This is a genomic window from Microcystis sp. 0824 (assembly GCF_003112475.1).
Taxonomy (GTDB): domain Bacteria; phylum Cyanobacteriota; class Cyanobacteriia; order Cyanobacteriales; family Microcystaceae; genus Microcystis; species Microcystis aeruginosa_C.
In genome coordinates this window covers 1-223,449 of record NZ_BDSM01000007.1, presented here as the reverse complement: position 1 = coordinate 223,449, position 223,449 = coordinate 1, and the positions used below count along the sequence as shown (strand labels likewise).

The 223,449-nt window shown below is 43.2% G+C and carries 205 protein-coding genes and 3 pseudogenes; 112 read left to right on the top strand and 96 right to left on the bottom strand.

The window, feature by feature from the left end:
- A pseudogene (locus N0824_RS21830) lies at positions 1–157 on the top strand (HNH endonuclease); the annotation flags it as partial.
- 79 nt (positions 158–236) lie between these two features.
- Here the strand turns inward: N0824_RS21830 and N0824_RS03490 are convergent.
- Positions 237–1,001: pseudogene (locus N0824_RS03490) on the bottom strand (tail length tape measure protein); the annotation flags it as partial.
- Between the two features lie 233 nt (positions 1,002–1,234).
- On the opposite strand from N0824_RS03490, the gene N0824_RS03485 reads away from it, so the two are divergent.
- The 5 genes from N0824_RS03485 to N0824_RS03465 all read left to right on the top strand — a co-directional run bounded on the left by N0824_RS03485 (position 1,235) and on the right by N0824_RS03465 (position 5,372).
- Positions 1,235–1,642: a VWA domain-containing protein gene (locus tag N0824_RS03485; protein ID WP_233256343.1), complete on the top strand. Its 408-nt coding sequence runs from the start codon at positions 1,235–1,237 to the stop codon at positions 1,640–1,642.
- A gap of 281 nt (positions 1,643–1,923) precedes the next feature.
- Positions 1,924–3,516 carry a hypothetical protein gene (locus tag N0824_RS03480; RefSeq protein ID WP_108935720.1) on the top strand — a complete coding sequence of 531 codons (1,593 nt, stop codon included), beginning with the start codon at positions 1,924–1,926 and terminating at the stop codon, positions 3,514–3,516.
- 249 nt (positions 3,517–3,765) lie between these two features.
- Complete coding sequence (locus N0824_RS03475) at positions 3,766–4,404, top strand: DUF2834 domain-containing protein (RefSeq protein WP_108935719.1); 639 nt, start codon at positions 3,766–3,768, stop codon at positions 4,402–4,404.
- Positions 4,405–4,557: 153 nt separating this feature from the next.
- The gene (locus N0824_RS03470; RefSeq protein WP_002733401.1) at positions 4,558–4,851 is read left to right on the top strand and encodes a hypothetical protein; all 294 of its coding nucleotides are present in this window, start codon (positions 4,558–4,560) and stop codon (positions 4,849–4,851) included.
- 2 nt (positions 4,852–4,853) lie between these two features.
- Positions 4,854–5,372 (top strand): low molecular weight protein-tyrosine-phosphatase, encoded by a 519-nt coding sequence (locus tag N0824_RS03465; RefSeq protein WP_108935723.1) that lies wholly within the window; start codon positions 4,854–4,856, stop codon positions 5,370–5,372.
- Between the two features lie 14 nt (positions 5,373–5,386).
- Here the strand turns inward: N0824_RS03465 and N0824_RS03460 are convergent, their stop codons facing one another.
- Positions 5,387–6,043 carry a response regulator transcription factor gene (locus N0824_RS03460; protein ID WP_002731853.1) on the bottom strand — a complete coding sequence of 219 codons (657 nt, stop codon included), beginning with the start codon at positions 6,041–6,043 and terminating at the stop codon, positions 5,387–5,389.
- 364 nt (positions 6,044–6,407) lie between these two features.
- On the opposite strand from N0824_RS03460, the gene N0824_RS03455 reads away from it, so the two are divergent.
- Both N0824_RS03455 and N0824_RS03450 read left to right on the top strand, forming a co-directional pair.
- Complete coding sequence (locus N0824_RS03455) at positions 6,408–7,523, top strand: branched-chain amino acid ABC transporter permease (RefSeq protein WP_108935718.1); 1,116 nt, start codon at positions 6,408–6,410, stop codon at positions 7,521–7,523.
- A gap of 90 nt (positions 7,524–7,613) precedes the next feature.
- Positions 7,614–8,366, top strand: coding sequence for an ABC transporter ATP-binding protein (locus N0824_RS03450; protein ID WP_108935717.1), 753 nt, complete (start codon positions 7,614–7,616; stop codon positions 8,364–8,366).
- Here the strand turns inward: N0824_RS03450 and hisH are convergent.
- The 6 genes from hisH to N0824_RS03420 all read right to left on the bottom strand — a co-directional run bounded on the left by hisH (position 8,355) and on the right by N0824_RS03420 (position 13,482).
- A complete protein-coding gene (gene hisH, locus N0824_RS03445; protein WP_052278185.1) occupies positions 8,355–8,993 on the bottom strand; it encodes an imidazole glycerol phosphate synthase subunit HisH in 639 nt (212 codons plus the stop codon). The two genes, N0824_RS03450 and hisH, sit on opposite strands and share 12 nt — an antisense overlap.
- A 286-nt stretch (positions 8,994–9,279) precedes the next feature.
- On the bottom strand, positions 9,280–10,320 hold the full coding sequence (locus tag N0824_RS03440) for a sulfate/molybdate ABC transporter ATP-binding protein (RefSeq protein ID WP_108935716.1): 1,041 nt from the start codon (positions 10,318–10,320) through the stop codon (positions 9,280–9,282).
- A 19-nt stretch (positions 10,321–10,339) separates the two neighbouring features.
- A complete protein-coding gene (cysW, locus tag N0824_RS03435; protein ID WP_046661095.1) occupies positions 10,340–11,182 on the bottom strand; it encodes a sulfate ABC transporter permease subunit CysW in 843 nt (280 codons plus the stop codon).
- A gap of 41 nt (positions 11,183–11,223) precedes the next feature.
- Positions 11,224–12,066, bottom strand: a complete 843-nt coding sequence (gene cysT, locus N0824_RS03430; RefSeq protein ID WP_108935715.1) for a sulfate ABC transporter permease subunit CysT — start codon at positions 12,064–12,066, stop codon at positions 11,224–11,226.
- A 19-nt stretch (positions 12,067–12,085) separates the two neighbouring features.
- Positions 12,086–12,427 (bottom strand): NIL domain-containing protein, encoded by a 342-nt coding sequence (locus N0824_RS03425; RefSeq protein ID WP_108935714.1) that lies wholly within the window; start codon positions 12,425–12,427, stop codon positions 12,086–12,088.
- A gap of 11 nt (positions 12,428–12,438) precedes the next feature.
- Positions 12,439–13,482, bottom strand: coding sequence for a sulfate ABC transporter substrate-binding protein (locus N0824_RS03420; RefSeq protein WP_108935713.1), 1,044 nt, complete (start codon positions 13,480–13,482; stop codon positions 12,439–12,441).
- A gap of 170 nt (positions 13,483–13,652) precedes the next feature.
- Here N0824_RS03420 and N0824_RS03415 point away from each other — a divergent pair, with 170 nt between their 5' ends.
- The gene (locus tag N0824_RS03415) at positions 13,653–14,432 is read left to right on the top strand and encodes a Crp/Fnr family transcriptional regulator (RefSeq protein WP_108935712.1); all 780 of its coding nucleotides are present in this window, start codon (positions 13,653–13,655) and stop codon (positions 14,430–14,432) included.
- A 123-nt stretch (positions 14,433–14,555) separates the two neighbouring features.
- Here N0824_RS03415 and rnc read toward each other — a convergent pair whose 3' ends face one another.
- On the bottom strand, positions 14,556–15,233 hold the full coding sequence (rnc, locus tag N0824_RS03410; protein ID WP_108935711.1) for a ribonuclease III: 678 nt from the start codon (positions 15,231–15,233) through the stop codon (positions 14,556–14,558).
- Between the two features lie 58 nt (positions 15,234–15,291).
- Between rnc and N0824_RS03405 the strand changes: the two genes are divergently transcribed.
- The 10 genes from N0824_RS03405 (at position 15,292) to N0824_RS03360 (ending at position 25,308) form a co-directional block, all read left to right on the top strand.
- On the top strand, positions 15,292–15,858 hold the full coding sequence (locus N0824_RS03405) for a hypothetical protein (protein WP_108935710.1): 567 nt from the start codon (positions 15,292–15,294) through the stop codon (positions 15,856–15,858).
- Between the two features lie 459 nt (positions 15,859–16,317).
- A complete protein-coding gene (locus N0824_RS03400) occupies positions 16,318–17,346 on the top strand; it encodes a chlorophyll a/b binding light-harvesting protein (RefSeq protein ID WP_108935709.1) in 1,029 nt (342 codons plus the stop codon).
- Between the two features lie 266 nt (positions 17,347–17,612).
- On the top strand, positions 17,613–18,125 hold the full coding sequence (fldA, locus tag N0824_RS03395; protein ID WP_002760221.1) for a flavodoxin FldA: 513 nt from the start codon (positions 17,613–17,615) through the stop codon (positions 18,123–18,125).
- Between the two features lie 155 nt (positions 18,126–18,280).
- On the top strand, positions 18,281–19,024 hold the full coding sequence (locus N0824_RS03390; RefSeq protein WP_108935708.1) for an alpha/beta hydrolase: 744 nt from the start codon (positions 18,281–18,283) through the stop codon (positions 19,022–19,024).
- A 19-nt stretch (positions 19,025–19,043) separates the two neighbouring features.
- On the top strand, positions 19,044–19,421 hold the full coding sequence (locus tag N0824_RS03385) for a hypothetical protein (RefSeq protein ID WP_004160954.1): 378 nt from the start codon (positions 19,044–19,046) through the stop codon (positions 19,419–19,421).
- Positions 19,422–19,530: 109 nt separating this feature from the next.
- The gene (gene thrS / locus N0824_RS03380; protein ID WP_108935707.1) at positions 19,531–21,387 is read left to right on the top strand and encodes a threonine--tRNA ligase; all 1,857 of its coding nucleotides are present in this window, start codon (positions 19,531–19,533) and stop codon (positions 21,385–21,387) included.
- A gap of 114 nt (positions 21,388–21,501) precedes the next feature.
- Positions 21,502–22,533, top strand: a complete 1,032-nt coding sequence (locus tag N0824_RS03375; protein WP_108935706.1) for a GTP-binding protein — start codon at positions 21,502–21,504, stop codon at positions 22,531–22,533.
- 466 nt (positions 22,534–22,999) lie between these two features.
- Entirely contained in the window at positions 23,000–23,779 is a 780-nt protein-coding gene (locus N0824_RS03370; protein WP_108935705.1) for a hypothetical protein, read from the top strand.
- Positions 23,779–24,588: a metallophosphoesterase gene (locus tag N0824_RS03365; RefSeq protein WP_108935704.1), complete on the top strand. Its 810-nt coding sequence runs from the start codon at positions 23,779–23,781 to the stop codon at positions 24,586–24,588. The genes N0824_RS03370 and N0824_RS03365 overlap by 1 nt, the downstream gene beginning before the upstream one ends.
- A 21-nt stretch (positions 24,589–24,609) precedes the next feature.
- Positions 24,610–25,308, top strand: a complete 699-nt coding sequence (locus N0824_RS03360) for a metallophosphoesterase (RefSeq protein ID WP_108935703.1) — start codon at positions 24,610–24,612, stop codon at positions 25,306–25,308.
- A 145-nt stretch (positions 25,309–25,453) separates the two neighbouring features.
- Here N0824_RS03360 and N0824_RS03355 read toward each other — a convergent pair whose 3' ends face one another.
- The 4 genes from N0824_RS03355 to N0824_RS03340 form a co-directional block, all read right to left on the bottom strand.
- Positions 25,454–26,437, bottom strand: coding sequence for a methyltransferase domain-containing protein (locus tag N0824_RS03355; RefSeq protein ID WP_108935702.1), 984 nt, complete (start codon positions 26,435–26,437; stop codon positions 25,454–25,456).
- 176 nt (positions 26,438–26,613) lie between these two features.
- Positions 26,614–26,853, bottom strand: a complete 240-nt coding sequence (locus N0824_RS03350; RefSeq protein ID WP_108935701.1) for a FeoC-like transcriptional regulator — start codon at positions 26,851–26,853, stop codon at positions 26,614–26,616.
- A 108-nt stretch (positions 26,854–26,961) separates the two neighbouring features.
- On the bottom strand, positions 26,962–29,286 hold the full coding sequence (gene feoB / locus N0824_RS03345) for a Fe(2+) transporter permease subunit FeoB (protein ID WP_108935700.1): 2,325 nt from the start codon (positions 29,284–29,286) through the stop codon (positions 26,962–26,964).
- Positions 29,287–29,327: 41 nt separating this feature from the next.
- On the bottom strand, positions 29,328–29,963 hold the full coding sequence (locus tag N0824_RS03340; protein WP_108935699.1) for a FeoA family protein: 636 nt from the start codon (positions 29,961–29,963) through the stop codon (positions 29,328–29,330).
- Positions 29,964–30,384: 421 nt separating this feature from the next.
- Between N0824_RS03340 and N0824_RS03330 the strand changes: the two genes are divergently transcribed.
- Positions 30,385–32,259, top strand: a complete 1,875-nt coding sequence (locus N0824_RS03330; protein WP_108935697.1) for an ABC transporter ATP-binding protein — start codon at positions 30,385–30,387, stop codon at positions 32,257–32,259.
- Here the strand turns inward: N0824_RS03330 and N0824_RS03325 are convergent.
- Positions 32,252–33,649 (bottom strand): amidase, encoded by a 1,398-nt coding sequence (locus N0824_RS03325; protein WP_108935696.1) that lies wholly within the window; start codon positions 33,647–33,649, stop codon positions 32,252–32,254. The two genes, N0824_RS03330 and N0824_RS03325, sit on opposite strands and share 8 nt — an antisense overlap.
- Before the next feature lie 264 nt (positions 33,650–33,913).
- Between N0824_RS03325 and pyrR the strand changes: the two genes are divergently transcribed.
- Positions 33,914–34,447 (top strand): bifunctional pyr operon transcriptional regulator/uracil phosphoribosyltransferase PyrR, encoded by a 534-nt coding sequence (gene pyrR / locus N0824_RS03320; protein WP_002802562.1) that lies wholly within the window; start codon positions 33,914–33,916, stop codon positions 34,445–34,447.
- Between the two features lie 278 nt (positions 34,448–34,725).
- On the opposite strand, the gene N0824_RS03310 is transcribed toward pyrR, so the two are convergent.
- The 8 genes from N0824_RS03310 to gpmI form a co-directional block, all read right to left on the bottom strand.
- The gene (locus N0824_RS03310; protein WP_108935694.1) at positions 34,726–35,508 is read right to left on the bottom strand and encodes an endonuclease/exonuclease/phosphatase family protein; all 783 of its coding nucleotides are present in this window, start codon (positions 35,506–35,508) and stop codon (positions 34,726–34,728) included.
- A gap of 238 nt (positions 35,509–35,746) precedes the next feature.
- The gene (gene psb35 / locus N0824_RS03305; RefSeq protein ID WP_002737145.1) at positions 35,747–35,947 is read right to left on the bottom strand and encodes a photosystem II assembly protein Psb35; all 201 of its coding nucleotides are present in this window, start codon (positions 35,945–35,947) and stop codon (positions 35,747–35,749) included.
- Positions 35,948–36,006: 59 nt separating this feature from the next.
- Positions 36,007–36,414, bottom strand: coding sequence for a gamma-glutamylcyclotransferase (locus N0824_RS03300; RefSeq protein ID WP_108935693.1), 408 nt, complete (start codon positions 36,412–36,414; stop codon positions 36,007–36,009).
- Positions 36,411–37,436, bottom strand: coding sequence for an aldo/keto reductase (locus N0824_RS03295; protein ID WP_108935692.1), 1,026 nt, complete (start codon positions 37,434–37,436; stop codon positions 36,411–36,413). The genes N0824_RS03300 and N0824_RS03295 overlap by 4 nt, the downstream gene beginning before the upstream one ends.
- Before the next feature lie 307 nt (positions 37,437–37,743).
- Positions 37,744–39,795 carry an NAD(P)H-quinone oxidoreductase subunit 5 gene (locus tag N0824_RS03290; protein WP_002798034.1) on the bottom strand — a complete coding sequence of 684 codons (2,052 nt, stop codon included), beginning with the start codon at positions 39,793–39,795 and terminating at the stop codon, positions 37,744–37,746.
- Between the two features lie 357 nt (positions 39,796–40,152).
- Positions 40,153–40,869: a peptidase gene (locus N0824_RS03285; protein ID WP_108935691.1), complete on the bottom strand. Its 717-nt coding sequence runs from the start codon at positions 40,867–40,869 to the stop codon at positions 40,153–40,155.
- Positions 40,870–41,103 (bottom strand): preprotein translocase subunit SecG, encoded by a 234-nt coding sequence (secG, locus tag N0824_RS03280; RefSeq protein ID WP_002736485.1) that lies wholly within the window; start codon positions 41,101–41,103, stop codon positions 40,870–40,872.
- 223 nt (positions 41,104–41,326) lie between these two features.
- Entirely contained in the window at positions 41,327–42,925 is a 1,599-nt protein-coding gene (gene gpmI / locus N0824_RS03275; protein ID WP_108935690.1) for a 2,3-bisphosphoglycerate-independent phosphoglycerate mutase, read from the bottom strand.
- Positions 42,926–43,031: 106 nt separating this feature from the next.
- Between gpmI and N0824_RS03270 the strand changes: the two genes are divergently transcribed.
- From N0824_RS03270 to N0824_RS03240, 5 genes are all read left to right on the top strand, one after another.
- Positions 43,032–44,009 (top strand): phosphate ABC transporter substrate-binding protein, encoded by a 978-nt coding sequence (locus N0824_RS03270; RefSeq protein WP_108935689.1) that lies wholly within the window; start codon positions 43,032–43,034, stop codon positions 44,007–44,009.
- Between the two features lie 748 nt (positions 44,010–44,757).
- Positions 44,758–44,994: a helix-turn-helix domain-containing protein gene (locus N0824_RS21185; RefSeq protein ID WP_108935688.1), complete on the top strand. Its 237-nt coding sequence runs from the start codon at positions 44,758–44,760 to the stop codon at positions 44,992–44,994.
- 466 nt (positions 44,995–45,460) lie between these two features.
- Positions 45,461–45,877 carry a hypothetical protein gene (locus N0824_RS03260; RefSeq protein WP_233256341.1) on the top strand — a complete coding sequence of 139 codons (417 nt, stop codon included), beginning with the start codon at positions 45,461–45,463 and terminating at the stop codon, positions 45,875–45,877.
- Between the two features lie 728 nt (positions 45,878–46,605).
- Positions 46,606–47,955 carry a UDP-N-acetylmuramoyl-L-alanine--D-glutamate ligase gene (murD, locus tag N0824_RS03250; protein ID WP_108935687.1) on the top strand — a complete coding sequence of 450 codons (1,350 nt, stop codon included), beginning with the start codon at positions 46,606–46,608 and terminating at the stop codon, positions 47,953–47,955.
- Positions 47,956–48,230: 275 nt separating this feature from the next.
- Positions 48,231–50,879: a glycoside hydrolase family 10 protein gene (locus N0824_RS03240; RefSeq protein ID WP_108935686.1), complete on the top strand. Its 2,649-nt coding sequence runs from the start codon at positions 48,231–48,233 to the stop codon at positions 50,877–50,879.
- Between the two features lie 168 nt (positions 50,880–51,047).
- Here N0824_RS03240 and rpsU read toward each other — a convergent pair whose 3' ends face one another.
- From rpsU to sufB, 6 genes are all read right to left on the bottom strand, one after another.
- A complete protein-coding gene (gene rpsU, locus N0824_RS03235; RefSeq protein ID WP_002738938.1) occupies positions 51,048–51,230 on the bottom strand; it encodes a 30S ribosomal protein S21 in 183 nt (60 codons plus the stop codon).
- Positions 51,231–51,402: 172 nt separating this feature from the next.
- Positions 51,403–52,908 carry an RluA family pseudouridine synthase gene (locus N0824_RS03230; RefSeq protein WP_108935685.1) on the bottom strand — a complete coding sequence of 502 codons (1,506 nt, stop codon included), beginning with the start codon at positions 52,906–52,908 and terminating at the stop codon, positions 51,403–51,405.
- Between the two features lie 34 nt (positions 52,909–52,942).
- The gene (locus N0824_RS03225) at positions 52,943–54,205 is read right to left on the bottom strand and encodes a SufS family cysteine desulfurase (RefSeq protein WP_108935684.1); all 1,263 of its coding nucleotides are present in this window, start codon (positions 54,203–54,205) and stop codon (positions 52,943–52,945) included.
- Between the two features lie 55 nt (positions 54,206–54,260).
- A complete protein-coding gene (sufD, locus tag N0824_RS03220; protein WP_108935683.1) occupies positions 54,261–55,586 on the bottom strand; it encodes a Fe-S cluster assembly protein SufD in 1,326 nt (441 codons plus the stop codon).
- 272 nt (positions 55,587–55,858) lie between these two features.
- Positions 55,859–56,629, bottom strand: coding sequence for a Fe-S cluster assembly ATPase SufC (gene sufC, locus N0824_RS03215; protein ID WP_002795094.1), 771 nt, complete (start codon positions 56,627–56,629; stop codon positions 55,859–55,861).
- A 156-nt stretch (positions 56,630–56,785) separates the two neighbouring features.
- Positions 56,786–58,228 (bottom strand): Fe-S cluster assembly protein SufB, encoded by a 1,443-nt coding sequence (gene sufB / locus N0824_RS03210; RefSeq protein ID WP_002804340.1) that lies wholly within the window; start codon positions 58,226–58,228, stop codon positions 56,786–56,788.
- A gap of 223 nt (positions 58,229–58,451) precedes the next feature.
- On the opposite strand from sufB, the gene sufR reads away from it, so the two are divergent.
- The gene (gene sufR, locus N0824_RS03205) at positions 58,452–59,090 is read left to right on the top strand and encodes an iron-sulfur cluster biosynthesis transcriptional regulator SufR (protein ID WP_012265479.1); all 639 of its coding nucleotides are present in this window, start codon (positions 58,452–58,454) and stop codon (positions 59,088–59,090) included.
- A gap of 46 nt (positions 59,091–59,136) precedes the next feature.
- Here sufR and N0824_RS03200 read toward each other — a convergent pair whose 3' ends face one another.
- From N0824_RS03200 to purD, 3 genes are all read right to left on the bottom strand, one after another.
- Positions 59,137–60,693 carry a CPBP family intramembrane glutamic endopeptidase gene (locus tag N0824_RS03200; protein WP_108935682.1) on the bottom strand — a complete coding sequence of 519 codons (1,557 nt, stop codon included), beginning with the start codon at positions 60,691–60,693 and terminating at the stop codon, positions 59,137–59,139.
- Positions 60,694–60,988: 295 nt separating this feature from the next.
- Entirely contained in the window at positions 60,989–62,215 is a 1,227-nt protein-coding gene (locus N0824_RS03195; protein WP_108935681.1) for a glycosyltransferase family 4 protein, read from the bottom strand.
- Positions 62,216–62,423: 208 nt separating this feature from the next.
- Positions 62,424–63,689, bottom strand: coding sequence for a phosphoribosylamine--glycine ligase (purD, locus tag N0824_RS03190; RefSeq protein WP_108935680.1), 1,266 nt, complete (start codon positions 63,687–63,689; stop codon positions 62,424–62,426).
- A gap of 449 nt (positions 63,690–64,138) precedes the next feature.
- On the opposite strand from purD, the gene murF reads away from it, so the two are divergent.
- From murF to nusB, 5 genes are all read left to right on the top strand, one after another.
- A complete protein-coding gene (gene murF / locus N0824_RS03185) occupies positions 64,139–65,503 on the top strand; it encodes a UDP-N-acetylmuramoyl-tripeptide--D-alanyl-D-alanine ligase (RefSeq protein ID WP_108935679.1) in 1,365 nt (454 codons plus the stop codon).
- Between the two features lie 7 nt (positions 65,504–65,510).
- Positions 65,511–66,461: a hypothetical protein gene (locus N0824_RS03180; protein WP_108935678.1), complete on the top strand. Its 951-nt coding sequence runs from the start codon at positions 65,511–65,513 to the stop codon at positions 66,459–66,461.
- Between the two features lie 623 nt (positions 66,462–67,084).
- A complete protein-coding gene (gene hemJ / locus N0824_RS03175) occupies positions 67,085–67,669 on the top strand; it encodes a protoporphyrinogen oxidase HemJ (protein ID WP_108935677.1) in 585 nt (194 codons plus the stop codon).
- Positions 67,670–68,016: 347 nt separating this feature from the next.
- Positions 68,017–69,480: a DNA phosphorothioation system restriction enzyme gene (locus N0824_RS03165; protein WP_108935676.1), complete on the top strand. Its 1,464-nt coding sequence runs from the start codon at positions 68,017–68,019 to the stop codon at positions 69,478–69,480.
- A 137-nt stretch (positions 69,481–69,617) separates the two neighbouring features.
- Positions 69,618–70,271, top strand: coding sequence for a transcription antitermination factor NusB (gene nusB, locus N0824_RS03160; RefSeq protein WP_046660952.1), 654 nt, complete (start codon positions 69,618–69,620; stop codon positions 70,269–70,271).
- 18 nt (positions 70,272–70,289) lie between these two features.
- Here the strand turns inward: nusB and N0824_RS03155 are convergent, their stop codons facing one another.
- The gene (locus N0824_RS03155) at positions 70,290–70,763 is read right to left on the bottom strand and encodes a CYTH domain-containing protein (RefSeq protein WP_108935675.1); all 474 of its coding nucleotides are present in this window, start codon (positions 70,761–70,763) and stop codon (positions 70,290–70,292) included.
- 10 nt (positions 70,764–70,773) lie between these two features.
- The gene (gene gloA / locus N0824_RS03150; RefSeq protein ID WP_108935674.1) at positions 70,774–71,184 is read right to left on the bottom strand and encodes a lactoylglutathione lyase; all 411 of its coding nucleotides are present in this window, start codon (positions 71,182–71,184) and stop codon (positions 70,774–70,776) included.
- Positions 71,185–71,540: 356 nt separating this feature from the next.
- On the opposite strand from gloA, the gene N0824_RS03145 reads away from it, so the two are divergent.
- Positions 71,541–72,329 (top strand): type II secretion system protein J, encoded by a 789-nt coding sequence (locus tag N0824_RS03145; protein ID WP_233256340.1) that lies wholly within the window; start codon positions 71,541–71,543, stop codon positions 72,327–72,329.
- 55 nt (positions 72,330–72,384) lie between these two features.
- On the opposite strand, the gene trpE is transcribed toward N0824_RS03145, so the two are convergent.
- From trpE to N0824_RS03110, 7 genes are all read right to left on the bottom strand, one after another.
- A complete protein-coding gene (gene trpE / locus N0824_RS03140) occupies positions 72,385–73,905 on the bottom strand; it encodes an anthranilate synthase component I (RefSeq protein ID WP_108935672.1) in 1,521 nt (506 codons plus the stop codon).
- A 341-nt stretch (positions 73,906–74,246) separates the two neighbouring features.
- Positions 74,247–74,672, bottom strand: a complete 426-nt coding sequence (locus N0824_RS03135; RefSeq protein ID WP_108935671.1) for a photosystem I reaction center subunit II PsaD — start codon at positions 74,670–74,672, stop codon at positions 74,247–74,249.
- Positions 74,673–74,840: 168 nt separating this feature from the next.
- Positions 74,841–76,478 carry an iron ABC transporter permease gene (locus tag N0824_RS03130; protein WP_108935670.1) on the bottom strand — a complete coding sequence of 546 codons (1,638 nt, stop codon included), beginning with the start codon at positions 76,476–76,478 and terminating at the stop codon, positions 74,841–74,843.
- A gap of 79 nt (positions 76,479–76,557) precedes the next feature.
- On the bottom strand, positions 76,558–77,367 hold the full coding sequence (locus tag N0824_RS03125; protein ID WP_108935669.1) for an MBL fold metallo-hydrolase: 810 nt from the start codon (positions 77,365–77,367) through the stop codon (positions 76,558–76,560).
- A gap of 61 nt (positions 77,368–77,428) precedes the next feature.
- Positions 77,429–78,016, bottom strand: a complete 588-nt coding sequence (locus N0824_RS03120) for an aminodeoxychorismate/anthranilate synthase component II (protein ID WP_108935668.1) — start codon at positions 78,014–78,016, stop codon at positions 77,429–77,431.
- A gap of 338 nt (positions 78,017–78,354) precedes the next feature.
- Complete coding sequence (locus N0824_RS03115; protein WP_108935667.1) at positions 78,355–78,855, bottom strand: pentapeptide repeat-containing protein; 501 nt, start codon at positions 78,853–78,855, stop codon at positions 78,355–78,357.
- A gap of 2 nt (positions 78,856–78,857) precedes the next feature.
- Positions 78,858–80,246: an LCP family protein gene (locus N0824_RS03110; protein ID WP_108935666.1), complete on the bottom strand. Its 1,389-nt coding sequence runs from the start codon at positions 80,244–80,246 to the stop codon at positions 78,858–78,860.
- A gap of 508 nt (positions 80,247–80,754) precedes the next feature.
- Here N0824_RS03110 and N0824_RS03105 point away from each other — a divergent pair.
- A complete protein-coding gene (locus N0824_RS03105; protein WP_108935665.1) occupies positions 80,755–81,432 on the top strand; it encodes a C40 family peptidase in 678 nt (225 codons plus the stop codon).
- Between the two features lie 123 nt (positions 81,433–81,555).
- Positions 81,556–84,660 carry an efflux RND transporter permease subunit gene (locus N0824_RS03100; RefSeq protein ID WP_108935664.1) on the top strand — a complete coding sequence of 1,035 codons (3,105 nt, stop codon included), beginning with the start codon at positions 81,556–81,558 and terminating at the stop codon, positions 84,658–84,660.
- A 587-nt stretch (positions 84,661–85,247) separates the two neighbouring features.
- On the opposite strand, the gene N0824_RS03095 is transcribed toward N0824_RS03100, so the two are convergent.
- The 3 genes from N0824_RS03095 to N0824_RS03085 all read right to left on the bottom strand — a co-directional run bounded on the left by N0824_RS03095 (position 85,248) and on the right by N0824_RS03085 (position 90,107).
- Entirely contained in the window at positions 85,248–87,617 is a 2,370-nt protein-coding gene (locus tag N0824_RS03095) for an endonuclease MutS2 (protein WP_108935663.1), read from the bottom strand.
- Positions 87,618–87,838: 221 nt separating this feature from the next.
- Positions 87,839–88,240 carry a photosystem II protein Psb27 gene (psb27, locus tag N0824_RS03090; protein WP_108935662.1) on the bottom strand — a complete coding sequence of 134 codons (402 nt, stop codon included), beginning with the start codon at positions 88,238–88,240 and terminating at the stop codon, positions 87,839–87,841.
- 502 nt (positions 88,241–88,742) lie between these two features.
- Complete coding sequence (locus tag N0824_RS03085; RefSeq protein ID WP_108935661.1) at positions 88,743–90,107, bottom strand: ATP-binding protein; 1,365 nt, start codon at positions 90,105–90,107, stop codon at positions 88,743–88,745.
- Positions 90,108–90,350: 243 nt separating this feature from the next.
- On the opposite strand from N0824_RS03085, the gene N0824_RS03080 reads away from it, so the two are divergent.
- The 3 genes from N0824_RS03080 to N0824_RS03070 all read left to right on the top strand — a co-directional run bounded on the left by N0824_RS03080 (position 90,351) and on the right by N0824_RS03070 (position 92,749).
- Positions 90,351–91,559, top strand: a complete 1,209-nt coding sequence (locus N0824_RS03080) for an RNA-guided endonuclease TnpB family protein (RefSeq protein WP_108935660.1) — start codon at positions 90,351–90,353, stop codon at positions 91,557–91,559.
- 24 nt (positions 91,560–91,583) lie between these two features.
- Entirely contained in the window at positions 91,584–92,276 is a 693-nt protein-coding gene (locus N0824_RS03075; RefSeq protein WP_002801205.1) for a response regulator transcription factor, read from the top strand.
- Positions 92,277–92,446: 170 nt separating this feature from the next.
- On the top strand, positions 92,447–92,749 hold the full coding sequence (locus N0824_RS03070; protein WP_108935659.1) for a hypothetical protein: 303 nt from the start codon (positions 92,447–92,449) through the stop codon (positions 92,747–92,749).
- A gap of 55 nt (positions 92,750–92,804) precedes the next feature.
- Here the strand turns inward: N0824_RS03070 and N0824_RS03065 are convergent, their stop codons facing one another.
- Positions 92,805–93,005 carry an ATP-binding protein gene (locus N0824_RS03065; protein ID WP_108935658.1) on the bottom strand — a complete coding sequence of 67 codons (201 nt, stop codon included), beginning with the start codon at positions 93,003–93,005 and terminating at the stop codon, positions 92,805–92,807.
- Between the two features lie 21 nt (positions 93,006–93,026).
- On the opposite strand from N0824_RS03065, the gene N0824_RS03060 reads away from it, so the two are divergent.
- Positions 93,027–93,590, top strand: a complete 564-nt coding sequence (locus tag N0824_RS03060) for a Uma2 family endonuclease (protein ID WP_002771891.1) — start codon at positions 93,027–93,029, stop codon at positions 93,588–93,590.
- Between the two features lie 180 nt (positions 93,591–93,770).
- On the opposite strand, the gene N0824_RS03055 is transcribed toward N0824_RS03060, so the two are convergent.
- Positions 93,771–94,430 (bottom strand): SDR family oxidoreductase, encoded by a 660-nt coding sequence (locus N0824_RS03055; protein ID WP_108935657.1) that lies wholly within the window; start codon positions 94,428–94,430, stop codon positions 93,771–93,773.
- A 124-nt stretch (positions 94,431–94,554) separates the two neighbouring features.
- Between N0824_RS03055 and N0824_RS03050 the strand changes: the two genes are divergently transcribed.
- From N0824_RS03050 to N0824_RS03040, 3 genes are all read left to right on the top strand, one after another.
- Positions 94,555–95,259 carry a DUF1997 domain-containing protein gene (locus tag N0824_RS03050; protein WP_108935656.1) on the top strand — a complete coding sequence of 235 codons (705 nt, stop codon included), beginning with the start codon at positions 94,555–94,557 and terminating at the stop codon, positions 95,257–95,259.
- A gap of 152 nt (positions 95,260–95,411) precedes the next feature.
- Entirely contained in the window at positions 95,412–97,205 is a 1,794-nt protein-coding gene (typA, locus tag N0824_RS03045) for a translational GTPase TypA (RefSeq protein ID WP_002796752.1), read from the top strand.
- Positions 97,206–97,409: 204 nt separating this feature from the next.
- Positions 97,410–98,381: a ribose-phosphate pyrophosphokinase gene (locus tag N0824_RS03040; protein ID WP_172456653.1), complete on the top strand. Its 972-nt coding sequence runs from the start codon at positions 97,410–97,412 to the stop codon at positions 98,379–98,381.
- 53 nt (positions 98,382–98,434) lie between these two features.
- On the opposite strand, the gene lepB is transcribed toward N0824_RS03040, so the two are convergent.
- Positions 98,435–99,037 carry a signal peptidase I gene (gene lepB, locus N0824_RS03035; protein WP_002775492.1) on the bottom strand — a complete coding sequence of 201 codons (603 nt, stop codon included), beginning with the start codon at positions 99,035–99,037 and terminating at the stop codon, positions 98,435–98,437.
- 366 nt (positions 99,038–99,403) lie between these two features.
- On the opposite strand from lepB, the gene N0824_RS03030 reads away from it, so the two are divergent.
- A complete protein-coding gene (locus N0824_RS03030; protein WP_108935655.1) occupies positions 99,404–101,575 on the top strand; it encodes an EF-hand domain-containing protein in 2,172 nt (723 codons plus the stop codon).
- Between the two features lie 157 nt (positions 101,576–101,732).
- Here the strand turns inward: N0824_RS03030 and N0824_RS03025 are convergent, their stop codons facing one another.
- The 3 genes from N0824_RS03025 to N0824_RS03015 all read right to left on the bottom strand — a co-directional run bounded on the left by N0824_RS03025 (position 101,733) and on the right by N0824_RS03015 (position 104,455).
- Positions 101,733–101,912 (bottom strand): hypothetical protein, encoded by a 180-nt coding sequence (locus tag N0824_RS03025; RefSeq protein WP_108935654.1) that lies wholly within the window; start codon positions 101,910–101,912, stop codon positions 101,733–101,735.
- Positions 101,913–101,932: 20 nt separating this feature from the next.
- Positions 101,933–103,099 (bottom strand): site-specific DNA-methyltransferase, encoded by a 1,167-nt coding sequence (locus N0824_RS03020; RefSeq protein WP_108935653.1) that lies wholly within the window; start codon positions 103,097–103,099, stop codon positions 101,933–101,935.
- A gap of 84 nt (positions 103,100–103,183) precedes the next feature.
- A complete protein-coding gene (locus tag N0824_RS03015; protein WP_108935652.1) occupies positions 103,184–104,455 on the bottom strand; it encodes a dihydroorotase in 1,272 nt (423 codons plus the stop codon).
- Between the two features lie 180 nt (positions 104,456–104,635).
- Here N0824_RS03015 and N0824_RS03010 point away from each other — a divergent pair, with 180 nt between their 5' ends.
- The 3 genes from N0824_RS03010 (at position 104,636) to N0824_RS03000 (ending at position 107,688) form a co-directional block, all read left to right on the top strand.
- Entirely contained in the window at positions 104,636–105,904 is a 1,269-nt protein-coding gene (locus tag N0824_RS03010; RefSeq protein ID WP_108935651.1) for a DNA methyltransferase, read from the top strand.
- A 320-nt stretch (positions 105,905–106,224) separates the two neighbouring features.
- On the top strand, positions 106,225–106,935 hold the full coding sequence (locus N0824_RS03005) for a Uma2 family endonuclease (RefSeq protein WP_108935650.1): 711 nt from the start codon (positions 106,225–106,227) through the stop codon (positions 106,933–106,935).
- A gap of 24 nt (positions 106,936–106,959) precedes the next feature.
- Positions 106,960–107,688 (top strand): carbonic anhydrase, encoded by a 729-nt coding sequence (locus tag N0824_RS03000; protein ID WP_108935649.1) that lies wholly within the window; start codon positions 106,960–106,962, stop codon positions 107,686–107,688.
- Positions 107,689–107,714: 26 nt separating this feature from the next.
- Here N0824_RS03000 and N0824_RS02995 read toward each other — a convergent pair whose 3' ends face one another.
- The 5 genes from N0824_RS02995 to rimP form a co-directional block, all read right to left on the bottom strand.
- On the bottom strand, positions 107,715–108,284 hold the full coding sequence (locus N0824_RS02995; RefSeq protein WP_108935648.1) for a low-complexity tail membrane protein: 570 nt from the start codon (positions 108,282–108,284) through the stop codon (positions 107,715–107,717).
- Between the two features lie 158 nt (positions 108,285–108,442).
- Positions 108,443–111,475 (bottom strand): translation initiation factor IF-2, encoded by a 3,033-nt coding sequence (infB, locus tag N0824_RS02990; protein ID WP_108935647.1) that lies wholly within the window; start codon positions 111,473–111,475, stop codon positions 108,443–108,445.
- A 111-nt stretch (positions 111,476–111,586) separates the two neighbouring features.
- A complete protein-coding gene (locus N0824_RS02985) occupies positions 111,587–111,868 on the bottom strand; it encodes a YlxR family protein (RefSeq protein WP_108935646.1) in 282 nt (93 codons plus the stop codon).
- A complete protein-coding gene (nusA, locus tag N0824_RS02980; RefSeq protein WP_108935645.1) occupies positions 111,865–113,061 on the bottom strand; it encodes a transcription termination factor NusA in 1,197 nt (398 codons plus the stop codon). Before nusA ends, N0824_RS02985 begins: the two co-directional genes overlap by 4 nt.
- Positions 113,062–113,260: 199 nt before the next feature.
- Complete coding sequence (rimP, locus tag N0824_RS02975) at positions 113,261–113,731, bottom strand: ribosome maturation factor RimP (protein ID WP_108935644.1); 471 nt, start codon at positions 113,729–113,731, stop codon at positions 113,261–113,263.
- A gap of 213 nt (positions 113,732–113,944) precedes the next feature.
- Between rimP and ftsH the strand changes: the two genes are divergently transcribed.
- A complete protein-coding gene (ftsH, locus tag N0824_RS02970; protein WP_108935643.1) occupies positions 113,945–115,840 on the top strand; it encodes an ATP-dependent zinc metalloprotease FtsH in 1,896 nt (631 codons plus the stop codon).
- Between the two features lie 84 nt (positions 115,841–115,924).
- Here ftsH and N0824_RS02965 read toward each other — a convergent pair whose 3' ends face one another.
- Entirely contained in the window at positions 115,925–116,713 is a 789-nt protein-coding gene (locus N0824_RS02965) for a response regulator transcription factor (RefSeq protein ID WP_108935642.1), read from the bottom strand.
- Between the two features lie 706 nt (positions 116,714–117,419).
- Here N0824_RS02965 and N0824_RS02960 point away from each other — a divergent pair.
- Positions 117,420–118,715 (top strand): Glu/Leu/Phe/Val dehydrogenase, encoded by a 1,296-nt coding sequence (locus N0824_RS02960; protein WP_108935641.1) that lies wholly within the window; start codon positions 117,420–117,422, stop codon positions 118,713–118,715.
- 204 nt (positions 118,716–118,919) lie between these two features.
- Positions 118,920–121,676 carry a cation-transporting P-type ATPase gene (locus N0824_RS02955; RefSeq protein WP_108935640.1) on the top strand — a complete coding sequence of 919 codons (2,757 nt, stop codon included), beginning with the start codon at positions 118,920–118,922 and terminating at the stop codon, positions 121,674–121,676.
- Positions 121,677–121,719: 43 nt separating this feature from the next.
- On the opposite strand, the gene pyrC is transcribed toward N0824_RS02955, so the two are convergent.
- Positions 121,720–122,754, bottom strand: coding sequence for a dihydroorotase (gene pyrC / locus N0824_RS02950; RefSeq protein WP_108935639.1), 1,035 nt, complete (start codon positions 122,752–122,754; stop codon positions 121,720–121,722).
- A 331-nt stretch (positions 122,755–123,085) separates the two neighbouring features.
- Between pyrC and N0824_RS02945 the strand changes: the two genes are divergently transcribed.
- From N0824_RS02945 to psb34, 7 genes are all read left to right on the top strand, one after another.
- The gene (locus tag N0824_RS02945) at positions 123,086–123,595 is read left to right on the top strand and encodes a hypothetical protein (protein ID WP_002789175.1); all 510 of its coding nucleotides are present in this window, start codon (positions 123,086–123,088) and stop codon (positions 123,593–123,595) included.
- A gap of 71 nt (positions 123,596–123,666) precedes the next feature.
- Complete coding sequence (locus N0824_RS02940; protein ID WP_108935638.1) at positions 123,667–124,446, top strand: photosystem II S4 domain protein; 780 nt, start codon at positions 123,667–123,669, stop codon at positions 124,444–124,446.
- Between the two features lie 43 nt (positions 124,447–124,489).
- Positions 124,490–126,538, top strand: coding sequence for a DNA phosphorothioation-associated putative methyltransferase (locus N0824_RS02935; protein ID WP_108935637.1), 2,049 nt, complete (start codon positions 124,490–124,492; stop codon positions 126,536–126,538).
- A gap of 34 nt (positions 126,539–126,572) precedes the next feature.
- Positions 126,573–127,199 carry a Uma2 family endonuclease gene (locus N0824_RS02930; RefSeq protein WP_108935636.1) on the top strand — a complete coding sequence of 209 codons (627 nt, stop codon included), beginning with the start codon at positions 126,573–126,575 and terminating at the stop codon, positions 127,197–127,199.
- Positions 127,200–127,215: 16 nt separating this feature from the next.
- Positions 127,216–128,529 carry a dolichyl-phosphate-mannose--protein mannosyltransferase gene (locus tag N0824_RS02925; protein ID WP_108935635.1) on the top strand — a complete coding sequence of 438 codons (1,314 nt, stop codon included), beginning with the start codon at positions 127,216–127,218 and terminating at the stop codon, positions 128,527–128,529.
- Between the two features lie 60 nt (positions 128,530–128,589).
- Positions 128,590–129,600: a tryptophan--tRNA ligase gene (trpS, locus tag N0824_RS02920; RefSeq protein WP_108935634.1), complete on the top strand. Its 1,011-nt coding sequence runs from the start codon at positions 128,590–128,592 to the stop codon at positions 129,598–129,600.
- A 434-nt stretch (positions 129,601–130,034) separates the two neighbouring features.
- Entirely contained in the window at positions 130,035–130,214 is a 180-nt protein-coding gene (gene psb34 / locus N0824_RS02915; protein ID WP_108935633.1) for a photosystem II assembly protein Psb34, read from the top strand.
- Positions 130,215–130,288: 74 nt separating this feature from the next.
- Here psb34 and N0824_RS02910 read toward each other — a convergent pair whose 3' ends face one another.
- Positions 130,289–131,071 carry a tetratricopeptide repeat protein gene (locus tag N0824_RS02910; RefSeq protein ID WP_108935632.1) on the bottom strand — a complete coding sequence of 261 codons (783 nt, stop codon included), beginning with the start codon at positions 131,069–131,071 and terminating at the stop codon, positions 130,289–130,291.
- A 62-nt stretch (positions 131,072–131,133) separates the two neighbouring features.
- Here N0824_RS02910 and psbP point away from each other — a divergent pair, with 62 nt between their 5' ends.
- The 4 genes from psbP to ureG all read left to right on the top strand — a co-directional run bounded on the left by psbP (position 131,134) and on the right by ureG (position 133,807).
- A complete protein-coding gene (gene psbP / locus N0824_RS02905; protein ID WP_108935631.1) occupies positions 131,134–131,682 on the top strand; it encodes a photosystem II reaction center PsbP in 549 nt (182 codons plus the stop codon).
- 219 nt (positions 131,683–131,901) lie between these two features.
- Positions 131,902–132,315, top strand: coding sequence for a hypothetical protein (locus tag N0824_RS02900; protein WP_108935630.1), 414 nt, complete (start codon positions 131,902–131,904; stop codon positions 132,313–132,315).
- Positions 132,316–132,450: 135 nt separating this feature from the next.
- Positions 132,451–133,038 (top strand): nucleoside triphosphate pyrophosphatase, encoded by a 588-nt coding sequence (locus N0824_RS02895; protein WP_108935629.1) that lies wholly within the window; start codon positions 132,451–132,453, stop codon positions 133,036–133,038.
- Between the two features lie 175 nt (positions 133,039–133,213).
- Positions 133,214–133,807 (top strand): urease accessory protein UreG, encoded by a 594-nt coding sequence (gene ureG / locus N0824_RS02890; RefSeq protein ID WP_002792251.1) that lies wholly within the window; start codon positions 133,214–133,216, stop codon positions 133,805–133,807.
- Between the two features lie 112 nt (positions 133,808–133,919).
- Here ureG and N0824_RS02885 read toward each other — a convergent pair whose 3' ends face one another.
- The 3 genes from N0824_RS02885 to N0824_RS02875 form a co-directional block, all read right to left on the bottom strand.
- Positions 133,920–134,645 (bottom strand): WecB/TagA/CpsF family glycosyltransferase, encoded by a 726-nt coding sequence (locus N0824_RS02885; protein WP_108935628.1) that lies wholly within the window; start codon positions 134,643–134,645, stop codon positions 133,920–133,922.
- 27 nt (positions 134,646–134,672) lie between these two features.
- The gene (locus tag N0824_RS02880) at positions 134,673–136,088 is read right to left on the bottom strand and encodes an ABC transporter substrate-binding protein (protein ID WP_108935627.1); all 1,416 of its coding nucleotides are present in this window, start codon (positions 136,086–136,088) and stop codon (positions 134,673–134,675) included.
- A 193-nt stretch (positions 136,089–136,281) separates the two neighbouring features.
- On the bottom strand, positions 136,282–137,883 hold the full coding sequence (locus N0824_RS02875; protein WP_108935626.1) for a radical SAM protein: 1,602 nt from the start codon (positions 137,881–137,883) through the stop codon (positions 136,282–136,284).
- 387 nt (positions 137,884–138,270) lie between these two features.
- Between N0824_RS02875 and N0824_RS02870 the strand changes: the two genes are divergently transcribed.
- The 8 genes and pseudogenes from N0824_RS02870 to N0824_RS02830 all read left to right on the top strand — a co-directional run bounded on the left by N0824_RS02870 (position 138,271) and on the right by N0824_RS02830 (position 145,933).
- Positions 138,271–138,447, top strand: coding sequence for a DUF4089 domain-containing protein (locus N0824_RS02870; protein ID WP_108935625.1), 177 nt, complete (start codon positions 138,271–138,273; stop codon positions 138,445–138,447).
- Positions 138,444–139,760: an AtzE family amidohydrolase gene (locus N0824_RS02865; RefSeq protein WP_108935624.1), complete on the top strand. Its 1,317-nt coding sequence runs from the start codon at positions 138,444–138,446 to the stop codon at positions 139,758–139,760. The genes N0824_RS02870 and N0824_RS02865 overlap by 4 nt, the downstream gene beginning before the upstream one ends.
- Positions 139,761–139,808: 48 nt before the next feature.
- Complete coding sequence (locus tag N0824_RS02860; protein WP_108935623.1) at positions 139,809–140,951, top strand: glycosyltransferase family 4 protein; 1,143 nt, start codon at positions 139,809–139,811, stop codon at positions 140,949–140,951.
- Positions 140,948–141,632: pseudogene (locus N0824_RS02855) on the top strand (glycosyltransferase). Before N0824_RS02860 ends, N0824_RS02855 begins: the two are co-directional and overlap by 4 nt.
- Positions 141,619–142,410, top strand: a complete 792-nt coding sequence (locus N0824_RS02850; protein ID WP_108935622.1) for an MOSC domain-containing protein — start codon at positions 141,619–141,621, stop codon at positions 142,408–142,410. The pseudogene N0824_RS02855 and the gene N0824_RS02850 overlap by 14 nt, the downstream one beginning before the upstream one ends.
- Before the next feature lie 178 nt (positions 142,411–142,588).
- Positions 142,589–143,650: an Mrp/NBP35 family ATP-binding protein gene (locus tag N0824_RS02845; RefSeq protein ID WP_002796707.1), complete on the top strand. Its 1,062-nt coding sequence runs from the start codon at positions 142,589–142,591 to the stop codon at positions 143,648–143,650.
- A 218-nt stretch (positions 143,651–143,868) separates the two neighbouring features.
- Positions 143,869–145,149, top strand: coding sequence for a rod shape-determining protein RodA (gene rodA / locus N0824_RS02835; protein ID WP_108935620.1), 1,281 nt, complete (start codon positions 143,869–143,871; stop codon positions 145,147–145,149).
- A 631-nt stretch (positions 145,150–145,780) separates the two neighbouring features.
- Positions 145,781–145,933 (top strand): microviridin/marinostatin family tricyclic proteinase inhibitor, encoded by a 153-nt coding sequence (locus N0824_RS02830; RefSeq protein WP_108935619.1) that lies wholly within the window; start codon positions 145,781–145,783, stop codon positions 145,931–145,933.
- 140 nt (positions 145,934–146,073) lie between these two features.
- Here N0824_RS02830 and N0824_RS20655 read toward each other — a convergent pair whose 3' ends face one another.
- Complete coding sequence (locus tag N0824_RS20655; RefSeq protein ID WP_158269535.1) at positions 146,074–146,211, bottom strand: hypothetical protein; 138 nt, start codon at positions 146,209–146,211, stop codon at positions 146,074–146,076.
- Between N0824_RS20655 and N0824_RS02825 the strand changes: the two genes are divergently transcribed.
- Together N0824_RS02825 and N0824_RS02820 are read left to right on the top strand one after the other, a co-directional pair.
- Positions 146,210–147,190, top strand: coding sequence for an MvdC family ATP-grasp ribosomal peptide maturase (locus N0824_RS02825; protein WP_108935618.1), 981 nt, complete (start codon positions 146,210–146,212; stop codon positions 147,188–147,190). The genes N0824_RS20655 and N0824_RS02825 overlap by 2 nt on opposite strands.
- Positions 147,191–147,243: 53 nt before the next feature.
- A complete protein-coding gene (locus N0824_RS02820; protein ID WP_012265553.1) occupies positions 147,244–148,218 on the top strand; it encodes an MvdD family ATP-grasp ribosomal peptide maturase in 975 nt (324 codons plus the stop codon).
- A 353-nt stretch (positions 148,219–148,571) separates the two neighbouring features.
- Here the strand turns inward: N0824_RS02820 and N0824_RS02815 are convergent, their stop codons facing one another.
- From N0824_RS02815 to N0824_RS02800, 4 genes are all read right to left on the bottom strand, one after another.
- Positions 148,572–149,105: a GNAT family N-acetyltransferase gene (locus N0824_RS02815; RefSeq protein WP_108935617.1), complete on the bottom strand. Its 534-nt coding sequence runs from the start codon at positions 149,103–149,105 to the stop codon at positions 148,572–148,574.
- 200 nt (positions 149,106–149,305) lie between these two features.
- The gene (locus tag N0824_RS02810; protein ID WP_108935616.1) at positions 149,306–151,369 is read right to left on the bottom strand and encodes an ABC transporter ATP-binding protein/permease; all 2,064 of its coding nucleotides are present in this window, start codon (positions 151,367–151,369) and stop codon (positions 149,306–149,308) included.
- Between the two features lie 387 nt (positions 151,370–151,756).
- Positions 151,757–152,011, bottom strand: a complete 255-nt coding sequence (locus N0824_RS02805) for a hypothetical protein (RefSeq protein WP_002783089.1) — start codon at positions 152,009–152,011, stop codon at positions 151,757–151,759.
- 98 nt (positions 152,012–152,109) lie between these two features.
- Complete coding sequence (locus tag N0824_RS02800; RefSeq protein ID WP_108935615.1) at positions 152,110–153,054, bottom strand: NAD(P)/FAD-dependent oxidoreductase; 945 nt, start codon at positions 153,052–153,054, stop codon at positions 152,110–152,112.
- Positions 153,055–153,151: 97 nt separating this feature from the next.
- On the opposite strand from N0824_RS02800, the gene N0824_RS02795 reads away from it, so the two are divergent.
- Complete coding sequence (locus tag N0824_RS02795) at positions 153,152–153,979, top strand: YaaW family protein (protein ID WP_108935614.1); 828 nt, start codon at positions 153,152–153,154, stop codon at positions 153,977–153,979.
- A gap of 1 nt (position 153,980) precedes the next feature.
- A complete protein-coding gene (locus tag N0824_RS02790) occupies positions 153,981–155,255 on the top strand; it encodes an O-antigen ligase (protein ID WP_108935613.1) in 1,275 nt (424 codons plus the stop codon).
- 289 nt (positions 155,256–155,544) lie between these two features.
- On the opposite strand, the gene N0824_RS02785 is transcribed toward N0824_RS02790, so the two are convergent.
- The 5 genes from N0824_RS02785 to N0824_RS02765 all read right to left on the bottom strand — a co-directional run bounded on the left by N0824_RS02785 (position 155,545) and on the right by N0824_RS02765 (position 161,068).
- On the bottom strand, positions 155,545–156,441 hold the full coding sequence (locus N0824_RS02785; protein ID WP_108935612.1) for an AEC family transporter: 897 nt from the start codon (positions 156,439–156,441) through the stop codon (positions 155,545–155,547).
- 48 nt (positions 156,442–156,489) lie between these two features.
- Positions 156,490–157,089 (bottom strand): Uma2 family endonuclease, encoded by a 600-nt coding sequence (locus tag N0824_RS02780; RefSeq protein WP_108935611.1) that lies wholly within the window; start codon positions 157,087–157,089, stop codon positions 156,490–156,492.
- A gap of 161 nt (positions 157,090–157,250) precedes the next feature.
- Positions 157,251–157,559: a nucleotidyltransferase family protein gene (locus N0824_RS02775; RefSeq protein WP_024970637.1), complete on the bottom strand. Its 309-nt coding sequence runs from the start codon at positions 157,557–157,559 to the stop codon at positions 157,251–157,253.
- Positions 157,560–157,605: 46 nt separating this feature from the next.
- Complete coding sequence (locus tag N0824_RS02770; RefSeq protein WP_108935609.1) at positions 157,606–158,466, bottom strand: formylglycine-generating enzyme family protein; 861 nt, start codon at positions 158,464–158,466, stop codon at positions 157,606–157,608.
- A 175-nt stretch (positions 158,467–158,641) separates the two neighbouring features.
- Entirely contained in the window at positions 158,642–161,068 is a 2,427-nt protein-coding gene (locus tag N0824_RS02765) for a dynamin-like GTPase family protein (RefSeq protein ID WP_108935608.1), read from the bottom strand.
- 228 nt (positions 161,069–161,296) lie between these two features.
- Between N0824_RS02765 and N0824_RS02760 the strand changes: the two genes are divergently transcribed.
- A complete protein-coding gene (locus N0824_RS02760; protein ID WP_108935721.1) occupies positions 161,297–162,937 on the top strand; it encodes a DUF655 domain-containing protein in 1,641 nt (546 codons plus the stop codon).
- A gap of 40 nt (positions 162,938–162,977) precedes the next feature.
- Here the strand turns inward: N0824_RS02760 and N0824_RS02755 are convergent, their stop codons facing one another.
- The 3 genes from N0824_RS02755 to N0824_RS02745 all read right to left on the bottom strand — a co-directional run bounded on the left by N0824_RS02755 (position 162,978) and on the right by N0824_RS02745 (position 164,483).
- The gene (locus tag N0824_RS02755; RefSeq protein WP_002783106.1) at positions 162,978–163,289 is read right to left on the bottom strand and encodes an MgPME-cyclase complex family protein; all 312 of its coding nucleotides are present in this window, start codon (positions 163,287–163,289) and stop codon (positions 162,978–162,980) included.
- 67 nt (positions 163,290–163,356) lie between these two features.
- Entirely contained in the window at positions 163,357–164,079 is a 723-nt protein-coding gene (locus N0824_RS02750; RefSeq protein ID WP_199224873.1) for a pyridoxine 5'-phosphate synthase, read from the bottom strand.
- A 59-nt stretch (positions 164,080–164,138) separates the two neighbouring features.
- Positions 164,139–164,483, bottom strand: coding sequence for a YbaB/EbfC family nucleoid-associated protein (locus tag N0824_RS02745; protein ID WP_108935606.1), 345 nt, complete (start codon positions 164,481–164,483; stop codon positions 164,139–164,141).
- Positions 164,484–164,740: 257 nt separating this feature from the next.
- Between N0824_RS02745 and N0824_RS02740 the strand changes: the two genes are divergently transcribed.
- A complete protein-coding gene (locus N0824_RS02740) occupies positions 164,741–165,937 on the top strand; it encodes an META domain-containing protein (RefSeq protein ID WP_233256339.1) in 1,197 nt (398 codons plus the stop codon).
- 347 nt (positions 165,938–166,284) lie between these two features.
- Here N0824_RS02740 and N0824_RS02730 read toward each other — a convergent pair whose 3' ends face one another.
- Positions 166,285–167,061: a hypothetical protein gene (locus N0824_RS02730; RefSeq protein WP_108935603.1), complete on the bottom strand. Its 777-nt coding sequence runs from the start codon at positions 167,059–167,061 to the stop codon at positions 166,285–166,287.
- A 422-nt stretch (positions 167,062–167,483) separates the two neighbouring features.
- On the opposite strand from N0824_RS02730, the gene N0824_RS02725 reads away from it, so the two are divergent.
- The 11 genes from N0824_RS02725 to N0824_RS02665 all read left to right on the top strand — a co-directional run bounded on the left by N0824_RS02725 (position 167,484) and on the right by N0824_RS02665 (position 176,870).
- The gene (locus N0824_RS02725) at positions 167,484–169,736 is read left to right on the top strand and encodes a ribonuclease R family protein (RefSeq protein WP_108935602.1); all 2,253 of its coding nucleotides are present in this window, start codon (positions 167,484–167,486) and stop codon (positions 169,734–169,736) included.
- Between the two features lie 2 nt (positions 169,737–169,738).
- Entirely contained in the window at positions 169,739–170,521 is a 783-nt protein-coding gene (locus N0824_RS02720; protein ID WP_108935601.1) for a DUF3153 domain-containing protein, read from the top strand.
- 282 nt (positions 170,522–170,803) lie between these two features.
- Entirely contained in the window at positions 170,804–171,850 is a 1,047-nt protein-coding gene (gene fbp / locus N0824_RS02715; RefSeq protein WP_002801107.1) for a class 1 fructose-bisphosphatase, read from the top strand.
- 27 nt (positions 171,851–171,877) lie between these two features.
- Entirely contained in the window at positions 171,878–172,336 is a 459-nt protein-coding gene (locus tag N0824_RS02710) for a hypothetical protein (RefSeq protein WP_108935600.1), read from the top strand.
- A 646-nt stretch (positions 172,337–172,982) separates the two neighbouring features.
- Positions 172,983–173,330 carry an NADH-quinone oxidoreductase subunit K gene (locus N0824_RS02695; RefSeq protein ID WP_002761414.1) on the top strand — a complete coding sequence of 116 codons (348 nt, stop codon included), beginning with the start codon at positions 172,983–172,985 and terminating at the stop codon, positions 173,328–173,330.
- Positions 173,327–174,763: a cation:proton antiporter gene (locus tag N0824_RS02690; RefSeq protein WP_108935598.1), complete on the top strand. Its 1,437-nt coding sequence runs from the start codon at positions 173,327–173,329 to the stop codon at positions 174,761–174,763. Before N0824_RS02695 ends, N0824_RS02690 begins: the two co-directional genes overlap by 4 nt.
- Positions 174,760–175,143, top strand: coding sequence for a Na+/H+ antiporter subunit E (locus tag N0824_RS02685; protein WP_108935597.1), 384 nt, complete (start codon positions 174,760–174,762; stop codon positions 175,141–175,143). Before N0824_RS02690 ends, N0824_RS02685 begins: the two co-directional genes overlap by 4 nt.
- Complete coding sequence (locus N0824_RS02680; RefSeq protein ID WP_002771873.1) at positions 175,140–175,391, top strand: hypothetical protein; 252 nt, start codon at positions 175,140–175,142, stop codon at positions 175,389–175,391. The genes N0824_RS02685 and N0824_RS02680 overlap by 4 nt, the downstream gene beginning before the upstream one ends.
- Positions 175,388–175,657: a monovalent cation/H(+) antiporter subunit G gene (locus N0824_RS02675; RefSeq protein ID WP_108935596.1), complete on the top strand. Its 270-nt coding sequence runs from the start codon at positions 175,388–175,390 to the stop codon at positions 175,655–175,657. The genes N0824_RS02680 and N0824_RS02675 overlap by 4 nt, the downstream gene beginning before the upstream one ends.
- 8 nt (positions 175,658–175,665) lie before the next feature.
- Positions 175,666–176,208, top strand: coding sequence for a DUF4040 domain-containing protein (locus tag N0824_RS02670; RefSeq protein WP_108935595.1), 543 nt, complete (start codon positions 175,666–175,668; stop codon positions 176,206–176,208).
- Entirely contained in the window at positions 176,208–176,870 is a 663-nt protein-coding gene (locus N0824_RS02665) for a Na(+)/H(+) antiporter subunit B (protein WP_108935594.1), read from the top strand. The genes N0824_RS02670 and N0824_RS02665 overlap by 1 nt, the downstream gene beginning before the upstream one ends.
- 282 nt (positions 176,871–177,152) lie before the next feature.
- Here N0824_RS02665 and N0824_RS02660 read toward each other — a convergent pair whose 3' ends face one another.
- On the bottom strand, positions 177,153–178,577 hold the full coding sequence (locus tag N0824_RS02660; RefSeq protein WP_108935593.1) for a Ni/Fe hydrogenase subunit alpha: 1,425 nt from the start codon (positions 178,575–178,577) through the stop codon (positions 177,153–177,155).
- A 687-nt stretch (positions 178,578–179,264) separates the two neighbouring features.
- Between N0824_RS02660 and N0824_RS02655 the strand changes: the two genes are divergently transcribed.
- Entirely contained in the window at positions 179,265–180,251 is a 987-nt protein-coding gene (locus tag N0824_RS02655) for an RNA polymerase sigma factor, RpoD/SigA family (protein WP_002737778.1), read from the top strand.
- 146 nt (positions 180,252–180,397) lie between these two features.
- Here the strand turns inward: N0824_RS02655 and N0824_RS02650 are convergent, their stop codons facing one another.
- Both N0824_RS02650 and nblB read right to left on the bottom strand, forming a co-directional pair.
- Entirely contained in the window at positions 180,398–181,489 is a 1,092-nt protein-coding gene (locus N0824_RS02650) for a tetratricopeptide repeat protein (protein ID WP_108935592.1), read from the bottom strand.
- A 73-nt stretch (positions 181,490–181,562) separates the two neighbouring features.
- A complete protein-coding gene (nblB, locus tag N0824_RS02645) occupies positions 181,563–182,228 on the bottom strand; it encodes a phycobilisome degradation protein NblB (protein WP_108935591.1) in 666 nt (221 codons plus the stop codon).
- 44 nt (positions 182,229–182,272) lie between these two features.
- On the opposite strand from nblB, the gene N0824_RS02640 reads away from it, so the two are divergent.
- On the top strand, positions 182,273–183,022 hold the full coding sequence (locus N0824_RS02640; protein WP_108935590.1) for a tetratricopeptide repeat protein: 750 nt from the start codon (positions 182,273–182,275) through the stop codon (positions 183,020–183,022).
- 21 nt (positions 183,023–183,043) lie between these two features.
- On the opposite strand, the gene N0824_RS02635 is transcribed toward N0824_RS02640, so the two are convergent.
- The gene (locus tag N0824_RS02635; protein WP_108935589.1) at positions 183,044–183,997 is read right to left on the bottom strand and encodes an ABC transporter ATP-binding protein; all 954 of its coding nucleotides are present in this window, start codon (positions 183,995–183,997) and stop codon (positions 183,044–183,046) included.
- Positions 183,998–184,399: 402 nt separating this feature from the next.
- Here N0824_RS02635 and N0824_RS02630 point away from each other — a divergent pair, with 402 nt between their 5' ends.
- Positions 184,400–184,600, top strand: coding sequence for a hypothetical protein (locus tag N0824_RS02630; RefSeq protein ID WP_002735656.1), 201 nt, complete (start codon positions 184,400–184,402; stop codon positions 184,598–184,600).
- A 96-nt stretch (positions 184,601–184,696) separates the two neighbouring features.
- Here the strand turns inward: N0824_RS02630 and N0824_RS02625 are convergent, their stop codons facing one another.
- A complete protein-coding gene (locus tag N0824_RS02625; protein ID WP_108935588.1) occupies positions 184,697–185,518 on the bottom strand; it encodes a sulfotransferase in 822 nt (273 codons plus the stop codon).
- A 90-nt stretch (positions 185,519–185,608) separates the two neighbouring features.
- On the opposite strand from N0824_RS02625, the gene N0824_RS02620 reads away from it, so the two are divergent.
- A complete protein-coding gene (locus N0824_RS02620; protein ID WP_108935587.1) occupies positions 185,609–186,550 on the top strand; it encodes a hypothetical protein in 942 nt (313 codons plus the stop codon).
- Positions 186,551–187,314: 764 nt separating this feature from the next.
- Here the strand turns inward: N0824_RS02620 and rpmE are convergent.
- From rpmE to N0824_RS02565, 11 genes are all read right to left on the bottom strand, one after another.
- Positions 187,315–187,548: a 50S ribosomal protein L31 gene (rpmE, locus tag N0824_RS02615; protein WP_002801083.1), complete on the bottom strand. Its 234-nt coding sequence runs from the start codon at positions 187,546–187,548 to the stop codon at positions 187,315–187,317.
- A 19-nt stretch (positions 187,549–187,567) separates the two neighbouring features.
- Positions 187,568–187,981: a 30S ribosomal protein S9 gene (rpsI, locus tag N0824_RS02610; protein ID WP_002737094.1), complete on the bottom strand. Its 414-nt coding sequence runs from the start codon at positions 187,979–187,981 to the stop codon at positions 187,568–187,570.
- Between the two features lie 4 nt (positions 187,982–187,985).
- The gene (rplM, locus tag N0824_RS02605) at positions 187,986–188,441 is read right to left on the bottom strand and encodes a 50S ribosomal protein L13 (RefSeq protein ID WP_002780818.1); all 456 of its coding nucleotides are present in this window, start codon (positions 188,439–188,441) and stop codon (positions 187,986–187,988) included.
- A gap of 40 nt (positions 188,442–188,481) precedes the next feature.
- Positions 188,482–189,297, bottom strand: coding sequence for a tRNA pseudouridine(38-40) synthase TruA (gene truA / locus N0824_RS02600; RefSeq protein WP_108935586.1), 816 nt, complete (start codon positions 189,295–189,297; stop codon positions 188,482–188,484).
- 2 nt (positions 189,298–189,299) lie between these two features.
- Positions 189,300–189,650 carry a 50S ribosomal protein L17 gene (gene rplQ, locus N0824_RS02595; RefSeq protein ID WP_002760055.1) on the bottom strand — a complete coding sequence of 117 codons (351 nt, stop codon included), beginning with the start codon at positions 189,648–189,650 and terminating at the stop codon, positions 189,300–189,302.
- A 21-nt stretch (positions 189,651–189,671) separates the two neighbouring features.
- A complete protein-coding gene (locus N0824_RS02590; protein ID WP_108935585.1) occupies positions 189,672–190,613 on the bottom strand; it encodes a DNA-directed RNA polymerase subunit alpha in 942 nt (313 codons plus the stop codon).
- A gap of 193 nt (positions 190,614–190,806) precedes the next feature.
- On the bottom strand, positions 190,807–191,199 hold the full coding sequence (rpsK, locus tag N0824_RS02585) for a 30S ribosomal protein S11 (RefSeq protein WP_002735413.1): 393 nt from the start codon (positions 191,197–191,199) through the stop codon (positions 190,807–190,809).
- Positions 191,200–191,238: 39 nt separating this feature from the next.
- Positions 191,239–191,622: a 30S ribosomal protein S13 gene (gene rpsM, locus N0824_RS02580; protein ID WP_002735415.1), complete on the bottom strand. Its 384-nt coding sequence runs from the start codon at positions 191,620–191,622 to the stop codon at positions 191,239–191,241.
- Positions 191,623–191,715: 93 nt separating this feature from the next.
- Positions 191,716–191,829, bottom strand: coding sequence for a 50S ribosomal protein L36 (gene rpmJ, locus N0824_RS02575; protein ID WP_012593611.1), 114 nt, complete (start codon positions 191,827–191,829; stop codon positions 191,716–191,718).
- 127 nt (positions 191,830–191,956) lie between these two features.
- The gene (gene infA / locus N0824_RS02570; RefSeq protein ID WP_002737109.1) at positions 191,957–192,187 is read right to left on the bottom strand and encodes a translation initiation factor IF-1; all 231 of its coding nucleotides are present in this window, start codon (positions 192,185–192,187) and stop codon (positions 191,957–191,959) included.
- A gap of 291 nt (positions 192,188–192,478) precedes the next feature.
- Positions 192,479–192,745 carry a YciI family protein gene (locus N0824_RS02565; protein ID WP_108935584.1) on the bottom strand — a complete coding sequence of 89 codons (267 nt, stop codon included), beginning with the start codon at positions 192,743–192,745 and terminating at the stop codon, positions 192,479–192,481.
- 160 nt (positions 192,746–192,905) lie between these two features.
- Here N0824_RS02565 and N0824_RS02560 point away from each other — a divergent pair, with 160 nt between their 5' ends.
- Together N0824_RS02560 and glcD are read left to right on the top strand one after the other, a co-directional pair.
- Positions 192,906–193,457: a 2'-5' RNA ligase family protein gene (locus N0824_RS02560; RefSeq protein ID WP_108935583.1), complete on the top strand. Its 552-nt coding sequence runs from the start codon at positions 192,906–192,908 to the stop codon at positions 193,455–193,457.
- A gap of 429 nt (positions 193,458–193,886) precedes the next feature.
- Positions 193,887–195,353 (top strand): glycolate oxidase subunit GlcD, encoded by a 1,467-nt coding sequence (gene glcD, locus N0824_RS02550; RefSeq protein WP_108935581.1) that lies wholly within the window; start codon positions 193,887–193,889, stop codon positions 195,351–195,353.
- A gap of 16 nt (positions 195,354–195,369) precedes the next feature.
- On the opposite strand, the gene N0824_RS02545 is transcribed toward glcD, so the two are convergent.
- Positions 195,370–196,125 carry a creatininase family protein gene (locus tag N0824_RS02545; protein ID WP_108935580.1) on the bottom strand — a complete coding sequence of 252 codons (756 nt, stop codon included), beginning with the start codon at positions 196,123–196,125 and terminating at the stop codon, positions 195,370–195,372.
- 74 nt (positions 196,126–196,199) lie between these two features.
- Here N0824_RS02545 and N0824_RS02540 point away from each other — a divergent pair, with 74 nt between their 5' ends.
- The 3 genes from N0824_RS02540 to phoU all read left to right on the top strand — a co-directional run bounded on the left by N0824_RS02540 (position 196,200) and on the right by phoU (position 199,110).
- Complete coding sequence (locus tag N0824_RS02540) at positions 196,200–196,952, top strand: response regulator transcription factor (protein ID WP_108935579.1); 753 nt, start codon at positions 196,200–196,202, stop codon at positions 196,950–196,952.
- Between the two features lie 47 nt (positions 196,953–196,999).
- Positions 197,000–198,319 carry a cell wall metabolism sensor histidine kinase WalK gene (locus N0824_RS02535; protein ID WP_108935578.1) on the top strand — a complete coding sequence of 440 codons (1,320 nt, stop codon included), beginning with the start codon at positions 197,000–197,002 and terminating at the stop codon, positions 198,317–198,319.
- A 122-nt stretch (positions 198,320–198,441) separates the two neighbouring features.
- Positions 198,442–199,110 (top strand): phosphate signaling complex protein PhoU, encoded by a 669-nt coding sequence (phoU, locus tag N0824_RS02530; protein ID WP_108935577.1) that lies wholly within the window; start codon positions 198,442–198,444, stop codon positions 199,108–199,110.
- Positions 199,111–199,159: 49 nt separating this feature from the next.
- On the opposite strand, the gene N0824_RS02525 is transcribed toward phoU, so the two are convergent.
- Positions 199,160–200,029 carry an ABC transporter permease gene (locus tag N0824_RS02525; RefSeq protein WP_108935576.1) on the bottom strand — a complete coding sequence of 290 codons (870 nt, stop codon included), beginning with the start codon at positions 200,027–200,029 and terminating at the stop codon, positions 199,160–199,162.
- 313 nt (positions 200,030–200,342) lie between these two features.
- Between N0824_RS02525 and N0824_RS02520 the strand changes: the two genes are divergently transcribed.
- Positions 200,343–200,819 carry an NAD(P)H-quinone oxidoreductase subunit N gene (locus tag N0824_RS02520; RefSeq protein ID WP_002747620.1) on the top strand — a complete coding sequence of 159 codons (477 nt, stop codon included), beginning with the start codon at positions 200,343–200,345 and terminating at the stop codon, positions 200,817–200,819.
- Between the two features lie 146 nt (positions 200,820–200,965).
- Here the strand turns inward: N0824_RS02520 and N0824_RS02515 are convergent, their stop codons facing one another.
- The gene (locus N0824_RS02515) at positions 200,966–201,253 is read right to left on the bottom strand and encodes a hypothetical protein (protein WP_108935575.1); all 288 of its coding nucleotides are present in this window, start codon (positions 201,251–201,253) and stop codon (positions 200,966–200,968) included.
- A 295-nt stretch (positions 201,254–201,548) separates the two neighbouring features.
- Between N0824_RS02515 and gltX the strand changes: the two genes are divergently transcribed.
- The 5 genes from gltX to N0824_RS02490 all read left to right on the top strand — a co-directional run bounded on the left by gltX (position 201,549) and on the right by N0824_RS02490 (position 207,442).
- The gene (gltX, locus tag N0824_RS02510) at positions 201,549–202,991 is read left to right on the top strand and encodes a glutamate--tRNA ligase (RefSeq protein ID WP_108935574.1); all 1,443 of its coding nucleotides are present in this window, start codon (positions 201,549–201,551) and stop codon (positions 202,989–202,991) included.
- A gap of 261 nt (positions 202,992–203,252) precedes the next feature.
- The gene (locus N0824_RS02505; RefSeq protein WP_108935573.1) at positions 203,253–204,335 is read left to right on the top strand and encodes an ATP-dependent 6-phosphofructokinase; all 1,083 of its coding nucleotides are present in this window, start codon (positions 203,253–203,255) and stop codon (positions 204,333–204,335) included.
- 130 nt (positions 204,336–204,465) lie between these two features.
- Positions 204,466–205,878 (top strand): DNA methyltransferase, encoded by a 1,413-nt coding sequence (locus N0824_RS02500; RefSeq protein WP_002787063.1) that lies wholly within the window; start codon positions 204,466–204,468, stop codon positions 205,876–205,878.
- Entirely contained in the window at positions 205,851–206,849 is a 999-nt protein-coding gene (locus N0824_RS02495) for a type II restriction endonuclease (RefSeq protein WP_108935572.1), read from the top strand. Before N0824_RS02500 ends, N0824_RS02495 begins: the two co-directional genes overlap by 28 nt.
- 224 nt (positions 206,850–207,073) lie before the next feature.
- The gene (locus N0824_RS02490) at positions 207,074–207,442 is read left to right on the top strand and encodes an STAS/SEC14 domain-containing protein (protein WP_108935571.1); all 369 of its coding nucleotides are present in this window, start codon (positions 207,074–207,076) and stop codon (positions 207,440–207,442) included.
- 413 nt (positions 207,443–207,855) lie between these two features.
- Here N0824_RS02490 and N0824_RS02485 read toward each other — a convergent pair whose 3' ends face one another.
- Positions 207,856–208,797: a DUF1517 domain-containing protein gene (locus tag N0824_RS02485; RefSeq protein WP_108935570.1), complete on the bottom strand. Its 942-nt coding sequence runs from the start codon at positions 208,795–208,797 to the stop codon at positions 207,856–207,858.
- A 182-nt stretch (positions 208,798–208,979) separates the two neighbouring features.
- Here N0824_RS02485 and N0824_RS02480 point away from each other — a divergent pair, with 182 nt between their 5' ends.
- Positions 208,980–210,239 (top strand): phosphopantothenoylcysteine decarboxylase, encoded by a 1,260-nt coding sequence (locus N0824_RS02480; protein WP_108935569.1) that lies wholly within the window; start codon positions 208,980–208,982, stop codon positions 210,237–210,239.
- A 43-nt stretch (positions 210,240–210,282) separates the two neighbouring features.
- Positions 210,283–210,582, top strand: coding sequence for a 2Fe-2S iron-sulfur cluster-binding protein (locus N0824_RS02475; protein ID WP_108935568.1), 300 nt, complete (start codon positions 210,283–210,285; stop codon positions 210,580–210,582).
- Between the two features lie 464 nt (positions 210,583–211,046).
- Here the strand turns inward: N0824_RS02475 and psbQ are convergent, their stop codons facing one another.
- Both psbQ and N0824_RS02465 read right to left on the bottom strand, forming a co-directional pair.
- Complete coding sequence (psbQ, locus tag N0824_RS02470; protein ID WP_002737745.1) at positions 211,047–211,487, bottom strand: photosystem II protein PsbQ; 441 nt, start codon at positions 211,485–211,487, stop codon at positions 211,047–211,049.
- Between the two features lie 239 nt (positions 211,488–211,726).
- Complete coding sequence (locus N0824_RS02465; protein ID WP_108935567.1) at positions 211,727–212,857, bottom strand: FAD-dependent oxidoreductase; 1,131 nt, start codon at positions 212,855–212,857, stop codon at positions 211,727–211,729.
- 219 nt (positions 212,858–213,076) lie between these two features.
- Here N0824_RS02465 and phaA point away from each other — a divergent pair, with 219 nt between their 5' ends.
- From phaA to N0824_RS02415, 10 genes are all read left to right on the top strand, one after another.
- Entirely contained in the window at positions 213,077–214,267 is a 1,191-nt protein-coding gene (phaA, locus tag N0824_RS02460) for an acetyl-CoA acetyltransferase PhaA (protein ID WP_108935566.1), read from the top strand.
- Between the two features lie 12 nt (positions 214,268–214,279).
- Positions 214,280–214,996: an acetoacetyl-CoA reductase PhaB gene (gene phaB, locus N0824_RS02455; protein ID WP_108935565.1), complete on the top strand. Its 717-nt coding sequence runs from the start codon at positions 214,280–214,282 to the stop codon at positions 214,994–214,996.
- 118 nt (positions 214,997–215,114) lie between these two features.
- Positions 215,115–215,390 carry a BrnT family toxin gene (locus tag N0824_RS02450; protein ID WP_108935564.1) on the top strand — a complete coding sequence of 92 codons (276 nt, stop codon included), beginning with the start codon at positions 215,115–215,117 and terminating at the stop codon, positions 215,388–215,390.
- Positions 215,374–215,586 (top strand): hypothetical protein, encoded by a 213-nt coding sequence (locus N0824_RS02445; RefSeq protein ID WP_002784823.1) that lies wholly within the window; start codon positions 215,374–215,376, stop codon positions 215,584–215,586. Before N0824_RS02450 ends, N0824_RS02445 begins: the two co-directional genes overlap by 17 nt.
- Before the next feature lie 79 nt (positions 215,587–215,665).
- Complete coding sequence (gene phaE, locus N0824_RS02440; RefSeq protein ID WP_108935563.1) at positions 215,666–216,661, top strand: class III poly(R)-hydroxyalkanoic acid synthase subunit PhaE; 996 nt, start codon at positions 215,666–215,668, stop codon at positions 216,659–216,661.
- A gap of 97 nt (positions 216,662–216,758) precedes the next feature.
- On the top strand, positions 216,759–217,853 hold the full coding sequence (locus N0824_RS02435; protein ID WP_072926777.1) for a class III poly(R)-hydroxyalkanoic acid synthase subunit PhaC: 1,095 nt from the start codon (positions 216,759–216,761) through the stop codon (positions 217,851–217,853).
- Positions 217,854–218,101: 248 nt separating this feature from the next.
- The gene (chlP, locus tag N0824_RS02430; protein ID WP_002751549.1) at positions 218,102–219,319 is read left to right on the top strand and encodes a geranylgeranyl reductase; all 1,218 of its coding nucleotides are present in this window, start codon (positions 218,102–218,104) and stop codon (positions 219,317–219,319) included.
- A 570-nt stretch (positions 219,320–219,889) separates the two neighbouring features.
- Positions 219,890–220,834, top strand: coding sequence for an isoaspartyl peptidase/L-asparaginase (locus N0824_RS02425; RefSeq protein ID WP_108935562.1), 945 nt, complete (start codon positions 219,890–219,892; stop codon positions 220,832–220,834).
- Between the two features lie 71 nt (positions 220,835–220,905).
- On the top strand, positions 220,906–222,093 hold the full coding sequence (locus N0824_RS02420; protein WP_108935561.1) for an FtsW/RodA/SpoVE family cell cycle protein: 1,188 nt from the start codon (positions 220,906–220,908) through the stop codon (positions 222,091–222,093).
- Between the two features lie 254 nt (positions 222,094–222,347).
- A partial coding sequence (locus N0824_RS02415; RefSeq protein WP_108935560.1) for an IS1634 family transposase occupies positions 222,348–223,449 on the top strand: 1,102 nt, incomplete at its 3' end.

Below are 223,449 nucleotides of genomic sequence, written 5' to 3'. Positions count from 1 at the left end.
GGAAAGGATGAGTATAAAAACCTTCAAATACTACACCGCCACTGTCACGACGAAAAATCAGCTTCCGATGGAAGCCTCGATATAACCACAAGGAAATTATCACAGGCAACCACAGAGAAGTCAAGCGGTATCCTTAACAAGGGAACAGTCAAACTAGGAGCCGTGTGAGGTGAAAGTCTCACGCACGGTTCTGAATGGGAGGGGAGGTCGGTGACGACCTTCTCGACCCCTAATCTTACCCAGACAACATTCTCAATCCCCCAACCCTTTCTGACTTTCTCAATTTGTCCGCTTAAAGTAGCACCTTCTGAGGTGTTTCCTTCAAATACTTCTAATGCTATCGGACAACCCTTAGCTGAACATAACAAACCAAAAACTATCTGAGTTTCCCCTTTCTTTTTATCTCGATTATAACTATATTTTTCCAGTTCACAACCATTGCCTTCTAGGTAAGTAGAAGTGACATCATACAAGACTAATGTGCCTGATTCTAAGTGTTTAAGTGCTAGGTGTTTCTCAATTTTCTCTTGTTTTTCTAATAACCAATCTAAGGCGTTATATAATTCCTCTTCATCGGCTTTTTCTAAGTCTAACAATTGTCCTAAACTCTGACTGCCAGTCTCACTATTAAACCCTCTCGCTGTGGCTAGTTTCGATTTAGGATTGATGATTCTTGCCACAATCATCGCCACCACTAAGTTTCTGATTCGTGAGGATTTTTCACTGATTATTTTATCTAAACCCAATTTTTTAATCGTCTCTAAAATAGCCATTACATGACCATGAGGAAGACTTCTAATCACTTCAAAATTATTGGGAATGCCTTCATTCATGGACAGTGTTGCCCCTTTAAGAGCCAGTTTTAGATTGTCGATAATATCATCGGGTAATTTTGAGAGATTGGCCAGGGTTCTTTTTTTGACTTGATCTCCTTCTCGGTAGGACTCCCGAAGAAGAACGGCGGGGGGAGAATTACGGTTAGGAACTTTTTCTATATACATGACTACTATTCTAGCAAATGGAGAGAATTCTTGTCCATTAAAAAATGTTACAAATTACATGGGTACATTAAGAAAAGTTAAGGGGGTGCATCCATTGATGGATAAGGGTTTTCGGCTATTATGGTATATATGTATGGGGGAAGTTCAGATATAATAGGACAAAAAGTAAATAATCCCAATTGCTAAAACTCCCATAGTTCCCCCAGTTCAAAAATTTAGGAGGCTTGAAAAAAATGCCGATTGGTGTGGCTGAATTTGTCGAAAATCAGGAAAATCGCTGTCCTGTGGTATTACTACTAGATACGTCTGGTTCAATGGAAGGGGAACCGATTAAGGCTCTCAATGATGGTATCAAAACCTTTCAGGAGGATGTGATGCGGGATATGCAAGCGACGTTGAGCGTAGAAACCGCTATTGTTACCTTTGGTAATGGAGGGGTTAAAACCGTGCAAGATTTTGTCGGAATTCACCAATTTACGCCACCTACTTTAACCGCAGGAGACTTAACTACCATGGGAAAAGCGATTGAATTGGCCTTAGATTTAATCGAAGATCGTAAAGCGATTTATAGAAATAATGGTATCCAATATTATCGCCCCTGGATATTTTTAAGTAGGTGGGTGGAATTAAATATAAAATGAACGTAGGTTGGGTTGAAGCATGAAACCCAACGCCCGCATGGGTTACGCTACCGCTAACCCATCCTACAAATAATTGTGCCTACCTACTTAACCCATTTCTAGCAACAATTAGAAAGAAAAAAATTTTAACCTCAGATAAGATGCGTTACCTTTGATTAATGCAGCCTACAAGATCTACAAGGTGGAGAGCCGACTATAAACCCAAACGTTTATTTTCTAGTTGTCTCATCTCTGTTTAGGCGTTTTCGGTTTACCATAGTCAAAGTGTGCTTTCTAGGCTAATGACTTTGACTAAAACCCCCGTGAGCAGAAACCGTCGTTTTTCCCTACGCAATCTCTTTGAGACTTGCATGGCCCTATTGGTATTATGTAATTATATTCTGGTTATTTTCGATTTAACCTATATTCCCCTGCGAGATTTTTGGTTACAGGGACGCTTGCAAATAACTTTGTTAAGATTTAATGAACCAATAAAACTCGGGCCGATTGCCTTTCAAGAATTACAAATACCTCCCGACAAACCCCTAGAAATTCCCTTTGTTAGAGGAATCGCTAAGTATGATGTGGTGAAAGGAATTAAACCCTATCGTAGTACCAGTGAATATTTAGATACGGTTAATAAACTTAATCAAATAATTAATCAAAAGCTCTTTAAACCAGAGTTTAATCTGCAAGAATATCGCCAAGAGATTGAGAAAGTTTTAGATAATTTGCGCCAAAAAAGTGTCAATATGGTCGATAATAATCCCTTTGCCTCGGCGGAGAAAACTGGAACTTTAGAGAAGATTAAAAATAAAATGCGCTTGCGGGTTTTTAAAACAGAAAATGTTTCTGCAAAAGCAGCCTTTCAGAAGTTTTGGACTTGGGATTATCTCAGTCAAAATGGCTGGGAAAAAGAGTTGAAGTTTTTTAATCAAGAAATTCAACCTTTAATAGAAACTAATTATTTTCGTCCCCTAGGAGAAGATGGGAGACCGATAGATAACTTTGAGGCGATCGATTTTTTCTTTGGAACCATCTTTTTCTGGGAATTTATGCTGAGAACTTGGTGGATTGCTCGCACTCATAAAGGTCTGCGTTGGCGCGAGGCTATGTTATGGCGATGGTATGATATTTTTCTGTTTATTCCTATCTGGAGATGGTTGCGATTTATTCCTACCGGTATTCGCCTAGATCAAGTTAAAATTATTAACTTAAGGTTGATTAAAGAACAGGCAGTTAAAGGCTTAGTTGCGCTAATTTCTAAAGATATTACTGAGATAATTCTCCTGAGAATCATTAATAAAATTCAGGAATATATCCGACGGGGACAAGTGGAGAAATTTCTCGATAAATCCCTTAATGGTGGCTATAATAATCTCAATGATATTAATGAAGTTATCGAAATTTTTCGGTTAGTAGTTAATAGCACCGTTGACAAGGTTTTACCGCAAGTTAAACCAGAAGCAGAAGCTTTAATTAAATACAATATCGAGAAAATTCTCAGTCAAACTCCCGCTTATCAGAGCTTATTGCGATTACCCGGCATGAAAGGGTTAAAAACTGACTTGAGCAATCGCTTATCTAGTCAATTGTATCAATCCTTTGTTAACATAGCTGAAAAGATTACCCAGGAAGACGAAGTTTTTGAGCGTTTATTACAGCAATTAGTCCAGCGTTTCGGGCAATCTCTCGCCGGGGAATTACAATCCCGTCACAGTCTAGAAAGAATCGAGATGTTATTAATTATCTTCCTAGAAGAAGTCAAATTAAACTATGTACAAGAATTCTCGGATGAAGACTTAGAAACTATCCTCGAACAAACTCGCTTACTCCACTCTAAAAGTGCAGAAATTACCCCAGGAGAAACCATGAATCCCCGTCGTCTTCCCTAAAAATTAAGTAGCTGGTTATAATTAAATTAAAAATGGATTTTAGGTTCGATCCCCCCTGCCCCCCTTGATAAGGGGGGTGCCGATAGGCGGGGGGATCTCCCAGCTTGATAAGGGGAGTGTCTGATAATTTTTAACGCCTACCTACTTAGTGATCATTAATTAGGTAATCTTGCTTGATCTTTTGATCACTTTTCTACTAAAATATGTGCTGAAGACCCGATTACTAAATTATCCTAATTATCTACTCCCATGTTAACAAAAATTATTCTCGGTTTACTTTGGTTATGCTTCGGATTATACGCTTTTTTACTAGCACCCCCCGACCAACCAGATACAATGAATTTAATTATCAATCTTTCCACTGGCAAATGGCAAGATATTAACCCGTTAATTATCGCTCTTTTCAACCTGATGGGAGTTTGGCCACTTATCTACACTAGCCTTTTAATTATCGATGGTCGTGACCAAAAAATCATCGCTTGGCCCTTTGCTTTTGCCTCCTTTGCTGTGGGTGCTTTCGCCATTTTACCCTATCTAACCCTCCGTCAACCCAACAGCAATTTTACTGGTAAAAAAAATCTGGTCATTAAACTTTTAGACTCACCTTTGTTAGGAGTAATTGCCCTAATTACTGCGGCAATTTTAATCGCTTACGGATTAATCAACGGCAATTGGTCTGATTTTTGGTATCAGTGGCAAACTAGCCGTTTTATTAATGTTATGAGTTTAGATTTCTGTCTTTTAACCCTATTATGTCCAATTTTGCTGCAAGATGATCTAACCCGACGGGGATTAAAAAATCCTTTCCTGTTGCCGGTAATTTCCCTATTGCCGCTAGTCGGTGCAGCAATTTATTTAATTATTCGTCCTCGCTTAGGGGAGAATTAAGGGTAAATTGCCTTGGGGAAACTCGGCCTAGTTATCAGTTGTTTTTTCACTATTTATTGACAAGAGAAGTTCATATTTAACAGAAATTATGCTGAGGTTCCCCTAAAATACGAGGAAAGAGATTAATGTCCAGATTAGAAGGAGTGTTTAACCTTGTTAGAGAGTCAAAAACCACCTCGGATTTACTGCTTTCAAGCTGATTATCTTGCCTCCCAACAATTTAACCCCCAAGAGATTCCCGCTTGGTTATCCTTAGAGGTAAACTGGCAGGGTTATAGAATTCATACCCTACCTTGGGTAGCAGACGTAGCTAGGGTATTAGGATTATTAGCGATCGAAGATACTCCCCAAGGGTGGCAAGATTATTTAGAAAGCTTGGGATTAGCCAAAATTAGGTTAATGGACAGCGAGGAGTTTTTTGAGGATAAATCTTTATCGGGATGTTAAAAATGCCCTATAATTGGCAATTTAGTGATGATTCTACCGGTCAATTTATGCCCTATAAACTACTCTTCGTCTGTTTAGGAAATATCTGTCGTTCTCCCGCTGCCGAGAATATCATGACTTATCTGATTGAACAAGAAGGATTAAGTAATAAAATCCTCTGTGATTCTGCGGGGACTGCCGGTTATCATATCGGTTCTCCTCCCGATTCTCGCATGAATACGGCGGCCAAAAAACGCGGTATTCCTCTGCAAGGGACAGCCAGACAATTTACCCGCGAAGATTTCGAGAATTTTGATCTAATCTTAGCCATGGATAAAGCCAATTATCAAGATATTTTATCCCTAGATCGGACAGGAAAATATCAAGAAAAGGTCAAGTTAATGTGTGACTATGCTCGTTATCACCCAGAAAAAGAAGTTCCCGATCCCTACTACGGTGGTCGTGAAGGTTTTGACCGCGTAATCGAGCTACTTTTAGACTCCTGTGGCAGTCTTTTAGAGGAAGTAAAAAACAAAATTTAAGTTTTTTATTTCAGCTAATCGATTAATCTATGTTCGAGGGAAAAACGAACCAATTCGGCGCGATTGTTAGTAATTGTTTTTCTGAGTAAACTACTAACATATTTCTCGATCGTGCGAGAACTAAGATGCAGTTTTTGCCCAATTTCACTATTAGAAAGTCCCCGGGCTAAATGTTCTAACACTTCCCGCTCGCGATTAGTTAACTTAAAATCGTCCTGTAAAGAAGAAGTTAAAACATCCCTAGTTTTGGGGCTTTCTTCTGGTTTTAATTTCTGATATTGACGTTCACTTTGCACCATTTGCGATCGCTCTAAAAGATTGCGAATAACCGCTTTTAATTCCTCCATCTCAAAAGGTTTAGGCAGATAGATATCACAACCCACTTGATAACCGCGAATTCTTTCCTCTGTTGACCCTCTTTCGGTTAAAAAAATTACCGGCAATAACCTAAATTCTGGCTGTTGCCGCACCTTAGTCACCAAAGAATAACCGTCTAAACGCGGCATTTTGATATCCGATACCAAAAGATGGGGATGATAGGTATCCAATAAATTCAAAGCTTCCAAACCATTACTCGCCGCTACCACACTATAACCTGCTAATTCTAAATAGTCTTTGACCGCTAGGCGGATACCGGGGTCATCATCGGCAATTAGAATCAAAAGAGGCATAGAAATTAATAGGACAAGGTTTTTTCGGTATTGATAGCCTAGCACCCTCCGCTCGTCACAATTGTCCATCAAGCTACAGAGGCCGTTGTAACTGATATTATACTAGCAGTTAGCAATCAGCTTTTTCAGTAATCAGTAATCAGATGTGAGTTTTCAGCTTTTTCTCCCCAACTCCGGCACTCCCACACTCCCAACCCCTTTTTTACTTTTTACTTTGAAGATCATTTTTGAGTTATAGCGTTTCTTATAAGTATGAAGTATAACTGGATTGGGCATCGTCTCCTGATTCCTGACTCCTGACTTCTGGCTCCTGACTCCCGAAACCGAAAACTTTGTACCTCACTATTAAGATAATTGCCATAACATGACAGATTATTTAGTTTCCCTGACAATTTGGGCGGGTATTTATGCGATTTTTGCCCTCGGTTTAAATCTACAATGGGGATTTACTGGCTTAATTAACTTTGGTCAGGTTGCTTTTGCCACTTTAGGGGCTTATGCAACGGTTTTATTAACTTTACAGGGTGTACCGATGATTTTTGCCGCCATTGTCGGGGCGCTCCTAGGGGCATTGTTGGGATTAGCCATCGGTTTTTCCACCCTGAGATTAAGAGCCGATTATCTAGCGATTGTCACCATCGGGGTGTCTGAGTTAATTCGTTTGCTGGTGCTTAACGAGGATTGGTTAACGAAAGGCAGTTTCGGACTACAACGTTATCCCCTACCTTTGGATATAAATCCCAGTTTTCCCCTCAAATTATTAATTATTGCCCTGTTTACCCTGCTTGCTATCTTTGCTCTCTGGCAATTGGGGCGCAATCTGCAACGACAATGGCGCGAAGCTGGGCAAATTAGCGGCAAAAGCTATCAACCGACGCAAAAGAGAGCTTTAATCTTTTGGGGGTTGTTAGGGGCGATAATACTGCTTTTTCTGTACATAAACGGTGTAATTGCCTTGAATGACTATAATTACAAAGCCGGGCTGATGGTGGTAGTTTTAGTCCTCCTCGCTCTCGTTTATACTGGTTTAGAATTACTTTTGCGATCGCCTTGGGGACGCATCCTCAAAGCTATCCGCGAAGATGAAGAAATTCCCCGGGCCTTGGGAAAAAATGTCTTTTGGTATAAGTTACAATCTTTGATGTTAGGCGGTGCGATCGCTGGTTTAGCTGGGGCTTTTTTAGCATGGCAATTAACCACCATTTACCCGACTAATTTTGAACCGTTATTGACTTTTAACGCTTGGATTATTATTATTCTCGGTGGCTCTGGTAGCAATGCCGGCACCTTACTAGGAGCAGTAATTTTCTGGGCTTACGATTCCCTAACTCGCTTTATTCTACCCCAATTAGATATTTTTAATGATAGCCAATTAGGGGCTTTAAGGATTATGATTATCGGTCTGCTGCTCATGGTTTTAATGATCTGGCGACCCCAGGGTATCCTCGGCAAAAAAGAGGAGTTAACTTTGGGAAAATAATTTCAGTTATCAGTTATCAGTTATCAGTTCATCGATTACTGTTCACTGAAAACACTTCCCACTTCATAATTCATAATTCATAATTTATATATGTTACTTTCTGCCAAAGGATTATCGAAAAGTTTTGGAGGCATTCGCGCCGTCAATAATGCTTATTTGGATGTGCCGCAGGGCAGTATCACCGGGTTAATCGGACCAAATGGAGCCGGAAAAACTACACTTTTTAACCTTTTATCTAATTTTATTCGCCCGGATAAAGGGGAAGTTTTTCTTGATGGTCAGCCCATTCATCAGCTGCCTCCCTATCAAATTGCCCTAAAAGGATGTGTAAGAACTTTTCAAGTCGCCAGGGTATTATCCCGATTAACGGTGTTAGAAAATATGCTCTTAGCTAGTCCGGGACAAACGGGCGAAAATTTTCTCAAAGTCTGGTTTCAGGGGGCAAAAATTCGCCAACAGGAACAGGAAAATCGTGCCAAAGCTTTGGAGATATTAGATTCGATCGGTCTGGGGGAAAAAGCGCACGATTATGCGGGAGCTTTATCGGGAGGACAGCGGAAATTATTAGAGATTGGCCGAGCGCTAATGACCGAGCCAAAATTAATTTTATTAGATGAACCTGCCGCCGGAGTTAATCCCACTTTAATCGGTCAAATCAGCGACCATATTATCGAATGGAATCGTCAGGGAATCACCTTTTTGATTATCGAGCATAATATGGATGTGATTATGTCCCTTTGTCACCACGTTTGGGTATTAGCAGAAGGGACAAATTTAGCCGATGGCATTCCCAGCGAAATCCAAAAAAACGAGCGGGTTTTAAAGGCTTATTTAGGAGACTAAAGCTAATTTTTGCACCTGTTGAACAAAGTTAGCCAGAATTTTTAAGCCATTAGTCGAGGATTTCTCCGGGTGAAACTGCACCGCTACCAAACGATCACGAGCGATCGCTGCCGTCACCGTTTGACTGCCATGGGTGACGGTGGCGGCAGTCAGATGACTATCAAGGGGATCGACATAATAGGAATGGACAAAATAGACGTGAGGGTGCGGGGGTAATCCCTGCCAAAGAGCATGATCCGGCTGGGTGAAGTCTAATTGATTCCAACCCATGTGGGGAATGGTAATGCCAGGTTCGGAGCGAAAACGGCGCACTGTCCCCGGAATAATCCCTAAACCCGCCTCTTGTCCTTCCTCTGATGAGTCAAAGAGAATTTGTAAACCGAGACAGATACCGAGAAAGGGTTTACCATTAGCGATCGCCGCTTTGATCGGTTTTTCGAGATGACGGCTGCGAATTTGCCGGACAGCAGGATCAAAAGAACCGACTCCGGGTAAGACAATAGCGTCAGCTTTTTCGAGATCTAGGGGAGAATCGGTAATTTTCGGCACTGCACCCACGGTTTCCAGTCCTTTACAGGCAGAGTGCAGATTTCCCATGTCATAATCGATGACAGCGATTAAGGTCATTGCTATATACTGATTGGGCGATGACCTTATTTTAGAACAATCACACTACTAAATTAGCCCTTGACTCAAAAGTTGTTAAATGGGATTTGAACCCGCAACCGGCTACTTACAAATCAGCCCTGCATAATTGATAAAACCCTTTTCCCACAACAAACACAGGGCTATCTCAATCCTTGACAATCGCTTTCGCCAGAATTACAGCCAGGCCAGAGATTGTCGTCCCTAGTCAATGAACCTCTGGTTAAACTTCATCTTGATCAGAAAAGCTGTCACACAAATAAAGTTTTTAAATTGAATAATCGATAACTTTCTCACTTTTATTGTCAAAATCAGTGAGTAGGGTCGCTTTTCTCGGTTTTAAATGTACCGTTTGTTCTGGTTGTAACTGTAATTGTTTGTATTCCTCTCGATTGAGATAAGCTACCACCATTTCCCCATCGACTAACATTAATTCTACTTGTATTTCCCAGCCTAAATGAATAACTCTTTTCACCACTGCCCAACTATTCAACCCATCTTGATTGGGCATAATTTCGAGGTCGTGGGGACGGATAAAAACGGTGGAATTATGACCCGGATGATGTCCATTTCCTAATCCTGCTAAACTGGGTAAGATATTCACTTCCCCAATAAACTGCATCACAAAAGGTGTGGCTGGATGATCATAAATTTCGGCAGGAGAACCCACCTGTTCAATTCTACCATGATTCATCACAACAATCGTATCGGCCACTTCCATTGCTTCCTCTTGATCGTGGGTAACAAAAACACTGGTAACGTGAACTTCTTCGTGTAAATTTCTCAGCCATACCCTTAATTCTTTTCTAACTTTTGCATCTAAAGCTCCAAAAGGTTCATCTAATAATAATACATTCGGTTGAATGGCTAAAGCGCGGGCTAAAGCTACTCTTTGCCGTTGTCCTCCCGATAATTGGGCGGGATAACGATCGCCTAATCCTTGTAATTGAATTAATTCTAATAGTTCCTCAACTTTTTTCTTAATTACTGGCGATTTTTGCTGGCGAATTTCTAGACCAAAAGCAATATTTTGACGAACAGTTAAATGTTTAAATAGGGCATAATGTTGGAAAACAAAGCCTATATTTCTCCGTCTAGGATCCAGATGGGTGGTATCTTGTCCGTTAATGATAATTGCGCCACTATCGGGAGTTTCTAATCCCGCAATTGAACGTAATAAGGTGGATTTTCCCGATCCCGATGGTCCGAGAAGGGCGACTAATTTGCCTTCAGGAATGGTTAAACTGATATTATCTAAAGCTTGAAAATTGCCGAAACGTTTGGAAACTTGCTGGATAGTAATACTCATATTTTTAGATTTTTTGTAGTTAAGTAGTGTGAATTTTGTGGGCGGTTTTACGTTCGAGAATTTCTTTGATAATTAAAGTAACTCCCGCTAGTAAGGCGAGAATAGCCGCCGCACTAAAAGCGGCAGGAGTGAGATAATTTTTATAAGCCTGTTCTACGAAAATTGGCAGGGTGGCAGTTCTCCCTAAAATACTGCCAGAAACCACAGAAACTGCCCCAAATTCTCCCATCGCCCGGGCATTAGTTAACAGCACTCCGTACATCAACCCCCAACGAATATTGGGTAAAGTGACGCGCCAGAAAATCTGCCAATCATTTGCCCCTAAAGTGCGCCCCGCTTCCTCTTGTTCCAAGCCAATTTCTTCTAAGACTGGGATAACTTCCCTAGCCACAAAAGGCATAGTAACAAATATAGTTGCTAATACCATTCCGGGTAAAGCAAAAAGTATTTTTATACTGAAAAGTTCTAAAAAAGAACCTAACCAACCATTGCGCCCATAGAGCAGTACAATCATTAAACCGGCTACCACGGGAGAAACGGCAAAAGGTAAGTCAATTAAACTAATTAATAAAGTTTTGCCACGAAATTGATTGCGAGCAATTACCCAAGCGGCACAAAGTCCGAAAATTGTGTTTAAAGGTACAGTAATTAGGGCAATAATGACTGTTAATCTTACCGCTTCGATAAAGTCAGAAGTTCCCGCCGCTTCTAAAAAAGCTTGGAATCCATTGCGAAAAGCATAGTAAAATACTGCCGCTGCTGGAATAAATAATAATAGTGCCAGATAGACGAGGGCGATGATAATTAGTAGGGGTTTGTAATCCCACTCTTTCGGTTTAGTTGATTTTTTTAGACTCAGCATTTTTGATCTGTCTCCAGTCATACTCTAATATTTTTTACTCTTTACTTAACTCTGTATTTTTGCCCCCATTGCTGCAGGAAATTAATTACTACTAACATGAACAAAGAAACCAGTAATAAAACCATGCCGATTACTGTCGCCCCTGTGTAATCATATTCCTCTAGTCTTTGAAAGATTAAAACTGGGGCAATTAAATCCTTAAAGGGAATATTAGAGGAGATAATAACTACGGAACCATATTCACCGATCGCTCTGGCAAAACCGAGGGCAACTCCTGTTAAAATAGCGGGTAGTATTGTGGGAAAAATAACTCGCCAAAAGATTTGCCAAGAGGAAGCACCGAGGGATAAAGCCGCTTCTTCTACCTCTTTTTCCATTTCCTGTAAAACTGGCTGTAAGGTGCGGACAATGAAGGGTAAAGCGATAAATAACATCGCCACAAAAACCCCTAAAATGGTAAAGGATATCTTAATGCCAAAAGGGGCAAAAAATTGACCGAGCCAACCCTTATCACTGTAAACTGTGGCTAGGACTAAACCAGCAACAGAAGTGGGTAAAGCAAAGGGCAAATCTACACAAGCATCGACAATTTTTTTACCCGGGAATCGATAACGCACTAACACCCAAGCGATAATAGTGCCAAAAACTCCGTCAATTAATCCAGCGATTAACGAAGTAAAAAAAGTGACTTGGTAAGCGGATAAAGAAATCGGTAAAGTGGCAACACGCCAAAATTCAGCAAAACCAAGAGTTAGGGATTTAGCAAATAGTGCCGCTGCTGGTAAAACCAACAAAACCACTAGATAACTAATGGTAATTACCCAAGGAATAGAAACTTTTTTCAGGGGTTGACTGGGAGATAAAGATAATTGTGGGTTAGCCATTGTTAATTATTGCTAGAGATTACCAATTGTCCGCTTCTTCAAGAACTTGTGCTGAATCATACCAAACTTCTACATCTAAATCTGCCAGATAGGAAAGGGCATTTTCTATAGCTTGGCAGTTGCCTTGTAGTTGTAGATCAAACCAGCCATCTTGATTATTATTGGCAGCTAACAAAGCGGAAAATATATTCACTTTTAGACCGGGAAAAGACCCTAAACGTGCTATAATTGGCTCGTTAATATATTGTTTAGGAACCCGAATTTTTATTCGTCGGGAAGTGGGGCGATCGAGTCCAGATTGATCGAGATGTAAGTCACTTTGGGGATGATTAATAGTTTGCCATTGGGGTTGATTATCCATGGTTTTTCTCCTTAGGATTTACCAGCTTTAGTCAGAATTTTATCGAACAAGCCTCCATCATCAAAAAATTGCTTTTGTACCTTATCCCAACCGCCTAAATCCTGCACGGTAAAGAGATTTTTTATCTGAGGAAATTTACTCTCAAACTCTTTAGCTACCGTCGGTTCAACAGGACGAAAACCCACTTTAGCAAATTCTCTTTGTGCCTCTGGGGTAAATAAAAACTGCACAAAAGCTTCGGACACTTTTCTCGTACCCTTTTTATCCACATTGGCATCAACAACCGCCACGGGATTATCCACAGAAATATTATAATCGGTGGGAACAGTATAGGCTAAATTCTCACCTTTTTGGTTAGCGAGAATCATCTCGTTTTCGTAATTAATTAGCACATTTCCCTGGCCCTGTTTAAAAAATACATCACTAGATTCGCGAGCATCTCTAGGTAAAACTGGCACATTTTTAAACACTTTTTCGACAAAAGTTTGCGCCTCTTGTTCACTGCCTCCCGCTTGCGTCACCGAACCCCAAAGAGCGAGAAAATTCCAGCGCGCTCCGCCAGAAGTCTTGGGATTAGCGGTAATAACTTTAATATTATCCTTGGCTAAATCTGACCATTTATTAATTTTAATATTGGCATCACGAGGAACAAAAGCCACTACAGACTTATGAACAATAGAGTCATTGGGCGCTTCTTTTTCCCAACCAGGTTGAATTAATCCCGCTTGCTCAATTTTCTTGGTATCCAAAGCTAAAGCCAACGCTACCACATCCGCTTCTAAACCATCGATAACGGCGCGAGTTTGGGAACCAGAACCGCCATAACTCTGTTCAAAAGTTACTTTTTGCCCCGTTTTTTCTTGCCATTCCTCGACAAATTTAGGAATGATTTTTTCGTAGGCACTTTGGGTGACAGCATAGGAAACAAGCGTCACAGTCAGGGGTTTTTGGCTGTCATTGCCGCTATTGGTGGGGGATGGGGTGCAAGATACCAGCATTCCCCCTGTCAGGACAGTTGCCATGAGTAGGGACAAACAAGACTGGGATGACTGCATCGGCGGCGCTCCTAAAATTTACTCTGAGGTTGTATCTGTTTTCAGGCGTGTTTTAATCCTACAGCACAGGAAACAAAATTTCAATACATTTATAAAATAAACTTGAAGCAAGATGATAACAGGGGAAACTGTGAGAAGATAAAATCAGTGCTACATCTAGGTTTGAGACTATGGGCAAGAGCGTCAAAGCCAAAAAAACAACCCTCCTACAACAACTGATTAACCAGAGTTTTCTCTTTCGCGGACTAGAGGAAGCTTGGTTAAGTCACTATCTCGATGCCGACAATCTCAAGCTAGAGACGCTATTTTCCAATCGTCCCGTCTATACGGCTTTTCTCCCCGATGAATTTCTAGATGTTTTGTATGTGATTTTAGATGAGGGTGTAATCGTCGTCCGCAGCACTCCCCTCGACCGGATTATTGCCATTACCTACCCCGGTGGCTGTTTTGGTATGAGGAGTTTACCCTTTAGTTATGGTTTAGCCAGTCGCGCTTTTCCCTGTTTGGTGGAATCCTATAAAACTGCCCACGTCCTGAAAATTCCCTTATCGGCACTAGAAAAGATTTACAACGATAACGAAAGTTTTCGTCAACGGTACTGTTTTTTATTTGAATTACAGCAAAAATTCGAGTATCATTTGCTTAATTGCAGTAGCTATCCACCCCAAGCTGTAGCCACTTTACTGAGAGCTTTAATCTATCAAGAAAGAGAATTAGGCAGTCAACCCAGTGCTGAAAATATCTATACTTTTGATCTATCCGTAGATGTGATTGCTCGCGCTTGTCAACTCAATCAACGCACCGTCGAACAGGTATTAAAAGGATTGCAAACCGTGGGATTAATTGCCTCAGAATCGACGGGGGATTTAATTCGGGTACTGGATGCCGAGGGTTTAAAAGAAGTGTACAGTGCCACCAGAGATAAAGTTAATTGGTGGCCCCTAAGATAAGTAGGTTTGGCCCTATTTACTAAGTAGTCGTGCAAAATTAATTTCTTGGTTAGGATAGGCACTCATGCAATAGGCAATAGGCAAAAGCTTTATCGAAATGTGTAATTAATTTTGCTTAGGTACTTATTGCCATTGACAGCGCTTTAAAGCATCTTCGGCAGCCGCTTTGGTGGCATCCTGTTTCCGTTTACCTTTACCTGTACCGTAGAGAAGATGATTAACCCGCACTTCGGCAGTAAATTCTCTGGCGTGGGGCGGTCCTGTAACATCGATGATCGCATATTCTGGATTAGAGGCAAAATTGGCCAGGGCCCACTGTTGAAAGAGATTTTTAGCATCGATAAAAGATGACGATTCCGATTGTTGAGAGACTAAATGAGAGGCTACAGGGATAAAAAGCCCGTGCAGATAGTTTTTAACCGCATTTAACCCCGAATCTAGATAATAAGCCCCAATTATCGCTTCAAAAGTGTCCGCTAATAGGGTAGGATTTGATCGCCCCCGATCTTTAATTGCCCCCTTACCTAAACGCATTAACTCCCCCAGGCCGATTTCAAGGCCCAATTGCGCTAATTGTTCTTCTTTGACCAAATTTGACCGCAAACGGGTTAATTCTGCCTCGTTCATGGCGGGATATTTTTGATACAACAGTTCGCCCACCAAAAAAGCCAAAATCGCATCGCCCAAAAATTCTAGGCGCTCGTTATTTTCCGTCAATTCGGACTGTTCATTGACATAGGAACGATGGGTTAAAGCTTGGGTGAGAAGGAGAGCATTTTGAAAAGGAGGCAAACAAGACATTACAGAAATGATCAAGTCAAGAGCATTTCTTATCTTAATCCGACCCCACCCCGAATAGATGAGACGAACGATCCTTTTTTTACTGTTTTTTCCAGCTAGTTTAGGCATAATCTCCCAAATCTTCTCACCGGAAAACCTATCCGCTGCTATTCTTGCCCTAGGGACCCTGGTGATGTGCATGGAACAGGCACGCATGGCGGCGGTGGACTTGGGAGAAATTGCCCAATTTCAGCAAAAAACCAGCGATCCTCGCCTCGATCGCTTTTTTATGGTCACAATTAGTACAATTGTTTTAGAATTATCGGGCTTTTATGTGGCTGCCCTCTGGATAGGATGGGGAGCTTTAATAGTTTTAGTCAGTCAAATTTGGTTTCATTGTTTAGCCAAAATTCAACTGCAGCCAAGCACGGGAAAAATTATTGACCATGGCATAGGGCCACGTTTACCCATCTTACTCGCTGACGGAATCGGCATAATCTTCGTGGCTTTCTGGTTAGCCAAAATCGCCCCCCTAATTATGGCCATGACTTTAACGACAATGTTATTAATCTACGGCTCTATTAAGTATCTTTTCAGAACTGGGGAGGGGGGAGAAAGTAACCTCCAGAGGCGGCAATCCCTATAAATGGGCGCTCAGAGACTCTGACGCAGTTTAAATTCAGTACAGCTTACCACAACCGACAGGGAGGCGAGTGGCACCGGCGGGTATTTTATCGAATAAAAAAGATATTTCAGGTTAAAAATGAAATAAAAAGCGTAAATAAGCTTAAATATGCTCTTTAATGCCTAATTATAGGCTTGTTTAAGTGATGACAAGCTAATTATCCTCTAGTCTTCGTTAAAAACTAATTAATAATTATTCTCAATTATTTGAGAAGATTACTCTAGCTGCGATCCAAGATTCATGCTGAAAAGCCTTGATTTTCAAAGGCTAAACCGGCTAAAAATACTGATGTATCAAAGGATACCGAGCAACTGTAACAATTCTTAACTTGATTTTATTGAGAATTATTCTAGACTAAGACTTAAAGCTTATTGCATATTATTATCAATAAGCTTGGTTCTATTTTCGTTAAAAGATGCCATGCAGACCCACGACAATCCTCAGATCAAGTACGACTGGTGGGCAGGAAATGCCCGTTTTGCCGATAAATCAGGCTTATTTATCGTTGCCCACGTTGCCCAAGCTGCTTTAATCGCTTTTTGGGCAGGAGCCTTCACCTTATTTGAAATTTCCCAGTATCGCCCCGATATAGCCATGGCAGAACAGGGCTTAATTTTACTGCCGCACCTGGCCACTTTAGGCTTTGGAGTCGGAGAAAAGGGGCAAATCATCGATATCTATCCCTTTTTCGTGATTGGCTCAATTCATCTGATTTCTTCGGCAGTTTTGGGAGCAGGAGCCTTATTTCACCTGTTAAGAGTCCCAGAAACCTTGAAAGATTCCTCCAGTCCGGGGAAAAAATTCCATTTCGATTGGAGTGAACCCCGACAATTAGGAGTTATTCTCGGTCATCACCTGCTCTTTTTAGGTATAGCTGCATTATTATTAGTGGCCAAAGCTATGTACTGGGGGGGATTATACGACGCAACTATCGGCGCTGTCCGAGTCGTTAGTGAACCAACCCTCGATCCTTGGGTTATCTATGGCTATCAAACCCACTTCGCTACTGTGGACAATCTCGAAGATTTAGTCGGTGGTCATATCTACGTCGGTTTAATGTTAATTGGGGGCGGTATCTGGCATATTATCGTTCCCCCGCTCAAATGGGCGAGAAATGTGCTGATTTTCTCCGGAGAAGCCATTTTATCCTATTCTTTGGGCGGAATTGCCCTCGCTGGTTTCGTGGCCGCCTATTTCTGTGGGGTAAATACCCTCGCTTATCCAGTCGAATTTTACGGGCCAATTTTAGAAGTGAAGTTAGGAATTGCTCCCTACTTTGCCGACACGGTGAAATTGCCCTTTGGAGTACATACGGCGCGCTGTTGGTTAGCTAATGCCCACTTTTTTCTCGCTTTCTTCTTTTTACAAGGTCATCTCTGGCACGCTTTACGCGCGATGGGTTTTGACTTTAAACGAGTAGAAAAAGCCTTAAATGCGATAGAAGCCTAGTTTTTTCAAGGAAGATTAGGATAAATTATCGATTTTCCTAATTTTCCCCGCTGATCAATCTTTCTAACTGTCCCTTATGCCTTACTGTACCTGTTGTAACACCAAATTGCTGCATCACATTGGACGCTCTCGCTCTTATTGGTACTGTAGTTCTTGCCGGCAGGAAATGCCAGTTTCAGAGGTCGAAAACTGTAATCAGGGGCTTTATTCCCTATCAAGGAGAATTAAGAGTTAAACTCACTTATTTCGCAACAAGGACAAATTTTATGGCAAAAATTGGCTTATTTTTTGGCACGCAAACCGGCAAAACCGAAACGGTGGCGGAAATGATTCAGAAAGAATTTGGAGGTGAGGCAATTGTAGAATTACACGATATCTCCTCCGCTTCTACCGAGGATTTTGCCCCCTACGATGCCCTGATTATCGGTTGTCCCACATGGAATATCGGCGAATTACAAAGCGATTGGGAGGGTTTTTACGATGAATTGGATGACATTGATTTCGTCTCCAAAAAGGTCGCTTATTTCGGGATGGGGGATCAAATCGGTTATGCGGATAACTTTCAAGATGCTCTGGGGATACTGGAAGAAAAAATCGCCTCCCTAGGGGGTAAAACCGTCGGTTACTGGCCGACAGAAGGTTACGATTTTAACGAGTCGAAAGCCCTAAAAAATGGCAAATTTGTCGGTTTAGCCCTCGATGAAGACAACCAATCCGATTTAACTGAACAACGGATCAAAACCTGGGTCGCGGGACTTAAGGGCGAATTTGGCGTTTAGTTAGCTATCAATCAGTTATCAGTTATCAGTTACCAGTGAATAGTATTAAGTGGCTAGTTCGCAGCTTTCTTTTCACCGATTACTGATTACTGTTTACTGGACGGCTACGCCGTGCCTTTGGCAACACTGAAAAATCCCCTATCTCCTTGATTATTATGTCTCGATTACCTGATGCAGTTTGGATTAATGTTAACCCCAGTTTTCGCCGTTTTGATCGCCCGGTGTTGGATTTTTTAGCCAGGGAAATTGCGATCGCTGATTGGCAATACTGTCAATCTCTTGATGAGCCAGCTTCTCTTGATATTGCCTTGGTATTACTACAAGATTACCTGAAACAATGTGATCGACCGCTGCATTTAGTCGGCCACGGCACGGGGGGATTAGTAGGATTACTGTATGCGCGTCGTTATCCGGAAAGGGTAAAATCCTTAACTTTGCTCTCTGTGGGAGTCTATCCGGCGATCGATTGGCAAGCTCATTATTATGTGCTATCAAAATTACTGCCTTGTTCTCGTCAAACTCTGCTCAATCAATCGGTTCACAATCTTTTTGGTCATCAATCCTGCGCTTTAACCCAAGAATATCGCTATCTCTTGGAAGAGGATTTATTATTGTCCCTTTCTCCCCATAATCTCTATCAGAATGCCCATTTCGCCCCGGGGACAGTTCCCGTACCCCTGTTAGTCTGTGGGGGAGATATCGATACGATTATCGATCAGCATTTATTGCAGGGATGGCAGCCCTGGTTAAAGTCAGGCGATCGCATTTGGAGTTGTCACAAAGGGCGTTATTTTTTCCACTATTCCCACCCCTACAGCGTCAGTCAAGAGATTTTTAGTTTCTGGCGATCGCTAATCCGACAGGAATTCCTTTCTGAGCAAACTGTAATTATTCCTTAATTGACAAAAATCGAGATTTATGTTAAGGCTAATACCGCTCTTTTGTCCGATCGCGATCTGGATAACGCTGCTGTTCTTTTTTACTGCCCTTTTTCTTGCTGTTGCCCAAGGGCGCCGGCAGTTGCAAAAGCTGCATCGAATTCCCTGTAGTCGCTGTGTTTTTTGTACTGGAGATTATCGCTTGAAATGTGCGGTCCATCCAATGCGCGCTTTTTCGGAAGAGGCGATCGATTGTCGGGATTTTGAGCGAGAAATTCAGGAAAATCAGAAAATGGGTTTCTTGAAGAAACCCGTTTTCTCAGTTTCTTTTCTCGTCATCATAACCTGGATTCTGGCTGTTAAGTCGAGAATATCGTCGATAATACCTGTTTTTAAAACGGGGAAACTTCCAGTTTGAGCGGTAAGCTATCAGCGTTGAGCTTGCCGCTAGAGGATTTGAGCGCATTTTTCTCTCAGACATCAGCCCTGCTTTGCTAAAATGATAATCATTATCAATTTAACTAGCAATGGTCAATCAAATTAAGTCCCCCCGAGCAGAAAGCCCCGTTATCCAAGAAGATTCGCAAAAAATAGTAAAAATACGCCATACTTGCGCCCATATCTTAGCAATGGCCGTACAAACTCTCTTTCCTGAAACCAAAGTCGCTATTGGTCCCTGGACAGAAACGGGATTCTACTACGATTTCGATCGCCCAACACCCTTTACCCCCGAAGATTTGGAGAAAATAGCGGCAGAAATGGGGCGAATTATCGGGAAAAACCTGCCAATTATCCGAGAAGTGCTGGAAAGAAGCGAAATTACCGCAGAAATCGAGCGCCTTAATCAACCCTACAAACGGTCAATTTTAGAGAGAATTCCCCCAGATGAAACCATTACCCGTTATTTTATCGGTAGTCCGGACGCAGGACGGAGCGATCGAGAACCCTCGTTAATTGATGGTGCTGTTTCTCCCCCAGAAGAATTTTGGTGGGATCTGTGCGCGGGACCCCATCTCAACTCGACGGGGGAAATTAACCCAGATGCTTTCGCATTGGAGAGTGTAGCGGGTGCTTATTGGCAAGGAGATGAAAAACAGCCGCAATTACAGCGAATTTACGGCACAGCTTGGCAAACCCCCGCAGAATTACAAAATTATCTCCAACAAAAAGAAGAAGCGCAGCGACGAGATCATCGCAAATTGGGACAACAATTAAAATTATTTAGCATCCAAGAAGATGCAGGTGGCGGCTTAGTTTTTTGGCATCCCCGGGGTGCAACAATGCGTTATTTAATCGAAGATTATTGGCGCCAAGCTCATTTAGAAGCGGGTTATCAATTTCTTTATACTCCCCATGTGGCTAATTTAGATCTGTGGAAAACTTCTGGACATTGGGACTTTTATCGCGACAATATGTTTGAGGCGATCGAGTTAGAACAGCAAAGCTATCAAATTAAGCCGATGAATTGTCCTTTTCATGTTTTAACCTATCAAAATGACCTGCATTCCTATCGAGAATTTCCCCTCAGATGGGCAGAATTAGGCACAGTTTATCGTTACGAGCGATCAGGGGTTTTACACGGATTAATGCGGGTGCGAGGTTTTACCCAAGATGATGCTCATATTTTCTGTTTACCCGAACAAATTGCCGCAGAGATTCTAGGAGTTTTGAACTTAACCGAGAAAATTCTCTCCGATTTTGGCTTTACTAATTATGAGGTAAATTTATCGACTCGTCCCAGTAAATCCGTGGGTAGTGATAGTGTTTGGGAATTGGCAACGGCGGCTCTAATTGAGGCCTTAAATGCTAAAAAGTGGGATTATATTGAGGATCAGGGAGGTGGGGCTTTTTATGGTCCGAAAATTGATATAAAAATTCAAGATGCGATCGGTAGAATGTGGCAATGTTCCACGATTCAGGTCGATTTTAACTTGCCAGAACGCTTTGATATGCAATATGTCGCTAGGGATGGTAGTCGCGAAAGACCGATTATGATTCATCGAGCTATTTTTGGCTCTTTGGAAAGATTTTTTGGTATTTTAATCGAGAATTATGCGGGAGATTTTCCGCTCTGGTTAGCACCTATTCAAGTCCGTTTATTACCCGTTAGTGATGAACAGCAGCATTATGCTTTAGAGGTAGCAATGCAGTTAAAACAAGCTGGTTATCGAGTGGAAATCGATAAAAGTGGTGAGCGTTTAGGTAAACAAATTCGTACAGGAGAACTAGAAAAAATACCTGTCTTAGCTGTGATTGGAAAACGAGAAGTTAGCAGTAAAACTCTAAGTGTTCGCACTCGACAAGGGGGTGATTTAGGTTCGATGACGCTGGCAGATTTATTAGAAAAAATGCAAACAGCGATCCTATCTAAAACTAATCTCTGAAACTTTTGTATAAACTGATCAATTAGTGGAGATCGATCCCATCCAGGAGAATTTAACAGGGTTGAAAAAGCCTATTTTCTGTCAATTAATTAACTTAAAAGTGGGTTAGCTGCCATGAGTTCTTTGATAATTCCTCTCTCCGATTCCCTCCCTTGCTTGCCTAAATCGGGAATGCCTGTGACGATTATTACTGGTTTTTTAGGGAGTGGAAAAACCACCTTACTAAATCATATTCTTGACAATAAAGAAGGGTTAAAAGTTGCCGTCTTAGTCAATGAGTTTGGGGATATTAATATTGATTCTCAATTGCTTGTTTCCATCGATGAAGATATGGTAGAATTGAGTAATGGCTGTATTTGTTGTACAATTAATGATAGTTTAATTGAGACAGTCTATCAGGTCTTAGAAAAAGAAATACCCGTGGACTATCTAATCATTGAAACCACAGGATTAGCCGATCCTTTGCCAATTATCCTCACTTTCTTGGCCACGGAATTAAAATATCTGACTCGCTTAGATTCTATTATTACCCTCGTGGATTCTGAAACCTTTACTTCCGATCATTTTGATAGTAATATTGCCCTTAGTCAAATTCGTTACGGTGACGTGGTAATTCTCAATAAAATAGATCGAGTCAGTTCCAAGAAATTAGATGATTTAGAAAAGTTTATTTGTCGGGAAAAACAGGGTATAAGACTCCTAAAAAGTAGTTATGGTCAGGTTCCTTTGGGTTTATTGTTAGACCTAGGTTTAACTAAAGAAGAATTGTATAAAAACCAGTTGAGAGACTTTCAAAAAAATCGCCCAATCTCCAGTGATAACCAATCTCCTGAAGACTTTAATTTTGTCTCCTTTGTTAGCGATAAACCATTTAATCTAGATAAATTTGAACCTTTTCTCACGCAAAAAATGCCGATAAATGTTTTTCGAGCAAAAGGGATTCTCTGGTTTCAACAAAGCGATTTAAAACATATTTTTCAATTGAGCGGCCCTCGTTACGATCTGCAAGCGGTAGAATGGGATACATCTCCTCAGAATCAGTTAGTTTTTATCGGCAGAAATTTAAATAAAGAGGAAATCTTGACACAACTAAACGAATGCTTGGCTAGTTCTCAAAAAATTAAAAAGCACAAACTAAGTAGGTAGGTGTTAAAAGTTTTCAGACACCCCCCTTATCAAGGGGGGCAGGGGGGATCGGCACCCCCCTTATCAAGGGGGGCAGGGGGGATCGAACCTAAAATCCATTTTTAATTTAATTATAACCAGCTACTTATGAATAATTTATGGATAAAAACTTTAAAATTTAACGAACCCTCGATCCCATGGTTTTACGTCTCTTTGTTCTCCAAGCTCATTATCGCAAACCCTTGCACTTTACGGAAGCGGCGATCACAATTAAAAATGATGGGAATTATCTTAGTTGATCTACCCGATGGACAAAGCCAATGGTATCCTAGAGAAAAGAGCCATAACCATGATTAATACCGCAAGAAACCGCCAATTTTTCCCAAAATAACCTGGCTAAGTCTAGAGGATTGGTTAAGGAAGATTACTTGCCCCAATCTAACTTATGCTAGAATGATTATCATTACCACAATAAAGAAGGAGCAAAATGATTATCGTGGTGACGGGGGGTATAGCTGCGGGAAAAACCCATTGGATTCGCCAACAAATCGCCCAAAGCAAGCAGCCAAGTCTATATTTTAGTCCCCAGACGGAAACTTTTCCCATTGATCACCTCACTTTACAGAGTGACTTTCCCCAGTTGTCCTGTGTTTCTAGGGAAGAAGAAGACCTTTTGAGCAGTTTATCCATGGAAAACACGGTTTATATGGAAGTACCATGGCATTTAGACAGGCAATCCCTCGAAAGCTTTCTAAAACCCCTCAATTGTCATCGGGTAGCGATTACGTCTCCAGACGAAGAAATCCCCGAAGGACAAGTTCCCGTCGATGAAATTGTCATCAGTCCCGTCAAAACAACCATAAAAGGTGATCAATGGTTAAAAAAACGAGAAATACAGATTTATAGAGCCGTTTTAACGGGAGAAGTCCTCGATTTTTCCAGTTTAACCACCTTTTGGACAGAATTAACCCAAGGGGCCTATGGGGAAGTGCTGCGGGTTAAAAGTATCTTCGATATCATCGACGGTCAGTGTATTTATGGGGAATTTATGGATGAATGGCCAGAAAAAGACTTTCAAAGCTTAAATTTCCCCTTAAATCTCGATGGGAGACCGAATCGCTTCAGTGGGATTGAAATCGTCGGTCGCAATCTCGATAAACCGATAATTGCCGATACCCTGAGTGATTGTTGTCTGTCCGATGAGGCACTTTTTTATTATCAACAACAATTTCAAGAATCTTTAGAGCCAGAAATGGAGTTAATCTGATGAAAATAGCCGTTTTATCCTGTATTCATGGCAATATGCCCGCTTTAAATGCTGTTTTGCAAGATTTAGACCAACAGGGTTGTCAAGAAATCTACTGTTTAGGGGATTTGGTTGGGTACGGACCCCATCCTAACCAAGTGGTGGAAAAAATCCGTCAACTGGGGATTACTACAGTACAAGGGTGTTGGGATGAGGATATCGTTGAGGGATTAAATGCCTGTGAGTGCAGTTATCCGTCGCTTTTAGCAGAAAAACGCGGTAGATTAGCTCATGAGTGGACAAATCAAATAATCACCCCAGAAAACCGTAATTATTTGTCAAAACTGCCCGAAATTTTTAAGCTAGATCACCTCTGTTTTGTTCATGGTAGTCCCCAAAGTAACCATGAGTATCTTTTAGCCGAAATGGACGCTTTTACGGCTTTAGAACGGGTTTTATCGGTAGATACAGAGGTTTTATTCTGTGGACATACCCATATCCCCTACATTCGCACTCTCGACGAGGGAAGCTTGCAAATAAAAGTGTATCAACCCGATGGGGAACAGTCGCGGCAATTTACCACACCGGTTAAACGTATCATCAACGTGGGATCGGTGGGAGAACCACGTCACGGTCGTCCAAATGCCACCTATGTGATTTACGATCGAGAAACGGCAGCGGTACAACTGCGAGAAGTGGCCTATAACTATCAGGAAACCTGTCAGGCTATTTTAGAATCGGGTTTACCTCCTATTTTCGCTTGGCGATTGGCTAAGGGTCTAGAATATGCGGAAAAAGCCGATGATCCGACTCATGTTTGCGAACGTTAATTTGTGATAAATCAAGAAATTATGTGGGCGATTTTAAGCGGTATTCAAGGCAATTTACCAGCCTATCAAGCGGTATTGGAAGATATTCAGCAACGGTCAGTTACTGTAGAAAATTTATATATTTTAGGAGATTTTATCGGTGTTAATCCCGATAGTGAAATGCTAGTAGAACAAATACGTTATCCCACTAAAAATAACTTATATCCGCAGGTTTGTCGGGGATGGTGGGAAGAACAATGTCTAATTTTACACAGTTTAGGAGCAACAGGAGAACCGACGGAATTAATCCATAAACATGGAATTGACAGCACTAAACAACTCTGGGACGCAGTTTCTTTAGAAACGGTGCAATGGTTACGAAATCTCGATTTTGGTTTTGTCGAGTTGGATTGTTTATTAATTCATGGCAGTAGTGTCAGTGTTAGTGAAGAATTAACCCCCGATACTCCCCCATGGCAAATTTTAGATCGACTGCAACGGGTGGGAGTTAATAATCTATTTTGTGGTCGTGCGGGAAAAGTTTTTGATTATTCTTTACAGTCCGCTAATTTAACCAGCACTGTTACTACTTTAGATAAACGGCAACCAAGCGAAACTTTGACGATTCAAGATAAGCGTTTAATTGGGGTTGGTAGCGTTGGTAAAGAATTAAATAAAGCAGTTTACACTCTCTATAATCCTAGTAATAATTGCGTGGAGTTTAGAACCGTACCTTATTAATCCATGAAAGATTAATTAAATATTCAAGATTAATTTAAGTAGGTAGGTGTTAAAAATTATCAGACACCCCCCTTGATAAGGGGGGATTAAGGGGGGATCAAGGGGGGATCAAGGGGGGATTTATCTTCAATTAAATTATAACCAGCTAGATAACTGAGGTAAGAGACTCTTGCTGACTTGCTTGCAGATGGGATTGAGCGCGAACAGCGCGGAACATCCCAAAACGACATAAACCCGTACCAAAGGCCAAACGCATCAGCAGAATTGTCGGCACTTCTCGGACGGATTTAAGCAACCCAGTTAGACCAAATTGCCACCAACCTTGGGGACGAATCACCCCCTGCCAAATGGTATCAATCCAAGAGGGTAGAGTGGCTGTTGTCCAGTCAGCAGTCACCACTTCCCCATCTACCAATCCCGTGGCGGCCAACTGTTCGGCAAAACCTTCGATACTGGCAAAAGCGGGGTGGGACCACTGATCCAAAAGTTGGCGCATTACAGGATTTTCCCAGAAATTGAGCGGTTTTTGACGGTCATCTCGCTGATTCCAGTCCGCTACCACCAGGACTCCCCCCGGCTTAAGAACTCGCAGTAATTCCTGAGCAAAAACGGCTTTGTCCGGCATATGGGGACCGGCTTCAATTGACCAGACCACATCAAAACTCTCGTCGGGAAAAGAAAGGGCCATGGCATCATCGACCAAAAAGCGAGCATTTACATCTGGGGGTGTTAGTTCTTTGGCCCGTGCCACTTGTTTGGGACTAATGGTGATACCGGTAACGGCAAATCCGTAGTCGCGGGCCAGAATGCGACTGCTGCCACCAATACCACAACCGACATCGAGGAGAGTTGCACCGGTGGGCAGTTTATCCAAACCTCCCCAAGAGACCATTTCCGCCACAAAGTCAGCTTTTGCCTGTAGAAAGTCTTTTTTTTCTGGTGGGGAACCGTAGTGACCTAAATGGATGTGTTCGCCCCAATAATATTCTAAAATCCCGTCCTCGGTCCATTGGTCGTAGGAATTGGCCACCGAGTCCGACGATTGGTACTTGCGAGAGGAAACAAAATAGACGACGATAGCGATCGCTAGGAGTAAACCTAAAGATGATGTCACCAAAAGTATATTCATTAAATGCTGCCGGGCAAACTGATACAAAGCTTAATAACTCTTAAAGATTATACAACCTTGAGGTTCTGCGGTTGAGTGACTTTGGTTCCTCGCCAGAAATTAACTATCCCAGTTGAAAGCGACTGGTAATACAGCAGTTATCTTAATAGTTAGATCACTTATGTAGTATTAAACTTTTATCTGTTTGTCCCTGTGGAATTGCCCTCAATCCATTCGTAAAAAACCATAGATTCCGGGGAACAACGGCTGCATCCTCCGCATTTTTCCAGGGAAATCAGGCGAATTCGCCCTTTTTTCAGCAAGCGATCGAGCATGGGACTTAAGGCATCCGCTGACATCCGAAAGTGTGTGGATAAGTCAGACAGAGATGCTTTCTGATTTTTGGCAATATAAGCCTGTATATCGGTTAAAATCATGGTTTATAAGCGAAAAAATTGATAAAAATTGCTTGATTGCGGTGGGTTACGGCGAATCTAAATAATTTGTTAGTTGCCTAGCTTTTTGTCGCCTAACCCACCCTACTTTTAAATTGCGGGACGGTTGATTTTTCGGGGACGGAGATTTTTTAAGGTGAATAAAACCCCGACTACGGTTAAACCCATCAAAACTATCCAAAAGAGAGAAAATCCCGGATGTCGAGAAAAAGTGGCGATTTGATAGAAGGAAGTGGCAACAATATAGGCCATTCCTGTGGTCCAGAGGGCAATAAAAGCAGTCCAACCGGCATTAGTTTCGCGATATACTGCCGATGTGGCCGAAACACAGGGAAAATAGAGCAGAACAAACAACAGATAGGCAAAAGCACCCGCTTGACCATCAAATCTTTTCACCATTGCGCCAAAGATTCCTAAATCTACCTCTTGCTTCTCGGCAGCCGTTTTTTGATCTTGCAAATCACCAATATTCAAACCCAAGGGATCAAGTAATTGATTAGGTAATTCCGCTAAATTGGCGGGAATAGTGGCAATAGCTCGGTTAATTTGCCCCCAAAAGTCGAATTTTTCCGCCGCTGCCCCCTTATTCGGGTTATCTTCCCCTGCTAGTTGGCTGTAAATTGAGTTTAATGTCCCTACCATCGCTTCTTTGGCAAAAACTCCCGTAAAAATTCCCACCGTTGCCGGCCAATTTTGCTGCTCTAGTCCCATGGGTGAGAAAATAGGAGTTACAGCTTTACTGGTGGCACTTAAAACCGATCGCTCGCTGTCTTGATTACCAAAAGAACCATCAAAACTGAGGGAGTTTAGTAGTCCCAAAATCATCACCATTAAAACGATAACTCGTCCAGCTTTCCATAAAAACGCTTGCAGACGTTCCCAAGTGCGAATTAAAACCCCTTTCAGACGCGGTAGATGATAGGGAGGCAATTCCATAATAAAGTGACTGACTTCTCCCTTGAGTAGGGTTTTTTTCATCACCAATCCCGTCAAAATAGCGGCGAGAATTCCTAAGATATAAAGACCAAAAACGATATTTTGACCTCCTATGGGGAAAAAAGCCGCCGCAAATAGGGCATAAACAGGTAATCTGGCCCCACAGGACATAAAAGGGTTCATCATAATCGTCATTAAACGATCGCGAGAATTTTCTAGGGTCCTGGTGGCCATAATTGCCGGTACACTGCAACCAAATCCCACTAGCATGGGAACAAAGGATTTACCCGGCAATCCCACCAAACGCATCAATCGGTCCATGACGAAGGCTGCCCGGGCCATATAGCCGGAATCCTCTAAAATTGACAAAAAGAGGAACATAAAGCCAATTACGGGGATAAAAGTGGCGACGGTTTGCACACCTCCCCCCGCCCCATCAGCGAGCAGAGCAATTAGCCAACCCGGGGTATGGATTGTTTGTAAAACTTGGGCAAAACCATCGACAAAGATAGTCTGGGCAGTTAAATCGAAGAAATCGATAAAGGCAGCACTAACATTGATGGTAAACAAGAACATTAGGTACATTACACCCAAAAATATCGGAATTCCCAACCAGCGATCGAGAACAATCCGATCAAGGCGGTCGGACATAGTATCATTTATCTGTCCAGTCCGTTGAGTGGCTCCCTGGGTAACTTGTTGAATAAAGCCATAACGAGTATCAGCAATTAAAATATCAAGGTCTTCCCCTAAAACTTGGTGTATTTGTCGTCTATGCTTGACGATAATGCTTAATAGTTCCTGGGAGCGCAATTCTGGGGCGATGCGATCCTCGTATTGCAGTAGATTTAAAGCAGTCCATCTTGGCTCAACGATCCTTTTACTGCTATGGTCGTTAATGTAGGCAATAATCTCGTTAAGAGCTTCCTCAATTACCGCAGGATAAGCCACATAAGCAGCAGTATGGTTAATATCATCGACTAATTCCCCAATTTTTTGCTTTAATTCTCCGATTCCCTCCCCTTTAACCGCACTAATCGGGACGACAATTGCATCCATGCGAACGCTTAAGAGTTGCGGATTAACCACAATACCCCTAGTTTTGGCCACATCCATCATATTCAGGGCAATCAACATCGGTAAACGCATCTCCATGATTTGGGTAGTAAGGTAGAGATTGCGCTCTAAATTGGCAGCATCGACGATATTAATCACTAAATCCGCTTCTCCTGACAGTAGATAGTCCCTAGCGACTAATTCATCCATTCCTGTCTCCCCTTCTTCCACATCAAGGGAATAGACTCCGGGTAAATCCACAAGGGTGATATCTTCCCCGTTAACTTGAAATCTTCCCTCTTTGCGATCGACTGTTACTCCCGGCCAGTTGCCGGTCCGTTGATTGGATCCTGTGAGAGCATTAAAAAGGGTAGTTTTGCCACAGTTAGGATTGCCGATTAAGGCGATAATGGGTTTGACCATAATTAGGATATTGAGTAATTAATAGGCTTAGATGATTAAATTTAGCTTTTTGGGTCTATTTCTTCGACGATTAAAGTGTCTGCCTCCTGTTTACGCAGACTGAGATGAAATCCCCGCACTCGAATCTCGACGGGATCCCCCAAAGGTGCGACGCGAATAACGGTAAACTCTGTCCCCGGAGTTAATCCCATTGATAACAATTTTCCTTTGTATCCGCGCAATGCTCGGTCATAACCGATGACTTTACCCGCTTTTCCTATGGGTATCTCCCGCAGAAATGTTCTTACTTCAGTTAGGTCTTTTTTGGGTTCCAGTTTTTTCGGTTGAATGTCACTAACGAGGATTTTTTCGGCCATTTCCGCCCCGATACCGATACGATTGTCTTGAATGCCAATTAAAACTGATCCCCTCCCTTGGGAGCTAATTACCTGTAATTGAATGCCGGGGTTTAATCCCATACCTAGGAGTCGATTGATCCCTCCTGTCCCCTGAAATCCCGCTAACCAGACGGTTTTTCCCATTTCCACTTGTGCGAGGGGATAGGTGGCAGCCAAGTCATTACCCGTGGGAGTGACATTATCTAATTCTGTCTTTTTACCACCCCAAGGGAAAAATTGGGCTTTATTTGGCGATTTTTCTGGTTTTTCTGGTGTATTAGGTCTAATTTTATCGTCCATGCTTTTCTTATCTCCAAAGGTAAGGTAATGAAGGTCTTTCATTCAAGAGTGACAATAATTCCTTGATAGCTCATCGAGTTTACTGAAGTAGCCAAAGGGTGAGAACTGCACTACTGTCAGCCTCAGTCAACGGTTTTGAAACTGTCTAAGACTTGCGATCGCTAAAAATAAATGCTAATTATTCTCAATTACCAGTGTAATCCCAAAGGGGAGACAGAAAAGAAAATTTTTTCTTTAAAAAAGTCGCCAGTCTCTGATCCATGGCGATCGCTCAGAGACGAAAATCTTCTTAATGCCGAAAAATTCTCCCTTGCAAGGGAGATTCTCCCAGCTATCTACCAGTTAATTGCACCCAGCTACTGGGAACAGAAAAAGCTATATTTAATAAGTAAATCGAATCTGTCTTTCTGTTTAAAGACCCATGGATAACAAAGTTCTCGACGTTCACCATCTCACCGTTGAATTTTCCAATCAGAAAAGAACAACAGTCGCCGTTAATAACATTAGTTTTAGCTTGCAGAAAGGTCAAGTTCTCGGTTGTGTGGGGGAGTCGGGTTCAGGAAAATCTGTCACCTCCCTCGCACTCATGGGATTGGTTCCCTCTCCGGGAAAAATTACCCGGGGAGAAATTTGCTTTCGTCCAGCAAAAGGTCAGTCAATGCAAGCAGTAGATTTATTATCTATTCCCCCGGAAGAATTGCGTTATTATCGCGGGGGAGAAATGGCGATGATTTTCCAAGAACCAATGAGTTCTCTTAATCCAGTCTATAACATCGAGTTTCAACTCACCGAAGCAATTTTACTGCACCAAAAAGTCACCCCCGAACAGGCAAAAAATCAAGCCATCTCTCTACTGCAAGAAGTGCGCTTATTACCCAGTGATGAACAGTTAGAGGAGAAATATATAGAAACTTTTCCCTTAGAAAATAAGGGTCATGTCAGGGAAAAAATTAGAACTTATATTCAAGAACAAAAAGAGGCAATTCTCAAGCGTTATCCTCACGAATTATCGGGGGGACAATTACAAAGGGTAATGATTGCCATGGCGATTTCTTGTAATCCTACCCTATTAATTGCCGATGAACCAACCACCGCTTTAGATGTGACTGTCCAAGCAGAAATATTAAGATTATTACGAGATTTGTGTAAAAGCGATCGAGAAATGTCAATGGTTTTTATCTCCCACGATTTAGGAGTTATTAACGAAATTGCCGATCAAATTGTCGTGATGTATCAAGGAGAAATTGTCGAACAGGGAACAAAAGAAGAAGTATTAAATTATCCCCAACATCCCTACACAAAAGGTTTACTTGCCTGTCGTCCCCGCTTAAACTCTCGTCCAGAAAAATTGCCCACCGTCAGCGATTTTTTACAAGTAGAAAAAGACTCTCAAGGTAAGATTATTGAATTACAGGAAATTACTCCACCAGCAGTTAAATTTATTACTCTCCAGGAGGAAGAAAGCAGAATTGAAGGTTTACAACATCACGAGAATATTTTATCAGTAGAAAATTTATCGGTTAGATTTCCAGTTAAGGGAGTTTTCGGGCAAGTAAAGACCTTTTTTAATGCCGTAGATCAGGTCAGTTTTGCCGTTAAACAGGGGGAAACCCTCGGTTTAGTCGGTGAGTCGGGCTGCGGAAAATCTACCTTAGCAAGGACAATTCTGCGCTTAATTCCTGCCACTTCTGGAGATATCTATTTCCGAGGAGAAAATCTCGCTAAATTAAACCCCAGCGATCCAAAATTAAGACTACTGCGACGGGAATTACAGATAGTTTTTCAGAATCCCTACAACTCCCTGAATCCCCGTTTATCCATCGGTAAAGCAATTTTAGAACCGATGGTTATTCATCATACCGGCGGCAATTCCCAAAAGCGACGGCAACGAGTAGAATATTTATTAGAACGAGTTAAACTCGATCCTACTTGGTTTGATCGCTATCCCCATCAATTATCAGGAGGACAACGACAAAGGGTGTGTATTGCTCGCGCTTTAGCCTTAAATCCTCAGTTTATTATCTGTGATGAATCTGTCTCTGCTTTAGATGTTTCCGTACAAGCGGGAGTCTTAAATTTACTCAAAGAATTACAGCAGGAATTTAATCTCACTTATATCTTTATTTCCCACGATTTAAGTGTCGTCAGATTTATGAGCGATCGGATTATGGTGATGAATAAAGGTAAAATTGAGGAAATGGGTACAGCTAACCAAATTATTAACTCTCCCCAAAGTGATTACACGCGTAAACTTATCGCTTCTATTCCCCAATTTACCGAAAGTCTTGCTAGTTAAAATTAGCAGTCAAACCGAAAGGATTAGCTGCCTCTAATTGTGCCGATAAACCTAACAAAGTGATTTCATCAGCAGGTTTACCCACTAACTGGATTCCCACGGGTAAACCCTGACTATCAACTCCCGTTGGTAAAGTAATTGCGGGCAAACCACTCGCATTAGCAATCGGGGAAGGGGCAATCCAAGCAATCATCTTATCAACCGCTGCTTCCGGTGGTAAATTTTCCCACTCACCAATTCCGGGGGGTTGATGTAGGAAAATGGGCAAAAGTAAGACATCAAAATTATCAAACATCGCCACAATTTGCCGCGAAATAACGTGCATCTGCCGCACCGCTTGCAGGTATTCCCCCGCGCTGCCAGAATTGTCTAATAACCATTGGTTAAGGGGACTTAATAACTCCTTGGGAATTCCCGTCGCCGCCGTCCCCGCTTGCCAAATACGGCGAAAAGGAGCGATTAAAGCCTGTAAATCGGGAGAATACTCCGTTAAATGATGCCCCATACCCTCTAAAATTTTAGCCGTCTCGATCACAGCATTTTTATAGACGGAAGCCGCCTCGCCGAAGGGGGATATGGAAGTAGAAAAAGCGATTCTTAGGGGTTTTACGCCTCTCTGAGTGGCTTCTAGGAAAGAAAAGGGCGGATCGGGTAGCCAGTAGGGATCGCCCGTCGTATAGCCCGAAATCACGGTAAGCAGCGCCGCCCCATCTGCCACCGTCTTAGAAAGAGTGCCGTTAGTGGCGATACCGCTTTGAAATTCCCCCACCGGGGCATAGGAAACGCGCCCGCGACTGGGTTTTATCCCCACCAAACCGCAACAACCCGCCGGAGTACGAATGGAACCGCCACCGTCGGAACCCTGGGCAATCGGGCAGAAACCCGCCGCTACCGCCGCCGCTGCGCCGCCACTGGAACCTCCTGCGGTATAATTGCGGTTGAAGGGGTTACGAGTCGGCAAAAAACCCGGATTTTCGGTGTAGGGAAAGGAACCTAGCTGGGAAGTGGCAGTTTTGCCCAGAAGGATAAAACCCGCCATTTTCATTCTGGTGACGATTCCTTCGTCGTATTGGGCGATATTTCCCTGTAAAGCGGCGACTCCGTAACTAACCGGCATTCCGGCGACGGCATTTAAGTCTTTAATGGCGGTGGGAACTCCAAAAAAAGGCGGTAATTCGGCAGTAGCGGCGATTTGACTTAATTGTTCCGTTTGGGCGCTGGCGGTTGCTAGGGCGCTTTCCCCGGCGACATGGACAAAACTACCGATTTGACAATCAAATTTCTCGATTCTGTCGAGGTATAAATGGGTTAATTCTAGGGGGGAGATTTGTTTAGTGCGAATCAGTTGGGCTAATTCTAGGGCAGATTTTTGCAATAATTCATCACTCATGAGCGATCGAGTTAAAATAGGTAAGTGAAAATAATTATATTCGTTAGTGGGAAGATGGTTTTAAAGGAAAAAAGAAAAAGTAAAAAAAAGTCCATTGCCGTAAAAATTTCGGCGTTGCTGAATCAAGGTATGAATGACAACCTTGCACCTATCCAAAAGTTAGTTTGGGTCTAGGTTTTAAAAATCCCACAAAAGAAGATTCATATCTCAAATCAGCAAGGCCAAAATTTCCCTATCCCCTATCCCCTCTTTTCTTAGAAAATTATGACCCCACAGTTAATTGAAATTCTCTCGGCTGACGAAATTCGTCGCACTATTACCCGTTTAGCTTCCGAAGTTATCGAAAAAAGTGGCGATTTAAATAACTTGATTTTGATCGGTATCTACACGCGAGGAGTGCCTTTAGCTAATTTAATCGCTAGTCAAATTGAGAGCTTAGAAGGGGTAAAAGTTCCCGTGGGAGCGATCGATATTACCTTCTATCGCGACGATCTTGATCGCATTAAAACCCGCACTCCTGCCAAAACCAAAATGCCCCTAGATGTCACGGGAAAAACCGTGATTTTAGTCGATGATGTTATCTACAAAGGTCGCACGATCCGCGCCGCTTTTAATGCTATTATTGAGTATGGCAGACCGCAAAAAATCCGCTTATTAGTTCTCGTTGATCGTGGTCATCGGGAATTACCAATTCACCCAGATTTTACGGGCAAAAAACTCCCCACCGCAGCCGAGGAACAGGTAAGAGTTTATCTACAGGAGATTGACGGCAAAGATGGGGTGGAATTAATCAAATAAACAGAGGATTGGTATAGTCATTTCAGATAAGTCTGATACACTCTAGACCAGTTAAACCCTTATGAACTCTAGCATTGATATTCTCAATCTTAATTGAAATGACTATAACTAATCCCCAGAAGAAAATAAACAGAATTGCTTCGATAATATCTGCAAAAATATCACTTCTTGAGTTTTTTTCCTGTTTAAAACACCGAACAAATTTAACCATCGAATCACCAGAGTCTGCTGAAGCTTTCACCCTCTATATATTTGCTAAATACAGAAATCATCTATTTTTAGGGCAAGGTAAAAGCAGCAATTACGGGATAATGATCGGAAGGAATAAGATTCAACCAACGAGAAGGATCGACTTTTGCCCAATCTAACTGCAAACGGCTATCATAATAAATTGTATCGATGGCTAAATAAGGGGTATCGGTGTAATTATTAAAGCTCATTTGTTCCGCTAATTCTAAATCGGCTAAAGCGTCCTTTAATTTAATTTCTGACTGGAGAGGTTGAGTTAAAATCTGACGGGGTAATTGCTGAGAATTAACATTAAAATCACCTGTTAAAAACAGGTAATCTTTTGTTAAATCTAGTTGACAAAAACGCTCCTGTATGCACTTCGCACCTAAGTCCTTAGCTTTGTCGCTATAGTAATCGAGATGGGTGTTATAAAACTGTAAAGTTTGCCCCTCAAGAGTGCGAAATTTAGCCCCCGTTACCATGCGGGGATAAGGATTACCCCAAGCTTCGGTGATACTGCCAATAATATCGGGAGTTTCCGATAGCCAAAATTCGTAAATTTCTAAACATTTTAACCGACTTGGTTGATACAAAATCGCACAATGTTCATCTAATCCTGTTCCCCTGCGATCGCTGCCTAAACTTTGGTATTTTGGCAATAAACGGTGTAGATCCAATAATTGATTAGCGCGAGCTTCCTGAGTACCAATTATATCGGGAGAATAGTGAGCAATTAAAGCCGCGACTGCTTCCCTTCTTACTCGCCAATTACGCTCATCGGGATCGGGTTTATCGTAGCGAATATTAAAGGACATCGCTGTTAGTTTCATAGCAAAATGGAGAATAGGGAAGATGGAAGGGAATGGGGATTTCTGTCAGTGAATAGTAATCAGTAATCAGTGAACTGAAAACCCACATCTGATAACAAAGTCCGAATCTAAAACCTAATTCGTTAAGCTAAAAGCTTTGATGTGCTTAGTTTCTAACCTTCTTTTTAGGTAGGAGAATTGCCAGATTCTGTCTTTTGCCCCTTGCCTTCAGAAGCTGATAACTGATAACTGCCTTTTTCTAGGATCGAGAATCAGAATCTATATCTGTCTTCACTTCGGGGATAATATCCGGTCTTTGGGCATCTTCCCAACCAACAGGACGTTTAGAATTATACCAAGCGATCGAACCGATGGTGACAGCAGCGAGAAAACCGACCACATAAACGGCCACGAAATAAACGGGGAATTTGCCACTGGCCACTTCTAGGAGTAGATACATAATTTTTTCACGATTAAGCTTTTAATTTGTATATCTTAACAGAATCGGCCCCCTCATCCCTATTCTCGATCGCTACCGGTCCACCAACCGGAAGGCAGCCAAACACCGCCATGAAAAGCTATTTTTGCCGGTGTCATCACATATCCCCAGGCTTCGCCGATCAATTCTCGCTCTAGATTATAAATAGGGATTCTGCGACGCTGATACTCGTTTTCTTCTGGAGATCTGCCGGGTTGATAATCTTCCAAACCATCCAAAAGCTCAATATCATAATCTGCGTTAAAAGTCAATAAAATTCCCTTCACCCAGCCCTCCCCCTCGGTCAGTCCGGGATAACCGAGGGCGGTAAGATGGTATAAATGCCCCTTTGTGTAGGCGGTTTTAGAGTTGATCACTTTTCCTGCACAGTAGGCAGAATAGTTACTCTCCTTGGGTTTCAGGGTTCCATAAACAAAAACTTCCATCATCGATCCAATTGTGCAGCTACTCCTCCTAATAGGATATCGCGAACAAATTGACTGGCTAAAAGTTCGTGGGGAAAACCGAGGGAAATGGCACTGATATTATCAAGTCGTTGCAGCTGTTCCCCAGTCAGGTTAAAATCCACACAGGCGAGATTATCCTGCAATTGGGACAATCTTCGAGCGCCAATGATAGGAATTACGGAGTTAGGGCGATTTCTGAGCCAATTTAACGCCACTTGTGCCGGTGATTTGCCGATTTCTCTGGCAATCTCTAGGACGGTCTCGGCAATTTTCAGATCGCGATCAAAAATTTGAAAAGGTTGGTCGGTCATGCTTAAACGACCATCGACGGGGTTGGGTTGATTATATTTTCCCGTTAAAACTCCTCCTCCCAGGGGACTCCAAGCTGTCACCCCGATGTTTAATGCTTTGGCCATGGGCAATAATTCCCGTTCGGGGGTGCGTTCCTTGAGAGAATATTCTATCTGTAGTCCGATAAAGGGTGTCCATCCCCGTAGGGTGGCCAGGGTGTTTGCTTGGGAGACAATCCAAGCAGGACTGTCAGAAATGCCGATATAAAGCACTTTTCCCATCCTGACCAAATCATCGAAAGCACGCATCACTTCCTCGATAGGAGTGAGAGAGTCCCAAATATGAAGCCAGAGTAAATCGATGTAATCAGTGCCTAAACGCTTTAAACTAGCTTCTACCGCCTGAAAGAGGTTTTTTCGATGATTTCCGCAGGCATTGACATCGCCGGGGCGGGTGTTGAGAGAATATTTCGTGGCGATTACCCATTTTTCTCGATCGCCCTTGACAAATTCCCCCACTAATGTTTCACTGGTTCCGTTTGTGTAGATATTAGCAGTATCGAGAAAATTGCCCCCCGCTTCCGCAAAAGCCTGAAAAACCGCCCGACTTTCCTCTTTATCCGACCCCCAACCCCAATCTTCCCCGAATGTCATCGTTCCTAGACATAGTTCCGAAACCCGCAGACCACTATTACCTAAAAGTTTGTAACGCAATTTGAGTCTCCTAATTGGCTAAATATGAGGTAATGCTTTCAATAAAATACTCAATTTTGTAGAAATATCTATATTACATTGTGAGCGCACGCGGTGCGCCCCTACCATTGGCGCAATAATGTTATTGTAGGGGCGAATTGCATTCGCCCTCTTTTAATAACTGCTGCTGCTCACCATAAGTGAGAGAAAGTCAGAAATATGAAATGCAGCCTTCCTCATCCCCCTAAATACCCCTTTTTAAGGGGTATTTAAAGCTGAAAAAAGGGGCTTTGCGCCCCCAAAAATCTTTAGTCAACGGCTTAAAAATCTACACCAGACTATAGACAATTACTAAACCCAAAACTGCGGCAAAAACAATTAAAGCGTAGAATTGGGCGCGACCATTTTCGAGGTATTTGAGACCTTCACCACTGACAAGAGTAGCTAAACCAGTTAAATTCACTGCCCCATCGATAACGCGATAATCCACCTCCATAATTTGCCGTGCGAGACGACGACAACCCTGGACGAAAACTCGATCATAGAGATTATCAATGTACCATTTGTTCAGGGAAAAACGATACAAAACGGGGAATTTTTCGGCAATAGTTGCAGGGTCAATTTTCTTCTGGAGATACATCAAAGAAGCGACAGTAATCCCGATTAAAGCAATCCCTACCGAATTACCCGCCATAATCAGAAACTCTGTCCAATCAAAAGCATGAACTTCTTCCACCACTTCGTTGGGAACATGAATAAAACCCTCGAAGAAATTCTGCCAAGGTTTACCCACCAAACCGATTAACAAAGAGGGAACCGCTAAAATCATGAGAGGTAAAGTCATAGTAATTGGCGATTCGTGGGGTTCATGGGCATGATGGCCGTGGTTGTCTTCTTCCTGCGCTTCCGAGTCTAATTGCTTAACATTCATCGCCCCTGGTCCAAAAGCCGGAATCGCGCCCGCATTGGCTAACAGTCGCCGTTTAATCTCCTTATTAGTCCCTCTAAACTCCCCTTCAAAGGTGTTAAAGTACATCCGGAACATATAAAAAGCCGTTAAACCCGCAGTAGCCCAACCGATTAACCATAAAGACGGGTTCGCCTCAAAAGCTAAACCGAGAATTTCATCCTTCGACCAGAAACCAGCGAAGGGAGGAATCCCACAGATGGCCAGAGTTCCCACCAAGAAAGTTAGGGCAGTAATGGGCATATACTTGCGTAAACCGCCCATCATCCGCATATCTTGCGCTAAAACTGGCTCATGACCGACCACATCCTCCATACCGTGGATGACCGAACCAGAACCGAGGAACAACATCGCTTTAAAATAAGCGTGGGTCATCAGGTGGAATAACCCTGCACTATAAGCGCCGATACCCATAGCCATAACCATATAACCCAATTGGGAGATGGTGGAATAGGCTAAACCCTTTTTGATATCATTCTGGGTGAGGGCGATACTTGCCCCTAGGAAGGCAGTAAAGGCCCCCGTCCAAGCAATTACCGTCATCGCCGTGGGAATTGGCTCAAAAACGGGATACATCCGAGCAATCAGGAAAACTCCGGCGGCCACCATCGTGGCGGCGTGAATCAGGGCCGAAATCGGGGTCGGACCTTCCATGGCATCTGGTAGCCAGACATGAAGGGGAAACTGGGCTGATTTGGCCACGGGGCCAAGGAAGACTAAAACGGCGAATAATGCCGCTAAACTGCCGGCAATGGCTCCAGAAGAGACTAATTCCTCTAGACGTTCACCCATGATATCAAACTCGAAGCTACCAGTGGCCCAGAAAAGACCCAGCATTCCCAGTAATAAGCCAAAATCGCCGACGCGGTTGGTAACAAAGGCTTTTTGACAGGCCTCGGCAGCCGCCGGACGAGTGAACCAGAAACCTACTAGCAGATAGGAACACATTCCCACCAATTCCCAGAAAACGTAGATCTGGACGAGGTTGGGACTAATGACCAAACCGAGCATAGAACTGCTAAAAATGCTCAGATAGGCGTAAAAACGCACATAACCGGGGTCGTGGGCCATGTAACCATCGGTATAAATCATCACCAAAAAGGCCACGGTGGTGACGATAACCGACATTAAAGCACTGAGGTGATCGATCGTATAACCCATTTTCAGGTGAAAGTTACCCGCCGATGCCCAATCGATCATTTGGTTGTAGGGAGCGTGTCCATTGATTTGACTCCACAGCAGTGCAAAAGACAGCACCATCGACGCACCGAGGGTAGAAATGATTAATACAGCATTCGCCTGTCGCAGACGATTGGTGACTTCATTAAAGGAAATTAAGCCCGCGCCGACTAGGGTAGCGCCTACCAAGGGTAGGACGGGAACTAGCCACGCGTACTGATAAAGCGGTTCCATTCAGTAATACCTAGTTTACAACTTCACACTATTTGGTTTATCTTCATCTATTGTGACATAGGTTAATTCTTAAGAAAGTGTTTATACCTAGTTTTGCTCAATAGGGCGGCGAAAGGTCAAAGGATCTTATCAATTTGGCAGTTTAGCGAGCGGGACGGTAATTTTTAGGGAGAAGCGGCAAAATTATCGAATAACCACGAAAGCAAGGAAACGATTAAATACGGGTTTCTCCTAGCCAATAGGACAATGTATTTAGTACAATTTAACTATACCGATCAAAATTAGTCCAAAAGGGAAATCATTCTTTATATAGTGCCTGTCACAGTTAAAATCATTGAGTATGATGGGGAGTTTAACTTAACGAGGTATTAGATACCCTAGCTGATTCATCTCCCAACCTAACTGAGTTGGCTGCTGATAAACCTTTTTTAAAGTGTTAATATCCCGGCTAGAAATCGGGGCAATATCTCTAGTTTGAGCGAAATACATCACATCCGTCTCCAGGGGACTATGACCCCAAATTCCCAAAGCGTGACCTAATTCGTGCCGCGCTGCCGCTAAGGCCGACCGATCGGCTAAATTAGGACTAATCTGGATACTCATCCGATGAGTTAGGCGATTTTCCTTGACAAAAATCTCGTATTGTGTTATGGCAGAACGCACCCGGGGCAGTTCTAACTTACCAGTTTCGGGATTAAAACGGACTCCCGACGGCGGTAACTCTCGTTTAATGAGGATATCGGCCAATTCTGCCCGATTTACCAACTCGATCGGCAAATACTGCCCCCATTCAGCGATCGCCTGTTGTACCAAACTCAGCCACGAACTGCGATCGCTCTGAAGATAAATCTTCACGGGAAATTGCGACCAAATCAACGCTCCCACGGGACTGATTTCCACAGCATCAAAATAATCCCCGGGTTGGTTTTGCTCTTGCCATTGGGCTAAATTAGCGGGTAAAGGATGGGTTTTTAACTCCGGTAGCGATCGACTGTCGGCAATCAGAGAATAGGAAAACAGCAAAAGACTCGCCAAGGCTGCGAGTCCTAGAAAAGAGAACCGACCTCTCAGCATTTAGCGATTTAACCAGCCGGCGCTCAGTACAATAGTTAGGGTGATAAATACCGTCCCCAACGCCCAAGTCACCTGATTTAAGGTTTTTTCCGCCGTTTTTGCGCTGGTAAAAATCTGTGATTGACCGCCAATACCGCCAATACCATCCCCTTTGGGACTGTGTAATAACACCAAAATCGCCAGAAAGGCCGCCGCCAGCGCCCAAATAATCTGTACTACCAGCACCACTGTCATGATCATTACTCTCTATTTTCCATTACAAAGTATAGCAGTTATGATCAGTTATCAGTTATCAGTTATCAGTTATCAGATGTAAGTTTTAAATTTTTATGGCTTTCTTTCTTCGATAAGATTTGCTGATCAGCATAACTACAAGAGAGCGGTTTTTATCGGTCATTTTTCTGCTAATTAGCCAATTTTTTAATTATTTCCACTGATGACTGATTACTGATCACTGTTAAAGCGAGATGCGGACGGGAGTGCGACTGGCTTTAATTTCCACTTCGGCTGGTTTAATCAGCGATCGCCCGGTCATTTCCACTGGGACAGGAATAGAGAGAATTTCCAGGATAGTGGGGGCAATATCGGCTAAACGACCATCATCCCGCAGCTGCACATCGCCACCGTGGCCGGGGATTTTTCTTTGTTCCCCTTCAATTAAAATTAAAGGAACGGGATTAGTCGTATGGGCCGTCCAAGGATTACCCGACTCATCCACCATCGTTTCGGCGTTACCGTGGTCCGCAGTGATTAACACTGTTCCCCCCAATTTATTGATGCTACTTAACAACTTAGCCAAGCATAGATCCACCGTTTCCACTGCTTTCATGGCCGCGTCTAAAATGCCCGTATGACCCACCATATCGGGGTTAGCGTAATTGACTACCACGAGACTATAGAGCCCCTGTTCGATCGCCGCACAGACCGCTTCTGTCACCGCGGCTGCCGACATGGCCGGAGCTTGATCATAGGTGGCGACTTTTGGACTAGGAATTAATTCGCGCACTTCTCCCTCAAAGGGTTTTTCTAACCCCCCATTAAAAAAGTAGGTGACGTGGGGATATTTTTCGGTTTCCGCACAACGAAACTGTTTTAATCCCTGTTGAGCGATCACCTGTCCTAAAATATTATTTAAATTCTGGGGGGCAAAGGCCACATCTACCGGCAATTTCGGATCGTATTGGGTAAAAGTGACAAAACTGAGCGGAGAAATTAAATCTCGATCGAAATCTTCAAAATCGGGCATAGTCAGGGCATAACATAACTGTCTAGCTCGATCGGGACGGAAATTATAGAATATCACCCCATCGCCCGCTTCGATCGCCCCCGGTGCAATTCTGGTGGGGGGAATAAATTCATCGGTAATATTTTGATCATAAAATGCCTGTAATACTTCTGTGATCGATCGCCCGTCAATACCTTGATCACTGGTCATCACGTTATAGGCTTTTTCCACCCGATCCCAACGGCGATCCCGATCCATGGCATAATAACGGCCACTGAGAGTCACCATGCGACCGAGTTTGATTTTATTAATATGTTCTTGAATCCGTTTAATAGCGAGCATCCCGTCGGTGACATTAGTATCGCGACCATCGGTAATGACATGAATGCAGACATCGCTAATCCCTTGTACTTTCGCTAAGTCTAATAATCCCAGTAAGTGATCGAGATGGGAATGGACTCCTCCCTCGGAACATAAACCAATTAGGTGTAATTTGCTTTTTTTGGGGCGAATCTCGGCGCAGAGTTTTAATAAAGCCTGATTTTGTTGAATCGAACCATCTTCGATCGCATCGGAAATTCGTACTAATTCTTGTGGCACAACTCGCCCCGCTCCGATATTCAGGTGGCCAACTTCCGAGTTGCCCATCTGTCCTTCTGGTAGTCCCACATCCTTAGCGGAGGTGCGGATTAAGGTGTGGGGATAAACTTCCCAGAGACTATCCATAATCGGGGTTTTCGCCATTGCGATCGCATTATCCGACCTTTGCGGGCGATAACCCCAACCATCAAGGATAACCAGTACGACTGGGGATATAGGTGCGTGGGTCATGATATACAGTCCTAAATTAAGAGTGGATTTCCATGCACTAAGATAATATCATCGAAACTTCCATTGATCACTGGTGTCGAGGCGATCGACCCGCGAATGTCAGCAAATGATGGGTATGTCTCAAAAAAACGAAACAACTGCTTTAATAATCGCTCTTTTAGCCACTGCGGGCATTTTAGGTGGAGGTTACTTCTGGCTACAAAGTCAATGTGCCGCGGGTAAAGAATTTTTTCTCTGTGGCAGCAGTAAAAGTCCGCAAAAATCCCCGGTATCGGAAAGTGCCTCCTCTCCCTTACCCCCTCCCCCTTCACCCCAGGGAGTGGTCAGTTTTGCCCCACCGACTTCTATCCCCAGTGGCACGACAATTCGCATTAATGGCTCTACCAGTATGGTACAGATTAATCAAGCCTTAAAAGCCGCTTTAACTGCCAAATTTCAGGGGGTAGAGGTCTTGACAAATGCTCAAGGATCTGATAGGGGATTAGAGGAAGTAGCCCGGGGGGCGATCGATATTGCGGCGGTGTCACGACCTTTAACCGAGTCAGAACGCTCTCAGGGATTGGCTTCTAGTCCGATTGTTCGAGATGCGATCGCTGTAGTGGTGGGGGTAAAAAATCCTTTTGCAGGGGGTTTAACCGCTGCCCAAGTTAAAGATATTTTTACCGGAAAAATCACCTCTTGGTCGGAGGTGGGCGGTTCTGCTGCTACTATTCAAGTGATTAATCGTCCCCCTATTAGTGGCACTTATCAAAGTTTTCGTCAGGAAGTGCTGCAAGGGGCGGAATTTGGTACAGGAACTAATTTTAAAATGATGGACAGGGATGCCACCACCCCAATTTTGCGAGTTTTGGGACTGAATGGCATTAGTTACGCCACCTATAGCCAAATCGTCAACCAAAAAACCGTCAGAGCGCTCGCTGTGGACGGAATTTCAGCCAGTGAACCTAATTATCCCTGGCAGCGTACCCTTTACTACGTTTACAAAGAACCTGCTAGTGAAACAGTCAAAGCTTTTATGGGTTTTGTGGCCTCTAGTGGTGGTCAAGAAGCGATTTTTCGGGCCAATGAAGACCTACAAAAGTAGTTAGCGAGAATATCTGAAAATCTGGGAAATTTTACGCCTTGCATGACTAGGGTGAGTATTACCTATTTTACCGTGGAGACGGGGAGGCATTGAGAATAGAACTCTTGCAAATTAATTAGGGTCTGCTGAATAAATCTAAAAACCTTGTTGGATAAGACTTTTAGACTTTTTTTCCCTCAAAAAGTGCCAGCCATTGGAGTGATCGGGGGTAAAATTCCTGGACTTTTTCCCTGAAAATTAGGTAACTGACCCCCTCAAAATCCGTAAAACCCCACACCTCACACCCCACACCCTACCCCCACGAAAAACTTTTTGCCGCAAACCCTAATTAATACATTGGTTCTGAAGGAAAACTTGAAGTTTTACTTTTAACTCAAAACTCTTTAGAGCTGCTGTAATTTGGTTATCAAAACCTCTTTATTTAAGCTGCACAAACTATCTCATACCAATTCTCCAAGATCAGACGACAGATAAGACCTCTTGCAAAAATCAAAAATCTGACCTTAGGTGAGGAGTCTCCGAGCCAGTATTCAGGAGTCAGGAGAATTAAGAATGAGCATTAATCAATTAAATGCTCTATTTAGGGCTTTTATGCAATTTTATGTCTATTTTTCTCATTTTTGCCCTCTCAAAAATTAATTATGCAAGAACTCTATAGTCTAGAATATCAGATGAGTAGAGTTAAAGGACAAATATGGCAGGAGTTTCTAAGATAGACATATCTGAAAGTTAAGCAGAACTCAAGGAACTGCTTAGACAAGAAAAAACTGGTTCAGTAAAAGAAAGAATACAAGTATTGTACTTATTAAAGACAAAAAAGGCAAAAACGGTGACAGAAGCCGCGGAAATGCTAAGAAGAAATAGAGTCACCGCACAAGATTGGTTAGGAAAATATCGTCAAGGGAGACTGGAAAAATTATTGTCTAAAAAAGTCAGTACAGGAAGGACAAGAAAAGTTCCTCAGTGGGCTGAAAAAGCCTTATAAAAAAGATTAAAAGAAGAGGACTGATTTGATAGTCAGGTCGAGATTTGTGAATGGTTAGAGGAAAAATTAGGGATAGAAGCCAAGTACAAAACTGTAGACAAATTAGTATATTATCGGCTAAAAGCGTATCCAAAAATAGCTAGACCAAAAAGCATAGAACAATCAGAAGAAAGGTTAGAGGATTGGGTGCATCTCATTTTTGTAAATCTACCAAGTTGGGATTTTTACGGGGACACTCTCGGCTAAGATCGGACATTACTTCCGATTTTATCACTCAATCCAAGCCTTTGGGGGGTTCTACCCCCCAAACCCCTGAGCGCATTAGCTTTTCGGTGGGATGCTTACAGGCAGCTGCTGATACATTTGTCATCATTTAAGAGTCACTGATAATTGCTGATTGTCGGTATTTCTGCAAATGTGAGATGCACCCTAGAGGATTTAAAAAAAACTCCTAGAAAATTTGGCAATGCTGAGTTGGTTAGCGATAACAATGATGAGTAATATAGGAAAAATTCCCCTTTTATGTGAAGATGAAAATCGTCTGGAACTGAAAACAATCAGCGGGAGAAAAATAACAGCAAAAGGGGTAAAACCTTACGCGAAAGTGCAGTGTAAATTTCAAGCAACGTGTATCTATGGGGTGGTAGAGCCGAAGACAGGAGAGCATTTATTTTACGAATTCACTCATTTAAACAGTCAATATTTTCAAAATATTTTTAGAATTTTTTCTGAATATTATGCTGATATTATAGCAATTCCCATAATTGTGAGGTACAGAGTCTTAGGTTTTGAGGAGTCAGGATTCAGGAGTCAGGATTCAGGATTCGGGATTCAGGATTCAGGATTCGGGATTCAGGAGTTAAGATTTTGGTGTACCTCATGAGATTGGGAAACGCTATATTTTAATAATACAGTTAGATAACGGCAGGTTTAATAAGGCAAAAAAGCTGAAAATACATGACAACATTATTCTCATGTTTCAGCCGCCACATTGCCCAGAATCTAATCCAATTGAATAGATTTGGCAATATCTAAAAAAAGGATTGAGATGGAAATTACCTAGGGACTTAGAGGAATTACGTTTGTTAATTGGCCAACGACTCGAATAAATGAACCAAGAGGTAATTGCTTCAATTGTTGGGTTATATCCTGGATGCTCTATCTGTAGTTGGCATTTAGAGAATTGGTATTAGGGTATTCTTACCAAGTTTCAGGGGATACCTCAGCAAAACAGGACAAGGTGAAAAAGTCTAGGAAGGGTTCCGACTTAATGCGCTCACAATTGTATGCTCATGCAATTGTGACTATTTGCGCGAATAAACCCTTTAAAACCGAGATTATCGCTAAAATCAAAAACTATTGGTTAAATTACAGAAATCACACCTATTTTACTCGAAACGAGAAAACCGGGCAAAAAATCGAAGTCAGCCAAGAGTTACCAAGTTTTAAGGCACTGGGAAAAGATGGGTTGTGTCGCTTGCTATTTTACGAGACTAGGCTCCTCTATCAACTTTTGACTAACAATTTAGTAAAGTGATAGCTATTACTCGACCTAATCCACAGTAGGATAGAGATTGCTAAAAATTGACCCTTGAGTAGAGTGGCAACAAGATGGCGAAAGCGGCGATTATTGGATTGGGAAGATCGGGAATAGCGGCGGCAAGATGCTTAAAACGGGATGGTTGGCAGGTGACATTAAGCGATCGCTCCGATTCTCCCAGTTTACAGGCAACCAAAACCAATCTGGAAAGCGAAGGAATTATTGTCAATCTTGGTCAAAATCTCAGTCTAGGGGCTTCGGACTTGCCCGATCTTATCGTGGTTAGCCCCGGCGTGCCTTGGGATGCCCCAATTTTAATTACTGCCAGAGAAAAAGGCATCGATACGATCGGAGAATTAGAATTAGCTTGGCGTTATCTGCAATCTTCCCCCTGGTTGGGTATTACGGGAACTAACGGCAAAACCACCACCACCGCCCTCTGTGCCGCTATTTTTCAAAAAGCGGGGTTAAATGCCCCTTCCTGCGGTAATATCGGCTATGCTGCCTGTGAATTGGCTTTAAAAGCCGATAAATACGATTGGATTATTGCAGAGATTAGTAGTTATCAGATCGAGTCTAGTCGGGATTTATCGCCGAAAATCGGCATCTGGACAACTTTTACCCCCGATCACCTCAGTCGTCATCAAACCCTGGAAAATTATTATCAGATTAAAGCCTCTTTACTGCAAAGAAGTGATCGCCAAATCCTCAATGGTGATGATCCCTATCTGCGTCAAATCGGTGTTAGTCAATGGCAACAAGCTTACTGGACTTCTGTTCAGGGTAAAGAGGGGCTTTTGGGCGATCCTAGTCGTGGTGTTTATCTGCAAGATAACTGGATCGTGGCTTTTGGGGAGTTAATTGCCCCGGTTAATCTCCTGAAAATGGTGGGTAGTCACAATCAGCAGAATTTGCTTATGGCTGTGGCCGCCGCTAGATTGGCAGGAATCGAGAAAAAAGCCATTACCGAAGCGATCGCCACTTTCCCCGGAGTTGCCCATCGCCTAGAGTATATTTGTACTTATAAAGGACTAGACTTTATTAATGATAGTAAAGCAACTAACTACGATGCCGCCGCAGTGGGCTTAAAATCTGTCCCTAGTCCGGCGATTTTAATCGCGGGGGGAGAAGCGAAAGCCGGGGATGATCGGGCTTGGATCGCTGAAATTAAGGCAAAAGTCGCCACTGTGCTGCTGATTGGTGACGCTGCCGCCGATTTTGCCCGTCGTTTACAGTCAGCAGGTTATCAAGATTATGAATGTGTAGAAACGATGGACAAGGCAGTTCAACGGGCAGCCGAACTAGGACTGGCAAAAGAGGCTAAAGTGGTGTTATTATCCCCCGCTTGCGCCAGTTTTGACCAATACCAAAGTTTTGAACATCGCGGCGATCATTTTCGGCAATTGTCTTTACAGTTGTAGGGGGATGGGGAATTATGAATTATGAATTATGAATTATGAATGGGGGAATGGGGAAGTGGGGGGATGGGGAATTATGAATTATGAATTATGAATTATGAATGGGGGAATGGGGGAATGGGGAAGTGGGGAATTTCAACTAAAACCCCAACACCCTAAAACCCCAACACCCGCGTTGCCGACGACTAAGACGCAATTTTTGTTCCCCAAGATACTCTTTTTTGGCTAAGTTGGGTAAGATCAGGAGGAGTTAACCAAAAAAATTAAGAGAAAAAAACGTGCTGGGATCGTTCTTCCGTCTTGATCATCTTTTTAACAAGCCCCTGATTACCTGCCTCTTGTCCTGTGTTGCTGTCTTACTACCGATCCCAGTTTTAGCGACACCAGTGGCAGTGTTAAAAAGTCAGGAAAATGCCAATCAATGGACAGCTATCACTGATCGTTTGCAAAATGTCGGGGTTAATTACTGCATTCTTCAGAGTAATCAGTGGCAAAGCGACGCGGATTTAAATAAAATTAAGGTTCTAATCATCCCCAACGTCGAGACTATTTCCGGTTTACAAGCTAGTGTCTTGAGTCGTTGGCTGAATCGCGGTGGTAAAATTATTGTCACCGGTCCGGCGGGAAATCTTTCGGAGCCTGCGGTGCGTGATCAATTGCGATCGCTATTTGGAGCTTACTGGGCCTATCCCCACTCCCAAGCTTACACCCTGCGGCCGACTAATTTAGGTGAACTGAAAAACCAAAAACCTTTAGCCAGCAGTCTCCTCGGTGGTGTGGTTATCCCCACGGGAGTTAATAGCCAAACCGTCGCCGTTTGGGGGACGCGCAATAATCCCCCCGCCGTTGTCCTCAATAATAACTCGATCTTTCTCGGTTGGCGCTGGGGCAGCGATGCCGTCGCTAATCTCGCCCTCGATAGCGCTTGGCTAGAAACCGCCCTGCAACGCTACGGCATTAATCGCAGTTCCCATAGCACAATTGCGCCCTATTGTCAAGGAAACTCAACAATAGTTAATAATATTATTAATCCACCAACGGCGATCTCGCGTAGCGAGCGCGTTGCGACCGCACCCCGTCGCCCTCTACCCCAGATTTCAGAAAATCCCCCCAGTGAAACGGCGAGATTAAGTCCGAATACCGAGGCAATTCCCCCCAGAGCGAGCCTAACTCCTCAACAAATTAGCCAAATGACGGCGGAATTGCAGGGATTAATCGGGCGTTATGGAGCGACTCTCTTAGCTTTAGAGGCCAGCAATAATAACACCTTAACTACTGATAAATCCCTAGCACAAGCATTTCATGAGCGGGCGAAAAACTCCCCCACCACAGATACCGCCAGACGATTCCGTTTAGCCCTAGAAAATGCCCAAGGAACCTTAAATAATTTTCAGAATTTAATCGCTCAGGGGGACTATACCCAAGCGCGGCAATTTTGGTTACAAGCGCGGCGAAATCTTTGGGATCATTATCCCACTAATCGACAATTTGCCCAACCAGAAATACGGGCAATGTGGTTAGATCGAGGCACGATCGTAGAAGCTAAAAACGAGAAGGATTTAGCTAAAGTATTTGATCGCATGGCGGCAGCGGGTATTAATGTGGTCTTTTTCGAGACAGTTAATGCTAGTTATACTATTTATCCCAGTCAAGTTGCCCCCGAACAAAACCCTTTAACTAGAGGTTGGGATCCCCTCAAAGTTGCCGTTAAATTAGCCCATGAACGCAATATGGAAATCCACGCTTGGGTGTGGGTTTTTGCGGCGGCTAATCAAGCTCATAATAAAGTATTAGAGCAACCATTAGATTATCTCGGTCCAGTTTTATCGCGTAATCCCGATTGGGGAGCAACTAATAAAAGTGGTGGTTTTTTTGATTACAGTCAAGGCACGAAAAAAGCCTTTTTTGATCCTGCTAATCCCGAAGTACAGAACTATCTTTTATCTCTTTACGAGGAGATTGTCAAGAATTACGATGTGGATGGCTTGCAGTTAGATTATATTCGTTATCCCTTCCAGAATCAAAATTCTAATCAAACCTATGGTTATGGTAAATCCAGCCGTTGGTTATTTAAACAAATGACGGGAGTTGATCCCATTACTTTAAATCCCCGGGGGGCTTTATGGGAACAATGGACTAGCTTTAAAATCCGTCAGGTTGATACTTTTGTCTCGCAGGTTTCTACTCGTTTAAAACAGATTCGTCCCCAATTAAAAATGTCGGCGGCGGTGTTTCCCTTAGAACAAAAAGAACGATTATATCGTATTCAACAAAACTGGGAAGAATGGGGAAGAAATCAATGGATAGACTTGATCTTTTTAATGACTTACGCTCTTGATACAGGTACTTTAGAAGAGAAAACCCAGTCTTTATTTGATCGCAAAATTGCAGGAAATGCTCTGATTGTACCCGGTATCCGTCTGTTAAAAGTACCCGATCAAGTCATGATCGATCAACTACAATTTATTCGCAATCTTCCCACTTCGGGATTCGCTCTTTTTGCCACAGAAAATCTCAATCCCAACTTGCAAACAATTCTTAATCGCATTCAGGGATCGATAATTACGAAAAAAGCTGAACCTTTACCTCACCGTCAACCCTTTAAAACGGCAGCGGTGCGGTTTAATTCTCTGCGTCAAGAGTGGAGTTTTTTAATAGTGAATAATCTATGGGCAATGGAGGAGCGAACCTTAAAAGCTTGGGGGCAAGAAGTGGACGAAATGGCTAATCTATTAGAACAATTAGCTACTAATCCCAGCCCTCGCAATTTGACTTTAACTCAAAATGCTTTAAAACGATTTAGCTATCAATTTAAATCTGTGATGTCCAGACAAAAAGACTTATCTGCCTATCAAATACAAGTCTGGGAAAATCGCCTCGCCACCCTACAAAGTCTCCTAAGTTATGGTCAAAGGGTTGAGTTTTAAGTAGTCGTGCAGAATTAATTTCCCAGTAGAGATAGGCACTCTGGCAAGAGACAGCTGAGGGCTGTTTTATCCCTACTCCCCTGGTCCCTAATCTGTTTCCCAGCCACCAAAACCCGATCAAAATAAAAGACAGCCAGAAGCCTTTATTCAGCTTCTGACTGGTGGAATTTAACGACGACGGGTTCTTTGTCGTCTTCGGGCTACTGCTTTACGCTTTCTCTTTTCTTGAGGGGTTTCAAAAAATTGATGCTTTTTGATATCCGCATAAATTCCCGCTTTCGCTACCTGTCGCTTAAAACGACGTAGGGCTGATTCGATCGCCTCGTTCTGACCAACTACCACTTGGGTCATTAACCTAATTCACCTCCTGTAATTGCTCTCTGCCTAAAAAATGCCAACTTCTCATTATAGCACAATCTAGCGTAAAAAGCGATCAAGGCGGCCTTTAATTAAGGAGAAATTTAACGGGAGTCCTCTTGCTCCATTTAGATAGCTAATTTGTTGCTGTTAGCAATTATAGCTCTCAAAAGGGAGTGGGAATGATGAGATCAAGTTTATTTTCGGTCTGAGGATGACGAAAAGATAATTGTTTAGCGTGCAGGTATAAACGGTCGGACTGCTTACCATTGTACAAAAAATCGCCTAAAATTCCTATCCCTAATCCCGCTTGACTATGAACGCGAATTTGATGGGTTCTTCCCGTGTAGGGAATAAATTCTAGCCGAGAATAATTGCCTTCTTTGCCGACAACTTTAAAATAGGTTTGACTAGCTTTTCCCCTTTGCCAATCCACAGTTTGATAGGGTCGATTTTGCGGATTTCCCCAGAGAGGTAGGTCAATTATACCTGATTCTCGCTCAATAATTTCTGATAATATAGCTTCGTAGATTTTCTCCACTTCTCGCCGTTGAAATTGTTGGGATAAACAACGATAAATATCTAAACTTTTAGCTAGTAATAATATACCAGAAGTTTCTCGGTCTAAACGATGAACTGGAATGAGATTTTTTCCCTGACGACGAAAACGATTGACCACAGCATCTTGACTATCTTGATAACGTCCTGCTACCGATAATAATCCCGCGGGTTTATTAATAGCAATTATTCCCTCGTCTTCGTAGATAATTTCTAGGGATGAACGTAAACCAGAGAGTAAAAAACCCATGAGAGGTTGACATCTTTCTTGACAAGCGCCATAAAATTCTCCCTGTTTTCTATCTCGATTCGATTCTCCCCACCAAAATTCGGCCATGGCGACAGGTTTTAATCCTTTCATGGCGGCATAATTTAATAATTTCGGGGCGCAACATTCCCCTGTTCCCGTCGGTAACAAATTACTGCCCATCAATTTAGCTAAGGAGAGAGATTGTCCAGAAAAGTTATTTAAACAGTAGGATTGATACAGCAATTCCTGTAACTGTTTGGAGAGATTTCTACGCTGTTGCTTAAGTTCAATAATTCTCTGATTGGCTACGTTTATTTTATCAATTAAGGGTTCTAAAACTTGTTTTTGTTCCTGTTTTAATTGCTTTCTTGCTCTTTTTTCCTGACGACTGAGATTATTTAAATTCTCTAATTCTTCTGGGTTTAAATCTCCTAAATTTCTTAATCTATTTCGTTCCTGTTTATGGTTTTGATGTTGTTGTTGTAAAGCTTGTATTTTGCGCTCAAAATTTGCTTGATTGAGTCGATATAAATTATGTTCTGGGATTGATTTTAAAGTGATAATTTCCTGTTTAATTGTTTCTAAAAGTTGCAAAACTCGCTTTTCTTCCAGCATAATTTTTTCTCTGCCCACTAGGGACGGAACCCAGCCAGCAGCTTCTCCCTGTCCAGAAAAAGCTTTTAAAATTTCTATTTCGCCAGCGGCATTTTCTCCTAACAAAATCCCATACATTTTACCTTGAGGATTGGTGATAGTTGTCATCAAATCTTGGGCGATTTTTTCAGCCAAAAGAGTGCGGGGCAAGCGCAATAACTCGCCCGTTTCGGGACAAATTCCTTGATAATAATAAGTAACTTCCTTCACTCTTTAAGAACAGGAAAAGGGGCCAGAGATACCCCTAAGAAAAACAATTGGCAAAGAAATCAATAGTTTCCTGTAAAGCGACAATAAAGCTATCAATTTCTTCGCGGGTATTATAAAAATATAGACTTGCCCGCGCGCTGCCGGAAGCATCAAAAAGGCGGTGTAGAGGTTGGGTACAGTGATGACCGGAACGAATAGCAATTCCTTCGTGGTCTAATAAAGTGGATAAATCACTAGCATGAATCCCTTCCACATTAAAGGCGGCTAAACTAGCCCGACCCTGGCCCGTTAAACTAGGTGATGGCCCGTAAATTCTTAAACCCTCAATTTCTCCTAATTTTTTGAACAAATAGGCGGTTAACTCTTCTTCGTAGGCATGAATATTATCCATTCCTAAACCCATTAAATATTCTACCGCAGCACCGAGGGCAATCGCTTCGCCAATAGCGGGGGTTCCGGCTTCAAATTTGTGGGGCAGTTCCGCACAGGTAAAATGGTCTAAATAGACTTCTGCAATCATTTCGCCACCACCAAAAAAGGGCGGCATTGCCTCTAAAATCGCCTCTTTGCCATACAAAAATCCAATACCGGTGGGGGCGCACATTTTATGACCACTAGCCACCAACCAATCACAATCTATGGACTGCACATCAATGGCTAAATGGGGGACACTTTGACAGGCATCAATTAATACTTTCGCACCGACTTGATGGGCAAGGCTGACTATTTCGGCAACGGGATTAATACAGCCTAATGTATTAGAAACATGAAGGACAGCAACTAATTTAGTTTTGTCAGATAACAAGGATTTATATTGTTCTAAATCAAAGCTTTCGTCGCTGGTTAACTGCACATATTTAATCACTGCCCCCGTCTTTTGGCAGACAATTTGCCAGGGGATTAAATTACTGTGGTGTTCCATCACCGAGAGAATAATTTCATCCCCTACTTTCAGGGTATTTAACGCCCAACTGTAGGCGACTAAATTAATCGCTTCCGTGGCGTTGCGAGTATAGACAATTTCCTGACGAGAAGCGGCATTAATAAACCTAGCCACCTTATCTCTGGCCCCTTCGTAGGCTTCCGTTGCCCGGACACTTAAAGTATGCGCCCCCCGATGCACATTGGCGTTATCTTTTTCGTAATAGTTTCGCAGGGTTTCTAATACTTGAATGGGTTTTTGGGAAGTGGCGGCACTATCGAGATAGATAAGGGGTTTATCGTGTACGGTTTGATGGAGGATAGGGAAATCGGCGCGGACTTTTTGGGCGAGGGTTTTTTCTTGGATAATTGTCATTTTAGTCAGGAGTCAGAGGGGTACTTTGGGCGGGTTGACACCCACCCCGGTAGAGTTATTCCACACTGCGACAGGCGACGCATTGCCCCAATCTTTGGCGGAGGGATTCTAGAGGAATTTTAGCTAAAATCTCGGCCGAGAAAGCATCAATTAACAAACTGCGGGCGGTGTCGGCACTTAAGCCCCGGCTTTGCAGATAGAATAAATCATCGGCTTCCAGTTGGCTAACGGTTGCCCCGTGGGAACATTTGACGTTATCGGCGGTAATTTGTAATTCCGGTTTGGTGTTGACTCGCGCCTTGTTAGAAATTAACAAATTCCGATTTAACTGGGAGGCGTTGGTTAATTGGGCAGGTTTGGGAACAAACACTTTACCATTAAAGATGGCGTGAGCGCTACCATCAACGATACATTTATGCAGTTGCTTGGTGATGCCGTGGGGATGGTTGAGATAGATGGCGCTGTGGGTATCGGCGGTTTGTTGTCCGGTAATCATGGCTAATCCGTGCAGATTTGTCTCGGTTTGTGCTCCTTTTTGCAGGACATCGAGGTTATGACGGCAGAGTTTAGCTCCTAGATTTATCTCGTTGAGAGTGTAACGGCTATCGCGCCCTTGTTCAATTATCGTGCGTCCGATGTGAAAACCATCTCCCGATTCCCGTTGTACTCTGGTATGGATGACCTCGGCGTTGGCTTCGAGGTAAATTTCCGTGACAGCATTGGTGAAATAAGAGTAATTTACAGGTAAATCGGAGCAATGTTCGGCTAAAGCTCCGTAATTCTCGATAATATTGACACTAGCTCCTGTTTCCGCCACGATTAGGCTATGGGGCTGATAAAAGCGGGGAATTTCCTCCACAACGGTGATAAATAGGAGATGTATCGGGGTTGTGACGACGGTGTTAGCGGTGACGTGAATTACTGCCCCATCGCTTAGTCCAGCTTGGTTGAGTGCGGTAAAAAATTCGGGGGTTTTTTCTTTCCCTAGATAGTTGACAAGAACATCTTTTTGTGCATTGGCGAGATTGCCGACGCTGACACCGGGGGGTAAAGCGGAAATATCGGACAATTCGGGCTGATAAATGCCGTTAACGAAGACTAGGTGGCTGTTTTTGGCTTCGGGCAGTAAAAAAACAGCTAGGGCATTTTTATCGATTGTAACGGTTTGGGGGGCGCGAAAATCGATCGCCCAGAGTTGACTTAAATCGGTGAATTGCCATTCTTCATCTTTTCTGCCAGGAATGGCTAATTCTTGAGCTTTACTGGCTCCCGATTCTCTTAATTCGAGAATTTTACCGTTATCGATAGTGGGAACCGTTTCTCGCGACAATTTTAACAATAATTCTCCTGATTGTTCAGGTTTCGTGATTATGGCTGTCATTGGTAAGAGGGGGTGGGGTTTGGGGTGTGGGAATTATGAATTATGAATTATGAATTATGAATTATGAATTGGGGAGAGGGTAGAGAGGAGAGGGGGAGAATAAGTAAAAATAATCTCCTGACTTGAAAGAGGGTGTGGGGTGTGGGGTGTGGGGTGTGGGGTGTGGGAATTATGAATTATGAATTATGAATTATGAATTGGGGAGAGGGTAGAGAGGAGAGGGGGAGAATAAGTAAAAATAATCTCCTGACTACTGATAACTGATAGCTAGATTATTTAACGGCTAATACTTGTTCGTCGAGGAAATCGTAGCCAGTTCTTTCTAATTCAAGAGCTAATTCTTTACCACCACTGGTGACAATGCGCCCATCGTACATAACATGAATAACATCGGGTTCAATGTAGTTGAGCAGACGCTGATAGTGAGTGATAAGTAAAAAAGCGTTATCGGGAGTAGCTAAGTGATTGACTCCCTGGGCAACAATTCGCAAAGCATCGATGTCTAAACCGGAGTCAATTTCATCGAGAATTCCTAAAGTAGGTTCTAATAAAGCCATTTGTAGGATTTCATTACGTTTTTTCTCACCACCGGAGAAACCTTCGTTTAAACTTCTGCCAAGAAAGCTAGGATTCATCTGGACAACTTCTAGTTTTTTCTCGACCAATTCCTCAAAGTCAAAACTATCTAATTCTTCCGAACCTAAATATTTTTGTCGGGCATTATAGGCAACGCGAAGAAAATCGAGGTTACTAACGCCGGGGATTTCTAAGGGATATTGGAAAGCGAGAAAGATACCCATAAGCGCTCGTTCATCGGGTTCTTTGTCTAAAAGGTTTTCGCCTTTATAAATTATTTCTCCCCCAGTTACTTCATAATCGGGATGTCCAGCGATTACTTTGGAAAAGGTGCTTTTTCCTGAGCCATTGCGCCCCATAATTGCGTGGGTTTCACCTGCTTTAATTTCGAGGTTAACTCCTTTAAGAATCTGGTTTCCGTCAATACTAGCGGTCAGATTTTTTACCGATAAAATTACTTCACTCATGAGATGTTTTTCTAGAACAAAAATATTAGTTTTGGTGGTTGACGGCGAATCATCAATTGATGGATAAATTGTCTTAGCTTTTGGTGGGTTACGGCTATCGCCTAACTTAGCTTTTGGTGGGTTACGGCTATCGCCTAACCCACCCTACTTTACTGATTATCCGACGGTTCCTTCTAGCTTGAGACTAAGGAGTTTATCAGCTTCGGCGGCGAATTCCATCGGTAATTTACTGAGGACATCCTTACAGAAACCACTGACTAACATAGAGACAGCATCCTCTTCGGAAATGCCCCGTTGTGCGAAGTAGAATAATTGGTCTTCACCGATTTTAGAAGTGGAAGCTTCGTGTTCTACCTTAGCACTGTTGTTATCCACCTGAATATAGGGAAAAGTGTTAGCTTCGGCATTATCTCCAATCAGCATAGAATCACACTGGGAGTAATTTCTTGCTCCCTTGGCTTTCGGTCCCATTTTCACTAACCCGCGATAGCTATTTTGGGAGTTACCCGCAGAAATTCCCTTAGAAATAATCGTACTCTTGGTGTTGCGGCCAATGTGAATCATTTTCGTACCTGTATCGGCCTGTTGTTTGTTATTAGTTAGGGCAATTGAGTAGAATTCCCCGACGGAATTATCGCCAACTAAGACACAACTGGGATACTTCCAAGTAATTGCTGAACCAGTTTCTACTTGCGTCCAAGAAATTTTAGAATTAACTCCTTTACACAGACCCCGTTTAGTGACGAAATTGTAAATACCTCCCTTACCATTGGCATCGCCAGCGTACCAATTTTGTACCGTCGAATATTTAATATCCGCATTATCGAGGGCGACTAATTCCACAACGGCGGCATGAAGTTGATTACTATCGTACATCGGAGCGGTGCAACCTTCTAAATAACTTACCGATGCCCCTTCTTCAGCGACAATTAAAGTTCTTTCAAATTGTCCCGTCTCACCGTTATTAATCCGAAAATAGGTGGACAATTCCATCGGACAGGCGACACCTTTGGGGATAAAAACAAAGGAACCATCGCTAAAAACAGCAGAATTAAGAGCGGCAAAATAATTATCACCCACGGGAACCACACTGCCGAGATATTTCTGTACTAATTCGGGATGTTCCTGTAAAGCTTCTGAAATAGAACAGAAAATAACCCCCTGTTCTGCTAGTTTTTCTTTAAAAGTTGTGGCGATAGAAACGCTGTCAAAGATAGCATCGACGGCCACGTTAGAAAGGCGTTTTTGTTCCGAAAGGGGAATGCCTAATTTTTCAAAGGTTTCGATTAAAGTGGGGTCAACTTCTTCAAGACTGTTGAGTTTTTCTTTTTTCTGTTTGGGTGCAGAGTAGTAGATAATATTTTGATAATCAATGGCAGGATAGGAAACGTGCGGCCAACTGGGTTCGGTCATCTTTTGCCATTGATGGTAGGCCCGGAGACGAAAATCGAGCATGAATTCCGGTTCCTTCTTTTTCGCCGAAATTAGGCGAATAATCTCCTCATTCAAACCGCGGGGGATGGTTTCCGATTCGATATCGGTGATGAAACCGTACTTGTAGGGTTGGTTAACGAGGTTTTTAACGGTGGTTGCACTCATGGGGGTTAGTGTTCTCTCTACGCGGTAGGCAGGGGAGGCAGTTAAACAACAATAAAGTTGTTTAAATTGATTATATAATAGATTAACAACAAAGCTGTTGTCAAAGTCAGGGAAAATTTGAGAGGATGCTGGTAAACCTCTGTTATTCAGGTTACTCTGGAAGGGTAGTTGGCCGCTCCTTGACCCTCAGCAATTGTACGCTAAAGCCTCTGTTTTTGGTATCATGACCACGACTCAACCCGCCTCGACTAAAGACGATATTCTGCAATATTTGCTCAAAAACGGTCAATCTACTGCCCAAGACTTGGCTGAGGAGTTAAGTATTAGTCCGCAAGCGACGCGCCGCCATCTTAAGGATTTGGAGGAGGAAGGACTGATAGAATATTTTGCCGTACAAAATAAGATAGGACGGCCCCAGCACATTTATCGTCTCAGTCGTCAAGGTCGTGGCCGTTTTCCCCATAATTACGATAATTTCGCTGTTTCTTTCCTCAATACTCTCGTGGAGACGGTGGGAGAGCAACAGGTGGGGGAAATTCTCAAAAAACAGTGGCAACGCAAAGCGGCAGAATATCAATTGCGCCTCGGCAAGGGGTCTTTAGGGGAAAGAATGAGAAAATTGCTGGAAATTCGCCAAGAGGAGGGTTATATGGCAGAATTAGTGGCACTGGAAGCAGAAAATAGTTATGTCCTAGCCGAGCATCATTGCGCTATTGCTGAGGTGGCTGGTTCCTATCCCAGTATCTGTGGCCATGAATTAGAAATGTTTGCCATGCTGCTTCCCGATTGTACGATCGAACGGACTCACTGGATCAATCAAGGTGAGCAACGATGTGGTTATCTAATTAAGTGCAAGGGTTGAAAGGGGGAGATTAGTTATCTCTAGACTAAGAGACTTTTGACCTCACCTAACCCGCACCGCTGCCCAATAAAAATAAACTTAACAGGGTGCCACCATTCCAGAGACTATGAACCAACATCGAGGATAATAAATTTTTCGAGCGGGTGTAAACAAAGCCAAGAACACAACCTAGGACGGTTAAAGGCAGCACTTCTGACAAATTTTGGTGAGCAAGGGCGAAAATCAAACTACTAAGCGCAATCGCACCCCAGACGGGTAGATAACGAGTCAAAGAAGCTAGTAAAAAGCCGCGAAAGACAATTTCCTCGAAAAAAGGAGCGGCAAGGGAAGCAGTAAAGGCAAAACAGAGCAAAGCGAAGGTATTCTGGGATTCTAGGGCTAAAGTCAGCAGCGGGTTACTACCCCCCTGTCCTTGCCAAATTAGTTGATTGAGCAAAGAAACGATAATAACCAGGGGTAAAGCGACGAAATAGCCAGCTAACCCCCAGAGAAGCCAAGGACTAAAGAGGTTAAAACGAAACCAATCGGGAGGTAAAGGGCGAAAAGGCTTAATAGCTAGGTATAAAACCGATAAACTGCTCAATGTTAAGGCTAAATAACTAACTACAACGTATATTGCTTTAGCTTCTAGACTGAATTTTTCGGGATTGAGACTCAAGAAACTCGATAAAATCCCGAAAACTACCGGTAAAACAATTTGTCCGACGAAAAAGAAACCGATAATTATTCCCCACCAGAGGGTTTCTCCTCCCCACTTAGTTTGCCAAGCGAGACTATCATCTAAAAAGAGCAGCGATTGCCGTTTGCGGAGCAGCCACTGCACTAATAAAAAGACCAACAGCACAACACCGATTAAACCGCCGATAAGAGGCAAAAAAGCCAATAAAATTAGTTTAATTAAGGCATTAGCCGCCACTTCACTCTGTTCTTCCTCTAAAGCGAGTAAATCCTCTTGACGATTTTCGAGACTATATAATTTTTCCAGAATGGTATAACGAAACCATCCTTGAAAATTGCGCTCGATTCTCGCTTCAGCATCGGGGGCAATTTGGGGGGGTTCACTGTACAATCCCTCTAACAGCAGCGCATTTTTTAAAACAGCAGGTTTATAGTTCTCAAATTCTGATTTTTCCTTGATGTTTTGCCAGATTTGCCTTGCCGCATCCAAGTCACCTTGACTAGCTTGAATGAGACTTAATTTCAGTTCTAAATCCTTTAGGGAATTGATTTCCTGCTCAAGGGATTTTTTTTGTTCGGGATTAACTGCTGATTTTTCTAGTTCGGTGATTGTTTTTTTGGCACTTTTCTGCGCTGATAAATACTGTTCCTCGGCAGTGATATAAGGCTCTTCACCGATCAGGGAAGTTTGAATTAATTTAAGATTAGCAAATTCTTCGCTATCAGGGTCAGCATCGCTGCTGAGAGTCGTAGCTTGTAGGTTGAGATTGGTTTGATACAGTTGAATATTCGATTGGATTTGGGGTTGATTAACGCTAGAAATCAAAGCTGTAAACACTGGAGTTAAAGCAATAATTGTTAAGACAAAAGTGATCACTTGTTTGAGACTTTGCCAGGGGATTTTTTTTGAAAAATTATCGAACATGAAAATAGTTAAGTGGGAGTGAGAGGTTAGCTGATGGGGTGATAGGTATTAGGGTTTTAGGGTGTTGGGGTTTTAGGGTTTTAGGGTTTTAGTTGAATTCCCCCATTCCCCCATTCCCCCATTCCCTAATTAATTTTTCAGGGTTCAAAAACGGCAAAAATAAGGATTAAATGGCATAAAGTCTGTAAATAGACCATTTAACTGATTATTACTCCTTCTTAATTCTCCTGACTACTGACTACTGACTACTGACTCCTAACCCTAACAACAATTTTTGATTTTTACGAGAGGTCTATTAACTAACTACTTGAGAAAAAAGATTTTCGTATTGATCCAAAGTCTTTTCAAAGGCATAATTTTCTTCCGCGTATTCTCGTCCTTTTTCTCCTAGTATAGTTGCTAAATCTGGGTTTTTGTATAGTTTTAAAATAGCTGTAGCTAATGCCTCCGGATCTTCGGGATTAACCACCAAACCACCACCACTACGCTCGATCGCCCTAGCAGCGGTTCCATCGCCTGGAACAGAAGCAATAATAGCACGACCACTAGCTAATAATACCTGAATTTTGGACGGCATATTAAAGGAAATAACGTTATGTTTTTGCATCACCATACCCACATCAGCAGCGGCTAACATTTCTGGTAATTTTTCCCGGGGTTGAAAGGGTAATAAAAGCACATTACTTGCCCCCTGTTGTTGGCGATAATTTTCTAGGCGATCAAGGGCCTCTTTTTTACCAACAATTACCACTTTAATCTCAGGAATATTAACTAAGTGAACTGCGGCATCGATCAGAGTTTCTAAGGGTTGAGTTAGGGCAATATTGCCAGAATATAAAACAACAAACTTGCCCTCAAGATGATTTTCTTGGCGGAAATAATTATGGGTTTTCGGCAAAGGTTTAATAAAGCTGACATCTACCCAATTAGGAATCTCAATAATTTTCTGACTCGGCACATTTTTAGTGAGGAGATTTTTGGTAAAACCATCGGCAATAACCGAGATTTTGCTGGCAGTTTTGTAGGCAAATTTTTCGAGACTACTAAAAACCTTAATCATTTTCTGATTAGTTAATAATCCCACATGAACTGCCGCATCGGGCAGAATATCCTGTAAGTTTAGAATAATCGGCACCCCATATAATTTACTCAATAAAGCGGCGGGAACGCAAACGGGTAATCCGGGGACAGTTAAGAAAATTAGATCGGGTTTTTCGCCTTTGAGAGCCTGAAAGAAACTCAAAAAAACAAAGCTCAACTCAAAGAAAATTCGATTTTTTAGACTTCTTTGGGGGCGGGCCCAAACGTAGGAACGTTGAATTTTAACACCATTTCGTTCTTCTTCCAGATAGATTTTTCCTCGGTATTCGGGATCGATTTCACTATTAGGATACCAAGGAAAAGCCGTCAAAACCCTGACTTGATGACCTCTTTTAACCAATCCCTCCGCCAGTTCTGTCATCAGGGGAGCGATGCCGATCGGTTCTGGATAATAGTTATAAGAATAGAGCAAAATTCGCATAGGGATGGTAATTTGGTTAGGCGATTCAGTTTCATGATTTTATCAATAGTTACTGGTTTTTTGACAAATCAGATTTGCTTTTGTCAGGGATTACCATAGAAAGAGGTGAGGATTCGGTCAGAGAGGCGGAAAAAAGGGGAAATTGGCTAATAAATTAATCCTCAAAACCCCTAACTATTCCCCCTTACCCCCGCCTCAATACTGACCCTTATTTTTCGCGTACCCGGTGGCCGATATCGCGACGATAATAGATGCCCTCAAAGTGTATCCTTTTCACCGATTGATAGGCAAGTTCGATCGCCTGATTAAAATTGGCTCCCATAGCCGTGACACCCAAAACCCGGCCGCCATCGGTGAAGATATCGCCGTGTTTTAAAACCGTGCCGGCGTGGAAAACGATCGCTCCCTCGGTTTCAGCGGCCTTAATTCCCGTGATTAACTGGCCTTTTTCGTAGTGGTCGGGATAACCGGCAGACGCAGCCACCACACAAACAGCACTACCGGACCGCCATTGTAAAGAGGGGAAATCAGTTAATTTTTGTTGAGCGCAAGCCAGCAGTAGGGGTGCCAGGGGAGTTTCCAGTAGGGGTAAAACCGCTTGGGTTTCGGGATCGCCAAAACGACAGTTAAATTCGAGAACTTTTGGCTCTCCGGCGGGGGAAATCATTAAACCCGCGTAGAGGACTCCCCGATAGTCAATGCCGCGTTTTTGCAGGGTGGCGACGATGGGGGCGAGGATGTCTCTGTCCACCGCTTCGATCATGGCGGCGGTGGCGATGGGTGCGGGGGCATAAACTCCCATACCGCCGGTATTTTTGCCGGTATCGCCCTCACCGATGCGCTTGTGATCTTGGGCGGGTAGCAGGGAACGAAAGCTGATCCCATCGGTGAGGGTGAGGATAGACACTTCTTCCCCCTCTAGGAATTCCTCCACCACGACTTTAGTAAAGCCACTGGTAAAAAGATCATCGATCGCTTCTAGGGCTGTATCTACGGTTTCGGCGACAATTACCCCTTTTCCTGCGGCTAATCCGTCGGCTTTCACCACGATGGGCGCTCCTTGCTCTCGGATATAAGTTTTTGCTAATTCTGCATCGGTAAAGGTTTCCGAGGCGGCGGTGATCACTCCGGCTTCGCTCATTAATTCTTTGGCCCAGGATTTGCTCGATTCAATTAGGGCCCCAGTTTGTGTGGGGCCAAAAACCGTTATTTCTTGGGACAGAAGATAATCGGTAATGCCGAGGGAGAGGGGATATTCTGGACCGACAACCACCAAATCGACGCTATTTTCCCGGGCAAAGCGACTAATTTCGGCAAAATCCTCCATTGTTATCGGGATATTTTCACATTGAGGTAAAATTGCCGTTCCCCCATTACCCGGAATGCAGAACACTTGTTCAACTTCGGGTGATTGCAGCAGTTTCCAAGCCAGGGCGTGTTCTCGACCACCACTGCCGATAACGATAATTTTCACGGATAAACGCAGCCTAAATGACGATGGCTTAATTATCCCCCAGTTCCGGGGTGCCATTGGCTAGAAGTTGAGATTACTTAACTTTTTAATCCCCGCTCCCCACCTGTTGAGCAAAACCCTTGCCCTAGTCCTACGGAGGTGATCAGATAACTGCTGTAAAGGAGTCAATTGTGATTAGATAGTAGATGCTCCCTTCTTAGGCTGTCCCTATTTTGGGTCATTCTACGCCATCGAGTTGGCTCTCTCGGACATTGGCTGAAAAATATTCACAATATTAGATTATGGGCGCAAGCAGTTCGATAAACTCACTGACCACGTTGCGTCCTTACATGGCACCAGATCTGATTGAGAGAGCCAAGAAAAATCGATTTTATCTGATCTAAGTCCCCCTTAACCCTCAATCTATCTTCTAGATTATTCGGAATTTACTCTAAGTATTTTTATTGTCTATGCCCTGTCATTTATCCCTCAATCAACTAGCTCAATTATTATCCTTTCAAGATAAAGCTGACATAAGTTTTAGTCCCGATAGGTTAGTATCTGGCATTAATACTGATAGCCGTAGTATTGAGTCAGGACAAGCATTTTTAGCCTTAAAAGGTGATAATTTTAATGGTCATGATTTTATCGATATGGCTATCGAAAGAGGAGCGGCGACCTTGATTGTCGATCAGCCAGTTTCGGTAAATTCCTCTAGTAATATTCCTGTATTCCTAGTCCAGAATACCCTAGAAACCTATCAGCAATTAGGCCATTGGTGGCGGAATCAATTTACTATACCCGTGATTGCTATTACGGGATCGGTGGGGAAAACCACGACTAAAGAATTAATCGCCTCCGTATTAGCAACCCGGGGAAAGGTACACAAAACCCTGGCTAATTATAACAATGAGATCGGAGTGCCGAAAACTCTCCTCGAACTGGACGAAACTCACGATAGTGCCGTAATCGAGATGGGAATGCGGGGACGGGGAGAAATTGCCCTGCTCGCTCAAATCGCCCAACCGACGATCGCAGTGATTACTAATGTGGGAACCGCTCACATCGGTCGTTTAGGGTCGGAAAAGGCGATCGCAGAAGCGAAATGCGAGTTATTGGCCGAGTCTCCTTCTGGTAGTATAGCTGTTCTTAACTACGATCACCCTTTACTTACTGAAACAGCTAAACGGGTATGGCAGGGGGAAACAATTACCTATGGCTTCTCTGGCGGCGATATAGTCGGGGAATTACTGGATTTAACTACTTTACGAGTCAATGGACTAGATTTTAACTTACCTTTATCTGGTCGTCATCATGCTTTAAATTTTATGGCGGCCTTGGCTGTAGCGAAAATTTTAGGCATCGATTGGACTTCTTTGCAAGAGGGAATTAAGGTTAATTTACCCAGTGGTCGGGCCAAACGTTACCAATTAGAGCCAGATATCCTACTCCTCGATGAAACCTATAACGCAGGTCTAGAATCAATGTTAGCAGCCTTGGATTTACTGAAAGCTACCCCCGGTCAGCGTCATATTGCTGTTTTAGGCACGATGAAGGAGTTAGGGTCTTTTTCGGAGCAATTACATCGCCAAGTGGGTGAGAGGGTGCAAAAATTAGGCATAGATCGCTTGTTTGTCTTGGTGGATGACCCAGAAGCTAAGTTTATTGCTGAGTCCGCTACTGGGGTCGCTTGTGAATGTTTTCAAACTCACGCAGATTTAATTAATCGTTTAAAGGAAGTGATCGCTTCTGGCGATCGCATTTTGTGCAAGGCTTCCCATTCCGTCGGTTTAAATCGGGTGGTGGAGGAGTTAATCAGTGATATTGGGAGCTAGGGAATAGGTGTTAGAGAATAGAGCATTTTTAAGCAAGAATAGCCGATTAAAAACTTTTTTTTCGGTGATTTTAGCCCTAGTTTTCTTTTTTTCGGCCGTGCAAGTCTCTTTTGCTCAACAATCGAGACGACTGGAGACTTATCTTCCGGATATCAGTGGTTTAGCTTGGGTGGAAGCGGATATTTTTCTAGGGGTTCACGATGCCAAAAATAGGGGCAAAAATAGTGATCCATCTCAAGCAAGGCTGAGTCTTTTACAGCTACCTACGCAGGAAAAACCGCTATTATGGCAGGTTTTAAGGGTAGATTGGCCAAATCCAGAGGGATTGAGTAACGATCTCGAAAGTATTACTCATATCCCAGAAACTAATTTATTTTTGTTGGCTGAAAGTGGCGAGAAAAAACCTTTTCAAAGACTATTTTTAGCAGCATACAACCAGCAAAAAGTCAAGATAGTTGAGCAAATAAATTGGCCGATCCCGGTGGAAAATGTCGAGGCGATCGCTGTTAGTCGGCAAGGCGATCGTTATCTATTTATCTACGCAGAACGGGCCGATAGTCAAGAGAGTACAAAGATTCGCTGGACGGATATCTCGTTCAATCCCTTAAAATTCGGGGAATTTCAGTCGGTAACTTTTCGGAGTCCTTTTGGTAGTGGTAAAAATATTCGCCCCATCTCCGATTTAGCCGTAGATAAGCAAGGTAATATCTACATAGCTTCCGCTGACGATCCAGATAATGCGGGAGTGTTTAGAAGTGCTGTTTACCGTATTGGTCAAGTTACAGCCGATAATAGCCTAATTCTTGCCCCTAATCCCCAAAAAATTGCAGAAATCGACGGCTCCAAAGTGGAAGCGGTGACTACCAGAGAATCTCCTAGAGGTGAAGTAGAAGTCTTTATCGGTACAGATGACGAGAATTATGGCGGTTTTCTGCGACCTTTGCTCTTAGATAATTAGCTATCGGTCGTCAGTATTCTCCGAGTAAGGAGTCGGTCGTCAGGAGATTATTTTTATTTATTCTTCCCACTTCATAATTCATAATTCATACTTTGTGCTTTTTGTCAAAAAAACTTTTTTTTTGCAATAAAACTACACAAAAAAAAGATCATCGTTGGGGGTGAAATTGACTCATTTACCTGTCTTGATTAGGATCACCTTCTAGGTGTGGCAAGGGTTTCAACCGTTGCTGCCCAAAAAAGCACAGAAAAACCCATTATGAAATTCAGTAAAATCGCTGTAACTAGCATAACATCGTTGTTAAATAAAAATCTTTCTCAATTAATTCTTAAGAATTTGTAAATATTGCTGAATGTTAATTTAAATATTCTCAAGTTTGTGGAGTTAATCAATAGTTTTTGCTTATCTTTGTCCAACATTGGGTTAGGAGTCAGTATTCAGGAGCTAGGGTTGTCCACTCCCCACTACCCCACTACCCCACTTCATAATTCATAATTCATAATTCATAATTCCCACTCCCCCCAATCCCTATTTTCCGTCTAAACTTTTGTATAGGGATAGTCTGGGAAAGTATGGATAACTCTTAGACTAATTAATTCGGGACTCACATCACAATATAGACTATGGCTTACTATTGGTTTAAAGCATTTCACCTGATTGGGGTAGTTGTTTGGTTTGCGGGACTATTTTATTTAGTACGTTTGTTTGTCTATCATGCGGAGGCAGCAACACAAACCGAACCCGCACAAGCTATTCTGAAAGCGCAATACGAGATCATGGAGAAGCGACTCTACAATATCATTACCACACCTGGGATGATTGTCACCGTGGCCATGGCGATCGGTTTAATCTCCACAGAACCAGAAATTTTAAAATCGGGATGGTTACATATTAAATTATCCTTTGTGGCTCTTTTACTGCTCTATCATTTCTACTGTGGTCGCATCATGAAGAAGCTAGAAAAAGGGGAATGTAATTGGACGGGACAGCAATTTCGGGCCTTAAATGAAGCACCAACCCTGTTATTGGTAGTTATTGTCCTTTTGGCTGTATTTAAGAATCAATTACCCCTCGATTTGACCACTTGGTTAATTGTAGCTTTAGTGGTATTAATGGCAGTGACAATCCAACTTTATGCTAAAAAACGTCGCCAAGATCAAGAAAAACTTCGGCAAAATACTCTCCAAAAAGAAGAAGTAGCGACCTAGTAAATTATCCTAATCCTTGCCTAGGTTTCTAGGATAACAGTTAAGAGTGGTTTGATAGCTGTGGGATGGTCTTTTTAGTCCATCCCAATTATATAGGGAGCAACCTTTAGCTTTTAGATTTTTGGCTTTTTGCTACTTTTGAGCTTATACAAAAACTATTTTTAATAGTGTGATGAACTGCCAAGCTATGGATTGTTTCTCCCACTTCCCACTTCCCACCATCCTATACCTTTTAAACAGGATTTAGTATAAACCTCTTGCGAACAGGAAACGCTATAAATAAAAACAATCTCCTGACTACTGACTCCTAACCCTAACAACAATTTTTTATTTTTACAAGAGGTCCTATGAATAGTTGCTGGATAGATTGGGAAAAAATAACTAGGGATTTTCTGGGTTCCCGCAAAATCAAGCAAGTTGCTGAATTGCGAGGATTCTATCGAGTTAATCCCTCTGGTATTCCTAGGATTCCTCCCAATTTAGAATTGAGAGACTACCAAAATACAGCGATTATCAGTTGGTTTCGTAATCGGGGACGAGGAACTTTAAAAATGGCCACCGGCAGCGGTAAAACTATTACTGCTTTAGCTATTGCCATGGAACTTTACGAAGCGATAGAACTGCAAGTATTATTAGTAATTTGTCCCTATCGTCACCTAGTCAATCAATGGCAACGAGAAGCGGAAAAATTTAATCTTAAACCGATTTTAGCCTACGAAAGTGTCCATACATGGCAAAGTCAACTATCCACAGAATTATATAATGTGCAAGCGGGTAATCAAAAATTTGTCACTATTTTAACTACTAACTCAACTTTTATTAGCGAGGGTTTTCAATCACAAATAAAATTTTTTCCCGATAAAACTTTAATCGTTGGTGATGAAGCCCATAATTTAGGTTCCCCCCGATTAGAAGAATTATTACCCCGTTCTTTAGGTCTAAGATTGGCTTTATCCGCCACTCCTGAAAGATATTTTGATGAGGAAGGAACCGACGCTATTCTTGATTATTTTGGGCAAATTCTACAGCCAGAATTTACCCTAGCCGATGCTATTAGTAAAGGTGCTTTAGTCAATTATTTTTATTATCCAGTCTTGGTTGAATTAACCGATAATGAGGCTTTATTATATGCAAAATTGACCCAGAAAATTGGCTGGATTTTACAGAAAAACAGTAATTTAAATAGCAATGAAAACTTAACAGCTTTGTTAATGCAAAGATCGCGATTAATCGGTTCAGCAAGTAATAAATTACAGGCTTTACAACAACTGATGCAACAGCGTTTAGATACGGATCATACTTTATTTTATTGTGGGGATGGTTATGTAGAAAATTATACGGCTAATTATCGTCGTCAGGTAGAGGCAGTTACTCATTTATTGGGCAATCAATTAGGTTATCGAGTTGCTACCTACACCGCAGAAACTTCTCTAGAAGAACGAGAAAAAATTCGCCAACAATTTGAGGAGGGTTATCTGCAAGGATTAGTGGCAATTAGATGTTTAGATGAGGGAGTAGATCTACCATCAATTCAAAACGCAGTCATTCTGGCTAGTAGTGGTAATCCTCGACAATTTATTCAGCGTCGCGGGCGAATATTGCGCCCCCATCCTGATAAAAAACAGGCCACTTTATTTGATATGATCGTTATGCCACCTACCTTAGATCGAGAAACTTGGGAAGTAGAAAGGAATTTATTACGCAAGGAATTAAAACGCTTTCTAGAGTTTGCTCAATTAGCTATTAATGCTCAAGAAGCTGAGACTAAATTAAGGGAGATTCAAGATAGATATGGTCTTTTGTCTAATTAAAACTTGAAAAATTAAATCTTGGCAGCTTTTATGCTAGAATAGAAGTTAGTCAAAAATTGATCGCCGAGAAAAATTAACCCAACCAGATAGCGATCGATAAAGTTGTATAATTTTCTTTCCTCTACTTCTAAACTTCTATGCCTCCCCGTCAACAACCCCGTCGCATTGCTCGAGAACTTGCCCTTTTGAGTTTAAGTCAGATTAAAGGTAATCCTGAAAACCTGGAACAGCAAACTTTAAACGATTTAATTTTAGTCGCAGTTAGAACCTTAACCGTCGAAATTCAAGAAACCTTAGAAACTGCCGCTGCTGAAATTAGTCGTGGTAATGAACGGATTCTCGCTAGTGATACTAAGGCAACAAATATAAAAAGCGCTCAAACTATGGTAAAAGAAGCGATTTCTCTTACCCACAATGCCATTAATCGTTTGGGAACCGTGATAGATTTTCCCGAAATTGTCCAGTTATCTAGTCAGTACGAAGTGCGGGAATATGCCCTAGAATTAATCGGTACAGTCTATCGTCGTCGTGCGGAAATCGAACAGGAATTAACCGGTGCTTTAGTGGATTGGCAACTACATCGTTTACCAAGAATCGATCGGGATATCCTGCAAATTGCCGTGGCAGAAATGCTCTATCTCGATATACCTCAAAAAGTAGCAATTAATGAAGCGATCGAATTAGCCAAACGTTATTCTGATGATGAAGGTTATCGTTTTATTAATGGCGTTCTCCGACGGGTAACGAATAAGCTAAACGAAGCAGAAAAAGCCGTATCTACCCAGAGTTAAACTGGGAGGAAATTCATACTACAATGACCACATTTTATAGGGAAATTTCTGTAAATTGCTATTGTAGTATCGCGCATCTCCCGTGACTTCTTCGCCGATCCAATCGGGAATAGTAATGACTTGATCCTCTTGTTCCAACTCAATTTCAGCCATAATCAGTCCTTGATTATCTCCCAAAAATTCATCAACTTCCCAAGTTAAATTATCCAAAGAAATGCGATGACGAATCTTTTCAATTAAAGGTTTTTTACAGAGGTTTTCTAACATGAGAGCCGCATCTTCTAGGGGAATTACATACTCGAATTCCTGACGACTAATGCCCTCAGTCTTGCCTTTAATGGTTAAATAACCCCGATCTCCAACTACACGAACCCGCACGGTTGTCAATCCATCTTGGGTAGGAATATATCCCTGACGATACAACTTGCCCGCAGCCAGCGATCGCCAGTGATCCCCTTTAACCAGAAACTTCCGTTCAATTTCAACAGTCATAGGTTTTTGATTAAGCCGTAACCACGGCAGCCCCGTGGGTTCCTAGTTGAATTAACTCGATCTTGTAGCCATTAGGATCTTCCACGAAAGCAATCACCGTAGAACCGTGTTTCATCGGGCCTGGTTCCCTAGTGACATTGCCACCAAGAGCTTTAATTTTCTCACAGGTGCTATAGATATCATCCACGCCTAGGGCAATATGACCGTAAGCATTACCGACCTCATAGCGATCGACTCCCCAATTATAAGTCAGTTCGATGACAGCATGATTAGCCTCATCGCCATAACCGACGAAAGCGAGGGTAAATTGACCATTGGGATAGTCTTTCTGGCGCAATAACTTCATTCCTAGCACATCGCAGTAAAATTGTAGAGATTCCTGCAAGTTATTGACCCGGAGCATGGTGTGTAAGAGACGCATGATTATTTAGATGAGATCGATCGAAAAATTACTCATCCTTGATTGTAACCAGTCCTTGGGCTTTCTTATCTCCTTCAGGGTCAACAATTATACTAATACAAGTGTACGAAATTTCCTGTAAAACCGCTTACTCCCATAATCGCTGTGAAAAAAATCAACTTTCTGGCAACACCGAAATCACTATCTAGAAGATTTTCTCGGTCTATCGTGTATTTAGTGGTGAAGTTGATTAAGTTAAAACAGTCTCGTTCAGGAGTTTTCTGGGGGAATTGTCAAGGCAGTAGGTAGTAGTAAATTTTCAGTGGTTTCCGAAAACACCTTTTGACTTGACTGACCGATAGTTTAATAAAATCTGCGTGACTGCAATAAATGTCAAATATTTAGGGGAGTACAGAACAGAAAAATTGGCACGGGTTAAAGCTATGCGTTCTTATTTAGGCTACATCAATCACCTAGGCCGTTTACCAAAAAAATCCGCCCGGTTGGTTCGACAAGAGGGTTTCACGATAACAGAAGTTTTACTGGCAAGTGCGATGATGGTGATTGTCATCTCGGTGGCGGGAATTGGTGTGATTAACTTGCTCAGAAGTGACTATCGAGCTAATGCTGGTACTGAAATCCAAAATAATCTTAATCGTACTCTAGAGTTTGTTTCAGATGAAGTGAGACGGGCAAAAATTATCGCTGATTCTGAAGCTGCGATCACGAGTACTCAAGTACCCACAGGAGCGCGAGCAGTTCTAGCTTTCCAAATTCCCGACCCCAACAATCTCGATGGTACGCTCGCAGAGCAGATCGTTTACTATACCAAAGAACCTGAAAATAGCTTGACCGGTCCGCGAGTCTTGTGGCGCTATGGTCCAAACTTGGACGAAGATGGCAACTACGATATTACTTCCCCTTGGCAACATTCCCCCGTCACCGATATGTTAGCAGCGGCTGCTAATAACCCCAATTGTCCCACGGGTTTTACCCGAATCCCCGCCCTTGGCAATGTGGACGGTTTTTTTACCTGTGTTCGCGCGGGTGGTGGTCAAGTGATTTTGAATGCCAACGCTGAGGTAAATCTGACTACTGGAGATACCGATAAAGATAAAGTTAAATACTCTGTCAGTACCAGAGTTTCCCCTAGAGCTACCGATTAAATATTTTTCCTCCTCATGAGGTTAAATAGAGAAGGAGGATCCTGGGCTAAAAAATCTAACTTAAACAGCGAATTGCCTCCAATAAACCCCTGGCTTTGTTGAGGGTTTCTTCATACTCTTTCTCCGGCTCAGAATCAGCTACTAACCCCGCTCCCGCTTGCACAGAAACCAGATAATTTTGATTACCCTGGGGACGAACAATCATAGTGCGAATCGTGATGGCACTATTTAACTGTCCCTCGAAATCGTAGTAACCATAAACCCCTGAATAGGGACCGCGACGACAGGGTTCTAATTCATGAATAATTTCCATGGCGCGAATTTTCGGGGCCCCACTGACGGTTCCCGCCGGAAAACAAGCTTTTAATAAATCCCAAGCAGTTTTATTGGTGGCTAAATCCCCCACCACATTACTAACAATGTGCATAACGTGGGAATAACGTTCAATTATCATTAATTCATCCACTTTGACCGTACCTCGATCGCACACCCGGCCGAGATCATTTCTCCCCAAATCCACTAACATAATATGCTCGGCAATTTCTTTGGGATCTTGCAATAAATCCGTGGCTAAAGCTTGGTCTTCACTGAAGTTTTGTCCCCGGCGACGGGTGCCAGCAATTGGTCTGACAGTGGCCCTTATTTTACCTAATTCGTCCCTTTCTGCCTTAACCATCACTTCAGGACTAGAGCCAATAATCTGCCAATCCTTAAAGTTATAAAAAGCCATGTAGGGAGAAGGATTAATCAGACGCAGGGAACGATATAAATCGAAAGGATTACCCTGATAATTGGCATTTAAACGCTGGGAAATAACCACCTGAAAAATATCCCCCGCTTTGATATAATCCTTGGCTTTTAGGACATTTTGACAGAATTTTTCCTGAGTTGTATTGCTTTCATAGACTAATTCTTTCCCCTGACCAACTGGTAATAATTCCAGAGTTTTGGCATTAGTTGGTAGGGGTAATCGTAACTTCAGAACTAACTGTGTCACTCGATCGCAGGCCGCTTGATAAGCGGCTGCTAAATCGGGATTGTCACCCCGGATATCGGCATAAGAGATCGCCCAGATTTTCCGTTTAACTTGATCGAAAATAATTAGATTATCCACCTGCATCCAAATACCATCCGGTAGATCGGCATCCGTAGCGGTATAAATAGGCACTCGCGGTTCAATCCAATTAATTAATTCATAACCCCAAAAACCAAATAAACCCCCTATTCCGGCGGGTAATTGCGGCAATTTAACCGGCACAATCGGGGCTAAACATTGGCTTAAAATCTCGAAAGGATCCCCCGAAAAAATCTCTTGAGAACCATCACGAAAAGTTTGGGTGGTGGTGTTTCCCCGCGCTTCCAATACCCAGACGGGATCGCCTCCTAAAAAGCTGTAGCGTCCCAAGGTTTCGCCCCCTTCCACCGACTCTAATAAAAAATTGTAGGCTTGATCGGCACAAATTTTATACCAGGCCGAAACCGGTGTTTCTAGGTCAGCGACCCATTCTTGATAGACAGGAATAAAGTTACCTTGGCCAGCCAGTTCACGAAAGCGATCGAAGTCGGGGAAGATCATATTTTGATGGTTCAGGAAACGGAAGGAATTATGAATTATGAATTATAAATTATGAATTATGAAGGAGTGGGGGAGTAGGGAAGTGGGGAAGTGGGGGAATGGGGAAGTGGGGAAGTGGGGAAGTGGGGGAATGGGGAAGTTGTCTCATCACCCTAACACCCCAAAACCCGCCGCAAAGCGCACGCAGTGACCACCCCGACTCCTGACTCCTGACTTTACGAAAATTGCCGCAAACCCTAACTAGCAATTGATTGCGATCAGAGAAATCGAGAGTCAGAAGTTAAATCTTAGGGCCAAATAGCTTCTAAATCTAACTCCCCACTCTCGATTTTAGGGTTTATTTATGCTTCGTAGGGAGTGACACCAGAGAACTTAATTGTCGCCGGTTCGGGGTTTTTGCCGATATTGCGGTCTTTTTTGCCGAAAAATTCACGACCAGCGTTAACTTTTTCGGGGAAGACACCATCAGCGGGGTGGAGATACTGCACTTCACCACTGGGGTAAATCCGATAGATTTTGTAATCTTCGATTTTGGGTTTGAATTTCGTCCGGAATTGGGTACCAAGAGCGAGCGCGTGTTCTTTGCGGGCCAAATAGAGGAGATTTTCGCCTTCGTTCATGATAGCGGCGCCACCGGTGGGCATTTCAAAGACTTGTTCTTTGCTGCTTGTCCAGGTGATGGCGTATTTTTCTTCCAGATCGGCTTTGGTGAGTAAACCGCCCGTGCTGCCACCGAACTTAGGAGCTTTTCCAGAAAGTTCTGTCATAGGATTTTGTTCTCTCTACAAAAATAAAGAAAAGGGGTTTTAGGGAATCCTATCACTGAGACCCCCTCTCTCTAGTAGTTTTGTCAAGAACTGTAACATTATTTTGTACTAGACTATAGAACTAAGCTGCTGGCCGATCGCCAACTGGTCTAGGAATCGACCACCACTTTAATCGATCGCCCGTCGGGAAATTTGCCAACTCAAAAAAATTACCGGAATTAATCCCACTAGGACAATGGCTAGGGCCGGGGCCGCCGCTTCCACCAAACGTTCATCACTGGCGTATTGATAAACGCGCACCGCTAGGGTATCAAAATTAAAAGGTCTTAACACCAAAGTAGCCGGTAATTCCTTCATCACATCGACAAAAACTAACATAGCCGCCGTCAATAATCCCCCCGACAAAAGAGGAATATGCACTTTAATTAAAGTGGCACCAGTGCCATAGCCAAGGCTGCGGGAAGCATCATCTAAACTAGGTTTAATTTTACTTAAACTCGATTCTAACGTGGAAAAAGCTACGGCTAAAAACCGGACAATATAGGCAAAAATCAGACAGAAAATCGTGCCGCTCAGAATTAAATTGATATTTAATACTTGATTGAAAAAGTTATCTAATTTGCCGAGAGGAATTAAAACCCCCACCGCGATAACAATGCCGGGGATAGCGTAACCAGCGGCCGCAATCCGCACAGAAAGCTTAAGAGTTTTATTCGGATTAAGTCTTTCCCCGTAGGCGAGAATTAAAGCTAAAACTACCGCAATAATTGCGCTTAAACTAGCCAGAAAAAAACTGTTTACCGATAAACTAAAAAAGTCATTATTAAAAGTTTCTTGGGCATGATTAAAGGCTAGATAGGACAGATAGAAAGCGGGGGCAATAAACCCAAGAAATACTGGTAAAAAACAGGAGATTATTGCCAAAAAACTGCGAACAAATCCTAGTTCGTACTTAGTCGGTGACTGGAAACGATTGGTCATTTCATAGTAACGAGCTTGACGACGGGAGGATTGTTCAAGGAAAACTAAAACGAGGATAAATACCATTAAAACTGTGGATAATTGTCCCGCTGCTATGCGATCGCCCATACCGAACCAAGTATTATAAATACCCGTGGTAAAAGCATTAATGCCGAAATACTGCACCGTACCAAAATCGTTCAGAGTTTCCATTAAAGCTAGGGCTAATCCCGCCATAATTGCCGGTCTTGCTAGGGGTAAAGCGACAGTAAAAAAACCGCGCCAAGGATTACATCCCAAGGAGCGACTTGCCTCCACCGTGCAGACAGATTGTTCTAAAAAACCGACCCTTGCTAACAGATAAACGTAGGGATAAAGCACCAGTATTAACATCAGAATCCCACCCCAGAGAGAACGGATATTAGGAAACCAATAATCCTCGACACTATCCCAAGCAAAAACACTTCTTAAGAACGTCTGCACCGGACCAAAATAGTCCATCATATTGGTATAAGTATAGGCCAAGAGATAGGCGGGAGCGGCAAGGGGTAGTAATAATAACCATTGAAATTGTTGACGACCGGGAAATTGACACATCGTTGTTAACCAAGCGGTGCCGACACCGATGATTAAAACGCCGCTGCCCACCCCGCACATCAACCAAAAAGAATTAACTAGATAATCCCAGAGAACAGTTTCGATCAGATGTTGCCAGACTTGACTAGAATTAGTTAATAAACTACTGGCAACCGATAAAATCGGCAGGGAAACAAGCAGGGCAATTAGTAAAACTGCAATTGTCCATCCCTGTCTAAAAAAAGAGCGAGATTCTTTCAGCAAAAACATTTTTAATAAGATTGTTAAAGCAATTTTTAGATAACTAGGAGATGATCTACAGCAGTACTAGGTCATTGGCTCCTAAAAATTAGGATTTCTGTAACAGCTTGCGGTAGTCAAACACGCGAATTAGAGTCCCTTTTTTCGGTAAATCGGCGGCACGAATCCGTAATTTATTGTCCTCGATTAAACGGATATTTTTATCCTTGACCAACTTGAGAAACTCATCTACAGACACCAATTCACAGGCCTTTTTATCGGCGGCACTGGTAAAGTATTGCGTCGGGACAGCAATTCGCGGTTGTAAAACTTCGATCGCCTGTTTTGCTTCTTGGGGATTATAATTTTTTGGACCCCCTCCCACGGGAATAAAAGCTAAATCCGGCGAACCTAGGAGAATTCTTTGTTCTAATTCGATTGGGGCTGCTGCCCCCCCTAAATGGACAATACTGATCCCGGCTTGAGTCCAACGCCAGGCCACATTCATGCCGAAACGTTGCCCACCCATGCGATCATGGGCGATACTAATGCCCTGGAATTTTAATTTACCCAGATCATAGGCCCCCGGATCAAACAAAATTTTCGGATTACCTGGTAAACCCTCGGCGGCCCCTTCATCCCAGAGTTGACTACTAATTAAAACGATATCTGCTTCTACTTTTGGCAAAGGAAAACCCGCCGTACAACCAATGGCCCGGAAGGGATTAACTAGGACTCTTTGTCCTCCTCCGGTGAATAAAAAGCAACTATGACCCAACCATTGAACTAAGAGGGAATTATCGGGTTTTTGGGGGGAAGTGGGGTTAGTTGGTTTCGGTTTAGTTTCCGCTAAAACTGAGCCTACTGCCACGGTTAAGAAACTTGTCCCCACCGATAAGATAAAATCTCGCCTTTTCATAAATGTAGATGCAGAATTAATCAAGTTAAGGTTAATTTCAGGGGTTGGGGATTAGGAAACACTAGAGGGATCGGAGAAAGTTTCTTAAAAGTTCCTTGCCGGCAGTGGTTAAAATACTTTCGGGATGGAATTGTACTCCTTGAATGTGGGGGTAATCCCGATGACGGACTCCCATGACCGTGCCATCTTCCACCCAGGCCGTGATCTCTAAATTATCCGGCATGGTGGAGCGCTCGATCACTAAACTATGGTAACGGGTGGCAGTAAAAGGATTTTCTAAGCCTTGAAATACCCCTTCACTGTTGTGATAGATTGGCGAAGTTTTGCCGTGCATCAAGACCGGGGCCCGGACCACATCCCCTCCGAATACCTGACCGATACTTTGATGACCCAGACAGACCCCCAAAATCGGCAAATGGGGTCCAAATTTGGCGATTAATTCCAGAGATATGCCCGCATCGACTGGACGACCAGGACCTGGGGAAATGACAATCCCATCCGGCCGCATTTGTTCGATCGTGGCCAGATCGATTTTATCATTACGATAGACCTCGATCGGCAAGGCGATCGGAAACTCGGAGGCTAATTCTCCCAAATACTGGACTAAATTGTAGGTAAAACTATCATAGTTATCGATGACGATTATCAAGAGTCTCTCTCCTTTCTCTAGCCTCGCTCAGTATTTTCATTCTACATCCCTACTGTCTCGATCGAGATAGCCGGGGTGTAGGGGGTAAGCTATTTTTGAGCAGTCAGCTAGAATCTGCCCGGAATTGCTAATTAGGGTTTGCGGCAAAAAGTTTTTCGTGGGGACAGGGTGTGGGGTGTGGGGTGTGGGGTGTGGGGTTTTGAGGGGGTCAATTACCTAATTTTCAGGGAAAAAGTCCCAGAATTTTCCCCCCGATCACTCCCAGATCTGGTACTTTTTGATTGATAAAAAGTCTAAAATTATTACCCAACAAGGTTTTTAGATTTATTCAGCAAACCCTAATTACAGCCTAAACTATCTCTGGTGGCCACTCCCGTGACGGGATTAATGCCATCGGCCCGTTCACACATTAACTTGACCTGATAGTTATCAATCACCGCGTTAGTGAAATCGGCCCCGGTAATAATTGTGTCATAAAAACGGCTGCGAGTAGCGATCGCATCGGTAAAAATAGTATTGGTTAAATCGGCAAAATCGAGGGTAACTCTATCTACCAAAGAGGCGGTTAAATCGGCCCCTTTTAAGTTAGCTTTTAAGAGGACAGCCTCGGTGAGAATACTATAGGATAAATCGGCCCCTTCTAGGTTAGCTCCCCGCATTGCGGCAGCGGCAAAAACTCCTCCGCGCAAATCCTGATGGGAAAAATCCCGATCTTGCAGCTGGGCAAAACTATAGTTAATCGTTTTATCTTGGGCTAAAGCTGCCGGACGGGCTGCGAAAAGTAGCCAAAGAATCGCCAGCAAAATAATTAAAACCAGACTGAAAAAATTTTTCAACATTGTTACTGTTGAGCGTCGAGAAACTGGGCCACATCATCACCCACCCGAATGGTTAGGTCTGAGTCTAAAGCACCAGTGGAGGATGATTCTACTTTACCGATTCCCAATTGATTTTTCAAGAGGTTAGCGGACTGAATATCACCTTTTTGGGCAATAATTGCCGTGGTTTCTAGCTTTTGGGAGGCGTCATCGCTAATATAAACATTTGTGTAGCCCTGTTTGGCCAGATAATTACGAGTACGACGGGCTAAACCTTTGGTATGGGTGGCATTTTGAATGGCAATCCGCAGATTATAAACGGAGGTTTCTCCCCCCGCGTAGTTATCGGTAAAATTATTAGCCACAATGGTTCTAATTTCGCGACGGTTCAAAATCCAATAACTGCGACCATCGTATTCCTCAAGGCTATTAAACCGGCCGGGGAGTAGGATCATTCTTAGGTCATCCTGTTTAATTTCCCGGCCAAAATTAGCGATAGCCAGCATTTCCTCGACGCTTAAGTTCGTATCGATATATTGTTGTAAAACCTGTACTGCTTTCGGGAGACTGGGGAGAATTGTCGGACTAAAAATCTTTTGTTGTAGTGCTTTTAATAAAATTTGTTGTCTTTGTACGCGACCAATATCGCCGTATTGCGGGTTACGAAAACGGGCAAATTGTTCGGCTTGGTCGCCGTTGAGATTTTGCCAACCCTCTTGTAAATCAATTTCTAATTTTTGGGTGACATCTTTATGATACATTCGTTCGGGTACATAAACTTCTACACCCCCGACTAAATCGACTAATTCCTTAAAGGCATCGGTAGTTACCCGCACATAGCGATCGATGGTGACATCCCCTAAAGTATTAGTGACCACTTCTGCCGCTAGAGTCGGTCCGCCGTGAACGTTAGCATCGTTGATTTTAGTGAAACCGTGGCCGGGGATTCTGACGCGGCTATCGCGAGGGATAGACAGCATTCTCACGGTTTTATCACTAGGATCGAAGCGCACTAGGAGCATGGTGTCGCTGCGACCTTTAAATAGATCGTCGCTGTTTTTGGCATCTAAAACTCGATCGATGCCCATAACTAAAATATTAACAGGACGAGAAAGCTGCTGATTGATTAGGCTATTCCAAGCTTGGGCCTCAAGGATGTCTGTTTGGGTAGGAAAAGCCGTTTTTTGGAAGATGGCCCCAATTGGTGCGGGTAAGGGACTAATTAAAGCGACGGCAGCCCCAACAGTGGCGGAAACTAGGGCGGTAAAACTGAGGGTTATTCCCCAAAATAAGCCCTTTTGCAGGGGAGATGCTTTTTTTAAACCGGACATGACTGAACTGACCACCGTGACGGTATTTTCTGAGTTTTGGCTGTATTCTTGCTTTTCAAACCGCCCGGAAACATTGGCCATGGACTAACCTCAACATCTGAATTAAGGGCTTACTTAGGAGGTGACTGCTGATCGATAGAATCTATCTCTAGCCCAAAAGTTCCAGATATCGGTCACTCCCCCCTCGCCGGTTATTGTAACATATTGTTAAGGAACTGGCTATTATCGACCTGTGGTAAAAATCAAAAATTGTTGTTAGGGTTAGGAGTCGGTAGTCAGTATTCAGGAGTCGGTCGTCAGGAGTCAGGAGAATTGAGAATCAATAATAAGCGATTGAATGCTCTATTTACAGATTTTAGGCAATTTAATCCTTATTTTGTCCGTTCTTGAACCGTGAAAAGTTAATTAGGCAAGAGGTTTAATAATTTTTCAGGGATTCAGTTCAGTTATAGATTATCTCTGTGGCCAAGAATTAAGAGAGGTGGAAACTTGAAGATTACAGAATTAAGGTTATTCTCGTTGTTTTTATACCTTCGCTTTTGGCTAGTCTGGCAGTTTTTTGTGTCAATATAATTCCGATATATTTTTTATGAAAATCATCTCTCTTACCCCATCATCCACCCAAGAATATCTCTGTAAAAGAGACTTAAATCTCTACAATTCTCCCAGTTGTCAAGAGTTAGCTACCCAAGCACAACAGGGAAGAAAATTAAAATTTATTTCCCTAGAAATTACCGAAAAAGGATTACCAATTCAGCTAAGGGAAGATAATTATTTAGCTTGGTTATGCGGAGAAGATTTAGATGCAATTGCGGTGGCCACCACAGCTTATCAAAAAATTCCTCTAACTCGTTCAGACATAGAAAAACATATTCCTGAGATTATCTCTTTTACTCAGGAAGCAAGGAACCGTACCAATCATTATCTCTGGGGTGGAACCCTTGCACCTAATTACGATTGTTCAGGATTAATCCAGGCCGCTTTTGCCAGCTTTGACATTTGGTTGCCGAGGGATTCCTATCAACAGGAGGCTTTTTGTCAAAAAATAAACCGAGAGGAATTACTCCCAGGAGATTTAATTTTTTTTGGTGATAAAAGAGTTAATCATGTGGCTTTATATCTAGGGAATAATCAATATATCCACAGTTCAGGCAAAGAAACAGGTAACAATGGTATCGCTATAAATCTCCTCACCGATGATAAAGATAGCGTCAGTCGTCATTATTATCAAAAATTATGGAGTTTCGGTCGAGTTATGCACAATTAATCAGTTATCAGTGGTAATTATGAATTATGAATTATGAAGTGGGAAGAATAGATAAAAATAATCTCCTGACTCCTAACTCCTAACTCCTGTCTCCTGTCTCCTCACTCTCCCCCATAGGTAATCATGTTAGAAAACATCTCCCTAAGCGGTCTATCAATTCGTCGTCACATAGGAGTATTGACGTTAACTATAGCAGTTATCATCATCGGTCTTTTTTTTCTAAATCGTTTAGAAGTGGACTTGCTTCCTTCTATCACTTATCCCCGCATTAGTTTAAGGATGAATGTCCCGGGAGTTTCCCCGGAAGTTATTCTCGAAGAAGTAACTAAACCCCTAGAAGAAGGAATGAGTGCCACCGAGGGAGTAGTGCAAGTTTATTCAGAAACTCGCGAGGGGAGGATGCGAGTAGATTTATTTTTTCAACCGGGGGGAGACTTAAATGTCGCTTTAAATGAAGCTACCGAAAGTTTTAATCGTGTCCGACAAAATTTACCCGATATTATTGAAGAACCGCGCTTAAATAAATTTGAACCCTCTCGTTTACCCGTCTATGAATTCGCTGTCGTTTCTGATACCCTACCCCTAAAAGATTTAAGATTATTTGCCGATGAAGAATTAGGGAGAGAATTAGGATTTGTGGAAGGAGTGGCAGTGGTGGACGTGATTGGGGGAGTTAGAGAAGAAATTCAAGTTAATATTGACCTGCAGCGATTACAATTTTTAGGAGTGGGATTAAATCAGGTTTTAGACACCCTAAAAAGACGCAATCAGGACATCTCTGGTGGCCGACTAGAGGGAGAAACTGGGGAACCTTTAACCCGTGCGGTGGGGAAATTTAAAAACGTAGCGGACATTCAAGATTTAGCACTAACCGATAGTAATAATCCCGAAGAAAAAATCTATCTGCGGGATGTGGCCAGAGTTATCGATGGGACAGAAGAACAAAGAATTTTTGTCACCCTAAATGGAAAAAATGCCGTCAGGGTTAGCGTCCAAAAACAACCGAATGCGAACACGATTGCTGTGGTAGAAGGGGTCAAAAAACGCATTACAGAATTAAAAAAATCCGGGTTAATGACCGGGGGAATGCAAGTCGTCCCCACTACCGATGAGTCTGTATTTATCCAAAACGCAGTCAATAACGTGGTTTCTTCGGGACTAGCGGGGACAATTCTAGCAGGATTGACTGTATTCGTCTTTCTCGGTTCCCTGCGACAGACTTTTATCATTACCCTAGCGATTCCTCTTTCTACCCTCGTCGCAATCATCTGTATGAAGTTATTTGGGTTATCGATAAATGTGTTTAGTTTGGGAGGATTGGCCCTAGGGGTGGGCATCGTGGTGGATAATTCCATTGTCATGCTGGAAAATATTGCCCTCAAAGTTAATCAAAACCAAAATAAGCGAGATTTTTTAGAAATTGCCCGGAATAGCAGCCAAGAGGTAGAATCTGCTTTAGTGGCCTCCACTGCGACTAATCTCGTCTCTATCCTGCCATTTCTACTACTGGGTGGTTTTATTTCCCTACTGTTTAACGAGATTATCCTCACTATCAGTTTTGCTGTGGCTGCTTCTCTGCTGTGTGCGTTAACCGTTGTTCCCATGTTGGCCAGTCGTTTGTTAAATATGCAGGTTGACCGTGGTATTCATCGGTTTTGGCTCTTAAGAGTCTTTAGTCAACGTCTAGAAGGTTTAACCATCCTCTACGGTCGTTTTTTAGCTAAAATCATCCACTACAGAATACCTGTTATCCTGCTGGCCTTTTTAATTTTAGGGGGAAGTAGTTTCTATCTCTGGCAATATATCCCCCAGGAAGTCTTTAGTCGTATTCAAACCGGACAGGTGAACGTTTTTGCTCAATTTCCTCCTGGTACCAATTTAAATACTAACCGTCAGGTGATGCGGGAAGTGGAAAAGATTTTATTATCACAACCGGAAACTGAGTATGTTTTTACTACCAGTGGCGGTTCTCTTTTTGGCACAACTACCAATGAAAATATTTTGCGTGCTTCTAGTACGATTAGTCTCAAAAAAGGCACTAATACAGAAGCCTATATCGAACGCATGAGCAAAGCACTAGAGCAATTAAACCTCGTTAACGTGCGTTTGCGTCTCACCCCCGGTCAAGTGCGCGGTATTATTCTTAATAACTCTCCCTCCGTTGGTGCCGATGTGGATGTGATGTTACAGGGACTCGATGGGAACACTTTAGAGCAAGCTGGTGAAGAAATCCTCAGTATTCTCGATGAAAAAGTCCCTAGTGCGCGTTTTCGTCCCGATGCTGACCCCAGACAACCAGAAATCCAGATTAAACCCGATTGGACTCGCTTAAATAGTTTGGGATTGAGTACCCTGGAAGTGGGACAAACGCTACGGACCGCTATTCAAGGATCGATCCCCACCCAACTGCAACGGGGAGAAAGATTAATCGATATCCGAGTGCAATTGGACCCCAACTCGCGGCAAAAAATTAGTGACATCTCACAAATACCTATTTTTGTCAATAGACAAGAAGACTTAAAATTAGCAGATATCGCCAGGATTGAAGCGGGAAAAACCCCGGCGGTCATCCAGAGAATTAATCAGCGTCAAGTTTTTATTATTATCGGCAGTTTGGTCGAGGGAGCGAAATTAAGTGACGCACTTGCGGGGGTACAATCGGTTTTAAACGCTACTCCCTTACCCGATGGTGTCAGCATTTTACCCAGTGCTGCTGCCACGTCTAATCAAGAAATTCAGGGTTCTTTGGGTTTATTAGCGGGTTTATCGGTATTTTTAGTCTTTGTGGTCATGGCCGTGCAGTATAACTCGCTTATAGACCCTTTGGTGATTATGTTAACCGTTCCTTTGGCCCTAGCGGGGGGAATTTTTGGACTATATTTGACCAAAACCCCGATTAATGCCATTGTCATCGTCGGGGTGGTTTTATTGGTGGGGATTGTGGTTAATAACGGGATTATTATGGTGGAATTAGCCAATCAATTGCGGCAAGAATTCGGTTTTACTCGACTACAAGCCATTTTAAAGGCCGCTCCCCAACGTTTACGACCGATTTTAATGACTACCGTGACCACGGTTTTAGGTTTATTTCCCCTCGCTTTAGGATTGGGAGAGGGGGGAGAATTCCTGCAACCTTTAGGAATTGTCGTTTTTTCGGGTTTGTCTTTAGCAACTCTGTTAACTCTGTTTATTATTCCCTGTTTTTACGTTTTATTCTCTAGAAAATAATCTTCTTGGGAATTATGAATTATGAATTATGAATTATGAAGTGGGATAAAAAAAGTCTCCTGACTCCTGACTCCTGACTCCTGACTCCTGACTCCTGACTCCTAACCCATTGTTGGCTAAAGATAAGCAAAAATTATTGATTGACTCCAAAAACTTGAGAATATTTAAATTAACATTCCGCAATATTTATAAATTCTTAAGAATTAATTGAGAAAGATTTTTATTTAACAACGATGTTGTAATGGTTACAGCGATTTGATAGAATTTCATAGTGGCCTATTCTGTGCTTTTTTGGGCGGCAATGGCTGAAACCTTTGCCACACCTAGAAGGTGATCCTAATTAAGACGGGTAAATCAGTCAATTTCACCCACAACGATGATCTTTTTTTTGTGTAGTTTTATTGCAAAAAAAAAGTTTTTTTGACAAAAACCACAAAGTATGAATTATGAATTATGAATTATGAATTATGAAGTGGGGAAGTGGGGAAGTGGGGAATTTCAACTAAAACCCTAAAACCCTAAAACCCCATCACCCTATCACCCTATCTCCTGGCTTCTAACCCGACAAAAAACCTTTTCGGCCAACCCTAAGTTAAATAAGCGATAGTTACCCCCGAACCGCCCTCATTTTGGGGTGCTAATTGAAAGCGTTTTACCTGGGGATGACGGGATAAAAAATCGTGAACACCTTGACGCAATTTCCCCGTACCTTTACCGTGAATAATCCATAATATGCCCGATGGGGTGGCGCGGGTGATCGCCTGTTCGATATCCGTTTCTGACTCTGCCACCCTGGAACCGCGAATATCGACGGTATTATTAGAAGTACGAATTAAAGGAGTCTCCTGGGGTTTTGCGGGAGTTTGGGGCAAATTTTTGGCAGGTTTTGGCACAGTTTCCACTTTTTGACCATCCAAAGACTCAATCTGGTCTAAGGGTAAGGTCATCTTCATCATACCGAAACGCAGGGAAATCTCCTCTGATTCTGGTGAAATTGCTAAAACTTCGGCAGTTTGTCCCAAATTGGGCAAGCGTACCCTTTCCCCCACTTGCGGACGATAATTAACCTTAGTTTTTTCCGTTTTTGGTAATAACCTTTCTGCGATCGCAGTTAACTCCTCTGTGGCTTTTTGAGCATCCCTACCGGTTTTTGTTCCCGCTTGCAATCGGCGAATAACCTCATTAATCTCTGCTTTTGCCGATAATAAAGCTTTTTGTATCTCCTGCTCCTGATAACGCTTTAATTCTCGCTCTCTCTCCTGTAGAGAATTAGCCCGCGTGGACACTTCTGTATAAAATTTCTCCGTTTGTTGGAGTAATTGACTAGCTTCTTGAGCTTTTGACTCCTGTTCCCGTCTTTGCGCTTCCAAACCAGCAATTACTTGATTTATCTCCTCCGATAACCCCCCCAGATGATTTCTCGCTTCGGCCACAATTTCGGCACTTAATCCCAAACGCTGGGCAATAGTTAAAGCATTAGAACGGCCCGGAATGCCCCATAATAGTCGATAAGTGGGGGAAAGAGTGCGATCATCAAACTCTACCGAGGCATTTTCAAAGCGAGAATCTCGATACTTTAACGCTTTTAATTCCCCGTAGTGAGTGGTAGCCACCGTCAGTAAACTATGATCGGCGAGGTATTGTAAAATAGCGATCGCTAAAGGACTTCCCTCGGCCGGATCCGTACCTGCTCCCACCTCATCGAGTAAAACCAAGGAACGAGAATTTAAAGCCGCTAAAATGCGGACAATCCGGCGAATGTGACCCGAAAAAGTCGATAAACTCTGTTGTAAAGACTGTTCATCCCCGATATCGGCTAAAACCTGATCGAACCAGGGTATCTCTACCGGTTCCCGCGCTGGAATAAACAGGCCCGCTTTCGCCATTAAAGCCGCTAATCCGAGGGTTTTTAAAGTAACGGTTTTTCCGCCGGTATTTGGTCCGGTGATGGCAACAACGCGAATTTCTGGGCTAATCTGCACATTTATTGGTACGACCTCCCCCCCCTGTTCGTGGTGTTTTTGCCACCAGAGCAAAGGATGACGCAAATTCCGTAAAGTAATCGTTTCCGAACCATCGATAAAGCGGGGGGGATTACCCTCTAACCATAAACTGTAACGGGCCCTAGCGGTGGCCAGATCGAGCCTAGTAGCGATCGCTAGTAAATATTCTAAATCCTCAAAGGCTTCGGCGATCAGATTACTTAACTGCCGCAGGATTTTTTCTTCTTCGATTTGTTCCAGACGACGATATTGCCGCAGTTGATTGCCTTGGTCAACGATAGAGTGAGGTTCAATGTAAAAAGTCGCCCCTGTGCTGGAAGTATCGTGAATTATCCCCGGTATTTGCTCTTTTTGCGATGCTTTGACGGGAATCACCCAGCGCTCGCTTCTTTGGGTAATCACTGCTTCTTGGATAGCACCGCCCTGTTTTTGCATGATATCCTGTAATTTTCGGTAAATTCGCTCTCTAATCACCTTCATTTGTCCCCGAATTTCGCGTAATTGGGGACTAGCGCGATCAGATATCCGGCCATCTTCATCGATACAACGGTGTATTTCCTGTTCTATCTCTGGATAGGTGCGAATTTCGGCTACTAACTCTTTTAAAACCGGTATATCTTCTTGTTCGTCAATTAAACGGCGTAAACGTCGCACTCCCGCTAAAGTCGTGGCAATATTTAAAAGTTCCTGTCCCGATAATAAACCCCCCAGATGCGCCCTTTCTAGGGCATCACCGATGTCGCTAATCCCATCAAAGGAAAGACGACTATCTAATTTTTGTTCTAAGCTATAAACTTCTTTGGTTTGGCAGAGTAGGTTTAAACTTTCCTCTTTGCTTTCTGGTAATGGCAATTGACGAATCGCGATCGCACCTAGTTTAGTCGCTGCAAAAGTAGCTAGGTGTTGACATAGCCGCGGCCATTCCAATAATTCTAGGGTTTCGTCTTGAATCAATTTTGTAGTTTTTTATAATACGCTTTGTATTTCTAGTCTAACCGGATTTGGTCTGATTTTGCAGGAGTGGGGTGTGGGAGAATTATGAATTATGAATTATGAATTATGAATTGGGGAGTGGGGGAGTGGGGAGATGGGGGAGTGGGGAGATGGAGCGATTTCAACTAATACCCCAAAACCCTAACCCCCCAAAACCCTAACACCCAACCCCTAATCTGTATCTAAATTCCTTTCTGGAGAGAGAATTGCACCTGTTTAAATTCTTGTTTTAAACGTTGTTTGAGTTTGTCGGGGATGGGACGGGAACCGTAGGCGGTATAATAACCAGCTAGAGAGTTTAAGGCTGTTTGCATAGTAGTGAAAGAACGCAAACCCCCGGATTTTTTATCTCGTCGGTAGAGGGAGATGTAATCGTTGATTTGTTCCTTTGCTTGCGACTCAACTGCCGCTTTATTCGGGTCATCTTTGACTAAATCAAGGGCTGTGGTTAAAGTTTCAATCACCGTTAGGGTATCCTGTCCGTAATTGCCGGTTAACCCCGAACTACTGGAACAACCCATCAATCCGATGACCAGGACAAGAACCAAAGCTAATAAGCGAGAAATGTAAGGTTTTAGAGACATATTTTCAACACCATAAGTTAATCCCAAGTCACCTTATCCTATCAGGAAACCGTGACCAGTTCCCCAGGAGAGTCAACCGGCTGCAAAAATCAGGGGTCAACCCGGGGGGTAAATAGCCAAAATATAGGCTTTTTTGACGGTAAAAGCCCTATTTTTGCCTAAAAGTTGCGATGCCATCAAGCGCGAGTGAGTTGATTCTGGACTAATTCGGGCCGCAATCAGGCACTGGTGGCGGTTTTAGGGTCGATCGAGATTGAATCTTGCGATCAATTAATCTAGAAGATAAGTAGGTAGGTGTTAAAAGTTGTCAGACACCCCCCTTATCAAGGGGGGATTAAGGGGGGATCGGCACCCCCCTTATTAAGGGGGGCAGGGGGGATCGAACCCAAAATCTATCTTCAATTTAATTATAACTACTTACTTAAAAATTCTTCGTTGCTTTCGTCCTGTTTCGGAAGAAAGAAAGTTACATTTTGTAATCTTTGGGCCGCTCAAGCTGGAACTAGGGTGAAATGGGCAGTTTGACGGTAAAGCTTGTTCCCTTATCCACTTGGCTATCTAGGGCGATTTCGCCACGGTGGAGTTCGACGCATTTTTTAACCACTGCTAACCCCAATCCCGTGCCGATAATATTTTCCACATTCTGACCCCGATAAAAGGGTTCATAGATCTTACCTCTATCTTCCTCGGCAATGCCGATACCGTGATCCCGGACTTGAAAAACAATGCGATCGCTATCTTTCCCCAAAATCAAACTAATCCCTGCTCCTGTGGGGGAATATTTAATCGCATTTAAGAGTAAATTACTTAAAATCGAGTAGAGCAGTTTCTCATCTAGATAGGGACGAATCATCAATCCCTGACTGACAAATTTAATCGGCGTATTATTTTTATTGATAAATTGAAAATCCTCGACTAAATTTAAACAAAAAGCTTCAATATCGAGCGGCTCTAGTTGACAACTTAGATTGCCAGATTCTGCCCTAGTTAAAATCAAAATATCTGTCAAAAATTGATTCATTAGCTTGACAGAAGACTGGATTCTATATAGATTTTTTCTGCTCGACTGTTCTGCATCTTTTAAACCATTTTCTAATAACTGCGAGGCGGAAAGAATAACGGTTAAAGGAGTTCGGAACTCATGGGATATCATGGAAAAAAGCTGAATTTTTAGATCAGAAAGTTCTTTTTCCTGTAGTAATAATCGGTGAATTTCCTCACTTTTTTGTCGCCGTTTCTCTTGCCAAAAAACTAAAAAATAAACTCCGCAAATAATCCCAAAGCTAGTAAAAGTTCCCAGTAAACCCAACAGAGAATTTTCGCTAATACTATCCCTAGAACTAGCGATGCTACTTCTTAAATTCCTTTTCTGACTAGCTTGTAAATAGGTAAGAAGATTTTGAAACTTATCCCGGACTTCGACACTTTTAACCGTGATTGCATCTTGAGAAATATCATCGGATTGATCGGATTTATAGGTGGCGATCGATTGATTAAATAGAGCAATTCGCCGATACATTAAATCCCCGATCTGAGTCACCATTTCGCGCTCGAAATTCGTGCCGTTTTCTAATTGTTTAGCTAGGAGTTGCCAGTTAGATTGCATCAAAGCGATCGCCCGACGATGACGGCCTAATTCACTGGGGCTGCCAGTTTTGATATAATCGCGTCTTCCCGATTCGGCCACCGCCATGTTAGCGTAAAGATTAGCGAGATTATCGATGATCTCGTAGGTAACTTCCACCTCAGCAGCGCGCTGACGCAGGGCGAGGGTATTGCGATAGGAAACTAGGCTAATAGTTCCCATCAATAAGACAGTTAGCCCGAAACCTCCCGCGATCCATTTTCCTTGTTTGAGCCAATTCATCAGCAGCAAACCGACGCTATTTCCAGCTTACTCTATCTAAATGGAGCAAGAGGACTCCCGTTAAATTTCTCCTTAATTAAAAATATACCAGAAATTAACGGGAGATGAATTGCCCCCAGAATCTAAACTAACGCGACAGTGTTTCCTAATAAGGAAAGGCTTGATTCTCAAGGTATGTATGAGCTTGACATATTTAAGCGGTAAGTGTTATACTGAAAAGATAGCACAGATGGGGTCAGGCTGATGTTAAATGTTTTAAAAGTGAGAATATACCCAAACAAAAAACAGGAACTAGCCTTAGCTAAAAACTTTGGTTGCGTCCGTTTTGTTTGGAATTACTACTTAAATAAAACTAACAATCAGTACCTAGAGACTGGTAAAGGAATGACCTACTGTGACATGGCAAAAGACCTTACCCAACTCAAGAAACAACTGGATTTTGAATGGTTAGCTGAGGCTACTGCCGCTACCTTGCAGCAATCATTGAAAAACTTAGAATCTGCTTTTAAGAACTTCTTCTCAAAAAGAACAAAATTCCCTAAATTTAAAAGTAAGCACAAAAAACAATCAATCCGTTATCCTGAAAGTTGTTCAATTAGAAATAAGGGAATTAAGCTACCTAAATTAGGGGTTGTAAAAGCTAATATTTCTCAAGTAATAAATGGTAAGATTAAATCCGTAACTGTTTCTAAAACCAGTACAGATAAATATTTTGCTGCCATCTTGTTTGAGATGGATGACTCAACAACCATTGAAAAACTAAAAATATCAGGGATAGACCTAGGTTTATCTTCTTTAGTTACGGTTTTTGATGGTGAAACAACCTACAAGATTGACCCAATCAAACCTACCAGAAAATATGCTAAACGTTTAAAGCGGAGACAACAAGCATTGTCTCGTAAAGCCAAGGGGTCTAATAATCGCCAAAAAGCCATTAAGGAGGTAGCCAAGGTTCAAGAAAAGATAGCAAATACTAGACAGGATTTTCTTCATAAACTCTCCAGAAAGTTATGCGATGAAAACCAAATCGTTGTAGCCGAGAATCTGAATATTAAAGGGTTAGCAAGGACTAAATTAGCTAAATCAATACATGACGCTGGTTTTGGTATGTTGCTTAATTTCTTGGACTACAAGCTAAAAAGAGAGGGAGGAAAACTTGTAGAAGTTGACAGGTTTTATCCGAGTACAAAACTCTGTTCTTGCTGTGGATTTAAAAATGATTTATTGACTCTCAGTATTCGTGAATGGATTTGTCCAGAATGTAAGACGCAGCACGATAGAGATGAAAACGCCGCCAAGAATGTAAGGGAAGAAGGTATGAGAATACTGTCAACAAATACCGATGGACAGTCGGAATTTCAAGCTTGGGGAGAAACTGTAAGACTCGTTGGTACTTGTACCGAAAAGCGGGTTTCTGTGAATCAAGAATCCCCCGTCACAGCGTCAGCTTGACGGCGGGAGTGTCAAGTCTAGACCATGCGAATTTTAGTAGTAGAAGATGATATGCAACTAGCCGAGATTTTGCGAGAGGCATTGAGCGAGCGACAATACGTTGTCGATGTGGCTAGAGACGGAGAAGAAGGCTGGAATTGGCTAGAATTAGGCAAATATGACCTTTTAGTTCTCGATGTCACCCTGCCCAAATTAAGCGGAACTTTGCTCTGTCAACGTCTGCGACGAGCGGAATCCCATCATCCCGTCTCTGCTAATGCCACCGTTCCCGTTTTATTATTAACCGCAAGGGATACGGTAATCGATAAAATCGACGGATTAGACGCAGGGGCCGATGATTATGTCACTAAACCCTTCGATTTGGGCGAATTAATGGCGCGGATTCGGGCCTTGATCCGACGCGGCAGCAGCACCAGCAGTGTTTTATTATCTTGGGGGGGTTTGCAGTTAAATCCCAGTACCCACGAGGCCAGTTATAACGGTCAATTTCTTTCCCTCACCCCCAAGGAATTCGCTCTCTTAGAATTACTTGTTACCCATGGGCGCCGGGTCTTAAGTCGATCGGGTATTATTGAGCGAGTTTGGTCTTTGGACGATTCTCCAGCCGAGGAAACCGTTACTTCCCATATACGCGGTCTTCGTCACAAGCTAAAATCCCTAGGTGCGCCAGAAGACTTTATTGAAACCGTTCACGGTCTTGGTTATCGTTTAAAGTAATATCTGCCTTGGGACAGTGGACAAAATCATTTCTGCACGAAATCTGCACGAAGTTTGCAGAGGGTTTCCATAATCACCCGTTAAATTAGAAAGTTAGACAGGTGCAGGGCTTCTAGACAATCAGATCGGTCAAACCTGTGACTCTCCTCTCCTAAAAGGGGCTGCTTGAAATGATTTACACGCGATTTGACTATCACGGCTGGCAGATTGAATTGATCCTAGAAATGCAGGGTTATTCTTTTCAATGTTGGCGAGTGGATGGCAGGGAAGGAATTAGCGATTGCCTAGTTTATGCCACCTCGGAACAAGCTTTAGCGGCTGCCCGACGCAGAGCGGATCTAGAGTCCGCTTGTCTTGCCCTACTGCGATTTCTTAATGATATCGGCGGCCAGAATTATTATCTCACCCGCGATGATCGCGATGCTCTTAGCCAGTCAATTTTAGAATATGCCCGTCTGGGTGGTGTTTCCTAATTTCTTCCCCGGAAGTTTTCCCCTGATTGAGAATGATTCTCGCTCCGATTTTTTTTCAGGTAACTTTCGGCAATAAAATCGTGACAGTGGTTCCATTCCAGGGGATACTAGCGATTTCGAGCGAGCCTCCGTGTAGTTCCACGCATTTCTGCACTACCACCAAACCCAACCCTGTCCCGGCGATGTGACGGACATTTTTATATAACTGTTTTTGATCTTCTCTGCTTGGAGAAATTGCGATAAAATTAACGAGCATAACGATCAATAAAAAAATTTTATGGTTGTGACTGTTAATAATTCCCTGACACTAAGGGAATTTCTACAATTACCAGAAACTAAACCCGCCAAGGAATTTATTGACGGTCAAATTATTCCTAAACCAATGCCCCAGGGTAAACATAGCACTATTCAAGGTGATTTAGTTCCAGCTATTAACGCTAGTCTAAAACCCCAACGAATTGCCCGTGCCTATCCTGAATTGCGTTGTACTTTTGGCAGTCGTTCTCTAGTTCCTGATGTTTCAGTTTTTCTCTGGGAAAATATTCCCCGCGATGGCGAGGGAAAAGTATTAAATAATTTTGCGATCGCTCCTGACTGGTTGATTGAAATTCTCTCTCCTGATCAAAATCAGACTAAAGTTGTTAAAAATATCCTTTATTGTCTAGATCACGGCACTCAAATGGGTTGGTTAATCGATCCAGAAGAAGAAATTATCTTTGTTTATTTTAGTGATCGAACTATCGCTATTTTTGAATCAGAAAATGCTCTTTTACCCGTCCCCGCTTTTGCTACGAATTTTCAAATCACCCTCGGTCAATTATTTGACTGGTTAAGAGGTTAACGGATTATCAGTTATCAGTTATCAGTTATCAGTTATCAGTTACCAGTTACCAGTTATCAATTATCAGATATGAGTTATCAGATATGAGTTTTTAGTTTCCATATTTGAGTTATCAGTTTACTGTTTACTGATTACTGATTACTGATTACTGTTCACTGATTACTGATTACTGATTACTGTTTAGCTGACACTTTGAAACAACTGTGACCAATCGAGATTAGGAGCGTCTGAGGGGGCAACAATTTCGATAATTTTATTGTTAGCGGCGGGATAAAATAGGGATTCTACGCAAACCGAGGCCACTTTTGTGCGGGGAATATTGCCCTCAGAAAGGGTATCGGCGGATGACATTTTAATGGCATTAAGATTATCATCGTTTTTCAGTCCGCCGGGGCGCACAATCGTGTAGGTTAGTCCACTATTGATTAAATAGTCCTCCGCTTGTTTTTTCCAGAATAAAATTAACCAAAAGAGATTGAGGGGATGGAAAAAGTTGGATACACAGAGGGAAGTAACGAGAACAAAATGTTCGATTCCTTTCTTTTTTGCGGCATCGATGAGATTTTTAGTTCCCAAGTAGTCCACTAACAAAGGTTCCGTGGGATTAAAACTCGGTCTGGCTCCCGTGGCGCATAGCAAAACGCTACAATCAGCGATGAGTGCCTCTAACTTATCGGCCTGTTGGACATCTCCGACGACGATTTCCACCCCTGCGGGCAAAATTTCCGCCGCTTTCTCTGGGTTTCTCACCAAAGCGCGGACGGGAATCTGACGTTCGACTAATTGGGCAACGATTCGCCGTCCCGTTTCCCCTGTGGCTCCTGCTACAAATGCTTTCATCGCTTCTTGACCAAATAGTTTTTAACAATACGTTACACTAATCTCAATTCTACAAATTTCCCCGATCCTTTGGCGGTTAATCCCCAAATTTTTCTAACACTATCATTTTCCAGGTTTATAAGTCATGCAGTGTCCCCCCATTAACTCCCTAGCTCGCGAATCTGTAGAAGTCAAAGAAGACAATCAATTTCTCGGTTTTCAAACCCGTTTTGCCGGCTCTATGGATATGTATAGCAATCAGGACAAGGTTGCCGATTATCTGGGCGCTCACGAAGGTTGGTTTTGTCGTTGTGCCGAACCGATGAAAACTCTGCCCTTTGGTGACAATGGTTATCTTATCACCATCGGTAAATATGGAGCTTTTGGCTATGAACTGGAGCCGAAAATCGCTGTGGTTCTCGATCTGCCGGTCAATGGAGTCTATCATACTCGCAGTGTTCCCATTCCCGATCAACCGTTTTTAGGCTATCTAGTGGATTATCAGGCAATTATGAAACTAGAGGAAATGCCGCTATCTTCTCCTAGTCAGGAAATTGAGGCAATTTTTCGGCAACAGGGACGGGATATTCCGGCGGTTATCACCCAAGTCACCTGGGAACTGCGTATGGATGTTATGGTTAAGTTTCCCAAGTTTATTTATAAGATTCCCCGTCCCATTCTCCAAAAAACCGGTGATAAACTGTTGACGCAAATTGTTCGCCAAGTTTCCCCCCGCTTAACCCACAAAGTTCAAGAGGATTTTCACTCTAGCTTCAATTTACCCCTACCCCCTGCCTCCAGTTGTCTTTTCTATCGTCTCGACTCCTACGAGGGTGGGTTGCTTGCCTAGGGTTTGGGGAGTCTGTCAACAGTAATCAGTAGAGCTTGCTGATGGGAAACCAAGGAAAAATAAAGATTTGCTAACGGTGCTGGTCAGTCTAAGCTAGAATTATTAAGAAATGTTTACTCGTAAAAATAAACCTAAGACTACTTCAATATTTTATGTCTCTGCCTATCCGTAACGTTGCTATCATTGCTCACGTTGACCACGGGAAAACCACCCTCGTCGATGCACTCCTCAAACAGTCGGGAATCTTTCGAGAAGGGGAAGATGTACCCACCTGCGTCATGGATTCCAATGACCTGGAAAGAGAGCGCGGTATCACCATTCTGGCCAAAAACACCGCCGTTCGTTACCAAGACACCCTGATTAACATCGTCGATACTCCCGGTCACGCCGACTTTGGTGGCGAAGTGGAACGGGTTTTAGGTATGGTGGACGGTTGTATCCTGATTGTCGATGCTAACGAGGGGCCGATGCCCCAAACCCGTTTTGTGCTGAAAAAAGCCCTAGAAAAGGGATTAAGACCGATTGTCGTGGTCAATAAAATCGATCGCCCTAACGTGGATCCTAACCTAGCCGTGGACAAAGTTTTCGATCTGTTTGTGGAACTGGGTGCTGATGACGACCAATGTGATTTTACTACTCTGTTCGCTTCCGGGATGCAAGGATTCGCCAAAGAAAGCCTCGAAGACGAAGACAAAGATATGCAGCCCCTCTTTGAAGCGATTTTACACCACGTTCCACCACCGGCCGGGGACGTTAACAAACCCCTACAGTTGCAAGTAACCACCCTCGATTATTCGGAATACTTAGGACGCATCGTTATCGGCCGCATCCATAACGGCGTAATTAAAGCTGGTCAACAGGCTGCTTTAGTAAAGGATACGGGCGCGGTTGTCAAGGGTAAAATAACAAAACTTCTTGGTTTTGAAGGTCTTAAACGGGTGGAACTAAACGAGGCCAGCGCCGGTAATATCGTTGCTGTGGCCGGTTTTGCCGACGCTAACATCGGGGAAACCGTAACTTTAGCCGATGACCCGCAAGCTTTACCCCTAATTAAAGTCGATGAACCGACCCTACAAATGACCTTCTCGGTGAACGATTCTCCCTTCGCCGGTCAGGAAGGCACTTTTGTCACCTCGCGGCAAATTCGCGATCGTCTGATGCGAGAATTAGAAACTAACGTCGCCCTGCGGGTGGAAGAAAGTGATTCCGCCGAGAAATTCCTAGTTTCGGGACGGGGAGAACTGCATTTAGGTATTCTCATCGAAACTATGCGTCGGGAAGGCTACGAATTCCAAGTATCGCAGCCGCAGGTTATCTATCGGGAAATTAACGGTCAACCCTGCGAACCCTACGAATACCTCGTTTTAGATGTACCCGAAGAAGCGGTGGGTTCCAGTATCGAACGTCTAGGCCAACGGAAAGGGGAAATGCAGGATATGCAGACGGGCAGCAATGGCCGCACTCAATTGGAATTCGTAATTCCGGCCCGGGGTTTAATCGGTTTCCGGGGCGAATTTATCCGTCTGAGTCGCGGTGAGGGGATTATGAACCATAGTTTCCTCGAATATCGTCCTTTCTCCGGGGAATTAGCCACCCGTTACAATGGCGTGATTACTGCCTTTGAGGAAGGAGTCGCCACTTTCTACGCCCTCAAAAACGCCGAGGACCGGGGAGTATTCTTTATTACTCCTGGGACAAAAGTGTATAAAAACATGATTATCGGCGAAAGTAACCGGCCTCAGGACGTGGAGATCAATATCTGCAAAACTAAACAGTTAACTAACCATCGTTCCGCCACCGGGGATGAATTGGTTCAGTTACAATCCCCCGTGGATATGAGTCTCGAACGCGCCCTCGAATACATTGGACCAGATGAGTTGGTGGAAATTACCCCGAAATCGATCCGTCTGCGTAAATTACCGGTGAAAAAGTTAGCCAAACGTTAATCGGTTTTGACAAAATCTGGCGGCAATTTGGCCATGGCCGTTGCTGCTAAAAGGGGCAGCAATGGCTCGAAGATGATCGGTAATTGGTTATGATTGAGATCTAACAAAGAAATCCACTCAGATTTTCAACAAAACTGAGATGATAGAAAAAAGTGCCTTGAGTTTGAGGGTAAAGAATCTGCTGTGAGCTATTCTGCTACTTTGATGCGACATCCGATGTTTCCCGCCGCGTCGGACAGCAATCGTCTTCGTCTCTTTTCGGGATCCGCTAATGTATCTCTTGCCCAAGAGGTGGCCCGTTATCTGGGCATGGATGTGGGTCCGATGATTCGTAAACGTTTCGCCGATGGTGAATTGTACATCCAGATTCAGGAATCGATCCGGGGCTGTGATGTCTATTTAATTCAACCCTGTTGCAATCCCGTCAACGATCATTTGATGGAATTGTTAATCATGATCGATGCCTGTCGTCGTGCTTCTGCCCGACAAATTACCGCCGTAATTCCCTATTATGGTTATGCTCGCGCCGATCGCAAAACCGCCGGACGGGAATCGATCGCCGCTAAACTGGTGGCTAATCTGATCACGGAAGCGGGGGCAAGTCGCGTGTTGGCCATGGATTTGCATTCGTCCCAAATTCAAGGTTATTTCGATATTCCCTTCGATCACGTTTACGGTTCCCCGGTGGTGGTGGACTATCTTCTCAGTAAACAATTACCCGATATCGTGGTGGTTTCTCCCGATGTGGGTGGGGTGGCCAGGGCGCGGGCTTTTGCCAAAAAACTCAGTGATGCTCCCCTAGCAATTATTGATAAACGCAGGCAAACCCATAATGTGGCGGAAGTGATGAACTTGATCGGCGATGTTAAGGATAAAACGGCGGTTTTAGTCGATGATATGATCGATACGGCTGGTACGATCGCTCAAGGGGCGCAGTTACTGAAAGCCAAGGGGGCGCGACAGGTTTATGCTTGTGCTACCCATCCGGTTTTTTCTGGTCCTGCGATCGAGCGTTTATCCAGTGGCATAGTCGAGGAAGTGATCGTTACTAACACGATTCCCGTGCCGCAAGAACATTTTTTCCCGCAACTGAAAGTCTTGCCGGTTGCCCCGATTCTGGGTGAGGCCATATGGCGCATCCATGAGGACAATTCCGTGAGTAATATGTTCAAATAGATGGCCGAATCCCCCTAGTTTTAGGGGGAATTTTTATATTTATTTTGTTGACATTAATTCTGATTTATGGCAGCGTCGGGGTTGTCAAGTCCTCCCAGACGATCAAAGGGCCAAAAACGCACCACAGCGCGACCGATTAAGTTTTCCCGGGGAACGAAGCCCCAAGCGTGGGAATCATAACTATTATTGCGATTATCGCCCAAAACCAGATATTGATCGGGGGGAACTGTCACCGGTCCGTAAGTATAATTAGGTTCTTCGGCGATATACTTTTCCGCTAAAACTTTACCGTTGACGTAAACTAAACCGTTTTTGACTTGCACCTTATCCCCCGGCAGTCCAATCACCCGTTTAATAAAAGCATCCTGAAAATTTTGAGCTTTTAGAGCGGCTGTCGGACTAAAAACCACTATATCACCCCGTTCTGGCTTCTGAAAATGATAGCTAACTTTCTCGATAATTAGGCGATCATTAATCTGGAGAGTGGGTTCCATGGAAGAAGAGGGAATATAACGGGCCTCAGCCACAAAAGTGCGGATGCCAAAGGCCAAAATTCCAGCCGTGACAATGGTTTTAACTGCTTCTAGCCAAGGATTTTCTTGGGGGACGGGAGGGGGAGAAGGTTTTTCGGATTTATGGTTCAAGCTTTCAGCCATAGAATTTTAACTTTTGAGAAGGATTAAGCTAATGCGCTCTTTAATGTTCTAGTTTAGTGATAGTAGCAGCGTAGATAATATTTTAAGACAATTTTCCCAACCAGATCACTGTTAATTTGTCAAGGCCGCATTCTGCCGCTGGAAGGGGAATTTCCTCGGGGGTAGAAAAAGTAAGATTAGTCCCATTGCTGACGAGATCGAAACTCGTGCTAGTACCATCATGGACGCGAGGGGGCCTGACTTTGTTGCCTGGTGTTATTAGTCCACTGCATTTTCACCCACTGGGATGTTTACAAAAATTCCCGAATGATCGATTGGAAACTTGGATATTAATTTAGCAAAACGACTTGACTCAGATGTATATATATGTTTGCACAAATTCCCGAACGCTCGATGCACTATTTGCGATGGGTTCTGACCATCGCTTGGTTAATTCTGATATTTTCTCTGTTTTTTGACCCTATTTCGGCAAAATTAACCGATCCTAATAATCTTTCTAGTCCCCTGAGAGTTGATCCCGATCTGTGCATTAAAGTCCAGGGAGTTTGCCTACCCCAATCCTCCTATCAGTTAGGTGCGCCGATTTTTTGGGGAATAGTGGTTCCTAGTGGCATTTTTATCTTATTAGTATTCGGTCACGAACTCTGGCGGCGTATCTGTCCTTTATCCTTTCTTTCTCAAATACCACGCGCTTTGGGTAAACAGCGTCAGAAAAAACAGACCGATAAATCGGGAAAAGTCCGCTCTGAAATCTATAAAGTGCCGAAAAACTCTTGGTTAGCCCAGAATTATCTCTATCTACAATTCAGTCTGTTATTTTTGGGTTTATGCGGACGGATTCTCTTTTATAATTCCGATCGCTTATTCTTGGGTAGCTTTTTAACCTTTACTATTCTAGCGGCGATCTTTGTGGGTTACTGGTATGGGGGCAAATCTTGGTGTAATTATTTCTGTCCCATGAGTCCAGTTCAAAGGATTTACGGTGAACCGAGGGGTTTACTAAATAGTACCGCTCACGAAGACAGTCGCGGTGGCATTACTCAATCTATGTGTCGTATTGTCCGAGAAGATGGTAGCGAACAAAGTGCCTGTGTTGCCTGTCAAAGTCTCTGTATCGATATCGATGCGGAAAGGTCCTATTGGGATGGGATTAATAACAGCGATCGCCAATGGCTTTATTACGGTTATTTTGGCTTAGTTTTTGGCTATTTTATCTATTATTATCTTTATGCTGGCAATTGGGACTATTATTTCTCTGGAGCTTGGGCGCACGACGAAAATCAACTAGAATCCCTCCTTAAACCGGGTTTTTATCTTGCCGGTCAGGCAATTGCGATTCCGAAGTTGGTAGCTGTTCCCTTAACTTTGGCAATCTGCACTTTTTTGGGTTATTTTCTCGGTAAAAAAGTTGAAAATGCCTATAAAGTCTATAGAATTCGCCAAAAGTCCCCCTTACCGACCGAAATTATCCGTCATCGAGTCTTTACTGTCGGAACTTTTCTGATTTTCAATTTCTTCTTTATTTTCGGTGGTCGTCCTTTTATTAATCTTTTGCCAAAATTTTGGCATTATTTCGCTAGTATTTTACTGGCGGTTTTGAGTAGTTTATGGTTATATCGCACCTGGACAAGGGATCCCAGTCGTTACCAACGGGAAGGACTAGCGGGAAGATTGCGTAAACAGTTGGGTAAACTGGGTCTCGATACAGCTAAATATCTCGATGGGCGATCGCTGGAAGCTTTGGACGCGGATGAGGTGTATGTGTTAGCCAAGATACTGCCGGATTTCACCCACCAGAAGCGTTTAAAAGCCTATAAAGCGGTGTTAAAAGAGGCTTTGGAGGAGGGATATACTGACTTCGGCCACAGCCTCGAAATTCTGCAACAAATGCGCCTAGAGTTGACGATTACCGAGGCAGAACATCAGGCAATTCTCACAGAGTTGGGTGTGGAATCGGCCGAACTTCTCGATCCGGAAAAGCAGTATAGTCGCGAGGATTGGTTACGTTTGCAGAGTTATCGCGATGCTTTGTTAGAAAGTTTGTTGGTGACATGGAAAAAAGACCCTGATCACAAGGTGGGATCGGAATTGCTGGAAGTGTTAACCGGTAAGAGTTCCAGGGAGGCGATCAAGCATTTATTGACGGAATTGCCGGCCGCGGAAACGGAAACTGTCGAGTCTTTGCGTCGCCAGTACGGAGTTACTGGTCAGGAGGAGGAAACGATTCTCCATCGTCCTTTGGCCCGTCAATTATGGCAAAATATCGCCCGTGCTTTTCAGGTCTTCGATCGTCTATCTTTTAGTAGTGACAGCGATCGTGATCAACAGGAAAAAATTTTATTGGAAAGATTCCAGCTATTCGATAGCGATGGTTCGGGACAAATTAGCCTTGAGGAGTTAAAAGCTTGTCTTCAGGCGATCGAACCAGGGGTGACAGACAAGGAAATCGAAGCTATGTTACAACAGGCCGATACAAGTCGCGATAATCAGATTAGTTTTCCGGAATTTCGCGATCTACTCCACCAATTCCATAAATAAACTGTCTGCAACTATTGCGTCGGTCATGAATTCCAAGACATTAGGATTCTGATAGCAAATTAAATTGTATTCAGTGCAAATAGAGAATCAAGTTAGCTGTCACCTTCATGGTGGGAGCTTTTTCTTTTTTTAGCCAATACAGTGCTTCTGTTCCCCCTCAAACGTTACGGTTAATTAGTTGGGCTGAAAGATTACCCGTGATGATAACATGGGCTTTACTTGTCCCAGCCATTGCCAAGATTTGCCCTCGCATATATTCTGGTTTAATGGGGCTAATTTTATCTATTTCTAGATAGTCTTTTGGAGTAAAATAAGCGTGACTTTTACTGGCTGTCATGGGGTTTATCTTGCTTGTTGTTAGTTTTCTAACGGACAATTAAGCCAAATAATTGAGTCTAAATCAGTCTGATTGCCTTCAGTAATTAGCTTTCGTATCATTTCAATATAATTAAAATTACTCTCGAATAAAACAAAACGTCTATCTAAAGAAGCGGCCGCTAGTCCCACGGTTCCTGAACCAGCAAAGGTATCTAAAACCACATCACCTTTAAAAGAGTAATAGGTAATCACTTTTTCTGCCAATTCTACGGGAAAAGCGGCGGGATGTTTTGAGTTAGTGACTGGGTTAATCTTCCAAACATTAGTGCGTTCATAACCATCGGCAATTTTTGAGGCTTTTACTACTTCTTGATCGGGATGATTACGAATATGCCAATCGATGAGTAAATCCGTGTGTTTACGATACACTAAAACGTATTCAGTCACCGGCACAGTTTTGTATTGGAGAGGATTGCGATCGGCGGCAAATCTGCGCCCTCTACCAGTTGCCCACCCTGCTCCCTCTGGTTTTAGCCAAATAATATCATCAATAAAGTCGTAACCTTCTTCAATAAAAATTCGATGCAAATCAAAGGGGACAGCAATACGTTTAGAAGCTTGATTACGCGAAGCACGACGCAACAGCACGGGAGAAATATTAATGACAAAAAAACGTCCTTCACTCAAAACTCGATGACATTTTCTTATCACCTGTCGCAGCTTCAATAGATAGCTTTCGTATTCTTCAAATTCCGAATATTCCAGGCGAGCATTAAAATAGGGTGGTGAGGTAAAGATTAAATCAACACTTTCTGCGGGCATTTCCTCCAAAAGTTCGCTACAATCACCAAATCCGATGGTATTTCTCAGAGAGGAAAGCTTATATTCTTTTTTAGTTTTCTTGGGGGTTTCTAATTTAGATTCATCCTGTTTTAACAGACGAGCGATAATAATTTCAGTCCGGGTTGTCCTATCGGCTAAAATTTCGGTGGTGTAGGCATCGATCACCACTTCCCCAACGGTTTTTTTCTGTTCATTACATAAAGGAATTCGCCAAATATGATATCTGTCATCCACTTCTGGTAAACCTAATTTAATCGCATTAACTAAATTTATTTCCTGCAACCAATTAAGGACAATTTCTTTAGCTTCTGCCACCGTGCGAAGCAGATAACCGCGCTTGTCCGATACCAGTTCTTTTTCCATGGCATTACTCTAGTTCTCTCTAGAATTCTAGCTGATCATTATCCAAAAAACTAGGAGAGTCTCAAGATAGAAATTGGCCACCCTTTAAAAATTCCACATTTCTAAGACTTTTCCCGTAATTGTTTGATTTAACCAGAAAGTATTATGACTGAGGGAGTGAAGATTATTTGCTGTTACTTTCCAGCTTGCTTGGGGATGAAAAAGAATTGCTTCTGCGGGATTACCGGGGTTGAGAGATGCCGGTTTTTGTTGTAAACAATGACAGGGATTGAGACTAAGCGCTTGCCATAATTGTAAAGCTGATAATTGCCCGGTTATTACTAATTTTTCCCAGAGTAGCGGTAAAGCTAATTCTAACCCGATCGCGCCGGGGGGTGCTTCTGCAAAAGAGACGGTTTTTTCTTCGTAGGTATAGGGACGATGATCGATCGCGATTGCATCGATAATTCCCTCCTTAATTGCCGCAATTAACGCCTTGCGATCGCTTTCGTTGCCCAAGGGTGGAGCGAGGTGTAAACTGGGATGGTAGCTGGCGATCGATCCTGTATTTAAGAGGAGATGCAACCACGTCACACTAGCGGTTATCGGCAATCCCCGCATTTTTGCCTCGCGAATTAATTCCACTCCTCGACGGGTAGAAATTCGCATTAGGTGAACAGGTGTATTAATTTCGCCGACGATTTCTAAAATTGTGGCTAAAGCAGTGGTTTCGGAAATAGCAGGATCCCCCGGTAAACCGAAGCGAATCGAGGTTTCTCCCTCACGCATGACTCCATTACCCTTTAATTGCTGATTTACCGGGGAAAGGGCGATATTTTTACCGAAGGGTTTTAGGTATTCCAATAAGTGCCGCAACAGTCCCAAATCTTCCAGACCGCGATTATCGGTAAAACCCACCGCTACAGGCATTAAATCAGCTAATTCGGTCATTTTTTGCCCTTGTCTTCCCAGGGTAAGACTTGCCCAAAAATGCAGACGAGTCGATTTTGAGTCAAAAAACCCTTGACTTTTTTGCTGTAATGTGCTAATGAGTGCGGGGTGATCGAGAGGGGGGAGAGTATTGGGGAGAATTGCCACCCGGGTGCAGCCTCCGGCCGTGGCCGCTTTGAGCAAAGATGCGAGGGTTTCTCTGTCCTCGTGGCCGGGTTCCCCGGAATGACTGTAGAGATCGACTAATCCGGGAGCAAAAATACAGTTTTGACCGGAAATATAGTTACTATTTTCTCTTGGGGGAAGCTGAGATTCGATCGCTTTAATTACCCCCTCCTCAATCCAGACATCGGCAATGCGATCGGTTTGTGTCAAGGGGTCAAGGACTCTAACCTGTTCTATAATTGTCGAGGATTGGCTATTCACGCAGACTAATTAAAACGTCATTTTTTCCTCTGGCAGTATATCACGTTAAGTAAAAAGTAAAAAGCAAAAAAGCTGAGTTGTCGGTTAGGTTGGGGGACGATAAGTTAGAATATTAATCAACTACGGTTAATCTTTATTTTAATTGGCCGATCCACCCTAAGCAGAATTGATAGCCGAATCATGCAGTCAGAACTTTTTACTTTTAATTATCTTGAAGGATTTAATCGCGGTGTTCCGCGATTAGTTTCTTTTCGAGATTTAGTACCAGAAATCACCAGCACCAGTTATCTAACCCATGGCATCTATTATTATCCTGCTAAATTTATTCCCCAAGTGGTGAGATTTTGTCTTGATAATTACAGTAAAAAGGATGATTGGATTATCGATCCTTTTGCGGGTTCAGGTACGGTGGGTTTAGAGGCTAAACTTTGTCAAAGAAATGCGGTTTTAACTGACCTTAATTATCTTTTAAACCATATTATTCCGATTAAGATCACAGAAAACCAAGAACCATTGAGTTACTCAGAGTTAGATAAAAAAATCTTAGAAGTTTTTGCCAGCAAGGATAAATTTATCCCTCAGTGGTCAAATTTAAACTATTGGTATCCAGAGGAGATTTTAGCAGTTTTGCAGAAACTTTGGGCAGGTCAAAAAAGTCTAGAAACTGATTTGTATTCCCAGATCATTCAAGCGGTTTTAGTGAAAGTTAGTAAACAGTTTTCCTATGCAGAACATACCAAACCTAAATTATTTCAATCGAAATACAAAAAATCAGATATACAAGAACTATTACAAAGAGATTGGCAAGAGGAATTAAAACGAACGATAAAAGAGATGAGTTTGGAAACTTTAACCAGCGTCAATCAATATATTACCGTAACTTGGCATAATTGTAATCAAGTGCTTTTTTATGGGGGAGTAGATAGTGCCACTTTTGAGATCGATCAAAATCTAGAGTTAGATTGTTTAATTAGTTCCCCCCCCTATCTGCAAGCACAGGAATATATCAGAACAGCAAAACTAGATTTATATTGGTTAGGATATACAGAAAAAGAAGTACAAAAAATCTCTAAGCTAGAAATTCCCTACCGACAGGCTACCAGATTAATCGAAACTGAAACCTTAAATCGAGTGAGATCAAGTTTAGAAAAAGAGAATTTACATAAAATACTCGATTCCTATTTTTGTCACACTATCAACGCTTTAGAAAATGCCACCAGAAAATTAAAACAAGCTGGGAAAGCTTGCATTTTTGTCGGTAATCCAAAAGTGGATGGAGTGGAAGTAGAAACTTGGCGAATATTAAAGGAATATTTTCAGGAAAATGGCTTTATTTTTAATACCGTCTTTGAGGATAGAATTAAAACCAGACAATTATTCAAATCTCGCAAGAATAAAAATCCTGATGGCATGAAATCCGAATATTTACTAATCTTAGAGAAAAGGTAGGTCTAGTAGACCTCTTGCATAAATCCGAAAACAAACGATAGAAACAATAATGGGAGGGACTTTCAGTTAATTATTTATTAGTAGTTGATAATCTTCAAAAATGTTGCTGTACAAGGATCGACTTAAGACTTTTGCAAGAGGTCTAGTTTAGTCAAATCGAATAGAAAAAATATCAACAACTTCCCAAAAATAGCACTGATTCGCAAGGTTAAAACATCGATAAATCTACAGTGAAATAGCTAAAGGCTGAGGACTGATTGCTAACTGCTGTAACAAATTTAGTTTATAATTAATTATCAACCTATCTCTGTTGGAAAACCATGACTATCGCTCAAAGCTTACCCCTAGTCGAGTCCCATGTAAACCCTGAGATAATCTTCCCAGAAGGCGAATTTTGGAGTGATGAACCCCCTTTGGAAAGTAACCTACATCTACAACAAATTATTTTATTAATTCAGTGTTTAGAATGGTGGTGGCGCGAGCGAGAAGATTATTTTGCCGCCGGCAATTTAACCATTTATTACAGTCCTAACCAGAAAAAGTCAGAATTCTGCCGTGGTCCCGATTTTTTCGTGGTTTTGGGGACAAATCCCAATCCTAACCGCAGAAGTTGGGTAGTTTGGCGAGAAGAGGGCAAATATCCCAATTTAATTGTGGAAATTCTCTCCGATAGTACCGCCAAAGTTGACCGAGAGGAGAAAAAACAAATTTATCAAGATATATTTCGCACTCCCGATTATTTTTGGTTTGACCCAGAAAGCCTAGAATTTGAAGGATTTACCCTAATTAGCGGTCAATATCAACCGATTGCCCCCAATCCCCAGGGATGGCTCTGGAGTCAACAATTAGGCTTATATTTGGGTTTATCTGCCAATAAATTGCGCTATTTTACCCCCGAAGGTGAATTAGTACCCACTCCCGCAGAAGCGGCACAACAGGCAGAAACCCAAGTTGAACAGGAAAGGCAGAAATCCGCAAAATTAGCGGCTAAACTGCGGGAATTGGGCATAAATCCCGATGAAAATCTCTAATTAGGGTTTGCTGAATTGAATCCCATGTATAGACGAGAATTACTGCAATTTATAGGCTCTCAGGCTCTTCTTGGGGCTATTAATCCAGAATTTACTTGGAATTATCAAAATATTGACCATTGGGGCGAATTATCAAGGAATTATCGCCTCTGCACCACGGGAAAGCAACAAACACCGATCGATCTGAGTATAGTGACTGAAAAAGAGCTATACCACCCCACCTTTAATTATCGTCCTATACCCCTAAAAATTCGCCATAACGGTCGTACAATCTTAGTTCAGACCGAAAAAGGAGGAAATATGAGTTTTCACGGTGAAAAATGGGATTTGTTGCAGTTCCATTTTCATCATCCCAGCGAACATCAGATTAAAGGTCAGTCTTTCCCTCTAGAAATTCATTTAGTGCATCGAAATGGGAAGGGAAATTTAGCAGTTGTGGGCATCTTAGCCGAAATTGGGGCAAATAATCCCTATTTACAAACCATTTGGGATTATTTGCCCCAAGAACCTTCTCCTGAAATGATTATCCCCGATACTTGGGTCAATGTCGGGCTTTTACTGCCGGAAAATAGCGATTTTTATGAATATCGGGGGTCTTTGTCCACTCCCCCCTGTAGCGAGGATGTTCTCTGGTTAGTCTGGCAAAATGCGATCGAAATTTCTCCCGAACAACTGCAACAATTGGCCGCGATTTTTCCCCGTAATGCGAGGAATATTCAACCCTTAAACGGGCGCTCGATCCTGCATTCCTAGGCGAAATTGTCGGCATTTTTGCTAATTTAGATAATTTTATTAACTTTTAGACCAATAATGGTAAATAACTCAGGAATGCGCTCAATAACTAAAGCTTCGGTGGCTGTCCAGTCACTTTCCTTCGTGGCTAAAACCCCCAGAACACTCAGAGGAACCTGTAAAAATAGGTGACTTAAGAGGAGAGCGATCGCAGCGATGACTAAACCTAAAAGCCGCCATTGGGGGAGATAGGCGGCCACGGCAGCCGCTAGAGGGGCAAAATTATAGATGGCCCAAGCGATGAGAATTAAGAGGACGACTCCCAAAAGAGTAAGAAGACGATGGCGAGGACGTTGAAAAAGAGAGAGAATTTTTAACTGTTCGGGGGTGAGTTGACTCGGTTTCAGAGCAACCAACAAAAGACTAAAGATATCAAAAGGTTTTGTCCACTGCATCCAAAAGACTGGAATGATAGCGATCGCTCCCAGAAATAGCCATTCTAGCCAAAGAAAAGGCAAGGGATCGCCCACAGCTAAACCAATCCAAGCGATTTGTAAAAAGATTGGCAAAGCCGCTAACCCTGCCAGATGAATCCACAAAAAAGGTTCTGATTTCATAGAGGGAAGTGGGGAGATGGGGGAGTGGGGGAGCAGGGGAGTGGGGGAGTGGGGGAATTATGAATTATGAATTATGACTGATAACTGATAACTGATAACTGATAACTGATAACTGATAACTGATAACTGACTCCCGACTCCCGACGGTTCAAGTGTAATTAACTGGATAAAGTGCGACGTTTCATGACCATTTCGTAGGCTTCGATAATGTCGCCTTCTTTCCAGTCATTGAATTTAGAAACACCGACACCGCACTCGAAACCGGTCGCCACTTCCCGGGCATCTTCCTTCATCCGTTTGAGGGAATCGAGAACCCCCTGATAAACAATTTCCTTGCCGCGACGCACGCGCAGGAAGCGATTCCGCACCAGTTTACCAGATTGGACATAACAGCCCGCCACGGCCCCACGACCGACGGTGAAGACGGCACGCACTTCGGCGAAACCGAGGTGTTCTTCCACTTCTTCGGGGTCGAGAAGACCTTCCATCGCCCCTTGAATATCATCGAGAAGCTTGTAGATGATATTGTAATCGCGGATATCGACCCCTTCCCGATCGGCGGCAGCTCTCGCCCCACTGGCCAGGGTGGTATTAAAGCCCACCACCACCGCACCACTAGCGGCGGCCAGATCCACATCGGTTTCGGTGATTTCCCCCGGAGAGGCGAGGAGAACCCGAATCTGCACTTCGTTTTGGGGTAACTGTTTGAGCGCACCGAGGATGGCCTCGACGGAACCTTGCACATCTGCCTTGAGGATGAGATTAAGTTCCTTGAGTTGTCCTTCTTGAGCTTGGATAGAGAGGGTGCTAAGGCTAACGCGACGGGAGGAGAGGGCCTGTTGTAAACGGGTGTTGCGTTGTTCGATCGCCCGTTGATCGGCAATTGATCGGGCCTCTTTCTCACTTTCATAGACATCGAACTCATCGCCGGCGGCCGGGACATCACTAAGACCGAGAATTTCCACGGCGAAGGAGGGGGTGGCCGCTTCGACTTTTTGACCGCGATCATCGATCATGGCCCGAATTTTGCCGAAAACGGAACCGGCGACGATGCTATCACCCACGCGGAGAGTGCCATTCTGGACGAGCAGGGTAGCCACGGGGCCTTTGGTGCGATCGAGGTTAGCTTCGATCACGGTTCCCTTAGCCAAGCGATCGGGGTTAGCGACCAATTCCTCCACTTCTGCCACCAAGAGGATCATTTCCAGCAGATTATCGAGATTTTCACCCCGCAGGGCGCTAACGGGAACCATGATCGTCTCACCGCCCCAATCTTCGGCCACCAGTCCCTGTTCGGTCAATTCCTGTTTAATCCGGTCGGGGTTAGCCGAGGGTTTATCGACTTTGTTAATCGCCACCACGATGGGGACTTCGGCGGCCCTGGCGTGACTAATTGCCTCTTTCGTTTGGGGTTGCACGCCATCATCGGCGGCCACCACCAGCACCGCTATATCGGTGACTCTCGCCCCACGGGCCCGCATAGCGGTAAAAGCTTCGTGGCCGGGGGTATCTAAGAAGACAATCTGTTCCGGTTTGCCGTTATGTTCCACATCGACGTGGTAAGCACCGATGTGCTGGGTGATGCCGCCGGCTTCCCCCTGGGCGACTTTGGTTTTGCGGATCGAGTCGAGGAGGGTGGTTTTGCCGTGGTCAACGTGACCCATAATGGTGACGACGGGGGGACGACGCTGGAGACTTTCCCAGTCGGAGACATCGATCATCTCCGTGGTTTTGATCGCCGCCGACTGGGTGCTGGGGGTTTCCACGGTCATCTCGAAGTCCCTGGCGATCATTTCGATCGTGTCCACGTCGAGAGTTTGGGTGATATTAACCGCCATCCCTTTAAAAAATAGGGTTCTGATGATCTCGGTTTCCGGGACTTTCATCAATTCCGAGAGGTCGCGCACGGTGAGACTACCAGTGATGACGATGCTTTCCGGGCGTTTTTCCTCTTGGGGTTCTTGACGCTCGCTTTTCGGACTGCCGGTGTGGGCGGTTGGTTTACTGGGCCGCTTAACTTTGACTGCTGTTGGAGTGCTAGGGGTGGCAGCTTTCGCGCTGGGCGGTTTGGGGGGACGAGCGGTGGAAAGGGTAAAACTGGGGCTATTGATTAACCCGGATAGTTCCGATTCTAGATCATCGTCATCTTCAAAGAGGGCTTGGGTGCGGCGTTTGTTTTTGCCGGCAGTTTTGGCGGTTTTGGCCGCTTTTTTCTCTTCTTCTTCTTCTTCTTCCCAGCTAGATTTTTTGGCCATGCGAGGGGGCATGGTCGGTCGTTTGAGTTTTTTGGGCCCATCTGCTCCGAGCAATCCGGTATCTGTATCGATTTCTGTGCCATCAACACCAGATTTCTTGGTGGTATCGGTTTCTTCCTCGCCGGTAGCCGAGATTTTAGCGGGCATACCAGGGCGAACTGGGCGCTTCAATTCCACCGTCTCCCGCACTTCTCTAGCTGGTTCCGCCAGTTTCGGGCTTTTTCCGTCGGGTTTGCGGTTGAGGGTCGGTTTTTCTGGTTTGGCCAAGCCTACCCTACGCTCAGGACTAGGGGCGTTTTCGCTCTCACCGCGCTCGCGTTTTTCTCCCCGGGGCCTGTCGTTACCGCCAGGGGCATTTTTAGGTCGGGGTTCTGGCCGGCCTGAGGCGCTGCCCGGGCGTGGTTTCGGGGTGAGGGAGGGTCGATTAGGTGGGGCGATTAAGGTGGGGGATACTTCTGGTACTAGCGGCGTTTCGGTCGGGGTTTCTTTAACACTGGCGGACTGAGATGGCATCTCTGCAGCGGTGGGGGGAGTTTTTTCGGCCGCACCGTCGCGCCCTGGGGCAGCCACGAGGGGTTTAACCGGGGGACGGGGAGGACTGATTAAAGTCGGTTTAGCTGAGGAACCGGCTTGACCGGGATAGATTTCCCCTTCTTCGCCAGTTTCGGGGCGGTTGTGTTTATGCAGGGCTAAAATCTTTTGTTTTTTTTCTTCGGCAGGACTAACCGATTCTCGCTGACCCATGCTAGTTTTACTGGTACTCGAAACAACTCCCTTCGCAGCGACTGCTTTGATGCGTTGGGCATCCTCTTCGCTGATCGTGCTACTGTGGCTCTTGTACTCGATGTTCAAATGGTCACAGATGTCCAAAATGTCTTTGTTGTCTAGATTCAATTCTTTTGATAAATCGTAAATTCTGACTTTCGCGTTACTCATCCATTATCCCCCGGCTAAAGTGTTAGTGATCCTATAAGTTGGCTGATTTTTTGATCCTGTCAGGACTGCCCCCTTTCCATGCTAACGATTTTGTGCCTATGATCGTCAATTTTAATCCTGATTTGGTCTCAATTGCCCGGCAGTACCGAGGCGCTCTTGCAAGGATTCATAGAGCGTTTCGGGAATATTGGCTTTTAGGGCCCGTCCGAGACGATTTTTTTGCCGGGCCAGTTGCAGGCAATTAGGTTGCGGACAGATATAGGCAGCCCTTCCCATGCCTTGATCTAATTGTATCTGTCCGGACGGGTGTAGTCGGACAATTCGCCAAAAGGATTCTTTCGGGGCGAAGAGACGGCAGCTAATACAGCGTCGATAATTGACGAAGGGGTTCATTCTTGGTCTAAATCCTGCGCTTCTGGGTCGGTTTCATCGGTTTTTACCTCTTGTTCGCCTTTATACAGGGCGATATCCTTAATATCGATTTTCCAGCCCGTCAGACGGGCGGCTAGACGCACGTTCTGCCCTTCTTTGCCAATCGCTAAACTTAATTGATCCTGGGCCACCAGTACCAATGCTTGTCTTTCTTCGGCATTAGTGAACAAAACTTGGTCAATACGGGCGGGACTAAGGGCATTGGCGATGTAGGTGGCGGGATCTGGAGACCAGCGAATCACGTCGATTTTTTCCCCCCGCAATTCGTTAACCACGGCTTGAATCCGCGAACCTCTGGCCCCAATACAGGCCCCAACCGGATCTACGTCTCTTTCTAGGGTATCGACGGCGATTTTTGTCCGCGAACCAACGTGACGGGAGGGGGGATTAGCTTCCCGGGCGACGGCGACAATACGCACGATTTCCTCTTCGATTTCGGGAACTTCGTTGGCGAACAGATATACTACCAAACCCGCCGCCGCTCTGGAAACAATTAATTGCGGGCCACGGTGAGAACCTTCTAGGACTTTTTTGAGCAGAACTTTAAAGGTGGCGTTGGCGCGATAGTTATCGTTGGGCAGCTGTTCCCTTTTGGGTAGTTCTGCTTCCACTTCCGGTTGACCGTAGGTGCTTTGTACCATGACAATAGCGGCCTGTCTTTCAAAACGGACGACCCGGGCCTGTAAAACCGTTCCTTCCAGATCTTGGAACTCCTCTTGAATCATTTTGCGTTGGTTATCCCGCAGTTTTTGCAGTAAAACCTGTTTAGTTTGAATCGCCGCCATGCGACCAAATTCTCTTTGGTCGGGGGTGACATCAAGAACTACTTCATCCCCTAATTGGGCCTCATCGGCCACTTCTTGCACTTCTTTGAGACCGATGTGATGGTCGGGATTGGTCACTTCTTCCACAATAGTTTTAGTCGAAAGGATGCGAAACCCTTCTTCTTCTACGTCTAATTCCACATCAAAGTTATTGAAATAATCTTCATGGAATTGAGCGGCTTTTTCTAAACTTTGGGCGCGTCGATAACGTTCGTAACCCTTGATAAGTGCCTCACGCAAGGCTTCCTGTACGGCATTTTTGGGCAGATTATGTCGTTGGCTAATTTCTTCGAGCATTATTTTTAAACCGGGCAAATTAACGGTAGCCATAATTATTTTTTCTCCTTACTTTTGAGGTATTAGTTTTTTAGCCTTATATCAGTTATCAGTTATCAGTTATCAGATGTAAGTTTTAAGTTTTAAGTTAATCAGTTAGTTAGTTATTTATCTTCATCCTTATCCCTGATTACTGATTACTGATTACTGATTACTGATTACTGTTTACTGATTACTGTTTACTGATTACTGTTTACTGATTACTGCGCTGCTCATCTAAACGGACGCTGATGACAGTGGTGCGATCGATGGTCAGGGAGCGACCCTTTTGGTTAAGATAAATAGATTGCTCATCTCTACCTTGCAGTTTTCCGCGCCATTCTTTTGATTTTCCTTGGCTATCCTGGCCGGTAACGATGACGGGAAAACCTTTAAAAGACTGAAATTCGCGCTCGCTGCTCAGTTGTCGAGAAATGCCGGGGCTAGATATTTCCAAAACGTAGGCCCCGGGTAAGATTTCTTGACTGTCGAGGGCGGTTTCTAAAGACCGACTCATCTGCTCACAGTCCTCTAAACCAGTATCTCCCGCAAGATTGCGAATATCGACGCGCAGGACGGGAGGCCTTTTATTGGTTTGGAAAACGATATCGACCACTTCTAGCCCCAAGTTTTCAGCGATAGGGGTGGCTAGGTGCAGCAGGTCGGGGATGAGCGGATGGGTCATGATTTAGACAATAAAAAAAGCGGGCGAAACCCACTTCCCTAAACTGTTAGTGATTGGGATAGGCAGTTATTAGACCACCTAGCTAAATATAGTATAGCAAAAAACCGTCATCACTATTTCCCATCAGGGTCGTGCCTGGGGGAAACAGAACAGTGGTCACGATCGAGTCAATCTGTCACAATGAATACAGGGTAACTAGATATAGAGTCAATTATGGATCAAAAATCTCCGCTCACCGTAGTTAGAGCCAAGTCAGCTAAGAATCGTGGTCATCGGCCAGTATGGAAAGGGATTGTCACCACTTGGATGATTCTGCAAACCTTTGGCCCTGTCACTCCTGCTTGGAGTCAAAAAAACCAAAATACCCTCACCTACGGTGAATTGTTAGAGAAAATCGAGCAAGGAAAGGTAAAAAAGGTGGAAATTAATCCTTCTTTGCAGCAGGCAGCAGTTACCCTCGTTGGTCAAACGGACAAGGATCCCCCGAAGGCAGTCAATTTATTTGACCAAAATCCCGAATTAATCAAGAAACTCGATGCTAAAAAAATTGAATACGGTATTCTCCCTAGCACTGACAATTCGGCCTTGATCAATGTTCTCACTAACCTGTTAGTGATTATTCTCGTCTTGGGATTATTGGTCTTTATTATCCGTCGTTCTGCCAATGCTTCCGGTCAAGCGATGAACTTCGGTAAATCAAGGGCGCGGTTTCAGATGGAGGCGAAAACCGGCATAGAATTCAATGATGTGGCGGGTGTGGATGAGGCCAAGGAAGATCTAGAGGAAGTAGTAACATTCCTTAAACAACCGGAAAAATTTACGGCTATTGGTGCGAAAATCCCGAAAGGAGTCCTCTTAATCGGGCCACCGGGGACGGGGAAAACTTTACTGGCTAAAGCGATCGCAGGAGAGGCAGGAGTACCTTTTTTCAGCATCTCCGGGTCGGAATTTGTCGAGATGTTTGTCGGGGTTGGTGCGTCGCGAGTGCGAGATCTGTTCCGAAAAGCCCAGGAAAATGCCCCTTGTTTGGTTTTTATCGATGAAATTGATGCCGTTGGTCGTCAAAGAGGGATCGGTTATGGAGGAGGTAATGATGAACGGGAACAAACTCTGAACCAATTATTGACGGAAATGGACGGTTTTGAGGGAAATACTGGCATTATCGTCATTGCCGCCACCAACCGCCCCGATGTTTTGGATTCGGCCCTGCTGCGTCCGGGTCGTTTTGATCGACAGGTGGTGGTGGATTATCCAGATTCTAAGGGACGTTTGGCCATTTTGGAGGTCCATTCTCGCGATAAAAAGGTGGATGCTGATGTGGCTCTGGATGCGATCGCCAGGCGCACACCGGGTTTTACTGGGGCAGATTTGGCTAATATGCTCAACGAAGCGGCGATTTTTACCGCTAGACGGCGGAAAGAGGCGATTACCATGGATGAGGTCAATGATGCGATTGATCGGATTGTGGCCGGTATGGAAGGGCGCGCTTTAGTTGATAGTAAAGCCAAGCGTTTGATCGCCTATCATGAAGTTGGCCATGCGATTGTCGGTACTCTCTGTCCTGGCCACGATCAAGTGGAAAAAGTCACCCTGATTCCCCGGGGTCAAGCGCAGGGGTTAACTTGGTTCACTCCCGATGAAGAACAGGGTTTAACCAGTCGTTCCCAGTTATTAGCCCGAATTGCGGGATTATTAGGGGGACGGGTGGCGGAGGAATGTGTCTTCGGTGAGGATGAAGTGACTACCGGGGCCGGTAATGATATTGAAAAAATTACCTATCTGGCCCGACAGATGGTAACGCGTCTGGGAATGTCGGAATTGGGATTGATTGCCCTAGAGGAGGAGGGCAATTCCTATCTCGGTGGCGCTGGTGCTGGTTATCATGCCGACCATTCTTTCGCGATGATGGCGAAAATTGATGCACAAGTGCGGGAAATTGTCAAGCAATGCCACGATTTAGCAACAAAACTTATCCTTGACAATCGTGTGGCGATCGATCGCTTGGTGGATATACTGATTGAACAGGAAACCATTGACGGCGAGGAATTCCGACGTTTATTGACGGAATTTCAGCAACAAGCGGATCGGTCAATGGTGACTATGGTTTAATTTGATCTTCGTCTCCTTGCTTCATTCAGTGGTTAGGAGACGATTTCAGCCAAAAATCGGCTAATCAGTCGGACAAAGCCAGAATTAACGACTAACATTGTGAGCAGGAATTTTATTAATGGAATGGCCGTTATGATTGCCTTTGGTGGGGGCAATAATATTAGCTTCTAAAGCTGAAGTCATCTCGGCCAACATTTCTAGATTAAAACGATAGCCGACGTTGCGGACGGTTTGAATTAAATTAGGTTGTCTGGGATCGGTTTCGATTTTTTTCCGCAGAGAGAGAACATGAGTATCAATTGTCCGGGGATTATCAATTTCCTCGGGCCAAGCGCGACGCAGCAAATCGGCTCTTGATAGGGGTGTTCCCTCCGCTTGGGCTAAAACGTAGAGTAGGCTAAATTCTTGGGGCGTTAATTCGATATACTCCCCGCGAAATTGTACCCGTCGTTGGGCTAAATCTATTTTTAATTGCCCATAATCCAAGTGTAGGGGAGCGGCCGCACCGCGTAAACGACGGGTTAACACTTCTACCCTAGCCATAAATTCTTGCATTCCAAAGGGCTTTTTCAGGTAGTCGTCGGCCCCGGCTTTTAAACCATTGACTACATCTTTTTCGCCATTACGGGCCGAGAGAATCAGTATTAGAGACTGTTTTTGTTGATAAAGCCAACGGCAGAGTTCGATTCCATCCCCGTCTGGCAAGTCGGAATCGATAATTGCTAAGGTTGGTTGACGATGAAGGAAAGTTTGACGCGCACTTTGCAGGGTTGCCGATTGATTAACCAAATAACCGGCCTGTTGCAGATGCCAAGCTAATAGCGATCGCAAGTGCGGGTTGCCCTCAACAATAGAAATATGGATCGATACCACCTGAGTTTCTGCCCCACTACTGCACAGATTAACACATTGTCAGGGTATCAGAATTAATGTCAAGATGTTGTAACAATCGTAACATTCGTCAGCCGTCAGCTTCTTAGCTATCAAGCATCGGTGGTCGGTGGTCGATGGCAAATTAGGTTACATTTCATCTTTATAAGAAATGCCGTCATAGTATCGTTGGCAATTAAAATTAAATGGAATTAAGCGATCGCATCCTCGGGGTGGATGATGTAAGTAGTCGTGCAAAATTAATTTCCTAGTTGAGACTCCGAGACTCCGAGACTCCGAGACTCCGAGACGGGATACAGCTATTAGGGATCGGATTTGAGTTTTCAGTTCTCTGTTTGCTCACCACAGCAGAAGTCTGACGGAGTAGTGGCTTAGATGTGTAATTAATTGTGCTTAGATACTTACCAGAAAATCTCTTACTCACTGAAGTTAACTCAACACTGACCCTATACTAAGCTGTTGACTATCTAAATTACTCGTTAAGATTGCGGGGGAGTGCCGGAGCTGCGGAGCAGGGAGAGGCAGTTTGAGCATTTGTACTAAAATTTCTAAGACGCAGTTTAAATTCAGTACAGCTTAGAACACTGGTCAGCAATTCCCGCTCATGGTTAATTAAGAAAAATAAACTGTAGCAAAATATACTGTTTTTCCCGTGTTCTAATGGGGATAGATAGGGGGAAAAAAAATCATGTCAAAATCACTCTTTACCGATGCCAGCAGTCGCCTGGAACGCGCCCTTAAGTATGTCTCCATTTCCGATGATGCGATCGAGCGGTTAAAATATCCCAAAGCTAGTCTTAGCGTCTCCATACCCGTCCGTATGGACAACGGTACTTTAAGAATCTTCCAAGGCTACCGCGTCCGCTACGATGACACCCGCGGCCCTGGCAAAGGAGGGGTGCGCTATCATCCCAACGTCAGCATTGATGAAGTGCAGTCCCTAGCCTTTTGGATGACCTTTAAATGCGCCCTGCTGGATTTGCCCTTTGGTGGGGCTAAGGGCGGCATTACCCTCAATCCGAAAGAATTGTCAAAAGCCGAGTTAGAACGCCTTAGCCGGGGTTATATCGAGGGTATAGCCGACTTTATCGGTCCCGATATCGATATTCTTGCCCCCGATGTCTATACCAACGAGATGATCATGGGTTGGATGATGGACCAGTACAGCATCATTCAGCGTAAAATTAGTCCGGCGGTGGTGACGGGGAAACCTTTAACCATGGGAGGCAGTCGCGGCCGCGATACGGCGACGGGAACGGGTGCTTTTCATGTTATCCATTCTCTTTTGCCGAAATTAGACAAAAAACCCGCTAATACTACCGTAGCCGTCCAAGGATTCGGTAACGCCGGGGCCGTAGTGGCGGAGCTCCTCGCCAAAGCCGGTTATCAAGTGGTAGCGGTAAGTGATTCCCAGGGCGGCATTTATCGGGAAAAAGGCCTAGATATTGCCAGCATTCGTGATTATAAACAGGAACATCGCGGGATTACTGCTATTTACTGTCAGGATACCGTGTGTAATATCGTAGAACACGAGGCGATTAGTAATGAAGAATTATTAGCCCTAGATGTAGATATTTTGATTCCAGCTGCCCTAGAAAACCAAATTACCGCCGAAAATGCCGATCGCGTGCGGGCAAAATATATCTTTGAAGTGGCCAATGGTCCGACTACCTCAGAAGCCGATCGCATTTTAGACTCAAAAGGGATTCTCGTTTTCCCCGATATTTTGGTTAACGCCGGTGGGGTAACGGTGAGTTATTTTGAATGGGTGCAAAATCGCAGCGGTCTTTATTGGCAATTAAACGAGATAAATGAGCGCTTAAAAGAAAGAATGGTGACAGAAGCCGAAAAAGTCTGGTCTTTCGCCCAGGAGTTCGATATATCTCTGCGTAACGCCGCCTACGCCCACGCCATTGATCGTCTCGGTGAGGCCCTAGATGCCAAGGGAACCCGCGACTATTATCAAAATAAGACGGGAGCTTAAGGTCGTCAGGAGTCGGTCGTCGGTCGTCAGGAAATAAATAGGGTGATAGGGTTTTGGGGTGATAGGGTGATGAGACAGCTTCCCCACCCCCCAATTCATAATTCATAATTCATAATTCATAATTCCCACCCCCCCACTTCCCCACTTCCCCAATTCATAATTCATAATTCATAATTCATAATTCCCTAAATATGGTCGAGCATGATGCCAGTTCAATTATCATTGCCCTTGTATCATCAACTTTCTCAACCAGAGGTGATTGAATGCTTGACCAGCGATGGGTCAGCGGGCTTATCAGCAGAAGAAGTGGCCAGTCGCTACGAAAAATATGGCCCGAATGAACTGCGATTTAAGCCTGGGAAACCAGCTTGGTTGAGGTTTTTGCAGCAATTTCATCAGCCACTACTCTATATTCTCTTGCTTGCGGGTACTATTAAGGCATTTTTAGGGTCTTGGACGAATGCCTCGGTGATTTGGGGAGTTACCCTGATCAATGCCATTATTGGCTATGTGCAGGAAGCTAAGGCGGAAGGTGCGATCGCTTCCCTAGCCAAGGCCGTAACCACAGAAGCGACGGTGTTGCGAGAGGGACAAACCCTCCGGATTCCATCTCGGGATTTGGTGCCGGGAGATATCGTTTTATTGGCATCGGGGGATAAAGTGCCGGCGGACTTGAGGCTGCTGAAAGTCCGCAATTTGCAGGTGGATGAGTCTGCCTTGACTGGGGAATCCTTGCCCGGGTCAAAAGCGATCGAACCCTTACCCGGGGATACGCCCCTAGCAGAAAGGACAAACATGGCCTACGCAGGGAGTTTCGTTACCTTTGGACAGGGCAAAGGGATTGTTGTCTCTACGGCCAACGCCACCGAAGTGGGGCAGATTTCCCAGTCGATGGAAAGCCGAGTCAGCCTTAGCACACCCCTGACCCGTAAATTTGCCCAATTTAGCCGCACCCTACTCTACGCAATTTTGACCCTAGCAACCTTGACCTTTGCCATCGGGTTAGGACGGGGGAAATCTTGGATCGATATGTTTGAAGCTGCCGTTGCCCTCGCAGTGAGTGCGATTCCAGAAGGGCTGCCGGCAGTGGTAACGATTACCTTGGCCATTGGGGTCAACCGCATGGCCCGTCGTCATGCGATTATTCGTAAACTGCCCGCAGTGGAAGCATTGGGGAGTGCGACCGTCATTTGTTCTGACAAAACCGGAACCCTGACCGAAAATCAAATGACTGTACAGTCCATTTATACTGAAGGGCAATATTACGCCGTTAGTGGTGGTGGCTATAGTCCCAAGGGCGAAATTAGTCTGATCACCGATGGCAACCCTGGCAGCCCCTTTGCGGACGAATTGCCCCCGGCCCTAGGGGATTGTCTGGTAGCTGGTTTGCTTTGTAATGACTCCGGGCTAAAACAAACGGGAGAAGATTGGTCAGTGGTGGGGGATCCTACGGAAGGGGCGCTGATTGCGGCCGCCGCCAAAGCAGGTCTCAGTCAATTGGGGCTATTGTCTTCAACCCCACGATTAGATGCAATTCCCTTTGAATCTGAGTACCAATACATGGCAACCCTGCATGATGGGATACCTCGCCTGATCTATGTCAAGGGATCGGTTGAGTCGCTAATGCGTCGTTGTTCCCACATGATTGATCGCTATGGTCAGATGACCGTGCTGAACGCCCAACAGATCGAGCAAGCGGTAGAAACGATGGCAGAGCAGGGGTTACGGGTGCTTGCCTTTGCCAAAAAAGCAGCAGCGACCCATCAGCATTCTATCGACCATGAGGATATTGAAACAGGCTTGGTGTTTCTAGGATTACAGGGCATGATTGACCCTCCTCGTCCAGAGGCGATCGCTGCCGTTCATGCCTGTCAAACTGCCGGGATTCGGGTCAAGATGATTACCGGTGATCATCTTGTCACGGCACGGGCGATCTCGCGTAGCGAGCGCGTTGCGAGCGCGGAACGGATGGGCATTAAAACGGCAGCACAAGTCTTAGCATTTGAGGGAAAACAATTAGCGCAAATGGATAATCATCAACTGGCCCAAGCGGTGGTCGATGGATCGGTATTTGCCAGGGTTGCCCCTACCCAAAAACTGCAACTGGTGGAAGTACTCCAGTCCCAAGGAGAAATCGTGGCGATGACGGGCGATGGTGTTAATGATGCGCCGGCTCTCAAGCAGGCCGATATCGGCATTGCCATGGGGAAAGGAGGAACGGAAGTCGCCCGGGAATCTGCTGATATGCTCCTCACTGATGATAACTTTGCCTCGATCAAGGCTGCTGTCGAAGAAGGACGCACCGTTTATCAAAATTTACGCAAGGCAATCTCCTTTCTCTTGCCTGTCAATGGTGGCGAATCGATGACCATTCTGATCAGTACTTTACTAGCACGAGATTTACCCATCCTCTCCCTACAAGTACTCTGGTTGAACATGATCAACTCGGTCACGATGACTGTTCCCCTTGCCTTTGAAGCAAAATCCCCCAGCATTATGCAGTCACCACCACGCAATCCCAATGAACCTTTGATCACCAAAAAACTATTGCGCCGAATTTTGGCTGTTTCATTGTTTAACTGGATTCTGATTTTTGGTATGTTTGAGTGGGCTAAATCTACCACAGGAGATATTGCCGTTGCCCGCACAATGGCAATTCAATCCCTTGTGGCGGCACGGGTTATCTATCTGCTCAGTATCAGCCAATTAGGGATGAGCCTAGTTAACTACCTGCGTCGTCAGTCAACCTCGATTACTAATGCACCAATCCTAATTTTGGGGATTGTGGCTGCTGTTGCCCTACAAATTTTATTTAGTCAATGGGGGGTGATGAACAGTCTGTTTGCAACGGCGACCCTAACCGGTCATCAATGGCTAATCTGTTTGTTGCCGATGCCGCTCATGGTGTTTTGGGCAATTTTTGCCAATGTTATCGATCCTCCTCATTGTCATGGGAAATAACTAATCTTGAATTCTTGACCGCAACTACCAAGACTCGCGGTTTTTATTCCCCTAATTGCCAGCTTATCTCTTCACCCGCTCGTAACGGCACCAGTCCGGATTCGGGAAATGGCAATTCATCGGGAATACGCCAAGGGGTTTTGGTTAAGGTGATTTGTTCCGTATTCCGAGGGAGTTGATAAAAATCCGGTCCGTGAAAGCTGGCGAACCCTTCCAGTTGCTCAAGTGCATCAACGCTCTCAAAGGCTTCTGCGTACAACTCTAGGGCGTGCAGAGCCGAATAACAACCCGCGCAGCCACAGGAACTTTCTTTGCTGTAGCGAGAATGGGGTGCGCTATCGGTCCCTAGAAAAAACTTGGGATTCCCCGATGTTGCCGCTTGCAAAAGTGCCAAACGATGATCCTCTCGTTTCAAAATCGGCAGGCAATAAAAATGGGGACGAATGCCACCGGTAAAGAGAATGTTTCGGCTAAACAATAAATGTTGGGGCGTAATTGTGGCGGCGACGTTGTTGTTAGCAGATAGAACAAACTTGACCGCATCGGCAGTGGTAATGTGTTCAAACACGACACGCAGTTTCGGAAATCTTGTTATCAGTGGGAGCAAGTGCTTCTCAATGAACACTTTCTCTCGATCGAACACATCAATATCACCATCGGTGACTTCTCCGTGCAGTAGTAGCGGCATATCTACCTGCTCCATCGCTGCCAAAACGCCATCGCACCGACGAAGGTCCGTCACCCCCAAGTCGGAATTAGTGGTGGCACCGGCTGGGTAGTATTTCACCGCTTTGACAAACTGGGAAGCTTTCGCCGCCATAATTTCTTCGGGACTGGTATTATCGGTGAGATAGAGGGTCATCAATGGCTCGAACTGTTGACCCTCTGGAACTGCTGCCAGAATGCGATCGCGGTAGGAGGCGGCATCGGCGACTGAGCGCACTGGGGGCTTTAAATTCGGCATGATAATGGCACGGGCAAACTGACGCACCGTATGGGGTAGAACCGCTTTCATTGCCGAACCATCGCGGAGATGAAGGTGCCAGTCGTCGGGTCGAGTGATTGTGAGTCTTCGCATTTTTCCATCATACAACGGTTAGGAATCCCAGCGCCACAACTAAACACAAGAGAGAAGTCAATCTTCAGTCAGGGAATCAATTCCTTATTTAAGCAGTCAAGTCAGTTTTAACTAATAAGCTGCCGCGCATCTCTTCCTCGATTTTTATGGTCAATTAGTGCCAGAAATAACTAAGATAGAGCAATTTCTTGAATTGCTAATAATTCCACATTAATCAATCCTATCTAAGATTGACTAACGGATCCCCTTGAATATTTTCTCGATCGAGCGGCTTTTCAGTCCCCAAAATCCTTACAATAGGAGATGAAGATAGCCTGAAAAGTTGGAGAATATGAATTATCTCATTGCCGTGTTAGCTGATCGCATACAAGCAGAAGAAGCTTCCGTTGCCCTCGAAAAAGCGGGAATTCCCCAATCTCAAGTGACCATTCTCGGTCGCGGCTATAAAAGTGCCGATGAGTTCGGTTTGATCGATCCCTTTCAACAAGCCAAAAAACGGGCCACTCTCATGGCTTTTTGGCTAATTCCCTTCGGTTTTGCCGGTGGCTACCTTTTTAACCTGATTACGGGATTGCATACCTTTGATTGGGCCGGAGAACCGGGCAATCATATCGTGGGCGGTATTGCCGGGGCGATTGGGGGGGCGATGGGCAGTATTTTCGTCGGTGGTGGTGTGGGTTTATCGTCCGGCAGTGGCGATGCACTTCCCTATCGCAATCGTCTCGGTGCTGGAAAATATATTATTATCGTGCAGGGTTCGGAAAACCTGAAAAATCAAGCGACTCTTATCCTCCGTCAATTTAACCCCGAAAATCTGCAAGGATACGCCCTAGAAAGATGAACGGTTATCGGGAATAAGTTATCGGTCATCTGATTTTTTCCTAAGAAGTTTTGATTAATTACCAGAAAACAATGTTACCAAGAGAAGAATTACTAAAGGGTGTTGAAAACCGCGAGGAGATAGCGAAAGTTATTGATAAAGCCGAACAAGCGATTAAGACTTGGGAAGTGACGGTGACAGACTTTCTTTCTCCCGCAGTTTTGGCGGAAGTAGAACGGGTTTTTCAGCGTTTAACCGATGTGTCAATGCAAAAATCGGGCGGTTATCCCCAAGCAGAAAGACAGCGCCTCGGTATTGCTAGAGTTGATTTACCTTTGGCAGAAACAGATATTCCCCTATCTGCCCTTGATATTGCCGGTAATTTTCTTTTTGATACCGCTAACCACCGGGATTTTTTAGGGGCAATGTTGGGGACAGGGATCGTCCGGGAAAAAGTCGGCGATATAATCGTTTTAGGTGAGCGAGGAGCGCAGGCGATTGTAGTGCCTGAATTGGCAGATTTTTTATGTGCTAATTTACTACAAGTGCGTTCGGTTCCCGTGAAAACTAGCCCGATTCCTTTGACGGAATTAAAAGTTAGACCCCCGCAAAAAAAAGAAATTAATACTGTGGAAGCTTCCTTACGTTTGGATGCGATTGCCTCGGCGGGTTTTGGCATTTCTCGCAGTAAAATGGCCGAGGCAATTAGTGCTGGGGATGTGCGAGTTAACTGGAAAGATATCAGTCAATCTAGTTATAATGTTAAAACCGGTGATTTGATTTCTTTTCGGGGAAAAGGTCGTTTAGAAGTGGGGGAGGTTGCTATGACCAAAAAAGAGCGCTATCGGGTTCATTTAACTAGATTTATTTAGTTTTTTCTGTCTCTAGAATTTGTTATTAGACAGATTAATTGCTATGGCTGAGAATTTCGCCTTAATCGTGCAACTGTGTCAAGTTAGTCCCATCGGTAAACTATTACCGGGGGCGCTTTATGTTCATCGAGAAGCATTACATCAACTGGATCCTATCCTCCAGAATTACGAACAACAAGCAAGAATTAATCAGCATTTATCTGAGGCAACAATAATTAAATTTAGCACCGATAAACCGAAAATATCCTATCTTTTTTATCCCGATTTTGATCGGGAACCGCACCCAGTTTTAACTAAAAGTTTAGTGGTAGATTTGGGGACATTAATCTTAAGTGAATGGAATTATCAAAATGCTGATAATCCCCCTATTTTACACCGAAAAGAAACTTTTGTTACTAGGGACTATCCTTTTTATGAACAATTCGAGCATCTCACAAAAATCGAGAGTGCTTTAGGACTTTTAAATAGTTCTTATCCCATCGGTACTAAACAGGAATGGCAACGGCTTTTAAGAAAGCATCACCTTGATTTTGCAGGAGATTATTTAGTTTGTCATCTAGAGGGACAAAAGGAAAAATCGATAATAATTGATCGCCACAAAGCCGCTCTGGTTCGCAAAACTCTTTCTCGTCCGACAAGATTAGCATTAGCGGCGGGATTATTCCTTCCTGAAACCACTTTTTTTGATTACGGTTGTGGTTATGGAGGTGATATAGAACGCATAGCTGAACAGGGTTATCAAAGTGAAGGTTGGGATCCTTATTATCGTACCGATAGTCCTTTAATTGAATCTGATATTGTTAATTTAGGCTATGTAATTAATGTTATTGAATCCGCCGAAGAACGGCAGGAAGCTTTATTAAAAGCTTGGCAATTAACCCGTCAAGTTTTAATTGTTTCGGCACAGATTTTAATTGATGATAGTGAACGGGGTTTAATGGCTTATGAAGATGGAATTATAACCCGTCGCAATACCTTTCAAAAATACTATCAACAGGAAGAACTAAAACAGTATATTGATAGCAGTTTAGGAGTTGATTCTATTCCAATAACTTTGGGAATTTATCTGGTTTTTCGAGAGGAAGAAAAAGCCGAAACTTTTCGTTTATCGAGATGTCGTTCCCGCACTGCCACTCCTAAAATTAAAACCCATCTCAAACGCTTTGAAGATTACGAAGATTTATTAACTCCCCTGATGGAATTTTACACCCAGCAGGGACGTTTACCCGTCGCAGGAGAATTATTACAAGAGGAAGAAATTAAGGCAGAATTTGGGACTTTTAGACGAGCTTTTCAAGTGATTTTACAAGTAACAGAAGCGGAAGAATGGGAGATAATTGCCGATAAAAGACGCGCAGATCTTTTACTTTATTTAGCTTTAAGTCAATTTAGCCACTGTCCGAAAGTACGGGAATTATCCCCCGCTACCCGTGCCGATTTTAAAGCTTTATTTGGCAGTTATCGCAATGCTTGCGCTTTAGCAGAAGAAGTGTTAATAAGTGCGGGAAATTTGCCAGCAATCGCTCGTACTTGTGAAAATAGTTCCCTAGGCAAACTTTCCCGTTATTCCCTAACTATTCATATTAGCATTCTGGAAAAATTACCGATGTTATTACGCTTATATGAAGGTTGTGCTAGTCAAACTATCGGACGGTTAGAAAATGCTAACGTTATTCGTTTATCCTTTCGTCAACCCAAAATTTCCTATCTCTATTACCCCAATTTTGATACAGAAATACATCCGATTTTAGCTACTAGCATGGATGTATATTTAGGTTCGGCTGATTTTAGTTTTCGCGATTATCGGGATAGTCCTAATCCGCCAATTCTACACGAAAAAGAGCTTTTAGTAACGGCGGATTATCCTAACTATGATAAATTGCTTCGCTTAACTCAATTAGAAAAGGATTGGGGATTGTTAGAAGATAGAAAAGCGATCGAACGTTTACAGGGTTGGCAAAAATGTTTAGAGGAGAATTGTGCTACAATCAAAGGCTATCAGATCCTGTGGAGAAAAGATGCTGATCCCTATAAAGTGAGGATTTTACGCGCTAAAATTAACGCCAGAAGAAATCAAAATAAGTCTTCCTGAGTAATTAAGTAAGATAGATGAGGTAATTAATTGTATGATGACTACGATTCTGTTAAAAGGATTAGAAGATTTCGAGTTAAAAGCTAATGATCCTGAACAAAGAATGTTTATTTCTGGGGTTAATTGGCAACAGTACGAAACCCTCTTAAAACATTTAGAAGATCGTTCCAGTTATCGCATTACTTACTTAGATGGAATGGTAGAAATTATGGCTCCTAGTCGTCGTCACGAAGTTAGCAAAAAAAATATCGGTAGATTGGTAGAAGTTTATTTAGAATATGCTGAAATTGATTTCTGGGGATTAGGTTCCACCACTTTGCGAAAACAGGAAAAAGAAGCGGGAAAAGAACCAGATGAATGTTTTTGTTTATTTATAGAAAAAGAGTTTCCTGATTTGGCGATAGAAATAATCTTAACCAGTGGCAGCCTGAAAGTTTTAGAAGTTTATCAAAGATTGGGAACTCAAGAGGTTTGGTTTTGGCAAGATAATCAGTTAAAAATCTATTCTTTGCAAGAGAATGGCGAATATATTTTAATCCCTAAAAGTGCTTTATTACCGGATTTAAATTTAGAATTATTAGCCGAATATGTTAACCATCCTAATCCCCGTCTTGCCGTCAAAGAATTTCGCTCGCGTTTAACAGAAAATTCCCAGTTATAATAACTATTATTTTTCCATGAATTCTCAAGTAAAATTTAACCTATCTATCCTAGCGATATTTTTATTTTCTCTGGCAATAAGATTCTGGAATCTCAGTCAATTTAATACTCTTGTTTTCGATGAAGTTTATTATGCTAAATACGGCAATGAATATCTCATCGGTAAAGATTTTTTCCAGTCGCACCCACCGTTAAGTCAATATTTAATTGCTATTAGTATCTGGATTGGTTCCCATTTTCCTGCCGATCCTGAAACCATTAATAATTTAACAGGTTCCCTGCGCTCAACTTTTAGTTATCGCTGGTTAAATGCTTTGACTGGTTCTTTTATTCCCCTAATTATTGGCGCAATTGCCTATCAATTAACCCAGAGAAAAACTGTATTTTTAATTACAACTTTTATCGCCAGTTTAGAAGGATTATTTCTGGTGGAATCCCGCTATGCTCTCAATAATATTTACTTAATTTTATTCGGTTTGTCTGGACAATTATTTTTTTTATTAGCACTCCAGAAAAATCAGAAACTCAATTGGCTATTATTATCGGGGGTTTGTTTCGGTTTAGCGGCAAATATTAAATGGAATGGCTTAGGATTTTTACTAGGAATATTTATTTTTATCGGTGTTGCTTGGTTAATAAAATTATTGAATCAAGAGCAGTCAAAAGATCATCTTTGGACAAAGGCAACTAACCTGAGATTAGAGGACATTTTTATCGCATTAATTGTCTTTCCCCTCGTTACCTATAGTTTGCTGTGGATACCGCATCTTCTCGTCAACCATCAATATAATTTTTGGCAAGTACATCAAGAAATTTGGTCATTTCATCAGAGAATAAAAGGTAATCAATCTGATGTGCATCCCTATTGTTCTCCCTGGTATAGTTGGTTAGTAATGGGGCGACCTGTGGCTTATTATTTTAAGAGAGTAGGCGATAAAATTTATGATATTCACGCTATGGGAAATCCGTTTTTATGGTGGTTTTCTACGGGAGCGATTCTAGTGGTTTTTAGTCGGTTATTTAACCGAAAAGATCGAGTAATTTCCGCCTATCTTATCTGTAACTATATTGCCAATCTGCTGCCCTGGTTAAAAATTAGTCGCTGTACCTTTCTCTATCATTATATGGCTGCCTACAGCTTCACTTGGATTGCCCTAGCTTGGCTCTTAGCCGATGGTTTAGAAAGTTCCACTCCTATTTATAAAAATGTCTCGCGCTCGCTGATAATTTTGATAATTTTTGCTTTTATCCATTGGCTACCAATTTATTTAGGTATTCCCCTGTCAGTGCGGGATTATTATCTGAGAATGATTTTTCCCAATTGGATTTAGGATGAAATTAGCCGCAAAAACTGATACAATAAAATCATGAAAAAAGCGATCGCATGAGTTATGGGTAAACAAAGAATCTTATCTGGTGTACAACCAACTGGCAATTTACATTTAGGCAATTATCTCGGTGCGATCCGCAATTGGGTGGAGGGACAAAAAGACTACGATAATTTCTTTTGTGTGGTCGATTTACACGCGATCACCGTTCCCCATAATCCCGCCACTCTTGCGGAGGATACTTTAGCAATTGCCGCTTTATATTTAGCCTGCGGAATTGATTTAGAATATGCGACTATCTTTGTCCAATCCCACGTTAAAGCTCATACAGAATTAACTTGGTTATTGAATTGTATCACCCCTTTAAATTGGTTAACCGATATGATTCAATTTAAAGAAAAAGCGATTAAACAGGGGGAAAATGTTGGCACAGGTTTACTCGATTATCCCGTGCTGATGGCTGCCGATATCTTACTCTACGATGCCGATAAAGTACCCGTGGGAGAAGATCAAAAACAACATTTAGAATTAACCCGCGATATAGCCGTTAGAATTAATCATCTTTTTGGACAACCGAAACAACCAATTTTAAAACTTCCCGATCCGATGATCCGCAAGGAAGGAGCGCGGGTGATGAGTTTAACCGATGGCCGGAATAAAATGTCTAAATCCGATCCTTCCGAGATGAGTCGGATTAATATTCTCGATAGTCCCGATGTCATTGCTAAGAAAATTAAACGCTGTAAAACCGATCTAGTTAAGGGTTTAACTTTCGATGATCCGGAGCGTCCCGAATGCCATAATTTATTAACTCTCTATAGCATTTTATCGGGAAAAAGTCAAGAGGTGGTCGCGGGAGAATGTGCCGATTTAGGTTGGGGACAATTTAAACCGATGTTAACAGAAGTTACCATAGAATCTCTGAAACCTATTCAGGAAAAATACGCCGAAATTAGAGAGGATAAAGATTATTTAGCCACAGTTTTGCGGCAAGGTCGTCTCAAAGCAGAAGCGGTGGCCAATCAAACTCTCGATCGAGTCAAAAATGCCATGGGTTATTTACCACCATTTTAGGGAAAATAAAACCAGAGATGTCTGGGGCGAATTTCTGCTAGGCTGTCCAGAGAAACTCGCTCTAATAACATTCATCGCCAGAGGGTCGCGAAATTCCGCCGTAATTTTCCCTAAAAATTCGTTTTCTATCTGTTGAGTTGGATTAGTTTTAGCTACTGCTTGCTGTAATTCTTGGCTATACTATGCTAGATGTTGGGACAATTCAATTATAGTTTTTTCTAGTTGTGATTAGCCTTTTTTAAGTTGTTTTCGCAGTTTCAATCATTGGAAATGCGATCGCCAATAAAAGTAGCAGAGTCCGGCAGTTACCCCAAGACTAAGAATTGTTATCCCCGTGGGAATTTCCCACATCCCCGACTCGGTTACTAATATGTTGTACTATTGTAATAAGAGGATTTTTTTCCTGAAAAATTGTCATATTCGAGGTTTTGATTATGCCTTATACAAATGAAGAAGGTGGACGCTTAAATAATTTCGCCGCCGAACCGAAAGTTTATCAAGCGGATCCCCCGACTAAATCGGAACAACGTAATTATATTTTCTGGGGTGTTGCTGCGATCACACTTGTGGGTGGACTGTTAGCCGTCGCTTTTTACGCATCTCAAGCTGGCTAAAATTTAGTCCCTCGTAGTTGCGATTTAGCCCTTTTTACTCCTCTTTAGTGCTAAAATCACAACTACTCCCTGTTTTAGGGCTTTTGACCCTGAATTAATGCCACTGCTGACTGAGACTTAGCCGCAGTCCCCTGTTTACCCTGAGATAACGCTAGACGAGTTGCTGCCTCTAAATCAGCGATCGCTTTTTCCCTGTTTCCCAATTTATAATAGGTCAAACCCCGATTGTGGTAGGCTTCGGCAAAATTAGCATTGATTTTCAGACTCTCATTGTAGTCCCTTAAAGCCATTTCCTGCTGTCCGGCTCGGTTATAGGCCAAGGCGCGATTATAGAAAATGCGATCCTGTCCTCTGGTTCCCTGTAAACTCAAAGCTTTTGTGTAATCCTCGATCGCTTCTAGGTGTTTGCCTAAGTCATCCTTAGCATTACCGCGATAAATGAAGAAATCAGCAAAATTTCCGTTTAAAGCGATCGCTTTTGTGCAATCCTCCACGGCTGCCTCGTATTTTTTCGTCAGATAATAGGCATAACAACGATTACCGAGAGCGTTAACATAATTAGAGTTGATTGTCAAGGCCTGGGTATAATCTGCGATCGCTCGCTCGTACTGGCCGAGAACTAATTCCGCATAGCCGCGATTATAGTAAGCATCGGCATCCTTCGGTTCTAATTGTAGAGCTTGAGTAAAATCTGCGATCGCCCCTGAGTAATCCCCTGCGGTTAAACGATCCACCCCCCGATTATAAAATTCTACAGCCTTCACGGGGTTAGCGGTAGTTTGAGCGCTTAGGGGAGAGATAGTCAGTAAAAAAGTCGCTATAGCCATAATAATTGTCAATTTTTTCTTAATTTTCATAATCCGTTCACCTAAACAATTCAAGGTAAAATTAAACAGCCCTACTTACAGGTCAAAATATCATGATTAAATCTCTTTTGGCGACTTTCCTCCTAATCACCACCCTCCTCTTCACCGCTTGTGCAACTCCCATCGCTGGACTGCAAGGATACACCAGTGGCAGCCAAGGCTATCAATTTTTATATCCTAAGGGTTGGACGCAGGTGGATGTGAAAAAAGTTGCGGGAGTAGATGTGGTTTTTCATGACTTGATCGAAACGAGCGAAAATTTAAGCGTTATTATTAACCCCGTCCCCGACAATAAAACTTTAACAGATTTAGGGACACCCTCGGAAGTGGGCTATCGTCTCCTAAAAAATAACAGTCTTAACCCCAATCTTGATAAGGAAGTAGAATTAATTCGCTCAGAATCCCATCAAATCGACGGCAAAGATTATTATATCCTCGAATATCAAGTTAAATTACCCAACGGCCAAGAACGTCATAATCTGGCCAGCGTCACGGTTAATAATAATAAACTCTATTCTTTTAATCTTTCCACTTCCCAAAAACGTTGGACTCAAATTCAAGAACTCTTTGAAACTATCGTTGATTCTTTCTCGGTTAGTTAGGGAAATAGGCAACTGGCAACAGGCAATAGGGGAAATATAATAAATAAAAGTAATCTCCTGACGACCGAATCCTAAAAAAGTGAACAGTAATCAGTGATCAGTAATCGGTGGGGAAGTGGAGTGTGGTAACTGATAACTGATAACTGGTAACTGATAACTGGTAACTGATAACTGATAACTGATAACTGATAACTGGTAACTGATAACTGATAACTGAATATGAGTAACTCGGAAGAAAATAGACTAGATAGACTCGAATCTCTTGCTGAAAATACCCTAACAGAACTACGGGAAATTAAATCAGGACTACAGGAGATTAGATTAGGATTACAGGAGATTAAATTAGGATTACAGGAAACCAATCAGGGATTAAAAGAAACTAGAGCGATCGCTAATTCTAACGTCAAATTGATCGAAGCGTTAACTAATAGTCTTGCTCAGTCTAAAAAAGAATGGGAAAAAGACAGACGGGGACTTTATCAAATGTTAGGACAATTAACTCGATCGAGGTCAGATTTTTATGAGGTTCAGTCATATTTTTACAATCGATTTGACAAAATTGAAGAAAGACAATCCCGTATGTTTGAGATTTTAGATCGTTATTTTACCCCCGAAAATACTGCCAATTCCTAGCAGAAATAGCTAAAAATTTGATAACTGATGGTGGGTTACGGCAAATAGATAAATTGATAATTAAATCTAATAATTTGTCATTGCCTAACCCACCCTACCTAACTTTTATACTTTTGACTTTTTCCTTTAAAACTTATGTCCATTCCCTTGATTCTTGCTTCCGCTTCTCCTGCGCGTAAAAAACTATTACAAATGATCGGAATTGATCCGATTGTGCGGGTGAGTAACTTTGATGAATCGACAATTAATGCTGATGATACTCTCCATCTTGTCCAAACTTTAGCCCAATGTAAAGCGCAAACGATCGCCCCCCAATTTGATACAGGATTAATTCTTGGTTGTGATTCCGTCTTAGAAGTAGCGGGGGAAGTCTATGGCAAACCCAAGGATAAATCAGAAGCGATCGAGCGTTGGCAAAAAATGCGTGGTCAGGTGGGTACACTCTATACAGGTCATGCTTTAATTGATCGAGTTAATCATCAAACCTTGACTCGTTGTGGGATCACTAAAGTTCACTTTGCCAATATCAACGATCAAACAATTATTGCCTATGTTGACACCGAAGAAGCCCTCAAATGCGCCGGCTGTTTTGCCCTAGAAGGAAAGGGGGGTTTATTCGTAGAAAGATTAGAGGGATGTCACAGTAATGTTATCGGTTTAAGTTTACCCCTATTTAGGCAGATGTTAACGGATTTTGGCTACCAAATCACTGACTTTTGGTGATCTTTTGGCTGATAATTTTCCCAAATTTATTGACAAAAGGGCTTGACAAATTCTCAGATTTGTGTTAACCTTTTATTATAATGGGAATCCGTGTCGCCCTGCGAACCCCTCTTTTTTCTATCGGATAGCCCCAAAATTTTTAACCCGTTCCTTTTCACTTTTTCCCGAAAAAACTATGTCTTGCTTGCGCGTGGGAATTGCCGGTCCGGTGGGTTCAGGAAAAACAGCCCTGCTCGATGCTCTGTGTAAAAATTTGCGGGATCAATATCCGATCGCCGTAGTCACCAATGACATTTATACTCAAGAAGATGCCCAATTTTTAGTGCGATCACAAGCTTTAGCCCCGGAAAGAATTTTAGGAGTAGAAACGGGAGGATGTCCCCATACAGCTATTCGCGAGGATGCCTCAATTAACTTAGTTGCCATTGAACAGTTAGAGAGAAAATTTGCTAACTTAAAGTTAATTTTTCTGGAAAGTGGCGGCGACAATTTAGCGGCAACCTTTAGCCCGGAATTAGTAGATTTAACCATCTATGTGATTGACGTGGCAGCCGGAGATAAAATCCCTCGCAAGGGTGGACCTGGTATCACCAAATCGGATTTATTGGTAATTAATAAAATAGATTTAGCCCCGATGGTGGGGGCAGATTTAGGAGTGATGGATAGAGATGCCAAAAAGATGCGCGGAGATAAACCCTTTATCTTCACCAACTTAAAAACACGGGAAGGATTAGAGCGAGTGATTGCCTTTATCGAAAAGAATTTATAATAACTAAGTAGTCGTGCAAAATAAATTTCCTGGTGAAGATAGGCAAAAGGCAAGAGGCAAGAGGCAAGAGGTGGTTAGATATGTGTAATTAATTTTGCTTAGGTACTTATTACTAGGAATAAAAAAGAGAGCGCCAGAAAAATTTAGGTAAAGCTAACATTCTTTTCCAGCGCCAAGGTTCCTGATAGAGTCGATACAACCACTCTAAATTATTGTCACAGAAAAAGCGAGGGGCGCGGATTTTTGTCCCAGACCAGATATCAAAACTGCCCCCCACACCTACCCAGATAGCTTGGGGACAGAGATGGCGATGTTCCCTAATCCAATATTCTTGTCGGGGTACTCCCAAACCAACTAAAATTAACCGAGGTTGTTGATCTTTTAACACCTCAATCCAATCGGACATTTCCTGGGAGGATAGATAACCGTGGTTAGCCAGAATACGGATATTAGGTATCTTTTTTTGCCAATTACTTGCCGCTTTTTCCGTAATCCCCGGTTTACCCCCAAAAAAAGCAATAGGAGAACTTTCTCCCTGCATTCCTAACTCAGTAATTAAGGATTCTGATAATTCAATACCGGGGCAGCGGGTTTGTTTTTTGCCCCTTAATTTTAAGTAAATAACAATCCCAGCACCGTCGGGAATAACTAAATCTGCTTCTCGAATAACTTGGGCTACTTTGGCATCATTTTCCCCTAACATTGCCATTTCTGCATTAAGAGTGACAACGTGGGAACCAAAACCTTGATAGGCGCGATCTATTAACCAACGACTGTAGTTATCGAGAAGATGAACCGGTAAACCGAGAACTGAATATTTGGGGGGAGTTTCTAACATATAAGTCATCTTGATTTAGTTGTCATTTTATCGAGAAATTGGCACAAAATCTACCCCAAAACTAGAACGAGAACCGGGTTTAACTACCACTAATTGCACGGATTGATTGCGATCGCCAGATGGTAAAAATCGCACGGGATTAGTCGCCCCGGGTACAGAAAAATCACTGCTTCTTAACGCCTGTTGAACTCCCTCTCGGCTAGATTCTGCCTTAATTCCGGCGATTAAAGCCTGAGCAGCGTCATAGGCGGTGGCGGTGCGCCAATTTACGTCTCCTTGCCACAATTGGCGGGAATTATTCACAAAAGGACTATTCGGATTAGCCGCCAAATGCCAAGCGACAGCGACAATCATGCCCAGGGCATTTTTTCCGCCTACATCCAGAGTTTTGGGGCTATAAACGTCATCACCCGCCACAATCGGTAATTTTTGGCCATTGATCTGAACCACCTGTAAAGCCTTATCTAGGGTACCACTATCCCCAAGAAGGGCGATTAGATTTGCTCCCTCCTGTTGAGCTTGTTGGAGGCTTTTAGAAGGGGTAAAAGTGAGGGAAGATAGATCAAATTCACTCACCACTTGACCTCCTCCTAATCCTAAAGCGGTCGTAAATTCAGATTTTAGGGATTGACTATAATTACTTTGGGAGTTAAAAAATACCACTGCTTTGACGTTAGGAATTTTTTGCAAGCTAGATTCAGCTAATGCTCGTGCTGCCACAAAATCACTGGGAACAGAACGAAAGATATAGTCACCAAAATTGGAGAGTTTAACTGAGGTACTGATGGGGGAAATCATTACTAATCCCGCTTTTTGATAGATAGCCGCCGCCGCTAAAGATGTGTCACTGCTAGTGTGTCCTACTACTCCTAAAATGCTGTTATCAGCCGTTAATTTTTGGGCAATTTGAGCGGCAATTTCGGGATTATCAGCATCATCAGCAATGAGAACTTTTAAAGGAGTGCCATTAATTCCCCCAGCTTGATTGATTTGATTTTGAGATTGGGCAACTCCTCGTAAAACTTCTAGGGCGGTATTGACATTGCTACCAATTGGCACGGAAACGGCGATACTATAGGACTTAGCTTCACCAATACGAGCGTTATTTAAGTAGATGAGAGCTTCCGGATCATTTTGATTAGTTTGCAGGGATTTTTCTAGGAGGTAAACTGCTTGCTGAAAGTCTCCTTTTCCGAGTGCCTGTATGGCGGCTTGTTTGTCAGAAGAAGCCCCTTCAACTATTAATAAGTTTTCCCCTTGACTAAATCTTGCTTGTGCCGATACCGATTTTTGCCCGGGTGATATTTTCTCGATTTCGGAAAGATTGGTTGGGTTATTTTTTCCTTGAAAACGATTGTATAACCACCAACCACCAGCCCCAAAAAATACTAGGGTAATCAGCAGGGCTAAAAGCAGGGTAACGGTCTCATTTTTCTGGCTCATGGGCTGATCAACTAAGATTAAATTAATGGTTTAATCGAGATTTATAGTTAATAAAAGTGGCTCTTTTTTGTTTTTAATAGGGCTAATTCAAGTCTGAATGGCACCAATACCCAGCCTACCTTGATAGAATACCTCATTTGGGGTTTGATAGTCAAGACATTGTTTAAATGCGTCTTAGCTTATTAGCGATACTTTACCTTTTTGTTTGGGAATCTTCTAAATGTTTTATTAAAACATTTGAGGATAAAGGACCGTGTAAATGACTCCAGGGTAAAACCTGTTCTAAACGCCATTGTTGATGAACATAATAATCTAGAGGGGGAATTTGTCCTTTTAGTTCCTTAAAAGCCCGTTTATAACTGCCTAAAGAATCACCGTAGCCACGGGTTAATTCTAACAGGGAAGTTAAGCGGCGATCTCCTCTAGACAATAGGGCTTGAATCACCGACCAATTATAACTTTCTGGACGAAATTCTATGCCCTGTTTACCTAATTGTTTCTCTAGATATTTTAATCTTTTTTCGGCCATTTTATTAACTCCAAACCACTGAAAAGGAGTATGAGATTTAGGCACAAAGGTGCTGCAACCGAAAGAAATTCGCAGTCCAGAGGCGGCTTTTTTTAAGGCTATTAACATTTCCATAGTCGCCGCTATATCTTCGGTTTCTTCTCCCGGTATTCCCACCATACCATAGAGTTTTATCCCTTTTAAACCGCCCGCTTTAGCATTAATGGCAGCTTGGATAATTTCATCATTGGCTAACTTTTTGTTGATAATTTCCCGCAAGCGATCAGAACCACTTTCTACGGCAATAGTAATTGATTTGCTGTCTCTTAGGGATAAAATTCTAGCTAATTTTTCTGTGACGGTATTAGTTCTAACTGAAGCGATCGAGAGTCTAACTCCCTCAAATTTTGGTTGAAAAAGATAATCAAGTAAGGTTTCAAATTCGGGATGCTGGCTGACGGAAGCACCTAATAAACCCAAGCGATCGGTCACTTTTAAACCTTTTTCAATGGCGGGAATCAGGGATTCTAAACTAGCAGTACGAAAGGGTAAAGTTAGATAACTAGCTAAACAAAAACGGCACATTTCTGGACAACTTCGCACCACCTCTACCATATAAATATTCTCCCATGCCGCTTGTTTTGTCACCACCGTAGAAGCTGAAAGGGTATTACTGCGATAGGTTTGTTTACTAACAAAAGCGGGAACATTATTATCTATGGGTAGAATTGCCGTAATTTCGCCATCAGGACTATCATAATTAACGGTATATAAACTAGGAACATACACCCCTGGAACCTGGGACAAATGACGGAGTTTTGTCGGGCGATCAGCGTTTCTCACCTCTTGATAGGCATTAATAAAATCAGCAATTAAATTTTCACCATCTCCCAATAAAATTACATCAAAAAAAGCGGCAAAAGGTTCGGGATTAGCGGTTAAAACTGGTCCCCCTCCAAAAATTATCGCCTGCCGATCTTGCCGTTGATGACTGTGACAGGGAATTTCTAAAGATTCTAACAGCGAGAGGATATTAACATAGTCTAATTCCCAAGAAAAGGAAAAGCCAACTAATTCGGGATAGCGGGGTAAAGATTCTTGAAAATCCGTAAATAAACGACTAACTTGTATATCTGATCGCAGGGCTAAAGTTGCCCAAACAATTTGATAACCTAAACTGGTTATACCCACGGAATACTGATTAGGAAAAGCAAAAATAGTTTTAATGGCATCACTGTGGGGGATTGCGGGAGTAAAGAGCAGTTTTTCGTCTTGTAAGATGGTCATTTCAGTTATCAGGTATCAGGTATCAGGTATCAGGTATCAGTGACTACCAGTAGTCTTCAGTAGCTTTTAATTTTCATTCTCTTGAAAGGGGAGACTTATTACCTCTTGTTTTTGGTCAGATATAAGTTTAATTTAATCTGGAGGTGAAGGAGGGGAAAATATCTCAATATACAGTTCTAGTATCCTATCTCAGGTTATGATCCTAGGGAGTCGGTGGTCAAGAACAAATTTAAGTTATACTTACTCCCTAGGGATAGCTATTGTATTTACAGGACATTTTCTCTTATATCCTAGCAATTTTCACAGCTTAACTAGGTGTCGATTTTATTCCTGAGCGCTGCTTTCAAGCAAATCTTGATCTCCTTCACCCCAGCCAGAATGAAATCTATGAATAATTCCGAAGAATACGTTATAATCATGGCGAAAATCCTAGATTTAGCCATTCCCGATCGCTATTTAAATTCTGTGGTTGAAAACTGGCAACGCTTGCAAGAAATCGCCAGTTTAGTGACAGAATTTCCCTTAGAGGATGACGGGGAAAGCGCCCTCAGCTTTGAACCATGACTATTTCTGTGAGCAATTTAGCTCGATCGATCCAAAATCGTCAAACTAGAGCCTTAGAAGTTATTAGCCAGACTTTGGCGGAGATAGAGGCAAAAAATACCCATTTAAATTGCTTTACCGACATTTTACACCCTAGAGCGCTCGCTCAAGCCCAAAAAATCGATCAAGCGATCGCCAATGGGGAACCCGTCGGTGTCTTAGCAGGAGTCCCCTTCGCCGTCAAAAATCTCTTTGATATCAAGGGTATTGTCACCCTTGCCGGCTCCAAAATCAATCGAGATCACCCTGCCGCCAGACAAGATGCGATCGCTATTCAAACCCTAGAAGCGGCTGGGGCAGTTTTGGTGGGGGCGACCAATATGGATGAGTACGCCTACGGTTTTGTCACCGAAAATGCCCATTATGGAGCCACTGCCAACCCCCTCGATCCTAGTCGCGTCTCGGGGGGAGCCTCCGGCGGTTCCGCCGCTGCCGTTGCCGCTAATTTAGTGCCTCTCGCCCTCGGTTCCGATACTAATGGTTCGGTGAGGGTTCCCGCCGCTTGCTGTGGCGTGGTGGGGCTAAAACCCACCTTTGGGCGCGTATCCCGTCAGGGCCTATTTTTGTTCGTTAGTAGTTTGGATCATCCGGGATTTTTTAGCGGCAATGTGGCGGATATGGCCGCTATTTGGCGTGTTTTTGCCAAAAATAACCTTAAAGCTCCTTTAAATGGCTTAGAGGGGGTAAAAATAGCCCTTGCCGACGATTATTTTCAGCAGGGAGCCGAACCGGAAGTAATCGAGGCGGTGACAGCGATCGCCGAACGTTTAGGAGTGAGCCAAAAAATCACCATTCCCGAAACCACCCGCGCCAGAGCAGCCGCCTATATAATTACCGCTTCTGAGGGGGCAAATTGGCATTTACCGCGTTTACAGACCAGATTAGAGGATTTTGACCCCGCAACCCGGGATCGCTTCTTGGCAGGGGCATTAATTCCCTCTAGCTGGTATTTACAGGCTCAACGTTTTCGCCGTTGGTATCGCGATCGTCTGCGAGAGATTTTCACCGAAGTCGATATTATCCTCACCCCGACGATTCCCTGTATTGCGCCGCCGTTAGGAGTAGAAAAAATGATTATTGACGGGCAAGAGCTATTAATTAGATCTAATTTAGGCAGATTCACCCAACCTTTTTCTTTTATCGGTTTACCTGCCCTTTCTTTGCCGATTAAACGTTCATCCAGGCTACCTTTAGGTTTACAAATCATCGCCGCTCCCGATCGCGAAGACTTAATCCTAAGGGTAGCCAGGGTTTTAGAAAAAATGCTTGCGTAAAGACCGGATTTTGCTAGAATCTTAAACTAATGTCAGGTATCAATCATCATGAATAACCCTCTAAGCAAAAAAATCGCTATCTACTACCCTTGTTTTTTGGGTGGTGGTGCGGAAGCGGTTGCTCTCTGGATGATGGAAGCTTTGAAAGATAAGTATCATCTGACTCTAATAACTTTTGCTGACCTCGATTGGCAACGGTTGAATTTAATGTATGGAACAACTTTAAATGCTCAATCAATCAAAGTTGATTCTTTACTACCCAAGAGCTTCTATCGTGTCAATAATGCCCTAGCTTCTAATAATAAACACTTTCGACAATTAGCTATTCATCTCAGTTTAAGACATTGTAAACAAAAGCAGCAAGATTACGATTTAGTAATTTCTGCTTATAACGCCGCCGATTTAGGTAGGCCAGGTATGCAGTACATTCACTGGATTAAGGTTTTAGAAGGTGGAGAGTTAGCCCAGAAATATTATAATCGTATCTCTAATTTTTCTGTGGATAATTTGAAAAAAAACTTCTCTTTAGCCAATTCAGGGGCAGTAGCAGCAGCCATTAAGGACTATTATGGAATTGATGCTAAAGTTGTCTATCCTCCCGTGGTAATTAAACCGGCAGACATTGCTTGGCAAGATAAGGAAAATGCCTTTATCTGTAGCGGTCGTTTGGTAGAGGCAAAACAACCCCATCGGGTAATTCAATGTTTGGAAAAAGTTCGTCAAAAAGGCATTGATGTTAAACTCTATATTACTGGGGGCGGTGGCGGTAACGCTGAGGCTAAATATAAACGTTATTTGGATCAGTTAATTCGAGATAATTCTGATTGGATTGAGCTATGTGAAAACCTTAGTTATGAAGAATACTCCCAAGTTTTATACCGTTGTAAGTATGGTATTCATTTTAAACCTGAACCCTTTGGCATTTCTATCGCCGAGATGGTAAAAGCTGGCATCATTCCCTTCACCCGTGAAGGAGGGGGACCAGCAGAAATTATTGGTCAAGAAAACACCGATTTGTTTTTTAATAATCTTGAGGAGGCGGTAGAAAAAATTGCCCATGTGATGCAAAATGAGGATAAGCAATATCAATTACTTTCCTCTTTGGAGAAACAAAAAGTATTGTTTTCTACCGATAAGTTTATGGAAGATATTAATAATGTAGTTACTGGCTATCTTCAAGTAAATCTATGAAAATCGTCATCCCGATCATGTTTTATCGCAAAGGAGCAGTAGAAAGAGCCATCATCTCTTTAATACCTAGCTTGTTAGAATACGTCGAACAAATTATTATTGTACCCCCTCGTAATGACATTGAATATTTTAATTCTTTAATGCCTGATTCTGATAAACTTATCTACGAAAATTTTTATTTTTACCCCAAGAGTTTTGAGACGAAACTAATCTATTTTTATGGTCTTATAGCGAATTTTTATCAACCCCTAAGACTGACTTATATTCATCGTCTTTTCTCTCCTATAATTGAGCTTTTACCCATCGAAGCAAGAATTAATAGGTTATCAAGACTATGAAACCTTGCAATTTTATTATCAAACCTGTTCCTCTGTGGTATTTCCCTCAAAATACGAAGGTTTTGGATTAGCAATAGCAGAAGCAATTTTACAGGGTATTCCCGTTATCGCTTCCGATTTAGAAGTGTTTCAAGAACAGGTGGAATTATATAATTGTCCTGAAAGAGTGCAATTCTACCCTAGGGGAGATGCGGACAGTTTAGCCAATTGTTTAGAACAATTTATCCTCAATCCAATTCCTCGCTTGTTACCCGAAGATATTCCCAATAAAGTTAATCTATGGACTTGGAAAGATGTGGCCAAAAAATATGTAGAACTACTGAAAGAAAATGCAGGTTACTGATCTCTATATCTACCCGATTAAATCCTGTCGAGGTATTCAACTATCCCACGCTGAAGTGACTCCTAAAGGTTTACTCTGGGATCGAGAAATGATGTTAGTGGATGGCAAGGGTAAATTTATCACTCAAAGAGAATATCCGCAATTAGCCACCGTTTCTATCACAATGACAGAGGATAATTTTTCTCTGAAAACATCTCAAGATTCCCTAACTTTTCAGCCTAATTTCACAGGAGAAAAAAGAGCGGTTCAAATCTGGGAATCTCACACCATAGCCATGGATCAAGGGGATGAAATCGCCGAATGGTTCGAGAAAATTCTCGACATTCCCTGTCGTTTAGTGCGACAATCTCCCGATTATCCACGTCCCGCGAATCCTCGCTATGCAGGGAACGATCATACTCCCGTCAGCTTTGCCGATGGTTATCCAATTTTATTGACTAATACTGCTTCTTTAGAGGACTTAAATCGGCGTTTAGTGGCACCAGTGCCGATGAATCGTTTTCGTCCTAATATTGTTATTAGTAGCGATCAAGCTTTTAGCGAAAGTAGTTGGCAAAAGATCAAAATTGGAGAGATAAATTATGCTCTGGTTAAACCCTGTAGTCGCTGTATTATCACCACCACCGATCAAGAAACAGGTAGGAGAAATCCCCAACAGGAACCTTTAAAAACCTTAAGCACTTTTCGCCGTTTCCCCGGTGGCATCATGTTCGGAGAAAATGTCATCCCCGAAAAGACAGGTACAATTAAAGTCGGCGATCCTATTACCGTAATCTAGGGAAATGGGGGAATGGGGGAATGGGGGAATGGGGAAGCGGGGAAGTGGGGAAGTGGGGGAATGGGGAAGTGGGGAAATGGGGGAATTTCAACTAAAACCCTAAAACCCCAACACCTAACCCCCACAAGGTTAAGATAAATAACCATAAGAACAATACTTGATTAGAGACACTGAAACCATGCCCCTTGATACCGCATCGATTTTAGAAGTATTACGTCCCGTTCAAGATCCGGAACTGCAAAAAAGCCTAGTGGAATTGAACATGATCCGCAATGTGGCGATCGATGGCGGAAAAGTTAGCTTTACCCTAGTTTTGACCACTCCCGCCTGTCCTTTGCGCGAATTTATCGTGGAAGACTGCCAAAAAGCCGTTAAACAGCTGCCCGGGGTGGAAAGTGTCGCCGTGGAGGTAACTGCCGAAACCCCGCAACAAAAAGCTTTACCCGATCGCCAAGGCGTGGAGGGGGTTAAAAATATTATCGCCGTTTCCAGTGGTAAGGGCGGTGTGGGGAAAAGTACCGTGGCTGTCAATATCGCCGTCGCCTTAGCTCATTTAGGGGCAAAAGTGGGGCTATTAGACGCGGACATCTACGGCCCCAACGCCCCGACAATGTTGGGCTTAAATGACGCACAAGTGACCGTACAGGGCGCAAATGGCGAGATATTGGAACCCGCTTTCAACCATGGCATCAAAATGGTTTCCATGGGCTTTTTGATCAACCCCGATCAACCGGTAATCTGGCGCGGTCCGATGTTAAACGGCATTATCCGTCAGTTTCTCTATCAAGTCAATTGGGGCGATTTAGACTATTTAATCGTCGATATGCCTCCCGGTACCGGGGATGCACAATTAACTTTAATTCAATCGGTCCCCCTAGCCGGTGCGGTGATTGTCACCACTCCCCAGACGGTTTCTTTAATTGATGCGCGTCGGGGTTTAAAAATGTTCCAACAGCTAGGGGCGCGGGTTTTGGGTATCGTGGAAAATATGAGTTATTTTATCCCTCCCGATCAGCCCGATCGCTCCTATGATCTATTTGGGTCCGGTGGTGGGGAAAAAACCTCGCAAGAATTGGGTATTCCTTTACTGGGATGTGTGCCTCTGGAGATATCCCTGCGGGAGGGCGGTGATACTGGTGTACCAGTAGTTTTGGGGCAACCGGAATCGGCCTCAGCTAAAGCCCTAATAGCGATCGCTCGTCAGGTGGCGGCGAAAGTATCCGTGGCAGCCTATAGTTAGGGTTTGCGGCAAAAAGTTTTCCCTAGGGGCAGGGTGTGGGGTGTAGGGTGTAGGGTGTAGGGTTTTACCCATTTTCAGGGAAAAAGTCCCTAAATTTTCCCCCCAATCACTCCAATGTCCGGTGCTTTTGGATTTCAAAAAGGTCTAAAAGTCTTATCGAACAATGTTTTTAGATTTATTGAGCAAACCCTAGTTAGTTAGTAAATTTGGGGAGAGAAATGGTGAGAAGACAGTCCCTTGTTAGTAGGAAACTAAGGGGTTTTGGTGATCAGTTTAGCTTCATTTTCCGGGATCTAGCCCAAATGGATCGGCTTTTATTCGTTTTGGTGACGGGTTTAACCGTTTTCGGTGGTTTAATGATTCGTAGTGCCGAAAGACATACTACTGCTCTCGATTGGTGGCAACACTGGTTATTCGGATCCGTGGGAGTGGCGATCGCTTTATTTCTGGCCCGTTGTCGTTACGAAAGTCTGCTGAAATGGCACTGGTTAACCTATCTTCTCACCAATCTCTCCCTAATCGCGGTAATTATCCTAGGGGTGACGGCGAATGGGGCGCAAAGTTGGATTAATATCGGCAGTTTTAACGTGCAACCGTCGGAATTTGCCAAGGTAGGTTTAATTATCACCCTAGCAGCCCTCCTACATCATCGTCCCGCCGATAATCTTTTTGCGATCGCTCGTGTCTTTGCCGTCACTGCCATCCCCTGGGTGTTAATTATGGCGCAGCCGGACCTGGGGACAGGATTAGTCTTTGGGGCAATTACCCTAGGCATGATTTACTGGGCTAATGCGAAACTACCTTGGATGATTATCCTCTTATCTCCCCTCGCATCGGTTTTTCTGTTTAATTTACTTTTTCCTGCTTGGATTGTTTTAGCAATTATCATCGCTGTGCTTGCTTGGTTTACCCTTCCCTACCGTTTTTTATCTACTTTCCTCGTGGTGGCAACTAATCTGGCAGTGGGTAAATTGGGCGAGGTTTTTTGGGGTTTATTAAAAGAATATCAAAAAGATCGTTTAACCCTATTTCTTCACCCAGAAAAGAATCCTTTGGGGGGAGGTTATCAATTAATTCAATCCCGCATTGCCATCGGATCGGGAGAATTATTGGGACGGGGATTACACCAAGGCACCCAAACCCAATTAAATTTTATTCCCGAACAACACACCGATTTTATCTTCTCTGTAGTCGGGGAAGAATTCGGTTTTGTTGGCAGTATTCTAGTTTTAATAGCTTTCTGGTTAATCTGTTGGCGTTTGTTAGTCATTGCTAATACTGCTAAAGAAAACTTTGGTTCTTTAATAGCGATCGGTGTTCTCTCGATGATCGCTTTTCAGGCAATTCTTAATATTAGCATGACCGTGGGATTAGCCCCGATTACAGGGATTCCTTTACCCTGGTTAAGTTATGGACGTTCATCTTTATTAACCAATTTTATCGCCTTGGGTTTAGTGGAATCCGTGGCTAATTATCGCCCCCGTAAGCGTTTGTACTAAGTAGTTGTACAGATATCAGTTATCAGTGATCAGTTATCAGATTTGAGTTTTAAGTGTGGAGTATTAAATCCCACTTTCCGCACTTCTTAACATTCAATTGATGATTTTTACTAATATATTCCTTCCAAACCCTTGCCAGTAAGAATTATAGCTACAATCATGGATTTTGATCAAGGTGAAGAATTGTCAATTTTTTTCTCAGAAAAAATCAATTATTGAAAATGTTCTCAATAGTAGTTTCTACAATCAAGGTTTTTCGTTAAAACATCTTGGGGAATGTAAAAATATATAGCAATTTCCATAGTTGTGAGGTACAGAGTCTTAGGTTTTGAGGAGTCAGGAGTCAGGAGTCAGGAGTTAAGATTTTGGTGTACCTCATGAGATTGGGAAACGCTATATAAAAGTATATGAAGATGTGCTGAATGTCGGATTTAGCGGAAATTTTTCTTAAGTGCTTGACATTTGCCAGATTAGTGCTTACGATGTTTTCCATCACCCAAACAAAGGCAAATTATTTGCACAATCCCAATTCTGAAAGCCATGCACAGCAAAGCTTTCAAGGGTTAGTACAGGTGGTTAGTTTTGTCTGAGTGATTAAACCTATTCACTCGAAATTACCAGAGGAATAACTATGGCATATCCCAACGATCAACAAGGTAAAGCACTTCCTTTCTTTGCTCGTTTCTTGTCCGTAAGCAAAGAGGAATCTTCCATCAAGTCTCCTTCCCCTGAGCGTGAATATAATGTTACACTCAAATACCCTTCTGACTGGGAAGACTTTTAAACTCAGGTTACTTGAGTAATTGCAGCACTTTTCTTGATTACACCGTACAGACAAAAAGCTAAAAGCTCCACTAAGCAAGGCTCGCAGCCAAAAAACTATACGTTGAGATCCTGAGAAGTGCTGTAAAGTAACTTTAGTAATTACTCAAGAAAAAACCAATACTGCAATAAGTCAAGCAAAAGCAAGACTTTTTGCAGCATTTTCTTGAGATTAGGATCAATAAAGACCGACCCAAAAGCCTTAAGATGGGTTAAAATGTAAGGACTTGCAACTGACATGAAAGAATCGCCTAAAGTTGTTTTATTGTTGACCCATAGCGGCGATTTTTTCACGATTGACCGCGTGGCTGAGGCGATAGAAAAAAAAGGAGCCACACCTTTTCGCTTAGATACCGATAAATTTCCCTTAGAGGTTCAATTAACAGCCCAATTTAATGGTAAAAAAAGTTTTTATCAATTAACCTATAACCATCAATCTATTGATAGTGAACAGGTGCAATCTGTTTGGACAAGACGTATTTGGCAGCCTGAACTAACAGGGGATTTAGATCCTCAGTTTCGGGAGGCTTGTGTGCGAGAATCCCAGATGACTTTGGCTGGTTTTTGGGATAGTTTAAGGTCAGCGCGTTGGTTAGATAATTTAGCGCAAATTGAGAAGGCTAAAAATAAGTTATTACAACTTCGTTTGGCCTCAGAAGTTGGCTTAATTATTCCCCCTACCTTAGTTACCAATAATCCTGATGCTGCCCGGGAGTTTTTTTCCCAGGTTCAGGGACGAATGGTGAGTAAATTGTTAACTGCGATCGCCCACAGCATGGAATCGCCGGAATTTTTTCTTTATACCAGTAGGGTGAAAGCAGAAGACCTTGAGGAAGCGGAATCTTTACGCTATTGTCCTATGGTTTTTCAAGCGGAAATTCCCAAACAATTAGAATTGAGAGTTGTCGTGGTTAATGGACAGACATTTGTGGGAGCTTTAGAATCTTCTCAGTATAATAATTCTGCCGTAGATTGGCGAAGACCGGGTATTGATCCGGGTGCTTGGCAACATCATACTTTACCCGATTCACTATTGCAGCAACTTCAGATTTTTATGGCTAATTTAGGGTTGAATTTTGGGGCGTTTGATTTTATCTTAACTCCTGGGGGAGAATACGTTTTTTTAGAAGTTAATCCGGGTGGTGAGTGGGGAATGTTAGAACGGGATTTAGATTTACCTATTTCCAATGCGATCGCCGATTTTTTAGTCTTCGGTTGATCGGCAAAGCTCGCGCTCAAAAAATTGTTAATATTAAGTTTTCAAGGAAATCTATGACCGTTTTAATTGTTACTTTTAGCCACGATAATGAAAGTATTCCTCTGGTAATCAAAGCCATAGAAGCCATGGGTAAAAAAGCCTTCCGTTTTGATACCGATCGCTTCCCTACAGAGGTGAAAGTTGATCTTTACTCAGGCGGTCAAAAAGGCGGAATTATTACCGATGGAGAACAAAAATTAGAGCTAAAAGAAGTTTCTTCTGTTTGGTATCGACGCATGAGATACGGACTAAAATTACCCGATGGGATGGATAGTCAATTTCGCGAAGCTTCTCTTAAGGAATGTCGGTTAAGTATTCGAGGAATGATTGCTAGTTTATCTGGTTTTCATCTTGACCCAATTGCTAAGGTAGATCATGCCAATCATAAACAATTGCAGTTACAAGTAGCGCAACAATTAGGTTTATTAATTCCGGGGACTTTAACTTCTAATAATCCTGAAGCTGTCAAGCAATTTGCTCAGGAGTTTGAAGCGACGGGAATTGTGACTAAAATGCTGTCTCAATTTGCTATTTATGGAGACAAGCAAGAGGAAATGGTTGTTTTTACCAGTCCTGTTACTAAGGAAGACTTAGATAATTTGGAAGGTTTGCAATTTTGTCCCATGACTTTTCAGGAAAACATTCCTAAAGCTTTAGAATTACGCATCACTATCGTCGGTGAACAAATATTTACGGCGGCGATTAATTCCCAACAATTAGACGGTGCTATCTACGATTGGCGAAAAGAGGGAAGAGCGCTCCATCAACAATGGCAACCCTACGATTTACCGAAAACTATTGAAAAACAACTACTAGAATTAGTGAAATATTTCGGTCTCAATTATGGTGCAATTGATATGATTGTCACACCAGATGAACGTTATATCTTTTTAGAAATTAATCCCGTTGGCGAGTTTTTCTGGCTAGAACTTTATCCTCCTTATTTTCCTATCTCCCAGGCGATCGCTGAAATTCTCGTCAACTCATAAACCAACAAATACAGAGCCAGAGTATTTTATCGCATCGACGAGGCTCTGACTCCAGATTTCCCCCCCGACTCCTGACTTGAAAATAGAGGCTGAAATAACGCAACATACTAAATCCGTTGAGTATAGGCTACATATCAGGAGAGATACTCCTACAAGGGGAGTGACTCTTAAATTATTACAGATGCGTCAGCGGCTGCGTGTAAGCATCCCACCGAAAAACTAATGCGCGGGGGGTTTGGGGGCGGCGCCACACCCCCAACGGGGGGTTTGGGGGGTAGAACCCCCCAAAAGCTTGGATTGAGTGATCAAGTGGGAAGTAATACTAAATCCGTTAACCCCACCAACAAACTTTTTCAGCAAACCCTACTTAATTTCCAGACCAAGACTTTCTCTCGCGCTTCTATCAGATTCATGCCGATTTTTTCTAAAACTCGCTTTGAAGCTATATTATCGGGAGCGCAGCCAGCGGTCACTGTTTGCATACCAGGTTGAGAAAGTGTCCAGTCCATCATTGCTTTTGTCGCCTCGGATGCGTAGCCTTGTCGTCGATATAACGGCGCTACTTGATAGCCAATTTCTACAGCATCTGTGGGTAAACCTGTGACATCAGGAATAATTTTGATCATCACATGACCAATAAGGGTATTTTCTGTTTGATGAATAATTAAACTCCCCCATCCCCATTCATTTTGTAAGGGGAATTGCAGCAAAATATTCGCAATATCAGGGAAAGCTTGAATCAATTCTTGTTCGGCCCAGTCAGCTGCAACTTTTACCCCCAAAATTGTTGCTAATTCATCGATACCTATAATTGCGGCCTTGAGAAGTTCAAGCTTTAAGGGGACTAAATATAATCGTTCCGTCACCAGTTTTTCCAGTGCTTTCATTTGATAAAACTCCTATACCAGTTATCAGTTATCAGTTATCAGTTATCAGTTAGTAGCTTGTTAATCAACTTACCCAGCAAAAACCTCATTCTCTAGTTCTCCTGAGAGGGGGAAGTCTGAAAAATTTTCCCTACCCCCTACACCCTACCCCCCACACCCCACACCCTGTCTCACTTTCAATCTGTTTGTCACCCCATTAGCTATATTCTCACCCATTTTAAGGTTTTTGGGTCTTTATCGTAACGATAATTAAAACCATCTTTGGCAGTAATAATTTTACCTAAACTGGCTCGATTACGAACGCTACTTAAAGAATAATCAGTTAGGGACTGCATTTGTTGATGGGACAAACCTTCGGCTATTTCAGAAACTCCGGCAATTTCCGCATCATGCTCAGTTTTAACCTCAGACAAAGTCTCTATTTTTACGGCCGAAAAATTTTCTGATTTTTTTGACATCATCACTAGGTTATTCACTTTTTTGCGCTGATAATCTTCTACAGTTGACAGCTGCCAATGGGAATTTTCTGTTAACTCTAAGACCCATCGATGATAATTAAATAAACTTTCCCGATGACCAACACTAATAAAAGTGGTTTCACTTTCCTGTAATTGCTGATATAAGCTGGCTTCATTGGCCAAATCTAAAGCACTGGTTGCTTCATCTAAGATAGTAAAAGTGGGTTTAGTGATTAATAGTCGAGCAAAAGCTAGTCTTTGCTGTTCTCCGAGGGATAAAATCTGTTCCCAATTGACTTGTTTATCTAAGGTATTTTTGTCAGTTAATAAATGTTGCAGGTTGACTTTTTTTAAGATGTTTTCTAATTCTTCATCGCTCACCTGCTCATTGGTATTAGGATAAAGTAATTGCTGGCGTAAAGTGCCAAGGATAATATAAGGACGTTGGGGTAAAAATAACATTTTAGCTAAAGGAGGACGCACTAAACGGCCGCTACCTGCTTTCCATAAACCGGCGATTGCTCGTAACAAGGAACTTTTTCCTCGACCACTGGGGCCAATAATCAGTAGGCTTTCTCCCAAAGGAACAGAAACCGATAAATTTTCCACAATTACCTTTTCATAATCGGGAGTTTGTAGGGTAAAATTTTCAAAGGCTAGACGATTATCTTCCAGGGTGGTAATACGACTTAAGTTGTTCGGCTCTTCACTGGCAACTTTTAAGGCATCTGTCAAAGTGGCTAACCGTTCAATATAACTGGAAACTTTACCCGATGTTCCCCATTCAGTAATTAATTGTCCCAAGGCATTAGAAAAAAGAAAACAACATAAACTAGCTTGACTAATTTCCCCATAATCGATTTCGTTCTTAATAAACATGGGGGTCAAAATAAACATTGAAAATACACTAATTGCTGACTGATAACCCCGATTAAAAATATTATTAAACCGTTCCCAATTTATCAGTTTTTCCGAGCTTTGAATAACCCGTTCAAAACGGCCTTCAATGATTTTTTCTTCCTGCTCTTCTCCCTGAAAAAAAGCAATGGATTCGGCGTGGTTACGCACATGGGTTAAAGCATAACTATAATCAGCTTTATTATTAAGTTCAGATTGATTAATTTTGTTTAATTCTTGAGTTAGATAAATTGCTATTAAATTTCCTGTGATCGTATAAATGATCAGATAAACCGCAATTTGCCGAGAAATTGTCCAAAGAATAATCGCAAAAGTAATCATTTGTAACCCTTTTTCCACGAAGGTAATTAACAACCTTAGGGTCATGGTCGTAATTGGTTCAATTTCTTGAGATAATCTTTGATCGGGATTTTTTAAGTTCGAGGTAAAATCAATGTTATAATAAGCGCGATAATTGAGATATTTTTTGACGGTTTGTTTCGTTAACCACTTATACCAATCTAAGGCTACTTTGCGACGAATAAATTGAGAAAAAGCAAATAACCCCGTTGTTAATATAATCAACAAACTGGATAACCACAGCGTATTTAGATATTTAGAAAGATCTCTATCTTCAATAATAATGTCGAGTACATAACGATTCCAGTAGCTACTAAAAGCTTCTACCCCCACCGTTGCCAAGATACTTAAAAGGATCAAAGCTGACATCCCCCAAGAAATGATCACATCTCCAAAGGCTCGTCCATTTAACTCCGTTGGATACCAATAGGGTTGAGCGACAATTTTTAGGCTTTCCCAAAATTGACCAAATAGTGAAAAGGGATTATTGGCGGACTGATTGGACACAACAGGGTTTTCCGTTGCTTGTTTAGTAGTATACTGGGGCATCTAGATCCAATTAGCAGTTCTTTTACTGTTCTCTTGACAACTCGCAATCATATTGTAGCGGTAGAATTACCTCTTGTTGTCTTTTGGTAACATTTTTATCTCGAAGTTGAAAGTGACCTATGGTCCAGTCGTTGATGCTCTCAAAATCACCTTAAGTCATGTGCCGAAATGCTCAGGAGCGGATGGACAATCCGCAGTCTTGTGAATATTCGATTCTGACCACTAAACCGGAATTAGTCGCTACTTACCCAGTCCCAGTCTCTCAGAATACTGCCAACTATGGCGAGAAAGCTCTGAGATAACTTAAGAACTACTTGACCCACTTTTGTTACTGTGGCACTTTAGATGCTGTTTACTGTTTACTGATCACTGAAAAACCCCCATCTCTCAATCTCCGTGATCCTCAAAATGATTAGCTAGTAGGAATTTTCGACTGGTATTCAACTCTTGCCAAAGCTGGTTAATTTTCTCGTAAGCTTCCGTGGAGGTAAGTTTTCCTCCACTGTGTAAACCGGCGATAAAAGAGACTCTCAGGGCGAATTCCTGCAAGTTAGCGTTAAAAACCAGATTTTGTGGCGTGAATAAACCCCTGTAGCTGGTTTTAGGGTAGAGAAAGTTATCTTTAGAATTGAATTTTTCCATTGTGACCAACCCCCCAGTATAGGATATCTACATTATTATATATTTAACCTTTTGTTAACTTAAGCTTAACCTAAGAATTTAAACCTGTCTCTAGATTCTTAAGAGAGTAGCTGCTCAACTTGATTAGCCGCCGCTATCCCAGAAGTTAAGGCCGTTTCTAGGGAAGAATTTCTCGATAAATCTCCCCCTTGACACCAATCACCACAGGCAACTAGAGGTAAAGGACTATTAACACTTAAACAGGGTACAGCTAAACCCTGACGGACTAAAGCATAACGCCAACGGTGAATCTGTGACCAATCGGGGAGAGCCAAAGAAGCGCGAGAGAGCAAATCTAGCTTAACTGCTTCTAAATCCTCGCTATCGAGATATTTAACCGCAAAATCTCCACTACTATGCACAACAAAGACATAATCAGGAGATGATTGCCGTTTACTGCTATCAAGTCCTAACCAAGCGATATCTGTGGAGGGAGCAACTGCGGGTAAAGAATCGCCATAACCTGCCATTACCGTTAAACAGGGATCGTAAACGATCGATCGCAATTCTGGCATAGTAGTTATGGGAGAGTTTTCTAACAATAACGCCGCTTGCGGGGCGGGAATAGCCAGGACAATCACCGAAAACTCCCCCCGAATTTGACCGTTATTGTTTAAAAACCATTTTTCTTGATGATTTTCCAGACGAGTAACCAGAAAATCTCGTTCAATTTCTAAACCTTGAGCTAAAAATTTCGCCACGCTATTGATGCCAAAAGGAGCAACATAGCTAGAATCAAACCAAGGAGTAACTATATTCTCTCTGAGGAGATTATCAATTAAAGCTGCCGTTTTTTCGCCCTGAATAGTCAAAAAAGGCAAGCCATGATCCACAGGCATCTCTTGATTGGCTCGATTAACCCGTCGCGTGGCTAAACGACCACCAATGCCTCTAGACTTATCAAATAGCTTAACAGTATAACCTCGATCGCACAACTGACGAGCGCAGGTTAACCCGGCTAAACCCGCGCCAATGATCCCAACATTAATCGAAAAATTTGTCACTAGCCTTCCTAATCCTGTGAACCCTTGAGTTAATATTAGTAGTAATCAGCACTAGCGAAACTAAGTTGATTATTGGGGCTGAGGAGGACAAACCACATTGGACGAATTACGCACAGCTTTGGAGTTAGCCACCGAGGAGGAACTGCAGCAAATCACTAACATCCTCTTTTGCCGTCGTTTTAACCCCCTCGATTATCTACGAGCGCCGGACGCAATCGCCGTTCAAAGTCAAGATTGGGAAAGTTGGTTAGATAGCGTCGAGGATCGTTTTCGTTATTTGGCTGCCGATGGTGTGACAGTATTAAAAGGTCAAACCGAAAAAGTTAGTTATCGTCAAATTCTGGTTCGTGTCTGTCATTTCCTCAAGGTTCCCTACTCCCAAAAAATGCCGACAACGGAAATTGAAGCGGAAATCTATCTTCATCTCGTTAACAAAGCTTGGAAACGTCTCCCCCCATCGGAACAAAAATCCCTCTCGATTCAAATTCAAAAGGCACTCGCGGATTCCCACACTCCCCAACCCTTGCCCGTTCACCTACAACATAATCCCCTCGATATAGTCCTTAAAGGCGGCAGCGTCATAGCCATTAATTCTATCCTGAAACCGATTCTGCTCAAACATATCGCCGGGCAGTTCGCTCTCCATTTTGCCCGCTATCAAGGGGCAAAGACTGCCCTAGTCCAGGGTGGGGCAATTGCTAATCAAATCGCCCTACAAACGGCTAAACAGGGCATGACTCGGGCGGCGGCCCGCTACGGAGCGGTCAGAACCGTGTTAAGTTTAGTCGGACCGGCTTTATGGGGTTGGTTTATTGCTGATCTCGGTTGGAAGGCGATCGCCACTGACTACGGCCGGATTATCCCGACTATTTTTGCTCTTGCCCAAATTCGTCTGACTCGTGACGATTGTTGGCAACCCGCTTAACATGAAAAAGATTTTTTGTCAAGGGTGGGAGTGGAATTTAATACTTTTTTCAGTTTTTATCGCCATGATCCTGCCGGAGTTAGCGGGTATCGGCATTATTATCGTCTTAATTAGGGTTTTTACTGCCAATTTTCGGGCAATTATCCAGTCACGTCTCAATCAAGGTCTCGGTATCGTCACTCTTTGGTTGATGATTAGTGCCAGTCTTTCCCCAACTCCGGGGGATGCTTGGATTGGGTTAGGAAATTTCCTGCCTTTTTTCTTCTTTTTTAGCAATATTCGGCAATTAATTAAAAAACCCTCTCAATTGCGTCAACTAGCTTGGGCGATGGTTATTCCGTCGGTTTGGGTAGTGGTGATGGGATGGGGACAAATTTTTCTCGGTTGGCAAAAACCGGAAGCATTAAAAGGGATTTTTACCTGGCCCTACGGGGCGGGGGGTGAACCTTTGGGACGAATGTCTTCGGTTTTTATGTATGCTAATCTTTTGGGGGCTTATTTACTCATAACTCTGATTTTAGCGATCGGTTTATTAATTCTAACTTGGCGGCAGTGGCACAGACAAAGAAATCGGAATTTAAATCTCAAAATCGGGTTTTTAACTTTAACCATATTTATCGATAGTGTAGGGCTATTTTTAAGTAATTCTCGCAATGCTTGGGCCTTAGCCTTTTTAGGGTGCCTAATTTTCGCCCTTTATCTGGGTTGGAATGCCTTAGTCGCCGGTTTTGTCCTCTTGGGAGGGGTGATTTCCCTCGCTTCTTGGGGACCAAATCCTTTAAGGGATAGTCTGCGTTTTTTGGTTCCTAGAGCGATTTGGGCGCGATTATCCGATGAAATGTTCCCCAATCGCCCTCTAGCTACTCTCAGATCAACTCAATGGCGTTTTACTCTAGAAATGACCCAAGAAAGACCCCTATTCGGTTGGGGATTACGCAGTTTTACACCTCTCTACGAAAAAAGTCAGGGATTATGGTTAGGTCATCCCCATAATTTATATTTGATGTTAATGGCAGAAACGGGAATTATTGGCTTAATTTTGTTGTCTGCTTGGGTGGGTTGGATTTATGCCCAAGGGGTGCGTTTATTTATATTTTTACGGCAACAAAAAGCTGGGGGGGAGTTAATTATCTTTACCTATCTGGTAGCTTTTGGCGCTTGTGTTTTATTTAATCTCGTCGATGTCACCCTCTCCGATGTCAAGATTAATACTATTGTTTGGCTTCTCTTGGCTGCCATTGCTGGGGTGAGTCAAAGGTTAAATTATGAATTATGAATTATGAATTGGGAATTATGAATTATGAATTATGAATTATGAATTATGAATTGGGAAGTGGGGAATTGGGGAAGTGGGGTGTGGGGTGTGGGGTGTGGGGCGTGGGGAGAATAAATAAAATAATCTCCTATCTCCTGAATCCTGAATCCTGAATCCTGAATCCTAACTCCTGACTCCTATCTCCTGACTCCTATCTCCTGAATCCTGAATCCTGAATCCTGAATCCTGACTCCTGACTCCTGAATCCTGACTCCTAACCCCACCAACAAACTTTGTCAGCAAACCCTAATTATAAATAGACTTTTAATAACCAAAGAAAGAAAGGAATAGTCAGAAAACTAGCAAGGGTAGTGACCACAACTGTGCGGGCCATTAAAGCGGCTGAACCACCGAATTCTGTGACTAAAATGACAGTATTAACGGCGGTGGGCATGGCACTTTGTAGGATGAGAATTTTTAGATCCATACCGCTTAATCCTAAACTACTGCCGATAGCAACTGCCACAAGAGGAGCGACTAAAAGACGCAAACAGGCCCCTAATAACTCTAATTTACCGATCGCTAATTTTTGCTGAGATAATTGGATACCTAGGATAATTAAAGCCAAGGGAATTGCCGCTTGTCCCAGATAGCTAACACTTTTATCTAATTGCAGGGGAAGATGAAAAGGGAAAGTTTGAAAGCTAATGCCGATAAAAATTGACCAGATTAAGGGCAATTGAAAAACTAAGCGAAATCCTGAAAGAAAGCTTTTTCCTTGCAAATAAGCGGGACTAATACCAAATAAAAGAATACTAGAGCCAATCATATAGATTATCGCTCTTTCCAGTCCGGCGGCACCCAGGGCAAAACTAGCCACTGGTAAACCCATATTACCGTTATTGGGCATCACGGCGGCAGCCATGATGCTTTTGCGGGTATCATCATCGAGACTAAGACAATAGGCCATAATTTCGACGACAATCACCATTACCAATGAAATAAGGGCAAAGCCTAGGAGAATTAAACCGATATTGCTGGCGGATAAAGTGGTGCGATAGAGTCCATCAATCACCAAAGCGGGGGCAAGAATATATACCGTGATTTGGGAAAGGGAATGCACTTCCACAGTGAGAATTTTTCCTGCTATCACACCGATGAGGATGATAAAACCCACTGGAACAATAGCGGAGAGGATGACAAGCATTAATCAGGTAAAAAGTAAATAGTAAACAGAAAAAACTTATCTGATTTTTTAACAGATTTCTGTTATATCTTCATATAAAGATTTGATCGCACAGTGAAAATCGATACTAGCTAGATAAATATCTGCTCCTTTGCTGTAGGGATAAAGAACCCAGAATCCTTCGTCATTGCGACGAAAACAATCTACACTGATGCGTTCTTGACTGATAAGAACGTATTCTTCTAAAGTTTCAAGGGAACGATAGTCGGCAAATTTATCACCCCGATCTCGCTTCGCGAGCGCGTTGCGAGCAAAGGCAGCAGTAGTGGGGGATAATACTTCTACAATCAAGCGCGGATAACGGATAAAATCTTCCGAGAAAGACTGATTATCTCGCGAGTCGCAAGTGACCACAAGATCGGGATAAAAATAACTATTAGCTATTTCTAGACGAACTTTCATATCTGTGGCATAGACAAGACAACCACTACCCCGCAGCCGGTTTTTTAAAAGTGTGGCTAAGTTGATAATAATCATACCATGGGCTTTACTTGCACCAGCCATGGCGTAGGTTTGACCGCGAATGTATTCGTGTTTATCCTTGGCTATTCTCTCCGTTGCTAAATAATCTTCCGGGGAAAGATAGTTATGGTCAAAGTTAGCAATCATTTGGTTAAATCACCTTTATTGTCTCTAAAATCAATTCTAACTCTCGATCGAGGAGCGGTACATTTTAAAAAATTGTCTGACCAACACCTGCCAATTTTGCCAGTTGCTCGGCAAATTGTTGAGCTAATTGACCGGCTCGGACAATATCTAGTAAAAAAGCCTTATCCCGCCACATAAATCACTTGTGCTGTCTCTAAAATCTCTCGTTGACGAATCCAATTATGACTCTGCTCGATCGATTTTTTCGTTAGCAAATCAACTTTCCGTCCCAATAAATTCTCTAATTCCCGTTTCATCCTCGAAAACTCCAGAAGTCCCCAAGAAACACTATCTTGAAAACTGACCAGTATATCAATATCGCTATCTGGACGAAAATCTTCCCGCAAAACCGATCCGAATAAACACATTTCAGATATCTGCCATTTCTGACAAAATTCGCTGATTATTTGCTGGGGTAGTTCTATTTTCAATTTTTTCACCTCCCTGTCACCGGTAATCAGTGATCGGTTTTCAGATTTAAGGAGAATTATCGCTAACGACACGAAAACCGATATCATAGAGTCCAGCAGTAGCCAGAAATTTGACCCGGTAGGCCGAGCGACATTTGTTAGGGCCGTCATTCCAGGAACCCCCGCGTAAAACTCGTCTGTCCCTATCTTCTATTGTGGCTGCTTCGTAGTTATCGCGCCAGTAATCTGCACACCATTCCCTGACATTTCCGTGCAGATCGTAGAGTCCGAAAGGGTTAGCGACGGCAAACATTCCCACCGGTGTGGTTTCTCTGCGATCGCAACCTAGGCGACCTTCCCCATAACGACCAGAACTGCACACTTTGCCGCCATAATCCCAGTCCACCCCGGAATAGTTGGCTAAATCAGTGGAAATTGTCGGGCCGAAGTGAAAAGGGGTTGATGTTCCTCCCCGACAAGCGTATTCCCATTCTTTTTCTGCGGGTAAACGATAATTGAGTCCCGTGAGACGGGATAGGCGATCGCAAAATTCCACCGCTTCCCACCAGTTAATTTGTTCTACGGGGCGATCATAACCTTCAAAATGGGCCGGATAGGGATTAAGTTCAATATTTACTGGTTCTAATTTTGCCACCTCGCGCCATTGTCGTTGGGTAATTGGGTAGCGACTCAGGCAAAAAGCCTGAATATTAACCGGAGATTGGGGACTTTGACTCAATTTCCAGCCTAACTCGCTTTTGGGCGCACCGATGAGGTATTGACCGCTAGGGATAGAAATCATCTCTAAAAAGGTTTTTTTGCTTAAAAAATATTTATAACCTCGATTAGTGACTTTTTCCCGTTTAATTTCCTCACCTTTGCCATTAACAGTGACCACCTCATCGGTAAAATCTAACCATTCTCCCATTCTGCACCCCTCTATCGGTTATCGGTTGATCAGGTTCAGCTGCGAGCCTAAAAACATCTCGAAACCTACCAGTTTAAGAATAACAAGACTTCGATCGCTTATCCCCCGATCAGTTTTAATTTTAATTAATTTTTTGGATTGTTCCCCCTCACTTCCCACCTTCCCACTCCCCATATTAATTGCTGGAGTGATTAACAACTTCTGGGACAATCTCTAATTCTTGTTCACCAATTACAGGTAAATGATTTTTCTGTAAACCCATAGCAGTTAAACAAGTATTGAGAGAGTTGATCGCTTGATTATAATCCTCAATTTTTTGGTGAATTTCTTGCTGTTTGTGGGCATTATTAGCAATTTTTTCCGCCGCTTCCTGTTCTAAGGTTTGTTCTAGATAGGAACGAGCTTGATTAAACTGTTGTAGAATAGTATCGGCTTGTTTTTTCGCCATTGGTATCAATTGATTTTTGAGAGTATTATTAACCGTGTGACGGAAGTTTTTCTGAATTGTCGCTGATACTTTTGGTTCAAAATCTAACTGAAGTAATTGACGGATAGCAGGTTCGGCATCAAGAATACTTTCGCAATCGTAACCTTGAGTAGTTTGTTGGACAGTTTGCCGAAATTGAAAGATAGAAAAAGTGCCTTCGTTGTAAAAATTGTGATTTTCTCTTACATAGCGATCGCACTCTGTTCTCCCTTGGGAAACTAAGGCATGAATTAACTGCCATTCTACCTGTTTTAGCTGATTTTCTATGCCACCATCATTACCCAATAAACGATAGATTTGCCGATAATAATCACCTTGCCTTACCGCATCTAAAAGACGCTGACAGAAGCGATTAACTAAACTGGTTGACTCCTCAATTAACACATCTTCTAGCTGGTTAGACAGATAATAAAAAGCTTCCACTAATACCGCTAATAAAGGTGCTGTAGCATTGCGGGGATGGTTTAAAGTTGCTTGCGAGTAAGCATTTCTAACAGAAAAAGTATTTAATAACTCATCCAATCTTGATACCATTCTCGCTTTCAGTTTTTTAAAGTCTTCTTCAAAGTTTTCATCGCTATTAACCACGATAGCATTGACATAACCCTCGATATGTTTAGTTAATTTCTCTCCCACTTCCTTTAACTCTTGATTGAGGTGATTTAACTCCAGAGCTTTCATCGCCTCAATTTCTCGTGGTTGACTTTCTAAATCACGATAAATCCCTTGGTAATGATTTTTGAGAGTGATACAGAGAGATTGTAAATCATCAGCTAAAGTTGCAAACAATTGCGGGCGTTTTTCTTCGGTGAGATAACGAGTAATTGCCGTGCGAAATTCTTCGATACCGCTATCAGCAATTAACTGCTCTAGTAAAGGAGTTCCCCACTCGCTTAAAACTCGGAAGTAATTTTTATTGGGAGTTTCATAACCGTGGATGGAAACTTTAAAGGGAGTTGCCAGTAATTTCCCAGAGTTGGCACAATAGTTATTAAACTCGCTGACAAATTGCGGTGTTTCTTCTTCTCCTCCTAAATTTTTAACACTTTCGGCAAAGATAGAATCTAAACCATAACGCTGATTAATATTGGTTTGATTTTTCACCTGATACCCATAAAACCCTAAAAGTCCGCTGGTTTTGTAAATGCGGGAAGTATCACGAAATTGCGTTTGAATTAGATTTTCTAAACGCTGTTTTAGTTGGGCTGAGTACCAGGTTTCATCGATGCGGTTAAAAACATAAAAAACTCGATCACGAATACTGGCATTAGAGCCAATTTTTTCGAGTAATTCCGTTTCTTCTGTGGCTAATTCTCCCGCAGAAGCAGCCTTTAAAACACAAACCACTGCCGAAGTATCAGGATGCTCTATTTTACGATAGGCTAATGCGGCATCTTTTTTGACTGGGGCATCAATACCGGGCAAATCTACCAAAACGTTACCATCTTTAAGGAGAGGATGATGACAGTAATATTCTAGACGTTTTAAGACGGCACTATTGCTACCACGACGGGCAAAACTGGCCGCTTCTGCTAAATTAGAAAAGTGAAATTGTTCCATGGAATAGGTGGCATTATGCAGGGTATGGATCCGCTCACGATTTTGAGTAAATCCTTCAATTAATAATTTTAAACCCTGAGCTTGTTTAGCTCGCTCGGATTTGCCTTCTCCCCCTTCCTGTTCGATAATTTTTTGACAGTATTGGTTTAATTGACTACAGTATTCCGGGGAATTAATGTTACTGGGATTAGTTAATTGCAGATTTTGACAGACGCTATCGACTAAAGTACGAATTTCTGCTTCGCTGAGAAAGGTTAAAACCACTCTTTCCTCATCAGCTTCTGCGTACTCAATATAACATTCTGTACCCGTTGCGTGTCCTTCGGCACTATAGAGCAATTCTCGCTCTAAAAGTGCATTGATTAACATTGATTTCCCTGCACTAAAAGCACCGGCGAAAACGATTTCAAATTTGGGAGAAATGGCTTTTTGTAGGGCAATTTCTATCTTGCTGGTATCCTGTTGATTACGGAGAGAAGATTCGCCTTTGCATAGTTCAATTATACTGTTAACATTACCAGCCAGATTACTGCATTGGGGTAAAAGTTCAGTCATGGTAAAACCCAGATCTAGAAGAACAGTGCTATTGTTCCCCAGATTATAACAAAATTCCCTAACTAGATGTCACATCTTTGATCAGCAATTTAAACAATCAAGGACAAGGCCCTAGTCTTGAATCTAGAATCAGGATTGATTATAATCAATTTAGTACATACCGATTTCCGAGAACCTGCTTAGGTAAAAATTACCTCCTGTCTCCTGAATCTTAGGGTAATGATAATTATGCGGGCAAAAATGGCAATAGATCAATGGAGATTAAAAAAAATTCTGCCCATGGTACAGTTAGGATTTCTGTTAGGAATAGTTTTTCTTTTGGGTGGCTGTCATTCTCTGAATGCCATCCAAAATCGTCCGCAACCCTTGCCCCAAGATCAATATATTCAAGTCTATTTTAATCATAATCAAGCCCGAAATTCAAATTATACCGATCCCTATCGCCAAATTAATCGCCCAGGGGATAATTTAGAACAGGTTATTCTTGATAATATCAACTCGGCAAAAAGTTCGATCGATCTAGCAGTGCAAGAGTTACGTTTACCCGCCATCGCTCAAGCTTTAGCTACTCGTCAGCAACAGGGAATTAAAGTTAGGGTTATCCTCGAAAACATTTACAATAAACCTATTAATAGTTTAGCCAAAAACCAAGAACAATTAAGTGATCGAGAACAGGAACGTTATCAAAATATTTTTGACTTAGTTGACATAAATCGCGATGGTAAATTAACTCCAGAGGAAATCGCCCAAAGAGATGCAATTACTATCCTCAAAAAAGCTGGTATTACCCTAATTGATGATAGAAATGATCGCTCAAAAGGTAGCGGTTTAATGCACCATAAATTCATGATTATTGATAATTACACTACTTTAATTAGTTCAGCTAGCTATACCTTAAGTGATATTCATGGAGACTTTTCTAATCCCAAAACTGTCGGTAATGCCAATCACTTATTAGTGATTACTAATCCCCCACTAGCTAGAGTTTTTCAAAGAGAATTTAATCTGATGTGGGGAAGGGAAGATCGTTCTAGATTTGGGTTAGATAAACCCCACAGAAAACCGCAAACAATCCCTATCGGTAATAGTAGTCTGACGGTAAAATTTTCCCCCGATTCTACCACTTATCCCTGGGCAATTACTAGCAATGGTCTGATCGGTGAAACTTTAAATAAAGCTAAAAAATCCGTGGACTTAGCCCTATTTGTCTTTACGGAACAGCCTTTAGCTAATATTCTCGCTCAACGACATCAAAAAGGGATAGAAATTAAGGCTTTAATTGATCCTAGTTTTGCCTTCCGATACTATAGCGAAGGATTAGATTTATTAGGAGTTGCTCTCAGTAATAAATGTCGTTATGAACCAGATAATCAGCCTTGGCAAAACCCAATTAATACCCTAGGAGTTCCCGCTCTAGCCCCGGGAGATAAATTACACCATAAATTCGGTTTAATCGATGATAAAATTGTGATTACTGGTTCTCATAATTGGTCAAGAGCCGCTAACCATCAAAACGATGAAGCTTTAGTTATTATCAATAATCCCACCGTTGCCGCTCATTTCGATCGAGAATTTCAATATCTTTACCGTACCGCTAAATTAGGACTGCCGGAAACTATTAAAAATCGGATCGAACGGGATAGAAAAAACTGTCCCCAATCTGTAACAATTAAAAGCGATCGCTTAATTAATTTAAACACTGCCACAAAAGAAGAATTAGATACTTTACCCGGTATCAGTGGCAAATTAGCCGAAAAAATTATCGCAGCCCGGCAACAAAAACCCTTTACTTCCCTAGAAGATTTGGATCGAGTATCGGGAATCGGTCGGGGAAAAATTAACAAGCTGCAAGGCAAAGTTAGCTGGTGATGATTGCCTCGTCTGTATTTTTTGCCCCAGTCCAAAAGGGTTATTTTAACGGTTCGGGAATAGTATCGGAAGGAGCCTCAAACTGTCCTGTAATAACGTATTCTAGACGCAATTTTAGCCAAGTAATAAACTGTTGATTGAGAGAAACAATCGCCGCTGCCGGTTGGGGAGTTTTCTTTTTGATATCGGCAAAAGCGGGAGTATCTAAAAAAGCTGGATTGGCAATTAACCAAAAATCAATTTCTTGACCTTTTTCTTGATAATTCCTGATTCTTTCCTTCAAAACTTCCTTTTCGATCGCTTCTTCTTCTAAAAACTTTTGACTGGCTACCAAATAATAATAAGTTGTCATGATCTTTCCTTTAATTTTTCAGTGTAATTGTTCCTTAGTCGGCAGATTAGCTGATAGCTGATGGCTTTTATAATTGTCCACGCATAGCCAATTTCATTTCCCTAACGGCCCGTTCTAACCCGACCAAAACCGCGCGACTGATAATTGTGTGACCAATGTTCAATTCTTCCATATTGGGCAAACAGGCGACGGCATAAACATTCCAATAGGTCAAACCGTGGCCGGCATTCACCCGCAAACCGAGGGAGGAAGCGTATTCGCAGCCTTCTTTAAGAATTGTTAACAATGCTTGACGATCACTCTCCTGTTGTGCTTCGGCGTATTGACCGGTGTGGAGTTCGATAAATTTCGCCCCTGTATTAGCGGCCGCTTGAATTTGGGCAAAATCGGCATCAATAAACCAACTAACGGGGATATTAGCCCCTTGTAGGCGCTCTACAACCCGACAAAAACGGTCAAAATTGCCCAGCATATCGATCCCCCCTTCCGTGGTCACTTCCTCGCGCTTTTCGGGGACAAGGGTGACATAATCGGGTTTAATATCGAGAGCAATGGCGATCATTTCCTCCGTCGGGGCCATTTCCAGATTCAGATGAGTCCGCACCGTTTGCCGGAGAATCCGCACATCGCGATCCTGGATATGACGACGATCCTCGCGCAAGTGAACGGTAATGCCATCAGCGCCGCCGATTTCGGCCAAAACTGCCGCCGCCACGGGATCTGGTTCTACGGTGCGGCGAGCTTGGCGAATTGTGGCCACATGGTCGATATTGACACCCAAAGTCAGCAAAGTTGAACCTCCTTGTTTGTTAGTCCAACTTTCCATCTTACCATTGCGGTCAAAAGCGATTACATACTGGGGATATTTAAACCACTGGTCAGTTCTTCCATTTTGGCGCGCATGGTTTCCGTAGAAGCAGTATAGGCGGCCTTCATGGCTTCTAGAATAGACTCGGCCACAATCTCCGGTTCTTGGGAGAGGAGAGCAGGATCGATTTCAATCCCCCGGGGTTCTTGGTTGCCACTGAGATAGACTGTCACCAAGCCATTTTCACTCTGGCCAGGAATTTCCATATTTTCCAGTTCTTCTTGCAGAACTTTCGCCCCTTGTTGCACCTGTTGCGCTTTTTGGAAAGCGTCTTGTAATTCTTTAATCTTACCGAGACCGAATCCGAATCCTTGTCCTTGTGCCATGATGTTTTTTTTTGTTTAAGGGGTCACTCAAGGTTTTTATTGTACTGCTTAAGGTGAACCGGGGTCAACTTTTGGCCATTTGAGGGCAAAAAGTGACAACGATGACTTTCTGACGGGGTTAAGGTTTGCGGGAACTTATTCTCTGTTAATCCGTCACGGCATGGTCAGCAAGAGAAATCCTAAAAATTATCCTAACCACTCATTCGATTACCCTACGCCATAATAGAATTGTTGCTTTGACGAGGAGAATAGCAATTTTGAACGCCAAAAAAACGGTAATTTTCTTGACAATTGCCCTCAGTTGTGCTTTAGCGGGGAAAGCGGCGATCGCTAATACTTCCCCTTTGGAGGGGACTCGATGGAAACTAAAGGGGTGGACAGCCGGAAGTTTGGTGAAAGAAACGGAAATTACTGCCGCTTTCCAGAAAAATATCCTCAGTGGTTCGGCTGGATGCAACCAGTATAATACCGGCTATCAAGTCAATGATGACACGCTCAAGGTTAACCAAGCGATCGCTACTACGAAAAAAGCTTGTCCAGAACCGCAGATGAAACAAGAAAATCAATATCTTGCTGCCTTGCAAGGAGTGGAACAATTCCAAGTAACAGCTAAAGGCGATTTACAGTTATTTTATCGTACTCCCGAAGGTTTAGGAATACTCACTTTTACCCCCACACCGACCACCACGCGCACGGAAAGGACAATTTATATCAATTCTAGGAAACAACCCTGCAGCCAAGGCACCACCAAAGACTGTTTACAGATGCGAGAAAAACCAGAGGAAAACTGGAGATTGTTCGCCAATAGTATCGAGGGATTTGATTATAAACTAGGATTTTTATATCAAATTAAAGTTAGCGTTGAAACCGTCTCCAATCCAGCTAATAATCAAAGTTCGGAGACATGGAAGCTATTAGAAGTTATTAGCCAAACCCCAGAAAAAGAGACTCCGCGAGCTTGGTTTGATCGACCGTTAACTAATTGGAATAAAGCCAAGGCCCCTATCCCAAAATCTCCCGTTAAAACCGTGATCGATAACCAGTGTCGTGAACAGGTTCGTCCGGCAATTACTGCCAATGATCAAGCACTTAATAAAGCAGGATGGTTACTGTACGGTTCCGTGCAAACCTATGGTAAAACTAGCGTTATTTCGGCTATGAGTGCAGTGGATGGAATGTGCCGACCGATGGGTTATCAAGACTTTGTTTTTGTTGATGGTAAATTTGCTGGCACTCTTTCCCCGCGACCGATGGATTCCCGCACTGATGGTGCATCTCAGAGAATTGTTTTACAAAATAGCGATCGAATTATTGTGGTTTTTAATCGCTATAAAGATACGGATCCTCTCTGTTGTCCTTCCCAATTAAGTCGCGTTATTTATCAAATCGAAACAGTCAGCGGAGTGCCAGTGGTTGTTCCCAAAGAAGCAGAAACAGAAGCAGTAAGAAACTAATTCAGTTATCAGTTATCAGTTATCAGTTATCAGTTATCAGTTATCAGTTATCAGTTATCAGTTATCAGTTATCAGTTATCAGTTATCAGGGAGATAGGGAGATAGGGAGATAGGGAGAAAAAGACTGGCAGCTAATAGCTTACTTTTTTATTATATCTCCCGCAAAAGTGAGTTTTTAATCGCAGATGCTATTAAAGTCCTTAATTTAAGGATTTTTACAGAAAAAGATCGCTTTTCTACTGCCAGAAAATAATCTATTTCTTTCTGCTTATCCTGACTCGGATAATAGTGGCTCGGAGACTCCTCACTTAACTAAAGATTTTTGATTTATGCAGCAGGTCTAGTGATTAGGCACTGATACTAGATAAGTAGTTATAGAATTCTAATAACTCCTCGTTAGTTAGTAGTAAACGGGACTTTTTGCCATAGGTAGAAATCAGGTATTCCCGACCTTTTTCTGTAGTCCAAGCTAATCGCTTCATCTCCACATCAATTTTAGTTTTAAGCACTGAATAATCGATTTCTTCAGGAATAACAACAACTGGTTCTGGTGCTGGGGGTTCTTCTTCAGTTAAACTCGCTTCTTCTGGCAATTCTGATAATAAGGAGTAATTATCGGTTTCCATTTCTAATAATAAAGGCTCTGGTTCTGGTAAAGGAATATCCTCAACTTGGGGTAATTCCGGTTCAATTTTAGCCGGGGGAATATCCTTAACTTGGGGTAATTCCGGTTCAATTTTAGCTGGGGGAATATCCTTAACCTGGGGTAATTCCGGTTCAATTTTAGCTTCAGGACGAGGTATTTCAGTGACTTTAGCCGTTTTAGTCGATTTTTTGGCACTAGGGACGGGTTTAGGTAAATCGGACGGTAGAGAAATATTATTGGGGCTGATTTTTTCCACAAGCTGGAGATCGGGGGTGTTTTCAGCCTCTAAAAGCAGTAAAGCTCGTTCTCTGGCTCTATCTTCGGCGATTTCTACCGTATCTGCCGCTGCTAAACCTGTAACGACCGTTTTTCCCTCAATTTCGATGATCGCTCTCACAATATACTTACCGTGATCGATTTGAACTAACTCGCTAATCAGGGCAACTTGGGGGTAACGTTGGCGTAACTTTTGCAACATGGTGACTTTTTCGAGTTCTTTTGTACTTATACTAAAATACTCTATCGTAATTATGGAAAAATGTAGCAAGTTCTTGCTAAGATCAAAGATTAGATAAAATTTTCAGTCCTAGGATTAGCCTTGCCCATAGTAACAAGATTCTACTAGGCTGAAACTTCTGCCAGAAAGACGAGCGATCGCAAAAAAGTTTGCCAGTGTTCGCTATTGGCTTATCCTAAGGAAGGATTCGATAATTCTCAAGGTAGGTTCGGGTGTTCGATGCTTGCTTAGTTTACCTTCACTGTCACCTACAGCGATCGCAGTTAGCCCGATAGAGATAATCTCTCGAGTCAATGGTTTAAATCAATCTTCTCATTATATAAGTATTTAAACTTAATTGTCCACCATTCCGTCAGTGTCTTGTAAGTAAGGATTATTGTTAGATGGACTTCTCGATCGCCACACTCCTCTCTCATCTTAGTGATGATAAATTAGCTACGGGTAAAATTCTCGAAAAAAAACTAGGCTGCGAAGACGATCCCGAAAGCTGCGAAAAATTGCAAGTGATTCTCGATGCTTTGGAACGTCTGGGAATGGTTGTCAAAGAACGCGGGCGCTATCGTCGTGTGATCGAGGAAAATATCGTAGAAGCAAAGCTGCGCTGTTCCAGTAAAGAATTTTGCTTTGCTATCCAAGATATCGAAGATGCTGATGACATCTACGTGTCGAAAAATCATCTCAGTAACGCTTGGAATGGCGATCGAGTTTTAGTTAAAATCATCCGCGAGGGAACCCGTCGTCGTTCCCCAGAAGGAGAGGTGAGATTAATTCTCGAACGAGCTAACCCTTCACTTCTAGCGCAAGTAAAACAGGAAAATGAGCAGTTTGTGGCGGTTCCCCTCGATGATCGCCTGAAATTTACCCTTAATCTCCTCGAAAATGGTCAAAATCTCCAAGAAAACATCGATCACCTCGTTCATGTTTCCGTCCTCCGTTATCCTCTAGGAGAAATGCCTCCCATCGGTAAAGTTACTCGCATTCTCGGTTCTACTGCCGAGGCCGCTGCCGACACGGATATCGTCTCCTGTAAACACGATCTACCCCATAATTTTCCGCCAGAAGCCCTCGAAATTGCCGATAATTTAGCGGATTTCTTCGATAGTGGCGAAAAAGAACAACTGCGAGATTTAACCCCACTCTTCACCTTTACCATCGAAGATGACACCCCCCTGGATTATCCCCCAATCATTGAAAATGCCTTTTCTTTAGAGAAAATCAACCAAAATCGCTGGCAAGTCGCCATTCATATCAGCGATGTCACCCGTTACATCGAACGGGGCGGATTATTGGATAAAGTTGCCAAAAAACGGGGAACTGCCGTCTATTTAGGCGAAAAAGTGCTGCCATTAGTCCCGGCTGCCCTTACCAGTCGTTGTTCCCTGTCACCCCAAGAACAGCGCCCCGCTATTTCTATCCTCGTCACCCTCGATGACAAGGGGGAGCTAGTGGAGTACGAAATCACCCGCAGCCTCATCCAAGTGGATCAACATTTTACCTATCAACAGGTGCGCGATCTGCTCAGTGAAGAAGATAGCGAAGCTGCCCCCACCGATACCGTTGAAACGCTGAAAGATTTATTTTTTAGCGTTTGCCCCACCCTAAAATCCCAACGTCTGCAGCGGGGTAGTTTTGATATTCAATTAGACAAAATCTCTCCCTACAAAGACGAAGGACGGGGGGGGACTGTTCTCGCTTCTAATAATTTACCTGCCCGTTCTTTACTGACAGAAGTGGCAATTTTAGCCGGCAAAGTTGTCGCCGAACACTTACAGGCCTTAAAATTGCCCTGTATCTACTGCGGACAATCGGAACCGGATTGGGATGAATTGGAGGATTTACTCAAATTGGCCAATAATTTAGGGGCAGAATTAAATTTAACTGCCGAGGAGGAGATTAAACCCAATGACTATCAAAATCTCACCCGCACTTTTTCCGCTTCTTCATCGGTGAAAGTCCTCAATTATCTCCTGCAAGAAACTCTCAAATTAGTTAGATATAGCAGCCATCCTCTACCCCATTTTGGTTTGGCCTATCCTAGCAATTATACCCACTGTCTCTCACCCCTACAAAGATATGCGGATCTTTGGGTACAACGGGTGTTAAAAATACTATTAACCGAGGGGAAAGATCGCCGCAGCAAAATCGTCAAAGTCGGGGTTAATTTGGGCAGTAATAGCTGTCATGGGCAGATTAATTGGAATATTCTCCCAAGTCAAATTCAGGAGGAGTTAGAAGAAGAAAGCCACCTAATTGTTTCCCATCTCAATGATCGCTCAAAAATTGCTGAAGATGCGGAAAAAGACCTAGAAGGATTGAAAAAAGCCGAGAAAATGAAAGAAAGAATGGGTCAAGTTTTTCGCGGCTTAATTACCGGTGTACAATCCTATGGTTTCTTCGTGGAAATTTCCGATTTATTAGTGGAAGGGTTGGTCCATGTTTCTTCTCTCAAGGATGATTGGTACGAATATCGGGCCCGTCATAGCTGTTTGGTAGGACGGAAAAATCGCGTTGCCTATCGTCTCGGTGATGAGGTAGAAGTGGAAGTAAAAGATGTAGACTATTATCGTCAGCAAATTGATCTAGTTACGGTTAGCGGTGGCAGTTCAGCAAGTTATGACGACTTAGAAGAAGATTAATTATGAATCAACCAACCACCGAAAAAATAGGGAAAACCCCCTTTATTCTGCCCTTTTTATGCGGTATTTTTCTCTTTTTAACTGGCTGTGTCCGTTACGATGTGGGCATTAATTTTCCCCACCAACACCACGGGGAAATTATTCAACATATCACCCTCGGACAACGTTTAACCAGTCTCAGTCAAACCGAAGCCACTAAATGGTTAAATAGTATCGAACAGAGGGCAAAATTACTGAAGGGGAAAACCGCTCCTATTTCCGAACGAGAAATAATCGTGACTATTCCCTTTAGTAATAGTCAGGAATTAGAGGAAAAATTCAATCAATTTTTTGATCCTAGTTCTTCCTTTAAAATCAAAAATTCTGCCGATACCGATGATATAAAGTTACTGCAACTAGATTCAAAACTGGCAGTTACAGAACGAGATTGGTTCTTTTTGACCCAGAAAAACTTAAAATTAACCGTTGATTTGCGGGCTTTAGGTGTACTTTCCGAACAGGGAAATATTATCATTAGTCCCGGTTCCTTAGTCGATATCGACTTCGCTTTAAAGACTCCCTTTCCTGGTCAAAATATTGAAGATGACTCAGGATTAAATCCCCCAGTAGAACAAGTTGATAATCAGTTAATTTGGCATTTAAAACCGGGAGAAATTAACACCATTGCTGCGGCTTTTTGGGTTCCTAACTATTTAGGTATCGGCACAATAATTATTGTTTTATTAACAAGTTTTGCCTATTACTTGAAATATAAACGCTTGCCCGGTGTATCCCCATCGACTTAAATTGAGATGGCAAGTAAGTAGTTAGGTGTTAAAAACTGTCAGACACCCCCCTTAATCCCCCCTTAATCCCCCCTTATCAAGGGGGGATCCATCTTCAATTTAATTATAACCAGCTACTTATTGACCAAAATTTAATGATCAATAAGGGAAAAATTAGCCAACTTATGAAACTGATCTAAAAATTGGCCAACAATAGGGAAAATCTTGGCTAGGATCAAATCATAGTCACAATTGAGACTAGACGGGTTTTCCTTTTTTACTTTATTACTGGCAATTACAGTTATGGTTAGCAATATTCCCTTTTCTATCCCCGAACATAGCCTCGATCGAGATTGTACCACCCTGTCCCGTCACGTCCTGCAACAACTACAAAGCTTTTCCCCCGACGCGCAGGATTTAAGCGCAATTATGAGTCGGATTGCCCTAGCGGGAAAATTAATTGCCCGTCGTCTCAGTAAAGCGGGATTAATGGCGGATGTGCTAGGTTTTACTGGAGAAACCAACGTCCAAGGGGAATCAGTCAAGAAAATGGACGTTTTTGCCAATGAGGTATTTATCTCGGTTTTTAAGCAAAGTGGCTTAGTTTGCCGTCTTGCTTCCGAGGAAATGGATAAACCCTATTATATCCCAGAAAACTGTCCCATCGGTCGCTATACCCTACTCTACGACCCGATCGATGGTTCTTCTAATGTGGATATTAACCTAAATGTGGGTTCGATTTTTGCCATCCGTCAACAGGAAGGCAATGATTTAGACGGAGAGGCGCGGGATTTACTGCAAAATGGTCGTCAACAAATCGCCGCCGGTTATATTCTCTACGGACCTTCGACTATCTTAGTTTACTCGATCGGTCGCGGTGTTCATGCCTTTGTTCTTGACCCCAGTTTAGGGGAATTTATCCTCGCCCAAGAGAATATTATTATCCCCGACCATGGCCCGATTTATAGTACCAATGAGGGCAATTTTTGGCAGTGGGATGAGGCAATTCGCGACTATACTCGTTATGTCCACCGTCATGATGGTTACACGGCCCGTTACAGTGGGGCATTAGTGGGAGATATCCATCGAATTTTAATGCAGGGAGGCGTTTTTCTCTATCCGGGTACTGTTAAAAATCCCCAGGGAAAATTGCGCTTAATTTATGAAACTGCTCCCCTTGCTTTTTTAATTGAACAGGCAGGAGGTAAAGCTAGTGATGGGGTGACAAATCTTTTAGATATCGTTCCCGATAAATTACACTACCGCACACCTTTAGTGATCGGTAGTGTCGAAGATGTTAAATTGGTAGAGTCTTTTATCGCTGATCGCCGTCATCGCGATCGAGTTTAACTTATAGTTTTATTTAGAGATATTGACATGGATTTACAAGCTCTGAAGTGGACTAAAAATGTCAGGCGACACGATCGTACATGGGCATATCGGGAATATAAGGTTTCTGATCGCTTCCGACTGGCATGGAAAGATGATGAAGTCAATGCCAATAAACCCGAAAAAGGTAGTTTGATACTACTCAGACAGCGAGGGTATGTTACCCATTTAGTAAAAGTTCTCGACTGCAAAGCCAAACGTGAAATTGGCAAGGATAATTACGACATCTATCGAATTGTTGAGGTGCTTTGGGCTATTGATTTTGATAATCCACCTGTATCAGCAAAAGCAGATAAGATGTTTGATTATCGAGTCAGGTATCAAGGTGGGAATGTGATGGAATTGGAGAAGTTACCAACTTTCAGACAGCGTTGGGATGACGATGGCGGTTTGGGGGGATTCCAAACTTACATTCAGAATTTATTGGGGCTGTCAAGCAATAACTAAGAGCCTTGTTAAGCTTGTGTTATAGTATTGAGCAGATATAGGGTAACTGCTATGACTGCTATAGTTCAGGAACTTTTAGATACCTTTGACCGCTTGACAGACTCAGAGCGCTCAGATTTGCTATTAGAGATTCTGAAGCGGACAATTCACCTGGATTTTCCGCCCTTATCTGATGAAGATCTAGTCCTCAATGCCGAGGGAATTTTTCTAGAATTAGACGATAGTTATAGAAAAAATCAGAGCAGATCAAACTCCACCTCAAGCGGAGAATATTTATTCCCTTGAATATCAACCAATAACAAGAGAATTTCAAGCTAAGTATTGTGAATTTTTGTCTGCTGATAGCTTAAAAAAATGGCATATTATGATAATTATTTACAGGGTTTTATCGAGTTAATTCGAGTGAAGAAAATAATGTTAGATGCTTCGTTAACATTACTGATTGCGCTCTCTGGCAAGATATACATTATTAAAGCGAAACCGCTTGTTTTTATTTTTTTCAATAATAATTATAGATCTAAAACAATCTATTGACCGCCCGAAAATTCCCCCCATAATCTTGAGAATTTTTTGATCAATTGGGACTCGATCGAGGATAATTAGAAGAAATATTTTGACTCATAACCAAATCTAATCAAGAAGCCCAGTGACGATTCCCCTCCTAGAGTTGTTTGTGTTCGCCACCGTTTTGTGCGGATTTTTAGGAACATTCCTGAAAAAAAACTTAATCATGAAGATTATCGCCATGGATGTCATGAGTACGGGCGTTATCGCCTACTATGTGGTGATTTCTTCCCGTGACGGTTTATTTACTCCCATCCTCAGTACAGTTAAACAGCAAAATTACGCCGATCCTGTACCTCAAGCAGTGATTTTAACAGCGATCGTCATCGGTTTTTCGATTCAGGCGTTAATGCTGGTGGGAGTGATGAAATTAGCCAAAGATAACCCCACCCTCGACAGCAGCGAGATAGAAAAAAATAACACACCATGAATACTTTAACGATCGCCTGGATAAGTTTACCCTTTTTGATCGGCTTTATCATCTATTTATTGCCGCGATTAGACAAATATCTGGCTCTCGCCGCCACTATTATCTCTCTCGCCTATTCTCTCCTTCTATTTAGCCAATCCTCCCCCATAACCCTTAACCTACTAGATAATTATGGCGTGAGACTGGTAGCCGATCAGTTAAGTGCCTATTTTATCCTCACCAATGCCCTGGTGACGATGGCAGTTATTTTTTATAACTGGGAAAGTAGCAAAACCGCCTTTTTTTACGCTCAAGCTATCATTCTCCACGGCAGCATTAATTCTGTCTTCGTCTGTGAGGATTTTATTAGCGTTTACGTTGCCCTAGAGGTAATTAGTATTGCCGCTTTTCTGATGATTGCCTATCCTCGCAGCGATCGCTCTCTCTGGGTTGCCCTGCGTTATCTGTTTATCAGCAATGTGGCGATGTTATTTTACCTTATTGGCGCAGTTTTAGTCTATAAAGCCAATAATTCCTTTGCTTTTGCTGGTTTAAAGGACGCACCTCCCGAAGCCTTGGCTTTAATCTTCATGGGATTATTAGTCAAAGGGGGAATCTTTGTCTCGGGATTATGGCTACCGATGACACACTCGGAATCGGAAACCTCCGTCTCGGCGCTGATGTCGGGGGTGGTGGTAAAAGCTGGCATTTTTCCCCTCCTGCGCTGTGCTTTAATCCTAGAGGATTTAGATGTCCTAATTCGGCTTTTCGGGGTGCTAACGGCGATTTTTGGCGTGTCATACGCAGTGTTTGAAAAGGATAGCAAGCGGATGTTAGCCTTCCATACTATTTCCCAGTTAGGTTTTATTTTAGCTGCCCCAGTAGTCAGTGGTTTTTATACCCTTACCCACGGTTTAGTTAAATCTTCCCTATTTCTGTTAGCGGGAGTTTTACCCAGTCGCAATTTTAAAGAATTACAGCAACAATCGATCCCTAATTCTCTCTGGATTGCCCTAGTGGTTGCTAGTTTTTCTATCTCCGGATTCCCCCTATTATCTGGTTTTGGTGCGAAAGCGTTAACGATGAAAAATTTAGTCCCCTGGCAAGAGATTATGATCAATCTTGTGGCGGTGGGGACGGCGATTTCCTTTGCTAAATTTATCTTTTTACCCCACGCAGGGGGTGAAAGCAAACAGAAGCTAACTATCGGTTTCTGGACGGCAATAATTCTGCTCCTTGCCGCCCTATTTTTATCCAATGCCGTCTATGTTGAAGCTTATAATCTACCCAATATTATCAAAGCTTTAGCCGTCATCGGTGCGGGGTGGTGGTTATATCTGGGAGTTTTCAAAAAGTTATCCCTAAAATTATCGCGAGCCTGGGAACAATTTGATAATCTCGTCGGGATGATGAGTATAATGTTAGTTCTATTGTTTTGGATGGTTTTAGCATGATCGGACATATAATTCTGCGTTTAACTATGTGGTTTTTACTCACCGCTAATTTTACCCCCGCTAATATTATGATCGGGGTGGCTATTGCTTTTCTTTTGCCCCGTAATTTCGCCTCTAGCGAAACTTTAGGCGATTGGTTAAAGGTAATAATTAAAGTCTTTCTGGCTATTCCCCAAGCTTATAAAGAAGCGTTTGAAATTATCTTTCGTCCCCACAAGGAAGAAGAAATTATTTTAGAGAGAATTTCGGGTAAACGTTCACCCAGATTGGCTTTTTGGGATATATTTCTCATTACCTTTACCCCGAAAACTATCGTCACCGAATACAAGGAAAATGAGGGTTATGAAGTACATATAATTAAACGGAGTACCCAGGGATGAATATTGTTCTCATTGCCATGATTGTCGCCCTATTAATTCCCCTTTATGAAGTGGCAAGAAATGATGACATCTGGCAAAAAATGGCCGCCTTTGCCAGTGCTTCCAGTAAATCATCGATTATTATTCTAGTGGTGTCGGTTCTGCGGGATGATTGGATGATTGGAGTGGTAGCAGTGATTATTCTCAGTGTCGGTAATGCCGGCTTTATGTTATTAGCACAAATTCTTAAACGACTGAACGAATCATGATTAACATTTTGAGTTATATCTGCATCGCTATCGGAGTTTTTTTCTGGTTTTGGGGAACGGCGCATCTTTTAGACAAGCGCTCGGTATTATATAAATTACATGGTCTATCTGTCGCTGATACCTTGGGTTCTATGGCGATTATTTTCGGGCTACTTTTGAAAGTTCCCCAAAATTGGCCTTTATTATTATTGGCAATAATTTCCTTAGCAATTTGGAACACCATGTTAGGCTACGTTTTAGCTTATACTTCTAGCGATCGAGAGTAAAATTAAAGATGAATGAAAGTTATCTCTATGTTATTGTTGCCCTCTTGCCTTTAACTGCGGCGATGGTGATGTTACAATCCAATCCCTACCAAGCTTTAGTAATTCGCGGGGTTTTAGGGGCAATAGCAGCCTTAGTTTATGCTTTATTAGGGGCGGCAGATGTATCTTTAACCGAGGCTTTGATGGGAACCATGTTAGCTGTAACTCTCTACGCGGTGGCGATTCGTTCCTCTTTAGTGATGCGTTTAGGAGTAATTGCCGAGGAAACCGATACGGTTTTAGAACAGTTAAAAACTCAACTACAAACGGTTTTAAGTAAGCGTTTTATGCGTTTAGAATTAGTTGCCTACAGTGATAAACAAGCTTTGCAACAGGCACTTAGGGATAAAGATGTTCATGCCGTCTGTATCCGTCAAGACAATCCAGAAACTATCCCCTACGAAACCACAATTAGATTACCCTATCTCTACGATATTTTTAAAAATGAATTAACGGCAGCCAACACAACTTTAACTTGTATTGAAACCCCAAAATTAGAGGAGAAACACTAATGAAATGGATTTATACTCTAGCCGCCATTGCCTTCGCTGTCAAAATGGTAATTATTCCCAATACTGCTTCCTCTATATCATCCTTAGAAATTGTTGAATCCCTAGTGCGCGACGGCGGTGTTCCTAATGCGGTTTCGGTGGTTATTTTTCGTAATCGTCTTTACGATACCATCTATGAAGTGATTGTTTTTACCATTGCCATTATGGGTGCGAATTTTCTTCTAGCCACCGAAAAACCCGCCAGTAAAATCCATCAATTTACTGACCAACCTTCAATTATTTTAGCCCGTTTAGGGGCAACAATTGCCGCTTTAGTGGGCATTGAATTAGCTATCCGCGGACATTTAAGTCCAGGGGGAGGTTTTGCCGCCGGAGTCGCCGGAGGTACGGCAATTGGGTTAATAGCCATTACCTCGTCTCCCGAATGGATGCAGGCAATTTATCGCCGTTGGCAAGCGGCAACATGGGAGAAAATTTCCGTCTTAGTTTTTATTGTTTTAGCCGCCATTACTCTCTCAGGATTTGAGTTACCCCACGGGGAATTAGGGGCGCTCTTTAGTGGCGGTCTTTTACCGATACTAAACATTTTAGTCGCCGTTAAAGTAGCTTTAGGTTCCTGGGCAGTAATCCTCGTTTTTATCCGCTATCGCGGTTTATTGTGAGAGGTTAATATAGTCATTTCAATTAATAAGCTAAGACGTATTTAAACCGCTTATTCTTAGATTATCCGAATCTCCTCCAATCGCTTTACTATTGCCTATTGCCTCCTGCCTCGTCTCAACAAGCAATTTAAATTACGAACAGCTTACTAAATCTGGTTATTAAAAAATGACTATATTCTATTAGTTTTTATTTTACCTCAATATTCTATCATCTAGAATGAAATAGCCCCAGGTGTTAGGAGGAATTTGCCCTATTTTCTAACACCCTAACAACTTAGATAATTAACCCCTTTGTCGAGTATTAATCACCTCACCGGCTGCATTAACTAACTCTAGCTGTAGCGGCATTTGTCCCATAGCGTGAGTGGAACAACTTAAACAGGGATCATAGCAACGAATACCCGCTTCCACGCGGTTTAACATTGCTTCGGGAATTTCGCCACCATGGATATAATGTTGGGCGATTTGTTTCACCGTTTGGTTCATGGCTAAATTATTATTACCCGTGGCAATAATCAAATTCACCGTTTCGATCAAACCATTTTCATCCACTTTATAATCATGGAATAAAGTACCCCGGGGCGCTTCACTAACTCCCACCCCTTGCAGACTATTAATTCCGGCTTCGGCGCGGCAGCGTTTAGAGACGATATCGGGATCGTCGATTAAAAGTTCGATACGCTCTAAACAGCCTAAAATCTCGACTAATCGGGCATAATGATAGTAAAAAGAAGAGGTGGCTACACCACCGACCCGATGGCGATATTCGCGTAACTCGATATCTGCTCCCTCCGTGCCAAAATGAGAACAAACATTTAAGCGGGCCAACGGACCAACCCGATAGATCCCGTTGGGATAACCGAGGGGTTTATAGTAGGGAAACTTCAAATAAGACCATTTTTCCACTGATTCGCCGATATAATCGCGATAATTGTCTTCGCTCAGGTTATCGGCCACAATATTGCCTTGACTATCGGTAAAACGAATATGACCACCGTAGTGTTCCCACTCGTCCCGTTTACCGACCAATCCCATAAACAGAGAAGGGAAATTACCAAAAGCGGCGATTTCTGTGGTTAAATTGTCTAGAAGTCCTTTAAACAGGTTTAAAGCCGTGTAAAGAGTCGCTTTAGACTCCGGCAGTCGTTCTTTAATCCATTGTCGCCCTTCTTCGCTCAAAGGGGAACGGACACCTCCCGGGACGGACCAAGCGGGGTGAATTTTTTTGGCTCCCAAAAGTTCGATAACCTTCTGTCCAAATTGACGTAAACGGATGCCTGCTCGCGCTAGGTCGGGATCGGCGGCGATTAAACCGAAAATATTCCGTTTGGCGGGGTCACTTTCCCAACCAAGCAGAAAATCGGGACTGCTAAGATGGAAAAAGCTTAAAGCATGGGATTGGGTTAACTGTCCCAAATTCATCAAGCGCCGCAGTTTTTCCCCCGCAGGGGGGATTTGCACCGCTAGAATTTTGTCGCCGGTCTTGGCGGCACAAAGTAGGTGACTAACGGGACAAATCCCGCAAATTCGGGCAGTAATTCCCGCCATCTCCCACATCGGCCGTCCCTCGCAGAATTTCTCAAAACCGCGATACTCGACCACATGAAAACGCACGTCATCCACTTCCCCCCCATCGTCAAGGAAAATCGAGATCTTGGCATGGCCCTCGATCCGGGTGACGGGATCGATAACGACGGTTTTAGTCATAGTAAGTCCTCATTGTTCAGGAGTTCCACAGAACGGCATTGTGGAGATTGCGATCGAGCTTGGTTTTAACGATAATTTATCCCGATCTCCGCCCTGCTGTCTCTATGATAGTTATTACCCTCCTAGCAATCATAATTTTTATAACAATTTTTCCCGATTCTCAATCGCGGCTAATTTGGCATTTTGTAACAAATACTACAGAAAATAGTTCGGGAATCCGCAAAAATTACATCTCCCTTTGCTGGTTTTGATCAGTCATTATATATATAGAAGTCGGTTCTCGGCTGTTAGTCTTCCTCTCAAAGCTGAGGGCGAAAGGGTCGGAAGTCAGCCAAATTGTTTATGACTAATCGGGAAAATCACCTTTTTGTCTTGTAATCTTACCTAACAGTATCAGCGGCACTGCCGAGGATTCGGGAAAAAGCGACCCAAAAACAAGCGATTGTAGTTGATAGTTCTAGGCTGTAATACTTTTGTTCTAAATGTTGGGGGAAAAAGGATAAACCTAACATCATACCAAAGAATGAATTAGCTTTGAACCTTTAGGGGATTGTCTGCGTCTAAAAGCGCAGGATACAATCAAAGGAATTCCGAATCGAACTCATACCGACTTCAGATAAGCCAGACTCACCCGCGAGTCGGAATAGTAACAGACTTTTTCTGTGTCAAGGAGTCACCACCAAACCAATGCCCACAGCAAAAACCAACCAAACTCAACCACAGCCCACCCTCAATGCCGATATGGTGCGTACCTATCTGCACGAAATTGGGCGGGTTCCCCTCCTAACTCATGAACAAGAAATTATTTACGGCAAACAAGTCCAACGGATGATGAGCCTGTTAGAAGCGAAAGAAGCACTATCGAAACAATTAGGACGGGAACCACAGCGCTTGGAGTGGGCGGATTCGGTGAATTTAAGCGAAAATGAACTGGATCGCGCCTTGAAAACTGGCGATCGAGCTAAACGGAAAATGATTGAAGCTAACCTCCGCTTGGTGGTTGCGATCGCCAAAAAATATCAAAAGCGGAACATGGAATTCCTAGATCTAATTCAAGAGGGTAGTCTGGGATTAGAAAGAGGTGTAGAGAAATTTGATCCCACCAAAGGTTATAAATTTTCTACCTATGCTTACTGGTGGATTCGGCAAGCGATTACTCGTGCGATCGCTCAACAAGCCCGCACCATTCGTTTACCCATCCATATCACCGAAAAACTGAATAAAATCAAAAGAACCCAGCGCGAACTCGCCCAAAAACTGGGCAGAAGTGCCACTCCCGCCGAGATTGCCCTGGAATTAGAGCTAGAACCCGCTCAAATCCGCGAATATCTCAGTATGGCTCGTCAACCCATCTCCCTTGATGTGCGCGTCGGCGATAACCAAGATACGGAATTGTCGGAATTATTAGAAGATAGCGGAGTTTCTCCCGATACCTTCATCACCCAAGAGTTATTACGGCAAGACTTAGCCAATCTCCTGGCCGAATTAACCCCCCAACAACGGGAAGTGATTACTCTCCGTTTCGGTTTAACCGATGGCAAAGAGTTATCCCTAGCCAAAATCGGTCAGAGAATGAACATCAGTCGGGAACGAGTGCGACAATTAGAACACCAGGCCCTAGCTCATTTACGCCGTCGCCGGGCCAACGTCAAGGAATATATTGTCGCTAGTTAGTAAAATTAGCAAATAAGTAGGTAGGCGTTAAAAATTATCAGATGCCCCCCTGATCAAGGGGGGATCAAGGGGGGATTAAAGGCAAAATCCATTTTTAATTTAATTATAACCAGCTACTTAACTGATCACTGATCACTGATCTGGTTTTACTCAAGCAACTTCTTCAGCAGGGCATCCACTTCCTCCAGGCCAGATTGATTATTTTTCAGGACATAAACCGCTCGCGCTTGCTTAAAAGCTTCCTCCGCCTCTTTTTTTCGTCCCCGGCCCGCGTAAGCCCGACCGAGATTAAGATAGACATCGGCGTTATTGGGGGCGATTTCGGCCAAATCTTGATAGGCGATAATTGCTGCAAGATAATCTTTTCGGGCCAGATGGATGCGACCGATTCCCGCTTGTGCTTCCAAAGATTGGGGCTGCAGGAAAACAGCCCGACGATAAAAGGGGAGAGCTTCGTCAAAACGCTCTTGTTTTTCGAGTAAAATCCCTATTTTTAGCTGAATTAAAAAATTTCCTGCATTTTGTCGTTCTATTTCTTTTAAAATCTGGGTTCCGCCATTTAAATCGCCCTGTTTGAGCAAAAGGCTGGCCAGTTGCAATCTTAATTCACTATTGTTAGGGAATCTTTGCAGGGATTTTTGGAGAAAATCGAGGGCTTCGCTGCTTTTATTCTGTTCAATCAAGGCTTTGCCCATGATTTCGTGGGCTTGCTGATTATTGGGATCGAGAGCTAAAACCCATTGGTAAACTTCGCCTGCTTTAGCATAGTTTTTTTGCCGTAATAATACCACCCCTAAACCGAGGTAGTGTTGGACGTTTTTCGGTTCTATTTGGATAGCGTAGTAGTAAGCGGTGGCTGCATTGTCATAATCGCCGATATTAGCCAAACTATAACCGAGAGCATGGAAAAAGTCGGGATTACTCGGATCGAGACTTAAAGCTTTTTGGTATGCTTGGGCGGCGGCGTTATAATCCCCTTGCCGCGTTTGTAAAAAGCCGATCCCGGAGAAAATTTTGGCATTATTGCCATCAAGGGCGGCAGCTCGCTCGTAAACGGCTATAGCTTCTCCATAATTGCCATTTCTGACCAATTGCCGCGCTTGACGCAGTAGTTCGTTAACCTGTGAATTCTTGCTCACGATTGCCCCCCCGGAATTATCAGCGATCGCAATTGAGGGAGAGAAACAGCCCCCCGCGAGGAGACTGACGAGCAAGATTAGACGGGTAAATTGTTTCATCGCTTTACCTTTGTTAACGATTCTTAATTAAAGTTTATTGTAAATAGTATTGACAAAAATCCACTATTCTGCATTACCCTTGAACGAGATTATTGCGGGCCTCTTGGGCGACTTGGGCGCTTTTGTCGCCGGTTAACTGGGTCAAAATAGCGATCGCATCTTGCCCCCCTAAGCGACCTAAAGCTTGAGCGAGACGATAGCGCAGTTGCCAGTCATCATCACTAGCCAAGGGAACGAGTAAAGAGACGGCGCGAGGGTCGCCTAGTTCCCCAAAAGCACTAACGGCGGCCGTTTTTACCAACTCATTATCGGAGTTTAGGGCGATTTCGAGCAGTTCAAAGCCCCGGGGTTCCCCCAATTCGCCCAAAGCGGCCACAATGCTAAATTGAATTAACCAGTCGCTGGATTGTTGATAGACGGCCACCAGATCATCGTAGGCTGCCGTTAATTTTAACCCCCCGATCGCATCGGCCGCGGCCGCTTTCACGTCTGCTTCCGGATCATTTAACAAACGATCACGCAGAATAGTTAAGGTCAGATCAAGATTCTGATGACCGAGTATATCTAACTGACTTACCGCCGAATAACGCACCCTAGCGTTACTATCGTTAATTACAGGCTGTAACATCTCGAAGGCGATTTCTGGGGCTAAATAACGCAGTTGATTAACTCCCGATAAGCGATCGCCATAATCATCGGAATCGAGCAGCCGTTGCACGGATTCGGGGGAATAATTCATAATTTGATGACACCCTTAACAATTGGACTGGTATTAATTGTCCCATGAATAGTTATCGACTCCTGACTATCTCGATCATCTTTAGTTCCCCGGTTTTTTGGGGCTGTAGTCCCCCCTCTCCCCCTAAAAAAGAACCTACGGCTAAGATAATCATTTCTCCTTCTCCCAGTCCGATTATTTCCCCATCGGACATTAAAGCCGCTAATCGTTATCGTCAATTGGGATTACAGTATCGTCAACAGGGAGATTTTATCAAAAGTATTGAGGCTTTAAAAAAATCGGTACAGTTAAACCCCAATCATCTGGACGGGAGAGTAATTTTAGGTTGGACACAACACCTCGCTAAACAACCTTTAGCGGCACAAACGACCCTAGAGGAAACGATTAAAATTGCCCCCGATCATGTGGCCGCTTATAATGCTTTGGGTATTGTTTATCTAGTGGCTGGTGATCTTGAAAAAGCCGTAGTCACTCATACTAAAGCCGCTAATTTAAAACCCAATAATGAAATCGCCTACTATAATTTATCCCTCGCCTATCATCGCCTAAAAGATTTTAAGTCAGCTATTACTAACGCTGAAAAAGCAGTTAAATTAGAGCCAAATAATCCCCATCCTCTTGTGGCTTTGGCAATGGTTTATTTAGACCAAGGTGATAGTAAAAAAGCGCGGGATACCTATAGAAAGGCTAGGGATTTAGACGGTCGTTATCGCCAAAAATGGTTTCTGGCACATCTGAAGGAAGCTGGTTTTAGTCAGGAGCAAATTCAATTAGTCGAAAAGTTACTATCCTAGATTTAAAATTATTATTTCCCCTTAAGATGCCTGTCGATGTCCCAGTTTTAGGAAAATAGTTTCTAAATCTTCGCTGCAAGTATAAAACTCGCTTAAAGTCAGACCAGAAACGACTAAAGATTTCAACAATTCGGCACTATCTTCTAGGGTTCCCGTAAATTTAACCCGGAGAGTATTAGTATTAATAATTTTTTGCCAACTTTCCACAAAAACACATTGTTTAAGAGCGGTTTCTAAGGCTTCTAAATTGCCTAGAGTCGTAATCTGCAAGTATTGACCTGCTAGACGTTGATTTAATTCTTGTAAAGAGGTACTTTCCACTAGATAACCTAATTCCATGATACCCACAGAACTACAAAGTTCGGCTAAATCACTAAGGACATGGGAAGAAATTAAAATAGTCATACCTGCCGATTGTAAGACTTTAATAATCTCACGAAATTGTAGGCGAGCGATCGGGTCTAATCCAGAAACCGGTTCATCGAGAAGTAAAATTAAAGGTTCATGGATAATGGTTCGGGCTAAACTTAAACGTTGTTTCATTCCCCGGGACAAAGTAGCGATCAAATTATGGCTTTTATTGGTTAATTGTACCAGTTCTAGAACCTCATAAATGCGGCGATGACGTTGGGAGCGAGGGATATGATAAAGACGGGCAAAATAATCCAGATAATTCCAGACATTTAGGTCATCATAGAGGGGAAAATTATCGGGTAGATAACCTAAATTTCTTTTGATACGGGGATTACTCTCATCTCTTAAAAGACGTTCTCCGTGCAGATATATTTCTCCCGTTGTCGGTTCTTCTGCTGCCGCTAACATCCTAATTAAAGTGGTTTTTCCCGCTCCATTTGGACCGATTAACCCGTAAACTTCCCCCGCTTCAATCTGTAAATCCACTTGATTAACAGCACCATGGCGGTCAAATTGTTTCGTTAAACCAACGGTAGCAATGGCTAATTCGGGTGCGTTCATAAAGTTTTTTAGTTAGGTTCTGAGGGTGACTCGCTAACCACGAATACAGGGTTTATCTCCCATGACTTCCGCTGGTTGTTGTTAAATTGTTTAAGTCTTAATATCTTCTCAATTTTTTGATAATTGACCACTGTTACATTTGGTAAATCGAGGAGTTGATCAAAATTTATCCCCATAACCTACCTCCTATTCTGTATTAATATTATAACATCCTCACACAGAACCTAGAAGAGCTGCCTCATCTTCTGAGCATTCATAATTGATCGGTAAATACCTTGTATAAGAAGATTCCAGGCGAAAAAAAGCCAAAAAGTAGCGGACTGTATAGCGCGGCACTACATCTCAGAAAAAACCTCTTACAATGGAGATAAGAATGATCGGAGATCAATGGGGGTGAACGTCATGTTAGTTATTTTAACCGACGAACACATTCTCGATACGGGTTCTGTGTGTCAGGGCTGTCTTTTAGCCAACCAGCAGGGGCAACCCCGGTGGCGAGAGGGTAAACTAGGCTGTGGTCACTCCTTGGGCAAAGGAGGAAGCCAACAGCCCAATCTCTACGAGTGTCAGATGGGCTTTACAATTGCTAATATTGAAGGCTAATCAGACTGGCTAAAGGCTCAACTTAGGGTTGAGTTAGGGGGGTTTTCTTTGGACGCGGAGGAGAGAATCAAGGCTATTGCTAATCCCCAATTCAGCTTAGATACAATGACAATAATGGCTGAGGGTTTCGTAGCATTGATCGTAGGCTTTTTGGGCTTGGGTTAAAACATCGTCGGAAATTTCTATATCTAATTTTCTGGCTTGTTTAATAATTTTACCCGCTTTGATATTCTCGGAGGAATCCCCTATCCCACGAGTGCCAGTGGTTTTTAAAACTCGATATTCTTCAGAAAATCCTGTTTTAGTATCGAGATGACTTTGTAAACTATTAAAGACCAATTGACTTTGGTTTAATACCTGATCGTGGGTGATAAATAAACTCTTTTCTTGGCTGTTAATTAATCGAGCATAACTTTCTAGGGTGGCTAAACGACCAGTATAATAACCCAGGGCGTGCTGCTCATTGTGATGGGGTTTAATATCTAGAATACTAGCTAAAGTGCGCTTCGGTTCTCGTAGTAAAAATATGGTCTTAACCGCATCAGATTGTAAAAAACTATGATCCAAAAACTTCTGATCGTGAAGAACTTTATCTAAAATATATTTATGATTCATGTTTAAATCTTTCAAACGCCAGTAGAGTTTAAACATTAAAGCTTTAAAATCCTGTTCACGCTCATAAACCAGATGAGTTTCGCCAAAACCGATAATTTCAGGGTTAGAATTGAGGATATGGGTCAATAAAGACGAACCCGATCGCATATGGCTAAGGATAAATAAAACCTGATAGGGTTGGGGACGAAAGAGAATTTTATAGGGGTCTTTGGGTGTATCAATGCGTACCTGAAAATACTTATAAGTTAAACGATGGGTTAAACCCTGCCAAGATTGGGGTAAGCGATCGAGGGCTATAGTCATAGGTTAATCAGGAATTGTGTCAACTTGTCGCTAAGATTCCCCTATAATGTATCCCATTTAAGACCCAAACAAAAGTGAGGTTTATACAAAATGGGATTGCCAAGTTGTTCGCTCTGGTTTTTTACGGCGCGAACCGATGTCTGGTTTATGATGAACACTATTCCCCATCTAGTCAAAATGAGTCAGTTTCCCTTCCAGGAAAAGGTACTCGCTATTGACACAGCCCCTTTAAGCGGGGACAAGGTTAATCGCCCCGGACTGGGTACAATGGAGGAATTAAGAGCCTGTGGTGAAAAATTAGTTGAAGATGGCATAATCGATCGCCTAGTGGATTTTAACTACGATCCCAGCTATCGTCAGCGTATCTATCAAAAGCATTTCGGCAGTCCCCTCCGTTCCACCCATAACTACAAAGGTTATCCGATTTTTGGCTCAATCTTCAAAATCGAGTCCTGTCGCAGTGATTATATGGTCCATTATGACAGTGACATGATGCTCTACCAAGAACCGGATTACAGTTGGATCCGCGAAGGGATCGAGTTAATGGAAACCCATCCAGAAATGATGTTTGTGCGTCCTTTGTCCGGTCCACCGCGGCCCGATGGTACGATTTATTCTCAGCATCCTTGCACAAAAAATCCCGACGGATTCTATCAATTTAAATTTTTTGGCAGCCGTGCCTATCTACTTAATTGTCGTCGCTACGATCGCCTTTTACCGATGACCCCCCTCTGGCGCTCTTATAAAAATACCTTTCTCGATCACTTACCCGATGGTTTAAAAGCTTGGGGCAATATTTTGACCGGCAAAGGAAAACTCGACTCTTGGGAAATTATGGTTTCTCGCTCCCTAGAACAAAGCAACTATTATCGCGCCACTCTCACCAATGCCAAGGGTTGGACTCTGCACCCCAACGAGCGCTCTGCCGCTTTTAGGCAAGCTTGGCCGACTATTATCCAAAAAATCGAAGCGGGTGTTTATCCACCGCCCCAAGCTGGTTATTATGACCTGATCCCCGAATTATGGTACTAAGAGAGCCTTAGTTTTCTAGATTTGAGGTGAGCGCTCTTTCAGGACTCTGGCAAAAGTCTTACAGTCTCTAAACTCTAGCTCTCTTATGGGGTAAGTCTTCAAGCTATCGCTAACTAGGGTTTGCTGAATAAATCTAAAAACCTTGTTGGATAATATCTTTAGGCTTTTTTGAAATCAAAAAGTGCCAGCGATTGGAGTGATTGGGGGGAAATTTAGGGACTTTTTCCCTGAAAATTAGGTAGGGTTTGCGGCAAAAAGTTTGTTGGTGGGGTTAGGAGTCAAGAGTCAAGAGTCAGTAGCCGGTCGTTTCAGGCTTTGTTGTCCTCTTTTTTTTGTACCAGTTTGTATACTCAAAGAAGGATAATGCAAGGTTTTTGAAGGTCTTAATCCTATTTTCGCAGCATGAACATCGGATTTTAGCAGGTCAAAAGCCTTATTTTAAAAGGGTTTTACCATTATTCAGCAAACCCTTGGTAATTGACTCCCTGAAAATGGGTAAAACCCCACACCCCACACCCCACACCCCACACCCTGCCACCAGGAAAAACTTTTTGCCGCAAACCCTAACTAACAGAAACCAGAAATTTGAGTTTTTATTAGAAAAAAAGTTAGCGTTCCCTTGTCAAGCAAGGGTTTCAGAATCTAGATTCGGTCAGGGATTTCCGAAAGTCCCAGAATAGCGAGCAAGACTCTACCAGCCTAAAAATAGCAAAAAACCCGGCGGAGAAATCTCCCCACCGGGTCAAAAAGGCAAAAGTAAAGAATTATTTCTGCTCAGCCTTTTTGCTTGACTTATCGCCCATTTTGTACTTACGCAAGAAGCGATCGACCCGGCCTTCCGTATCGATCATCTTCTGGGTTCCCGTATAAAAAGGATGATTACCCGACCAAACCTCCACATGAATTTCTGGTTTTGTCGAACCCACCGTCATCACCAGTTCACCATTACAGATCACCTTAGCTTCCGGATACCAAGTAGGATGAATTTTTTTCGGCATAATAAACCTCTCTATTAACCTAACGTTTCGAGTATTGAGGCGCTTTGCGCGCTTTGTGAAGACCGTATTTTTTCCGTTCCTTCGCCCGGGGATCCCGGGTCAGATAACCTTCACTCTTGAGGGGAGGACGATTTTCCGGTGCTAATTGACATAAAGCTCTAGCGACACCCAATTTCACCGCGTCCGCTTGGCCGGTCAAACCACCGCCCTCGGCCTTAACGATGATATCGTACTCATTTTCCAGTCCCAAAGTCTCCAGAGGAGCTTTAATCGTCTGGATATAGGTGGGAATGCGGTTAAAATGGGTTTCCCCATCGCGACCGTTAACGGTAATTGCCCCCGTCCCCGGCACCAGACGCACGGAAGCGACCGCCGATTTGCGTCGTCCCGTTCCCCAATAAACTACCTTATTTTTACTGTCCGTGGCTTGCATTGACTTAATTTCCTCCTGCGGGAATCGTATTAATCGCTAAAACTTCCGGTTGTTGTGCCTGATGGGGATGTTCCGCACCGGCATAAACTTTCAGTTTCGTGAACAATTTCCGACCTAAGCTATTTTTCGGGAGCATTCCCTTAACAGCGTGTTCGATAATTCGTTCGGGAATGCGTTTTTGCAGTTTATCGAAGGTTTCTACCTTCATACCACCCGGTCTGCCGGAGTCGCGGCGATAAACTTTCTGTTGGCGTTTTTTGCCCGTCACCGTCACTTTTTCGGCGTTAATAACAATGACAAAATCCCCCGTATCCAGATGGGGGGTGAAGGTGGCTTTATTTTTGCCCCGTAGAATCATAGCGATTTCGGTGGCCAGACGACCTAGACGCTGATCGGCCGCATCAATGACGTACCATTTCTGCTCTAGAGTCTCTAAATTTGGTAGAGGTGTTTTGTTCATGGTCAGTTTGCCTTGGTTTACAAAAATAAACTTTGAATCTCTATGCTCGGAAATAATAAAGAGGCTGAGTCTCGCACCAGACGCTATCGGCAAAGGGAAAATCAGCGTAACCCACCCGCAGTAAACATAGTCCTTTAGCTGGTGCGGCGTATTTGACCAATTCTCGGCGCTGATTGACCCAGATGTCGGTAAAGTTTTCTAGCGATCGCTCACCGGTTCCCACCTCTACCAACATTCCCACCAATAGGCGCACCATCCCGTACAAAAAGCCATTGGCTTGAATTTCCATCTGTACAAACGGCCCCTGACGGTAGCATTCCACCCCCTGTACTTCTACCCAAGAATGGTCACGACTAGAGTTAGCACGGTGAAAGGCGGCCAGATGGTGCTTGCCCAATAGGGGCCGTAAGGCCCTGGCCATCAAATCGGCATCGAGGGGACGATGGTAGTAGTGCCAACTAAAGGGGCTAACAAAGAGATTGGGGATGGGGTCGGTATAGAGGGTGTAACGATAACGTCGCCAGAGGGCCGAGAAACGGGCGTGCCAGCGATCGGGAACCTGAGCCGAGGCCCGAATGACGATATCGTCATCTAGCCGAGCATTGAGAACCTTGGCCCAATGGGCAGGTGGGATCGGACTCTGCTGCTGGAAATGGGCAACTTGGGCGGCGGCGTGAACACCGCTATCGGTACGTCCGGCCCCGTGCAGAGTGACGGCATGACCGAGAATATCGGCCAGAGCCTTCTCGATTTCTTCCTGCACGCTCCTGTGATGGGGTTGCCGTTGCCAGCCGTGGAAATTAGTTCCCACATACTGGATAACTAGGGCGATCCGCGACTGGGGGCAAGCTGTCATCGTTACATCAGTTCGATAATCGCCATGGGGGCATTATCCCCGCGACGGCGCAGGGTACGCACGACCCGGGTATAACCGCCGTTACGGTTGCCATAACGGGCTTGTGCGCCTTCAAAGAGGGCGTGAACCAGTTGTTTATCGTAGATGTAGCCCATGGCTTGGCGACGGGCGCTCAGGGAACCGTCTTTAGCTAGGGTGATAATGTGGTCTACCTCTGCTCGCACCGCTTTTGCTTTCGCTAGGGTGGTGGTGATCTGACCGTGTAGAATTAGCTGCGTGGCCAAGCTGCGCAGCAGTGCCTTTCTTTGGTCAGCCGGCAGACCCAATTGAGGCACTTTACACCGATGTCTCATGGTATTTTCCTGGAATTGGGTTTACTTGCTTTTTTCTTGGGGTAGGGTGATTCCTAACCGTTTTTGTAGGGCTTCAATGACTTCTTCGGCCGATTTCTGCCCAAAGTTTTTGATTTCTAAGAGATCTTCTTGGCTGTAATCGAGGAGGTCGGCTACGGTGTTGATCTGCGCTCGCTTCAGGCAATTGTAGGCGCGCACGGATAATTGTAGTTCCTCGATCGGAATTTGGTTTTCTTGGTTGATCTCTTGGTCGTCAAAGTTACCGGAGGCTTCGAGGGCGTTGAGATCCTTGAGCGGGTTAAAGAGATTAACCAGCATATCGGCCGCTTGGGAAAGGGCTTCTTTGGGGTTAATGCTCCCGTTTGTCCAAATTTCTAAGAGCAGACGATCTCTAGCTTGACCGCTTTCGGAACGGATATCTTCGACGCTGTAGTTGACTTTGGTTACGGGCATAAAAATTGAGTCGATTTGCAGAAAGTCCAGCGAAGTGGCTTCTTCTTTACTGCGATCAATCGCCCGGTAGCCTTTGCCTTTTTCCACGCGAAATTCCATCTCTAGCTTGGCCCCTTCGGCCAGGGTAGCGACGTACTGATTGCGATCAACTATCTCGATTTCTGAGGGTAAATCGAATTGTGCCGCCACTACTGTCGCCGGTCCAGTTGCCACTAAACGCCCGATCTGGGTTTGATTGGTGTAGCTTTTCAGGATGATTTCTTTCATGTTGAGCATGAGTTCCATCACGTCCTCGCGTACTCCTTCGACGGTGGCAAATTCGTGATTGACTCCCGCGATCCGCAGGGCCGTCACGGCCGCCCCTTCCAGATTGGAAATGAGAATCCGTCTCAGGGCATTACCTACGGTCGTACCCTGGCCTCTTTCCAGAGGCTCTAGTACGAATTTACTGTACTGACTCTGATTCTTGTAAGTTTTTGCTTCTACACACTCGATTTGAAATTGCGCCACCGATTGACCTCCCTTGTTCAGTTTTCAGTTATCAGTTATCAGTTATCAGTTTTCTTTGGCTTTCAGCCTTTAGCGTTCGGCGTTTAGCTTTTTGAGCAGATGGTCTTTGACGACCCGATTCTGCTGCTGATGCGCTCAAAGCTAACGGCTGTCGGCCTCCAGATCCCTGTCACCTGAAAAAGCTGTTCACTGTTTACACTCTCCGGCGTTTGGGAGGACGACAACCATTGTGGGGGATGGGAGTCACGTCCCGGATCAGGGTGATTTCTAATCCTGCTCCTTGCAGGGCCCGGATTGCGGTTTCCCGTCCTGCCCCGGGGCCACTAACCATCACTTCTAGTTGACGCATTCCCTGTTCGATCGCTCGGCGGGCGGCGTTATCGGCGGCGGTTTGGGCGGCGAAGGGGGTTCCTTTTTTGGCTCCTTTAAAACCACTCGATCCCGCCGATGCCCAAGAGATCACATCGCCTTTGGTATCGGCGATCGTGACAATGGTATTGTTGAAGGTCGATTGAATGTGAGCGACTCCGGTAGGAATATTTTTCTTCTGTTTTTTCGGTCCGGTTTTTTTGGTTGGTCGCGCCATAGTTTTTCTTGATTGGGGGATATCGCAATGAATAAAAAATTATTTCTTGGAGGGGGCTTTTTTCTTCCCTGCCACTGTCACCCGACGACCGCGACGGGTCCGCGCATTGGTTCGCGTCCGTTGCCCGCGCACGGGTAATCCTAGCCGATGCCGACGACCTCGATAGGTGCCGATATCGGCGAGGCGTTTAATGTTCATCGCCTCCCAGCGTCTCAAATCCCCCTCGATTTGATAATTTGTTTCGATATAAGTCCGTAGCGCCGCCACGTCTTCATCGCTGAGATCCTTGACCCGAGTGTCAGGGTTAACACCCGTCGCAGATAAGACTTCTTGGGAACGCGATAGACCCACTCCGTAGAGGTAGGTCAGGGCGATTTCCACACGCTTATCGCGAGGTAGGTCTACACCAGCTATCCTTGCCACGCTTTTTCTTTCTCCCTATGAACGATTTTTTTTCCAAAAACGACTACAATTAACGGTAACGATTCTCTGCCCCAAGACAGTGACTTTGGTGATTTAACCTTGTCTCTGCTTGTGTTTGGGGTTAGAACAAATTACCATGACTCGACCGCGCCGACGGATGACGCGGCACTTTTCGCACATTTTTTTGACAGACGCTCTAACTTTCATGCCTAAGTATTCTGGCAACACTGCAAGCTTATTATTATATCAGATTTCTTTTACCCGTGTCACCTATTTTTTTAAAATAAATTTGGCCGCTTATTAGACTTTTTGGCTTCTCTACCCCTATTTATCGCTATTTTTTTTGATTTTTCAGGCGATAGGTGATTCTGCCTTTGGTTAGGTCGTAGGGGGTCAGTTCCACCTTGACTCGATCGCCGGGGAGGATTTTGATATAATTACGGCGGATTTTGCCAGATATATGGGCTAAGACGTTGAAACCGTTATCTAAATCCACCCTAAACATGGCGTTGGGCAAAGATTCGGTGACGGTTCCTTCCATTTCGATGAGATCTTGTTTAGACAAAGTTAATTCCTCAATTTCACTGGGGACAATTTAATGATCGGCAGCAGCAACCGCGCTGTTAGCACAATTCCCCTAGTATAGCTTATCAGTGATCAGTTATCAGATGTAAGTTTTCAGTTCACAGCAAAAAAGCTCCTCATCTTCCCTCTCCCATCTCCTGACTCCACTCCCCACCCCCATCTCCCTAATACTAGGCAGTATTAACGAGTAATATTTAGATAATCAACAGTTTAACATTGCTGTCTTTTCACTGATTACTGATTACTGTTCACTGTTCCCTGAAAAGCTGGATTATTCTACGACAATTCGCCATTCATGTAGTTCATATTCCACACAACCATTCTCGATTAAAGGATCGCGAACTATAATTGCTTGGGCTTCCTCAAGAGAATCGGCCTTAAATAATAACATTCCGCCGCCCCTTTCTGCCCAATAACCGGTTTTTGCTGCTCGTCCTTGGCTAATTAAATCACGCACATAGTCCTTATGGGCGCTGACATAGCGATCGAAGGTAGCTTTATCAACAATGCCTTTTTCTATCTTGACAAACCAGGGCATAAATTCTCAGTAGGCTAGGACGGATTAACAACCCTATAATTATACCGATTAATCTTGGCTGTCGAGGGTGCAATGTAACAGAGCTATACAATTAGCTAGAGTTGTTGAAGACTGCTAGAATCGAGGTGACAGCTTCATTTCTGTAGCTTTGCTTGCTTCCATGAATCAACCCCAAGGATCTCTATTTTTTATCGCACTTTTGCCGCCGCCAGAAGTACAGGAAATTGCCACAAAAATCAAGGTAGAGTTTGCAGAAATTTACAATAGTCGCGCCGCCCTGAAATCGCCTCCCCACGTCACTCTCCAACCCCCTTTCCGGTGGAATTTAGAACAATTACCGGATTTAGAAAGATGTTTAGAGAAATTTGCCCGCTTGCACGCTCCTATTCCCCTAATTCTCCAGAATTTTGCCGCCTTTAAACCGCGAGTCATTTATATTAATGTCCAGAAAACCCCAGAATTATTAACCCTACAAAAACGGCTTTTACAGCAGCTAGAATCTTCCTTGAATATCAGCGATAATGCCTCAAAAAGCCGAGCTTTTTCGCCCCATTTAACCGTTGGCTTCCGAGATTTAACTAAAGATAATTTCTGGAAAGCTTGGTCAAAATATGCTGATCAAGAGCTATTTTTTGAGGTGATGATCGATCAAATTACCCTCCTAATTCATAACGGTAAGCACTGGGAAATTTATCGGGAATTTTCTCTATAATCCGGACTCTTGCAGGTTTCTGCGGCTGCATCTGATTTTTGTAAATCTACTAAGTTGGGATTTTTAAGGGGAAACTCTCTACTAAAATCGGGCGTTACTTTCGATTTTTTTCCTCAATCCAAGCTTTTGGGGGGTAGAACCCCCCAAACCCCCCGTTGGGGGCGTGGCGCCGCCCCCAAGCCCCCCGCGCATTAGTTTTTCGGTGGGATGCTTACAGACGGCTGCTGATATATCTGTAATAATTTAAAAGTCACCGATAATTGCTGATTGTCGGTATTGCTGCAAGTGCGAGATGCACCCGATTTCTACAGAGGAGGGGGTTCTAGTGGTAAAATAGGAGAGAGCAGTTTTTAAAGCTTCATTTCTGGCTTTTTTGCAAAATTTTAACCTATAGAGCGATTTTATGGCGACTCCGCCGCCCTGAAACCTATGTTACTCAAAAATCCCCCGAAAATCTCCCCCAATCTGATCAAACAGCTAGAAACGATCCTCGGTAAAGATGGAGTCATCCGTCGCAAAGATGAATTATTAACCTACGAGTGCGATGGTATCACAGGATACAGACAAAGACCCGCTCTTGTGGTATTGCCCCGCAGCACCGCAGAAATTGCGGCGGTGGTGAAACTCTGTCACGATAACGAGATTGCCTGGGTAGCGAGGGGGGCAGGAACGGGCTTATCGGGAGGGGCGTTACCCTTAGAAGAGGGGATTCTCATCGTCACAGCGCGGATGAATCAGATTCTCAGGGTTGATTTAGATAATCAAAGGGTGGTGGTACAGCCCGGGGTGATTAATAATTGGGTGACGCAAGCGGTAAGCGGGGCGGGATTTTATTATGCACCGGATCCCTCTAGTCAAATTATCTGCTCAATCGGCGGTAATGTGGCGGAAAATTCCGGCGGGGTTCACTGTTTAAAATACGGTGTCACTACCAATCACGTTATGGGCTTAAAAATCGTCCTTCCCGATGGTTCAATTATCGATGTGGGGGGGGCAGTACCAGAACAACCGGGCTACGATTTAACCGGTTTATTTGTGGGTTCCGAGGGAACTTTAGGCATCGCCACGGAAATCACCTTAAGAATTCTGAAAACTCCGGAATCTATCTGTGTTTTACTGGCCGATTTTACCAGTATCGAGGCGGCGGGCCGAGCGGTGGCGGATATTATTAAATCGGGAATGATTCCGGCGGGGATGGAGATTATGGATAATCTCAGTATCAACGCCGTGGAAGATGTGGTAGCTACCGGCTGTTATCCCCGGGATGCCGAGTCAGTTTTATTAGTGGAATTGGATGGTTTAGGGGTAGAAGTAACCAGTAATAAACATCGGGTTGCCGAGATTTGCCGTCAAAATGGGGCGAGAAATATCACCACGGCTAATGATGCCGAAACCCGCTTGAAACTCTGGAAGGGCAGAAAAGCGGCTTTTGCGGCGGCGGGGAAAATTAGCCCTAATTATTTTGTGCAAGATGGGGTGATTCCCCGCACTCAATTGGTGTATGTTCTTCAGGAAATTAAGGCTTTAAGTGAAAAATACGGCTATAAAATCGCCAATGTTTTCCACGCCGGTGATGGTAATTTACACCCGTTGATTCTCTACGATAACAAGGTAGAGGGGGCCTGGGAAGAAGTGGAAGAATTAGGCGGTGAAATTCTCAAACTTTGTGTGCGGGTTGGGGGCAGTTTATCGGGAGAACACGGTATCGGCATCGATAAAAATTGTTATATGCCCGCTATGTTCAACGAGATTGACTTAGAAACTATGGGCTATGTGCGGGATTGCTTTAATCCCAAAGGTTTGGCTAACCCGGGGAAATTATTCCCCACCCCGCGCAGCTGTGGGGAAGCTGCTAATGCCAAAATACAAGGGTTTGCGGGGGTGGATGTGTTTTAGGTTATAGCAGTTATCTTCATGGTGACAAAGGACAAGAGAGCCATTCCAGATAAGTATTACTCAATTCTTTCACGGCTAATTCATAGAATCTCTGACCGTGTTCGGGAGTCGCTAAGGCAGGATTGGAACCCATACGACCATCGGGGTAATTTTGGCGAAAATTAGCCGCACCGTAAATACCATGACCAGAAGCCACTTTTTCGGATAAAAAGGCATTTTTAAGGCTCTCAGGGTAAAGATACTGAGTTAAGGCCACTTCGCTCGGTGTAGCGTGGGAACCTTCCTGCTCTCCATACAATTCTTTGGCTAAAAGATAAACATCTCGCACCATAAACCAATTGGCCACTTGACATTTAACCTCGTTTGTGTTAGGCAAATTAAGGGAATCCAAATGATAATAGGTTTCCGAAAAAGCTGCTTTTAGGGTAGCAATATTGCCCCCATGACCATTAATAAAGAAAAATTGACGAAAACCGGCTCTAGCTAAACAAGTCACATAGTCAAGGATGACTTGAATCAAAGTGCTAGGACGAAGGCTAATTGTACCGGGAAAAGCCGTATGATGTAAGGCCATACCGACATTTAAGGTCGGTGCTACCATTGCTTGTACCTGTGTCCCTACTCCTTTAGCGATCGCCTCAGCACAGAGAGCATCTGTACCAATTAGTCCCGTCGGCCCGTGTTGTTCCGTGGAACCAATAGGAATAATAATTCCTTGAGATTGTTCTAGATAGGATTCCACCTCTAACCAGGTAGATAACTGTAATAACATTCGGCTCTACCTCTCCAAAACGAGTGCGGGTTGACAAATTGAGATAAAATTAGGACGAATAATCAAGTATTTTTATGTTAACCCTTGACAACCCCCCCTTGTCGGCGAGTGCGGATTTCGTTCCCAATCATCGGATTTTAATCGTCGAAGATGAAGAAGTGATTCGGGATATGATTATTTTGGCTTTGCAAGAAGAAGGTTACGAGGCACTCGGTGTTAGTGATGGTCGCGCTGCCCTAGAATTACTGCAAAGTCAAGAATCCAATCACGGTGAGTCTCGGTTTGATTTGGTCGTTTTGGATTTAATGTTACCCCAAGTCAACGGTCTTGATATCTGCCGTCTGTTGCGCTATCACGGCAATATTATTCCGATTTTAATCTTAAGTGCTAAGGCCAGCGAAACCGATCGAGTTTTGGGTTTAGAAGTGGGTGCCGATGATTATCTGACTAAACCCTTTAGTATGCGAGAATTAGTCGCTCGTTGTCGCGCTCTCATTCGTCGTCAAGGATTTACTTCTCTAGCGGCTGCTCCCGTGCGGAAATTCCGCGATGTTCTCCTCTATACCCAGGAATGTCGGGTGACGGTGCGAGATGAAGAAATCAGCCTTTCTCCTAAAGAATTCCGTCTCCTCGACCTATTTATGAGTTATCCGCGCCGAGTTTGGTCAAGAGAGCAGTTAATTGAACAAATTTGGGGACCAGATTTTTTAGGAGACACCAAAACCGTCGATGTTCACATTCGCTGGTTACGCGAAAAACTGGAAATCGATCCCAGTCAACCGGAATACCTGATTACTGTACGCGGTTTCGGTTATCGTTTTGGCTAGGTGAGCGATTATATTTTCCCGATTAGCGATCGCCGCTCGCGCAGACAATGACTATTTTCGCTTTTATTTTGGGAGTAGTTTTAGGTTTGAGTATTTGTTACTGGCAAGTCTCACGCTTAAATAGAGAGTTAAAGCGAACCCTAAGCGCTCTCTCGGATTCGGCGGATTTGTCGGCTTCTTTTCCCGTTACCTCCCTAGTGCGTCGAGAATTACAGTTTCTCTCCCAAAGTCTGCAAGAGCGAGAAAAGAGCTTAGAAATTCAGAAATCCTTGCTAGAAAGAGCGCCGATCGCCTATCTTCATGTGGATGCCGATAATCAACTGCTCTGGTGCAATCAACAGGCAATAACCCTCTTAAAACTCGATCGCTGGCAGCCAGATCAAGTGCGTCTGCTGCTAGAATTGGTGCGCTCCTACGAATTAGATCAATTAATTCAAGAAACTCGCCAAAAACAGAGTCCACAGGTGCAAACTTGGACTTTTTACCCGACTAATTATCCTGTCACTCCCATTAGCGATCACCAAGTGATTGCTCCTAAATCGATTGCCTTGAAAGGTTACGGTTATCCCTTGCCGGAAGGTCAAATCGGTGTATTTATCGAAAATAGACAGCCTTTAGTGGAATTATCGCAAAATCGCGAACGAGCTTTCTCTGACTTAACGCACGAGTTACGCACTCCCTTAACCTCCATTTCTCTCCTCACCGAAGCTTTACAAAAACGCCTGCAAGCTCCCGAAAGACGCTGGTTAGAACAAATGGCGAAAGAAGTGGAGCGTTTGAGCCAATTAGTCTGCGATTGGCTAGAAATTAGCGAATTACAAGCGGATGCTGGTCGATCTTTACAATACCAGATGATTAATCTACAGGATCTAATCACCGCCGCTTGGCAGACTGTCACCCCAATAGCCGCCCAAAAACAGATTAGCTTAGATTATTCCTCTCCGGTGGATTGGACGCTGGAAGTCGATCGTTCTCGTCTGCTGCAGGTTTTCCTGAATCTCTTTGATAATGCCATCAAGTATAGTCCCGATCGAGGGAAAATACGCCTAGAAATTCGGGAAATATCCGACACTATCGGGGAAAAATTGCTTAAAATTGACGTTATCGACAACGGCAAAGGATTTAACGAAGCGGATCTACCCTACGTTTTCGATCGTCTCTTTCGCGGAGATCCTTCCCGCACCCGTCAAAAACAAGGCACAAAGGATTATAGTACCGGTTTAGGTTTATCGATTGCTAAAGAGATTATTCAAGCCCATGGCGGTTCGATCGTCGCTCAAAATGATCCTAACACCGGCGGCGCTCGCCTACAAGTCACTCTCCCCCGTCAAAAAAAGGAGGTGGGAATTATGAATTATGAATTATGAATTATGAATTGGGGAGAGGGGAGAAAAAATTCTGTCAAGTTCTCTAGACAACCGTGCAAAATCTAAAATTTTCTTGTTATGACTGTAGAGAAAGAGTAGTTTTATGTTAAGCGAATCTGACCGTGAGCCTATCCAAAGAAACCAATCATCGCGATCGCACCTATTTCGCTCGTTCTCTCCAGCGATTGGAACAGGATGTGCTGAGAATGGGAACCTTGGTCGAAGAATCCTTTCGTCTTAGCCATCAATCCCTTTTTGCTAGGGATTTGGAAATGGCGAAAAAAATCGCCCCCCTTGACAAGGAAATCGATCGCTACTATCGTCAAATCGAGTTAGATTGTGCCACTCTCATGACTCTACAGGCTCCCGTAGCCCAAGATTTGCGGCTTTTAAGTGCTTTTATGCAATTAGTGCGCGATTTAGAACGGATCGGCGATTATGCCAAGGATTTAGCTGAAATAGCGCTCAAGTTATTCGCCTATACTCCCCACGATTGTATGGATGAGATCGAGGCTATGTCCCACCATGCTCAGTATATGTTAGCCACGAGTCTGGTTGCTCTGGCCGACCTCGATCAAGAAGCCGGTCCAAAGGTCAAAGAACTAGATAATACGGTCGATCGAGCCTATGACTATCTTTATCACACTCTCGCCCATCAAAGAGATATTAAGGGTGTGGTGGAACCGATCCTGCTGATGGCTTTACTAATCCGTCATCTAGAACGTATGGCCGATCATGCCACCAATATCGCCCAAAGGGTATCCTACATCGTTACCGGACAGAGAGGCTGAGGGTGTGGAAGTTCCTCAGATGATTTCTCTCGAACTCTGGCCCTCGCTTTTAGCGTTTACGACTCAGGGGGTTTAAAATTTCACTTAACCCCTCTCCCAACAGAGATAAACCCACCACCATCGTGGTCATTGCTAATCCGGGAAATAAAGTCGTCCACCAGATACCCGTAGATAAATCCGCCAAAGCTTCCTTGAGATCATGACCCCATTCCGGCACTTCTTCCGGTAATCCTAAGCCTAAAAAGCCTAAACCGCCTAAAACCAAGATCGCATCCGCCGCGTTGAGGGTAAAAAGAACCGGGACACTCTGGACGACATTAAAGAAAAGATATTTTGATAGTATCCGGCTAGGACTAGCGCCGATCGCTCGTGCCGCTTCGATAAATAACTCATTTTTTACGCTGGCGGTTTGATTTCTGACCACGCGAAAATATTGGGGAATATAGGCAATGCTAACAGCGATGGCGACATTGACCACACCACGACCCAAAACGAAGGCCAGAGCCACCGATAATAATAACCCCGGCAAGGTGTAGAGGGTATCCATGAGGAAGAGGAGAACGCGATCGATCTTACCCCCCAAATAACCGCTAATTAACCCTAAAGGAACCCCGATGACTAAAGACAATCCTGTGGCCAAAAATACCACGGACAAGGCCGCCCGGGCCCCGAATAGGGTGCGGGAAAAGACATCGTAACCGCGCACATTCGTCCCGAACCAATGGGCAAAACTGGGGGCTTGTAGGGGATAATTGCTTAAAATGTCGGTTGGATCCTGAATCAGGCCGATCGCTTGCAGAAGGGGCGAAAACAGGGCAATCAGGATAAAAATAATTGTCAATACCAACCCAACCCCTAGGAGCTTAGTGGTTAGGTTGGGTTTCAGAAAAGGATCGATCGGCAATTTAACAGGAGTCATCGACAAAATTTAGCCATTGCATAGAACGCTAATTGTAGAAGACAAGGCTAACCTGAGACAAGAGCAGTGTTTTTTTCAGACAGCCGGGGCCGAAACGACCATAAACCAGAGCAAGACTGCTAACGCTAAAACAGTTAGTTTAATGAGGATATAAAGCAGTCCGTTGGGATAAAGGAGATCGTGAAACATATTGCCTCCTTGGGAGAGTAGCGATTGTCTCTCTCTATCTTTGATCTTAAGTCTTTTTCTGTTCACCTGACGCACAACTTAACAAAACGTGCGATTATAGGGAAAAAGATTTTTTTTACTAGCTATGGCATTACTGACCACAGGAAAACCATTTATTCGCGATCTGGAACAATACGGTGCTTTAGGCGTTTACGCACCCTTAGAAGGGGGTTACGAGGGACGCTATCAAAGACGTTTACGGGCCACTGGTTACAATGTCCTGCATATCACCGCTAGAGGTCTAGGCGATTTAAGTGCCTATCTTACCGGCATTCATGGAGTCCGTCCCCCCCATTTAGGTAAAAAAAATATCGGTCGGGAAGCAGCCGTGGGACCGGTTTATTTTATTCCTCCCATTGCTACCTATCAATTGGAAAATTTACCCCCCAAATCTAAAGGTTTAGTGATTTGGATTATTGAAAGTTTTGTTTTATCCTCGGAAGAAAAACAATACTTAATTAATCTTAGTCAACAGGAACCCCGGTTAAAATTTGTCCTCGAATTGGGTGGGGAAAGATATTTCCGTTGGCAACCTTTGAGCAAATCTTTAATCGCTGCCTAAATTTCCCAAATAACACGGTTATTGAAATATCTCCCCCTCAACCCCTCTCCCCGGAGAGGGAAACTTCATTTATTGAGAGTTTGTTGTTCATCCCTCACCTTTTGGTAGCTATCCATTTTGAGAACTGATATTACCTCAAGATATAGCTAGAATCCCGTAGATTGCCAGCGCTGAAAGCGCCAAGGTTTTAACCAATAGGCTTTTATCTGTCTATTTCCTTCTTTCCAAGTGCATTGAATCTGAGAATTAGCAGGATTCGCACCACATTGGGGCTGAAGATTCAAAATACTGGAGATTTCCCTAGGATTAATCTGAGGATCGGAACCAAAACTTTTTTCGGCAATTCTTCTCTCCACTGCCACCTTATTAGTGGGAGTCAGATGGAAATAATCAGACTGGGTAAGCAAAATCGAAGATAATAGAGTTTCAAACATTGTGATTAATCGCAACCTCAGAGATAAAACCAATAGATATCTCCAAAATTTATAACCGACATTCCGCACATCTTCACATACTTTTATATATTTTTACATTCCCCAAGATGTTTTATTGTTCTTCGATTCCCCAGTGCGGTTACTCAGGGCTAACACTCCCAGCTTAATCGGTACAAAAGAACTGATAATTGCTGCTGGCAACCCTGGCTGAAAACTGTCTTAATTTTGCCAGTTGACCTAGGTGAATTTGCCATAACATGGGATATGGTTGCCGCAAAAACCTAGGAGTTAGATCGTGACAGTAAGAGTTCGTATTGCCCCCAGTCCCACGGGAAATTTACACATTGGAACCGCACGCACAGCCGTGTTTAACTGGCTTTTTGCCCATCATCACCGGGGTAAATTTATCTTGCGCGTGGAAGATACAGATTTAGAACGTTCTCGACCAGAATATACGGAAAATATTCAAGCGGGCCTACAATGGTTAGGACTCAATTGGGATGAAGGTCCTTTTTTTCAAACTCAACGTCTTAATTATTATCGTCAGGCTATTCAAACCCTGCTTGATCGAGGTTTAGCCTATCGTTGTTATTGTACCCCGGAAGAATTGGAAAAAATGCGGGAAGAACAAAAAGCCCGCAATCTTGCCCCCCGTTACGATAATCGTCATCGTTATCTCACCCCTGAACAACAAGCTCAATTCGAGCAAGGGGGGAGAAAAGCAGTAATTCGTTTTATTATTGACGATGATAAAGAAATTATTTGGCAGGATTTAATCCGGGAAAAAGTCATCTGGAAAGGTAGTGATTTAGGTGGCGATATGGTGATCGCTCGTACCTCGGAAAATGCCGAGGAAAACTTCGGTCAGCCTCTTTATAATTTAGCGGTAGTTGTTGATGATATTGATATGGAAATTACCCATGTTATTCGTGGGGAAGATCACATCGCTAATACGGCTAAACAAATTCTTTTATACGAAGCTTTAGGGGCAAAAGTGCCGGAGTTTGCCCACACTCCTTTGATCTTAAATCAGGAGGGTCGTAAGTTATCTAAACGGGATGGAGTCACTTCGATCGATGATTTCAGAAAACTGGGTTTTTTGCCGCAAGCTTTGGTTAATTACATGACTCTCCTCGGTTGGACTCCTCCCGATTCCACTGAAGAAATTTTTACCCTTGAAACGGCCGCTCAAGTGTTTAGTTTAGAACGGGTAAATAAAGCGGGAGCAAAATTTGACTGGACGAAATTGGATTGGATTAATAGTCAATATCTCCATCGTTTAACCGGTGAGGAATTAGTGCCTTTACTTCTCCCTTACTGGCAAGAAGCAGGGTATAATTTTGATGCTGAAACCGATCGAGCTTGGTTGATCGGTTTGGCTACTCTCATCGGTCCGAGTTTAACTCGTTTAAGCGATGCTGTCGCCGAAAGTCGTTTACTTTTAACCCCTCTGGCTAATTATAATCAGGAGGCTTTAAGTCAATTACAATTAGAGGGAGTTAAGGATATTATCAAGGATATTCTCGCCGCTATTACTCCCGATTTGACCGGAGAAGTTGCTAAGGGAATTGTGGAGACCACAACTAAAGCCCATCGGGTTAAAAAAGGTCTAGTGATGAAGTCTCTGCGGGCCGCTTTGATGGGGGAGTTACACGGTCCAGATTTAATGCAGTCTTGGCTACTTCTCAATCAAAAAGGTTGGGATCTATCCCGTCTTCAGCAAGCAGTAAATAGTTAAATTGATTAGCTATCAGTTATCAGAAAATTTCTTGCATATTAGGGTTGACAAATGCCCTAATATTGCTATATACTTTCTAGTATAATGGGAATCCGTGTCGCCCTGCATACCCTGCTCGTGATCGATTACTGAGGGGATGGGGGCGAATTTTTCGTTTTTTTCCCCTAGCTGTCAGGGACGATCTAGAAACTTTCTTAATTTTCAGGCATTATCCGCAACTTTTCCCTAAATATAGATTTGTTAATCTCCTGACAAAAACCTATGGGTGAAAAAAAACGAATTGGAATTCTCACCAGTGGTGGCGACTGTGCGGGTTTAAATGCCGCCATTCGTGCCGTTGTCCACCATGCCAGTGGCAATTATGGCTGGGAAGTGGTGGGTATTCGAGAAGCAACGAACGGATTAGTTAACCGTCCCCCCAAAACCACTATCTTTGATATTGAAGGAGTCGATCGCCTGTTAGTGATGGGAGGAACAATTCTCGGTACTACCAATAAGGGGGATCCCTTCGCTTTCCCGATGCCGGATGGAACCCTGATCGATCGCTCTCAGGACATCATCGACGGCTATCATAGTCTGGGACTGGATGCCCTGATCGGCATCGGTGGCGATGGTAGTCTGGCGATTTTGCGCCGTATTGCCCAACAGGGAGGCATTAATCTGATTGGTATCCCCAAAACCATCGATAATGATGTGGGAGCTACAGAAGTCTCCATCGGCTTCGATACAGCTACTAATATCGCCACAGAAGCCCTCGATCGCCTCCATTTTACCGCCGCTAGTCATAACCGGGTGATGATTCTAGAAGTTATGGGTAGAGATGCCGGCCATATCGCCCTGGCTGCCGGTATTGCGGGGGGGGCCGATATCATTCTCATTCCCGAAATTCCCTACCGATTAGAGAAGGTCTGCGAGAAGATCCGGCAACGGCAGCGTATGGATAAACAGTTTTCTCTGATTATTGTCTCCGAGGCTGTGCGTACCGAAACTGGCAATCGCCTAGTGCAGAAGGAAGCCCTAGGGGAAGATCGTCTCGGGGGTATCGGTCGCTATTTAGCCGAAGAAGTTGCCAGGGAAACCGGGGCCGAAACGAGAGTAACTTTCCTGGGCCACATTCAACGGGGGGGCATTCCTTCTCCGATGGATCGCTTACTGGGGGCGGCTTTTGGCGTGGCGGCCGTGGATTTGATCGCTCGGGAAGAATTCGATCGCATGGTGGCCTGGCAAAATCGGCAAGTGGTCAGTGTTCCCATTGAGGAGGCGATTAAAACCTATCGCGTCGTCGATCCCGAAGAAACTTTAGTCAAAACCGCCAGGGGTTTGGGTATTTGTCTAGGGGATTGAGATTAAATTTAGGGGAATCGGTGCGAGAATTAATCCTTAAGTATCGCCCTTTCCCCACTGATTAAAATTACCCCTCAAATAAAGATAAACTCTGATAATTATTTTTCGGCAATTTCGCCGGTAAACCTAAATGATTAATAGTTCAGTTAATGTAGCAGAAAGATTGTTAGAAATCAACAATCTCGATCGAGAATTATTTAATTATTTTCAAGACAAATTACTTGATTCTGAGCAATTATCTCGTACTCTAGTGAGTTTTCAAGGTAATAAGAACCAACCAGTTTATCGCTGGTATAAGTATAAAGAGGGTTTTTCCGTTGATCTGATAGTTTATCTTCTAGAAAAATATGGTATCAAACAAGGAAAAATACTAGACCCTTTCGCCGGCAGCGGAACAACTTTGTTTGCGGCGGCAGCCAGGGGTTTATCAGCAGATGGAATAGAACTATTGCCGATTGGACAGGAATTAATTATTACTAGGCAAATTTTAGAAAATGGCTTAAATAGTGATGATATACATCGTCTAGAGTATTGGTCTAACCATAGCCTTTGGCAACAGGTAGATGACAAAGTTAAGTTATTAGAATTACCAATTACTCAAGGAGCATATCCCCAAGAAAATCAGGCTTGTATAGAAAGTTACTTAGGGTTGATTGCCCAAGAGAATGAGCGAGTGCAAGCGATCTTAAAATTTGCCTTACTTTCTATTCTCGAATCAATTAGCTATACTAGAAAAGATGGTCAATACCTCCGTTGGGATTATCGTTCTGGTAAACAACAGGGCAAAAATATATTTGACAAAGGAAAAATTTTAGACTTTAAAACTGCCCTACATAGCAAGTTACGAGAAATTCTCGCAGATTTAGAGCCTAGTCAGCAACAATTGGAACTTTTTTCTAGAGATTATCCTCGGGGAAAAATTCAACTATATCAAGGTTCTTGTCTTGAGATTTTGCCAGAGATTTCGTCAGAAAAATACGATTCTATTATTACTTCTCCTCCTTATTGTAATCGCTATGATTATACTCGTATCTACGCTTTGGAATTGGCTCTGTTGGGAATAGATCAACTACAATTAAAACAATTACGTCAACAAATGCTTAGCTGCACTGTTGAAAATAAACCCAAAGAGTTACTAAAAATCAATGAACATTGGTCGCCAGCCATTGCCATAACTGATCGTCAAAAATTATTAGAAAGTATCCTAGGTTATTTAGAGGAATTAAAATCAAGCAAGGCCTTAAATAACCATGGTATTCCTCGGATGATTAGGGGGTATTTTCTGGAAATGTCTTGTCTAATTTATGAATGCTTTCGGGTTATGAAATCCTCGGGTATTTTCTGTATGATTAATGATAACGTGCGCTATGCGGGGGCTAGTATTTCTGTAGATTTAATTTTGTCAAAAATTGCCGAAGAAATTGGATTTAAAGTAGAAAATATTTTAGTAGTTCCTCAGGGAAAAGGTAATAGTAGTCAGCAAATGGGATGTCATGGTAGAGAATCTTTAAGAAAATGTATTTATGTGTGGAGAAAGCCTTAATGGAAAAACCCTATCTCTTGCATTTAAACCAAAGTTGTGATTTGGAGACTACCTATGAAGCTATCCGTTCAGGATTTATTGCTCTAGCCTTAGAAAAAAATCAGAGAGCTACTCCTTTAATTGCAGAAGCAAGAACCTTAAAAATTATTGCCCAAACCGTAAACAATCCTAGAGAGTTACTAAACATCCCAGATATTCAAGCGGCTTTATTAACTGCATCGGGAATTTCTGATAAAGCTAAAAATTATTTACATCCCCAAGACAAGGTAGAAGCAATTCAAGAATTAATTGTCAATTTTCTGGAACCTGCGGGGACTAATTTTGTCGAGGAGTTAGTCTATAGATTTCTATTGATTCGGGGTGACACTTTAGGAGGAATCATGAGAAACGCGGGTGGCTCCTTAGCTCAAAGTAAATTTACTCGTTCTCTATTAGCAACTTTAAGAGTAGCAGGGATTGCTTATGATTGGCTCAATTCTAGTAATAATCAATGGAGAGAAGCTGAAGAAATGACACCTAATCTAGAAATCTTGGTTAGAGGTGTTAGCTGGTTAAATAACAGCCAACCAAGAACAATAATTTATAATGTCAATGTTCCCATTGTCAATAACAACAATATTGATTTGTGCCTTTTAAAATGTGATTCGACGCAATTAGCTAATCAAAAAATCAAAAAACAAACCTTACAATCTGCTGATTTATACATTGCTTTGGGAGAATTGAAAGGTGGGATTGATCCCGCAGGAGCAGATGAACATTGGAAAACTGCTCGTACTGCTTTGCAGAGAATTGATGATGCTTTCAGAAAAATATCTAAGCATCCTTATACTTTTTTTATCGGTGCTGCTATTGAAACAAAAATGGCCAGGGAAATTTATCAGCAATTAGAGACGAAAAAACTCACCAATGCCGCTAACTTAACCAATGATAATCAACTGGTTTCAATTATGCGTTGGCTATGCCATCTTTAACCTAGTTAACATCTAGAACATTACCCCTCAAATAAAGTCCAGTTGGGTTGGTTAGCAACGCATAAACCACCCAATTCTGATCAGATGGCAAGAAGAATTAACCAACCTAATCCTTGTGTCTTTGTGGTTATTCTCTGGGAGCGCTTGTTAATTTTCCCTCAATCTTGATCCTATTATTTGTGATAGCATATAGTTAGACTTCGACCATTTGGGAGAGGCAAACTATGATAGATTATAATTTAGACGCGGCGCATAGCATTCTCTATATGCGACCGACATCTGCACTGGCGGCGGAAGATTTCATCAAGATTGCGGAGGCAGTGGACCCCCACATTGAATCCACTGGTGGCCTTGCCGGCGTAATCATCGAAGTTCCTACGTTCACTGGTTGGGAGAGTTTTGGTGCCTTGGTCGCTCATTTCCGGCTGATACGCGACCATCACAAGTACGTCAGTAAAGTTGCAGTGGTGACTGATTCCACTCTGGTTAAACTGATTGAAAGTCTGGCTTCCCACTTTGTCGCCGCTGAAGTCAGGCAGTTCCCTTGGGGGGAAACTGAGGTAGCGAACCAATGGATCTTGGGCGGCTCCTGATTCCCTTGCAGTACAATAGACATTTCCAGAAATTAACCTCAATCTGGCCTAAATTTTGGAGATGTCTAATACCAAATCCGTTTTTAATATAGCGTTTCTGATTCACAAGAGGTACATTCCCGATCCTGAACAGCTTAATCAGCAAAGGTTTAAGTGTGCCGCACAGATGCGAGAACCGCTATAGTATGATTGACTGCCAAGTTATGAATTGTTTTTCGCTGCTCCCTGCTCTCCTATGCCTTTTAACAGGATTTAGGCATAATCGGTGGAGTTGTTAGGTTTCGTTCCGAGGGACTAAGCTATGAAACTCACCCCATCACCGGCCAATTGACTTTTTGCCGCAAACCCTAATCAAAAAATCTCCCCGTAACAAGGGAGATTTTAGCCAATATCTGGAGTTATTCCCCGACAAATTACACTAATTTCAGATCGGGATAATTGGCGAGAATGTCATCTTGACTGAGAATATCACCCTCGCTTTGGGGAGTCCAAATCACTTCTACCGCTAAAAGTCGATCGCCTCCCATACTACCAATTTGTTGCAGGGCCTGTTTCAAGTCTTGGGAATCATTAATTTTGGCTAGGGAAAATTTACCGACAATGCCAGCCAAAATAGTCACCAAAATATAGCCTTCCGGTGCGGTTTTAGCTAATTCTCCGGCCGATTCGGGTAAAATATTTTCTCTAGAACCTTGACGCAGTTGATTATTGTAATTAGTTAAGGTTTCCGCCGTTAGTTTACCGCGTTCGTTGAGAGACCACTGATTAAACTTCGCTTCTGCACTGCTCAGGCTGGTTTGTTGGCAATCGACGTTACCATAAACCCAGTATTCCGGATGACGCAACAGGGCGAGGGCCGATTCTTGTAAGACTTCGACTCGTCCCTCGGAGGTGCTAGTATCGACAGTTAGGGCGATTTGATTTAATTCTTTTTGCAGATAACGGGCATTAGCCAACAAACCCACCTGTACTTTAGCCACGGAGACGGTTTCATAACCGGATTCTATCGTCATACCGTTTTCATCACTGCCTCCACCACTACGGAAAGCATTAACGAGGAAATTGGCAATAGCAAAAAAGATTAACAGAGAAATTAAGCCACCGCCACCACCACCCCAAAAGAAGGGTAAAAGGAAGGGAAACCCAATACCTCCACCGTAACCCGGGGAACTGTAACCACCACCTCTAGAAGGACTAATACTGCGACTAGGGGCGCGAAAACTACCGCCACCCATTCTACCCCCCGATGCCGCCAAAGCACTGGGAATAGAACCGAAAATCAGCGTTGTCACTAATCCTAGAACCAATAATGGCTTGGCAAGCGATCGAACTTTAGTTAAAATTTTGTCAATCATAAGAACACCGAAGCAACCCTTTATTTACTAGCATAACCAGTTTCTCCCTCAGAGATAGACAAATCCCGAATAGGGATAACCGAATCAGTTATCAGTGATCAGTTATCAGTGATCAGATTTGAGTTTTCAGTTCACTGTTTACTGTTTACTGATCACTGACAAAACCCCCAACCCCCAAATTTATGACTTGGAATTTCTCCTCTCCCACGGATTCACCCTTAGGCGATCGCGAAGTACCCTTAGAAAATCATCATCTCTGGGGTAAACGGATTGCTTTACTGGTAACGGGAGGGATTGCGGCCATGAAAGCGCCACTAATTGCCCGATCTTTGCGGAAATTCGGGGCTACAGTCGTGGCTTTTGTCTCGGAAGAAGCTTTAAGATACGTCACTAAGGAAGCTTTGGAATGGAGTACGGTTAATCCCGTAATTAGTCAATTAACGGCAAAAGCAGAACATTTAAGCGATCAATCTCCCTTTGATCTTTATTTAGTCGCTCCCGCTACCTATAACACGATTAATAAGTTTCGTTACGGAATTGCTGACGGAGTGATCACTTCATGCTTGGCCTCAGCCTTGGGACGACAGGAAAAGGGGAAAACTAAAATTCTGCTTGTCCCCACCATGCACGGCAGTTTACATAATGCTATTCTGAGCGAATCTTTGCAAACGCTTGATCGCTGGGGAGTTGAGATTATGCCACCCCGGGATGATTACGGTAAACACAATCTCCCCGGGGAAAAAGAGATTACCGTGGCAGCCTGTGGGATTCTCAGTAATTCTGTCCTGAAAAATATGCCGATTTTAGTCACTGGTGGACCCACACCCGTGATTATCGATAATATTCGTCGTTTAACCAATCGTTTTACTGGACAGTTAGGGGTCGCTATCACAGAAGAATTATACCTGCGCGGGGCCAAGGTGCAGTTAATCCACGGACGGGGCAGCTATACACCCCCCGCTTATTTACCCCACGAAATTATTGAAACTTATGACGAGTATCTAGGGAAGGTGATGGGAGAATTAGAGAGTAAAGATTATCAATTTGGGATTTTCTCGGCGGCAGTGGCAGATTATCGCTTAGAAAAACCTTTTTCTGGTAAGATTCCCAGTGGAGGGCAGTTAAATCTTAATTTTGTGCCGACGGAAAAAGTGATTGACAAGGTGAGAGAAAATTTTCCCGATTTAGAGATGGTGACTTTCAAGTATCAGGAGGGAGTTAGTCAGGAGGAGTTACTGGAAATCGCCCGTAAACGCCTAGAAAAGGGCTATCAGGCGGTCATTGCTAATAGGGGTGAGGAAAAGGGCGATCACGGGGAACAGGTGGCTTATTTGGTCACAAAAGCGGCATTGAGGAAATTTATCGGTAAAAAAGCGATCGCTATTGGCATCGCCGAATATTTAGAAGAGGGAGCCAAAAATGTTACAATCAAAAAAATTTAATATTTTTTAATATTAATTTGCAAAAATTTAGGGTAACACAGTCATGGGTAACATCAACTTCGTCAAAGAGAATAAGATCGTGGTAGCGGCAGATGGAGCGAATTTACGAGAGAAAGCAATCCAGAATGGCGTTGATATCTACACTTTTAGCGGTAAATTGATGAATTGTGGCGGTTACGGCCAGTGTGGTACTTGTATAGTGGCAATTGTCGAGGGTATGGAAAATCTCTCGGCCAGAACCGACTTTGAACAGCGCTGTCTGAAGAAAAAACCCGAAAATTATCGTTTAGCCTGTCAAACCATGGTTAATGGCCCCATCAGCGTCCAAACTAAACCAAAATAGTATTTATCAGGAGTCAGGAGACAGGAGTTTATTTTTATTTATTCTTCCCACTTCATAATCCATAATTCCCACTCCCTTCTCCCCGCTGCCTGTTCCCTAAAACCAGAGACTTCGTACCTCACTATTAAGATAAGTGCGATCACTGTGTTTTTGAGTATATTTTTCCTGTCCCTACTCCTACAATAAACACGAACCCGAAGAAAAATTTACCCGTACCCCCTACCCCAAAAGAAAAATTTTTTTCTGGAAGGTTTTTCAGCATTAGGGTTTGATGATTTGAGTGCAAGCTTGATCATTTTAACCAATATCATGCTTTGCCCTTGCGGAGGGTTAAAATTTGCTGCTGCTATAAATAAGGAAAAAAGTTTTTGTGTGCTTCTCTGTGACAACAATCTCTAGGCAAAAAGCCGGAGATTTTTTTAAAAGCTGATAACTGATCACTGATAACTGATCACTGATAAAAACTAACTAGGAACAATATTTAAGAAAGCATCGAAGTCTTTTAATGCTTCTTGGAATTGATTAGCAGCGAGACTAGCATCTTTTTCTTTAGCTGCCGCATCGATACGTTCAAAGTGAACGAAAAGATTTTTCGCTAACTGCTTGGCTTTTTCTTGGTCTTTGGGCAGTAAATTACGCGATAATCCTACCATTTCCTGACGCAATTGCCCCAAAGGACCGTGGATATAGGTGCGAGTATCTACCCAATTTTTGTCAGCGATGAGGTCTTGCAAAACGCTCATTTTTTGGCGAAATCCTTCTATGGGTTGGATGTAAACCTGTAACTGTTCGATTTTTTGCGGACTGTAAACGGTGGGGATAGTTGCTTGGGGACCACTGCAGCTAACCAGCAGGGTAGTAACTAGGACTAAAACTAGGGAAATAATCGAGCGAAGACGTGGCATTGGTTTATATGTACTATTTAACAAACTATTGACGTTTTCTCCCAATAACCGGTCAAGCTATCGGGACGATTTTTACTTTATCAGGTTGTGGGATTCCCAAATCAGATTTTACTCCCAACGGCCTTGACAGTAACTTGGTGCTATTGGACGATAATCAGCAATTTTGCCTCTGATCCCCCCTTAATCCCCCCTTGATAAGGGGGGTGTCTGATAATTTTTAACACCTACCTACTTATTGATTACAGCTTAAACTGTTTCATAAAAGCTCGATCAATCCGATCTTTCCATAACCATAATAACGGTGATTGCCAGCCAAAACCGCCCCAAGATGCGATCGCTTTTTGGTCTCCCGTCCCGATTAAACTCAGATAATTTTTCTGAGGAAAATAGGTTTTTAGAGGCTGATTTTGCAGAATTCTGACTAAATTATCGAACAGGGGTTTTCCTTGTCGGACGGCAAAAACTCCCGCTTTCGGACGGGGATAATCTGGAATCGTGGCAATATCTCCCACGGCAAAAATATGGGGATGGGAAAGAGATTGCAGATAATTATTCACTAAAATAAACCCTTTTTCATCTGTCAGTAATCCTGACGCTTTAATCCAACTAGGGGACGAGGCAGTCGTTACCCAAATTGTATAATCTGTGGGCAAAACTAACCCCGATGAACAGATAATCTGATCTGCTTGCACTGCCGTCACATCCGTTGATAAATATAATCTAATTCCCCTTTGTTTAAAAATATTCTCTAAACGTTCACCGACCCAATTATTATGGGCTGGTAGGAGTTTTTTTCCTCGATGAATTAGAGATAAATTCAAATTACCGCTAGAGTTGAGAATTTTGACCAAACGGGACTGCATATTTAAAGCTAATTCGACTCCGCCCGCGCCACCACCAACAATGACGATATTTAGAGTATTATTAGGGTTACTAACCGCTTTTTTGAGTATTTCTTGCCATCCTTCCCGAAAAATCGGTACTGGTTTGGCAGGGATAGCGTACTCTTTAGCACCGATAACATTATCCACTGCCGGAATGCTGCCGATATCGATCGAGAGATAATCAAAGGGAATCGGTGAAGAATTATGACAAATTACTTGACATTTTTTCGTATCTATGTTTATAGCTTTAGCTAAACAGAATTGTGCTTGAGAATACCTAGCTAGAGAAGGTAAATCGATATGAGTCTCGGCAAAATCATAAAAACCAGCGATGTGGCCGGGTAACATTCCCGAATAGGGGGTATGGGTGACATCGCTAATTAAAGTTAATTGAACGTTTTTTAGGGGTGATTGCCCCCAAAGACGAAGGGCGATCGCATGACTATGACCACCACCGATAAAAACCAGGCGCTTCACTAAATCCATAAAAAAAAGGGATTGCTGCCGGAAAAGTTAAATTCTAATGAATATATGTTCTGACACAGAAATTCTGTTGCAAGATCGAGGGTAGATAGACAAAAACTCAAGGCATCGGGGCCAGGAACTTTTAACCAATGACAGTAAATTGGGATTTTGATCTTTTCGGACTCGATATTCTTAAGCAAATTCTATCTAGTATCTTCGCTTCCCAATAGAGAGAAGTCTATGCAAGAAGTTTATATCGTGGCCGCTGTCCGGACTCCAATTGGTCGTTTTGGTGGGGGATTAATGGGATTATCCCCGGCCGATTTAGGGGCAACAGTGATGAAATCCGCCCTAGAAATCGCTAATTTGCCTCCAGAAGCCCTAGATTTGTACATTTTCGGCAATGTTTTGGGATCGGGTCATGGTCAGTTAATTCCCCGGCAAGCGGCGATTAAAGCGGGAATTCCCGTAAGTGTGGACGGATATCGGGTAGATATGGTTTGTTCTTCGGGAATGATTGCCGTTAGTAACGCTGCCACCTCAATTCGCGCTGGAGAAGCGGATCTCATCCTCGCCGGTGGCATCGAATCCATGTCCCAAACTGGCTTTTTTCTCTCCCATCGGGCCCGGTGGGGTTATAAATTCCTCATGGGGGCACCAGAACAATTAACCGACTTATTACTGCACGATGGCTTAACCGATGCTACCACGACTGAGGGCATGGGTTCCCAAGTCGATCGCCTCTGTCTCGATCGCGGTGTCTCTCGGCAAGCATTAGATGAAATTGCCGCTTTATCCCACCAAAGAGCGGCCACAGCCACAGAAAAAGGCTGGTTTAATGGTGAAATCGTGCCAATTGAGCTTAAATCTAAGAAAGGTTCCACAATTATCGCTCAAGATGAGGGTATTCGTTCCGATAGTACCCCGGAAGGTTTAGGAAAACTGCGGCCGGCTTTTAATCCGTCGGGAGTTTTAACCGCAGGGAATAGTAGTCAGATTTCCGATGGGGCCGCCGCTATCCTTTTAGCCAGTCAAAAAGCTGTGGATCAGTACGGTTTAAAACCAATTGCCAAAATCCTTGGCGGTGCTGTGGGTGCTGGAAAAACCGATCGCTTCCCAGAATTCCCCGTCCTCGCGGTGAAAAAATTACTGGCATCTCTAAATAAAACGATCGAAGATTTCGATTTAGTGGAAAATAACGAAGCTTTTGCCTTAAATAATCTGCTTTTTGAGATGGATCTGGGGTTAGCGAGGGAAAAACAAAACGTTCACGGTGGTGCGATCGCCTTGGGTCATCCCATCGGTGCTTCCGGTGCGCGGATTCTGGTGACGTTAATTAACGCCTTGAAAGTACAGGATAAAACCCTCGGTATGGGGGCCATCTGTCATGGGACCGGTGGCGGAACAGCGATCGCAATTGAAAGAGTTTAGGAGGAAAAAGCTATGGTATCTCTGGGACTAGAGGAGAAAGTTATCGTCGTTACCGGCGGAAATCGAGGCATTGGGGCGGCTATTGTCTCTCTTTTGATAGAATTGGGAGCCAAGGTGGCCTACACGGATTTAGCCACCGATAATCCCCAGGGTTTAGGCATTGTCGCCGACGTAACTAAGTTGGAATCCATGGAAGCGGCAGCTCAACAAATTGAAGCGGAATTGGGGCCGGTGTACGGCATCGTCGCTAACGCGGGGATTACCAGAGATAACTTTTTCCCTAAATTAACGCCGCTAGATTGGGATTTAGTGATTAATGTCAACTTAAAAGGGGTTAATCACACGATTAAACCGTTTATTGAGGGAATGTATGAACGACAAGCGGGATCGATCGTTTGTATTAGTTCTATTTCTGGTGATCGCGGTAATGCCGGCCAAACTAATTATGCGGCCACAAAAGCGGCAGTTATCGGTTTAGTCAAATCCTTAGCGCGAGAAGCTGCCCGTTATAATATTCGCGCCAATGCGATTGCACCGGGGTTTATTAACACGGAAATGACTTTAGCGATTCCCGATAAAGTTCGCGATAAAATCACTGCCGAAATTCCCTGTCGTCGCTTCGGTGAACCCGCAGATATCGCCTGGGCAACTGCCTATTTACTCTCTCCTGTTGCCAGCAGTTATGTCTCTGGAGAAGTCCTCAGAGTTAATGGGGCCCATCACACCTAATCAGTTATCAGTTATCAGTTATCAGTTATCAGTGGGTAAGTTATCAGTTATCTAATTCAAAGATGGAAAATGTGTTTGTTATTGTCCCTGCTAAGTTGCTTGATAGTGGCATAAATCTATGAAATTTCAATGGGATCAAGACAAGGCAAATAACAACATCAAAAAACATAGTATATCTTTTGAAGAAGCAGTGACCGTATTTGGGGATCCATTGGCCGTGACGATTTTCGATCCCGATCATTCAGTGGGTGAGTTTCGTTTTCTGACGATAGGACAGTCAAAATCACAAAAGCTGTTAGTCATATCTCATACAGAAAGAGAAAATGAGATTCGCTTAATTAGCGCCCGTTTAGCTAGTAAACAGGAGAGAAAAAATTATGAATCAGGAGTCTGAAGAAACGGTTAATGACGAGATGCGGACTGAATATGACTTTTCTGGTGGTATTCGTGGCAAATATTATCAAGCTTATCGACAGGCTAGTAATGTGATAATTCTCGATCCCGATGTGGCGGAAATTTTTCAAGATTCAGCCTCAGTCAATGAAGCGTTAAGATTACTAGCAAAAATTGCCAAGTCTGGAAAAATATGACTTATCAGTTATCAGTTATCGGGTGTAGGGTGGGTTAGTAAACTAGCGAAATCAGCGTTAAAGGAAAAGGGCAAAAATAATGGATAAACCGACACAAGCTTGGAGTGAGATGGCCGCCGATTACGTCAATCTTTGGACAGAAACCGGGGCAAAAATGTGGTCAAGTTGGTTTGATATGATGGGGGCGATACCGACTCCTATGGGCAATATTAAACCAGAATTGCAAGAGGCAACCCAGCGCTATTTTGATAATCGGGATTTATTGATCAAATTCCTAAAATTATCGGTGGAAGCTTGGGAAAGTATCTTTCCGAAAATGCAAACAGGAGAAGACTGGCAAACAATTTTAAATAATTATGCCCAACAGATGCGGGGTCAACTGAATAGTTTTACTACTACCACTTCCCAAAGTAGTCAAGATGTCAGTCAACTATGGACAATTTACCTGCAACAATTGCAAAGTCTCAATCATTTATGGTTCGATCCTTTGGTGCTGTCAAATGACACAACAACCAAAGCTTGGTTAGGTAATACTTCTTCTTTGATCGAACTCAATAATATCTATTGGCAGAAGTTTTATGATGAAACTTTTGGCCAATGGTTACAGATGCCTTTATTGGGATTGCCGCGAGAATTTAACCGCAAATTACTCGATAGTTTTGAAACTTGGCGCGTTCTTTATCAAGCTAGTATTAACTATCAAATTGTGCTGGCTGATATTCAAGTTAAATCCTTTGAAGCCTTAACTAAAAAATTAGTTTTCCTAGCAGAAAAAGGTCAACCTGTCAAGAATTGGCGAGAATTTCAAGATGTGTGGAGTGTAGTCGCCGATGATATTTTTGAAAAGGCTTTTTGTCAACCAGAAAACCTAAAAGTAAGGGGTAAATTTATTAATTCCCTCAATGATTATCGCCTCAAACAGCAGGATTTAATGGAAATTTACCTGCGATCAATGAATTTGCCTACCCGCAGCGAAGTCGATGAAATTCATCGGACTATCTATGAATTACGCAAAGAGGTAAAAAGTCTCAAAAAAGCTTTAGGAGAAAAACAAGCAGTAGAAAGTAATAATTAGTTAATTGTGCTTGACAATCAGTTATCAGTTATCAGTTATCAGTTATCAGTTATCAGTTATAATTCCCACTTCCCCACTTTTCTAGGAGAATTAAATTATGTGGCCATTTTTGACGCAAGTGAAACTGGAAGACTTTACCCAAGATTATCTAGAATTAACTCAGAAAAATCTCAAAGGTTTGGACAATCTCAAACGAGTTAAAGAAGAAGATATTCAGTGTGGAGTCTCAGAAAAAGAAGCAGTTTATCGGGAAGATAAAATCATTCTCTACCACTTTAAACCCGTGGTCGAAAAACCCTTCGAGATTCCCTTGTTGATGGTATATGCTTTGGTTAATCGTCCCTACATGGTAGATTTACAGGAAGGGCGTTCTTTAGTGGCCAATCTGCTGAAATTAGGCTTAGATATCTACTTAATTGATTGGGGATATCCCACCAGAAGCGATCGCTGGTTAACCCTTGATGATTATATCAATGGTTATGTGGATAATTGCGTCGATTTTATTCGTCAAAGTCATCATCTCGACAAAATTAATCTGTTAGGAATCTGTCAGGGAGGAACCTTTAGTTTATGCTATAGTTCCCTCTATCCCGATAAGGTAAAAAATCTGGTAACAATGGTGACACCAGTGGACTTTTATCAAACCGAGACCCTCTTAAATATGCGGGGGGGGTGTTCCTTGGGTTCCGAAGCATTAGACATCGATTTAATGGTAGATACTATGGGCAATATCCCGGGAGATTTTCTCAACTTAGAATTTCTGGAATTGAAACCTTTGCAGTTAGGTTATCAGAAATACCTCGATTTTCCTGACATCATGGAAGACGAATCAAAATTAGTTAATTTTCTGCGTATGGAAAAATGGATTTTTGATAGTCCTGACCAAGCAGGAGAATCCTACCGACAGTTTCTCAAGGATTTCTATCAGCAAAATAAACTGATTAAAGGGGAAGTGATGTTAGGAGATAAACGGGTAGATTTACACAATCTGACTATGCCAATTCTCAATCTTTACGCGGATAAAGATCACCTTGTGCCTCCCGCTTCTTCCCTCGCTTTAGGGAATTATATCGGTACTTCTGACTATACCGCTTGTGCCTTCCCCGTCGGACATATCGGAATGTATGTCAGTGGCAAAGTGCAACGGGATTTACCCCCCGCTATTACTGATTGGTTGAAAGCAAGAGGTTAACAATCCTCGCAGCTATCCCCTTTTCCAATTTGGGAGAGGGGTTTAGCACTTTTTTTCCCTATCGGTGTAACACAATACAACACATCGACTAAAAAAAATCTACAGGCAGTAAAATAAACTTTTGTAACAGAGGATGTTAAGCACTGTTGCAAGATCGGGCAGAATCGGAGGATATCGTTCCTTTCAGCTAAACCCCTGTGGTACACTGCAAAGCGTACTCGCTCGTAAGTATGTAGGAGAAAACCTGAGTGTTAAGAGTCGCTGTTGTGGGTTCAGGGCCGGCCGGTTCTTCGGCGGCAGAAACATTAGCTAAAGCAGGCATTGAAACCTATTTATTTGAACGCAAATTAGATAATGCTAAACCCTGTGGTGGAGCGATTCCTCTCTGTATGGTGAGCGAATTTGACCTACCTCCTGAAATTATCGATCGCCGGGTGAGAAAAATGAAAATGATCTCCCCCTCTAACGTCGAAGTCGATATTAATCTCGATAATCAAGACGAATATATCGGTATGTGTCGTCGGGAAGTCCTCGACGGTTTTATGAGAGAACGCGCCCATAAATTAGGAGCGCATTTAATCAACGGAACCGTTTACGGTCTCGACATTCCCACCAATAGCACCGATCCCTATACCCTACACTACGCCGATCACTCCCACGGCAATTCCCAAGGGGAAATGAAATCTCTGAAGGTGGATATGGTTATCGGCGCCGACGGTGCTAATTCTCGCATTGCCAAAGCTATTGATGCCGGGGATTACAACTATGCGATCGCTTTCCAAGAACGCATCCGTCTTCCCCAAGATAAAATGGCCTACTACGAAGATCTGGCCGAAATGTATGTAGGAAAAGACGTATCCCCCGACTTCTACGCTTGGGTATTCCCCAAATACGATCACGTCGCCGTCGGTACTGGCACAATGAAGGTCAATAAAGCCATGATTAAAGACCTACAAGCTGGTATTCGCGCTCGCGCAGCCCGTCGTCTGGAAGGGGGCGAAATCATCCGCGTGGAGGCTCACCCCATCCCCGAACATCCCCGTCCTCGTCGTGTAGTTGGTCGCGTGGCCCTCGTAGGCGATGCTGCGGGAACAGTTACGAAGTCTTCGGGAGAAGGTATCTATTTCGCCGCTAAATCAGCGCGGATGTGTGCCGAAACCATTGTCGAAGTCACCAACGGCGGCCAACGTATTCCCACAGAGGACGAGTTAAAACTCTACCTCAAGCGTTGGGACAAGAAATACGGTATGACCTATCTGGTATTAGATATTCTGCAACGGGTTTTCTACCGTACCGATGCCACCCGGGAAGCTTTTGTGGAAATGTGTTCCGATAAGGACGTACAGAAGATGACTTTTGACAGTTATCTCTATAAAACCGTTGTTCCCGCTAATCCTCTCGTACAGATGAAGATTACCGCTAAAACCATCGGTTCTCTCCTGCGCGGTAACGCTTTAGCCCCTTAAAATCAATTCATAACCAGAAAACCCAATCTCCGGCGGTGGTTGGGTTTTCTTTTGGGTTGTCCCTTCCTGTCTTCTCTAATTCAAACAAAAATGTCGAAAAAATATTTGATACTAAATCCGCTGAGTATAGGCTACATATCAGTAGAGGCACTCCTGCAAGGGGAGTGACTGTTAAATTATGACAGATGTATTAGCAGCTGCGTGTAAGCATCTCACCGAAAAACTAATGCGCGGGGGGTTTGGGGGCGGCGCCACGCCCCCAACGGGGGGTTTGGGGGGTTCTACCCCCCAAAGGCTTGGATTGAGAGATAAAATCGGCAGTAATACGGTCATCCGTTGAGTATGGACTACATATCAAGAGAGGCACTCAGGCAAAACGGAGAATAAATAATCAGTTTTTAATAACTGGATTTAGTATGATAAGCTGTTAAGCAATTTAAATGCGCGGGCAGCTGACAGTACAGTTTATGCCCTTTTGTTAAAGGGGAAGTCAAGATATATGGTGTAAATGCGCTACTATTTAATGGTAAAGCCGTCCTCAAGAGACGGGGTTTCGGACTCAATTTTTCGATGACCAGAGTAAATCCGAAGTTAATTATTCATGGGGGAGCGAGTTCCCTAGAGGACAAAGGTGGTTTAGAATCAGTGCGCGATTCTCTCCGGGGAATTGTTAAGAATATTTACAACCTCCTTGACAATGGTGCTAGTGCTGTGGATGCGGTAACAAAAGGATGTATGTTACTGGAGGATGAACCGCGATTTAATGCCGGGACCGGTTCGGTGGTGCAATCGGACGGTCAGGTGCGAATGAGTGCAGCCTTGATGGATGGTCGTCACCAGCGTTTAAGCGGTGTCATTAACGTCTCGCGGGTACAGAATCCCATTAGCCTGGCCCAATTTCTCCAAAGTCAAGAGGATCGCATTCTCTCGGAAATTGGGGCTGCAGATCTGGCCCGAGAATTACAAATTCCCCTCTATGATCCCCTAACCGATTATCGGATTCAAGAATGGATGGAAGAAAGAAAGACGAACTTTAATCGCAAAATGGCCCGTTTATTCGCCGACTCCTCAGCGCGACGGGGAACTATCGGGGTAGTAGCTCTTGATCAACAAGGAGACATCGCCGCCGGAACTTCTACCGGAGGTAAGGGATTAGAAAGAATCGGTCGCGTTAGTGACAGTGCCATGCCGGCCGGCAATTATGCCAATCCATGGGCCGGAGTAAGTTGTACGGGGGTCGGGGAAGATATTATCGATGAGTGTTTAGCCGCTAAGGTGGTCATTCGCGTCACCGATGGTTTTTCCCTCGCCGCTGCCGTGGAGAAATCGATGCACGAATCCCAAACTAATGGTCGGGATCTGGGCATGATTTCCCTTGATCGTCAGGGTAATATTGTTTGGGGGAAAACGGCGGAAATTCTCTTGGCTGCCTATCACGACGGTCAGGCGATCGGTGATACCCTAGAATGGCACGGTGAAAATGCGGGTTTAATCGGTCATGTCGCCGTCGGATAGTGGAACAAACCGCGATCGAGCCTAGTCTTCTCGGTTAATCTCTGCAAGATACTTCTTCTCGAAAAATCTCCGTGTGGCAATATATTATTCCTATTTTTGACCCCGATGTGAAAAACTGGTCAGCCGAAGCGCGATTATTGCGCTGGATGACTTTTTTGTGGCTGCTAGTCGGGTTAGTGGTGCTTTTTTCCGCTTCCTACGCTCTGGCTGACAGTCGCTTCGATAACGGACTATACTATTTTATCCGCCAATTAATCTGGCTCTGGATTGGCTTAATTGGCTTTAATTTCCTGGTGCGATTGCCGATCGAGAAACTCCTCAAAATCGCACCCTGGATGATTTTATTAGTTTTAGGATTAATTTTGATCACTCTCATCCCCGGTTTGGGAGCTAATATCAATGGTGCCACCCGTTGGATTAAAATCGGGCCGATTCTCTTGCAACCGTCGGAATTTATGAAACCGTTTCTTGTCCTGCAAGGAGCGGCGGTTTTCGGTGGTTGGCCGCGTTTAAATGTCAATCAACGGTTAACTTGGATCGCCATTTTTGGGCTAATTCTAGCCGGCATCCTCTTACAACCTAACTTGAGTACCACTGCTCTGTGTGGTATAACTCTCTGGCTGATCGCTCTTGCCTCCGGTCTGCCTTTATCCTACATGACCAGCAGTGCTTTACTGGGTGTAACTATGGCCGTGGTTAGTGTTACTTTCCGCGAATACCAGAGAAAACGGATTTTATCTTTCCTAGACCCCTGGCAGGATCCCCGGGGTGATGGTTATCAATTAGTGCAGAGTTTACTGGCGATCGGTTCTGGCGGAACCACCGGCAGCGGTTACGGTTTATCCCAACAAAAATTATTTTATCTACCCTTCCCAGATACGGATTTTATTTTCGCTGTCTTTGGCGAGGAATTCGGTTTTATTGGCGGTATTTTACTGTTAATCATGCTATTTCTCTACGCCACTCTCGCCCTGATCGTGGCGGTTAAATGTCGTCATCGCATCAAAAAATTAGTGGCGATCGGGGCGATGGTTATTTTAATCGGTCAATCCCTGTTAAATATCGGTGTGGCAACCGGTTCTTTACCCACTACGGGCCTACCTTTCCCCCTCTTTAGTTATGGCGGCAGTTCCAGTTTAGCCAGTCTCTTTTTAGCCGCCCTCTTAATCCGGGTGGCTAGGGAAGAAAATGACCCCGATCCAGTTCCCACCAATAAAAAAAGTCCTCAGAAAACTGTCTCGGTTTTCAGTCATCAGTGATGGGTTGGGAATTATGAATTATGAATTATGAAGTGGGGTGTAGGGAAGGAAACCTCTTTCATCTGTGGGGGTGAAAATTTTTTCATCGGGACTGACTCCTTATACCTGAACTTCCCCCCATACATATATACCATAATAACCGAAAACCCTTATCCATCAATGGATGCACCCCCTTAACTTTTCTTAATGTACCCATGTAATTTGTAACATTTTTTAATGGACAAGAATTCTCTCCATTTGCTAAAATTATAGCCATGTATATAGAAAAAGTTCCTAACCGTAATTCCCCCCCCGCTGTTCTTCTTCGAGAATCCTATCGAGAAGGAGATCAAGTCAAAAAAAGAACCCTGGCCAACCTCTCAAAATTACCCGATGATATTATCAACAATCTAAAACTGGCTCTTAAAGGGGCAACACTGTCCATGAATGAAGGCATTCCCAATCATTTTGAAGTGATTAGAAGTCTTCCTCATGGTCATGTAATGGCTATTTTAGAGACGATTAAAAAATTGGGTTTAGATAAAATAATCAGTGAAAAATCCTCACGAATCAGAAACTTAGTGGTGGCGATGATTGTGGCAAGAATCATCAATCCTAAATCGAAACTAGCCACAGCGAGAGGGTTTAATAGTGAGACTGGCAGTCAGAGTTTAGGACAATTGTTAGACTTAGAAAAAGCCGATGAAGAGGAATTATATAACGCCTTAGATTGGTTATTAGAAAAACAAGAGAAAATTGAGAAACACCTAGCACTTAAACACTTAGAATCAGGCACATTAGTCTTGTATGATGTCACTTCTACTTACCTAGAAGGCAATGGTTGTGAACTGGAAAAATATAGTTATAATCGAGATAAAAAGAAAGGGGAAACTCAGATAGTTTTTGGTTTGTTATGTTCAGCTAAGGGTTGTCCGATAGCATTAGAAGTATTTGAAGGAAACACCTCAGAAGGTGCTACTTTAAGCGGACAAATTGAGAAAGTCAGAAAGGGTTGGGGGATTGAGAATGTTGTCTGGGTAAGTGATAGAGGAATTTTAACTAACTCGAAAATCAAGGAATTAGTAAAACCGATAGAAGGATTAGACTATATTACTGGTTTAACTAAGCCTCAAATTCGGAAACTGGCTGAGGTAGAAGTGATTCAATTAGGATTATTTGATCAGGTAAACTTGGTGGAATTTGAGAGCGAAGATTATCCCGACGAAAGATTAATTGCTTGTCGGAATCCCTTCATTGCCCAGAAAAATCAACAACAAAGAGAGGCATTATTAGAGGCAACAGAGAAGGAACTAGATTTGATTGTTCAGGCGACTCAAAGGGAGAAAAGAGCTTTAAAGGGTCAAGATAAGATAGCTT

Bases quoted from the DNA above. Each gene is read 5' to 3' on its own strand.
- N0824_RS03485 (WP_233256343.1), top strand. From the start codon at position 1,235: ATGCCGATTGGTGTGGCTGAATTTGTCGAAAATCAGGAAAATCGCTGT.
- N0824_RS03480 (WP_108935720.1), top strand. From the start codon at position 1,924: ATGACTTTGACTAAAACCCCCGTGAGCAGAAACCGTCGTTTTTCCCTA.
- N0824_RS03475 (WP_108935719.1), top strand. From the start codon at position 3,766: ATGTTAACAAAAATTATTCTCGGTTTACTTTGGTTATGCTTCGGATTA.
- N0824_RS03465 (WP_108935723.1), top strand. From the start codon at position 4,854: ATGCCCTATAATTGGCAATTTAGTGATGATTCTACCGGTCAATTTATG.
- N0824_RS03460 (WP_002731853.1), bottom strand. From the start codon at position 6,043: ATGCCTCTTTTGATTCTAATTGCCGATGATGACCCCGGTATCCGCCTA.
- N0824_RS03455 (WP_108935718.1), top strand. From the start codon at position 6,408: ATGACAGATTATTTAGTTTCCCTGACAATTTGGGCGGGTATTTATGCG.
- N0824_RS03450 (WP_108935717.1), top strand. From the start codon at position 7,614: ATGTTACTTTCTGCCAAAGGATTATCGAAAAGTTTTGGAGGCATTCGC.
- hisH (WP_052278185.1), bottom strand. From the start codon at position 8,993: ATGACCTTAATCGCTGTCATCGATTATGACATGGGAAATCTGCACTCT.
- N0824_RS03440 (WP_108935716.1), bottom strand. From the start codon at position 10,320: ATGAGTATTACTATCCAGCAAGTTTCCAAACGTTTCGGCAATTTTCAA.
- cysW (WP_046661095.1), bottom strand. From the start codon at position 11,182: ATGCTGAGTCTAAAAAAATCAACTAAACCGAAAGAGTGGGATTACAAA.
- cysT (WP_108935715.1), bottom strand. From the start codon at position 12,066: ATGGCTAACCCACAATTATCTTTATCTCCCAGTCAACCCCTGAAAAAA.
- N0824_RS03425 (WP_108935714.1), bottom strand. From the start codon at position 12,427: ATGGATAATCAACCCCAATGGCAAACTATTAATCATCCCCAAAGTGAC.
- N0824_RS03420 (WP_108935713.1), bottom strand. From the start codon at position 13,482: ATGCAGTCATCCCAGTCTTGTTTGTCCCTACTCATGGCAACTGTCCTG.
- N0824_RS03415 (WP_108935712.1), top strand. From the start codon at position 13,653: ATGGGCAAGAGCGTCAAAGCCAAAAAAACAACCCTCCTACAACAACTG.
- rnc (WP_108935711.1), bottom strand. From the start codon at position 15,233: ATGTCTTGTTTGCCTCCTTTTCAAAATGCTCTCCTTCTCACCCAAGCT.
- N0824_RS03405 (WP_108935710.1), top strand. From the start codon at position 15,292: ATGAGACGAACGATCCTTTTTTTACTGTTTTTTCCAGCTAGTTTAGGC.
- N0824_RS03400 (WP_108935709.1), top strand. From the start codon at position 16,318: ATGCAGACCCACGACAATCCTCAGATCAAGTACGACTGGTGGGCAGGA.
- fldA (WP_002760221.1), top strand. From the start codon at position 17,613: ATGGCAAAAATTGGCTTATTTTTTGGCACGCAAACCGGCAAAACCGAA.
- N0824_RS03390 (WP_108935708.1), top strand. From the start codon at position 18,281: ATGTCTCGATTACCTGATGCAGTTTGGATTAATGTTAACCCCAGTTTT.
- N0824_RS03385 (WP_004160954.1), top strand. From the start codon at position 19,044: ATGTTAAGGCTAATACCGCTCTTTTGTCCGATCGCGATCTGGATAACG.
- thrS (WP_108935707.1), top strand. From the start codon at position 19,531: ATGGTCAATCAAATTAAGTCCCCCCGAGCAGAAAGCCCCGTTATCCAA.
- N0824_RS03375 (WP_108935706.1), top strand. From the start codon at position 21,502: ATGAGTTCTTTGATAATTCCTCTCTCCGATTCCCTCCCTTGCTTGCCT.
- N0824_RS03370 (WP_108935705.1), top strand. From the start codon at position 23,000: ATGATTATCGTGGTGACGGGGGGTATAGCTGCGGGAAAAACCCATTGG.
- N0824_RS03365 (WP_108935704.1), top strand. From the start codon at position 23,779: ATGAAAATAGCCGTTTTATCCTGTATTCATGGCAATATGCCCGCTTTA.
- N0824_RS03360 (WP_108935703.1), top strand. From the start codon at position 24,610: ATGTGGGCGATTTTAAGCGGTATTCAAGGCAATTTACCAGCCTATCAA.
- N0824_RS03355 (WP_108935702.1), bottom strand. From the start codon at position 26,437: ATGAATATACTTTTGGTGACATCATCTTTAGGTTTACTCCTAGCGATC.
- N0824_RS03350 (WP_108935701.1), bottom strand. From the start codon at position 26,853: ATGATTTTAACCGATATACAGGCTTATATTGCCAAAAATCAGAAAGCA.
- feoB (WP_108935700.1), bottom strand. From the start codon at position 29,286: ATGGTCAAACCCATTATCGCCTTAATCGGCAATCCTAACTGTGGCAAA.
- N0824_RS03340 (WP_108935699.1), bottom strand. From the start codon at position 29,963: ATGGACGATAAAATTAGACCTAATACACCAGAAAAACCAGAAAAATCG.
- N0824_RS03330 (WP_108935697.1), top strand. From the start codon at position 30,385: ATGGATAACAAAGTTCTCGACGTTCACCATCTCACCGTTGAATTTTCC.
- N0824_RS03325 (WP_108935696.1), bottom strand. From the start codon at position 33,649: ATGAGTGATGAATTATTGCAAAAATCTGCCCTAGAATTAGCCCAACTG.
- pyrR (WP_002802562.1), top strand. From the start codon at position 33,914: ATGACCCCACAGTTAATTGAAATTCTCTCGGCTGACGAAATTCGTCGC.
- N0824_RS03310 (WP_108935694.1), bottom strand. From the start codon at position 35,508: ATGAAACTAACAGCGATGTCCTTTAATATTCGCTACGATAAACCCGAT.
- psb35 (WP_002737145.1), bottom strand. From the start codon at position 35,947: ATGTATCTACTCCTAGAAGTGGCCAGTGGCAAATTCCCCGTTTATTTC.
- N0824_RS03300 (WP_108935693.1), bottom strand. From the start codon at position 36,414: ATGATGGAAGTTTTTGTTTATGGAACCCTGAAACCCAAGGAGAGTAAC.
- N0824_RS03290 (WP_002798034.1), bottom strand. From the start codon at position 39,795: ATGGAACCGCTTTATCAGTACGCGTGGCTAGTTCCCGTCCTACCCTTG.
- N0824_RS03285 (WP_108935691.1), bottom strand. From the start codon at position 40,869: ATGCTGAGAGGTCGGTTCTCTTTTCTAGGACTCGCAGCCTTGGCGAGT.
- secG (WP_002736485.1), bottom strand. From the start codon at position 41,103: ATGACAGTGGTGCTGGTAGTACAGATTATTTGGGCGCTGGCGGCGGCC.
- gpmI (WP_108935690.1), bottom strand. From the start codon at position 42,925: ATGACCCACGCACCTATATCCCCAGTCGTACTGGTTATCCTTGATGGT.
- N0824_RS03270 (WP_108935689.1), top strand. From the start codon at position 43,032: ATGATGGGTATGTCTCAAAAAAACGAAACAACTGCTTTAATAATCGCT.
- N0824_RS03260 (WP_233256341.1), top strand. From the start codon at position 45,461: ATGCTGAGTTGGTTAGCGATAACAATGATGAGTAATATAGGAAAAATT.
- murD (WP_108935687.1), top strand. From the start codon at position 46,606: ATGGCGAAAGCGGCGATTATTGGATTGGGAAGATCGGGAATAGCGGCG.
- rpsU (WP_002738938.1), bottom strand. From the start codon at position 51,230: ATGACCCAAGTGGTAGTTGGTCAGAACGAGGCGATCGAATCAGCCCTA.
- N0824_RS03225 (WP_108935684.1), bottom strand. From the start codon at position 54,205: ATGACAATTATCCAAGAAAAAACCCTCGCCCAAAAAGTCCGCGCCGAT.
- sufD (WP_108935683.1), bottom strand. From the start codon at position 55,586: ATGACAGCCATAATCACGAAACCTGAACAATCAGGAGAATTATTGTTA.
- sufC (WP_002795094.1), bottom strand. From the start codon at position 56,629: ATGAGTGAAGTAATTTTATCGGTAAAAAATCTGACCGCTAGTATTGAC.
- sufB (WP_002804340.1), bottom strand. From the start codon at position 58,228: ATGAGTGCAACCACCGTTAAAAACCTCGTTAACCAACCCTACAAGTAC.
- sufR (WP_012265479.1), top strand. From the start codon at position 58,452: ATGACCACGACTCAACCCGCCTCGACTAAAGACGATATTCTGCAATAT.
- N0824_RS03200 (WP_108935682.1), bottom strand. From the start codon at position 60,693: ATGTTCGATAATTTTTCAAAAAAAATCCCCTGGCAAAGTCTCAAACAA.
- N0824_RS03195 (WP_108935681.1), bottom strand. From the start codon at position 62,215: ATGCGAATTTTGCTCTATTCTTATAACTATTATCCAGAACCGATCGGC.
- murF (WP_108935679.1), top strand. From the start codon at position 64,139: ATGCCCTGTCATTTATCCCTCAATCAACTAGCTCAATTATTATCCTTT.
- hemJ (WP_108935677.1), top strand. From the start codon at position 67,085: ATGGCTTACTATTGGTTTAAAGCATTTCACCTGATTGGGGTAGTTGTT.
- N0824_RS03165 (WP_108935676.1), top strand. From the start codon at position 68,017: ATGAATAGTTGCTGGATAGATTGGGAAAAAATAACTAGGGATTTTCTG.
- nusB (WP_046660952.1), top strand. From the start codon at position 69,618: ATGCCTCCCCGTCAACAACCCCGTCGCATTGCTCGAGAACTTGCCCTT.
- N0824_RS03155 (WP_108935675.1), bottom strand. From the start codon at position 70,763: ATGACTGTTGAAATTGAACGGAAGTTTCTGGTTAAAGGGGATCACTGG.
- gloA (WP_108935674.1), bottom strand. From the start codon at position 71,184: ATGCGTCTCTTACACACCATGCTCCGGGTCAATAACTTGCAGGAATCT.
- trpE (WP_108935672.1), bottom strand. From the start codon at position 73,905: ATGATCTTCCCCGACTTCGATCGCTTTCGTGAACTGGCTGGCCAAGGT.
- N0824_RS03135 (WP_108935671.1), bottom strand. From the start codon at position 74,672: ATGACAGAACTTTCTGGAAAAGCTCCTAAGTTCGGTGGCAGCACGGGC.
- N0824_RS03130 (WP_108935670.1), bottom strand. From the start codon at position 76,478: ATGTTTTTGCTGAAAGAATCTCGCTCTTTTTTTAGACAGGGATGGACA.
- N0824_RS03125 (WP_108935669.1), bottom strand. From the start codon at position 77,367: ATGAAAAGGCGAGATTTTATCTTATCGGTGGGGACAAGTTTCTTAACC.
- N0824_RS03115 (WP_108935667.1), bottom strand. From the start codon at position 78,855: ATGTTGAAAAATTTTTTCAGTCTGGTTTTAATTATTTTGCTGGCGATT.
- N0824_RS03110 (WP_108935666.1), bottom strand. From the start codon at position 80,246: ATGGCCAATGTTTCCGGGCGGTTTGAAAAGCAAGAATACAGCCAAAAC.
- N0824_RS03105 (WP_108935665.1), top strand. From the start codon at position 80,755: ATGAAAATCATCTCTCTTACCCCATCATCCACCCAAGAATATCTCTGT.
- N0824_RS03100 (WP_108935664.1), top strand. From the start codon at position 81,556: ATGTTAGAAAACATCTCCCTAAGCGGTCTATCAATTCGTCGTCACATA.
- psb27 (WP_108935662.1), bottom strand. From the start codon at position 88,240: ATGTCTCTAAAACCTTACATTTCTCGCTTATTAGCTTTGGTTCTTGTC.
- N0824_RS03085 (WP_108935661.1), bottom strand. From the start codon at position 90,107: ATGAATTGGCTCAAACAAGGAAAATGGATCGCGGGAGGTTTCGGGCTA.
- N0824_RS03080 (WP_108935660.1), top strand. From the start codon at position 90,351: ATGTTAAATGTTTTAAAAGTGAGAATATACCCAAACAAAAAACAGGAA.
- N0824_RS03075 (WP_002801205.1), top strand. From the start codon at position 91,584: ATGCGAATTTTAGTAGTAGAAGATGATATGCAACTAGCCGAGATTTTG.
- N0824_RS03070 (WP_108935659.1), top strand. From the start codon at position 92,447: ATGATTTACACGCGATTTGACTATCACGGCTGGCAGATTGAATTGATC.
- N0824_RS03065 (WP_108935658.1), bottom strand. From the start codon at position 93,005: ATGCTCGTTAATTTTATCGCAATTTCTCCAAGCAGAGAAGATCAAAAA.
- N0824_RS03060 (WP_002771891.1), top strand. From the start codon at position 93,027: ATGGTTGTGACTGTTAATAATTCCCTGACACTAAGGGAATTTCTACAA.
- N0824_RS03055 (WP_108935657.1), bottom strand. From the start codon at position 94,430: ATGAAAGCATTTGTAGCAGGAGCCACAGGGGAAACGGGACGGCGAATC.
- N0824_RS03050 (WP_108935656.1), top strand. From the start codon at position 94,555: ATGCAGTGTCCCCCCATTAACTCCCTAGCTCGCGAATCTGTAGAAGTC.
- typA (WP_002796752.1), top strand. From the start codon at position 95,412: ATGTCTCTGCCTATCCGTAACGTTGCTATCATTGCTCACGTTGACCAC.
- N0824_RS03040 (WP_172456653.1), top strand. From the start codon at position 97,410: ATGCGACATCCGATGTTTCCCGCCGCGTCGGACAGCAATCGTCTTCGT.
- lepB (WP_002775492.1), bottom strand. From the start codon at position 99,037: ATGGCTGAAAGCTTGAACCATAAATCCGAAAAACCTTCTCCCCCTCCC.
- N0824_RS03030 (WP_108935655.1), top strand. From the start codon at position 99,404: ATGTTTGCACAAATTCCCGAACGCTCGATGCACTATTTGCGATGGGTT.
- N0824_RS03025 (WP_108935654.1), bottom strand. From the start codon at position 101,912: ATGACAGCCAGTAAAAGTCACGCTTATTTTACTCCAAAAGACTATCTA.
- N0824_RS03020 (WP_108935653.1), bottom strand. From the start codon at position 103,099: ATGGAAAAAGAACTGGTATCGGACAAGCGCGGTTATCTGCTTCGCACG.
- N0824_RS03010 (WP_108935651.1), top strand. From the start codon at position 104,636: ATGCAGTCAGAACTTTTTACTTTTAATTATCTTGAAGGATTTAATCGC.
- N0824_RS03005 (WP_108935650.1), top strand. From the start codon at position 106,225: ATGACTATCGCTCAAAGCTTACCCCTAGTCGAGTCCCATGTAAACCCT.
- N0824_RS03000 (WP_108935649.1), top strand. From the start codon at position 106,960: ATGTATAGACGAGAATTACTGCAATTTATAGGCTCTCAGGCTCTTCTT.
- N0824_RS02995 (WP_108935648.1), bottom strand. From the start codon at position 108,284: ATGAAATCAGAACCTTTTTTGTGGATTCATCTGGCAGGGTTAGCGGCT.
- infB (WP_108935647.1), bottom strand. From the start codon at position 111,475: ATGAGTAACGCGAAAGTCAGAATTTACGATTTATCAAAAGAATTGAAT.
- N0824_RS02985 (WP_108935646.1), bottom strand. From the start codon at position 111,868: ATGAACCCCTTCGTCAATTATCGACGCTGTATTAGCTGCCGTCTCTTC.
- nusA (WP_108935645.1), bottom strand. From the start codon at position 113,061: ATGGCTACCGTTAATTTGCCCGGTTTAAAAATAATGCTCGAAGAAATT.
- rimP (WP_108935644.1), bottom strand. From the start codon at position 113,731: ATGACCCATCCGCTCATCCCCGACCTGCTGCACCTAGCCACCCCTATC.
- ftsH (WP_108935643.1), top strand. From the start codon at position 113,945: ATGGATCAAAAATCTCCGCTCACCGTAGTTAGAGCCAAGTCAGCTAAG.
- N0824_RS02960 (WP_108935641.1), top strand. From the start codon at position 117,420: ATGTCAAAATCACTCTTTACCGATGCCAGCAGTCGCCTGGAACGCGCC.
- N0824_RS02955 (WP_108935640.1), top strand. From the start codon at position 118,920: ATGCCAGTTCAATTATCATTGCCCTTGTATCATCAACTTTCTCAACCA.
- pyrC (WP_108935639.1), bottom strand. From the start codon at position 122,754: ATGCGAAGACTCACAATCACTCGACCCGACGACTGGCACCTTCATCTC.
- N0824_RS02945 (WP_002789175.1), top strand. From the start codon at position 123,086: ATGAATTATCTCATTGCCGTGTTAGCTGATCGCATACAAGCAGAAGAA.
- N0824_RS02940 (WP_108935638.1), top strand. From the start codon at position 123,667: ATGTTACCAAGAGAAGAATTACTAAAGGGTGTTGAAAACCGCGAGGAG.
- N0824_RS02935 (WP_108935637.1), top strand. From the start codon at position 124,490: ATGGCTGAGAATTTCGCCTTAATCGTGCAACTGTGTCAAGTTAGTCCC.
- N0824_RS02930 (WP_108935636.1), top strand. From the start codon at position 126,573: ATGATGACTACGATTCTGTTAAAAGGATTAGAAGATTTCGAGTTAAAA.
- N0824_RS02925 (WP_108935635.1), top strand. From the start codon at position 127,216: ATGAATTCTCAAGTAAAATTTAACCTATCTATCCTAGCGATATTTTTA.
- trpS (WP_108935634.1), top strand. From the start codon at position 128,590: ATGGGTAAACAAAGAATCTTATCTGGTGTACAACCAACTGGCAATTTA.
- psb34 (WP_108935633.1), top strand. From the start codon at position 130,035: ATGCCTTATACAAATGAAGAAGGTGGACGCTTAAATAATTTCGCCGCC.
- N0824_RS02910 (WP_108935632.1), bottom strand. From the start codon at position 131,071: ATGAAAATTAAGAAAAAATTGACAATTATTATGGCTATAGCGACTTTT.
- psbP (WP_108935631.1), top strand. From the start codon at position 131,134: ATGATTAAATCTCTTTTGGCGACTTTCCTCCTAATCACCACCCTCCTC.
- N0824_RS02900 (WP_108935630.1), top strand. From the start codon at position 131,902: ATGAGTAACTCGGAAGAAAATAGACTAGATAGACTCGAATCTCTTGCT.
- N0824_RS02895 (WP_108935629.1), top strand. From the start codon at position 132,451: ATGTCCATTCCCTTGATTCTTGCTTCCGCTTCTCCTGCGCGTAAAAAA.
- ureG (WP_002792251.1), top strand. From the start codon at position 133,214: ATGTCTTGCTTGCGCGTGGGAATTGCCGGTCCGGTGGGTTCAGGAAAA.
- N0824_RS02885 (WP_108935628.1), bottom strand. From the start codon at position 134,645: ATGTTAGAAACTCCCCCCAAATATTCAGTTCTCGGTTTACCGGTTCAT.
- N0824_RS02880 (WP_108935627.1), bottom strand. From the start codon at position 136,088: ATGAGCCAGAAAAATGAGACCGTTACCCTGCTTTTAGCCCTGCTGATT.
- N0824_RS02875 (WP_108935626.1), bottom strand. From the start codon at position 137,883: ATGACCATCTTACAAGACGAAAAACTGCTCTTTACTCCCGCAATCCCC.
- N0824_RS02870 (WP_108935625.1), top strand. From the start codon at position 138,271: ATGAATAATTCCGAAGAATACGTTATAATCATGGCGAAAATCCTAGAT.
- N0824_RS02865 (WP_108935624.1), top strand. From the start codon at position 138,444: ATGACTATTTCTGTGAGCAATTTAGCTCGATCGATCCAAAATCGTCAA.
- N0824_RS02860 (WP_108935623.1), top strand. From the start codon at position 139,809: ATGAATAACCCTCTAAGCAAAAAAATCGCTATCTACTACCCTTGTTTT.
- N0824_RS02850 (WP_108935622.1), top strand. From the start codon at position 141,619: ATGCAGGTTACTGATCTCTATATCTACCCGATTAAATCCTGTCGAGGT.
- N0824_RS02845 (WP_002796707.1), top strand. From the start codon at position 142,589: ATGCCCCTTGATACCGCATCGATTTTAGAAGTATTACGTCCCGTTCAA.
- rodA (WP_108935620.1), top strand. From the start codon at position 143,869: ATGGTGAGAAGACAGTCCCTTGTTAGTAGGAAACTAAGGGGTTTTGGT.
- N0824_RS02830 (WP_108935619.1), top strand. From the start codon at position 145,781: ATGGCATATCCCAACGATCAACAAGGTAAAGCACTTCCTTTCTTTGCT.
- N0824_RS02825 (WP_108935618.1), top strand. From the start codon at position 146,210: ATGAAAGAATCGCCTAAAGTTGTTTTATTGTTGACCCATAGCGGCGAT.
- N0824_RS20655 (WP_158269535.1), bottom strand. From the start codon at position 146,211: ATGTCAGTTGCAAGTCCTTACATTTTAACCCATCTTAAGGCTTTTGGG.
- N0824_RS02820 (WP_012265553.1), top strand. From the start codon at position 147,244: ATGACCGTTTTAATTGTTACTTTTAGCCACGATAATGAAAGTATTCCT.
- N0824_RS02815 (WP_108935617.1), bottom strand. From the start codon at position 149,105: ATGAAAGCACTGGAAAAACTGGTGACGGAACGATTATATTTAGTCCCC.
- N0824_RS02810 (WP_108935616.1), bottom strand. From the start codon at position 151,369: ATGCCCCAGTATACTACTAAACAAGCAACGGAAAACCCTGTTGTGTCC.
- N0824_RS02805 (WP_002783089.1), bottom strand. From the start codon at position 152,011: ATGGAAAAATTCAATTCTAAAGATAACTTTCTCTACCCTAAAACCAGC.
- N0824_RS02790 (WP_108935613.1), top strand. From the start codon at position 153,981: ATGAAAAAGATTTTTTGTCAAGGGTGGGAGTGGAATTTAATACTTTTT.
- N0824_RS02785 (WP_108935612.1), bottom strand. From the start codon at position 156,441: ATGCTTGTCATCCTCTCCGCTATTGTTCCAGTGGGTTTTATCATCCTC.
- N0824_RS02780 (WP_108935611.1), bottom strand. From the start codon at position 157,089: ATGATTGCTAACTTTGACCATAACTATCTTTCCCCGGAAGATTATTTA.
- N0824_RS02770 (WP_108935609.1), bottom strand. From the start codon at position 158,466: ATGGGAGAATGGTTAGATTTTACCGATGAGGTGGTCACTGTTAATGGC.
- N0824_RS02765 (WP_108935608.1), bottom strand. From the start codon at position 161,068: ATGACTGAACTTTTACCCCAATGCAGTAATCTGGCTGGTAATGTTAAC.
- N0824_RS02760 (WP_108935721.1), top strand. From the start codon at position 161,297: ATGCGGGCAAAAATGGCAATAGATCAATGGAGATTAAAAAAAATTCTG.
- N0824_RS02755 (WP_002783106.1), bottom strand. From the start codon at position 163,289: ATGACAACTTATTATTATTTGGTAGCCAGTCAAAAGTTTTTAGAAGAA.
- N0824_RS02745 (WP_108935606.1), bottom strand. From the start codon at position 164,483: ATGGCACAAGGACAAGGATTCGGATTCGGTCTCGGTAAGATTAAAGAA.
- N0824_RS02730 (WP_108935603.1), bottom strand. From the start codon at position 167,061: ATGTTGCAAAAGTTACGCCAACGTTACCCCCAAGTTGCCCTGATTAGC.
- N0824_RS02725 (WP_108935602.1), top strand. From the start codon at position 167,484: ATGGACTTCTCGATCGCCACACTCCTCTCTCATCTTAGTGATGATAAA.
- N0824_RS02720 (WP_108935601.1), top strand. From the start codon at position 169,739: ATGAATCAACCAACCACCGAAAAAATAGGGAAAACCCCCTTTATTCTG.
- fbp (WP_002801107.1), top strand. From the start codon at position 170,804: ATGGTTAGCAATATTCCCTTTTCTATCCCCGAACATAGCCTCGATCGA.
- N0824_RS02710 (WP_108935600.1), top strand. From the start codon at position 171,878: ATGGATTTACAAGCTCTGAAGTGGACTAAAAATGTCAGGCGACACGAT.
- N0824_RS02690 (WP_108935598.1), top strand. From the start codon at position 173,327: ATGAATACTTTAACGATCGCCTGGATAAGTTTACCCTTTTTGATCGGC.
- N0824_RS02685 (WP_108935597.1), top strand. From the start codon at position 174,760: ATGATCGGACATATAATTCTGCGTTTAACTATGTGGTTTTTACTCACC.
- N0824_RS02680 (WP_002771873.1), top strand. From the start codon at position 175,140: ATGAATATTGTTCTCATTGCCATGATTGTCGCCCTATTAATTCCCCTT.
- N0824_RS02675 (WP_108935596.1), top strand. From the start codon at position 175,388: ATGATTAACATTTTGAGTTATATCTGCATCGCTATCGGAGTTTTTTTC.
- N0824_RS02670 (WP_108935595.1), top strand. From the start codon at position 175,666: ATGAATGAAAGTTATCTCTATGTTATTGTTGCCCTCTTGCCTTTAACT.
- N0824_RS02665 (WP_108935594.1), top strand. From the start codon at position 176,208: ATGAAATGGATTTATACTCTAGCCGCCATTGCCTTCGCTGTCAAAATG.
- N0824_RS02660 (WP_108935593.1), bottom strand. From the start codon at position 178,577: ATGACTAAAACCGTCGTTATCGATCCCGTCACCCGGATCGAGGGCCAT.
- N0824_RS02655 (WP_002737778.1), top strand. From the start codon at position 179,265: ATGCCCACAGCAAAAACCAACCAAACTCAACCACAGCCCACCCTCAAT.
- N0824_RS02650 (WP_108935592.1), bottom strand. From the start codon at position 181,489: ATGAAACAATTTACCCGTCTAATCTTGCTCGTCAGTCTCCTCGCGGGG.
- nblB (WP_108935591.1), bottom strand. From the start codon at position 182,228: ATGAATTATTCCCCCGAATCCGTGCAACGGCTGCTCGATTCCGATGAT.
- N0824_RS02640 (WP_108935590.1), top strand. From the start codon at position 182,273: ATGAATAGTTATCGACTCCTGACTATCTCGATCATCTTTAGTTCCCCG.
- N0824_RS02635 (WP_108935589.1), bottom strand. From the start codon at position 183,997: ATGAACGCACCCGAATTAGCCATTGCTACCGTTGGTTTAACGAAACAA.
- N0824_RS02630 (WP_002735656.1), top strand. From the start codon at position 184,400: ATGTTAGTTATTTTAACCGACGAACACATTCTCGATACGGGTTCTGTG.
- N0824_RS02625 (WP_108935588.1), bottom strand. From the start codon at position 185,518: ATGACTATAGCCCTCGATCGCTTACCCCAATCTTGGCAGGGTTTAACC.
- N0824_RS02620 (WP_108935587.1), top strand. From the start codon at position 185,609: ATGGGATTGCCAAGTTGTTCGCTCTGGTTTTTTACGGCGCGAACCGAT.
- rpmE (WP_002801083.1), bottom strand. From the start codon at position 187,548: ATGCCGAAAAAAATTCATCCTACTTGGTATCCGGAAGCTAAGGTGATC.
- rpsI (WP_002737094.1), bottom strand. From the start codon at position 187,981: ATGCAAGCCACGGACAGTAAAAATAAGGTAGTTTATTGGGGAACGGGA.
- rplM (WP_002780818.1), bottom strand. From the start codon at position 188,441: ATGAACAAAACACCTCTACCAAATTTAGAGACTCTAGAGCAGAAATGG.
- truA (WP_108935586.1), bottom strand. From the start codon at position 189,297: ATGACAGCTTGCCCCCAGTCGCGGATCGCCCTAGTTATCCAGTATGTG.
- rplQ (WP_002760055.1), bottom strand. From the start codon at position 189,650: ATGAGACATCGGTGTAAAGTGCCTCAATTGGGTCTGCCGGCTGACCAA.
- rpsK (WP_002735413.1), bottom strand. From the start codon at position 191,199: ATGGCGCGACCAACCAAAAAAACCGGACCGAAAAAACAGAAGAAAAAT.
- rpmJ (WP_012593611.1), bottom strand. From the start codon at position 191,829: ATGAAAGTTAGAGCGTCTGTCAAAAAAATGTGCGAAAAGTGCCGCGTC.
- N0824_RS02565 (WP_108935584.1), bottom strand. From the start codon at position 192,745: ATGCCCTGGTTTGTCAAGATAGAAAAAGGCATTGTTGATAAAGCTACC.
- N0824_RS02560 (WP_108935583.1), top strand. From the start codon at position 192,906: ATGAATCAACCCCAAGGATCTCTATTTTTTATCGCACTTTTGCCGCCG.
- glcD (WP_108935581.1), top strand. From the start codon at position 193,887: ATGTTACTCAAAAATCCCCCGAAAATCTCCCCCAATCTGATCAAACAG.
- N0824_RS02545 (WP_108935580.1), bottom strand. From the start codon at position 196,125: ATGTTATTACAGTTATCTACCTGGTTAGAGGTGGAATCCTATCTAGAA.
- N0824_RS02540 (WP_108935579.1), top strand. From the start codon at position 196,200: ATGTTAACCCTTGACAACCCCCCCTTGTCGGCGAGTGCGGATTTCGTT.
- N0824_RS02535 (WP_108935578.1), top strand. From the start codon at position 197,000: ATGACTATTTTCGCTTTTATTTTGGGAGTAGTTTTAGGTTTGAGTATT.
- N0824_RS02525 (WP_108935576.1), bottom strand. From the start codon at position 200,029: ATGACTCCTGTTAAATTGCCGATCGATCCTTTTCTGAAACCCAACCTA.
- N0824_RS02520 (WP_002747620.1), top strand. From the start codon at position 200,343: ATGGCATTACTGACCACAGGAAAACCATTTATTCGCGATCTGGAACAA.
- N0824_RS02515 (WP_108935575.1), bottom strand. From the start codon at position 201,253: ATGTTTGAAACTCTATTATCTTCGATTTTGCTTACCCAGTCTGATTAT.
- N0824_RS02505 (WP_108935573.1), top strand. From the start codon at position 203,253: ATGGGTGAAAAAAAACGAATTGGAATTCTCACCAGTGGTGGCGACTGT.
- N0824_RS02500 (WP_002787063.1), top strand. From the start codon at position 204,466: ATGATTAATAGTTCAGTTAATGTAGCAGAAAGATTGTTAGAAATCAAC.
- N0824_RS02495 (WP_108935572.1), top strand. From the start codon at position 205,851: ATGTATTTATGTGTGGAGAAAGCCTTAATGGAAAAACCCTATCTCTTG.
- N0824_RS02490 (WP_108935571.1), top strand. From the start codon at position 207,074: ATGATAGATTATAATTTAGACGCGGCGCATAGCATTCTCTATATGCGA.
- N0824_RS02485 (WP_108935570.1), bottom strand. From the start codon at position 208,797: ATGATTGACAAAATTTTAACTAAAGTTCGATCGCTTGCCAAGCCATTA.
- N0824_RS02480 (WP_108935569.1), top strand. From the start codon at position 208,980: ATGACTTGGAATTTCTCCTCTCCCACGGATTCACCCTTAGGCGATCGC.
- N0824_RS02475 (WP_108935568.1), top strand. From the start codon at position 210,283: ATGGGTAACATCAACTTCGTCAAAGAGAATAAGATCGTGGTAGCGGCA.
- psbQ (WP_002737745.1), bottom strand. From the start codon at position 211,487: ATGCCACGTCTTCGCTCGATTATTTCCCTAGTTTTAGTCCTAGTTACT.
- N0824_RS02465 (WP_108935567.1), bottom strand. From the start codon at position 212,857: ATGGATTTAGTGAAGCGCCTGGTTTTTATCGGTGGTGGTCATAGTCAT.
- phaA (WP_108935566.1), top strand. From the start codon at position 213,077: ATGCAAGAAGTTTATATCGTGGCCGCTGTCCGGACTCCAATTGGTCGT.
- phaB (WP_108935565.1), top strand. From the start codon at position 214,280: ATGGTATCTCTGGGACTAGAGGAGAAAGTTATCGTCGTTACCGGCGGA.
- N0824_RS02450 (WP_108935564.1), top strand. From the start codon at position 215,115: ATGAAATTTCAATGGGATCAAGACAAGGCAAATAACAACATCAAAAAA.
- N0824_RS02445 (WP_002784823.1), top strand. From the start codon at position 215,374: ATGAATCAGGAGTCTGAAGAAACGGTTAATGACGAGATGCGGACTGAA.
- phaE (WP_108935563.1), top strand. From the start codon at position 215,666: ATGGATAAACCGACACAAGCTTGGAGTGAGATGGCCGCCGATTACGTC.
- N0824_RS02435 (WP_072926777.1), top strand. From the start codon at position 216,759: ATGTGGCCATTTTTGACGCAAGTGAAACTGGAAGACTTTACCCAAGAT.
- N0824_RS02425 (WP_108935562.1), top strand. From the start codon at position 219,890: ATGACCAGAGTAAATCCGAAGTTAATTATTCATGGGGGAGCGAGTTCC.